Origin of the sequence: Exiguobacterium sp. SH5S13, from assembly GCF_004337085.1 — a bacterium.
GTDB lineage: Bacteria > Bacillota > Bacilli > Exiguobacteriales > Exiguobacteriaceae > Exiguobacterium > Exiguobacterium aurantiacum_A.
Genome location: NZ_SJUS01000003.1, coordinates 1 through 167352, shown reverse-complemented (window position 1 = coordinate 167352; position 167352 = coordinate 1). Strand labels below are relative to the sequence as shown.

Annotated in this window: 161 protein-coding genes, 3 tRNA genes, 2 rRNA genes, 1 pseudogene, 3 riboswitches and 1 other annotated feature; of the genes and pseudogenes, 54 read left to right on the top strand and 113 right to left on the bottom strand. The window is 52.8% G+C overall.

Annotation, left to right across the window (positions count from 1 at the left end; genetic code table 11):
* Positions 1 to 126: 126 nt before the first annotated feature.
* From yfkAB to EVJ30_RS03510, 3 genes and pseudogenes are all read left to right on the top strand, one after another.
* A pseudogene (gene yfkAB / locus EVJ30_RS03520) lies at positions 127 to 651 on the top strand (radical SAM/CxCxxxxC motif protein YfkAB); the annotation flags it as partial.
* A gap of 53 nt (positions 652 to 704) precedes the next feature.
* The gene (locus EVJ30_RS03515; protein WP_233589689.1) at positions 705 to 899 is read left to right on the top strand and encodes a hypothetical protein; all 195 of its coding nucleotides are present in this window, start codon (positions 705 to 707) and stop codon (positions 897 to 899) included.
* A 38-nt stretch (positions 900 to 937) separates the two neighbouring features.
* Positions 938 to 2080 (top strand): MFS transporter, encoded by a 1143-nt coding sequence (locus tag EVJ30_RS03510; RefSeq protein WP_131456885.1) that lies wholly within the window; start codon positions 938 to 940, stop codon positions 2078 to 2080.
* A gap of 41 nt (positions 2081 to 2121) precedes the next feature.
* Here the strand turns inward: EVJ30_RS03510 and EVJ30_RS03505 are convergent, their stop codons facing one another.
* Positions 2122 to 2424, bottom strand: a complete 303-nt coding sequence (locus EVJ30_RS03505) for a hypothetical protein (RefSeq protein ID WP_016510464.1) — start codon at positions 2422 to 2424, stop codon at positions 2122 to 2124.
* A gap of 134 nt (positions 2425 to 2558) precedes the next feature.
* Positions 2559 to 3503 carry a DMT family transporter gene (locus EVJ30_RS03500; RefSeq protein WP_131456883.1) on the bottom strand — a complete coding sequence of 315 codons (945 nt, stop codon included), beginning with the start codon at positions 3501 to 3503 and terminating at the stop codon, positions 2559 to 2561.
* Positions 3504 to 3701: 198 nt separating this feature from the next.
* Between EVJ30_RS03500 and EVJ30_RS03495 the strand changes: the two genes are divergently transcribed.
* The 4 genes from EVJ30_RS03495 (at position 3702) to EVJ30_RS03480 (ending at position 8177) form a co-directional block, all read left to right on the top strand.
* Positions 3702 to 5612 carry a heavy metal translocating P-type ATPase gene (locus tag EVJ30_RS03495; protein ID WP_131468014.1) on the top strand — a complete coding sequence of 637 codons (1911 nt, stop codon included), beginning with the start codon at positions 3702 to 3704 and terminating at the stop codon, positions 5610 to 5612.
* A 118-nt stretch (positions 5613 to 5730) separates the two neighbouring features.
* Positions 5731 to 6657: a carbohydrate kinase family protein gene (locus EVJ30_RS03490; RefSeq protein WP_131468012.1), complete on the top strand. Its 927-nt coding sequence runs from the start codon at positions 5731 to 5733 to the stop codon at positions 6655 to 6657.
* A 23-nt stretch (positions 6658 to 6680) separates the two neighbouring features.
* Positions 6681 to 7160 carry an NUDIX hydrolase gene (locus tag EVJ30_RS03485; protein WP_131456877.1) on the top strand — a complete coding sequence of 160 codons (480 nt, stop codon included), beginning with the start codon at positions 6681 to 6683 and terminating at the stop codon, positions 7158 to 7160.
* A gap of 69 nt (positions 7161 to 7229) precedes the next feature.
* On the top strand, positions 7230 to 8177 hold the full coding sequence (locus EVJ30_RS03480) for a YihY/virulence factor BrkB family protein (protein WP_131456875.1): 948 nt from the start codon (positions 7230 to 7232) through the stop codon (positions 8175 to 8177).
* Positions 8178 to 8230: 53 nt separating this feature from the next.
* On the opposite strand, the gene EVJ30_RS03475 is transcribed toward EVJ30_RS03480, so the two are convergent.
* Positions 8231 to 8782: a beta-class carbonic anhydrase gene (locus EVJ30_RS03475; protein WP_131456873.1), complete on the bottom strand. Its 552-nt coding sequence runs from the start codon at positions 8780 to 8782 to the stop codon at positions 8231 to 8233.
* 20 nt (positions 8783 to 8802) lie between these two features.
* Positions 8803 to 9702, bottom strand: coding sequence for a 1,4-dihydroxy-2-naphthoate polyprenyltransferase (locus EVJ30_RS03470; protein ID WP_131456871.1), 900 nt, complete (start codon positions 9700 to 9702; stop codon positions 8803 to 8805).
* Positions 9703 to 9869: 167 nt separating this feature from the next.
* Between EVJ30_RS03470 and EVJ30_RS03465 the strand changes: the two genes are divergently transcribed.
* From EVJ30_RS03465 to menC, 6 genes are read left to right on the top strand one after another with little or no spacing between them, the layout of a single operon-like run.
* A complete protein-coding gene (locus tag EVJ30_RS03465) occupies positions 9870 to 11255 on the top strand; it encodes an isochorismate synthase (RefSeq protein ID WP_131441103.1) in 1386 nt (461 codons plus the stop codon).
* Positions 11252 to 12901 carry a 2-succinyl-5-enolpyruvyl-6-hydroxy-3-cyclohexene-1-carboxylic-acid synthase gene (gene menD, locus EVJ30_RS03460; protein WP_131468010.1) on the top strand — a complete coding sequence of 550 codons (1650 nt, stop codon included), beginning with the start codon at positions 11252 to 11254 and terminating at the stop codon, positions 12899 to 12901. The genes EVJ30_RS03465 and menD overlap by 4 nt, the downstream gene beginning before the upstream one ends.
* The gene (locus tag EVJ30_RS03455) at positions 12898 to 13674 is read left to right on the top strand and encodes an alpha/beta fold hydrolase (protein WP_201738359.1); all 777 of its coding nucleotides are present in this window, start codon (positions 12898 to 12900) and stop codon (positions 13672 to 13674) included. The genes menD and EVJ30_RS03455 overlap by 4 nt, the downstream gene beginning before the upstream one ends.
* The gene (gene menB, locus EVJ30_RS03450) at positions 13675 to 14499 is read left to right on the top strand and encodes a 1,4-dihydroxy-2-naphthoyl-CoA synthase (protein ID WP_016508405.1); all 825 of its coding nucleotides are present in this window, start codon (positions 13675 to 13677) and stop codon (positions 14497 to 14499) included.
* 49 nt (positions 14500 to 14548) lie between these two features.
* Positions 14549 to 15919, top strand: coding sequence for an o-succinylbenzoate--CoA ligase (menE, locus tag EVJ30_RS03445; protein WP_131468008.1), 1371 nt, complete (start codon positions 14549 to 14551; stop codon positions 15917 to 15919).
* Positions 15903 to 16970 carry an o-succinylbenzoate synthase gene (menC, locus tag EVJ30_RS03440; RefSeq protein ID WP_131456865.1) on the top strand — a complete coding sequence of 356 codons (1068 nt, stop codon included), beginning with the start codon at positions 15903 to 15905 and terminating at the stop codon, positions 16968 to 16970. The genes menE and menC overlap by 17 nt, the downstream gene beginning before the upstream one ends.
* 41 nt (positions 16971 to 17011) lie before the next feature.
* On the opposite strand, the gene map is transcribed toward menC, so the two are convergent.
* From map to EVJ30_RS03415, 5 genes are all read right to left on the bottom strand, one after another.
* On the bottom strand, positions 17012 to 17767 hold the full coding sequence (gene map, locus EVJ30_RS03435; protein ID WP_131456863.1) for a type I methionyl aminopeptidase: 756 nt from the start codon (positions 17765 to 17767) through the stop codon (positions 17012 to 17014).
* An 11-nt stretch (positions 17768 to 17778) separates the two neighbouring features.
* Entirely contained in the window at positions 17779 to 18942 is a 1164-nt protein-coding gene (locus tag EVJ30_RS03430) for an EAL-associated domain-containing protein (RefSeq protein WP_236635975.1), read from the bottom strand.
* Positions 18943 to 19009: 67 nt separating this feature from the next.
* Positions 19010 to 19261, bottom strand: coding sequence for a hypothetical protein (locus tag EVJ30_RS03425; protein WP_035385950.1), 252 nt, complete (start codon positions 19259 to 19261; stop codon positions 19010 to 19012).
* A gap of 102 nt (positions 19262 to 19363) precedes the next feature.
* Positions 19364 to 20893 (bottom strand): degradosome RNA helicase CshA, encoded by a 1530-nt coding sequence (gene cshA / locus EVJ30_RS03420; RefSeq protein WP_070328919.1) that lies wholly within the window; start codon positions 20891 to 20893, stop codon positions 19364 to 19366.
* Positions 20894 to 21055: 162 nt separating this feature from the next.
* A complete protein-coding gene (locus EVJ30_RS03415; protein ID WP_131456861.1) occupies positions 21056 to 21907 on the bottom strand; it encodes a CvfB family protein in 852 nt (283 codons plus the stop codon).
* 567 nt (positions 21908 to 22474) lie between these two features.
* Here EVJ30_RS03415 and EVJ30_RS03410 point away from each other — a divergent pair.
* From EVJ30_RS03410 to EVJ30_RS03395, 4 genes are all read left to right on the top strand, one after another.
* A complete protein-coding gene (locus EVJ30_RS03410) occupies positions 22475 to 22717 on the top strand; it encodes a hypothetical protein (protein WP_070328917.1) in 243 nt (80 codons plus the stop codon).
* An 84-nt stretch (positions 22718 to 22801) separates the two neighbouring features.
* Positions 22802 to 23062, top strand: coding sequence for a hypothetical protein (locus EVJ30_RS03405; protein ID WP_016508370.1), 261 nt, complete (start codon positions 22802 to 22804; stop codon positions 23060 to 23062).
* An 87-nt stretch (positions 23063 to 23149) separates the two neighbouring features.
* A complete protein-coding gene (locus EVJ30_RS03400; RefSeq protein WP_131456859.1) occupies positions 23150 to 23851 on the top strand; it encodes a lysophospholipid acyltransferase family protein in 702 nt (233 codons plus the stop codon).
* Entirely contained in the window at positions 23848 to 25737 is a 1890-nt protein-coding gene (locus tag EVJ30_RS03395) for an ABC-F family ATP-binding cassette domain-containing protein (protein ID WP_131456857.1), read from the top strand. The genes EVJ30_RS03400 and EVJ30_RS03395 overlap by 4 nt, the downstream gene beginning before the upstream one ends.
* Positions 25738 to 25755: 18 nt before the next feature.
* Here EVJ30_RS03395 and EVJ30_RS03390 read toward each other — a convergent pair whose 3' ends face one another.
* The 6 genes from EVJ30_RS03390 to EVJ30_RS03365 form a co-directional block, all read right to left on the bottom strand.
* Complete coding sequence (locus EVJ30_RS03390; protein ID WP_131456855.1) at positions 25756 to 26301, bottom strand: GNAT family N-acetyltransferase; 546 nt, start codon at positions 26299 to 26301, stop codon at positions 25756 to 25758.
* Between the two features lie 22 nt (positions 26302 to 26323).
* Positions 26324 to 26956: a response regulator gene (locus EVJ30_RS03385; RefSeq protein ID WP_070328913.1), complete on the bottom strand. Its 633-nt coding sequence runs from the start codon at positions 26954 to 26956 to the stop codon at positions 26324 to 26326.
* The gene (locus EVJ30_RS03380; protein WP_131456851.1) at positions 26953 to 27981 is read right to left on the bottom strand and encodes a sensor histidine kinase; all 1029 of its coding nucleotides are present in this window, start codon (positions 27979 to 27981) and stop codon (positions 26953 to 26955) included. Before EVJ30_RS03380 ends, EVJ30_RS03385 begins: the two co-directional genes overlap by 4 nt.
* Positions 27978 to 28670 (bottom strand): cell wall-active antibiotics response protein LiaF, encoded by a 693-nt coding sequence (gene liaF / locus EVJ30_RS03375; protein WP_131456849.1) that lies wholly within the window; start codon positions 28668 to 28670, stop codon positions 27978 to 27980. The genes EVJ30_RS03380 and liaF overlap by 4 nt, the downstream gene beginning before the upstream one ends.
* A gap of 86 nt (positions 28671 to 28756) precedes the next feature.
* On the bottom strand, positions 28757 to 29413 hold the full coding sequence (locus EVJ30_RS03370; RefSeq protein WP_131456847.1) for a PspA/IM30 family protein: 657 nt from the start codon (positions 29411 to 29413) through the stop codon (positions 28757 to 28759).
* A 23-nt stretch (positions 29414 to 29436) separates the two neighbouring features.
* Positions 29437 to 29820 carry a lmo0954 family membrane protein gene (locus EVJ30_RS03365; protein ID WP_016508398.1) on the bottom strand — a complete coding sequence of 128 codons (384 nt, stop codon included), beginning with the start codon at positions 29818 to 29820 and terminating at the stop codon, positions 29437 to 29439.
* A 295-nt stretch (positions 29821 to 30115) separates the two neighbouring features.
* On the opposite strand from EVJ30_RS03365, the gene EVJ30_RS03360 reads away from it, so the two are divergent.
* Positions 30116 to 31342 (top strand): NAD(P)-dependent malic enzyme, encoded by a 1227-nt coding sequence (locus tag EVJ30_RS03360; RefSeq protein WP_131456845.1) that lies wholly within the window; start codon positions 30116 to 30118, stop codon positions 31340 to 31342.
* A gap of 41 nt (positions 31343 to 31383) precedes the next feature.
* On the opposite strand, the gene pflA is transcribed toward EVJ30_RS03360, so the two are convergent.
* Positions 31384 to 32100: a pyruvate formate-lyase-activating protein gene (gene pflA, locus EVJ30_RS03355; RefSeq protein ID WP_131456843.1), complete on the bottom strand. Its 717-nt coding sequence runs from the start codon at positions 32098 to 32100 to the stop codon at positions 31384 to 31386.
* Between the two features lie 56 nt (positions 32101 to 32156).
* Positions 32157 to 34403, bottom strand: a complete 2247-nt coding sequence (pflB, locus tag EVJ30_RS03350; protein ID WP_131456841.1) for a formate C-acetyltransferase — start codon at positions 34401 to 34403, stop codon at positions 32157 to 32159.
* A gap of 360 nt (positions 34404 to 34763) precedes the next feature.
* Here pflB and EVJ30_RS03345 point away from each other — a divergent pair, with 360 nt between their 5' ends.
* Genes EVJ30_RS03345 through EVJ30_RS03335 form a run of 3 tightly spaced genes read left to right on the top strand, consistent with a single transcriptional unit; the run spans position 34764 to position 37045 of the window.
* Complete coding sequence (locus EVJ30_RS03345) at positions 34764 to 35186, top strand: hypothetical protein (protein WP_070328907.1); 423 nt, start codon at positions 34764 to 34766, stop codon at positions 35184 to 35186.
* Between the two features lie 54 nt (positions 35187 to 35240).
* Positions 35241 to 36407 (top strand): DEAD/DEAH box helicase, encoded by a 1167-nt coding sequence (locus tag EVJ30_RS03340; protein WP_070328906.1) that lies wholly within the window; start codon positions 35241 to 35243, stop codon positions 36405 to 36407.
* Positions 36404 to 37045, top strand: coding sequence for a hypothetical protein (locus EVJ30_RS03335; RefSeq protein WP_131456839.1), 642 nt, complete (start codon positions 36404 to 36406; stop codon positions 37043 to 37045). Before EVJ30_RS03340 ends, EVJ30_RS03335 begins: the two co-directional genes overlap by 4 nt.
* A gap of 30 nt (positions 37046 to 37075) precedes the next feature.
* Here the strand turns inward: EVJ30_RS03335 and EVJ30_RS03330 are convergent, their stop codons facing one another.
* From EVJ30_RS03330 to EVJ30_RS03225, 21 genes are all read right to left on the bottom strand, one after another.
* Entirely contained in the window at positions 37076 to 37423 is a 348-nt protein-coding gene (locus tag EVJ30_RS03330; protein ID WP_131456837.1) for a hypothetical protein, read from the bottom strand.
* A gap of 320 nt (positions 37424 to 37743) precedes the next feature.
* On the bottom strand, positions 37744 to 39429 hold the full coding sequence (locus EVJ30_RS03320; RefSeq protein WP_070328899.1) for a b(o/a)3-type cytochrome-c oxidase subunit 1: 1686 nt from the start codon (positions 39427 to 39429) through the stop codon (positions 37744 to 37746).
* A complete protein-coding gene (locus EVJ30_RS03315) occupies positions 39430 to 39900 on the bottom strand; it encodes a cytochrome c oxidase subunit II (protein WP_131456835.1) in 471 nt (156 codons plus the stop codon).
* A 21-nt stretch (positions 39901 to 39921) separates the two neighbouring features.
* The gene (locus EVJ30_RS03310; protein ID WP_233589685.1) at positions 39922 to 40041 is read right to left on the bottom strand and encodes a cytochrome c oxidase subunit 2A; all 120 of its coding nucleotides are present in this window, start codon (positions 40039 to 40041) and stop codon (positions 39922 to 39924) included.
* A 184-nt stretch (positions 40042 to 40225) separates the two neighbouring features.
* Positions 40226 to 40936, bottom strand: coding sequence for a Crp/Fnr family transcriptional regulator (locus tag EVJ30_RS03305; RefSeq protein WP_131456832.1), 711 nt, complete (start codon positions 40934 to 40936; stop codon positions 40226 to 40228).
* Between the two features lie 181 nt (positions 40937 to 41117).
* A complete protein-coding gene (locus tag EVJ30_RS03300; RefSeq protein ID WP_131456830.1) occupies positions 41118 to 42503 on the bottom strand; it encodes an aldehyde dehydrogenase in 1386 nt (461 codons plus the stop codon).
* A 105-nt stretch (positions 42504 to 42608) separates the two neighbouring features.
* Entirely contained in the window at positions 42609 to 43775 is a 1167-nt protein-coding gene (locus EVJ30_RS03295) for an MFS transporter (protein ID WP_131456828.1), read from the bottom strand.
* Positions 43776 to 43917: 142 nt separating this feature from the next.
* The gene (gene deoD, locus EVJ30_RS03290) at positions 43918 to 44631 is read right to left on the bottom strand and encodes a purine-nucleoside phosphorylase (RefSeq protein WP_016508372.1); all 714 of its coding nucleotides are present in this window, start codon (positions 44629 to 44631) and stop codon (positions 43918 to 43920) included.
* A gap of 15 nt (positions 44632 to 44646) precedes the next feature.
* Complete coding sequence (locus tag EVJ30_RS03285; RefSeq protein WP_070328894.1) at positions 44647 to 45354, bottom strand: response regulator transcription factor; 708 nt, start codon at positions 45352 to 45354, stop codon at positions 44647 to 44649.
* Positions 45351 to 47102: a sensor histidine kinase gene (locus EVJ30_RS03280; protein WP_236634102.1), complete on the bottom strand. Its 1752-nt coding sequence runs from the start codon at positions 47100 to 47102 to the stop codon at positions 45351 to 45353. Before EVJ30_RS03280 ends, EVJ30_RS03285 begins: the two co-directional genes overlap by 4 nt.
* A 103-nt stretch (positions 47103 to 47205) precedes the next feature.
* Positions 47206 to 48414: a M48 family metallopeptidase gene (locus tag EVJ30_RS03275; RefSeq protein ID WP_131468004.1), complete on the bottom strand. Its 1209-nt coding sequence runs from the start codon at positions 48412 to 48414 to the stop codon at positions 47206 to 47208.
* Positions 48415 to 48509: 95 nt separating this feature from the next.
* Positions 48510 to 49598, bottom strand: coding sequence for a PQQ-dependent sugar dehydrogenase (locus EVJ30_RS03270; protein ID WP_236634103.1), 1089 nt, complete (start codon positions 49596 to 49598; stop codon positions 48510 to 48512).
* Positions 49599 to 49633: 35 nt separating this feature from the next.
* Positions 49634 to 51103: an MDR family MFS transporter gene (locus tag EVJ30_RS03265; protein ID WP_236635974.1), complete on the bottom strand. Its 1470-nt coding sequence runs from the start codon at positions 51101 to 51103 to the stop codon at positions 49634 to 49636.
* Between the two features lie 54 nt (positions 51104 to 51157).
* A complete protein-coding gene (locus tag EVJ30_RS03260; RefSeq protein WP_070328889.1) occupies positions 51158 to 51877 on the bottom strand; it encodes an ABC transporter ATP-binding protein in 720 nt (239 codons plus the stop codon).
* Complete coding sequence (locus tag EVJ30_RS03255) at positions 51864 to 52664, bottom strand: ABC-2 transporter permease (protein ID WP_131456818.1); 801 nt, start codon at positions 52662 to 52664, stop codon at positions 51864 to 51866. The genes EVJ30_RS03260 and EVJ30_RS03255 overlap by 14 nt, the downstream gene beginning before the upstream one ends.
* 3 nt (positions 52665 to 52667) lie before the next feature.
* Entirely contained in the window at positions 52668 to 53234 is a 567-nt protein-coding gene (locus tag EVJ30_RS03250; protein ID WP_201738411.1) for a nitrous oxide reductase accessory protein NosL, read from the bottom strand.
* Positions 53221 to 54411 (bottom strand): right-handed parallel beta-helix repeat-containing protein, encoded by a 1191-nt coding sequence (locus EVJ30_RS03245; RefSeq protein ID WP_131468002.1) that lies wholly within the window; start codon positions 54409 to 54411, stop codon positions 53221 to 53223. The genes EVJ30_RS03250 and EVJ30_RS03245 overlap by 14 nt, the downstream gene beginning before the upstream one ends.
* A 147-nt stretch (positions 54412 to 54558) precedes the next feature.
* Positions 54559 to 55854, bottom strand: a complete 1296-nt coding sequence (locus EVJ30_RS03240; protein WP_131456814.1) for an ABC transporter substrate-binding protein — start codon at positions 55852 to 55854, stop codon at positions 54559 to 54561.
* Positions 55855 to 56034: 180 nt separating this feature from the next.
* A complete protein-coding gene (gene asnA / locus EVJ30_RS03235) occupies positions 56035 to 57018 on the bottom strand; it encodes an aspartate--ammonia ligase (protein WP_070328884.1) in 984 nt (327 codons plus the stop codon).
* 65 nt (positions 57019 to 57083) lie between these two features.
* Positions 57084 to 57325 (bottom strand) — a binding site (T-box leader).
* A 104-nt stretch (positions 57326 to 57429) separates the two neighbouring features.
* Positions 57430 to 58335, bottom strand: a complete 906-nt coding sequence (locus EVJ30_RS03230; RefSeq protein ID WP_236635973.1) for a carbohydrate ABC transporter permease — start codon at positions 58333 to 58335, stop codon at positions 57430 to 57432.
* Entirely contained in the window at positions 58332 to 59237 is a 906-nt protein-coding gene (locus tag EVJ30_RS03225; RefSeq protein ID WP_201739054.1) for a carbohydrate ABC transporter permease, read from the bottom strand. The genes EVJ30_RS03230 and EVJ30_RS03225 overlap by 4 nt, the downstream gene beginning before the upstream one ends.
* A gap of 243 nt (positions 59238 to 59480) precedes the next feature.
* On the opposite strand from EVJ30_RS03225, the gene EVJ30_RS03220 reads away from it, so the two are divergent.
* The 3 genes from EVJ30_RS03220 to EVJ30_RS03210 all read left to right on the top strand — a co-directional run bounded on the left by EVJ30_RS03220 (position 59481) and on the right by EVJ30_RS03210 (position 64852).
* Complete coding sequence (locus EVJ30_RS03220; protein WP_131468000.1) at positions 59481 to 61166, top strand: formate--tetrahydrofolate ligase; 1686 nt, start codon at positions 59481 to 59483, stop codon at positions 61164 to 61166.
* A gap of 25 nt (positions 61167 to 61191) precedes the next feature.
* Positions 61192 to 62094, top strand: a complete 903-nt coding sequence (locus EVJ30_RS03215) for an alpha/beta fold hydrolase (protein ID WP_131467998.1) — start codon at positions 61192 to 61194, stop codon at positions 62092 to 62094.
* A gap of 193 nt (positions 62095 to 62287) precedes the next feature.
* Complete coding sequence (locus tag EVJ30_RS03210; RefSeq protein ID WP_131467996.1) at positions 62288 to 64852, top strand: SH3 domain-containing protein; 2565 nt, start codon at positions 62288 to 62290, stop codon at positions 64850 to 64852.
* A 40-nt stretch (positions 64853 to 64892) separates the two neighbouring features.
* Here the strand turns inward: EVJ30_RS03210 and EVJ30_RS03205 are convergent, their stop codons facing one another.
* Genes EVJ30_RS03205 through EVJ30_RS03195 form a run of 3 tightly spaced genes read right to left on the bottom strand, consistent with a single transcriptional unit; the run spans position 64893 to position 66219 of the window.
* Positions 64893 to 65306: a hypothetical protein gene (locus EVJ30_RS03205; protein WP_070328880.1), complete on the bottom strand. Its 414-nt coding sequence runs from the start codon at positions 65304 to 65306 to the stop codon at positions 64893 to 64895.
* The gene (locus EVJ30_RS03200) at positions 65303 to 65857 is read right to left on the bottom strand and encodes a hypothetical protein (protein WP_070328879.1); all 555 of its coding nucleotides are present in this window, start codon (positions 65855 to 65857) and stop codon (positions 65303 to 65305) included. Before EVJ30_RS03200 ends, EVJ30_RS03205 begins: the two co-directional genes overlap by 4 nt.
* A gap of 2 nt (positions 65858 to 65859) precedes the next feature.
* Positions 65860 to 66219, bottom strand: coding sequence for a hypothetical protein (locus EVJ30_RS03195; protein WP_131467994.1), 360 nt, complete (start codon positions 66217 to 66219; stop codon positions 65860 to 65862).
* Positions 66220 to 66347: 128 nt separating this feature from the next.
* Here EVJ30_RS03195 and EVJ30_RS03190 point away from each other — a divergent pair.
* The 4 genes from EVJ30_RS03190 (at position 66348) to EVJ30_RS03175 (ending at position 68083) form a co-directional block, all read left to right on the top strand.
* A tRNA-Gly gene (locus tag EVJ30_RS03190) sits at positions 66348 to 66421 on the top strand.
* Positions 66422 to 66446: 25 nt separating this feature from the next.
* A tRNA-Gly gene (locus tag EVJ30_RS03185) sits at positions 66447 to 66520 on the top strand.
* A gap of 163 nt (positions 66521 to 66683) precedes the next feature.
* The gene (locus tag EVJ30_RS03180; RefSeq protein WP_131467992.1) at positions 66684 to 67484 is read left to right on the top strand and encodes an MBL fold metallo-hydrolase; all 801 of its coding nucleotides are present in this window, start codon (positions 66684 to 66686) and stop codon (positions 67482 to 67484) included.
* 392 nt (positions 67485 to 67876) lie between these two features.
* Positions 67877 to 68083, top strand: a complete 207-nt coding sequence (locus EVJ30_RS03175; protein ID WP_016508383.1) for a DUF3006 domain-containing protein — start codon at positions 67877 to 67879, stop codon at positions 68081 to 68083.
* Between the two features lie 41 nt (positions 68084 to 68124).
* Here the strand turns inward: EVJ30_RS03175 and EVJ30_RS03170 are convergent, their stop codons facing one another.
* On the bottom strand, positions 68125 to 68679 hold the full coding sequence (locus tag EVJ30_RS03170) for a TlpA family protein disulfide reductase (protein ID WP_131441137.1): 555 nt from the start codon (positions 68677 to 68679) through the stop codon (positions 68125 to 68127).
* A 75-nt stretch (positions 68680 to 68754) separates the two neighbouring features.
* On the opposite strand from EVJ30_RS03170, the gene EVJ30_RS03165 reads away from it, so the two are divergent.
* Entirely contained in the window at positions 68755 to 69606 is an 852-nt protein-coding gene (locus EVJ30_RS03165) for an aldose 1-epimerase family protein (RefSeq protein ID WP_236634105.1), read from the top strand.
* Between the two features lie 37 nt (positions 69607 to 69643).
* Here the strand turns inward: EVJ30_RS03165 and EVJ30_RS03160 are convergent, their stop codons facing one another.
* The 3 genes from EVJ30_RS03160 to EVJ30_RS03150 all read right to left on the bottom strand — a co-directional run bounded on the left by EVJ30_RS03160 (position 69644) and on the right by EVJ30_RS03150 (position 71889).
* Positions 69644 to 69862: a PspC domain-containing protein gene (locus EVJ30_RS03160; RefSeq protein ID WP_016508377.1), complete on the bottom strand. Its 219-nt coding sequence runs from the start codon at positions 69860 to 69862 to the stop codon at positions 69644 to 69646.
* A 28-nt stretch (positions 69863 to 69890) separates the two neighbouring features.
* Positions 69891 to 70595 carry an SDR family oxidoreductase gene (locus EVJ30_RS03155; RefSeq protein WP_131467988.1) on the bottom strand — a complete coding sequence of 235 codons (705 nt, stop codon included), beginning with the start codon at positions 70593 to 70595 and terminating at the stop codon, positions 69891 to 69893.
* A 79-nt stretch (positions 70596 to 70674) separates the two neighbouring features.
* Positions 70675 to 71889: an LCP family protein gene (locus EVJ30_RS03150; protein WP_131456797.1), complete on the bottom strand. Its 1215-nt coding sequence runs from the start codon at positions 71887 to 71889 to the stop codon at positions 70675 to 70677.
* A gap of 202 nt (positions 71890 to 72091) precedes the next feature.
* On the opposite strand from EVJ30_RS03150, the gene EVJ30_RS03145 reads away from it, so the two are divergent.
* Positions 72092 to 73006: a hypothetical protein gene (locus EVJ30_RS03145; RefSeq protein WP_131456795.1), complete on the top strand. Its 915-nt coding sequence runs from the start codon at positions 72092 to 72094 to the stop codon at positions 73004 to 73006.
* A 175-nt stretch (positions 73007 to 73181) separates the two neighbouring features.
* On the opposite strand, the gene EVJ30_RS03140 is transcribed toward EVJ30_RS03145, so the two are convergent.
* A complete protein-coding gene (locus EVJ30_RS03140; RefSeq protein WP_236635972.1) occupies positions 73182 to 73403 on the bottom strand; it encodes a hypothetical protein in 222 nt (73 codons plus the stop codon).
* A 330-nt stretch (positions 73404 to 73733) separates the two neighbouring features.
* Between EVJ30_RS03140 and EVJ30_RS03135 the strand changes: the two genes are divergently transcribed.
* Positions 73734 to 74615 carry a hypothetical protein gene (locus EVJ30_RS03135; protein WP_131456793.1) on the top strand — a complete coding sequence of 294 codons (882 nt, stop codon included), beginning with the start codon at positions 73734 to 73736 and terminating at the stop codon, positions 74613 to 74615.
* Between the two features lie 62 nt (positions 74616 to 74677).
* On the opposite strand, the gene EVJ30_RS03130 is transcribed toward EVJ30_RS03135, so the two are convergent.
* On the bottom strand, positions 74678 to 75049 hold the full coding sequence (locus tag EVJ30_RS03130) for a hypothetical protein (RefSeq protein WP_070328872.1): 372 nt from the start codon (positions 75047 to 75049) through the stop codon (positions 74678 to 74680).
* Between the two features lie 102 nt (positions 75050 to 75151).
* Here EVJ30_RS03130 and EVJ30_RS03125 point away from each other — a divergent pair, with 102 nt between their 5' ends.
* A complete protein-coding gene (locus EVJ30_RS03125) occupies positions 75152 to 75565 on the top strand; it encodes a VOC family protein (protein ID WP_131467985.1) in 414 nt (137 codons plus the stop codon).
* A gap of 10 nt (positions 75566 to 75575) precedes the next feature.
* Here the strand turns inward: EVJ30_RS03125 and EVJ30_RS03120 are convergent, their stop codons facing one another.
* Positions 75576 to 76625, bottom strand: coding sequence for an NAD(P)/FAD-dependent oxidoreductase (locus EVJ30_RS03120; protein WP_201739057.1), 1050 nt, complete (start codon positions 76623 to 76625; stop codon positions 75576 to 75578).
* Positions 76626 to 76815: 190 nt separating this feature from the next.
* Here EVJ30_RS03120 and EVJ30_RS03115 point away from each other — a divergent pair, with 190 nt between their 5' ends.
* Together EVJ30_RS03115 and EVJ30_RS03110 are read left to right on the top strand one after the other, a co-directional pair.
* A complete protein-coding gene (locus tag EVJ30_RS03115; protein WP_131467981.1) occupies positions 76816 to 77661 on the top strand; it encodes an ABC transporter ATP-binding protein in 846 nt (281 codons plus the stop codon).
* 106 nt (positions 77662 to 77767) lie between these two features.
* Positions 77768 to 78322 carry a methyltransferase family protein gene (locus EVJ30_RS03110; protein WP_131467979.1) on the top strand — a complete coding sequence of 185 codons (555 nt, stop codon included), beginning with the start codon at positions 77768 to 77770 and terminating at the stop codon, positions 78320 to 78322.
* Positions 78323 to 78402: 80 nt separating this feature from the next.
* Here the strand turns inward: EVJ30_RS03110 and EVJ30_RS03105 are convergent, their stop codons facing one another.
* Complete coding sequence (locus tag EVJ30_RS03105; RefSeq protein ID WP_131456785.1) at positions 78403 to 79212, bottom strand: DUF368 domain-containing protein; 810 nt, start codon at positions 79210 to 79212, stop codon at positions 78403 to 78405.
* 106 nt (positions 79213 to 79318) lie between these two features.
* Complete coding sequence (locus EVJ30_RS03100; protein WP_236634107.1) at positions 79319 to 79873, bottom strand: GNAT family N-acetyltransferase; 555 nt, start codon at positions 79871 to 79873, stop codon at positions 79319 to 79321.
* A gap of 100 nt (positions 79874 to 79973) precedes the next feature.
* Between EVJ30_RS03100 and EVJ30_RS03095 the strand changes: the two genes are divergently transcribed.
* The gene (locus EVJ30_RS03095; RefSeq protein ID WP_131467977.1) at positions 79974 to 80723 is read left to right on the top strand and encodes a sugar nucleotide-binding protein; all 750 of its coding nucleotides are present in this window, start codon (positions 79974 to 79976) and stop codon (positions 80721 to 80723) included.
* An 88-nt stretch (positions 80724 to 80811) separates the two neighbouring features.
* The gene (locus tag EVJ30_RS03090; RefSeq protein ID WP_131456779.1) at positions 80812 to 81174 is read left to right on the top strand and encodes a potassium channel family protein; all 363 of its coding nucleotides are present in this window, start codon (positions 80812 to 80814) and stop codon (positions 81172 to 81174) included.
* A 15-nt stretch (positions 81175 to 81189) separates the two neighbouring features.
* Here the strand turns inward: EVJ30_RS03090 and EVJ30_RS03085 are convergent, their stop codons facing one another.
* A complete protein-coding gene (locus EVJ30_RS03085) occupies positions 81190 to 82548 on the bottom strand; it encodes an alanine/glycine:cation symporter family protein (RefSeq protein ID WP_131467975.1) in 1359 nt (452 codons plus the stop codon).
* Positions 82549 to 82680: 132 nt separating this feature from the next.
* Positions 82681 to 82950, bottom strand: coding sequence for a membrane protein insertion efficiency factor YidD (gene yidD / locus EVJ30_RS03080; protein WP_083274114.1), 270 nt, complete (start codon positions 82948 to 82950; stop codon positions 82681 to 82683).
* Between the two features lie 208 nt (positions 82951 to 83158).
* On the opposite strand from yidD, the gene EVJ30_RS03075 reads away from it, so the two are divergent.
* The 4 genes from EVJ30_RS03075 to EVJ30_RS03060 all read left to right on the top strand — a co-directional run bounded on the left by EVJ30_RS03075 (position 83159) and on the right by EVJ30_RS03060 (position 86571).
* Positions 83159 to 83956, top strand: a complete 798-nt coding sequence (locus EVJ30_RS03075; RefSeq protein ID WP_236635554.1) for a pyrroline-5-carboxylate reductase family protein — start codon at positions 83159 to 83161, stop codon at positions 83954 to 83956.
* Positions 83957 to 84142: 186 nt separating this feature from the next.
* The gene (locus tag EVJ30_RS03070; protein ID WP_070328862.1) at positions 84143 to 84379 is read left to right on the top strand and encodes a FeoA family protein; all 237 of its coding nucleotides are present in this window, start codon (positions 84143 to 84145) and stop codon (positions 84377 to 84379) included.
* The gene (gene feoB / locus EVJ30_RS03065) at positions 84376 to 86352 is read left to right on the top strand and encodes a ferrous iron transport protein B (RefSeq protein WP_131456774.1); all 1977 of its coding nucleotides are present in this window, start codon (positions 84376 to 84378) and stop codon (positions 86350 to 86352) included. Before EVJ30_RS03070 ends, feoB begins: the two co-directional genes overlap by 4 nt.
* A 15-nt stretch (positions 86353 to 86367) precedes the next feature.
* The gene (locus tag EVJ30_RS03060; protein WP_070328860.1) at positions 86368 to 86571 is read left to right on the top strand and encodes a FeoB-associated Cys-rich membrane protein; all 204 of its coding nucleotides are present in this window, start codon (positions 86368 to 86370) and stop codon (positions 86569 to 86571) included.
* A 39-nt stretch (positions 86572 to 86610) separates the two neighbouring features.
* Here EVJ30_RS03060 and EVJ30_RS03055 read toward each other — a convergent pair whose 3' ends face one another.
* From EVJ30_RS03055 to EVJ30_RS03030, 6 genes are all read right to left on the bottom strand, one after another.
* Positions 86611 to 87315, bottom strand: a complete 705-nt coding sequence (locus EVJ30_RS03055; RefSeq protein ID WP_131456771.1) for a DUF554 domain-containing protein — start codon at positions 87313 to 87315, stop codon at positions 86611 to 86613.
* A 158-nt stretch (positions 87316 to 87473) separates the two neighbouring features.
* A tRNA-Val gene (locus EVJ30_RS03050) sits at positions 87474 to 87546 on the bottom strand.
* Between the two features lie 86 nt (positions 87547 to 87632).
* On the bottom strand, positions 87633 to 88190 hold the full coding sequence (locus EVJ30_RS03045; RefSeq protein ID WP_131456769.1) for a GNAT family N-acetyltransferase: 558 nt from the start codon (positions 88188 to 88190) through the stop codon (positions 87633 to 87635).
* 67 nt (positions 88191 to 88257) lie between these two features.
* Positions 88258 to 88572: a DMT family transporter gene (locus EVJ30_RS03040; RefSeq protein WP_131467973.1), complete on the bottom strand. Its 315-nt coding sequence runs from the start codon at positions 88570 to 88572 to the stop codon at positions 88258 to 88260.
* Positions 88569 to 88898, bottom strand: a complete 330-nt coding sequence (locus EVJ30_RS03035; protein ID WP_201739056.1) for a DMT family transporter — start codon at positions 88896 to 88898, stop codon at positions 88569 to 88571. Before EVJ30_RS03035 ends, EVJ30_RS03040 begins: the two co-directional genes overlap by 4 nt.
* 11 nt (positions 88899 to 88909) lie before the next feature.
* The gene (locus tag EVJ30_RS03030; protein ID WP_131467969.1) at positions 88910 to 89488 is read right to left on the bottom strand and encodes a TetR/AcrR family transcriptional regulator; all 579 of its coding nucleotides are present in this window, start codon (positions 89486 to 89488) and stop codon (positions 88910 to 88912) included.
* A gap of 131 nt (positions 89489 to 89619) precedes the next feature.
* On the opposite strand from EVJ30_RS03030, the gene EVJ30_RS03025 reads away from it, so the two are divergent.
* Positions 89620 to 90402, top strand: coding sequence for an alpha/beta hydrolase (locus EVJ30_RS03025; protein ID WP_131467967.1), 783 nt, complete (start codon positions 89620 to 89622; stop codon positions 90400 to 90402).
* 52 nt (positions 90403 to 90454) lie between these two features.
* On the opposite strand, the gene EVJ30_RS03020 is transcribed toward EVJ30_RS03025, so the two are convergent.
* Positions 90455 to 91693, bottom strand: coding sequence for an aminopeptidase (locus EVJ30_RS03020; RefSeq protein WP_131456759.1), 1239 nt, complete (start codon positions 91691 to 91693; stop codon positions 90455 to 90457).
* A 114-nt stretch (positions 91694 to 91807) separates the two neighbouring features.
* On the opposite strand from EVJ30_RS03020, the gene EVJ30_RS03015 reads away from it, so the two are divergent.
* From EVJ30_RS03015 to EVJ30_RS03005, 3 genes are all read left to right on the top strand, one after another.
* The gene (locus tag EVJ30_RS03015) at positions 91808 to 92215 is read left to right on the top strand and encodes a YkvA family protein (RefSeq protein WP_131456757.1); all 408 of its coding nucleotides are present in this window, start codon (positions 91808 to 91810) and stop codon (positions 92213 to 92215) included.
* 86 nt (positions 92216 to 92301) lie between these two features.
* Complete coding sequence (locus tag EVJ30_RS03010; protein WP_131456755.1) at positions 92302 to 93168, top strand: YitT family protein; 867 nt, start codon at positions 92302 to 92304, stop codon at positions 93166 to 93168.
* Between the two features lie 115 nt (positions 93169 to 93283).
* Positions 93284 to 95872 (top strand): putative bifunctional diguanylate cyclase/phosphodiesterase, encoded by a 2589-nt coding sequence (locus EVJ30_RS03005; protein WP_236635971.1) that lies wholly within the window; start codon positions 93284 to 93286, stop codon positions 95870 to 95872.
* Positions 95873 to 95915: 43 nt separating this feature from the next.
* Here EVJ30_RS03005 and EVJ30_RS03000 read toward each other — a convergent pair whose 3' ends face one another.
* Positions 95916 to 97985 carry an alpha-amylase family protein gene (locus EVJ30_RS03000; protein WP_131456753.1) on the bottom strand — a complete coding sequence of 690 codons (2070 nt, stop codon included), beginning with the start codon at positions 97983 to 97985 and terminating at the stop codon, positions 95916 to 95918.
* Between the two features lie 168 nt (positions 97986 to 98153).
* On the opposite strand from EVJ30_RS03000, the gene EVJ30_RS02995 reads away from it, so the two are divergent.
* Complete coding sequence (locus EVJ30_RS02995; RefSeq protein ID WP_236635556.1) at positions 98154 to 98777, top strand: hypothetical protein; 624 nt, start codon at positions 98154 to 98156, stop codon at positions 98775 to 98777.
* A 45-nt stretch (positions 98778 to 98822) separates the two neighbouring features.
* Here EVJ30_RS02995 and EVJ30_RS02990 read toward each other — a convergent pair whose 3' ends face one another.
* Both EVJ30_RS02990 and EVJ30_RS02985 read right to left on the bottom strand, forming a co-directional pair.
* A complete protein-coding gene (locus EVJ30_RS02990) occupies positions 98823 to 100859 on the bottom strand; it encodes a heavy metal translocating P-type ATPase (protein WP_131467965.1) in 2037 nt (678 codons plus the stop codon).
* Positions 100860 to 100967: 108 nt separating this feature from the next.
* Positions 100968 to 101333, bottom strand: coding sequence for an ArsR/SmtB family transcription factor (locus EVJ30_RS02985; RefSeq protein ID WP_131456748.1), 366 nt, complete (start codon positions 101331 to 101333; stop codon positions 100968 to 100970).
* Between the two features lie 145 nt (positions 101334 to 101478).
* On the opposite strand from EVJ30_RS02985, the gene yhfH reads away from it, so the two are divergent.
* The gene (gene yhfH / locus EVJ30_RS02980) at positions 101479 to 101640 is read left to right on the top strand and encodes a protein YhfH (RefSeq protein ID WP_131456746.1); all 162 of its coding nucleotides are present in this window, start codon (positions 101479 to 101481) and stop codon (positions 101638 to 101640) included.
* Positions 101641 to 101669: 29 nt separating this feature from the next.
* Here the strand turns inward: yhfH and EVJ30_RS02975 are convergent, their stop codons facing one another.
* From EVJ30_RS02975 to EVJ30_RS02965, 3 genes are all read right to left on the bottom strand, one after another.
* Positions 101670 to 102017 (bottom strand): fluoride efflux transporter FluC, encoded by a 348-nt coding sequence (locus EVJ30_RS02975; protein WP_131456744.1) that lies wholly within the window; start codon positions 102015 to 102017, stop codon positions 101670 to 101672.
* Positions 102017 to 102421 (bottom strand): fluoride efflux transporter CrcB, encoded by a 405-nt coding sequence (gene crcB, locus EVJ30_RS02970; protein WP_131467963.1) that lies wholly within the window; start codon positions 102419 to 102421, stop codon positions 102017 to 102019. The genes EVJ30_RS02975 and crcB overlap by 1 nt, the downstream gene beginning before the upstream one ends.
* Positions 102422 to 102513: 92 nt before the next feature.
* Positions 102514 to 103716, bottom strand: a complete 1203-nt coding sequence (locus tag EVJ30_RS02965) for an ornithine--oxo-acid transaminase (protein WP_131456740.1) — start codon at positions 103714 to 103716, stop codon at positions 102514 to 102516.
* A 157-nt stretch (positions 103717 to 103873) separates the two neighbouring features.
* On the opposite strand from EVJ30_RS02965, the gene EVJ30_RS02960 reads away from it, so the two are divergent.
* On the top strand, positions 103874 to 105916 hold the full coding sequence (locus EVJ30_RS02960) for an EAL domain-containing protein (RefSeq protein ID WP_236635557.1): 2043 nt from the start codon (positions 103874 to 103876) through the stop codon (positions 105914 to 105916).
* Positions 105917 to 105958: 42 nt separating this feature from the next.
* On the opposite strand, the gene EVJ30_RS02955 is transcribed toward EVJ30_RS02960, so the two are convergent.
* On the bottom strand, positions 105959 to 107362 hold the full coding sequence (locus EVJ30_RS02955) for a basic amino acid/polyamine antiporter (RefSeq protein ID WP_131467962.1): 1404 nt from the start codon (positions 107360 to 107362) through the stop codon (positions 105959 to 105961).
* Positions 107363 to 107585: 223 nt separating this feature from the next.
* Here EVJ30_RS02955 and EVJ30_RS02950 point away from each other — a divergent pair, with 223 nt between their 5' ends.
* Entirely contained in the window at positions 107586 to 109214 is a 1629-nt protein-coding gene (locus EVJ30_RS02950; protein WP_070328843.1) for a peptide ABC transporter substrate-binding protein, read from the top strand.
* Positions 109215 to 109324: 110 nt separating this feature from the next.
* Here EVJ30_RS02950 and EVJ30_RS02945 read toward each other — a convergent pair whose 3' ends face one another.
* The 3 genes from EVJ30_RS02945 to ade form a co-directional block, all read right to left on the bottom strand.
* Positions 109325 to 110917 carry a Na+/H+ antiporter NhaC family protein gene (locus EVJ30_RS02945; RefSeq protein WP_131456734.1) on the bottom strand — a complete coding sequence of 531 codons (1593 nt, stop codon included), beginning with the start codon at positions 110915 to 110917 and terminating at the stop codon, positions 109325 to 109327.
* Positions 110918 to 111030: 113 nt separating this feature from the next.
* Positions 111031 to 111206, bottom strand: a riboswitch (Lysine riboswitch).
* A 69-nt stretch (positions 111207 to 111275) separates the two neighbouring features.
* Complete coding sequence (locus EVJ30_RS02940; RefSeq protein ID WP_070328841.1) at positions 111276 to 111548, bottom strand: hypothetical protein; 273 nt, start codon at positions 111546 to 111548, stop codon at positions 111276 to 111278.
* A gap of 117 nt (positions 111549 to 111665) precedes the next feature.
* The gene (gene ade, locus EVJ30_RS02935; RefSeq protein ID WP_131456733.1) at positions 111666 to 113375 is read right to left on the bottom strand and encodes an adenine deaminase; all 1710 of its coding nucleotides are present in this window, start codon (positions 113373 to 113375) and stop codon (positions 111666 to 111668) included.
* Positions 113376 to 113494: 119 nt separating this feature from the next.
* On the opposite strand from ade, the gene EVJ30_RS02930 reads away from it, so the two are divergent.
* Positions 113495 to 114031 (top strand): gamma carbonic anhydrase family protein, encoded by a 537-nt coding sequence (locus EVJ30_RS02930; RefSeq protein WP_131456731.1) that lies wholly within the window; start codon positions 113495 to 113497, stop codon positions 114029 to 114031.
* Positions 114032 to 114459: 428 nt separating this feature from the next.
* Here EVJ30_RS02930 and EVJ30_RS02920 read toward each other — a convergent pair whose 3' ends face one another.
* Positions 114460 to 115008, bottom strand: a complete 549-nt coding sequence (locus EVJ30_RS02920; RefSeq protein WP_131467960.1) for a nitroreductase family protein — start codon at positions 115006 to 115008, stop codon at positions 114460 to 114462.
* A gap of 186 nt (positions 115009 to 115194) precedes the next feature.
* On the opposite strand from EVJ30_RS02920, the gene EVJ30_RS02915 reads away from it, so the two are divergent.
* Positions 115195 to 115809: a hypothetical protein gene (locus tag EVJ30_RS02915; RefSeq protein WP_131467958.1), complete on the top strand. Its 615-nt coding sequence runs from the start codon at positions 115195 to 115197 to the stop codon at positions 115807 to 115809.
* 99 nt (positions 115810 to 115908) lie between these two features.
* Here EVJ30_RS02915 and lysA read toward each other — a convergent pair whose 3' ends face one another.
* The 10 genes from lysA to EVJ30_RS02865 all read right to left on the bottom strand — a co-directional run bounded on the left by lysA (position 115909) and on the right by EVJ30_RS02865 (position 125733).
* Positions 115909 to 117201, bottom strand: a complete 1293-nt coding sequence (gene lysA / locus EVJ30_RS02910; RefSeq protein WP_236635970.1) for a diaminopimelate decarboxylase — start codon at positions 117199 to 117201, stop codon at positions 115909 to 115911.
* Positions 117171 to 118259, bottom strand: a complete 1089-nt coding sequence (alr, locus tag EVJ30_RS02905; protein WP_131467956.1) for an alanine racemase — start codon at positions 118257 to 118259, stop codon at positions 117171 to 117173. Before alr ends, lysA begins: the two co-directional genes overlap by 31 nt.
* Positions 118260 to 118272: 13 nt before the next feature.
* Positions 118273 to 119199, bottom strand: coding sequence for a branched-chain amino acid transaminase (locus EVJ30_RS02900; RefSeq protein WP_131467954.1), 927 nt, complete (start codon positions 119197 to 119199; stop codon positions 118273 to 118275).
* Positions 119200 to 119245: 46 nt separating this feature from the next.
* On the bottom strand, positions 119246 to 119953 hold the full coding sequence (gene dapD, locus EVJ30_RS02895; protein ID WP_070328832.1) for a 2,3,4,5-tetrahydropyridine-2,6-dicarboxylate N-acetyltransferase: 708 nt from the start codon (positions 119951 to 119953) through the stop codon (positions 119246 to 119248).
* Positions 119931 to 120680: a 4-hydroxy-tetrahydrodipicolinate reductase gene (gene dapB / locus EVJ30_RS02890; RefSeq protein ID WP_131456721.1), complete on the bottom strand. Its 750-nt coding sequence runs from the start codon at positions 120678 to 120680 to the stop codon at positions 119931 to 119933. Before dapB ends, dapD begins: the two co-directional genes overlap by 23 nt.
* Positions 120677 to 121558: a 4-hydroxy-tetrahydrodipicolinate synthase gene (gene dapA, locus EVJ30_RS02885; protein ID WP_131467952.1), complete on the bottom strand. Its 882-nt coding sequence runs from the start codon at positions 121556 to 121558 to the stop codon at positions 120677 to 120679. Before dapA ends, dapB begins: the two co-directional genes overlap by 4 nt.
* A 12-nt stretch (positions 121559 to 121570) precedes the next feature.
* Positions 121571 to 122566, bottom strand: a complete 996-nt coding sequence (locus EVJ30_RS02880; RefSeq protein WP_131467950.1) for an aspartate-semialdehyde dehydrogenase — start codon at positions 122564 to 122566, stop codon at positions 121571 to 121573.
* A gap of 12 nt (positions 122567 to 122578) precedes the next feature.
* Positions 122579 to 123778 (bottom strand): aspartate kinase, encoded by a 1200-nt coding sequence (locus tag EVJ30_RS02875; protein ID WP_070328972.1) that lies wholly within the window; start codon positions 123776 to 123778, stop codon positions 122579 to 122581.
* 114 nt (positions 123779 to 123892) lie between these two features.
* Positions 123893 to 124073, bottom strand: a riboswitch (Lysine riboswitch).
* A gap of 77 nt (positions 124074 to 124150) precedes the next feature.
* Positions 124151 to 124579 carry a GNAT family N-acetyltransferase gene (locus EVJ30_RS02870; RefSeq protein ID WP_131456715.1) on the bottom strand — a complete coding sequence of 143 codons (429 nt, stop codon included), beginning with the start codon at positions 124577 to 124579 and terminating at the stop codon, positions 124151 to 124153.
* On the bottom strand, positions 124573 to 125733 hold the full coding sequence (locus EVJ30_RS02865; RefSeq protein ID WP_131467948.1) for an alanyl-tRNA editing protein: 1161 nt from the start codon (positions 125731 to 125733) through the stop codon (positions 124573 to 124575). Before EVJ30_RS02865 ends, EVJ30_RS02870 begins: the two co-directional genes overlap by 7 nt.
* Positions 125734 to 125828: 95 nt before the next feature.
* On the opposite strand from EVJ30_RS02865, the gene EVJ30_RS02860 reads away from it, so the two are divergent.
* On the top strand, positions 125829 to 126557 hold the full coding sequence (locus EVJ30_RS02860; RefSeq protein ID WP_131456711.1) for a GntR family transcriptional regulator: 729 nt from the start codon (positions 125829 to 125831) through the stop codon (positions 126555 to 126557).
* A 34-nt stretch (positions 126558 to 126591) separates the two neighbouring features.
* Here EVJ30_RS02860 and EVJ30_RS02855 read toward each other — a convergent pair whose 3' ends face one another.
* The 4 genes from EVJ30_RS02855 to EVJ30_RS02840 form a co-directional block, all read right to left on the bottom strand.
* Positions 126592 to 127695, bottom strand: a complete 1104-nt coding sequence (locus EVJ30_RS02855; protein ID WP_131456709.1) for an LCP family protein — start codon at positions 127693 to 127695, stop codon at positions 126592 to 126594.
* Between the two features lie 156 nt (positions 127696 to 127851).
* Positions 127852 to 128616 (bottom strand): glucosamine-6-phosphate deaminase, encoded by a 765-nt coding sequence (nagB, locus tag EVJ30_RS02850; RefSeq protein ID WP_131456707.1) that lies wholly within the window; start codon positions 128614 to 128616, stop codon positions 127852 to 127854.
* Positions 128613 to 129761, bottom strand: coding sequence for an N-acetylglucosamine-6-phosphate deacetylase (gene nagA, locus EVJ30_RS02845; RefSeq protein ID WP_131456705.1), 1149 nt, complete (start codon positions 129759 to 129761; stop codon positions 128613 to 128615). Before nagA ends, nagB begins: the two co-directional genes overlap by 4 nt.
* Positions 129762 to 129939: 178 nt before the next feature.
* A complete protein-coding gene (locus tag EVJ30_RS02840) occupies positions 129940 to 131310 on the bottom strand; it encodes an MATE family efflux transporter (protein WP_131456703.1) in 1371 nt (456 codons plus the stop codon).
* A 39-nt stretch (positions 131311 to 131349) separates the two neighbouring features.
* Between EVJ30_RS02840 and EVJ30_RS02835 the strand changes: the two genes are divergently transcribed.
* Positions 131350 to 132123, top strand: coding sequence for a CHAD domain-containing protein (locus EVJ30_RS02835; protein WP_131456701.1), 774 nt, complete (start codon positions 131350 to 131352; stop codon positions 132121 to 132123).
* On the opposite strand, the gene glsA is transcribed toward EVJ30_RS02835, so the two are convergent.
* Complete coding sequence (gene glsA, locus EVJ30_RS02830; protein WP_131456699.1) at positions 132120 to 133061, bottom strand: glutaminase A; 942 nt, start codon at positions 133059 to 133061, stop codon at positions 132120 to 132122. The two genes, EVJ30_RS02835 and glsA, sit on opposite strands and share 4 nt — an antisense overlap.
* 59 nt (positions 133062 to 133120) lie before the next feature.
* Entirely contained in the window at positions 133121 to 133300 is a 180-nt protein-coding gene (locus tag EVJ30_RS02825) for a hypothetical protein (protein ID WP_070328819.1), read from the bottom strand.
* Positions 133301 to 133412: 112 nt separating this feature from the next.
* On the opposite strand from EVJ30_RS02825, the gene hemG reads away from it, so the two are divergent.
* Both hemG and EVJ30_RS02815 read left to right on the top strand, forming a co-directional pair.
* A complete protein-coding gene (gene hemG, locus EVJ30_RS02820) occupies positions 133413 to 134780 on the top strand; it encodes a protoporphyrinogen oxidase (RefSeq protein WP_131467945.1) in 1368 nt (455 codons plus the stop codon).
* Complete coding sequence (locus tag EVJ30_RS02815) at positions 134777 to 135850, top strand: TIGR04053 family radical SAM/SPASM domain-containing protein (RefSeq protein ID WP_131456695.1); 1074 nt, start codon at positions 134777 to 134779, stop codon at positions 135848 to 135850. Before hemG ends, EVJ30_RS02815 begins: the two co-directional genes overlap by 4 nt.
* A 33-nt stretch (positions 135851 to 135883) precedes the next feature.
* On the opposite strand, the gene clpB is transcribed toward EVJ30_RS02815, so the two are convergent.
* From clpB to EVJ30_RS02680, 27 genes are all read right to left on the bottom strand, one after another.
* A complete protein-coding gene (gene clpB / locus EVJ30_RS02810; RefSeq protein WP_131456693.1) occupies positions 135884 to 138475 on the bottom strand; it encodes an ATP-dependent chaperone ClpB in 2592 nt (863 codons plus the stop codon).
* 18 nt (positions 138476 to 138493) lie between these two features.
* The gene (locus EVJ30_RS02805) at positions 138494 to 139360 is read right to left on the bottom strand and encodes a DnaJ C-terminal domain-containing protein (protein ID WP_070328816.1); all 867 of its coding nucleotides are present in this window, start codon (positions 139358 to 139360) and stop codon (positions 138494 to 138496) included.
* A 140-nt stretch (positions 139361 to 139500) separates the two neighbouring features.
* Positions 139501 to 140610 carry a CamS family sex pheromone protein gene (locus EVJ30_RS02800; RefSeq protein ID WP_236634111.1) on the bottom strand — a complete coding sequence of 370 codons (1110 nt, stop codon included), beginning with the start codon at positions 140608 to 140610 and terminating at the stop codon, positions 139501 to 139503.
* 205 nt (positions 140611 to 140815) lie between these two features.
* Positions 140816 to 142309 carry an LPXTG cell wall anchor domain-containing protein gene (locus tag EVJ30_RS02795; RefSeq protein ID WP_131467943.1) on the bottom strand — a complete coding sequence of 498 codons (1494 nt, stop codon included), beginning with the start codon at positions 142307 to 142309 and terminating at the stop codon, positions 140816 to 140818.
* A 255-nt stretch (positions 142310 to 142564) separates the two neighbouring features.
* Positions 142565 to 144559, bottom strand: a complete 1995-nt coding sequence (gene ligA / locus EVJ30_RS02790) for an NAD-dependent DNA ligase LigA (RefSeq protein ID WP_131467941.1) — start codon at positions 144557 to 144559, stop codon at positions 142565 to 142567.
* Positions 144560 to 144568: 9 nt separating this feature from the next.
* Entirely contained in the window at positions 144569 to 146785 is a 2217-nt protein-coding gene (gene pcrA / locus EVJ30_RS02785; RefSeq protein ID WP_131467939.1) for a DNA helicase PcrA, read from the bottom strand.
* A 40-nt stretch (positions 146786 to 146825) separates the two neighbouring features.
* Positions 146826 to 147506, bottom strand: coding sequence for a heptaprenylglyceryl phosphate synthase (gene pcrB / locus EVJ30_RS02780; RefSeq protein WP_131456683.1), 681 nt, complete (start codon positions 147504 to 147506; stop codon positions 146826 to 146828).
* Between the two features lie 91 nt (positions 147507 to 147597).
* Positions 147598 to 147831 carry a hypothetical protein gene (locus EVJ30_RS02775; RefSeq protein ID WP_016509263.1) on the bottom strand — a complete coding sequence of 78 codons (234 nt, stop codon included), beginning with the start codon at positions 147829 to 147831 and terminating at the stop codon, positions 147598 to 147600.
* A gap of 12 nt (positions 147832 to 147843) precedes the next feature.
* Positions 147844 to 149226 (bottom strand): TrkH family potassium uptake protein, encoded by a 1383-nt coding sequence (locus tag EVJ30_RS02770; RefSeq protein ID WP_131456681.1) that lies wholly within the window; start codon positions 149224 to 149226, stop codon positions 147844 to 147846.
* 35 nt (positions 149227 to 149261) lie between these two features.
* Positions 149262 to 149567 (bottom strand): YerC/YecD family TrpR-related protein, encoded by a 306-nt coding sequence (locus EVJ30_RS02765; protein ID WP_016509246.1) that lies wholly within the window; start codon positions 149565 to 149567, stop codon positions 149262 to 149264.
* A gap of 67 nt (positions 149568 to 149634) precedes the next feature.
* Positions 149635 to 151377, bottom strand: coding sequence for an adenine deaminase C-terminal domain-containing protein (locus tag EVJ30_RS02760; protein WP_131456679.1), 1743 nt, complete (start codon positions 151375 to 151377; stop codon positions 149635 to 149637).
* A gap of 175 nt (positions 151378 to 151552) precedes the next feature.
* Positions 151553 to 153838, bottom strand: coding sequence for a bifunctional diguanylate cyclase/phosphodiesterase (locus EVJ30_RS02755; RefSeq protein WP_236634112.1), 2286 nt, complete (start codon positions 153836 to 153838; stop codon positions 151553 to 151555).
* Between the two features lie 100 nt (positions 153839 to 153938).
* The gene (purD, locus tag EVJ30_RS02750) at positions 153939 to 155192 is read right to left on the bottom strand and encodes a phosphoribosylamine--glycine ligase (RefSeq protein ID WP_131456676.1); all 1254 of its coding nucleotides are present in this window, start codon (positions 155190 to 155192) and stop codon (positions 153939 to 153941) included.
* 13 nt (positions 155193 to 155205) lie between these two features.
* Entirely contained in the window at positions 155206 to 156726 is a 1521-nt protein-coding gene (purH, locus tag EVJ30_RS02745; protein ID WP_131456674.1) for a bifunctional phosphoribosylaminoimidazolecarboxamide formyltransferase/IMP cyclohydrolase, read from the bottom strand.
* Entirely contained in the window at positions 156723 to 157301 is a 579-nt protein-coding gene (gene purN / locus EVJ30_RS02740) for a phosphoribosylglycinamide formyltransferase (RefSeq protein WP_071399056.1), read from the bottom strand. The genes purH and purN overlap by 4 nt, the downstream gene beginning before the upstream one ends.
* Positions 157298 to 158332, bottom strand: coding sequence for a phosphoribosylformylglycinamidine cyclo-ligase (gene purM, locus EVJ30_RS02735; RefSeq protein ID WP_131456672.1), 1035 nt, complete (start codon positions 158330 to 158332; stop codon positions 157298 to 157300). Before purM ends, purN begins: the two co-directional genes overlap by 4 nt.
* A 12-nt stretch (positions 158333 to 158344) precedes the next feature.
* Positions 158345 to 159754, bottom strand: coding sequence for an amidophosphoribosyltransferase (gene purF, locus EVJ30_RS02730; protein ID WP_131456670.1), 1410 nt, complete (start codon positions 159752 to 159754; stop codon positions 158345 to 158347).
* Complete coding sequence (gene purL / locus EVJ30_RS02725) at positions 159730 to 161949, bottom strand: phosphoribosylformylglycinamidine synthase subunit PurL (protein ID WP_131456668.1); 2220 nt, start codon at positions 161947 to 161949, stop codon at positions 159730 to 159732. Before purL ends, purF begins: the two co-directional genes overlap by 25 nt.
* Positions 161933 to 162613 (bottom strand): phosphoribosylformylglycinamidine synthase subunit PurQ, encoded by a 681-nt coding sequence (gene purQ, locus EVJ30_RS02720; protein WP_070328802.1) that lies wholly within the window; start codon positions 162611 to 162613, stop codon positions 161933 to 161935. Before purQ ends, purL begins: the two co-directional genes overlap by 17 nt.
* Positions 162610 to 162852 carry a phosphoribosylformylglycinamidine synthase subunit PurS gene (gene purS / locus EVJ30_RS02715; RefSeq protein WP_021065194.1) on the bottom strand — a complete coding sequence of 81 codons (243 nt, stop codon included), beginning with the start codon at positions 162850 to 162852 and terminating at the stop codon, positions 162610 to 162612. Before purS ends, purQ begins: the two co-directional genes overlap by 4 nt.
* A complete protein-coding gene (purC, locus tag EVJ30_RS02710; RefSeq protein ID WP_131456666.1) occupies positions 162849 to 163553 on the bottom strand; it encodes a phosphoribosylaminoimidazolesuccinocarboxamide synthase in 705 nt (234 codons plus the stop codon). Before purC ends, purS begins: the two co-directional genes overlap by 4 nt.
* Before the next feature lie 48 nt (positions 163554 to 163601).
* Positions 163602 to 164894, bottom strand: a complete 1293-nt coding sequence (gene purB / locus EVJ30_RS02705; protein WP_131441204.1) for an adenylosuccinate lyase — start codon at positions 164892 to 164894, stop codon at positions 163602 to 163604.
* Complete coding sequence (gene purK, locus EVJ30_RS02700) at positions 164891 to 165985, bottom strand: 5-(carboxyamino)imidazole ribonucleotide synthase (RefSeq protein WP_131456664.1); 1095 nt, start codon at positions 165983 to 165985, stop codon at positions 164891 to 164893. Before purK ends, purB begins: the two co-directional genes overlap by 4 nt.
* Positions 165985 to 166473, bottom strand: a complete 489-nt coding sequence (gene purE / locus EVJ30_RS02695; protein ID WP_131441206.1) for a 5-(carboxyamino)imidazole ribonucleotide mutase — start codon at positions 166471 to 166473, stop codon at positions 165985 to 165987. Before purE ends, purK begins: the two co-directional genes overlap by 1 nt.
* Positions 166474 to 166542: 69 nt before the next feature.
* Positions 166543 to 166644, bottom strand: a riboswitch (purine riboswitch).
* Between the two features lie 141 nt (positions 166645 to 166785).
* On the bottom strand, positions 166786 to 166977 hold the full coding sequence (locus EVJ30_RS02690) for an NETI motif-containing protein (protein WP_034809046.1): 192 nt from the start codon (positions 166975 to 166977) through the stop codon (positions 166786 to 166788).
* 85 nt (positions 166978 to 167062) lie between these two features.
* Positions 167063 to 167178: ribosomal RNA gene (gene rrf / locus EVJ30_RS02685) — 5S ribosomal RNA — on the bottom strand.
* A 51-nt stretch (positions 167179 to 167229) separates the two neighbouring features.
* Positions 167230 to 167352, bottom strand: a 23S ribosomal RNA gene (locus tag EVJ30_RS02680); the annotation flags it as partial.

Below are 167352 nucleotides of genomic sequence, written 5' to 3'. Positions count from 1 at the left end.
CGACTGAAACACTCCAGGGCAGGGACTGCCCGACGAGCTTGGTCCACAACCGTGGCTGGTCAAAGCACGGTCTTCCCAAGAAGCTCCCACTTCAAGTTGCGAAGCAAATAAGTGGTGAGTAGTTCACAAGAGATTCACGAGGAAATCGTCTCGCTCGGTTGCCAGCGAGTAGAATTGCACCCAATGTACCCCGCAGACTTCGCTAGCGCGCTCGAGTCGGCCTCTCTCGACGAGATCCGTCAAGCTATCCATGACGTACTCGACATTCGGGACGAGAACGTCTGGATGCTGTTTGGAACGTTGCCGTTTTACGCCTGCTCGGACTCAGAAGCCGACCGCGCCTTACTGCGGCGACTCTCGACCGCGAAAAACGTGACGGTCCGCAACGACCCGGACGGACGCTCCCGGTTGAACACGAACATTTTTGACGGTCAGATCATCGTCACCGACTTCGGAGACGAACTCGGCACACTCGGCACGTTGTACGATACGTCGTTCCAAGACGCGTACGATCAATGGACGAACAGCGCGTTGAACGCCACACTGTCGTGCCATTGTCCCGCCGTCAAATGCCTCGGACCGAACGCACTCGTCAAACAAGCGTACTATCCGACAGTCGACTTTAGACAACGTGTCGCCCACTCGTTTTAATTATTTCGATCCGGGAAATATTTAGTATATAAAACGAATCGAGGTGTTCGATGATGACAGCGATCTATGTGTTCATCGTTACCGTCATGGGAATCATCATTTTCGGAGGCGTGCTCAGCATCTTATTGACAGCCGCATTCGTTTCGGACAAAGTAGACCATGATGAAGTATTCAGTCAAGGCAGTTGGGACGACGAGTTACTGCAAATAAATCATACTCCCCAACCGATTGATGAACCAAAAAGCTGAGACCTCTCAGCTTTTTATTTTTGTATATGAGGTGAACTATGGAACGGTTTCGTTTTTCGATCTTATTGCTCGTCGTTTTTATTTCAGGCTTGATTCAAGGGGCGCTCATCCCTTTACTATCCACATTAATCGAACGTGACGGCAACCCGGCCTGGCTGAACGGACTGAACGCGACGATGCTCTATTTGGGCATCATCGTCTCGGCGCCGCTACTCGAACGGTTCGTCCGCAAATACGGATTCCGCCCGACGATCGTGCTCGGCATCGTGTTGACGGCGCTCGCCACGTTCTTTTTACCGCTCTGGCCGTCACTGCTCATGTGGGCCGTCATGCGCTTCGTCATCGGATTCGGGGACTCGGCGCTTCACTACGGCTCGCAAGTGTGGGTCACGTCCGTGAGCGAGAAACGGAGTCTCGGCCGGGCGATGGCGTATTACGGGATGTCGTTCAGTCTCGGGTTCGCGGTCGGTCCGTTGATCGCCCCGCTCGTCGATATTCACTTTTGGCTCCCGTTCCTCATCTTGATCTTCTTCTGTCTCGGATCACTCTTCCTTATCTTCAAGGTCGACAACGAGTACCCCGAAGCGGAGAAAGTGAAGACGGATTCGACCGGACGCATCCGCCTCGTCTTGATCGGCGCCGGGTACACGCTGCTCCCGGCTTTTACATACGGCTTTCTTGAAGCGAGCCTGAATGCGAACTTGCCGATCTTCACCGTCCGTAACGACATCGGGCTCGCACAGACGAGCACGCTCATCACGACGTTCATCGTCGCGTCCATCATCGTCCAGTTGCCGCTCGGACGGCTCGCCGATCACTTCGGGAAGAAACGCGTCCTTCAAATTGTCTTGACGCTCGGTACGCTCTTGTTCGCACTCGCGAACCTCGCCGTCGACAACTATTTGTGGTTGCTCGTTTTGTTTGCCTTGGCCGGTGCCGGACTCGGTTCCACTTATTCGCTCGGCCTCGCCCATATGACGGAAGTGTTGCCCCGCTCACTCTTACCGACCGGCAACATGCTGTACAGCATCTCGTTCAGTGTCGGGTCGATCAGCGGTCCGATGATCGGTGCGTTTTGGGTCGCGTTGCCTAAAGAAGTATATTTCCTCATGTACGCCTTGATCCTCGGCATCCTGTCGATCAGCCTGTTCACGTCAAAAGCCAAACCGATCGAAGCATAAGTAAAGGATGAGTCTCCGCGGAGATTCATCCTTTTCGTTTGTCATTCGTTTGGCGGCCCGACTCTGACATCGTTTCGTTCGAATGCCCGGATGAACACCTCATCGAGAGCGAACGGCTCCGTATCGAGCGATGCCAATACGTCGGACTTGAGCGTCACCTCGATGACACGATCGTTGATTTGCCACTTCGTCTGGATGTCATCGCCTTGCCTGACGGCGCGCACATCGACTTGGTCGTGATGTTCTTTCAATCCGCGACTCACGCACTTCATCACGTACTTGACGTACTCGTCTCGCGGCTGGCGCGACACGAGGATGTTTCGGACAATCAAATTTCTCGTCATGGCACAAACCCTCCCTTCTGTTAACTTGTCGTACGCAAGTCTTTACAACGAAGACCGATTCATAACTGAAAAATTTTCAGAATTTTTAATATATTTTGTCATGAAAATAAACTTCCGTCAACTGTACCTCGAACTCATTTCGCAACAGAGCCGCCCGGCCGACGACGACCTTGAAAATACGTTGACAAGTAGATGCCGGCGATGACGAATAGCAACCCGACGAGCGCGTTCCAAGGAATCGTCTCACCGAGCAGTAAACTCGATAATAGGACACCGAACAAGGGAACAAAGAACATATAGAGCGACACCCGGCTCACCGGGTTGTGCTTCATGAGCGTGTTCCACAACGTGAAACCGACCGCTGATAACAATGCGAGGTATAACAGGAACAATAGCGTCTTGACCGTGTAAGGCAAGAATACGCCTCCCGGGTCAAGGATAAATCCGACGATCAACAGACCGAGCGAACCGATCACCATCGCCCAAGCGGTCATCGGGGCGACGTCATGATGTCGCGAGTAGTCTTTCGCGACCAAGTTCCCGAACGCGCCAGACACCATCGCCAAGATGAGAAGGATCTCACCGATTCCAAAACCGATTTCCGAGCTTGCTGTCGGCCAGTTCGCGATGACGATTCCTGAGAAGCCGAGGGTGAGCGCGATGCCTTTCAACCGGTTCAACCGATCATCTTCATAGCGGAAATGTGCGAGCGCCATTTGGAAGAACGATGTCGAGCCGGCGATGATCGACCCTTGCACCCCGGTCGAGATGGATAATCCGATATAGAAGAACAGATATTGCAAAAACGTCAAGAACGCCCCTAAGTGTGCGTATGCCTTCAATTTTTCCGCATTCAATCGGATCGGCCGCTTGAAGACGAGCCGGCTGATCACGAGCAACAGAATACCAGCCAGTAAAAACCGTTCGCCGGCAAAGAACAGTTGTTGGCCGTACTCGCCTGCCCCGATGTCTAACGCCTCATAACTTAATTTAATGAACGGGAAAGCACTGCCCCATAAAAACGTGTTGAACAACGCCAACAGCGTGACGCTCCAAGAGCGTTGAAAAATATTTTGCATGACACGAAATCTCCTTAATCTTTTAGTTTGTGAGTTGTTATGAATGATGATAAAATAGACTCACATGATAATCATTATAAATAAGAGACGTGAAGAAAACGGATGTAAAACCCTTTAAAACAACAAAAGATAATGATAATCATCCTCAGTCATTATCATTTAACTGATATATATTCTCAATTAGAAAGAGGTGTCACTATGAACGTACAGGTAACTACTGCACAAGAAAAAAGCCACGTCTTCAAACGGGCCAACTGGTTCGAACATATCGAGCTCATCATGGCGCTCATCAGCGGTGTATTGATTGTACTCGCATATCTCGCAGAAAGACAAGACGGAGCCACTTGGATTTACGTCACGCTCTACTTGACCGCCTTCTTGATCGGCGGTTACGCCAAAGCCAAAGAAGGACTGACCGATACGTGGGAAACCCGATCATTGAACGTCGAGCTGCTCATGATCATCGCGGCGATCGGTGCCGCCTCGATCGGCTATTGGATGGAAGGCGCGATCCTCATCTTCATCTTCGCCTTGTCCGGTGCACTCGAGACGTACACGCTGAACAAAAACGAGCGGGCGCTCGAATCGTTGATGGAACTCCAACCGGAACAAGCGACCCGTTTCGATGCAGCCGGCGGTCTCGAAGTCGTCCACATCGATGACTTAAAAGTCGGCGACCGGATTTACGTCCGGCCGGGTGAACGCATCCCGGTCGACGGACGCATTTTGAGCGGGACCGCCTCCGTCGAAGAAGCCGCCATCACCGGGGAATCGATTCCGGTCGACCGGACCGTCGGCGACGAAGTGTTCGGTTCAAGTGTTAACTTGAACGGGGTGCTCACGTTATCGGTGACGAAACTCGCCACCGAGACATTGTTCCAAAAGATCATTCAGATGGTGCAGCAAGCCCAAGAAGAAAAATCACCGTCGGCCCAGTTCATCGACCGCTACGAAGGACGATACGTCCAGATCGTGCTCATCTCGGTCACGGCCATCATCTTGCTCGGCCCCGTCCTCACTTCGTGGTCGCTCGAAACGAGCATATACCGCGGGATGATCCTGCTCGTCGTCGCCTCACCGTGCGCCCTCGTCGCGGCGATCACACCGGCCGCGCTCGCCGCCATCGCCTCGTCCGCTAAACACGGGATTTTGTTCAAAGGCGGTGTCCACATCGAGAACATGGGACGCCTCAAAGCGATCGCTTTCGATAAGACCGGAACACTCACAATCGGTAAGCCGGTCGTCCAAACGGCGTTGGTTCATCCTGACATGGCAGCAGAAGACGTTTATCGCGTCGTCAGTTTGATCGAAGAACATTCGATGCACTCGCTCGCCGAGGCGCTCGTCAAGTTCACGGGCAAACATACGGGAGACATGGACCACTTTAAAGACATCACCGGTTCAGGCATCGAGGCGACGATTGACGGCACTTCCTACCGGGTCGGTAAACAAAAGTTCGCCGACCGGAGCGGTGACTTCTACCGCGAAGATGTCGAACGGTTAAAAGCCGCCGGACACACACTCGTCTTCGTCAGTGACGATGAACAGACGATCGGTGCATTCGCACTGCGTGACACGTTACGCCCGGAAGCCAAACAAGCGATTGAGCGCTTGAACCATCTCGGAATCGCGACGATCATGATCACAGGCGACAATGAAGCGACCGCACGCGCCATCGCGACGGAGGCGGGCTTGACCCGCTACATCGCCGAATGCCTCCCGGAAGAGAAAGTCGAACAAATCAAGCTGTTAAAACAAGAGTACGGCACAATCGGGATGATTGGCGACGGCATCAACGACGCCCCGGCCCTCGCGACAGCAGACGTCGGGATCGCCATGGGCGAAGGAACCGACGCCGCACTCGAGACGGCTGACGTCGTCCTCATGAAAAACGATCTCGTCCGCTTGAGTTCAGTGATCGAGCAATCCCGTAAATTGAACCGGATCGTCTTGCAGAACGTCGTGTTCGCCCTCGGCGTCATCCTCGTTTTGATCGCGACGAACATCTTCGAGCTGCTCGTCATGCCGTTCGCCGTCGTCGGTCATGAAGGGTCAACGATTCTCGTCATTTTGAACGGACTGCGCTTGCTCAGTTCTTCATGGGATTGACAAATTTCGACAGCGTTTGAAACCGTCATTGAAAGCGAATGACGATTTCGCTATAATGGGAATAATGTGTCTAACAGACCGATAACAGATAGATGATTGGCTAAAGGTGGTACAGCATATGAATACGATTGCAGTAATCGGCAAAGTATTTGTCGATATTAAAGGAACATCGTTCGCCCCGCTTCATAAAGATGCGAAAAACGTCGGGGACATCGCGTTCTCAAACGGCGGAACCGGCCGTAACGTCGCGCAAAACTTAGGTGTCCTCGGTAACGACGTCCGGTTCGTGTCAACCGTCACAAACGACCAAATCGGGATGGGTGTCCTTCAAGAGCTTCGCGACTTAAACGTCAACGTCGACCACGTCGACCTGCTTGAGGATAACGGAATGGGCATGTGGCTCGCCGTCATGGACAATAACGGCGACCTCCAGACCTCGATCTCGAAACAACCAGATGAAGCGATGATGGAACAATGTATCCTCCGCCGAATCGATACGGTGTTCGCCGAAAGCGAAGCCGTCGCCATCGACCTCGATTTGTCGGTCAACGTCTTGAATGAGACGATCGAACTTTGTCGCGAGATGAAGCTTCCGCTTTACGGGGTGTGCGGTCATTTGTCCGTCATCGAACGAAATCGCCACTTGCTTCAAGGCTTCACCGGCTTCATCTGTAGCCGTGAAGAAGCCGAAATCCTGTCTGATATGTCAATCGTCACCGTCGATGACGCATTGCGCGTCGCCGAAGTGCTCGCGATGAAAGGTGCGCCGCTCACGATCGTCACGATGAGCGAGCTCGGTGCCGTCTACGTCGATCTCCGGACGAACGAGCAAGGACACGTACCGACGACAAAAGTCAAAGTCGCTGATTCAACAGGCGCCGGTGATTCTTTCTTCTCGGCCGTCATCTCTGAATTGATGAAGCATCATTCGATTGAAGACGCGCTCCGCCTCGGCATGCGCGTCGCCGCAAAAGTTATCGGTTCTCATGAGAACGGTTTGACTTCTGATATGTACGAATCGTTAGAACAAACAACGACAGATTAACAAAGCGCATCGACGGTGAGTCGATGCGTTTTGTTCACTATAAGCTACCGAAAGGAACGATCCCATTGGTCAGAACAAAATTACGCAGCGCCATCATCCTCACGAACGAACACGATGAGGTCGCGCTCATTCGACGCGAAAAAGAAAACGCACTCTATTACGTCTTCCCTGGCGGCGGTGTCGAACTTGGCCATACGGCTGAAGAAACTGCCGTCCGTGAAGCTTATGAAGAACTCGGTGTCCACGTCGAGCTTGAAGGAGTCGCCGCCTACGTCGCTTTCAACGGTGAATTGAATCCTTATTTTTGGGCCCGCGTCACAAATGGCGAATTCGGCACCGGTACAGGCGAAGAGTTCCAAGCTGAACAGACGAACGGCTCGTACACACCGATTTGGGTGAAGCGGAGCGCATTGAGCCGCCTGCCAGTCAGACCCCCTTCTTTAGCCGAGCTGCTCACCACCAATCCAGAACGATTCTTTGACAAAACGTTAGCCGAAGACTGAATCAATGTGTAACCTACTGACAAATCGGGAAAGATAGTTTCTAACGATAACGTTCAGGAGGATATGCGCATGGACACTACAGAAGTGAAAGAAAAAAAGAATTGGCTCACCTTCGGGAAAGAGTTGTTTCGTCGCTTTAAAGAGCATGACGTTCAAGATTACGGGGCAACGCTCGCTTTTTTTTGGTTCTTATCCATTTTCCCGGGAATCATTTTTATTTTAGCGTTGCTCTCGTTCTTCGACATCACGCAAGCGTCGTTTCAAGAACAGTTAAATAACCTGGCGCCAGGTTCGGCGGCGACCGAGTTTTTATCAGGGATCTTTGAGGCGATCGGCGAGCCACGAGGCGGACTGCTCTCGATTGGTGCGATTTTAGCGATTTGGTCGGCCTCTAAAGGAGTCGAACGATTGATCAATATGGCAATCCACGCCTATGGCGAGGACAACGAACGCAACTTCTTCGTCAGTAAAGGCATCGCCCTCGGCTTGACGTTCCTCCTCGGCGTCGGCGTCTTGCTACTCATCATCTCGAACGTGTTCGGTTCACAAATCATCGAATTCATTTCAGACTACATCCCGATTTCCGGTGCCGAAGTCGTCTTGATCAACGTGTTCCGTTACGTGCTGACGACGGTCATCTTAATCTTGACGCTGTCGATCTTTTATAAGATCGCACCGCAACAACACGTGTTTTGGAAAAGCACCGTCCCCGGCGCCATCTTCGGCGTCATCGCTTGGCAGCTCGTCTCACTCGGTTTTAGCCTATACGTCTCGAACTTCGGTAACTACGATTCGACGTACGGATCACTCGGAGGCATCATCGTCACGTTGCTTTGGCTGCAGTTGACCGGCATGATCATCTTGATCGGCTCTGAGATCAACGCCACGTGGCAACGCTTCTTCAAAACACCGAGCGAGCAAGAGTATGAGAAGAACTATAAGAAAAACAAAAAATCCAAGTCGAAAGACTCGGACGAAGATGACTACAAAGATATTCCGGTCAACACGTACGGATGACAAAAGGCGAGCTCTCTCAAAACGGAGCTCGCCTTTTTGCATAGATTGGATGATTATGCCTCTACGACATCGAGTCGCCCCGTTCCTGGATCGATGACAAATCCGTGGACGTCCGTACCCGGGGGCAGGAGCGGATGGTTTTTGATCAGGCTGACCGAGTTGACGACGTTCGCCTCGACCGAGTCAAAGCCGTGCAACCACTTCTCCAAGTCCATGCCTGAGGCTTTGAGCGTCTGTAACGTCTGCGGATCAATTCCGCGCCGCTCCATCTCGCCGATGACCGCGTTCGGGTCGATAGCGGCCATGCCGCAATCGTAATGTCCAATAACGATCACCTCTTCCGCACCGAGAGCGTATAAGGCGACGAGAATCGAACGCATGACCGATCCGAACGGATGCGACAATACCGCGCCCGCGTTTTTGATGATTTTCGCGTCGCCGTTCTTCAAACCGAGCGCATGTGGCAATAACGACGTCAACCGTGTGTCCATACAAGTTAAAATGACAATTTTCTTATCAGGAAATTTATCTGACACGTACTGCTCATACTGCTTCTCTGTCACGAACCGTTCATTGAACGCAAGCATGTCTTTGACGACTGACATATCGTTCCCCTCCTCTATGTTTATGCGATAACGCGTGCGACGATTAATCCGATGACCATCCAGGCCCCGAATAACGTGTTGACCTTCGCCGTCATCGCCATCGCCGGCATCAGGTCGGCCGGCTCACGTTTCACCCAGAAACGCTTCACCGCACGAATCATAATCGGAACGGTCATTAACGAAAGCAATACCCAAGGCGTGACCCCGTAAACGAATACGGCGACGAGGATACCAATCAGCGCAACGATAAAGAATCCGGCCAAAACGAGCACGGCCCGGCGATGTCCGACGAGACACGCAATCGTGCGTCGTCCGTTCACCTTGTCGTTATCCAAGTCCCGAATATTGTTGGCTAGTAAAATCGCTCCGATCAAGAGCGCCATCGGGAATGACACGAGCAACAACTCAGTCGTCACCGTACCGATTTGGATATATCCTGAAATCCCGATGATGACGTAGCCCATGAACAATCCGGCGACAAGTTCACCGAACGGCGTATACGCAATCGGAAGCGGACCACCCGTATACAGATAGCCGACGACCATCGACAACGCTCCGATCCAAAGCAAATGCCAGCTCGTCGAAGCGGCAAGAAACAGACCGAGAACACACGCGACACCATACATCCCGAGCGCGATGCCGAGCACTTGACCCGGCGTGAACCCGTCTCGTACGATCGAGCCGCCGATTCCAATCGAGCCTTCGTGGTCGAGTCCGCGTTTGTAGTCGTAATATTCATTAAATAAATTCGTCGCGATTTGAATCAAGATCGAGGCGAAGAGCATCGCCAAGAACAGACCCCATTTCAAATCGGTTTGACCGGCGACGATAAACGTTCCTAACAGCACCGGAATAAAGCTCGCCGTCAGTGTGTGCGGACGAATCATGCGCCAATAAGCACCTTTCTCTCTCTTCTTCATCTACTTCCCTCCCTTCGTTAGTTTACGTCTCCACAAAAAAATCTGTCAATGCCCGTCCCTCAATCGTCTCAACTCATGTTTCTCGAGCATTCGACGGGCAGCCCAGCCGTTAAGTCATGATACACTAAAAGATGAATATTCCATCGGATTGAGGAGGCTTTTCTTATATGCCAGATACTCAAACACACATTAAACAACGAATCGAACAAGCGCATAAACGCGCACGCGCATGGCAACGACCTGTCCTTGCCTCATACACGTGGGAGATCCCTTCGTTCGACGCGTTTCATATCATTCAAAATACAGAAACATCACACTATTATTTTTCGACACCCGATCGCTCACTTGAAATGCTCGGTTGTGCCGACGCGCTCGTCTTGACGGCGTCCGGACCCGAACGGTTCCAACGTCTGCAGTACGACTGGAGCCTGCATCGCCGGGATGTCGATGCCGTCATCTATGCGTTCTCAGGATTTTCGTTCGATACGTTCGTCCGACCTCAAAAAAACATGTGGGACTCATTCGGCGAGGCGGCTTTAGTCGTCCCTAAATTTTTATACCGTCGTTCCGGTGACAAGCACACGTTGACGGTGTCGACCCTTGTTTCTTCAAACCAGACCGTTGAACAATATTTAATCCAACTAGCCGACCAATTGGCCCAGTTCAACGCCCTGCACGCGCCCGATGAGTCGACGCCGACGTATTCGAAAGTAAAAGACGGCGTCGATCACTTTAAATCAAGTTTTCAACAGGCGAAAGGATATATCGCCGAAGAAAAAGTCGAGAAACTCGTCATCGCCCGGGAAGAGATTTACCAGACGTCAGATGAAGCGTTCCCGTTCGCGAAGACGCTACGGCACTTGTCTGAACATCAAGAAGGCAGTTACGTGTTCTTATATCAACCGAAACGGGAAATCGGATTTTTCGGGGCCACACCGGAGCGGCTCGTCCGTAAGCAAGGTCCGCATATCGAGACCGCGGCCATCGCCGGCACGATCAAACGCCCGGATACGGACGCGGAAACCGAGACGGCGAAACAGCAGTTGTTGCATGACCGTAAAAATTTAGAGGAGCACCAAATCGTCGTCAAAGACATTCAAAACGCTCTCACACCTTATGCAGCGACCATTCATGTCGCGCCGTCCCCGACGATTTTAGAGAACCGCTCGGTGTTTCATTTACACACACCGATCAAAGCAACTTTGGACACGAACGCGTCTCTCCTCTCCATCATTGAGTCGTTGCACCCGACACCCGCACTCGGCGGTTCTCCGAAGCGGACGGCCGTCCGCTTGCTGCGCGACATCGAACGGTTCGATCGCGGCTGGTACGGCTCACCGTTCGGCTGGTTGAACACCGACGGAGAAGGTGAATTTGTCGTCTCTATCCGTTCGGCCCTCGTCCAGCATCAGTTCGTGGCATTATACGCAGGCTGTGGAATCGTCCAAGAGTCTGAACTCGAATCAGAGCTAGCCGAGACAGAAGTCAAGTTGAGCCCGATCAAGCAAGCGCTCGGGTTAGACCAAGTCATTTCAGGAGGCAATCACGAATGAACGATATGTTAACGAATTGGGTATCCCATATGATGAATCGACTCGTCGAAACTGGGATTTATGACGTCGTCATCAGTCCCGGTTCGCGTTCGACACCGCTGGCGATGGCCGCGTATTTGCACCCGAATATACGCCATCACGTCGTCGTCGATGAGCGTTCAGCCGCTTTCTTCGCGCTCGGACTAACCCGCGCTGGCGAAGACGTTCGGCCGGTCGCATTAATTTGTACGAGCGGCACAGCCGCTACCAACTATTTTTCAGCTGTCGCCGAAGCAACGATTTCCCAGCTCCCGCTCGTCGTATTGACGACAGATCGGCCGCATGAGTTGCGTAACGTCGGGTCCCCGCAAGCAATCGATCAAGTCCGCCTCTACGGTGAACATGTGAAGACGAGCCTCGATCTACCGGTGCCCGAGCCAGAGAGTCTGCACTATATGGAACAAGCCGTCGGACGGCTCGTACGCTTGAGTGCGCAGGCCCCGCTCGGACCGGTCCATATTAACATCCCGTTCCGAGAACCGTTACTGCCCGATATCGAACGTCTGAAGTCACAATTGACCGCCACTTCGAGACGGAGCGAGACCTCGTACATTCGTCCCGTCACCGACGACTTGGCTCGCTTCAAACAAGAGACGGCCGTCGAACGGCTCGCTTTCGTCGTCGGACCTGGCACGCCGACGTCTTGGCTCGAAACCATCTACAACGTAGCAAACACTCACCGAATTCCGGTGTTTGCCGATCCGCTCAGTGGCATGCGTTGCTTTGACGGCGTTTTGACGAATTATGACACGTGGCTCGCAAGTGAGCATAGCCCAGAATGGACGCCGAATGCGGTCGTTCGCTTCGGTGCGGCTCCTGTATCGAAACGGTTGAATGAATGGCTCAAACAGACCCACCAAATCTTGATTGAACAGCCCGGCTCGTTTCGCGACCCATCGAGTCGTGCGACTGTCGTCTACGGCGACGCGAATGACTATTTGGAGGTCATCGACGTCCCGTTTGACGACGTCTACTCGGCTCGCTTTTCCTTATTCGAACAAGTCGCCGAATCGGCCAAACCAAGTCTGAGCGGTGAGAGCGCCTTGACTAGTCACGTCTTGAACGCTCAGATCGACCGCTTGTTCGTCAGCAACAGCATGCCGATCCGTGACGTCGACACGACGCTCGGTGCCGGACAAGCCGTATCCGTCTTCGCCAACCGAGGCGCGAACGGGATCGACGGAATCATCTCGAGTGCGCTCGGCGCTTGCCACGACACAGAACGAGCCGCGTTACTGATCGGTGACTTGGCGTTCTATCATGACAGCAACGCCCTGCAATTACTAAAGACGCATCCTGGCTCGTTCTCGATCATCGTCGCCAACAACAACGGCGGGGGCATCTTCTCCTTCTTACCGCAAGCATCCATCGAGCCACAGATGTTCGAAGACTTGTTCGGTACACCGCTCGACTTGAACATCCGTGGCTTCGCCGACACATACGGGCTTAGCTATCAACTGCTCGAACGTCCAGAAGACGTGACAGCAGCGATCGAGGCAGGGATTCAGTTGATCGAATTCCCATCTGACCGTGCCGACAACGTCTTATCCCACCGGAACTGGACGGAATCGATTTGCACGCGTCTCACGTTGGAGAACGGGACATGAGACGTACTGTCCGTGACGTATCGTATGAAGTGCTCGAGCACGGGTCCGGAAGACCGGTCCTCTTGTTGCACGGCTTCACGAGCAACGCCGGATGGCTCTCGTATTTCCCTGACTTGCCGGTGCGCCTCGTCGCCCCGTCCCTGCTTCAACATGGACAGACCGGCAGTTGCTCGGTCGCCCGCGCGAAGATGAGCCAACAAGTGAAGGATTTGTCGACGCTGCTCGACACGGACGAAAGGCCGTGGACGGTCATCGGCTATTCGCTCGGCGGCCGCATCGGGATGACACTCGCAGCCTGTGACGAGCGCGTGGACCACTTCATCGGGATTAGTACGACGCCCGGTCTCACCGCTTCAGAGCGACGAGCGCGACGCGACGCCGATGAACGGCTCGCGCGACGGATCGAGACGGACGGAATCGAAGCGTTCGTCGCCGCATGGGAGATGCTCCCGCTTTGGCGTCAAACGGACGAGATGCGGGCCTCACTTCGACATGAGCGGCTCGCTCAAGACCCGTCAGCGCTCGCGAACAGTTTGCGCGCCATCGGGACCGGCAGTATGCCGTCGCTATGGACGCATCTTGACCGCCTGCCTCGAACCGATTTGATCGTCGGTGCGCACGATGTGAAGTTTCAAACGATTGCTCGCGATATGCGTGAACGTCGTCCAGACATTCGGATACACGAAATTTCGGGTGCGGCCCACGCTCCCCATATCGAGAACACCCAACAATTTGGTACAATGATAGAGAAATTGATTTTAGGGGGAATTTAAATGGAATCAGTAGCAAACTGGACATCGGTCCGTACGTATGAAGACATTAAATATGAGAAGTGGAACGGGATCGCAAAAATCACGATCAACCGTCCGGAAGTTCGGAACGCGTTCCGTCCGCTCACGGTCAACGAATTGATTGACGCGTTCGCGCGCGCCCGTGACGATAAAGAAGTCGGTGTCATCATCTTGACAGGTGAAGGCGATCAAGCCTTCTGCTCAGGTGGCGACCAAAAAGTTCGCGGTCACGGCGGCTACGTCGGTGACGATGATATCCCGCGCTTGAACGTCCTTGATCTTCAGCGCTTGATCCGAGTCATCCCTAAACCGGTCATCGCCATGGTCGCTGGATACGCCATCGGTGGCGGACACGTCTTGCACCTCGTCTGTGACTTGACGATTGCGGCCGACAACGCTCGTTTCGGTCAAACTGGACCGAAAGTCGGTTCATTCGATGCCGGTTACGGTTCAGGCTACTTGGCACGTATCGTCGGACATAAAAAGGCTCGTGAGATTTGGTACTTGTGCCGTCAATATGACGCACAGCAAGCGCTCGACATGGGACTCATCAACACGTTCGTCCCGCTCGAACAGCTTGAAGCCGAGACGGTCCAATGGTGCCAAGAGATCTTGCAACACTCGCCGACAGCACTCCGCTTCTTGAAAGCTGCGATGAACGCTGATACGGACGGCTTGGCCGGGATCCAACAGCTCGCCGGTGACGCGACGCTTCTTTACTACACGACAGATGAAGCAAAAGAAGGCCGTGACGCCTTCAAAGAAAAACGTGACCCTGACTTCGGTCAATTCCCGCGTTTCCCGTAAATCGTAAGAGAGTAGCGAATTCGCTACTCTTTTTTTGGAGGTAATTGTAATGGATTATGATTTGAAGCAACATCCTGTCGACACGATCGCCCTCGTCACCGCAACGGAACGTCTGACGTGGGGCGAATTGATCGATGAGAGCTCGCGCTTGGCACACTTTTTAGGCCGGACCGTTCCGGACGCTCGTCACATCGGACTGTATGCGTCAAATAGTAAAGACTATGTCGTCGCAGTCCACGCCGTCCATTTGCTCGGAAAAGTACTCGTCCCGTTGAATACACGGCTGACCACAAGCGAACTCGCGATGCAACTCGACAAGGCCCACATCGACATCTTACTCGTCGATCAGGAAATCGACCTCAACGTCCCTCAAATCGACGTGAGCGTACGCGATCAAGAGCCGTTGCGCCGACATCATCGCTGGGGGCGTGACGAGGTCATGTCGCTCATGTTTACGTCCGGAACGACCGGACACGCCAAAGCGGTGCAACAGACGTACGGAAATCATCGCGCGAGCGCCGAGGCCGCAAAAAAACATCTAGGATACGAGCCGACCGACCGCATGCTCGTCGTCACACCGCTGTTCCACATGAGCGGACTCGCCCAAGTGTACCGTTGCGCCCTGTTCGGCTCGACATTATACGTTGAACCGAAGTTCGACGTCTTGCGTACGACCCGATTGATTGCGTCCGAACGGATCACCCATCTTTCCCTCGTCGCCATCATGCTCGGGCGACTGCTCGACGCAGGATTGACCAGTCACCATCTCCGCGTCATCCTCGTCGGAGGCGGACCGGTGCCACGGCCGTTGCTCGAAGAAGCAGACCGCCGCCACTTGCCGATCGCGCAGACGTACGGGATGACGGAAACTTGCTCCCAAGTCGCGACGTTGTTGCCGTCCGAAGCACTCGACCATATCGGTTCAAGCGGTCAAGCGATCGCACCGACCCGCATCCGCATCAGTCGCGATGGCGAGATCGAAGTCAATGGCCCGACCGTCACGCCAGGCTATTATAACGAATCGGAAGCGGATGCCTGGACTGAGGACGGGTACTGGCGAACCGGCGACCTCGGAACGATCCAAGACGGCTATCTCTATGTACTCGATCGCCGGAGCGACTTGATCATCTCGGGCGGAGAAAACATCTATCCTGCTGAGATCGAGAGCGTCCTGTTGCGATGCCCCGGTATCGAGGACGCCGGGGTCACCAGGAAGCCTGACCCGACATGGGGCGCCGTCCCGATCGCCTATATCGTCGGGACATACGACCCTCACGAACTTACGCAAATTTTAAACGACCACCTCGCTAAGTATAAGCACCCGAAGGCGTTGATCACGGTCACTCAGCTCCCACGAAACGCCAACGGAAAATTGATGCGACACCGCTTAAAGGAGACCGATTATGATTCAACGAGCTGACCTTTACATCGTCCCGCTCACGTTCAAACACCCGCTTGTGACAGCCCATGCCGTCTTGACGACGCGACGGACGGTCATCCTCCGTCTCGAAACGACCGACGGAGCAGTCGGATACGGGGAAGGTGTCGCCTTTGAGACGCCGTGGTACACGTCGGAGACGGTCCGCTCGACCGTCGACACGTCTGAACTGATCTATCGATTGCTGAAAGGACAGCCGATCAGCGCGACCACATTTCCAGACCATGTCCGTTCGATCATCGGGCACCCGATGGCAAAAGCGATGTGGGAGAGTGCACTCTGGGAAATCGAGGCCGCCCGTGCTGGCGTGACGCTAAAACAACTTTTGCAAGCCGGACATCACGTCGCTTGCGGGCGGACGATTGGGATTGGCTTGCTCACCGAAACGTTGAACGCGATCGAACAGGCGCTCCATTCCGGGTTCGAACGGATCAAGTTGAAAGCTTCGCCTCATGAGCTATTGACGGCGCTCGCGGAAGTGCGGACTTTTTTCCCGGACGCTCCGCTCATGATCGACTTGAACGGCAGTGCGCACGAGCAGCCGCTCGACTGGTTCAAACAACTCGACGCCCATCGCCTCTTGATGATCGAACAGCCTTATCCGAGCGACTGCTGGGTCGACTCGGCCGACCTGCAAACAAAACTCAAGACGCCAATCTGTCTTGACGAGTCCATCATCTCACGGCAAGACGTCGAGACGATGAATCGGCTTCGGGCCGGACGCATCGTCAACATCAAACCTGCCCGCGTCGGGGGATTGACCGAGGCGCTCGCGATCCGTGACAGCGGTACCCCGTATTGGGTCGGTGGTATGTACGAATCATCGATCGGCCGTTATCATACACTCTTATTCGCCTCGTTGACGGGTGCCGCCTATCCGGCCGACATGGCCGGAACGAGCGCCTATTTCGAGACCGACCTGCTCGATGCGCCGCTCGATGTCGAAAACGGTCAGCTCTTGATCCCTGACGTCGTCACTCCGGATTGGAAAAAGATTCATCAGTTAAGCGAACAAATCATCCAGTTAACGTAAACAAGGATACAGACCGCGGTCTGTATCCTTGTTTGATTGCGTCATTCTTCTCGGAACGTTCCTGTCAACACTTCATAGCCGTCCTCGGTCACGATGACCGTGTGCTCAAACTGCGAGACGGGGCTGTCGTTCGGTGTGAACAACGCCCAGCCATCCTCTTCTGACTGGTAGACGATCTCGTCTTTCGTCGAGACGAACGTCTCGACTGCGATGACTTGACCGACTTTCAAGATGTCATTCTCTTCCCGGCTATAATAGTTGGAGATCGTCTCCGGTTCGCCGTGGAGCGTGCGGCCGAGTCCATGACCCGCCAAGTTTCGAATGACGGTGAAGCCATTTTTGCGGACATCCGCGTAAATCGCTTTTCCGATCTGGTTCACTTTCGTACCGGCCTTCACTTTGCTGAGGCCCGCTTCGAGCGACGTGAGCGAGACCTCGACTAAGCGGACATGCTCTGGCGATTTCGGTGTGCCGGCGATCACCGTTCGTCCCGTGTCTGCATAATAGCCATCTTTCACGGCAGACACATCGACATTGACGATGTCCCCGTCTTTAATGACTTCTTTACCCGGAATTCCGTGGGCAGCCACTTCATTGATGGAGATACACGTATAGCCCGGAAACTCATACATCGTAATCGGCGCCGAGGCCGCTCCTTCTTCTTCAAGAATACGTTGCCCGATCGCATCGAGCTCTTTCGTCGTCATCCCTGGCGTGACGGCCCGTGCCATTTCATCCCTTGCCCGGGCGACGATTCTCCCAATCTCACGCAACGCATCATAATCGTAATCAAACATCATAATCCCTCTCAATCTAATAATCGGTTTTGGTATAAGTACTCTTCTGATAAATCGGCGAACAAAAACATGCCGTCCGGTAACGGATAGCTGAACGTACGTGTCACTTCGTTGGAGCTGAAGTCGCGATAGTCTTCCGACAAATAGCCCCGCCCGCGAACACTCATCGCCGCCATCGTCCGGATAAAGTACGGTCGAAAACTCCAGTTATAGCCTCGGTATGTGTTATCGACTTTCCAAACGTGTTGCTCTTGGTAGACGTTCGCACTCGTCTGGAAGCCCGTTTGGTCGGTCAAGTAGTAGCGGACGAGCATCCCTTCTAATTTAGGGGCGATATGGAGCAGCCATTCATCCTTCTTATCCCGTGACCATTTCCCGGTTTGGACGAGCTCCGCGACTTTTCCGTGAAGTTCGAATTCTAGCTCATACAACCGCTTCAATCGCTCTTGGTCGTGCAGGAAGAACGCTGGAACTTCTTGCGTGAGTACACTCATTCCTTTTGCTTCACGCGGCGGGAAATCCTCTTGACGACCTAACAAGCCACCCATGTAGTAACTTCCACCGTGCTGCCAGGCGTAACGCAACTGACCGAGATGATCGATTGACTTATAGAGCAGCGGGGCCCCGAGTTTCGAAGCAATGTATTCCATCGTCTGGAGCATTTGGGGGTAAGTCACCGACAACGTCTTCTTCTCGACCATCGTTGCTAAATCGACAAGCAACAACTCCGGTGCAATCGTCATGATGTCCTCGATACTCGTCGACTCCGCGAAGTCGAGCGCGACTCTCACACCAGAAGAACGATAATATTGGACGACGCGGGACAGACGAGACACATCGACGAGCTCGGTCCCTTGAAGTGTCACAAATATCCGGTGGAGCGGGAAGTTCAATTCCCGTAACGGTGCTAAAAATGCTTCTCCCCCTTCTTCAAGGATCCATTCCGACCGGCAGCGGAACGTGACGAACTGCTTTTCGTCACGCAACGATTCGGCGGCCAACCGTTCCATCCGCTTGGCGATGTCGAGTTGATACTCGACCGGTACGTCGTCATCATAAAAGAACGGGGTGAGCGACTCGCCCCTGAAATGGCCGTGTACCATGTAGCCTTCCACTTGAAACGTGGCCGCCCCGAAAATCGGTTCATATGTCACTTCGACTTCATTTGGATTCATCATCACATCCACTGCATCCAATTGGATCACCTCATCCTCATTTTCGAAACAAGAAAGCGAGCCGGTTTCAGCTCGCTCGTGTATGCACATACATATAGGCACCGAAACAAGCAATAAAATACACGATACTCATCACACCGTATCCGATTCCCATCTTCCCGCCGACGCCGATGGCCATGACTAACCAAATCATCGCGCCAAACAAAAGTGTGGCGACCGGAATATATCGGAAATTCGGACGTACTGTCCGCATAACAATCGGCTTCAATGCTAGGATGCACGCCAATAATATGACGAGACCTAAACCTAGTTCTACCATCCGTTGACACCTCATCCTTCAATCTCTACTCGTTCAGTGTAGCATGAGATAAATAAAAAAACCGCAAATCCACTTAAGGAAATGCGGTTTTCATTTTATCGATTAGTCACGCGGACGACGTGGGCCACGGTCTTCTGATGAGCGACGACGATCGTCAGTCCCACCAGTGCGTTTTCCACGGTATCCACCGCCACCGCTACGTTCGCCTGAGCGTCCGCCACGGTCTCCGCCGCCAGTGCGACGGTCTCCGCCACCACTGCGTGCGCCGCCACGGTATCCACCGCGGTCGTTGCGTCCACCTTGACGTTTCACACGGACTGGTTCTGCGTAAGAGATTTCAACAGGTGTTGAATCTGGCTCTTTCGTCAAACCACGAAGTGCTGCTGCGAGAAGCTCGACTGCTTCGTACTCTTCAAGGAGCTCAGTCGCAAGTTGCGTGTAAGCTTTGAAATCGCCCGCTTGAACGCGTTCGATCAAATCTTCAGCTGATTGCTTTTGGTTTCCTTCAAGTACTTCTGCGATCGTCGGTACGTGACGACGGTTCATTTTCTTGTTCGTCACACGTTCGATTGACTTCACTTGGCCGAATTCACGTGGCGTGATGAACGTAAGGGCAGTACCTGTTTTACCAGCACGGCCTGTACGTCCGATACGGTGCACGTAGCTTTCCGGATCTTGTGGGACGTCAAAGTTGTAAACGTGTGTGACACCTGTGATATCAAGTCCACGCGCCGCTACATCTGTTGCGACCAAGATGTCGATCGTGCCGTTTTTGAAACGACGGATGACTTGGTCACGTTTTGATTGCGTCAAGTCACCGTGAAGGCCATCAGCCGTGTAACCACGTTTGATGAGTGCTTCTGTAACTTCGTCAACACGTTTCTTCGTACGAGCGAAGATGATGCTGAGTTCTGGTGAGTCGATGTCGATCAAACGGCAAAGTGTATCGAATTTTTGACCTTCACGCAATTCGAGGAACTGTTGGTTGATGTTTTCAACTGTCATTTCCTTCGATTTCACTTTGATGATTGTTGGCGACTTCATGAAGCGCTCAGCGATCTTCTTGATTTGTGGTGGCATTGTCGCTGAGAAGAGAAGCGTTTGACGTTCAGCCGGAAGGCCTTTCAAAATCATCTCGATATCTTCAACGAAGCCCATGTTGAGCATTTCATCCGCCTCATCCAAGATCACTGTTTGGATCTCGTCGAGTTTGATCGTCTTGCGTTTCATGTGGTCCATGAGACGTCCAGGTGTCGCAACGACGATTTGCGGGTTCTTTTTCAAGCCGCGGATTTGGCGGTCGATTTGCTGACCACCGTATACAGGAAGTGCGTATACACGCTTCGTTTCCCCGATTTTGTTTAACTCTTCTGCAACTTGAATCGCAAGTTCACGTGTCGGTGCAAGAACAAGTGCTTGGACTTGACGCGCCTTTGTGTCGATTCGCTCAATTGTCGGAATACCGAAAGCTGCTGTTTTCCCTGTACCTGTTTGTGCTTGGCCTAATACATCCGCTCCTGTAAGTGCGATTGGAATTGTTTCAGCTTGGATCGGTGTCGCTTCCTCGAAGCCCATTTTGAGTACACCTTTTACTAATGCTTCACTTAACTGTAAATCTTGAAATTTTGTCAAATTATATTCTCCTTTGTTCATGCAAAAAACGTCTGAGGTTAGTTCTGCAGACGTTCTTTAAATGTTTCCTCGTAGTCAACTCTTATTACTATACCGCATTTGTTTCTAAAATGAAAGAAATACATTCTAAAACTTTTTTTAGCCACCTGGACATGAGTAATCTTATTTTAATTTATACCCGTTGTCGAGTTTTTCAACCTGCTTTTCTTTCAAGAGCTTCCCGAGCGCCCGTTTGAAGGCCGCCTTGCTCATGCCAAACTCACGGTCGATCACGTCTGGGGCTGTCTTGTCGCCGTAAGGCATTTCACCACCGCGTTCTTCGATGTAAGAACGAATGCTTTCCGCATCCGGGTCGATCGCTTCATACGCTCGCGGTTTCATCGATACAAGAACGGTACCGTCTTGCTTCACTTGCGTCACACGTACTGCTAACTGTTCGCCGAGACGCGGCCACCGCGTCATCTCTGCTTCATGTAAGAAACCGAGTGATTCATTCTCGACCCAGACGTTGACACCGACGTCACGTTTGTTGACGACGATCGCTTGAACGTCTTGATTGCCCCACTCTTCTTTGGCGGGACGGGCAAGCAAGTTCAAATACGCATAATGAGCCGGTTCTCCGAGAAGACGGCCTTTTTGATCGTACTTGAGACGGACGCATAGCTTATCGCCTTCTTTCGGCCAATATGTCCGGTTTTCAGGAAGGTCGTCGAGCGAGACGAGCACATCCTTTTGAATGCCGATGTTGACGAACACGCCCGTATTGTAGCGAACGCCTGTCACATCGAACCATTCATATTCTTCAAACGATACGTTCGGAATCGTCATCGTCGAAGCGAGACGGCCTTCCGAGTCATGATATAGGAAGACACGCACCGTTTGACCGACTGTGACTTCTTCTGTTTGTTCTTTCCGATGAAGTAATACCTCTTCACGGCCGTTCCCAATAAATACGCCAAAATCGGCTGAACGTTCCGCAACTAGATCGACTACATCTCCTGCACGTAATACCATTCTATACACATCCTTTTTCATCTTATTACTGTCAGTATACCTACCTACACACGTTCTTAATCATATCACGTTCCTTTTCCTGCTTCAGGTCAATTGTGTCCAATTTGTGAACGAGACAATGAACCACCCAACCGTCAAGCTTCTAAATCGACCGAGTATCAGACGGAATTTTGTGACAATTTTGTGAACAATGTTTTTCCATCTAGTATCCACTTTTTGAAAACGTTATTATTAAAGAAGTGTTGTTTATAAATCAGGTTTCAGCAATGTCCGAACGGGGGAAATAAAATGTTTGATGTTCAATCTCGCTCATTTGCGAAACGCTTCATGAAGGGCCTTTTGATTGCATTCTTCGCTCTTCTTGCTTCGCTGAGTTTCATATTCTCAAACGGTGTCGATACGAACGTATCGTCTTCCGTCACGATGGTTCAAGAGTAAGCGCCCTCTCGCTCGTCAGAAGGCGTTTTTTTGTTTTGTTCGACAAAAAAAGGAATTTTTTACTCACTTGTCGAACGAGAAATACGTTCGGTTTTTTCAATTGAATCATCTGGGAAGGGAGAGTCACTCATGCTATTTTATTTTCTCACCACGATTCTTTCAGTCGTCGGTTTGTCCGTCTCGCTCCAAACCGGTTTTTTCAAAGATCCAATCGGCACATTCTTGTTCGCGGCGCTGCTCGCCATGGGTCTATCTTCATTTAAACAGCTTATCGCACAAATGAACGTGCTCCTGAAAGAACGGCGCAATCAAAAGCGCATCGACCGCATCGTTGCTCGCATGCACTCCAGTTCACGCAAACGCTCTACATAACGCTCGTGTTCCCACGCCACTTTTGGTATTCTATTCTAGATAGAAGAGCACAACGGACTTGGACCGTAGGAGGCACAAACACGAATGAATGAAATCCCTTTATCGAACGAATGGCTGTTACGCTATTCACCCGTCATGGAGCTGTGGCTGAAAGAAGACGGCATTTTGCTCGTCGATGACGACAACCGAATCCGCCTCACCTTAGAAATTGGCAGTGATCACGTGATGCAGTTTAAGAGCATCGAGCAAGACGGTGCCTACTTTGTCGTTGACCCGGTGAATAAACGAATTACGTTCGAACTCGAGGAAGAAGAAGAGGAAACCGATTCTCGCTTCTGGGAATAAAGATTCATGTCTAAGAGTCAGATTCTCTGTGTGAGAAGAAGACTCTTTCTTGCTGTTTGGCTCTATTTTGAAAAGGAGATTGATACTATGTTACGCACCGCCATTTGGTTTTTCTCGTTCTTCGCCGTCTTGCCCGTCTTGCTTCCGTTTTATCCGAAAGCAAAACGACTCGACGTACCGGCACGATACGATTACGTTCAAAAAATCGCCTACAACTGGGCCGGCTTCTTATTGAAAGTGGCCGGAGCCCGAGTCCGTGTGCACGGACAAGAACATATTCCGAACGAACCGGTCGTCTACGTCGCCAACCACCAAGGAAACTTCGACATCCCGATCATGATCACGGCGACGAACCATCCGAAAGCGTTCATCTCAAAAATCGAAGTCAAAAAAATTCCGATGATCGCGGGTTGGATGGAATTGATGGGTTGCATCTTTATCGATCGCAGCGACCGCCGCCAATCCGTCAAAGCGATCCGCGCCGGTGTCGAGACAATCCAATCCGGACAGTCAATCATCATCTTCCCGGAAGGCACTCGTTCAAAAGGTGGGCCGATGAAAGAGTTTAAAGCCGGCAGCCTGACGCTCGCCACGTCGAGCGGAGCAAAAATCGTTCCGGTGGCGATCAACGGCAGCCATCACCTGCTCGAAATGAAAAACCGGATTAGACCGGGTATCGTCGATGTGACGTTTTTACCGGCTATCGACCCGGCTGACGTCTCGAATAAAGATTTGACAGCGAAAGTAGAAGCGATGATTCGCCAAGTCGTTGAAGGAGGTTCCAAATGAGTTTATTAACAATCGAAGGCATCCGTAAAGAGTTCGCCGATAAAGTCTTGTTTGACGACGTCACGATGACGATTCATCCCGGTAACCGGATTGGTGTCATCGGCGTCAACGGTTCTGGGAAATCGACGTTCTTAAAAATCATTGCCGGCGTCGAAACAGCAGACAAAGGCACGATGCAACATCCGAACGACTATCGGATTCGTTATTTGACGCAAACCGTCGATTTCGCTCCCGGTCAGACAATTTTAGACGCCTTGTTCACGAGCAACACCCCATCCGTCTTGGCGTTAAAACAATACGAGCTCGCTCGCCAAGCACTCGAGGCGAACCCATCGAGCGAGCAATGGCTCGAACGTTTCATGAAAGCACAGCAAGCGGTCGATGCCGCTGACGCTTGGGAAACGGAAGCGAAGCTGAAGTCGATCTTGAATCGGCTCGGGTTACCCGACGTGTCGGCCGAGATCAGTTCCCTCTCCGGGGGCCAACAAAAACGGGTCGCGCTCGCTGCGGCCTTGCTCGACGAAGCCGACTTGCTCTTACTTGACGAGCCGACGAACGAACTTGACGCCGATACGATCGCTTGGCTCGAGACGGTTCTCGCGGACTACCGAGGCGCGATCTTGCTCATCACCCACGACCGTTATTTCTTGAACCGTGTGACGAACCATATTCTCGAGATTGCCGACGGCACGTCTTACTTTTATGACGGGAACTATGAACTGTTTCTCGAGAAACGGGCCGAACGCAAAGCCCGCTCCCAGTCGATGGAACAAAAGCGGCAAAACATCTTGCGACGCGAGCTCGCTTGGCTACGCCGCGGTGCCAAAGCTCGGACGACGAAACAGAAAGCCCGGATTCAACGTGTCGAGGGCTTAAAGCAGCAAGAGGCACTCGCCGAAGACGATGCGCTCGACGTATCGGTCGGTTCACGCCGGCTCGGTAAAAAAGTCATCGAAGTCGAACAGTTGTCGTTCCAGTATGCGGACACGCCGCTCATTCACGATTTCAGTTGGCTGTTCGGACGCCGGGAACGGTACGGCATCGTTGGACCGAACGGGAGCGGCAAGACGACGCTCATGAACTTACTCGCCGGTCGCATCGAACCGACGTCAGGCACGGTCGTCCACGGTGAGACGGTTCACATCGGTTACTACGGTCAACAAGTCGAATTTGACGATACGACGCGACGGGTCATCGACGAGATCGAACGGATCGCCCAAGTCATCTACACACCGGACGGCGAGACGATCACCGCCGGTCAAATGCTCGAGCGTTTCTTGTTCACACCGGACGCCCAATATAAACCGATCAGTAAACTGTCCGGTGGCGAGAAGCGGCGCCTTGTGTTGCTGCGGATTTTGATGGATGAGCCGAACGTCTTGTTCTTAGATGAGCCGACGAACGATCTCGATACGGAAACGTTGTCGGTTTTAGAGGACTACTTAGAGTCGTTCCCAGGAACCGTCATCGCCGTCAGTCACGACCGTTACTTCCTTGACCGTATCGCCGAGCAACTCATCGCCTTCGAAGAGGGGACAATCAACGTCTACCACGCCGAATATAGCGATTATCTGGCCGAGCTTCAAGACGAGGCACGTCAACTTAAAAAAGAACCGAAAGACAAGAAAGAGCGCGCCAAAGTCGACGTCGTCAAATTCACTTTTAAAGAACAAAAAGAGTGGGAGACGATCGAGGAAGAGATCGCTCTAACCGAACAGAAAATCGAAGCTGCAGAAGCGCGACTCGCCGATGCCGGTAGCGATCTCGGAAAAGTGAACGATCTTTACGCTGAAATCAGTACCCTCAAGCAAACACTCGAAGAAAAAATGGAGCGCTGGGAGTACTTGTCTGAAATCGATGAACAAATTCAAGCTCAGAAAAAATAAAAAAAGACGGATCACAATTTAACATTGTGGTCCGTCTTTTTTCGCTATGTAGCCGTATACGTACACGTCGTATGTTTGATTACCTTGGCGCATATAGTGGCGCAGTGTTCCTTCACGAATAAAACCATTGCGTTCTAACAGTTGCTGCGAAGGGATATTTTCAGGATAGACGATAGCCCCGACTCGCTCGATATCTGCGGAACACGCAGCAAACGTCAATACCGCCTGCAACGCCTCTGTCGCGTAGCCGTTCCGCCAATAATGCGGATGGATCTCATAACCGATCTCGGCACGTCGATGGCGCGGGGCGCGATTGTGGAAGCCGATCGTCCCCATCAACTCGGGATTACCTTTCCTCATAATGCCCCAACGCATGATCGACCCGTCGGCAATCCCTTCTAGCATCCCGAATAGCATTTGTTCCGTCTGTCCAAGCGATTGATGCGGCTCCATCCCATAATGGCGCAACACGTCGACGTTTGAAAAAATCGTGAATAGACGCTCCGCATCGGTCGGTTGTAACTGCCGTAACTGCAGTCGTTCCGTTTCAATCGTTGGAATCATCCCGTTTCCCCCGTCCGAGTGATTATTTGTCCACTAAATTATGTTGAAACGCATAGACGACCGCTTGCGTCCGGTCATAGACGTCAAGCTTCGTCAAAATATTCGAGACGTGCGTCTTCACCGTCTTCAACGAAATGTATAATTCATCGGCGATGACTTGGTTCGCCTTGCCTTCGGCCATCAGTTGCAAAATCTCGCGTTCCCGCGCCGTCAAACTTTCATGAAGGGTCGTCTCCGGATGCCGCAGACGTTCGAGCATCTTGCCGGTCACTTGTGCGGCCATGACCGGATTACCGGCTGCCGTCTGACGGATCGCGTCGGCGATTTCATTCGCGTTCGCCGTCTTCAAGACATAACTCATCGCACCGGCCTCGATGACCGGATACACTTTTTCATCGTCCAAAAAACTCGTCACGACTAAAATTTTCGCATCTTTCCAGCTCGCTTTGATACGCTTCGTCGACTCGACTCCGTCCACAGGCTCCATCACGAGGTCCATCAAGACGACGTCCGGTTTTTCAGCGATGGCGAGTTCCGCTCCGGTCGCCCCGTCCGACGCTTCCCCGACTACTTCAATGTCCGGCTGTGTCGACAGAAATGCCGAGACACCAGCCCGGACCATCTCATGATCATCAATCAATACGACTCGAATCATTCTAACCCCTCCACTTGTTGTTTCACACGCACTTCGATTTGTGTACCGACTCCAGGCACGCTGACGAGACGTAACGTCCCGCCGACTTCGGCCGTTCTCTCTCTTATCGATTGTAAGCCATATGAGGCGACTTGTGTATCCTCGACATTAAAACCGATCCCGTCGTCATTTATTTTCAAGATGACCGTCTGTTGGACGGTCCGCATTTCAATTTCGAGCCGCTTCGCCTTGGCATGCCTGAGCGTATTGCTGATCGCTTCTTGAACGATGCGGAACAACTCATTTTCCGCATGGCGTGACAATTTCACTTCCTCGAGACGCCAGATGAGCTCGGTCGATTGTTTGCGGGACAGTTCTTCTAACAGACGTTCAATCCCCGTCTTCAAGGTCATCCCTTCTAACTCGACGGGACGAAGCTGCAACAAGAGCGAACGCATCTCGGCCTGAGCGGTCTGTGCCATGACTTCGACTTGACCGATCTGTTTAGCGGCGAGTTCCGGTTTCGATTCGATCGTCTGCTTGACCGCTGTCGTCATCATCGAGATCGCGTAGAGTTGTTGGCTGACCGAGTCGTGCAGCTCACGGGCGACGCGACGACGTTCTTCGACGACCGCCTCGCTACGTGCCTCTTCGACACTGACCGGCCGATCGCCGACCCGTTTGGCGACTTCGATCATCTCCGTACGTTGTTTGCTGATACGGACAATCCGTTCAAGCGTGTCGCGGTACGGCGATAACGGCCGGAACACGATCTCTTTTTGATTCTCGAGCTTCCATAGGGCAATCGCCACTTCACGGAAATCCCGGCGTAAATAAAAATAAGAGCCAACTCCAAATATGCTGCCGATCAAGACGGCGATGACAATGATAGACACACCGAAAGGCAACCCTTCTTCACGTGTAAATAAATCTCGGAGTGAAGTCGAGTCACCTATTAGAAATGCAATCGTCACGAATAGCGCCGTCAGTAGACTACTGAATAATTGGTGCCAGACGACCGTCCTTGGGTAAGAATCCTTCTTCATACGGTCATCACCTCGACGCTTCCGCTCATGAGCACGATATGAATCCGGACTTTCCGGTTCGCTGCTTGATACTCATCGGACGCCGTATAAAAACGGCGGTTAAACACCGGTGAATAGTTCGATTCATCGACTTGGATCTTGCCAAAACCGATCGAGGCGTCGATCGAATAATCGTAACCGGCCGGGATGAGGATGCGGATATCCCCAGCGAGTCCGTTCAAGAGCAAGAACGTCTCCCCTTCCGGAATGATGGCGCGCGATAAATCCATCTCGACGTCGCGCAGCAAAAAGAATTCATTCGTGTCTTGCAAGACGTAATGGCCCGACTCTTTCGTCCCGAACGAAAACGCCTGTTCTTGACGAATATGCGACCGGAACCGACTCGACTCAAGCGGTCGATTTTTATACAAACGGTACCCGAACATGAGCAATAATCCTGATAAGACGAACCCGAACGCGGCCGAAGAAAAGATGAGTCCGACGAGCATCACGCCGCCAATCCCATAAAAGATATAACTGACCGGCTGATTTCCTTTCCGGCTGAAGCGACGCCCGATATAAAGCAATAAGAGCGGCACAATCATGCTGAAGAGGACGCTGTTCCCACCCGTCAAGATGTCGATAAATAGTCCGATGGCAAATAAAATAATCATGAAGCCGATGATTTGGCGTGTGTTCCAACGTTCCACTCTGATCCCCCCTCCCTATCGATATGTACAATGAAGCAAAGAAGCGATGGCCCGAAAATATTCTGGACCATCGCTGAACCAGTACGTCAGTCTTGTTTAAAGCGACGCTCAAGTTCTTTTAATTTTGCTTCGAAATCATCTTCGTCCATCGCGTCGATTTTTTCGTCGACCTCAGGTTCTTCTTTCGTTGCGTCTTTCTTCTCTTCTTCTGTGAACGGATGCGACTTCGATGTGTCCGCTCCGAAGATTTGATCGAGCGCACCTTTCAACAAATCAAGGTTCTCACGCATCGCGAACTCGTAACGCTTGTTTTGCATCTCGTCGAGTTTGAGGCGCATCTCAAGGGCACGGCGCTCAAGGGCATCAAGTTCACGACCGCCTTCGTCTAACAAGCCTTCGAAGTAGCGATACTGTTCACCGTAATGTTTTGACTCGAGAGCAGCGCGTTCAGCCAGTTTCTCTTCGCCGGCTTGTTTCGCGAGCTCTGTCTGTTCGTAGCGCTTGTCAGCCATCAATTTGGCATCGTCACGCTTCGTCGCGAGTTCGCCGAGCAACGCCTTCTGACGCTCGACGAGACGTTCGACCGACAACGCCTCTTTTTCAGCGCCGCGGATGTGGCGGTTCAATTCGGCTTCCCCACTCGAGCGTGGCGCCTCTTTATCTTGATACTTTTTCATTTCTTTTGAAAATTCTTTCGTCAACTCGTTAGCTAAATCACGAAACTGATCAAATGGTGTCTTCATCATAAAATCCTCCTTCTAAAAACTTAGCGACGGTTTACAAACTTTTGCCAGACTTGATCGAACGATTGGAAGCTGCTACGACTAGCACGCGACCCGTCCGCATTTAAGATCTCAACGTCCCGCTTTTGGTTGGCATACATCATATACCCTTTAAACAACATCCATGCCACCACAATTCCGATTAACGCCCAAATATTCGACAAAATCGTGATGATCCCGATCACGGCGAGCAAGCCGTAACCGATTTTTGCGCCGACATGCGTCACGGCCATGAATCTGACTCCAGCCCAAAGTGCTAAGAGCGCCCCCAAACCAAACATGATCATATTTGGTAAAAAGCCGATTAGGACGAGAACTAGAGAGATTGCCGCCACGATGAACAACACTTGCTTCACTTGGCGATTCATCTGTCATCCCTCCTCATTAAGTACACTCTTATCATAATACGCCATTTAAAAGATGGCGACGAGCGGAAGGCTTGTTTTTCCTCGGTCTGTAGACTGAGATGATAGCGGTATCAGAAAATCTGGTACATCGAATGTATCGAACAATGAATTGTCAGGACCAATTCTACATATATGAACAATCGTTCAGAAATAATTGCGTCCATAGCAGGTAAAACGCTCGAAAGTAAGCGGTTTCTTCGATACAATGTAGTCGATTGTGACAGACAAAAAATCGTACGCACACAGGGAGAGAGTTATGAAAACATTGAACGAACGCGCACTCGAGATGCATGCTTTGCACCACGGTAAATTAGAAACGACGCCAAAAGTCGACGTCGACACGACAGAAGCGCTCAGCCTCGCCTACTCACCGGGCGTCGCCGAACCGTGCCGCCGCATCGCCGACAATAAAGAGCTGTCCTATGAATATACGTTGCGCGCCAACACGGTCGCCGTCGTCTCGGACGGAAGCGCCGTACTCGGGCTCGGCAACATCGGTCCGGAAGCGGCGTTGCCGGTCATGGAAGGCAAGGCCGTCCTGTTCAAAAGTTTCGCCGGGGTCGATGCGTTCCCGATTTGTTTAGACACACACAACGTCGATGAGATCGTGCGGACGGTCGAACTACTGGCCCCGACGTTCGGCGCCGTCAACTTAGAAGACATCAAGGCACCCGAATGTTTTGAGATCGAGGCCCGGTTGAAGCAGACGCTCCCAATCCCGGTCTTCCATGACGATCAACACGGGACGGCGATCGTCGTCTTGGCCGGCCTCGTCAATGCACTCCGTTTGGTCGACAAGACGATGCCTGAACTGCGTGTCGTCATGAATGGGGCCGGGGCCGCCGGAATCGCCATCGCCAAACTGCTCAAGCGCTTCGGCGTCGAGGACCTCGTCATCTGTGATACGAAAGGTGCGATTTATGAAGGACGCGCCGACGGCATGAACCCGTTCAAAGACCAAATCGCCAAGGCGACGAACCGGAAGCTCCACATCGGTACGCTCGCCGACGTGCTCGAGGGGGCCGACGTCTTCATCGGCGTCTCAGCCGCCGGCGCCGTCACCGAGGACATGGTCCGCACGATGGCCACGGATCCGATCATCTTCGCCCTCGCGAACCCAATTCCAGAGATTATGCCGGATCTCGCGACTTCCGCAGGGGCCCGCATCGTCGCGACCGGTCGCTCGGACTTCGCCAACCAAGTGAACAACGTCCTCGCTTTCCCCGGTATTTTCCGTGGGGCGCTCGACGTCCGGGCGTCAGAGATCAACGAAGAGATGAAAGAAGCGGCCGTCCATGCGATCGCTGACTTATTAACAGAGGACGACCTCGCGAACGGCATCGTCATCCCGAGCCCGTTCGACGAGCGGGTCGCACCGGCCGTCGCAATCGCCGTCGCGAAGACGGCTGTCGAGACCGGTGTCGCCAACCGTCCGCTCGATGAGGACGCTATTCGCCGCCACGTGCGTGATAAACGGCTATAACACGAAAAACTGCGCAGACCATAACGGTCTGCGCAGTTTTTTTAGACTGTACCTTGCAAGATCCCTTCCGCCCACTCGACTTCTTCCGTCGTCGGTGGTTTGATGCCTTTTAATGGATAGTCGAGGCCGAGCGCCTCCCATTTATAGACGCCCATCTCGTGATACGGCAAGATTTCAACTTTCTCGACGTGGTCGAGTTTTTGAATGAACGCCGCCGTGCGCCGGAGCGCCCCTTCATCAAGCGTCCATTCCGGGACAAGAACGTGGCGAATCCACATTTTCGTTCCGCGCTCGGATAAATGTTCAGCAAGCGCGAGCGTGTTGGCGTTGCTCCGTCCTGTCAGTTTCTTGCACATGTCGTCATCGATGTGTTTAATATCGAGTAAGACGAGGTCGGTGTGGTCTAAGATGGCGTCAAGGTTAGGAGGACGGAGTGCACCCGACGTATCGAGCGTCGTGTGGAGCCCGTGTTTTTTCGCTTCACGCAACAGCGCTTCTAAAAACTCTGGCTGCGCGAGCGGATCGCCCCCTGAAATTGTGATGCCGCCTTTTGATGCTTCCATGAACGGACGATAGTTGAGCGCTTCTTGAATGACGTCCTCGGCCGAACGATGGTTATTCTTTTTAAAATCCCACGTATCAGCGTTGTGGCAATACAAGCAGCGAAGCGCACAACCTTGCAAAAAGACGATAAAACGAATTCCCGGGCCGTCAACGGTTCCAAACGATTCGACCGAGTGTACATATCCCATTGTCATCGAGATGACCTCCTAACGAATGAGCGGCCTTCAAGCGAAGGCCGCCAAGCCTTTACTTATAATGAACCGTGGAACGTCCGGTTGATGACGTCGATCTGTTGCTCGCGTGTCAACTTGATGAAGTTGACGGCGTAACCTGATACGCGGATCGTGAGCTGCGGGTACTCTTCTGGATGTTCCATAGCGTCGAGCAGCGTCTCACGATTGAAGACGTTGACGTTCAAGTGGTGACCTTTGTGCTCGCCACCCATATAGCCGTCAAGAAGTGCCGCCAAGTTAAGTTCACGTGCGACGTCTTCTTTACCGAGTGCTTTCGGTACGATCGAGAACGTGTACGAAATGCCGTCTTGCGCGTGTTCGAACGGAAGTTTGGCGACTGACGAGAGCGACGCTGCCGCTCCTTTCGTATCGCGGCCGTGCATCGGGTTCGCACCTGGTGCGAACGGCTCACCAGAACGACGGCCGTCCGGCGTATTACCTGTTTTCTTGCCGTAGACGACGTTCGACGTGATCGTCAAGACCGACTGCGTATGAAGCGCGTCGCGGTACGTTTTATGTTTCCGGACTTTTTCCATGAACGATCCGACGAGTTCGACGGCGATCGCGTCGACACGGTCATCGTTGTTTCCGAATTTCGGGAAGTCGCCTTCTGTTTCAAAGTCGACAGCGATGCCGAATTCATTCCGGACCGGTTTGACCGTCGCATATTTGATTGCTGACAAGCTGTCCGCCGTCACCGAAAGGCCAGCGATACCACAAGCCATCGTCCGTAAGATTTCAGGATCGTGGAGCGCCATTTCGATCCGTTCGTACGCATATTTATCGTGCATGAAGTGAATGACGTTGAGTGTGTTGACGTAAAGCTCCGCGAGCCAGTCGAGCGTCCGGTCGAAATCAGCGTACACTTTGTCGTACGTGAGGACGTCTTCTGTGTTCATGTCCCAAGCCGGAGCGATTTGATCGCCGCTCTTCTCATCGCGTCCACCGTTCATGCTGTAGAGGAGTGCTTTCGCCATATTGGCACGGGCACCGAAGAACTGCATCTGTTTGCCGATTTTCATCGGTGACACACAGCAGGCGATGCCGTAATCGTCACCAAACTCTGGAAGCATGAGGTCGTCGTTTTCGTATTGGATCGCCGACGTCTCAATTGACATCTTCGCGCAATATTGTTTGAATCCTTCCGGTAATTTCGTCGACCAAAGCACCGTCAAGTTCGGTTCTGGTGCCGGGCCGAGGTTTGTGAGCGAGTGAAGGAAACGGAACGAACTCTTCGTGACGTTCGAACGGCCATCCTCACTCATCCCACCGATTGATTCCGTGACCCAAGTTGGATCTCCAGAGAACAATTCGTTATAGTCAGGCGTCCGCAAGAATTTGACGATGCGGAGTTTCATGATGAAGTGATCGACGATTTCTTGGACGTCTGACTCTGTCAAACGGCCCGCCGCCATGTCACGCTCAGCGTACACGTCAAGGAATGTCGATACGCGTCCGAGAGACATCGCCGCACCGTTTTGTTCTTTGACAGCTGCAAGGTAAGCGAGATATACCCATTGATAGGCTTCTTGCGTCGTTTCAGCCGGGCGACCGAGGTCGAATCCGTAAGCAGCGCCGAGTTGTTTCAATTCTTGAAGGGCACGAAGCTGTTCAGACATCTCTTCCCGCGTCCGAATGTCTGCTTCTGAGAGGAAACCGCCATTGTTCGCCAAATCTTTTTTACGCTCGGCAATCAAGAAATCTAAACCGTATAAGGCAACGCGACGGTAGTCACCGATGATCCGGCCACGTCCGTATGCGTCTGGGAGACCTGTGATGATCCCTGACTTCCGTGCCGCCCGCATCTCTGGTGTGTAGGCATCGAAAACACCTTGGTTGTGTGTTTTACGAATGTCTGAATAGATTTTTGTGATTTCAGGATTTGGTTCGAAGCCGTATGACTCGAGCGCGGCGTCGACCATGCGGATGCCGCCGTTCGGATGAATCGAGCGTTTGAACGGTTCGTCCGTTTGGACACCGACGACTTTTTCAAGGTCTTTATTTAAGTACCCAGGTCCGTGTGAGATAATTGTCGACGGCGTGTTTTGATCGACATCCCAAACGCCCCCGCGTTCCCGTTCTTCTTTCGTCAATTCCATCACTTGTCCCCAAAGACGATTCGTCGCCTCTGTCGGTCCGACTAAGAAACGGTCATCCCCTGTATACTCGTGGCGGTTCAAGCGGATAAATTCACCGACATTCACTTCGTTCGTCCACTGTCCAGGAACAAATCCTGACCAGGCTGATTTAATTTCAGTTGCCATTATGGTCACTCCTCATAGTTGAGATAACTGCCTGATTCCTTATAATATGAGTGTACGTGAAAACGCCAACAATATGTTTTACATTCTTGTGAAAGTTGTAACAATCTCATGAACATTGGTGTTATGCCGTTTTTGTAAGCGCTATTTTATCTGTTATAGTAGTTTTTCAACTTACATAGAAACAGACGAATCCCTGTCCGTTCACGTTCTTGTGAATCCTGTATTATCTTTAAGGAGTTGTGAAAAATCATACAGTTTTTGTAGTGACTTAACTCACAGGTTCGGGATAGAACTTGAATTTTTGCCTTATATCGAGCACAATGGAAGCAGAACATTGTAGAAGAGGAAGGGGTTCTTCCCATGACGTATGAACCATTAACAGCCGAGCATAACTTAAAAGCCGGTGACCGCATCTCCCTTAAAGTCGAAGAGGCTGGAGACAAGCGCGACGGATTTATCACAGAATTTGAAGAAAAAGGCTTTTGGATTCGCTTTGATGACGATATCGAGAATGAGGATTTCATCGATTTCCGTGACCATTTAATGGTCGCACTCGTGTCGCGCCCAATCGACGTCGCGACGACGTATCCAGAACTAAACGCCTATGCAAAATTGCTTAAGGAATTGGAATACCGCGTGTATCAAGGCTTCACGGTCGAAGGTGTCGAAGCCTCACCTGAGCACATCGACGTGCACATCAAACTCGTCGAGGACGGGCAAGTGTACACACAGACGCTCCGTTCATCGATTGACCAAGACACTGAACATGTTCGCTATATTTGAACCAGGGAGCGCTTATGCTTCCTTTGTTTTTGCCCAACGATAAGGAGAACTGATATGAACTTTACAAAACCATTCATTAACGAAGCCTGGGAACGCCTTGGCTTTAACGAACCGATGCCGGTCCAAGCGGAAGCGTTCCCGCCCCTTTTAGAAGGAAAAGACGTCACGATCGAAGCACCGACAGGGACAGGTAAGACACTCGCTTATCTTTTACCCGCTATTGAAAAAATCGATGCCTCGAACGACCGGATCCAAGTCGTCATCGTCGCACCGACGCGCGAACTCGTCATGCAGATCCAAACGGTGGCGCAACGTTTCACCGAAAAAGGTGACGTCCGGATTGCCTCGTTCATCGGCGGCGTCGAACTGAAGCGCCAAATCGATCGCTTGAAGAAAAAACCGCATTTAATCGTCGGGACACCAGGACGTCTCGTTGAATTGATCGAGAAGAAAAAACTTAAACTGCACGAAACGCATACGATCGTGCTCGATGAAGCCGATCAAATCATCGACAGCGGATTGACGGAAGCAGCCGAGCGCATCATCAACCATACGGCGCACGAGCATCAAATCTCACTCGTTTCGGCGACGTTGACGGACACGCTCCAAGCATGGGCTGCCCCATTCTTGAAAGAACCGGTTCACGTGAAGGTCGAACGGACTGTCAGTGCTCAAGTGACGTACGGCTATATGTTGACGACACGTCGCTATAAGCCAGAACTGCTTCGCCGCCTGTCACACGTCGACGGCGTCAAAGTGCTCGCGTTTATCAACAACCGCTCGTTCTTACCGCCGCTCAAAGGTGAGCTCGATAAGATGAAAGTGAACTACCGTATGCTCGATAGCTTGAAAGGGAAACGTGCCCGCGTCGAGACGCTCCGCGAATTCCGTAAAGGCGAATATCCGCTCCTCATCACGACGGGTCTCGCAGCGCGCGGACTCGACATCGATGAAGTGACGCACGTCGTCCATTTCGATTTACCTGAATCGACCGATGACTTCATCCACCGCTCAGGACGGACCGCTCGCGGTAGCGCGGCCGGGACGGTCCTCTCGATCGTGACGCCGGAAGATTTGACGCACTTGAAATCGTTCGCCCGCCAGCTCGGTGTCGAATTGAAAGAGCTTGAGATTTACCGTGGCGAAGTCATCGAGAAACGGATCGAAGACAAACCGCCGGTCGTCAAACGTCCTGCAGACAAGCGAGGACCACGGCGATGAAAAAAGACCGGAAAGTAATTCCCTTCCCTTTGCTCGTCGAAGAGTCCGAATTGCTGGCCGAACTGAAAAAGTTATACGAGCAAGCGGCACTCGCACGCAGCACGCAGTGGACGAACTATATCCAAGAGATCGCTTCGGAAGGCACGTGGCACTTGAAAGACGCCGAACTGTTCCGCGATTTGTTCATCGATTGGGCCGTCTTCTTTGAGACGGACGAGGACGGGATGACACCGCATGGCCGCTATTTGGCGGACCATAAAGCCGATATGTCACCCGCCCTCTATCACGCCTTGCGCGGTCTCGCCGTCCCCCGGTGCTCTGTCTTTGAAGTGACCGAGGACGGTCTCCGCGATTGGGAGACGAAAGAATCGTATAAAGTGACGTTGCCGGAGGTTCGTGAACCGGGCGACGTCATGCTCGGCAAACTGCTCGATATCCGTGGCAGCTGGCGCTTCGGGTCGGCCTTCCTCGCACTTCCAGCGAAGATGGCTGGCAACGTAGCAGATCTGTACATCGACTTCATGGATGAGGTCGGTCCAGGTGCGTTCCTCGACCAGTTCCCAGAATTCTGTGCAGAACTGATCGATATGTTGCTTGATTTAGAAGAAGGGGTCATCATCCCGAAACCAACGAAATAACCGAGAGGCAGCCGCCTCTCGGTTTTTCTATTAGTAAACATAGTAATGGACGGGTCGATTCGCCGTCTGTCCGCTGTCTCCTTCTGCTTTTATGGAAGCGCGCGAAACCATTTCCCCTTCATCATATACTTCTAACATGGCTCCTTCTTTTTTAGGAAGCACATGATAGACTAACTGATCGATATAAGTGATTGACCCGACTGCACCTTGAATGACTTGGCGAGTCGTCTGCTCTAACGAGTTTAAATCAATAATCAATTCTGTTCCGTCAGATCGAATCGCACGATATTCATCTCCCGTATCTTCTTTTAACGTCTCAAGTGTCATTGCTTGAATCGGAATATAGCGATTGCCCATTGATACTTGTTCTTGATGCATAGTCGAATACCATGACCACTCCGATCAATGTCTTTGAACGGTCGATTTTTTGAGTGACAAACGTCTTCGATGACTTGCTTGCTACGATAACGCTTCTTAACTTCGGATTCCCTTCCCCGTATTGCCGTTTGATTTTGCTGACGAGCTCGTCCATCGTGACGTCGAGCTCTCGCCGCGACGGCATCATTTCCCGAAACAATCCAAAACAAAAGACGCATCCTCATTGATTAGGATGCGTCAGTTTGATGAGCGGACGATATAGTCGGCTTGTATTAACGGATTGATCGTTTTGATGCCCCTAGCAAAGGGCTGACTTCAGTTTACCAGAGCACCCAACCTTTCGCTCCCGGAGGCGCGCTTTCAATCAAGTGCCAAATCGGAACCGTGTAGGCGAATGCGATCAAGACGAACGTGACCGTGATCCAGAGCTTCCAGTTCTCGAAGAACCGTGGCGTCTCCATTGCCGCCTCTTCCGTTTCCGCGAGTGGGAACTCTTCCTCACCTTTTGGTGCGAGGAATGACAAGTTGAACATCGAATAGACGAAGATGAGCACCGAGACGAGAAGGATCGTCCCGCCGATTGCCATCGCCATATGGTACGGGATCCATTCACGCGTCAACGCGTCTGAGAAATACGTCGCCGGACCGGTCCGACGCGGGTTACCTTGAAGGCCTGAGATGTGCATCGCATACGACATGATCGACATCCCGAACGCCCACGTCCCCGTCTGAATCAAACCGAGACGGTTCATCGATTTCGTGAGTGTCCGTCCGCGTAGTACCGGCACGAGCCAATAGGCGGTTCCAAAGAACGTCAAGGCGACGGCCGTCCCGACCGTGATATGGAAGTGACCGGTGACCCAAAGCGTGTTGTGGACCATCGCGTTCAATTGGTGCGACGCGTTGATGATACCACCGGCACCAGCCGGAATGAAGAACAACATTCCGACGAACGGGGCGAGGAAACGCACATCGCCATACGGCATCTTTTTGACCCAACCGAATAAGCCGCGTGCGCCGAGCGCGCGTCCCCGCAGCTCGAACGTCGCGAACAGCGAGAACGCCGTCATGAACGACGGGATGACGACGAGGAACGTCAAGATGACTTGGACGAACTTCCAAAACGGATCGATCCCCGGCTCTGTCAACTGGTGGTGGAAACCGACCGGGAACGAGAACAAGAGGAACAACAAGAACGCCATCCGCGCGAGCGCGTCCGAGAAGATCTTCCCACCGATGACTTTCGGCACGACCGTATACCAGACGATATAGGCCGGCATGAGCCAGAAGTAAACGAGCGGGTGACCGAAGTACCAGAACAACGTCCGACTCAGTTCAATCCCGACCGTGTCTTTCCATCCGAGCGAGAGCGGGAGCAGTTGGAACAAAATCGTCCCGGCAACACCGAGTGTCGCGATGACCCAGAGCAACATCGTCATGATACTCATGTACGCTGGGAGTGGCGGGTGAACGCCAGGGTGTTCCCGTTTATAGTCCGCATACATGCGGAACATCGCGAACGCCGAGAACCATGTACCGACGACGAACAGGACGAGACCGACATAGAAGATCGGGTCGGCCATGAGCGGAGCGTAGAACGTGTAAAGTACAGTCGCTTTATTGGCGAGCACCATGATCGTCACGAGTACCGCCCCGGCGATGATCATCCAAAAACCGAGCCAAGCGACACGTGTCGGGAACGATTCAAACCGTCCGAACGACTTGGCGAGCAGCGCGTAAAGTAAGCCGATGATAAACATCGTCGTAAAGACGAGACCAAGCATGATACCGTGAGCCGTCAACAGTTGATAGTAACCGAATACTTCCGGAATGATTCCTGTACGGATGAGCGTCTGCATGAGTCCCGCGATCGCTCCAATCAAGACGGCGAGTACCGAGACGACAACGTGGGCATAGGCGAGGCGCGCTTCTTTCACACCGATGCTCGGCACCGGCACACCGCGCTCCATTTCCCACTGTTTCAGTTTTGAGGCTACGTCGTTCATTTAGTCCACCACCTTAATTTTTGTCGCCATCATGTGATGGCCCGTCCCGCAATATTCGTTACAGAGAATTAAAAATTCGCCTGTTTCTTCAAACGTATACGTGAGCGAGTTGATATGTCCCGGCACGACCATCATGTTGACCGGTGTCCCCGTCAACTGGAAACCGTGGACGACGTCCGGTGACGTGACGAGAAACGTCACTTTCGCACCTTTCGGGATTTCAACGTTCCCCGGTGTGAACGTGAACGCCTGCGCGACCATGACGAGTTCATACTCGTTATCACCAATTTTATTAAGTCCAGGTTTATCGAACGGCGCCGTCTGATGCACTTTTGCCGGGTCGATCAAATCGGCGTCCGATGCGGGCTGGTTTCCGGCCGCAAACGCCGAAATGCCGAGCACTGCCAAAAACACGCCTAATAGAACGATGCCAAAGATCAGCCAATATTTTTCAAGCTTATGAATATGCATGTTTGTTCTCTCCTTTTGACGTTATCGTGTAACAAATAAATAAAAGACCGACGACCACATGGCGATGATGACACCCGCGACAATCATGACCGATGTGAACGTGCCTTTCAGATTCGGTTCTTGCCCACCGTTCTTATCCACGTGAAGGACCCCTTTCGCTATAATTTCCTCTTTCATTGTATGAAATTCACCCCGACTTAATATGTGACTTTTATCACTCCAAAAGTGACAATCACATCAAATTTGCGTAGTTTCCACACATAAAATTCACAATTAGCCAAATCAAGACGACAAAAAAACCGCCTCACTAAGAGACGGTTCCTCGTTATAATCGGCAAATCCCGACCGGACATCCTTCACAGTGGCACAGCTCTTTTAAGAAATCGATATCATGCAAGACGATTGAGTTTCCCGTCGTTGTCAGGACGCCTTCTTTTCGCCACTGGTTCATCATCCGGTTGACGGTCTCACGCGGTGCCCCGATCAGTTGACCGAGCTCCCCGTCGGAAGGATGTCGTGAGATGACGACCGCATCATCTTCTTCTACTCCGTGCATGGCCGCCATCCGAAGCAGCGTCGAAGCGAGCGCTCCCGGCTTTCCGTACAATAGCAAATCACGCAGTTTCATCTCTGAATGCTTACGCATCATCGACGTCCAGCGTAGCACGTCACCGGCAAATTTGGCGTCGTGCTGCATGATGGTCTCGATGTCTTTCTTTGAAATAATGCCAATGACACTTTCTTCCGTCGTCTCGATGCTGTAAGAACTCGGGAACGTGTCGACGATATCAAACTCACCAAAAAAATCGTCGGCGCCATATAAGAACATGACGATTGGATTACCTTTTTTCGTGATCTTTGTGAATTTGACAGATCCGCTCTTCAAATAAAAGAATTTATCACACTTCTCACCTTCCCAACAGACGATGCTGGCCTTCGGGTAGTCTTGAGGTGTCATCATTTCGAGCAATAACTGTTTCGTCTCCGCTGAAAAGATAAAGCTGTTCGGTTCGGTTGTCCCACATTTCGTAGACATGTTCGTCTGCTCCCTCCACAATTCATTCGTGCCTGGAATGTCTCGTACGTTTCATTTATGGCTTTATTATACAGTAGCGCGAGCACCCTAATCACAAAAGTATGTGACATTTCAAACAATCTTCTTTTTTAAGTGCTTCCATAAGAAAAGACTGTAGAAAGTCTACAGTCTCAGATCAGTCTCAGCGATAGACGAGACGAATCAGCTTCTCCGCACCTTTAAAGTTTGGATAACGGATCGGCACATCAAATTTTGTCGTGTTGCGTAAGATTGATTTGGCATGGCTGAACGCCTCAAAGCTATAGCGTCCGTGATAAGCTCCCATCCCACTCTCCCCGACACCGCCAAATGGCAAGTTCGGGTTCGTCAAATGCATGAGGACATCGTTGACACAACCGCCGCCGAATGTCAGATGTTTGAGCACCGTATGTTCGACAGCTTTCGTTTCCGTGAACAGATAGAGCGCGAGCGGATGCGGACGGTCGGACACGAACTCGATCGCCTCATCGAGTTGACGATACGTCAGCACCGGCAAAATCGGTCCGAAAATCTCGTCTTTCATGACAGCAGCCCCATCATGAATATCCGTCATGACGGTCGGGGCGATTTTCAAGCTTTCCCGCTCCGTCGCTCCCCCGAAGAAGACGTCCCCTTGACTCAAATAACTCGTCAACCGATCAAAATGAGACTCGCTGACGATCCGGGTGAAACGTTCTGTCCCGATTCCGTTCCCAAACATCAGGAACGCTTCCCGCTTGATTGCTTCAAGAAACGCATCACGTTTCGACTCGTGGACGAGCACGTAGTCCGGGGCGACACACGTCTGCCCGGCGTTCATCCATTTCCCCCACGCAATCCGTTTCGCCGCAATGTTAATATTGGCATCTTCATGGACGATGGCCGGTGACTTCCCACCTAGTTCGAGCGTGACCGGCGTCAATTGCTTGGCCGCAGCCTCCATGACGATTTTTCCGACTTGGGTCGAACCGGTAAAGAAGATATGATCCCATTTTTGCGCGAGCAAAGCTTGAGCGACGTCTTTATCCCCTTCGACGCTGACGACGTAGCGATCGGTGAACGCCCGTTCGAGCACTTTCGTCATTACTTGGGCCACGTTCGGCGTCAATTCGGACGGTTTCACGACAGCCGTGTTCCCGGCCGCGATTGCTCCGATGAGCGGTGCGATTGCCAATTGGAACGGATAATTCCAAGGCGCGATGATGAGAACGGTGCCGTACGGTTCATACATGACCTCACTTTTTGTCCCGAGGTGGATCGCCGCGCCGCGGACCCGTTTTGGTCGCATCCAACGCTTCAACTCTCGATTCGTCCGACTGATCTCGTCGTAAATAAAGCCGATCTCCGTCGTGAACGCATCGAGCTCTGATTTATTTAAATCTGTTTTTAACGCTTCAATAATTTCCGTTTCGTGATGTTTGATCGATTCTTTCAAAAACGTCAACATACTGAGACGGAATGCGAGCGATTTGGTCGCTTGCGTCTTAAAGAAACGACGTTGCTTACTGATGAGCTCTTCGATCGTCAACTGTTCGATTGGTGCGAGCATAAATCTGCCTCCCTTTGAGTGATAACGCTGTCTTCATCTTATCACTATCCAATCAGACCCGACCATTTTGAACGTTCAGCCGTTGCTGCTTGATACGTGCCCATCTCACCCGGTCTTGTTTGAAACGACACGTTTCCTTGTCTGCTCGATCACAATCAAAAGCAGACCCGCTAGCAGCAAAACAATCCCGGTCAGCGTGAATTTCTGCGTTAACGAGACGGACAGCCACCCTAAGAGAGCCGAACCTACGACCGTACCGAGCGAGAAGAACGCATAGAAGTAGCCATACGATTTGCCGCGATTGGCACTGTTCGTCGCTTTGATCAACATCGTGTTGATGGCCGGGAACAAAATTGCGAAGCCGACGCCATAACAGCCGAGCACGAGATAGAGCAGATTTGCGCTACCTGACAAACCGATCAGAATTTGACTAACCCCAAGGATGCCGATCCCGAGCGCAGCCAAGCGCGCCGGCTCGAACCGGTCGAAGATACGGTTCGTCGGCAAGACGAACACGAGGACGGCAGCAACGCCAAACGTGCTGAGCAACGTCCCGCTGAGCCGTGAGTCATAACCGAGCGCTTGTACGTAAAGCGGTAATAAATAAGCGAGCGCTCCTTGCGAGAACATCAATAAAAACGCCCCGATATATGCTTTGACGACGTCGCGTTCTAGCGTTTTCGAGCCAACCACTTCGCGCCGGTCCTCATGTTTAACAGCGAATCGCAACCGCTTTAACACGACGAGGGCAAGCAAAGCCACAAGCACGCCATACGCCGCCACGTACGTAAATACGACCGGGACCGATGTCCGACTGGCCATGATGCCGCTGAACGCTGGTCCTAGAATCGCCGCCAACCCGACGAAGCTCCCGGTGAGCGCCACTTTTTTCCCTTGTCGATTCGCCGCGGTCAAGTTCGCGGATAGCGTAAACGCAGCCGGTACAATCAAGCCGGCCACGAATCCGTGAACGACACGCACCACCAGTAACATCGAAGCATCATCGACAAGGCGATACATGAGCAGACTCGCACTTGATAACACTAGACCGACGAGTAAGATTCGGAACGGGCCGAACTTGTCCGTCCAAACGCCAGACAAAATGTTCCCGAACGTGTTCGACAGTGAGTAGATGGCAATGACGACACCGGCGATGAACGGCGTCGCACCGACCGAGGTCGCGAACGTGCTCATGACGGGAAGTTGGGCAAACAGATCGAAAAACGCAAAAAAGACGATACTATAAATCACAAAAGCGGATGGTTTATTCACGGAATTCTCTCCTTAGCTCAGCGCCTCCACGGACACTGAGTTTTCAGCTTCAGTCTAGCTTGCCGGTTCCGCTTTGTATAGATACGTTGGCACACTGACACAAAAAGTCCCTACAAACGTTGCGTCTGTAGGGACTTATGATTTAGTTCGTCACTTCGACTGCTGTGTCGAGGGCGACGCGAATCATCTCGTCGAACGTCGATTGACGTTCTTCTGATGTCGTCTCTTCACCCGTTAACAAGTGGTCAGAGATCGTGAGGATCGTCAAGGCGTTGACTTTATGTTTCGCCGCGAGCGTGTAAAGGCCGGCTGCTTCCATTTCGATTGCAAGGCAACCGAAGTCCGCCCACTTTTTGAAGTGGTGGAAGTCATCTTGGTAGAACTGGTCGGCCGTGAAGATTTGACCGACTTTGACCGGGATGCCCGCTTTCTCTGCGTTCATATACGCACGATGTAGGAGGTCGAACGTCGCTGTCGGTGCGTAGTCCATGCCGTCGAACCGGACACGGTTTTGTCCCATCTCACTCGATGCGCTCATCGCGATGACAACGTCACGCACTTTGACGTCTTCTTGAATCCCGCCGGCTGTACCGACACGAATCAAGTTTTTAGCACCGTACGACATGATCAATTCGTTGACGTAAATCGACATCGACGGCACACCCATACCTGTCCCTTGAACAGAGATGCGTTTGCCTTTATACGTACCTGTGAAACCGTACATGCCACGCACTTCGTTATACAGTTCGACATCCTCTAAGAACGTCTCGGCGATGTATTTCGCGCGCAACGGATCTCCTGGAAGTAATACCGTTTCTGCGATTTGTCCTTCTTTTGCCCCAATGTGTACACTCATGATAAAATTCCTCCTTTAAAGTTGTCGTTGGTAGTCTTCCCGATATTCGTTCGGGGTAACACCAACTTGTTTTTTAAAGACTTTTCGGAAGTATTTGTCGTCCGAAAAACCAACCGCTTGGGCGACTTCATAAATACGTTGTCTACTTGTTTCAAGGAGACGCTTGGCCTCGAGCATGCGGATCGACAGCAAGTACTCGGATAAGTTGACGCCATACTGCTGCTTAAAACGACGCGATATGTATTCGCGGCTCAAGTAAAAGCGCTCGCTCATCCCTTGCAAGCTGAGCTCTTCCGCATAATGACGCTCGATAAACGCACCAATTTGGAAGATTGGATCCTCCTCGGCTGGACAGACGTCCGCGAGGGCACGTTCGAGCGTATCGTTCAACACGTCCGGATCAATCGGTTTCAGCAAGTAATCGAAGCTGCCGAGCTGAATCGCGCGCCGCATATACGAATACTCATCGTACCCGGTCAACACGATCAGCTTTACCGACTCCACCTCTTGATGCACCCATTCCATCAACTCAATCCCGTTGCAGCGCGGCATTTGAATATCCGATAAAACCAAGGCTGGGCGCTCTTTCGTGATAATCCGTTTCGCTTCCTCGCCGTCGCTCGCTTCGAACACTTTCGTGACGCCGAGACGTTCCCACTCCCCAAGTAATTTGACCGCTTCCCGTACCGGCGACTCATCGTCGACGATCAATACTTTCGTCATGACGCACCCGCCTCCTTCACGGCCGGGAAACGCATGACGATGCGGAATCCGCCGGTCTCTGGTGTAGCCAACATAAACTCAGCCTCCCGATTATAGTTTAACATGAGTCGATCGCGAATGTTCTTTAAACCGGTGCCTTCCGCACCATGAATCGGTCCTATCGACCGTTCGATCCGTTGTTGCAGGGCGTTCAGCTCAAAGTCCGAGATCGCTCGCCCGCTGTTCTCACAACGGATGATGAGGTCGGCTCCCGTTTGACGGATGTTTAAGCAGAACCGATTGGCCGAAGTCGCCCCGTCCCGCTCAAACCCATGTTTGAAAAAGTTCTCAGCGAGCGGTTGGAGGATCATCTTCGGAACGATCAAGTCGAGCAACGCGTCCGGGACGTCGACCTCGACGTCGAACTGATCGGGGAAGCGGACCTGTTGGAGCCGAACGTACGAATTGAGATGCTCGACTTCGCGCTTGAGCGTCACCATCGACTCGTCCGGGTGCATCGTGTACCGCATCATCGAGGATAACTGTGTGATTAAGCGATAAACCGTTTTACCGTCCCCTTTTAGGGCGAGCGTCCCGATCGACTGCAGCGCATTGAATAAAAAGTGCGGGTTCGTTTGCGCCTGCAGGGCGCGCAGTTCGTTCGTCCGATTTTCGAGCGCCAACCGATATTCGCGCTGAATCAAGTCATCGATCCGTTCGATCATCCGTTTAAATTGGCGGCCGAGCACACCGAACTCGTCATTTCCCAGGGAATCGAACGAGACGGTCATGTCCCCTTGCTCGATTCTCCAAATGTTTGACGTGAGCGTTTTAATCGGCGTCGTCAAACGCATCGATGCGTACGTCGCCCCGATCAACGCTAGTACGAGCGAAACCATCCCGACGACGAAGATGATGAATGACGTCCGGGATGCCGGTTCAATCAACAACCGATCCGGAATCGATTTCCCGACATAAAACGTTTGATTCTCAAACTCGAACGATTTAATGATCCGATGATGTTTCCCGTCGACCGACATCGACTTCGCCGCCACCGTGTCCGGGATGTCCTCGTCCCCAAGCTTGGCAAACACTTGATTGTTCCCGCCAATAAACCAAAGGCTTTCCTCCGGATTGTTTTGCAGCGACGCGAGTTGTCCGACAAACACGTCTTCCGGTATATCGATCGAGAGGATCGCGAGCGGTTTATCCGTCTCGATCTTGTCGAGCCGGAAATGAAGCGTCACAACCTCTTCTGCCGAGATAATCGGTCCAAAGTCGTGGTACGGGACGAGCGGATGCGACGCCTCGAGCAAGACACGGCTCTCTTCATACTTCAGCAATTGTTGTTGAATCGCACTCGGTTGTTTTTTCGAACGTGGTGACACTTTCATTTTATAAGCGGCGAACGAGTCCATGTCTTCGAGCATGAGCAATTGAATCTGTGCGACATCCTCCCGTGATAAGTACATACCAAGGAGTGCCCGCCGAACTTCAAGCTCCGTCTGCTCGAGTGACAGCCCGGGACCGTATTCAAGAATGTCGAGGACGTCCCGATTGGCGTATAGGCTCGTCGGCAGGCGGCTCAAGTCAGAGATGTAGCGTTCGATCTGCAACGTCCCGCGCTCGAGCGACCAGTCCGTGAGCTCGAGACCGCGCTCTCGTTCCCGGTCTTTGACGTACCAAAATGATATGACTGTCGCTAAAATAACCGGAACGATGATCGTCAATGCGATCATCCCGGTCAATTTCGTACGGATGCTCCTCACCGACACCCCTCCTCTTGAAGATTATATCACGGGTCATGCAAGCGTTTGCAATACCATCGTTAAAAAACTCGTCCCTCAGTTTCCCGAGAGACGAGCCAGCTGTTCATTCATAAGAACGTAGCAGTTCTACAATCCCAAATTCGTGGCTCCAATCTTTCGCCACATCGATCGGTGTCATACCATCGTCATTTTCAATGGTGACATCTGCCCCGCTTTCGAGCAAGAGCACTAATGAATCGTAGTCCATTCCATCGTTGTACAGCAAGTTATGGAGCGGCGTATCGCCATAACTGTCTTGCATATTGACATCTGCCCCATTCGCCAGCTCTTCTCGAATCGCATCGGCACCTGAATTGTCATACGCCAACTGTTGGAGCGGCTCCTCCGTCATTTCACCGGCGAACCCTTCGCTGAACGGTGAAGCGGCGAGGCTCGTGAACCCATCACTCATGACGAGCCACGCGATGATGGCCCCGTTGACGAGCACGGTGACGACAATCGTTCCGATGATCGAGGCTTTGACATAACCCGCCGTCTTGAACATCGGCACGTTCGCCTCACCGGCATGCGTGGCGATAGCAGCGATCCGTTTCGGCAATGTCGGATGTGTCGAGATCAGTTCGCTATATTTGGCGATGAACCCGTTCTCACGGCTCGCTTCATATAAATAGTCAAACTCGTTCACTTCTTTGGCGAGCCTTCCGCCGACGGCGAGGATAGTGAGCGCCCGTTTTGAAGCCGCTTCGTCTTGAATGTAATGCGCGGCCATCCGGTCGCACGTATATTCGCAAGCGCGTGAATACGCTGTCCCTAAAAATGGAACGATATTCCCGAGCAAGACGAGCCACTGTTTTTGGACATGATTGCGGCGGATGTGGGCGAGTTCATGCGCGATGACGAACTCGACTTCTTTCGTCTGACCGTTCCGCGACAGTTCCACGACGTCCGAATACAAGATGATCATATTCTTTTGGAAGAATCGGGTCGCGAACGCGTTCAAGACCCCGCCCGCCTGTAAAATATAGACATCTGGCAACAAACGGATGCCCATCCCTTGTCCGACGCGCTGATACATCTCATGCAGGTCGGCGAATTGTCGCTCCGTCACTTTGACCCCGTTCGTCCGAATATAGCCGATTTGAATCCAGTGCGCGAACATCGACAGCGAGACGATTAGCCCGATAATCCACAGGAAGATACCGAGTGAGGCAATCGTCAAGACGATGCCGACAATGATCGTCAGGATGCTTATCGCGACGAGCAGTCCGAAATACAATTGTTCGTGTTTATGTACCAATTTCGAATGATCCATGTCATTAACTCCTTCATTTTCCAATTAACGTCTTTATTATACGTAATCTCACAAGTAACACAACAAAAAAATAGAAACTGACGAGATGTCAGTTTCTAACGTAATTCCAACATGAACAGTTGATCGTCTTCCGCTCCCGGATTTCCCCGGCCGTCCGTATTGTTCGTGATGTAATACAGACGGTCGTCTTCTAACCAGACGTCCCGGATGCGCCCTTGATCCTCGATGAGCGGAACGACTTCGCGCGTCTCGCGGTCGATGGCGACCAAACGATTCCCACGCAACGTCGCCATATAGACGTACTGTTCGTCGGCAATGATGCCTGATGGCGCCCATGACGTTCCTCCGACCTCAAACCAAGGCGTCTCGAGACCGTCTTCCGTCTCATCGGCCTCGATGATCGGCCACCCGTAGTTGTTGCCTGGCTCGATGATGTTCACTTCGTCATGACCGGACGCCCCGTGTTCGCTCGCATAAAGCACGTCTTCGATGACGGTCAACCCTTGCGGATTCCGATGGCCGGACGAATAAATCCAATCGACCGGGTCCCCTTCGCCGGACAACGGCACGCGCAGGATTTTCCCGGCAATTGACGTCTCATCTTGAGCGAGGTCTGGGACGAGTGCGTCTCCGGTCGTGACCCAAATCACGTCACCGTCGAGTAATAAGCGTCCGCCGTTATGAAACTGCGCCCCGGGTATGTCTTCCAAGACGATGTCCGTCTCTTCAAATCGTTCTCCGTCCCACGTCAATTCGACGACCCGGTTCCGCACATCTCCAGGTGTCCCGTACGTATGATAGGCGTACAGCTGTCGCGACGTCGCAAAGTCATCCGCGAGAGCAAGACCGAGTAGTCCGCCTTCCCCGATTTCAAGCACATCTTCAGTCAGTTCGACCGGTTGACGCGAGACGTTACCGTCAGCATCAATGACAGCAATCGTTCCCCCGCGCTCTGAAACGAGCCAACCGTCCTCGGTTCGTGCAATCGACCATGGGACGTCGAGCTGTCGCGCAATCGATTCGTTCGCCCCAACCGATAACGCGTCATCTTCGTTCGGCGCCCCTTCCGTCGATTCAGCCGGTTGTTCGATCGGGGTTTCCTCTTCTTGGACCGCATCGTCCGCCGGATCAGACGCACAACCGGCAACAAAGACGAGTGACAACATGAGTAACCATCGTTTCAACGTGACCGCCTCCTTTCCCCCATCATACCGCGCTTTCAGGCGTCGCGTGAAGGTTCGGGTGGTCGGGCCGGTAACCGAAGCGCGATGAGCAAAGCGATGAACGCCGCGAGCGCCGCTCCGACGAAGACACTGTTCAGTCCCGAGGCGATCAACTGCTCACCTTGCAGACGGACGCTCTCGTCAAGCGTGGCACTCGCCGCCCGGTTGAAGAACGATTCGAGCGAGGCACCGCTCAACGTTTCGTCGTTCCGGAATCCGCTCAAGACGATAAAGTTGAACATCGCCCCGAACACCGCGACGCCGAGCGTCTGTCCGACCGTACTTAAAAACGAGTTCGCCGCTGTCGCTGTACCACGCTCTCGGTACGACACGACCGTCTGCAACACGACGATGAACATCGGTTGTGACAAACCGAATCCGACGCCGATGATGGCGACGGCGAGGTACACCCAGACGTCCGAACTCGATGGAGTCATCAGCGTCAAGATGACCGTCCCGACCAAGAGCAGGCCCATCCCGAAAACAGCCCGTCGTCGCGGTGATGCCGCTCCGAGCGTCCGTCCGCCGATAATCGACGTGAACGTCCATGCGACCGAGAGCGGCATGAGCATGAAGCCCGCCTCCGTCGCCGATTTACCAAGTACAGCCTGTGCCCAAATTGGGATGTAGGCTGACATCGAGACGAGCACCCAAGCAGCAAAGAAGACGGCCCCGTTGATGGACGCGATAATCGGCTGCTTCAAAAGCTCGAGCGGTAGGAGTGGTGTCTTGGCCCGGCGCTCAGACATGAAGAAGCTGACGAGCAAGATAAGACTGAGCACAGCGCTGACGACGACCGGTAGCGTCAAGATGTTCGTTTCACTGAACGTGATCAAGGCGTACAAGAATGCGGTCGTCCCCCCAGCGAACAGGAGTGCCCCTTTTATATCGATCCGTTCGGTCGTCTCGGCGACCGTCTCTTTATAAAATGTGACGATCATGATGAACGATAAGAGCGCAAACGGAACGTTCAACAAGAACACGTAGCGCCAAGACAACGTCTCGACCAAAAATCCTCCGATGACCGGTCCGAGTACACCGGACACGCCCCACACCGCACTTAAAATCCCTTGAATCTTACCACGCTCTTCGTACTTATACATGTCCCCGATAATCGTCATCGAGATCGGCAGGACCGCACCGGCGCCAAGACCTTGTAGCGCCCGAAACACGATCAACTGCTCCATCGATGTCGCTAAACCGCATAAGAGCGAGGCGAGTGTGAACAGCCCGATCCCAAACAAGAGGACACGCTTTCGCCCGAACAAGTCGGCGACTTTCCCGTAAATCGGTGTCGACACCGCCGTGAATAGTAAGAAGGCGGCAAATACCCAACTGACGAGCGCCGCGCCGTTCAACTCGCTCGCAATGACCGGCGTCGCGACCGAGACGACCGTCCCTTCGATCGCCGCCAAAAAAGTCGCAAGCAGTAGTGCGACCGTAACATTCTTTCTCATCTGTTCCATCTCCCCACAAAAATAGTGGCGCCGGAAGGCTCCGACCACCACTTCAACTGTCTATTATTTTGTGCGAGCGGCGTCTGTTTGACAAGCCTCAACTTCCGGTTCGAAAAAGAAGTTTTTAATTTCGGCGTAAGCGGCCTGTTCATCTTGAACGAGGACACGTCCGGCCAGCCGGCCGGCATCAAGCATCCAGACTTCGTCAGCAAGCCTCGCCGCCACATCGAGCTGGTGTGTCGAGAACACGATCGTCGTCCCGCGGTCGGCCTCTTCCCGCAACAGTCGGCCCAATACATGCATCCACGTCGGGTCGAGACCGTTCGTCGGCTCGTCTAGCAGTAAAATGTCAGGTTTCGTGACCAACGCTTGAGCGAGCAGGAGGCGTTGCCGCATCCCTTTCGACAACATCCCGACCTGTTGCCGGGTCTTGGCGTCAAGCCCGACACGGTTCAATAGAGACGCATCCGGTTTGACCCCTTGAAGCAACGCGTAATACGCAAACGTCTCACCGACGGTCCACGACGGATCGAATGCGAAATCATCAGGCATATAACCAAACGATTGATTATACGATTTTCGACGGTCACGCGTCTCCCCGTTCAACGAGATATGACCGACACTCGGTGCGAGCGTACCGTTCATCATGTTCAGTAGCGTCGATTTCCCAGCCCCGTTGCTTCCGCATAAGGCGACGACCCGACCGTCGGCAATCGCTCCGTCAAGCGGATGGAGCGACCATACATCGCCATAGCGTTTACCGACCTGTTCAAGCTGAATCATGTCGTCCCTCCTGTCGAAGTAACCAAGCTGTCCCAAACCACAACACAAACACGACACTTAAGATCGCGATGCTGACGGTCAAACTACCGAGTGGGTCGCCGAGCCAGCCGATAAACGTTTCATAGACGGCCCCGAACAGGTCAGGTGCCGACAAGACCGAGCTCACCCAGACGCGCAGCAGCTCAAACCCGTTCAAAAACAGAAGCCCGACCATCGCACTCGCTTGCGACCCGTAAGGTAGCCAAGCAATCGTTGCCACGAGTAGCGTCGGCCAAAGTAAAACGAGGACGACCCAGACGATGAACGAGAGGAGCACGGCTCGAAGCCTCGTCCGTCCGACGACGCCGATGAACGTGCCGATCGCGGCCCCGTACGCGGTGAGGCCGAACGCATACACCCATAGGACGAACCACGTCTCGAGCGGCATCGAAACAAGGAACGAGGCGAGCGCGAACGCAAGCGTGATGACGAGTCCTTGCGTCGCCAGGAATGCGCTGTAACGCATCCAGACCACGCGGCGCATCGACACCGTGAACGTCGAGACGAGTCGCATCCGCTTGGATTCACGCTCATTGCCCCACTGCAGTGCCGTCGTCAACATGACGAGGAGCGGTAACACGAGCCCGATCACCGTGACGAGTGTCGCGCTGACGTTCGTATACGCCGTCGCCACCGGGATCGCTTGGCCGAGACCACCCAGCAAGACGAGTGTCAGTACCCAAGCAAGCAAGAAGACGTAACTTTCTTTCTGACGCAGCGTACGGGACCATTCGATCCGCCATAACATCGCTTACTGCCCGTGACCGTCAGATGACTCATCCGAATCGTGCGCGTCACTCATGTCGCTCGCTTCGCCATCGTCGTCCGAGTTCATTTTTTTATGGTGTTTCATCTCGCCGCGTTCCCACGTGTGTTCTTTCAAGTCGTCTAAATCCATCACCATGCCGCCATTCTCTTCGGCATACGTTTCCGCGTCCGCTGCTTTTGCGAACGAGACGATGTTATAAGCCATCGGCGTTTTCGCTTCTTTATTATAGACAAACGCACCTTCCTCTAAATCGACCCAGTCCATCGTGTTGTAGTCTTTCACATACATCGCCGCGATGTCCTCTTCCGTTTGCTCAGGGTACCAGTCACGCATCAAACAACCGATATCGTCGAACGCATAGCCTTTCCCGTTGTCCATGATCGCTTCGGCAGCGAATTGTTTATCCATCACTTTCATCTTGCACACTTCACACTCGGTCTCGCCCCATTCGATATCGAACGGTTCCGCCGCAGCGCTCGAACATGCCCCAAGTGCGAGCGTCAAACTTGATGCGGCGAATAGTCCTGCCATTTTCTTATACGTAGTCATATCGTTTCCTCCCAAATATCCATAGTAAAACCATCATTCCGGTTAAAGCGACCGCTCCGAACGACCCGTTCCACTCGATGCGAAACGCGGACACAATTGGTCCTGCGTCCGTGAGTGTGACCTCGTCCGGGCTACGGAGCACACGTTCAAGCACGGTTAGCCCCGGGGCACCGTACAGCAACTCGAACGCTTCATATGAATCGGCCAATAAAAACAAGTACGGGTCGGCCCGAAACGGGATCTCACTGAACCCGTCGCGTGTCAAATCGAGCGTCTGTCCGCCCCAATCGTTTCCTTGAATCACATTGTCTGCCGACTCAAACGAGACGACCGGATACCGATTGCCGGTCAAGTCATTCCCTGCCATCGTCATCCCGTTCGCCGACTTCAAGCGCAGTCCTACATCATTGCCGTTCACACCGTTGTCATGAATCGTCGTCCACTCCGATTTTTCCGCATAAATCCCGATCCGATTGCCGAAGATCGCGTTGGCACGCAACGTCGTCTCGACTGCTTCAAACAACATGATCCCGGTCGCCGTCGCGCCGACTTGGTCATGGATTTGTCCGTTCTCGATGACGACGCGCTCTGTCCCCATGATCATCGCACCTGCTCCGTTGCGCCGGAGGTTCGGCAAATTGATCGACACGTCTGTCGGAAACATGAGATGGACACCGTATCTAGCATCAGCAACGCTCGGGCGAATCAGCTGGTGACCCGACCCGTTCTCGATGTAGATCCCGTCACGGACTCGGTCGATGACCGCCCCTTTGATCAAAGCCGCTTCGCTGTTCAATAGCGAGATGCCCTCGTGTTGATTAGACCCCGAGATGACGGGACGGACGAGCCTTACCCCGTAGCTGTCTTCCACTACGATACCGGTCCCGGACGCTTCGACGGTCACATCGATCAACTGATGGCCAAGCCCTGAGACTTGTATGGCAGCCACGTCCGTCTGCCGGCACTGTTCGACAACCACATTCTCGAGCACCGCCCCGGTCCCTTCTAACCGAAACGCCGGTTCATTGCAGCTGACGAAGCGTTTCCCAGCACCGTCAAACGTCTCATTCGAACGGACCACGATCGGTTCTTCAAGCGTCACTAAATCGGACTCCGCGTGGACAGACGGGGCTGCGAACAACAAGCCGATGAGCAATCCAAGTTTTAGTTGTCTCATAACCCCTCCTCTTGATCAATCGCTTACAAAACATATTGTACGAAAACCTAGGGGGGTATGTGTGTGCTTTTTATGGGATTCCTGTGACAGTTTCTTCATAAAAAAAACACAAGCGGCGAAGGGGTCAGTTCGCTGCTTGTGTTTTCTTTATTTAGCTTTATCCATCCATACTTTTGTGAAGTCTTGGAGCATCTCGTCACCGGTCTTCTGACCGCCGACGTACGCTTGCATCAAGGCACCATACTCGTTGACCGTGCCGTCCGGATACTTGAACCAGTTCCATGAGATCGTCTTGCCTTCGTTCGAATAGGCAAGGATATCGTCAGCGAGTGGTCCGAGGTCGTTCGCTTCGATCGATTTGAACGCCGGGATGAACTTGAACTTGTTGACCATGTAGTCTTTTCCTGTGTCTGACGTCGCCATCCACTCGAGGAAGTCTTTCGCTTCTTCTTTATATTGTGAGTTTTTGTTGACGACCCAGTTATTCGGGACGCCGACCGGCAAGCGGTCCATCTTCTCTTTATCATCATTGATCGGAATCGGTACGAAGCCCATCTCGATGTCCGGATTCACGTCGAGAATCATCTGTTGGGCCCAGTTTCCTTGCTGGAGCATCGCTGTCTCGCCTTGGGCGAACTGTGTGACTTGCGTGTTGTAGTCCGTCGTGAGCGGGTTCTTGTTGCCATATTTGATGGTCAGGTCGAATAGTTTCAAGAACTGTTGGAACTGCTCATTGTCTTCGAACTTCTCTTTGTTGTCGTTGAGCGCTTGGATGAACGCCTCGGGATTATCTTGTTGCGCCATCGGGATGTTGAGCAAGTGGATGCCGAGAATCCAAAACTCCGCGTAGCCGACCGAGAACGGCGTGATACCCGCCTTGTCCAACTTTTCAGCCGCTTCCGTCAATTCAGACAGCGTCTTCGGCAGTTCGCTGATGCCTGCTTTCTCAAACAGCTCCTTATTGTAGATGAAACCGTAGCCTTCAAGGTTCATCGGCATACCGTACAGTTTCCCGTCCATCGTCATCGGTTCTTTGGCCACTTCCGTCAAATCACCGACCCACTTTTCATCCGACAAATCTTCCAACTTATCTTTCCACGTCTGTGCTTCCGTGAAGCCACCGTTGTTAAAGATATCCGGTTCATTGCCAGATGCGAATTGCGATTTGAGCGCGGCACCGTAGTCGGCTCCGCCGCCGACCGTTTGAACGGTCACTTTGACGCCCGTCTCTTCTTCATATTCTTTCGCCATCGCCTCGAGGTCTTTAGCGATTTCAGCTTTGAATTGGAAGACGTTCAACGTCACGTCTTTTGAATCCCCGCTATCCGCGTTCCCGTCAGCCGACCCTTCCCCTTCTGTGAGCGATCCGCCCCCGCAGGCAGCGAGCGTCAATACCATGCCAGCCGTCATCACAGCTGTCGATAATCTCCATTTGCGTTTCATCTTACTTCCTCCCTCGGTGTGTAAGTCGACTAAAATAATCGATCCAATCAGTACACCCTTACTTTAAATGAAAACGCTTCCATTATGTAGGTGTCAAAATTGACGTGTAGGGTGGAAAATGTTGTACAGAAAACCAGGACTTTCTCGTAAGAAAGTCCTGGCTCATTTGCTTCTATATAATTACAACAGGCTAATTCCAGCTTCTTCGCACGCCGCGACCATCTCGCTCGGCCAGACCGACGATTGGACTTCACCGATATGACGGGCCCGGAGCAGATACATGGCGACACGTGACTGGCCGATTCCGCCTCCGACCGTAAGTGGGAGACGTCCTTCGAGCACGGCTTGATGGAACGGATACTTCCGCTTCTCTTCCGCGCCAGCTGTCACCAACTGTTCAGCGAGCGCTGTCTCATCGACACGGATCCCCATCGACGACAGTTCGAACGCCGTCTCGAGTTCTGGGTGCCAGACGAGAATATCGCCGTTGAGCGACCAGTCGTCATAGTCAGCCGCTCGGCCATCATGTTTCTCTCCTGAGGCGAGCGCGCCTCCGATTTGTGAGAGGAAGACCGCGCCATGCTCTTTACAAATCGCATGTTCCCGTTCTTTTGGCGTCAGCGTCGGATACAGGTCTTCTAGCTCTTGGCTAGTCAAGAAGTGAATCGACTCAGGGAGAATCGCTTCGATCGCGTATGCCGACTCGACCGACCGTTCCGTTTCAAGCAAGGCCGCATAAATCGATTCGACGGTCGCTTTCAAATAGTCGGTCGTCCGGTGTTCCCGGGCGATGACGCGTTCCCAGTCCCATTGATCGACATGAAGCGAGTGTGTCGCGTCGAGTTCTTCGTCGCGGCGGATCGCACGCATCTGTGTATACAACCCTTCGCCAACTTTGAACCCGTACCGGCCGAGCGCTTCGCGTTTCCATTTCGCAAGCGACTGGACGATTTCAAGCTCATGTCCCGGATATTGTGTGTCGAACTGAATGATACGCTCGACGCCGTTCAAGTGATCGTTGACTCCGCTCGCCGATGTGACGAACAACGGTGCCTGTACTTGCGTGAGACCTAGCGCCGTGCTGAATTTGTCCTCGAACATTGCCTTTACCGCCGTGATTGCCTGTTGTTTTTCCTTCATCATGCTTGTTGCTGTCGTTGTCATTTTGTCTTCCTCCAATTGTGGGATTTGGGACGGAGCAATAGAAAAAAGCCCTCCAATCCCATGGACTATGGGACGGAAGGCTTCAAGCTCCGCGGTGCCACCCAAATTAGTAGACGAATCTACTCACTTTTTCGAGACGAACATCTCGTAGTTCCGATAACGGGGAACGGTCCGGCTACGTCTACTTGCAAAGCGTTCGGGTAGCGACTCCAGGAGGTTCTTCGACAGAGATTTCAGTCCGGGCTCTCACCTTCCCCGGCTCGCTTTGCTTACGTCTTCTGTGTACTCGTCCTTTCAATGTCGTTCACAATTGAATTGAACTAATTATTATAAATATTCAGACGAATGTCAACAGCTTTTCTAAAAAAATTCTCCCCCGTGTAGCGGACGAGGGAGATCCCTTGGGAAGGGTTATTTGATCGAGCCGCTCGTAATCCCTTTGATGATATGCTGTTGCATACCGAAGAAGAAGATGAGAAGCGGAACGATCCCAAGAACTAAACCAGCGAGTGCCAAATCCCATTGTTTCGTATATTGTCCGAAGAAATAGAACGTCGCGAGCGGGATCGTCCGCAGTTCGATGTCTCGGAGGACAAGTGAAGGTAACAGAAAATCGTTCCAAATCCATAGGCTGTTCAAGATGACGATCGTCACCGTGATCGGTTTCAAGAGCGGGAACACGATCCGCCAGAACAGCCCCCATGTCGAGCAACCGTCGATGATGGCCGCCTCCTCGATCTCTTCCGGAATCGATTTCATGAAGCCATGATATAAGAACACCGAAATACCTGACCCGAACCCGAGATACATGACCATCAGTCCCCAATGACTGTTCAATAGACCGAGCACGCTCGATACTTTTACGAGCGGAATCATGATCGATTGGAACGGGATGACCATCGCCGCGACGAACAAGAAGAAGATGACGGTCGAGATCCAATGTTTCGTCCGGACGAGCTTCCATGCCGCCATCGACGTGAAGATGACGATGACGATGTTCGCGCCGGCCGTGATCAAAAGCGAGTTCAAAAAGACGCGGCCATAGTTCATCGCTGCCCACGCTTCCGTATAGTTCGATCCGAGCCAGACGCTCGGCAGTGCGGACGTGTTCGTATAAATCTCAGCGATCGACTTGAACGAGTTGACGATGACGTAATAAAACGGGACGAGATACAAAAGTCCTAGTAAAATAGCGACCAATTCGATGAGGCCAAGGCCGGTCGTATACCCGCTCGTCCGCAGCGGCTTCTGCGGCAACTGCCGTCTCGGCGTCTGATCGATTTTTGGTTCGAACTGTTCAATTTTTTCCGTCGTCATGCCTGCACCTCCCGTTTTTTCGTCAAATACACTTGGGTGACGGTGATCGCCGCGACGACGAGGAAGAAGACGACCGCTTTCGCCGAGCCGAGACCGTAATTGTTGTTCACGAACGACTCTGTATAAATGTTCAAGGCGAGCATCTCGGTCGATTTGAACGGTCCTCCGTTCGTGAGCGACAAGTTCGTATCGAATACTTTGAACGACCAGGAGATCGTCAAGAACAGACAGATCGTAATCGATGGCATGATCATCGGGAGCGTGATATGACGCAACATTTTCAACCGGTTCGCCCCGTCGATCCGGGCCGCTTCGAGCAAATCCGTCGGTACGTTTTGCAGCGCCGCGATATAGATGACCATCACGTAGCCCCCGCCTTGCCAGATCGCGACGATGACGATTCCCCAAAACGCTGTCTGGGCGTCGCCGAGCCACGGCAGCTCGAACAGGCTCCAACCGGTCAATGATCCGATTGACTCGAATCCTTTCACGTAAATGAATTGCCAGATGAAACCAAGGATGAGTCCGCCGATCAAGTTCGGCATAAAGAAGACCGTTCGCAATATATTTCGCGTCTTAATATTCATCGTCAACAACAGCGCCAATGAAAAGCCGACGATGTTCGTCATGATGACGGCCACGATCGTGTATTTCGTCGTGATCCAAAACGACGAACGGAACTGGGCGTCCTCGAACAAGAGTCGATGATAGTTATCCCATCCGACAAAGTTCAACTGGCCGGTCACCCCGTTCCAGTCCGTGAAACTGTAATAGATCCCGTTAAAGAACGGGATGAGTACAATGGCCACGAACGCCAAAAAGGCCGGACCGACAAATGCGATAAAGCTTGCCGGCTTCTTCCAATTCCGTCTCTGTTTGCTTCGCTTCGGTGTTTCAATCATCTTCATCGCCTCCACTATCAATTTACCTGCAATGAAATGAAATGAAAACGGATACATTTGACGGAATGGGTGGAATATATTGAACTCAATTAGTGAATTTGCAGAACTGATGCGTTATGATAAAGTCAATGACAATACGAACGAGCCAGTTTATATTAGAGAAACGATCCGAATTATGGCTCGAATCACGAATGAATCAAACATAATACTAGTAAAACGTTCGAAAGTGGAGGGAATTTATACATGACGACAATCAAACCGTTATCTGACTTAGCAATCGCCCAACAAGCGGACATGCTCCCAATCAAGCAAATTGCTGAAAAGCTCGGCCTACAAGAAGATGATCTCGACCTATACGGGAAATACAAAGCAAAACTGTCGTTCGATTTGCTCGAACAAGTGAAGACCCGAGCAGACGGCAAGCTCGTCCTCGTCACAGCCATCAATCCGACGCCCGCCGGAGAAGGAAAATCGACGGTCACCGTCGGACTCGGTCAAGCGTTGAACCGACTCGATAAACAAGCGATCGTCTGTCTCCGCGAGCCGTCACTCGGCCCGACGATGGGGCTAAAAGGCGGAGCGGCCGGCGGCGGATTCAGCCAAGTCTTGCCGATGGAAGACATCAACCTCCACTTCACGGGTGACATGCACGCTATCACGTCAGCCCACAACACGATCAGCGCCATGCTCGACAACCATCTTCATCAAGGCAACGATCTAAAAATCGACGTTCGGAAAATTGTCTGGAAGCGCGTCCTTGACTTGAACGACCGCGCCCTTCGCCACGTGACGGTCGGACTTGGCGGAGCCGCACACGGTGTCCCGCGCGAAGACGGTTTTGACATCACCGTCGCCTCAGAAATTATGGCGATCCTTTGCCTCGCCGATTCGCTCGCTGATCTAGAGGCTCGTATCAAGCGGATCATCGTCGCCTACGACTTCGATAATGAACCCGTCACGGCTGAACAGATTGGTGCGGCCGGTGCGGCCACACTCTTACTGAAAGAGGCGTTCAAGCCAAACTTGGTCCAAACACTTGAACAGACCCCGGCTCTCGTCCATGGCGGCCCGTTCGCGAACATCGCTCACGGCTGTAACTCGCTCATCGCGACAAAGACTGCCTTGAAGCTCGGCGAATACGTCGTCACCGAGGCCGGCTTCGGAGCTGATCTTGGCGCCGAGAAGTTCTGTCATATTAAATCGCGTATCGGCAACTTAAGTCCTGATGCGGTCGTCCTCGTGGCGACAGTCCGCGCGTTGAAGATGCATGGTGGTGTCGCCAAAGACCAACTCCACATCGAAAACGTCGAGGCCGTCACAAAAGGCATGGAGTTGCTCGCCAAACATGTCGACACGATGACAAAGCTCGGTTTACCAACCATCGTTGCCTTGAACCGCTTTAATTCAGATTCGATCGCAGAGCTCGACACTGTGCTCGACTGGTGCGAAACGCATCAAATCCGCGTCGCCCTCAGCGAAGTTTGGGCGAGCGGCGGACAAGGCGGACAAGCACTTGCCGAGGCCGTCATCGAGACAGTCGAGTCGAACGAAGCCATGCTCACACCACTTTACGAGCTGACTGATTCGATCGAACAGAAGATTACGACGATTGCCCGAGAAGTTTACGGAGCGGCCGGCGTCACGTTCACCGCTACGGCGAAAAAGCAAATGGCTCAAATTAAAGCGAACGGATGGGACGATTTGCCGATCTGTATGGCCAAAACACCGTTCTCACTATCCGACGATCCGACAAAACTCGGATACGTTCAAGGATTCACGGTAACCGTACGAGAGTTGAAACCGTCGGTCGGTGCCGGCTTCCTCGTCGCCTTGACGGGTAACGTCTTGACGATGCCAGGACTGCCAAAACATCCAGCCGCTCTCAACATGGGCATCGACGAGACAGGTAAGGCCATCGGATTGTTTTAATCCACACGACAACGGAGGGATGACTTTGGACGTCATTGAGCACACGTACGCAGACGGGTACCGCACGCACGTATTGCACGTCCCGGCAACGAACCCGATTGGAAATTGTTTCTTGTTTCACGGCATGCTCGAGCACCACGGCAGGTATGTCGAGTTCGCCGACTTTATGGCAACAACTGGATTTAACGTTTTTGTTTGCGACCTTCGCGGAGCTGGAAAATCAGCGCGTGCTCAATCCACATACGCTCACTTACTTCCAAAAGAAGGATTTGACCAAATGGTCGAAGACGCTGTCGCATTGATCGGTCACTATCAAAATGATTTGCCGACGTTTGTAATCGGACATAGTTTCGGTTCTTTGCTCGTCCGTCGTCTCGGTCAAATCATGGGTCATAACCTATCCGGCATCGTCGCCATTTCGCCGCCTCCCGGCTCTGGTTTCGTCGGCCGGCTCGGGCTTTACGCCATCGGGTCGGCAATTCGTATGAAAGGGAGCGATTACCACTCTCGCCTGTTCGAACGCCTCTTGTTCGGGCGCTACAATTTAAAATTCTTCCCCGCCAAGACGGAGAACGATTGGATTTCTAGCGTCCCGGAAGAAGTGGCCTCTTACCGCAGCGACCCGGACTGCGGCGGTATCCCGACACTCGGTTACTTATATGAAGTAGCTAGCGCTTCGCTAGAGGTCACATCCCTCGCCCGTATCCATGAACATCCGAAGACGCTCCCGATCCTCTTCGTCGCCGGAACGGACGACCCGGTCGTACACGACGGGGAAGGGTTGAAAGGGATTGTTCGAAACTATCAGGCAGCGGAAGTCGAGCTGACGGTGTTGTCTTACGACAACGCGCGTCACGAAGTGCTCCGCGAACGGCAACGCGACGAAGTGTGGACCGATATAAGCGGTTGGCTCTTGCGCAACCTTTAAGCTAAGACATGGAAAAACCTCCTATTAAATGGAGGTTTTTTTATTTTTACATTTTAAACCAACGACTTTCTAATTCATTTACCTTTTTTGAAATTTTTCATCTTCTTTCCATTTTTTAAGTGCGCTATACTTAGACCGCGCACTACGAAGAACACTTATAGATTGAAGTATATGGAATGAAAGGGGTAACACATTGAAACCAACACTTACACGACTGAGCGCGGCCGTCCTCATCTCTAGCACAGTATTGAGCATGATCGGACCGACCGAGTCATATGCAGCAACATACGAAGGCACGGTGAATACCTCCATTTTGAACGTCCGGTCGTCTACGTCGACTTCGTCAGCGATCGTCGGCAAGTTGACGAAAGGAACTGCTGTACAAGTTTATTCGACAAGCAACAACTGGGCCCAAATCGAGTTTCAAGGTCAAAAGCGATACGTTTCTTCCTCGTACTTAACGTTGAAGTCTACCGTCACGAAAGCGGCAACAACCAAAACGTATACAGCTAATGCGACCGTCAATATGCGCTCGGCGATGACAACGAGCGCTTCAATCGTTACAACGATTCCAAAAGGTGCGACCGTCACTTACATATCGACGCACGGCGCGACGGGATCATGGTTCAAAGTCACATACGGCGGGAAAACTGGCTATGTGGCTCAACGCTACTTCTCTCAAGTAGGAGGCGAAACCGTGGCACCCCAAGCGAACCCGACGCATAGTACGACAACAAACACGACGATGCATAGCTCGATGATTTCAACGTCCCCAACCCTGATTGCGATCCCGAAAGGTGCGAAAGTAACGTTCCTCTCGGAGCACGGCGCGACCGGATCGTGGGCCAAAGTGACATACAGCGGGAAGACGGGCTATGTCGCGAAACGGAACTTGCAGCCGCTCGTGACAGTCGAACCGACAACGATGTACGTCAAATCGACATCAAGTATTTTCAATTCGATGTCGACTTCAAGAAAAGTAGTCGGCACACTTCAAATCGCGACAAGCGTTAAATTGATCTCGACACACGGTACGACCGGGTCTTGGGCGAAAGTCGCAGCCGGCTCTTTGACAGGTTACGTACCGATGCGAAACTTATCTGAGTCACAAGTCGCAGAACAGGTCACACCTTACTACGCTAAACAGACGGCGACGATGTACTCTTCGACTTCGACGCGCGGAAACGTCCTTCAAACGATCCCGGTCGGTGCAAAAGTCGATCAACTGTCGGCGCACGGCGCGACGGGTTCATGGTTCAAAGTCCGTTACGCGAACACGACCGGGTATGTCGCAGCACGTAACTTCTCGCTCACAGCCCCGTCGACTTCAACCGAACAATATGGGACCGAACGCGAGGTCAGAATCTCTGTCGAGAACAACGGACCGTTGAACGTCCGCGAAGAAGCGACGACAAGCAGTGATAAAGTTGGCGAACTTCCAAGCGGCACGATCGTGAAAGTGAAGCCCGTCTTGAATACCGATTGGGGACTGATAACGAACGGTGGATTTGCCGGGAGCTATATTCACCTTGCATATACGACGGCCGTCACGACACCACCACCAGCGAACGGGATCCAGCGCGTCGTATCCTACACAAGCTATCCAATCTCTGTTCGCACAATGGCAGAACGACAAATGGCGCAATTCGGCCAGACCGATGCGCATCGCTATGCCAAAGCTTATTTGCCACGTTCATGGGTAAAAGTTGACGGAAGTACCGGGACGATCGTCAATAATAACATCCGGGTCATCTCAGGTGTTGGGGCCGCTCTTAAAACGACTGCTTCTTCTAGTGCGGCGACACTCGCCACGATTCCGAACGGGACGACGCTTGAATATGTGAGCCGGCAAACGGTCGGTACAACCATTTGGTACCGCGTCAACTACGGGACGATGACTGGGTACGTAACACCAAGCTCGGTCGTTGGAGAAGCCAATATTTTAAGTCGTGCTAGTCTCACGTCACACGCGTATGGTCAAATCAATCCAGGCGAAACTGTGACGATCACAGGACAAGATGGAAATTACTACACCGTGTCTTACCGTAGACCGTCTGGCCATAACATTCGTATTTTTGATAACACATGGCGCCGCGCCTCAGTGGCGGACATTGAACCGTACGTCAATCCGAGCAATATGGCCCAAGACTCGCAGGCCTTCTATCAATTCCTTGACTTGTCGAAGAGTGCCGGAACGACCGCGACGACGTTGAATAGCGTTTTGACGAACAGCGGCACACTCACGGGACAAGGACAAGCGTTCATCAATGCAGCCAATCAGTATGGCGTCAACGAAATCTACTTACTTGCGCATGCTGTCCACGAAACAGGACATGGTAAGTCAGTCCTCGCTCAAGGGGTCCCGGTCGATAAAGACGGGAATGCGTTGATTAACTCGAATGGGACACGCATTTATCCAGATCGCGAAGAAGTTGCGAAAGTATACAATATGTACGGCATCCAAGCAGTCGACAGCAGTCCATTAACGACCGGTGCCAAATTCGCTTTCGAACAGAAATGGTTCACGCCGGAAGCTGCCATTGTCGGGGGCGCTTACTGGATCGGAGCAAGTTATATCAATCATCCGACACATAAACAAAATACACTCTATAAGATGCGCTTCAACCCGGCCGCTCCTGGCAACCATCAGTACGCAACGGATATCGGTTGGGCGACGAAACAAACGACACGTATCTTCCAGATCTATCAAAACCTCGATTCATACACACTCCATTTCGACGTACCAAAGTTCCAATAACGAACAAGAGACACGAGCCAACTTGGCTTCGTGTCTCTTTTCATGTCCATTCGATGGAATCGACGATCGCTTCGATCTCTAACTTTTCATCCGTCTTCTTGTCGGCGACGTACGTCAAAAACAACAGGCGCTTCCCGTCCGTGAGCGACCAGACGTCCAAATACATGTCGTCTTCAATCCCGCTCGCGTAAGCCGTCGTCATGCCGCCCGATTGATCCGTCACGCTCGGTGCGACTTTAATGTCGATTGGGAACTCCCCTAAAAAGGTGTTCAGTTCTTGCAGCGCCGCATCTTCAGGGGCCTGGGCCTCCTCTGCTTCATAGATAGACATTTGAAGCGTCCCTTGCGCATCTTCCTCCACCGAATAGAAGCTGACGTGATCCTCTTCTTCATTGTATTCATAGTGCTCTGGGTAGGATAAACGAAGCCACCCGTCGATTTCGTATTCTTTCATGCTAATTGCTCCTTCGTTTTCTTGAATGTCAGGCCGGTGACCATTTTGGCTTGCAGCGCATATTTGAGCCGCTCCGTCACGTAAAGGCGTTGGCTGTTTCGATCTTGGGCGATCATATGTCCGCATAAATCCATCCGAACGGTTTGTCGGGACAGAAAGTAGAGACGATCCTCGCTTAACGGCCGATATTCACCGGAATCCTCGAGGTGCTCGATCTCAAATCGGCGTAAGACGTTGAGCGCGCAATAGTGGTCGGTCTTGCCGGTACTCGTATGCAGTTCAACCCGGACGAGCTGGATGTCGTACGGACATAGGTTCATAAAGATGGGTCCGATTCGTTCGTGGATGAGCAAGACGCCCATATCCGTCTCAATCAAATCGGGTAACGCCCCCGCGTCTTGGGAGATGCTCAAGACGACATAGGGTCGTTCAGTCGGTGCGAGCAGTTCCCCTTTAAAAAAGCGGAACCGTTGGATGCCGGTCAATACACGGGCCCGCCAAGCGCTGCCACGGGCTTCCGCTTCAATCCGATACAGTCGTTCTCGACTCACGACTACTCCCCCTTCAATTGTTTGAGCGCTTCGACGAATCGTTCCCACTCTTGATCGTCGCAGACGATCTTACTTTCAATTCCCCATTCTTCCTCGATTTTCAAACGTACCTCGTTCGTTTCAACGTGGCGCGTGAGATGCAACGCTCCGATTTGAACGAACATCGGCTCGATGACCAACGTCTCGGTCGGTGAACTGACCCATTTTAGCCGGTCAGTCCGTAAAATCACATGCCACATCGACTCATGCCGCACCGAGAACGTCCATTGACGGAGCGTTACAGTTTGTTCGACTTGCTTCGCCTGGCTCATCATGCGAAACCCTTCACTCATCATCTTCAAATAAGATTTTCGTTCGCTCATGCCCGTCCCACTCCCCTCTTCTATTATCTTAGCAAGACCACCTATCCGCCACAACTAATGTTTTTTCGAAAAAGGGTTTGCAAAGGTTAAATCGTGTGCTATTATATTACCGTAACGTTAAGCGTTTCGCGGGTGTAGTTTAATGGTAAAACCTCAGCCTTCCAAGCTGATGACGAGAGTTCGATTCTCTTCACCCGCTCCAATTTTAAAATCGTATACTTGAATGTGCGGGTGTAGTTTAATGGTAAAACCTCAGCCTTCCAAGCTGATGACGAGAGTTCGATTCTCTTCACCCGCTCCAATTTCCGACATATTCGCGAGGCTTAACTCGCACACATAACCACATGGTGCACACCATGTAACGAGCAGGAGGTCATTCGACTTCCTGCTCTTTTGTTTTTTGACGTCACGCTTAAATGAGACCGATTCGGGAAAAGAATTGGAGATATGAAGGAGGGATCACCATGATTCAAGTCCGCCTACAGCCATTTACCGTTTATGAGAGTGCTTTAATGCGAACCACATCGACTTTGATCGACACTGAAGACAGCCTCATCTTAATCGACCCGAACTGGTTGCCAGAAGAAGTTGCGACCATCCGTCGCGATATCGAGTTGAAGCGGCAAGGTAAGAAATTGTACGTCATTTATACGCACCAGCACTATGACCATATCATCGGTGCTTACGCTTTCCCTGATGCGACCGTGATTGCTTCAAAAGCGTTCGTCGAAACAGACGCCAGCGCCCAACTTGAAGAGATTAAAACGTTCTACGAACAGTATTACATCGACCGCCCGATTCAAAAGCCGGCCGTCGACATCATCATCTCCGAAGACAGTACGGTCGAGCTCGGTGTTACCCCGATCACGTTCTACTTGACGCCAGGACATGAAGCGACCCATATGTCACTCATTGTCGAACCGTTGCGTCTGCTCGTGTGCGGTGATTACGGATCGAACATCGAACCACCGTTCATCGAGCACGACGCGGAAGCGTATCTCGAATCGCTTCAAAAACTTCAATCCGCCGTCTACGAACACGAGATCCGTTGGCTCATACCCGGCCACGGCGACCTATGTGATGACCGCAGTAAGATGATCGAGCGACTCAGCGCTGCCGAAGAATATATCCTCGCTTTGCCTGAAGAACGCGTCTGGTCCCCGCTTTGGCCTGAGCACGCCTTTTTTAACCGGGTTCACGAACGCAATCGAAAACATGTCGAACAAAAAGAGCATGAGCGCGAGGCACGCCAACGCGACTATTGACGCAAAAAAATCGCAACGTCTCCCCAAGACGTTGCGATCCCCCTATGTAAACCTATTTCTTTGTGATGCGTTCTGAACGGACCGTGAACATACGGTCAATCCCATAAATCGTCACTCCGGTAAGAGCGAGCAATCCGATCATAGCTGATGAAAACATTGACCATACCCCCATTGTTCACAAATTCGTCATAATCACCCCGTGCCTTCATTATAGAAGAAAACATTTCAAAAAGAAAGCGTTTTCTTCAAACTTTCTTCACAATTGCTGCTCGTTGTTTACTTCTCCTTCGTTTGTGTAGCAACATTCAAATATGTGTAGGTTTTATGGAATGTGGGAATACACTCTATAAGAATAAAAGAGATAGAAAGCTGTTCGCTGAGGAGGAAGAGGCATGATCAAATACGGCACGCTGGTGCGAGTCGAAGGGAAGTACGCCGTGTTGCGTTGGAACAACGGCTCAAGTTTTATCCCACGACGATTCTTGCCATCAGAAGCACGGGTTGGCGATACGATCATTCGAGATAACCACCATTATTATCTTGAAGAAGACATGACACCGAATTTCGACGCGCTCATCAAACAACATTATAAAAAGTAAACAAAGACAGACCGGTTCTCTTCCAGTCTGTCTTTGTACGTTCATTTTGTCTGTTCGCGTAACCAGTTAAAGTCGACCGGACCGACTTGTTTGGCTGTGATCACACCGTCCGGACCGACGACATACGTTGTCGGCAAAGCGACGACGCGGTACGTCTTCTCCACCGTGCCCGCTTCGTCCAATAATACCGGGAAGCTGACCGGGACTTCTTTCAAAAACGCCTCGACGTCTTGTCTGCCGCGTCGCTCATTTTTCGTGACATTCACCCCGAGCACCGGAATCCCGGTTTCTTCGCCGAACTCGATCAATTCAGGCAGTTCTTCGCGGCAAGGCGGGCACCACGATGCCCAGAAGTTTAAGACGACTTGCTGTCCTGCGTACGCATCAAGTGCCAACGTTTCCCCTTCGATTGTCTCCAGTTCGAAGGCGGGCGCGCGTTGACCGATCTCGAGACCACCGAGAACCGTGTCGTCCGTCGCGACACGTTCAGTCTGTTCGCTCGCTTGACTCGCCTTGTATTCGTCATACCCTTTATAGCCCAGACCGGCGATCAGTCCCGCCATAATCAATCCAATAGCCAGTTTATGAAATCGCATCATTTACCCCTTGTTCTCTGTCCTATTCATTTCTAAACTTAACTTATCACATTCACTCAAAGGAGCGGAACTATCGTGCAACTTCACAATGAAAAAGTCAGTATCACTTTGAAAGCGCAAGGCGCGGAAATGACGAGTTGGAAAGTCGACGGGACCGAGCTACTCTGGCAAGGCGACCCTACGTATTGGGGACGACAAGCCCCGATTTTATTCCCGTTCGTCGGACGGTTGTTGGATGACCGTTACTTATATGATGGCTTGACGTATACGATGAGCCAACACGGATTCGCTCGCGATGAGACGTTCGAAGTCGCGGAATCGTCTGATACACACGTCCGCTTCGTTCTCCGTGACTCGGTCGAGACACGGAAACACTATCCGTTCCCGTTCGAACTTCACGTGGACTATCGACTGATCGGCGAGGAATTGAACGTGACATATCGCGTCCGAAACGGCGGCGACGAGGTGTTACCGTTCAGCATCGGTGGACACCCTGCCTTCAATATCCCGTTCGCGGGCGGAGTGTTCGAAGAGTATACAATCGATTTCGGTGAGACGCGCTCACTTGATCGCTTATTGTTAGAGGGTCCTTATTTGACCGGGGCTTACCAACCGCTCGGCGAACGTCGCTACATTCCACTCTCGCATCTCTTGTTCGACCAAGACGCTTTGATTTTCGAAAATGTCGAGTATGCCGCACTGCGCCACCAACCGAGCGGTCGCGCCATCGTCATGGAGTGCCCGACATTCACCCATTTCGGGATTTGGTCACCACCTCGGTCGGACGCCCCGTTCGTCTGCCTCGAACCTTGGTTCGGTCATGCCGATTATAAAGGACATCGTAAAGACATCCGCCAAAAAGATGATATGCAGTTGCTCGCACCGAACGAAACGTTCGAAGCGACTTACACGCTCTATACGGAATAAAAAAACGTGCTGACCTCATTGGTCAGCACGTTTTTCGTTAGAAGCGGCTTTCTTGTTCCGCCTCATACTCTGAAGGCGGTTTTTTCATGACGATTGCGAGCACGATATAAATTAACAAGCCTGGTCCGCCGAATAAGGCGAGTACGACGAAGATGATCCGCATCAACGTCACGTCTACTCCGAGGTACTTCCCGAGCCCCGAGCAAACTCCTGCTATCATTTGGTCAGACGGATCTTTGTACAGTTTTCGTTCCATCAAGACACCTTCTCCTTCATTTTTTCGGTCATCGTTGTGGTCGACGAAGTGTCGTTCTTCCAGCTGTCGCGGCTTCGCCTCGACTATCAAAATCGAGTGCATCGTTGATCGGTGTACTACCCGATCTAATTTCAATCCGGCGTCCGTACAAGCCCCGATTATCGAGCGAGGCAGCAATGACTGTCGCGACGTCCGTCTCGGAAATCGTGGCGCCTGAGGCGTCACTTAAGTCTTCTGAAGCTTCGATCGACCCTTTTCCAGGTCCATCGGTGATCGCCACTGGGCAAATGATCGTGTAGTTCAAGCCGCTATGTTCGATATACTCATCGGCCGCATTATTCGCAGACAAGAAGTTGTAATGTTCTTTCGGGCCCGCGTCTGGTCGATCGGCACCGTATGCGCTTAGTAAGACCACGTGACGGACGCGCTCTTTTTTAGCGGCGTCAATCGCTTTCATCGCGACGTTCCGGTCAAGCAGTTCAATTTCTTTGCTCGTTCCTTCAGCACCTGCTGTCGCAGCGACGATGACGGCGTCTTGGCCGGCGGTCGCCTCGTGAATCTTTTTATCAAGCTCTTTTTCAACATCGACGGTGAGCACGCGCGCACCCATTTTTTCGTACTCTGCTTGCAGTTCAGGATAACGAATTAAAGCGGTCACGTGATGGGATTTCGCTAAACTTTTCAAGACACGTCTACCGATCTTTCCTGTTGCTCCAATGACTAAAACTTTCATTCAAATTTCCCTCCTCAAAAGAGTAGTTCATTTGATTAAAATTCCTCTTTCTGTACGGAATCAAACCCGTTTCGCAAAATTATCTCACAGTGCCCCACATCGTTAAGTCGAGCGCGTCACGAATCGATTGGACGCTCTCTTCATTCGGTTGGTAATAGTAGATGTTGTCAATGTACGCATCTTGTCCGTTGACTTGAAGTTTGTTCACTTCGGGTTGAAGCATCATCGTGAGGCCAACCGACGCCATTTGCAGCGGATTCATTTCGAGCCCCATCTCATCTTTCATAAAACTGTACGTGGCCGGGATCTTCGACCATCCGGCCGGGCTTACCAACTTGTCGGCCACTGCCGACATGACCTCGGTTTGGCGACTTGAACGAGCACCGTCTGTATCCGATTTACGATGTCGCGCGTAGGCGAGCGCCATATCCCCGTCCATCGAATACGATACACCTTCCGTGTATTCATACGTTTGATTAAACCCCTTTTCGCTGAACGAATGGGTGGCCGTGATGTTCACTCCGCCGACGACGTCGATCAATTCCATAAACGTCTCGAACGTGATGACGACTTGACCGTCGACCGAAGCCTCGGTCAATCCTTCGACTGCACCGACCGTACACTCCGCGCCTCCATAAGCGAAGGCATGGGTAATCTTATCGCCTTCCCGCTCAGGTTCACAAGGGATCGCCGTATACGTATCTCGTGGAATCGATACGTTTTGAACGGTCCGCGAACGCGGGACGAACTCCATCAGCTGGAGCGAATCGGTTCGTGAACCGGACACTGATTCGCCGACACGGGCGTCACTGCCCATGACTAAGAACGTAACTGGGTTTGATGCCATATAACCGACCCCGATCACGAGGAGCAACAGGACGAGCAAGAGCTTTCCTTTCCAACTTCGGCGCTTGCGCTTGTCTTTTGGCGGCTTTTGTTTCGGCGGTATGCTGCTTTGCTGCTTCGGAACACGCTCTTTTGTGTCATGAGAGCGAGGTTCTCGCTTGTCCTCACGCTTATGGCGCTTCGCTTTTTTCCCGAACGGCATCTTCAGTTTAGGTGCCTGAACCTTCCGTTTTCGATTATTGTTCGTCTCGGTCCGTTTTTCATCGGAACGATCTAAAAATGGATGGTCTTGTCCTTCCGCTTGCTTCGACTCTGGTGAAGGGCGAATCACTTCGTCTTCCGCCTCGACCGGATTCACTTGTTCATCGTGAGACAGTTCTTCTAGCCGCTCGCGTTCTAATTCACGTCTGCGTCGTTCGACACGTGAGAGTTGTTGATCGTCATTCATATGATGTACCTCTATAGTTTAGATTTTCCTACATTATCATCGACAAACTCTATTCTGACAACGGTTAGCGCAAAAATCCGTCTTAAGCATGAGACACGAGGATTGTTTTAAATGAAAAGCGGGAAAGGAATAATAATCGGTGTCTGCCTATAAACGAGACATGGCAGACCGTTCGATGTCCTTTTGAAGGGAGGGAGAGCTAATGCGCATCGGGAAGCTCCGCATGTTACTTGAACAGTACGGAGAGACGACTCTTCGCGATTTAGTCGTCGAAATGTACCGAAACACCCCTAAAGCCGTTATCGAAGAAAAAGATATGGATTACATGATTAGTCAGTTCACTCGTTACAAAGAACAAAAATCGTCAGACGAGCGACATTCGCTCTCGCAGACAGTAATCCTCGCTGAACGCTTCGTAGAATTGGCTTACGATCACCTCTACTTGCTGCCAAATCAAATCATGAGCGAACGCGATCAAAAGAATTGGTATATACACGCCAAGAAAATCATTCGTGACTTATCGTATTACGCCGAAGATGATGCAGAGGCACGGACGATGTATGAGGAAATGTTTTTACTCTTGTCCTCTTCGGCAGGAGAAGAGCCGCTATTTTCAACAAGTGACCCGTTTCGACTGCTGAAACTCTCGCAAACCACGATGCTCACTCAATTGATTCATTACTATCAACTCGACGCCCCCACCTCCGACGTGTGGATCGATCGTTCTTTGTACACGGCGCTCCACGTCCCGAAAGATGTTGACTCGACACGAGTCGACTTACTCTCTACACTTCTCGAGCAACCCTACACTTCGTTTGAGTGGAATCTATTCCATCAACGCCTCATCACACTTTGTGAACGGACACTTGCCAAAGCCCCGTCCGATGACAGTGCACTTGAGGACTATCAGGCACTTAAAATGCTTGAACTCGAACTCCTCGTTGAGCGCGGACAATTGTCAGAAGCTGAACGGAAGTTGTTTTCTGAGTATATCCCGTTCTTCTCACACCGTTCAGAGCCGTTCAAAGTGTATGTCAATATGCTCGAGAGCCGCGGCCATTCTGATGAGACGAAACGACTTCGCCGGCTTGCCAAAGAGAAACGTATCAACTTATAAAAAAAGGGAGTCAACCGACGGCGTCGGTTGACTCCAAAACATGATATGAACGAGGGGTGTTCATCTGAAAAGAGGAGTGGAAGTTGGTGCAGAACTTCCTTCCTACATAAATAGTATAAAAGATATTTGAAACCGCTTCCGGGATAGTTATTGCAGTTTTGTGAACGTTTTCACGTTAATCGATCGCGTTAATAATGCCTAACCCGATTACTGACAACAAAACGATTAAAACGAAAATAAACACCATCTCATTTGGTGACCGGAACCCTTCGTATAACTCGACCTGTTCTTCAACGATGACATTGTCATGGACTACAATCGGTTCAGTCTCGGCAAGAGCCGTGGCCGGGACGCCGACCAATAGCAACGCCAACCATAAACTTATTACGTATCGCATATCATACTCCTGTCGTTTTTTCTCACTGACAGTATAGCACGTCTCTCTCGCTTCGACCCATTCGTTTCTCCTCTCCCCCCGGAAAAGTTTAACAAATCTCACAGCCCCTTCGTTGCTCTAAACTTCCTCGTTCCGACACGGATCACCCTTCGATAAAATGCTCATTCTAAAGCCATTTCCCTCACCATTCCCCTTTAAAAACCTGACTTTCCACGTGTTAAAACAGTAATCAAACATGATGAATGTTCATAAAATGAACACGACATTTTTCAATTGGTAGCCCTTACAATTTAAGGGTAGTGATTATTTTAGAAGAAAGAAGGATTCCTCATGAAACGGACGCTTATATTCGCGGAGTGTCGCCAAATCCAACCTAAAAAACGTTCACTGCTTCACCAATTGTACAACCCGGGCGAGTCGCCTCACATCCTCGCCATCCGACCACACCAATATGTCCATACGGCCTGGCAAGGAGATGTTCCTGTCGCAGCAATCGCCTCCGACTATACCGATTATGCAACGGATCAGGTGATCCGGCTCACGCACGAGGCGTATCGGGACCGCTATGTCTTCCGAGGTTTGCTCGACCGACTGATCCGTGAGATACGTCGAAACAGTATACATGACACAACGTTGCTGTTACACGTCAAACAAGACCACGACCAAGATAAGCGTCGAATGTTTGAAGTGCTCGGTTTTGATCCGTATCATGAGACCGTCACTTACACATTGCCGCTCATCCCTTTCCAAAAATATACATACGAGAACTGGTCGCTTCACGTTGATTATTTTGCGACACACTCTAGCTGGCTCGCTTACCGAAATCAATATGCGCATATGCTGACTGATGTGTTGCCGATGACTGCATCACGACTGCTCGAGCATGAACGTCGTCAGGAAGTTTTCCATTCCCTTAGATTGAAAGGGAAAATCGTCGGCATCATGCGATCTCGAATTGGATCTGGACGCCTGGACGTATATGAACTCCAAGTGTCAGGTAGCGATGAGCTGATTCAAGAGGCCGTGTCTTTTATTCAGCAAGAATTTTATTTCCGGTTCAGGTCGCTTGAACAGATTCGGGTCACGTTGACTTCGCTCCAACCAGAGCTGCGATACGCTTTGATCCGACAAGGCGGATCGCCAACCCAAACAGGAACCTACACGATGATTAAAGAAGTGGCGCCTTCCGCGCCATCGTTTCCACTCAATTAGAAAAAGACGCTAAACGTCACGTCCTTTTCACGGAAAGGATTCGTTCGTTTGGCGTCTTTTCTTCATTCAGCAGCGTTTGCCGATTCGATTGCTAAGGGTGGCATCTCTTCGAACAGCACGGTTCGAAGCCCGATATCACGTCGGTCCAACGATTCAATCCGATCGAATTGAATTTCACGGTCCGCGACACTGAACCAATACGTGATGTGAGGTTCATCCGTGAAGCGAAGCGCATAATTCGAACCGTTCAAATGAAAATCCACTTCGGTCGAAAGGATTTCTGCCGGCCCGATTTTTTTGTGGGTCGTCAGTCGTTCAAGAACGACTTGCTCCTCATTGATCTGATAATCGACAAACGTCGCAAGTGAGAGTCCAAACACAAATGATACCAGCGCGAACGCGCTGATCAATCCAAGAGTGATCTTTCCGTTCATGTCGCCGTCCCTCCCTCTTCTACTATATCGGATTTTGCTAAAACGTTGTGAAGTGACATTTTGTTCAAGTTTCGGCAAACTAGAGCAAGAGGAGGGATTAGTATGCAAATTGACCACACCGGGATCGCTGTTCGCGACTTAGACGAAGCGATCTCGTTTTACACGAACGTGTTACAAGGAAAACTTGTCGACCGTTATACGAATACGGCAGCCGGTGTCGAAACCGAGCTCGCCGTGATTCACGTCGGTGAAGACGTGATCGAGTTGCTCTTGCCGACAAGTCCGACGAGCCCGATCGCCCGATTCATGAAAGCACGCGGCAAAGGCGTTCACCACATCGCCTATCGGGTCGATGATTTAGAAGCATCGATTGACGCTTTGAAACGCGAAGGCATCACGTTTTTAGAAGATACGCTCCGAACGACGGCAAAAGGCCGACGCCTCATCTATATGGACCCACGCCACTCGGGCGGGGTCATCGTCGAACTATGCGATTATCCGACAATGAAGCAGTGAGGGACACCCCTCACTGCTTCATTACTGTCCGTTCGATGATGTCACGATTCTTCGCTTTCAACCGTTCGTTGTGCGACGACACCATCGCCGACTTCGTCGCGTCCGGATCGATGAACGTCTTGGCCCGGTTGACCGCGTTAGCCGCATCTTGGAACGCTCCCGCAATCAGATGCACCTTGCCTTCATGCGTCAAAATATCTCCCGCCGCATAAAGTCCAGGTACTGACGATTCACTGCTCGCGTTCCCGTTCACATAGAACCCATCCACCATCTCGACTTTTAACTCGCTGTCGTTGAGGAGAGCCGAGTCCTGTTCGTAGCCGTGGTTGATGACCACTTCATCGACCTCGACCAATTCACTTGCCCCGGTCCCGCAATCGATGAGCTTGACGGCATGGATCGTCGTGCCATCATTGGAAATCAAGTCCTCGATCGTTGTATGCAGTCGGCAGTCGACTCGGCCACAGAGGAGCTTGTCGACTTGCGATTCATGCCCTTTGAGCGCTTCTTTTCGATACGTCAAAATCACGCGCTCCGCAATCGGCTCAAGTTCGTTCGCCCAATCGATGGCGCTGTTGCCGCCACCGGAAATCAATACCGTCTTCCCTTTAAAACGCATCAACGACTTAACCGTATAATGAAGGTTCGAGACTTCGAACCGCTCCGCCCCGCTAATCTCAATTTTTTGAGGTTGTAAAATACCGCTCCCCGTCGCGACGATGACCGTCTTTGACACGTGCCGGCCGTTCGTCGTATCGAGCACGAAATGACCAGTGTGATCTTTCGCCATCGATTCTACTTTCTCGCCGAGCACGACGGTCGGGTCGAACGTGAGACCTTGCTCGATCAATTGTTCGATGAGGCGGGCACCTGTCGTCGGGGTGACGCCACCGATGTCCCAAATCATCTTCTCCGGATACACATGGATCTTACCACCGAGATGCGGTTGAAATTCGATCAACTTCGTCTTCATCCCGCGCAACCCGCTATAAAAAGCGGCATACAACCCCGCTGGACCGCCACCAATGATCGTTACGTCGTACACGTCCTGTTCGCTCATCCGTTCCATCCTCCTTAAACATCCACCGCCACTGATTATCATTCTCATTTAATATACATCGAAATTTTAGTTCAGACAATCTATTTTGATATCGAAACATTCGTTGACAGCTTTTCATTTAGACTGCTATAGTTGAAGTTACATTGAGAATCATTATCAAAACCACTGTTACGAGGAGAGGGGAATCCATATGTCACGGATCCATACGGCAGACATCGAGGTCGGTTACGGCGGCAAAACAATTGTGAAGCAATTGAGTTTGTCGATCCCGGACCGTCAAATCACGACCATCATCGGCCCTAACGGTTGTGGGAAATCGACACTCTTGAAAGCCATGACTCGGATTCTGTCCCCGTCTAACGGTTCGGTCCATTTAGACGGAGCGGACATCGCCAAATGCAACACGAAAGAAATCGCTCAAAAGATGGCGATTCTGTCGCAAACGCCTGAAGGCGCTGGCGGCTTGACCGTAGGAGAACTCGTCTCGTACGGTCGCTTCCCTTATCAATCGGGGTTTGGTCGTTTATCGAAACATGACCATGAAGTGATTGATTGGGCGCTTGACGTGACCGGCACGCTCGAGTTCAAAGACCGGAACGTCGACGCCCTTTCAGGCGGACAACGCCAGCGTGTTTGGATCGCGATGGCACTGGCCCAAGAGACAGACTTGATTTTTTTAGATGAGCCGACGACGTATCTCGATCTGGCGCATCAGCTCGAAGTGCTCGAACTCCTCGAAACGTTGAACCGCGAGCAGGGCCGGACAATCGTCATGGTCCTCCACGACTTGAATCAGGCCGCCCGGTTTGCCGACCATATCGTCGCCATGAAAGACGGAGCAGTGCTCGCGACGGGCTCCGCCGAGGAAGTCATTTGTCCGCTCGTCCTTAGGCAAGTCTTTCATATCGACGCCATCATCGGACGAGACCCACGGACCGAAAAACCGATGTGCCTCACCTACCAACTTATAAAAGACGAGATTCAACGTGAAGCGCTCGACCCTTCGAGTGCCAATCTCGTTGCCAGTGCTCGTTAGTATGACAGTAAACGGAACGCCTCGCACATTGCGAGGCGTTTTTCGGCAGGAAGAGTCGGGTAATGAGTGGAAGACTATTAAAGATATGAAAAAAGGGGGGAACGTTATGGATTGGCTCGATGGTTTGTTCATTCTCGTCTCGACCGCATGGCTGTATGAGATGGGGCGATACCGTAATCGTGATGAACCGACCGATGGGAACAGTGAGCACATGAGCTTTTACATCGTCTCACTCATTATGGTCACCGTGTTCGCCGTCTCGATCGGTTTGTCTATTTTTACTGAAACACGCCAACCGCTCCTAGTCCGCTGGCTCGGGCTCGGGTGTTACATAGCCGGTGTTTCACTTCGTTACTGGGGAATCGCGCATTTGCGCCATCAATTCACCCGTCACGTCGTCGTCCGTCCCGCGGATGAGATCGTCAGCTCTGGACCGTACCGCTTTTTGCGCCATCCGCTCTATACCGGTCTATTATTTATCACGTTCGGTTTTTCGCTCTATTTCAGTCATTGGGGCGTCGCGCTCGTCGGTACGTTCGCCATGGGAATCGCCTTGCTTTGGCGCATCCATATCGAAGAACAGATGTTGACGTCACACTTCGGTAGCGCCTATCAAACATGGGCGAAATCGCGAAAACGATTGATTCCGTTCATTTATTAAACAAGCGTCAAAAAGCACGAATCGATAACCTCGATCCAACAAAAATGCGATCCTGTCAGCAAATGACAGGATCGCATTTTTTATACAGAAAATCGGCCGAGCAGTCGGACGATCATAAAACCGGCAATGAACGAAACAACGCTCAAGACCCACATCGTCGCCGTCTCCGGAAGACCCGGGAAGACGACGGCGAGGGACCCGATGACGAGTCCTAAGATGACCGAGAACGTCATGCCCGGGAAATTTCCGAGCAAATAACGGATCACTTTACTGCTGACGATAAACCCGACGGCTACACCGAGTCCGACGATCCCGATAATGAGCACGTTCAAGTTCGACAAGGCGCTGATGACCGTCGGGTACACGCCGATCAAGAGCAAGACGAACGAACCGCTGATCCCCGGGAGCAACATCGCCATACTGCCGAGCCAACCCGAGAAGAACAACAACAGCGCCGTGCCGGTCGTAAGTTCGGTAATAATGGCCGTGTCGGCCGGTTTGATGATTGCCATGCTCGCAACAACGATCGCTCCGATCACCATCGCCACGATGTGCACGGGACGCATCGTCGCACGCGATTTAAATTCAAACATCAACAGCGGGATAATCCCAAGAATCAAGCCGATGAAAAAGAACTGTGTCGGTGCATAGTATTCTAATAATAAAAATTCAATCAGACGGCTCAGTCCTAAAATCGCGGTTCCCATTCCGATTGCTAACGGAATTAGAAACCCAATATGCTTTTTCCACTGCCGACTGAACACACCGCTGATTGCTTCGATCAATCGATCGTAAATCCCTAAAATGACTGCGATTGTCCCCCCGCTGACGCCAGGAATTAAGTCACTCGTCCCCATCGCGATACCGCGCAGGATATTTTTCCACTCCATAATCGATCTCCTTTTTACATCTGATTCGTTTCAAGCACTTAGTATATCCGAGAAGCTCGGGTTTTGCATCGGTTTCAAGACTGAGACTCAGACTTCGACCCATGTTTCACAGATTGAGCATCATATAATCGAAGCGGCCTCCCGAAATCTCAATCTCTTTATGTTTGCGGAAACCAAGACGTTCGTAAAGACGAGCCGCTGCCGGATTGTCCTGGTCGACGTTGAGTGTGACGACCGGGATGTTGATCTCACGAGCATGTTCGACCACTCGCCGGACCAATTTCGTACCGATCCCGCGTCCTCCAAATTCTGAGTCGACGGCCACGGAATCGATATACAAAACGTCTCCTTCCGTCTCCACGTCAAGATGTCCAGGCTGCCCGCGCTCAATGAGCCATTGCTTAATCGGCTCATCCAACTCAGTCGCGCGCTTGCCCTCATAGGCGATAATAATACCTGCGATAACGCCATCTATGTCTGCCACCCAAATGTTTTCATAACTCAACCGGTTGTTCGGCCGACCGATCCACATCGCTAAGCGCTCGAGCACTTGCTTTTGGTCTGCCGTCCCCGTCAATGAATACGCGATGTCATGAATCGCTGCGTAAACGAGCGGTGCGATCGCTACACTCTCGTTTGACTGTGCCTGTCGAATGTTCATCATTTATCTCCTCCACCAATTAGTCTAGCATAAAGCTAGAAACTGTTGGTTTGTCACATCTAGAAGTGTGGGATGATAGAAACAGAAGGGAGGAATTTTTATGAAAGCTATTTTAACGGGCATGAACGGTACAGTCGCACCGGTCGTCGCCAAAACGATACAACGACATGGGATCGAACCTGTCGCTTGGGACAGATCAAAAGTCTCGACGTCAGACGAGGCGGCGATGCGTGAATTTATCGAATCGGTGCGTCCTGATTATTTTCTCCATATCGGCATGGGATCGGTTGAATGGGCGGAAACGTTGGCCCGCCTTTGTGGAGAATACAACATCCCGTTCTTGTTTACGAGCACGGTCTCGGTATTCTCAGACAATGTGACCGGTCCGATCATGCCGGACACACCACCTGACGCGACGGACGAGTACGGCAGTTACAAACGAGCCTGCGAGGAAACGATCGCCCGGACAAACCCCGGGGCACAAATCGTCCGACTCGGCTGGCAAATTGGAGAAACTGCCGGCTCGAACAATATGATGGACTATTTTACGAATGAAATGAACCAGCACGGTGTCATCAATGCGAGCGCACACTGGTACCCGTCGTGCTCCTTTTTAGAAGACACGGCTGACGCACTGTTCGAGATCTTGACGAAGCGCGGTCCCGGTCTATATCAATTGAATGGCAATCCGAGCCTGTCGTTCTATGACATCGCCACTGCTTTAAACGAGTTGCATGACCTCGCGTGGCGCGTCGAGCGAACGGATGAACCAAAACGCGACAATCGAATGATCGACATGAACATCACAATCCAACCGATCACGAAACGATTGACACTTCATACAAGATGAGTCGACGAATTCGTCGACTCATCTTTTGGCTACAAAGGATGTTCCCTCGTTTCTATCGAACAAACCTACTAGGAAAGGAGGGATCTGTATGCTCTCATTCATTTTGACGTTCCGTCGCATGTTCCGTGGGATTTGGCGCGGGTTGAAAGAACCCGAATTTCAAGTATTGTTCACCTTAGCGTCCCTTACTATATTGTCGGGAACGCTGTTTTATACCCGCTTCGAAGATATGCGTTGGTTAGACGCCCTCTATTTCAGCGTCATCACGCTCACGACGATCGGCTACGGTGATTTCGTCCCGACGACCGATATCGGCAAAGTGTTCACAATCGGTTACGTCATCACCGGCGTCGGCATCATGGTCGGGTTCGTGACACAAGTATTCAATCACTTGCAGCAGGCACGACTTGAGGAAATAAAGAACAAACGAAAAATGCCGCCATCCGATTAAGGATAGCGGCGTTCGTTACGATGCTTTTCGACTTCGATTCTCGATCGCTAACCGCTGATTAAAGCGCTTCGTCTCAGCGATGACGACACCCGACAAGAACAAGAGCCCAATCAAGTTCGGAATGGCCATCAAGCCGTTGAAGACGTCAGACAGTGCCCATACCATGTTCAAGTTCGTCGTCATCGCCCCGAGTCCGGCGACGAGCACGAACGCGATCCGATACGGGATGATCGACTTTTGACCGAACAAGTAATGAATCGACCGCTCACCGTAATACGACCAGCCGAGCACCGTCGAGTAGGCAAACATGACGAGACCGATCGTGACGACATAACCGCCGAACGGCCCGAGGAACTGCTCGAACGTCGCCGTCGTCAACTCGACCCCTTCGAGTCCAGATCCGATTTGACCGCCCATGACGAGCGTGATCCCGGTGACCGAACAGACGATCAACGTATCAAGAAACACCTGCGTCATCGAGACAAGGCCTTGACGACCTGGCATGTCCGTCTTGGCCGCGGCCGCTGCGATCGGAGCCGAGCCAAGACCGGCTTCGTTCGAGAAGACGCCTCGCGCAACCCCATACCGGATGGCTGCCCCGATGGCCCCGCCGCCAATCGCTTCGGCGCTGAACGTGCTGCTGAAGATGAGCGCGATCGCATCGGGGATGAGTGTGTAGTTCATGATCATGATCAAGAGACCACTCCATAAATAAAAGACGATCATGACCGGGACGAAGTAACTGACGACACGACCAATTGATTTGACACCACCGAGAATGACGGCGCCCGTAAAAATCATCATCAAGATACCCGATACGTAAAGCGGGACGTCGAACGTCGAGTTGAGCGCCAACGCGACTGAGTTCGTTTGAACCCCGTTCCCGATCCCGAACGCGGCCAGTGAGGCGAACGCTGCAAACGCGACCGCGAGCCAGCGTTGCTTCAAGCCCCGTTCCAAATAATACATCGGTCCTCCGGCCATTTGACCACGTTCGTCCGTCACCCGGTACTTGACGGCGAGCACGGCTTCGGCGTACTTTGTTGCCATCCCGAAGAAGCCCGATACCCACATCCAAACGATCGCGCCTGGTCCCCCGAGGACGACCGCAGTCGCGACACCGACGATATTCCCCGTACCGACGGTCGCCGCGAGCGCTGTCATGAGCGCTTGGAAGTGACTAATATCTCCTCGTGACGTCTTGTCTTGATTTTTAGAGAATGCGAGTTTCAACGCGTAAGGCAACTTCGTGATTTGGAGCCCCCCGAGACGCACCGTCAAATAAACGCCTGTCCCCACAAGCAAAATTAACAGCGGCGGTCCCCACACAAAGTCTGAAATCGTACCGATTAGTTCGCTGAACGATTGACTCATGCTGTAATCCCCTTTCCCCGTATGTAATAAATACAACTCTATTTTTTCAGAATACTCGGAACGTTGTCAAAAGTATTGTGCTAAAACAAAGAAGGGGATAAACGCCCTGTATCTAAAACAGCGATCCGTCAGTTAGACGTCTCGCTGTGACGGTGGCTTTTCGCGTTGCAGGGGGGCTTTCCAATCAAAATCGTCCGGCACATAGTCAAGTCCGCCCGAATGGAACGGTTGGCACCGCAACAGGCGCCGCGTCGTCAAATACCCGCCTTTGACAGCGCCATGCTTCTCAATCGCCTCAATCCCGTAGTGCGAACAGCTCGGATAAAATCGGCACGTCGGGGGCTTTAAAGGAGAAATAAAGCGCTGGTATCCTTGAATCCCACGTACTAATACTCGTTTCATTTCAATCGCCTCGCTCAGTCAGATTACTGCAATGATAGCCCGGACTGCGTGAATTGTCATCTGCAGCGCTTCGTCGATTCCCGTTACAAAACGACGAGTTTTTTCCTTTATTTTACAATCTGAGCGTGACAGGCGATAATTGCTCGAACATTTGTTATGATAGGCAACATATATACGACCGAATCAAATGAATGAAGAGGTGACGGAAATGAACATATTAATGGTAGGAGCAGGATCGATGAGCGAGGCACTCGTCCGAGGCTGGATTGCTTCCGGGCTCTCCCCTGAACAGATTACGATGACGAACCGGAGCGACCAGACACGTCTAGAGCAGTTGCGAGATGAGCTCGGCGTACAGATCGTCGAAACAGAAGACGTCAACGCCTATACAATCGTCGTGCTCGCGATGCAACCAGATGGCGTCTTGACTTACGCTCAATCACAGACGTGGAAAACACCGCTGCTCATATCCGTCGCGGCGCATATCGAGCCGAGCGAGCTTGAAGAAGCATCCGGCATCCCAGCCATCTGTGCGATGCCGAACACCCCGGTCGCCTATCAAACCGGGATGACTGGACTCTGGTTCGGACCTGAGACAGATGCGACCGCCCGCGAGACGGCGGCGGCACTGTTCAACCGGGTCGGTCGGACAGCCGTCACGGACGCGAAAACGATGTCAGCTTTCATGGCGGCAGCCGGATGCAGTCCTGCGTTCTTTTACGAGATCGTCGGTTCGATGACCCCGGTGCTGACAGAAGCCGGGTTTGATGAAGACACGGCCCGCCAAATCGTCGCTCAAGCGATGAAAGGATCAGCCGAGTTATTGTTGCATGAGACACGTCCGACCGACGAGCTGATCGCCGACGTCGCCGCACCTGATGGACCGACCGACCGCGGTGTCGGCGTGCTCCGCTCACGTGACTTGTCTGACGTGATGTCGTCCGCCCTGCGTGAGAGCGCGAAAGAGGATCATGATCCTATCGACGCAACGATTGAAAGAACGTAAGTACTTGAACCGCCCGATAGAAGTCGAACGTTAAGTTCTGACTTCTATCGGGCGGTTTTTTAATTCTCGCACTACTATTTTTTAGAAGTCATAAAATCCACAAATAATCTTGCTTCCCGATAGTAAAGAACGTGTTATGCTACCAAATGAGAAGAATTATCATTTGACTAAAATGGAGAGATCTTAATGAGTTCATTACTTGCCATGCCGCTACATCAACCAGTGCTCATATCCGATTTAACGAGAATCGATGACCGCTTGCGGCGTCGCATGATTGCCTTAGGATTTTATGAGGGCTGTTCCGTACGAATTAAACGTCGGGCCATCTTTTCCGGACCGCTCACGATTGAACAAATCGAACATCAACAAATGATTGCCATCCGTCGCTGTGACGCTGAACAGATTGGGGTGATCGTCCCGTGACGCAACGGATTGCCCTAATCGGAAACCCGAACACCGGAAAAACGTCTTTATTTAACCGATTAACAGGCTCCTTCGCCCACGTCGGTAACTGGGCCGGTGTCACAATTGAACAGAAAATCGGACAGTTGCATGGAAACATCGGACAGTTGATCGACTTGCCCGGTGTCTATGATTTAGACCCGCTATCGGCTGACGAAGCAATCGTCTCGCGATTCCTGTTGCATGAACCGTTCGATGGGATGTTCAACATCATCGATGCCTCGCAGTTCGAACGTAACTTACAATTAACGCTCCAACTGCTCGAAATGGGCCGTCCGCTTCAAATCGGTCTGAACATGGTCGATGTCGCTGAAGGACGAGGCATCCACATCAATTTAAAGCGTTTGAGAGAACGTTTGGACGTGGACGTGTTTCCGATTACAGCACGAACAGGTGCCGGCTGTGAAGTCCTCCTGTCCTCCCTGCGAACGACCCCTCGCGAACCTTTCGTACTCGATTACGGGGAAGAGACCGAACAGGCGCTTCAACAAATTCTTGAAGCGACGGGACTCAGTGAGCGCGATCGCTGGGTCGCCATTCAATACTTGGCCGGAAATCGCGTCATTTCAGAACAGCTCGAGTCTTCGACGCCAACCGTCAATGAAATTCGTAAAGCGTTGGAAGTGAAACTCGGACGCTTCGCCCACGCCCACATTACAGAACGCAGACGCGACTGGACAAAAGACGTTCGCCATCACGTCGTCGATCAGCATAACGCACAACAAGCCACGGTCACCGACCGCATCGATGCCGTCGTGACACATCCGATCTGGGGCTTACCCATTTTCTTTACAGTACTTTACGCCTTGTTCCACATCACGTTCAACTGGATCGGTGCCCCGTTGTCCGATCTGTTGGATGGATTTCTGTCGGGTCCGGTCACATCCGGAACAAGCTCGTTGTTACAACTCCTCGGGACCTCCTCTTTCATCCAGGCGTTGCTGATTGACGGGGTGATCGCCGGTGTCGGCGGTGTCCTCGTCTTCGTCCCACAGATTTTCGTGCTCTTTTTCTTTATCTCGTTTTTAGAGGACTCTGGCTATATGGCGCGTGTCGCCATTGTCATGGACCGATTTATGCAACTCGTCGGACTGAACGGGAAAAGTTTTATTCCGATGATCATTGGATTTGGTTGTAACGTCCCAGGTATTATGGCGGCACGGACGGTCGAGGAAGAGCGGGAGCGGCTCGTCACGATTTTCATTTCACCGTTCATGTCGTGCTCGGCGCGTCTGCCGATCTATGCCGTCTTCGCTGCCAGTTTTTTCGCATCAAACCAAGCGCTCGTCGTCTTATCGCTCTATATGCTCGGGATCGTCCTGGCGTTGATTGCCGCGAAAATATTCACGTCCGTATTGGCGGCGGAAGATCGGAACAGCCTCTTTATCGTCGAACAGCCTCCATACCGTGTCCCCCAAGGGTTGACGCTTTGGCGCAGCACATGGCAAAAGGCGAAAGGGTTCGTCCGAAAAGCAGGTACGTTCATCTTTGGCGGTTCCGTCTTCATTTGGTTACTCGCCTATTCCGGTCCAGCCGGAATGGACGTCCCGATGAATGAGAGTTTTCTCGCTATGATTGGTGGAGTCGTTGCGACGTTGCTGATTCCACTCGGTTTCGGGACGTGGCAGGCCGGCGCTTCGCTCATCACAGGTTTTTTGGCGAAAGAAGTCGTCGTATCGACGATGGCGATCATTTATGCGGTCAGCGAATCTGACTTGTCCGCTTCGTTGCTTCCCGTGTTTACGCCGTTGAGCGCATATAGTTTCATGGCGTTCGTCCTCTTGTACGTCCCTTGTCTAGCGACCGTCGCCGTCATTCGGCGCGAGGTGGGAAGTGCCAAATTGACGTGGGTCGCTAGCCTTTATGGGCTTGGTGTTGCGTACGTCGTATCACTGATGATCTATCAAATCGGTCGTCTGTTCGGATTGTCTTAACAAGGAGGGAATCATATGTTCTTATTTGATTTACTGATCGGTCTTGCCGTATTCGGGTACGCCGCCTATTCGCTCTATCGCTACACCCGCAAAGCAAAAGCCGGTAAATGCGCCACTTGCGAAATCGCACCGACTTGCACGACATCCTGTGATGCCGCTGACTGGGATAAAATCATTGCGGAAGCCTTACACGCTGATAAAAAAAGTTATCATCAATGAAAAACGGACTAGCGCATTGTTTCGCGCTAGTCCGTTTTTTCATTGGAAGATATGTAATGCGGTGACAATGATCGCGACCATCAAAATACCGGGCAGTAAGTTGGCGACACGAATCCGGGTGATCCCGACCAGGTTCAACCCGATGGCGACGATCATGACGCCCCCGGTCGCCGTCATCTCCAAAATAAAGTCATCCATGAGCGACTCCGGAATGAACTTCATGATCTGGATGGCGAGCAACGCGATCGCTCCTTGGTACAACAAGACCGGTACGGCCGAGAACATGACGCCGATGCCTAGCGTCGAACTGAGCACAAGCGCCGTGAAACCGTCAATCAACCCTTTTGTATAGAGGACGTCATGGTCCCCGCGCAGACCGCTGTCGAGCGCACCGATGACGGCCATCGCCCCGATCACAAAGATGAGCGTCGCCGTGATGAAGCCTTCCGCGATGCTCGACTTACTTTTTCCACCGAGACGCCGTTCCAACTGATAGCCGATCTCGTTCAACTTCTCGTCGAGCTTCCACCATTCGCCAAGTGCGGCTCCGATAACGAGACTGCCGATGACGATTAAAAAGTTCTCACTCTTCATGCCCATCTGCACGCCAAGCAAGACGACGGCGAGACCGATGGCAGCCGTGACCGTCTCTTTCATCCGCTCGGGGATTCGGTGAAACAGCAGCCCGAGTAATGTGCCGACCACGATCAAGGCCGCATTGACGATTGTTCCGGTTAATACCATCGTATAATTCCCCGTTTCTGTATGTATTGAGAGGAATATACCAACTGTTTATGTGGGCTGTCAATTAAAAGAATACACAAAAAAAGCCACTTCTCGTAAGAAGTGGCTGCGCGGAAACCCACGTTCCTATGGGTTTCGCATCGGGTTTGGCACCCAAGTGATTCTGACTGGGCTCGAACCAGCGACCTCTACCCTGTCAAGGTAGCGCTCTCCCAGCTGAGCTACAGAATCAGGTCGTGTCCTCTCTTTAGGACACTATTAATATATCAAGAAACTAATGCCTTGGCAACTGTTTTTTAAAACTTTTTTTATTTTTTTCACCGCGTCATTTCTTCCCGCTTCATGTGACGGCATAGACGCTCCAAATCGCCGACATAAACGGACACGATCATGCCTCCGTGTTCGGTGTCACGGTCCCAACGCAAGCCGTTCGATTTCGCGACGCATTGTGACGGCACGTTGTCCGGGTGGATGAGCGAAATGATGTCTTTCTCGCCTTCCTCGAACGCATGTTGCATGAGACGCGCGGCCGCTTCACGGCCGTAGCCCATGTGCCAGTGCTTTGGTGCTAGCCAATAACCGACCTCGAGCTCGATTTTGCCATCAAGTTCATGCAAGAGCGTCCCGGCATGGCCGATCGGCTCATCACTGTGATGTGTCATCAGTTTGAGGAGTCCGGTCTGTCGGCCCGTCGTATATCGGGCCAATTGTCTCTCGAACCATTCGATTGTCTGTTCATCCGTATATGGCTTGCCGTCCGGACTGATAAAGCGCATCACCCGCGGATCTTGGAGTAGCGATTTTACGAAATAGAAATCGGAGATCGTGTAAGGTTCAAGCCGTAGACGTTCTGATTGCAACTCTACAAGATTCATTTTTCCCGCCCCTTTCGTTCACAATCTGAATTATTCAATTCCCGTTTTTAGCTCGTTTCAATCCTATTTACGCCACGACTTTCAACCCGACGACGCTTCCGATAATGAGCGTCAAGAAGAAGATACGCCACCGGTCGCTCGACTCGTTCAAGTACAGCATACCGAGAATCACTCCACCCGCCGCGCCGATTCCGACCCAAATCGAGTAGGCGAGCCCGAGCGGCAGCGTCTCGAGCGAACGTGACAACAAATAAAAACTTAGTGCGAACGTCATGATTGAAAGAAGCGACCATTTTAAAATCTGATAGCCTTTTGATTTTCCCATGAAGAAAACAGCAAGCATCTCAGCGAGCCCAGCCCCGATTAAAAATGTCCAACTCATGCCGGCTCACCTCCTGTCACTTGCTTCAAACCGACCACACCGATGAGGAGCGTCGCGATAAACAACAGCTTCATTCCCGTCATCGTCTCATCAAACAAAATATTTCCGACGATGACCGTCCCGACAGCACCGATACCCGTAAAGACGGCGTACCCGGTGCCGGCCGGTAATACACGGAACGACATCGCCAACAAGCCAAAACTGACAATCAATAACACGACGGTCACGACGGTCGGTCCTAATACGGTAAACCCATTCGATAATTTCATCGTCGTCGCCCAAACGATTTCAAGAAGTCCGGCGAGCATGAGCCACACCCAAGCCAATTGTTCTTTTTTCATGTCCATCCGACTCCTTTCTTAAGAATTTTAAATGCTGCATGCTGTCGTTGCGCTCGATTCGTTTCGAACGAAAAGAGTGAAAGCAACGCTCCGTCCAAAAAGCAATAGTACGCATCATATACGTCGTCGAGCGATTGTTCCGGTAAATCGCCCCGCTCCATCGCCAAACGGAACTGCTCTTTCTCAAACGTTTGGAGCTCGGTCTCGACCGACCCGATCGTCGACTCGATGAAGGCGCGTAGCTCAGGCGGCGGTACGAGCAGCATTCGTTTCGTCAGCATCCATGTCTCTTCTTCTTCGAAGAAATGAATCAACGCTTCAACGATCGCCTCGATCCGTTCGAGCGGTGCCGCCCCGTCAGACGCGTCCCGTGCTTGTTCCCAAGCTCGCTGGTAACGCTCGGCCATCTGTTCGACGACTTGTTTGAACAGCTGTTCTTTTCCTTCGATGTGCGCATATAAAGACGGCTTCTTAATCCCGACATCTTCGGCGAGCGCCGCCAAAGACAGTCCTTCATATCCTTCAAGCGCAAACCGGCGTCTGGCAGCCTGTTCAATTCGCTGTTTCGTGGTCATGTGCGATCTACCCCTTTCATCTCCCCTCACTTTAACTAACGAACGGTAGGTAGTCAAACTTCCGGATTGAGTTTTTGTACGGACAACGCCAAAATGAGAAGAGACCGTCAGAGGAAGGGAGGAATGATTGTATGATCGAACAGTTTAGTTTCACCTTGCCGACCGAGACGATGCGCGGCCGAAAACGAATCGTCCGCGTCTACCGCCCTGACTTCGCTCGTACCGACGAGGCGTTGGCCGTGCTCTATATGCATGACGGCCAAAACGTCTTCGACGGCAAGACCGCGACAATCGGGGAAGGTTGGGCGATTGACCGCCATCTCGACGATTTGCAACTACCGCTCATGGTCGTCGCCATCGCAAGCGCCCCCGATTGGCTCGACCGCTATGACGAGTACTCGTTCTATGAAGACGAGATGCTTTATAAACGCATCGGGCCCGAGCTCGCTAAGACCCGGCCGACACTTGGCGGCAAGGGGCGTCTCTATGCCGACTGGCTCATGTTGGAGCTGAAGCCGTGGATTGACGCACGCTACGCGACCAACCCGGATGACGTCGGCGTGATAGGTAGCTCGATGGGCGGCGTCATCTCGCTCTATATGATGGCGACGTATCCGGCAATCCGTCGTGTCGGTTCACTGTCGACGGCCGCCTGGGCCAACCTCGACTCGCTCATTCGTGAACTGAAACAAACTGACCTGTCCGCCCGGCTCTATATGGATATCGGCACGAACGAAACGAGCGGACCGATCACGCCCGAGGACTACTTATACACGAATGCGAAACTCGTCGAGACGATCGCTCGGACCGGCATCGCCTTCCGCTATGAAGTCGAGCCTGGGGCGGTCCACAACGAGATTGCATGGCGACGTCGGTTGCCGAACGCGCTCGCATTTCTGTATGAACTCTCATGACATGAAAAGACGCAAAGGCGGTCGCCTTTGCGTCTTTACTTATTGTTTTCTATTAGATGACCCAGTTCCCATCACGCATGATGGCTTCGCGTGTCCCGTCCTCGAGCTCACCGTCGATATTCATTTCGGCCGAGCCGATCATGAAGTCGACGTGTGTCATCGAGTCGTTCGCACCATTCTCAGCGAGTTCTTCGGCCGACATCGCCGGTCCGCCTTCGAGGCACGTCGAGTAGGCACGACCGAGCGCCAAGTGGCACGAGGCGTTCTCATCGAACAACGTGTTGTAGAAGAGGAGTCCTGAGTTTGAGATCGGCGAATCGTCCGGCACGAGTGCGACTTCTCCGATGCGGCGTGCCCCTTCATCAAGGTTCAACAGTTCATCGAGTGCCGCCTGCCCTTGTTTCGCTTCCGCTTTCACGACTTTTCCGCCTTCGAACCAAAGCGTGAACCCGTCGATCAAGTTTCCGCTGTAGCTGAGCGGCTTCGTGCTCGACACGTGTCCTTCGACCGCATCTTTATCGGCGAGCGTAAACACTTCCTCCGTCGGCATGTTGGCGATGAAGTCGACGCCGTCCAGGTTCGGACCGCCGCCGCCGAGGAAGACGTGCTTCTTCGGAAGACCGATCGTCAATTCCGTGCCTGGTGCTTTGTAGTGAAGTTTCGCGTATTTCTTGTCCGTCAACAGCTGCGCCCGCGAGCGCAACGCTTGATCGTGCTCGTCCCAGGCGGCAACGACATCGTCTTGGTCCATTCGTGTCGCTGCGAAAATCGCTCTCCACAGGGCTGGAACCGCATCTTCACGGTCTGGGAATACTTTTTTCGCCCACGCTTCAGAAGCACCGGCCACGATTGACCAGCTGACATTATCACTCATGACATACTTACGCCATTTCGCGAGCGCGACACCAGACGCCCGGTTCGAGTCGGCGATGCGTGATGATTCGACACCGTTTAGCGCGTCGGGATCGTCGCTGACGATCGACAAGAACGCCGTCTTCTCTTCCGCGAGTTGCTCGAATCGTGCTTTGAGCCACTCCGGGAACTCCTTGAACGCTTCATTCGGTGCGTTGAAGTAACGCACTTTCGTCGTCTCTTCATCGCTCCAGTTGACGTACACTTGTTTCGCCCCGGCCGCGTAGGCCGCTTTCACGATTTGACGGACGAGCGGTGCTTGGCTAATATCGGCTCGGACTTCGAGCTGTTGACCCGGTTGAATGTTGACACCTTTTTTGACGGCAAGCTCAGCATAACGGGCAAATTCTGCCTCGGTCGGTAAAGTTACAGTAGACATATGTACAGTTCCTCCTTTTTCACTTACACCTATCTTCTTAAATTTTCGGAAAAGTTGCAACCAAATCGCAAAAACGGGCATATTAGTAGATGTAGAGAGAAGGAGGAGAAAAACATGTCAGATTGGAAAACGACTTATTCACACTTTTTAAACAACGCCCAAACCGACTTCACCGAGAACGAACAGCTAGGTGACTTATTAGTCCAAGGAGAACTCGCCCTAGCAAAAGTCACGGTCGACGTCGCTTCAAACGAAATTAGCGACATCGAACGGGAAGAGGAGCTCACACTGTACTTCCAAATGAAACAACTGCTCAACATGCTACGCGCCGTCTACAACGCCCAGTTCGAGATGCAGCCCGACAAGCAACACGCCCTCGTCGCGGCCGTGCTCTATTTCGTCTCACCGTTCGACGCAATCCCGGACGACGCCCCGCTCGGACTGTTTGACGACGCTCAAGTCATCGACTACGTCCACGAACAGCTAGCAAGTGATATCGACCGCTTTCATAACGAGTTATAATCTTTCAAGACTTGAAATTAAGGCTTCATCGGAGTACGCTTGCATGAGTTCATGCAAAGGAGGCGTATGGCGCCTTAGCCACTCATATGTACGCAAAATCACGTAAACGGATCGCTGTCGAGACAGTCCTTTTTATCATCGCCGGAACGATTCTACAATCTATCTTTGTCGGCCTGCTCCTAAAGCCGAATGAAATCGGGTCCGGCGGGATTGTCGGCATCACGCTCATCGTCAACGAGCTGTTCGGCACACCGATCGGACTCACCCAGTTGGTGCTAAACATCCCGCTCTTCATCATCGGGATCAAATATCTCGGGAGACGATTTATTCTCATGACAGGACTCGTCGTCGTCCTGTCATCGATTTTAATCGATGCGCTGCCTGTACTCATTCCACCGACGCCACTCGACGATCCGCTCGTCGCGTCCGTCTTCAGCGGGATCGTCTCGGGACTCGGTTTGGCACTTTTGTTATTTGCCGGGGCGTCGACAGGCGGACTCGATATTTTGGGGAAAGTCATCTTCATGAACAACCGCAACTTATCGCTCCCGAAAATCTTTTTGACCCAAGACCTCATCGTCTATATTCTCGTGTTCATCACGTTCGATATTAAAGCGGTCATGTACGCACTCGTCCTCAGTTTTGTCCGGTCGCGGACGCTGTTGACGATCCATCGCTTCTTCTCCGCCCAAAAACAGTGTTTCATCATCTGTAAAAAAGCGGACGAGATCAACTTGGTCATCAAACAGAACTTGAAGCGTGGGGTCACGATCATGGACGCGACCGGCGGCTATTCGAACGACGCGAAAAAAATGCTATACGTCGTCGTTCAAAACAATGAGATTCCAAAGTTGCGTCAAATCGTCTCAGACATTGATTCCGAGGCGTTCGTCACTGTCTCAGAAATCGACTCAATTGTCGGTAACTTTAAAGAACATTCGTATACACTTTGATCGACAGCATCGTGCTGTCGATTTTTTTGTGTAATAAATACCCGAACGGTCCGATAATAAGGATGAGCCTCAGAGACATATACAGAAGGAGGTGCATAAGTTGTCTAGCCACACTTTGCGCCAATCAGTCCCCGCTCTTCTCGTCGGGACGTTTTTTATCGGTCTATTCGTTATCTTATTCAGCCCTTATGCGTTAAGGGAGACGAGCTTGTTCGTCTACTTTATGATCATCGCACTCGTCGCCACCGTGGTAAGCGGGAGTGCCGTATTGCGCCATCACGGGATGCGCCGCTATATCTATCTTCTCATTAGCGCTGGCAACGTCTGTTTCATCGCTTATTTGGTGGGACACCGCTTTACCACGGCGATGCCAATTGACATGATGCTGTTCATTCAAAACTTCTTTTATTTGATCATGGCCCTCATCGTCATCACCCAATCGATTGAAATTAGAACGTTGAAGTTGCGTACGTTTGATGTGTTCGCACTGCTCAGCTTTTTGATTGTCGGTGCGTTGCATATCTTTTTTTACACAAAGAACGGCGGCCAGTATGTCACGAATTTGAACGGCTTTGAAGAACAGATGGTGCTCATCAGCCTTTACATGGTGCTCGGTTTCTTATATTTGAATCGCATCGTGACATCCGGGCAAGGCTTCCGCGTGATGCTCCTCATCGGGATTCTCGGTTTTACAACCGCCTCGATCATCAATGAGCTGCAGTTGTTCACCGGTATCGGCCATGAGCTCCTCCATTTGCTTCAAGTAATCAGTATTCTCATCATTTCAATCAGTTATTTGTTTGATGAATCGACAGAAGACGTCCTCGCTCATGATTCTGTGTTTGATTACGTCATCTACAGTACGATTGTCATGTTGTACATGCTCGCCTCGGATCGACTGCTCGGCACCTCGATCATCGACTCGATGATTGCGAACGCGGTGTTGCTGCTCCTCATCCGTCAATTCGTTGTCGCCAAACAGAACGCACTCATTAGCCATCGGTTACATACCGTCAATACAGACCTCGAAGTCGCAGTCACGACGAAAGCCCACGAGCTCGAACTCCGTGAACAACAGTACCGCTCGCTGTTCGCGTATCACGCAGAGCCCATCTTTTTGTTCGACCTTGACGGCGAAGTGTTGTCCGTCAACGAAGCAGGGAGCTCTGTCCTCGGTCATGACACCGAGACGCTCATCGGATCAAATATTTTAGACATCATCGAACAAACGGATCGATCCGCCTATACGAACGTGTTACGTGACCTTACGAACGGACGTCCGCAAACATTAGACGTCAATGTCGTGACAGAAGATGGTTCGGCACGCGTTTGGCAATTGATGAACATCCCGATGATCATTGACGGGGAAGTCGAAGGCATCTATGCCATCGTCAAAGACATCACGCAAATGATCGTCCAGCAAGAACAGATCATGTACCAGGCTAACCACGATAGCTTGACCGGGCTGCATAACCGTTACGCGCTGCAAGAACAGATTGAACGCCTGATCGCGGACGGCCGCTCGTTCACACTCATGTTCTCCGACCTCGACGGGTTCAAAGAAATCAACGACCAGTTCGGCCATCATATGGGTGATCAGTTGCTACAGCACATCGGTAAACGTCTACGCAGCGCCTTGTTGCCAAACGAATATGCCGGACGACTTGGAGGCGATGAATTCATCGTCGTCGCCGAACACAATGATGATGAAATTCTCGTTGAACGTTTACGTCGTCTCGTTTATCGTCCTCCTTATTTCATGGCCGGGAACCTCGTAGAAATTCATGCTTCAATCGGAATCGTCCGTTATCCGGAGCACGGCACGACGCTGAAGCACCTCTTATCAAACGCCGATTTGGCCATGTATAAGGCAAAAGACAAAGGACGCGATGAGACCGTCATCTTCGCTCCTGCGCTTCGCGTCGACAAGGAAGAACGAAAATTGTTGATGGAAGGACTTGATATGGCACTCGAGAAAGGTGAGATCTCACTTTATCTCCAGCCACAGGTCGATGCCTCGACGAAGGCGATCATCGGCGCCGAGGCACTCATGCGTTGGCAACGCGACGGCAAGTTCATCCCGCCGAGCGAATTCATTCCGATCGCCGAAGAGACCGGTCATATTCATGACCTCGGTCGTTGGATGATTCATGAGACGTTCCAACTGATGTACGCGTTTGAACAAGGCGACATCGATTTGCCGAAACTATCGGTCAACTTGTCGGTCCGGCAATTGTTCGATGAACACTTGATCGATTATTTGACGACGTTGTTCGAACGCTTCCCGATCGAACCGAGCCGCTTGAACTTCGAGTTGACCGAAACGGTCGCGGCGCACCAGTCGGACCGCGTCTTAAATCGAATTCTCGAGTTGAAGGCACTCGGCATCAAACTATCGATCGACGATTTCGGGACCGGCTACAGCTCACTCGCCTATCTCGTCCGCTATCCGATTGACGAGTTAAAGATCCCGCGGGAGTTCACGATGCAGCTAGAAGAAAATCGCGAGTATCAAACCGTGACCGCGACCATCGTCGCCATGGCACGACAACTTGGGATGGCTCTCGTCGCTGAAGGCGTCGAGACCGAATACCAAGAGACGTTCCTTCGGCGGATCGGTTGCAATTCGATGCAAGGGTATCGTTACGCGAAACCGATGCCGCTCGACGAGTTCGTCATCTATTACATGAAACAAAACGCTTGAACAGACAAACGCCTCGGATCCACTTACGGATCCGAGGCGTTGCTTATTTCATTTCATAGATTTTGACTTCGCCTGGCATCAAATCGACCCAAAGGTCCCAGTTGTCGTCGAACGAATGCTCGGCGTACGGCCATGAGTTCGGTGAGTACACCATCTCGGCGAACCGACTCGCGTTCCAGTTCCGGCGACGCACCCCATCGAGCGGCACCTTCCCTCGCAGGTGCTCTTGCATATTCGTGTTGGCGATGATGAGCAACGTCTCGTTCGTATCTGCCCGTAACCAAGCCAGACCGATGAACGGCGCCCCCATATCCATCATCGTGAGCGGTTCAAAGTGACTCGGGTCGACGAGAACATCGAGCCAACGGCGGCGAACTTCCGCCACTTGATGCATGAGTTCGACCATTTCAGTCCGCTCGGGATGATCCCAATGGAACTGATACGCGTCGAAGAAAGCAAGTTTCCCGAAATATGGATCGGTCGGGAACAACTGATACGCCTCTTCCGGTCGGCAATCGAGACCGGTATTCATCGGCTGCGTCTCATACAGTTCAAGCCCCGAGTTCGTCAATGGCACCCCGTTCGGCATGAAGCCGTTCAGTACGGTGAGCAAGCGACTCGCCTGGCGTCCACCGTCTCGTGTCGCAATCCGGCGTGTATCGGCTGTCTCACCAGCCGCAAATACCGGCAACGGCAAGAAACGTGAGTCGTAGATGAATTGATGGGTTTCATGCGTGTCAAAACGCGGCTCTTTATAGAATCCGTATCCGATGATCATATTGTAGCCGGCGTCACGCGCCGCCCAAGCCCCGACTTCGATCAGTTCTTCGGCGATGAAACTGAAGTTCGAATCGAGTTGACGCGGCTCTGTCAAAATGCGCTGGGCGAGATCGACCGGCAAAGCGTGTCCCATGTCGATTCGGGCACCATCAATCCCATATTCGCGTTGATAATGCGGGATGATGTCGGCTAACATCGCCCAAAGCGGCTCGTTGATCTCGTCACCCCGGAACTGGTTCGACTTGATCGAGTCGAACAAAATATACGGTGCCAGACTCGCCTCGCCGACATAAGGTGCAGCTGCTGTCGGGTGGTCGAGGAACAGGCGGAAGTATGTGACGTCCGACCACGGCGGTTGCGGATCGTTGATACAGTCCGAGAACGCCGGAGCGGTCGTCAAACCGAACTCACGCTCGATGACGGCAAGTAAGTTTTCCTCTGGATGTTCGACCAAGTAGGCTTTCACCGTCTCCCACTTGGCAGCATCGACGAGATTAGGCGCCATCGAGAAGCGGCGGAGATGATGCCAAACGTCCTCAGATCCATAGATCATCGGCAGGAATGCATACTCAGGCTTCACGTTTTCTCCAATTCCCGGGACGTGAGGCGGGTGATAGTAAGCGAGTTCCGCAACCGGGATCCAGTAGAACCATTCCGGATTTTCTAAAATGAGACGGTTATCGCGGGCGCATGTGCGAGGAATGATATCGATGACGACACGAATGCCCACCATATGACACGCCTCGACGAAAGCGGCGAACTCTTCCTCGACCGTCAACCCGTCCCCTGTCAATGTCTCTTTTAGTTCTTCGTCGATGGCAAAGAAATCTTGGACAGCGTATGGGGAACCGAACTCACCTTTCTTATTTTTATGACTGTGCTGCGAGATCGGCAATAAAAATAACGTGTCGATCCCCATGTATAACAAGTGCGGCAACAGAGCCAGCGTTTTCACGAACGTGCCGGTATCTTTCATGCCTTGAGAGTTGTCCATCTCGACGTAGCCTGACCCGTCATGGTCCCACGACGTCGAGGTCCGGACTTGCATCGAGTAAACCGAGGAGCGCTTAATCCAGTCTCCCCCTGTCTCGAGGTGCCCGTCCGCTTGTGCGATCGACTGACGATAATCACGCCCGTTGACAGCGTGCGGAAGAATGCCTCGTTCAATCGTATCGATTAAAAAGTCGTACGGGTTCACCCGCTCGACACCGTCGCGCACGGGTTCTGCCGGAAATCGCATCCGGTTCCACAAGGTCGGGATTTCATATTGAAGGTTGGTCCGTTTTGTTTTTAAGACCTGATGTAACTTTTTTAACGACGAGTTCTCTGGCATATTTACTCTCCTTATGAATGAAATCATTCCATCGTCTATTGTAAGCGATAACAAGAAACGTCATAATTATATATTTAACTCTTTACCCGGTTTTTCCTTTCCCAAAAAAATATTTTATGCTGAAACCCGAAAAATATTGTACGATTGTCTTCATAAGGAGGGATGAACATGTCCCAACGAAAGTGCCTGTTGCTACTCGCCGCATTGTCCGTGTTAATCGTCCTCGTCATCGCCAGTTTCATCGTTCAACTGCGAAACACGACTGACCAGATCGATACCATTCACGAGCAACGCTTCGATTCATATGAAGCAATTGAAGACATCATGTACTACAATATCGAACGTGCCAACGCCATCCGCGGTCTCCTCGCCTATGAAGACCGCCGCTTTTTAGAAGCCTATTACAGCATGTCCCAACGTGCGAAAGAATTGAAGGAATCTATCAAGAATGATCGGAGAACGCCAAGTTCATTTCTCGACTTACTGCATCGGGACGGCATTTGGGAACAAGAAGCCGACCTCGTCCTCGTCATGTACGAGAGCGGTGACATCGAACAGGCGACATCGACGGCAGAGTCAATGACCGATCAACGGCAGACGATACTAGAAGATTTAAGAGCTTTGAAACAGATGCAATACAACGATATCCGGAAAGAGCTCGTATCCACTCAAAATCAAATCGATATCGTCATTCAAGCACTGTACTCAATCGTTTTCTTACTCGTAGCGACTATCATCATCCTCGTGTTCATGATTTTCAAAACACGTCAAAAAAAGACCGATCACAACTGATCGGTCTCAAGCATTCACCAAACTTCAAGCTCGCTTGAAGTTTTTTTAGTTGGAACGGATCAAGCGAGTCGCGTTGCCGATGGCAAGCAACGCGACGCCGACGTCTGCGAACACAGCTTCCCACATCGATGCGAGTCCGAGCACGCCGAGCAGGAGGAACAGCGCCTTCATCCCGAATGCGAGGACAATATTTTGCCACACGATCCGCTTCGTCCGCTGACTTAGCTCAATCGCCGCAACGACATCGCTCGGTGCGTCATTCATGAGCACGAGGTCTGCCGCCGTCACTGCGGCATCGCTCCCGATTCCACCCATGACGAGTCCGACGTCCGCACGGGCTAGCGCTGCCGCATCGTTCAAACCGTCGCCTACGAACGCGACTTTCCCTCGCGCGGCCAACTTCTCCACTTCCTCGACTTTCTGATGGGGAAGTAACTCACTTTTCACTTCATCGATTCCGATTTTCAAACCGACCGACGTCGCAACTTCATCCCGGTCCCCTGTCAACATGACCGTGTGGTAGCCGAGACGTTTTAGCGCGGCAACGGCTGCTGCGGCATCCTCTTTCACCGTATCCATCAGTTCAATCCGCCCGAGCCAGCGGTCATTTCTCATGACGTGGACGCTTGTGCCCATTTGTTCATCTTGAATCGAATGTCCTAACTTCCTCATGAAACGGGCACTTCCGACATAGATTGTATCCGTGCTATCTGTCGCTGTCAGACCGTAGCCCGGGTCTTCGGTAATATTCGCAAACGCGGTCGTCTTGCTCGCCTTCGCGACGATTGCTTTTGCCAGCGGATGTGTCGATGCCATCTCAACACGGGCAGCGAGCGTTAACAACTCCGCTTCCGTCACGTCTCCGCTCGTCGTCACGTCCGTCACTTCAAAGCGACCGGTCGTGAGCGTTCCCGTCTTGTCAAAGATGACCGTCTTCACTTCGGCGAGCACGTCTAAATACTCGCCGCCTTTGACCAAAACCCCTCGTTTAGAACCAGCCCCGATCCCGCCGAAATAACCTAACGGAATTGAAATGACGAGTGCGCATGGGCAACTGATGACGAGGAAAATTAAGGCGCGATACACCCACTCCTCTAAATTCCCAACGAAAAGAGGTGGGATGAACGCAACGATTGCTGCTAAAACGACGACAATCGGCGTATACACTCTGGCTAAGCGTGTGATCATCTGCTCTGTCTTCGCTTTGTTCGAGCTTGCCTGTTCGACAAGCGCAATCATCTTTTGCAAGCTCGACTCCGTCGCTGATCGTTTGACGCGCACTTCAAGCCGCCCTTCTAAATTGACCATTCCGGCGAGCACTTCATCGTGCGGTCCGACTTGACGGGGAACCGATTCGCCCGTCAATGATGCCGTATCGAGTGAACTCGATCCGATCACGACGCTCCCGTCCATCGGAACTTGTTCGCCGGCACGGACGATGATGACCGAGCCAATTGCCACATCTTCGGGACGCCGTTCGAACTCACCGTCGGGACCGAGCACACGTGCCATCGTCGGTTTCATATTCAATAATGACTGGATCGACCGACGCGACGCATGGACGGCGCGTCCTTGGAAGTATTCACCGAGTTGATAAAATAGCATGACGGCGACCGCTTCCGGATATTCTCGAATTGCGAACGCTCCAATCGTCGCAATCGTCATTAAAAACTTCTCATCGAACCATTCGCGATGCCATACGTTTCGTGCTGCCGCATAGACGACATCATAGCCGGCGACCGCATAAGCAACCACGTATAACGGCAGTGATTCAGTCAAGAGAGCGAGCACAAGCAGGCTGAGGGCGATACCAAAGCGCCACAACAAATGGTTAGGTGCTTGCTCGATTTGATCAGTTTTCACGAAATGCGCACCCGGTTCAATCCGCCCCATCGTCTCTTCAATTGAACGGAGCCCTGTTTCACGCTCGGCCGGATCAATCCATTCGATGATCATCCGGCTCGTCGCAAAGTCGATTTGACAGGATGCGACACCGGTCTGCTCCGAGACGCTTTTCTCGATCTTCGCCGCACAATTTGTACAAGTTATACCTTCGACTGGTAAGACGTCACGTGATTCCATAGCTCATCCTCCTACTTCATTCAAACGTTTATTTGAATATATCGTAACGCTGATTGGAAGAGAACACAATAAAAAAAGTGTCTACTGTGTTGTCGCAGTAGACACTTCTCAAAGACCTGATTGCTGTTCGGCACTATGCGCCATCGCGATTTCGACGAGAAGGCGAACGTGCTCGTCATCTAATGAGTAATAAACAACTTTCCCATCTTTACGATATTTTACGAGCCCTTGATCGAGGAGCGTCCGTAAATGATGCGACGCGGTCGCGGTCGAGTGTCCGATCACGGCGGCGATGTCACAGACACATAATTCTTGCTCGAGCGTCAGGACGTACAGCACTTTCAGTCTCGTCGGATCAGCGAACGCCTTAAACAACCGACTGACTCGGTTCGCATCCAATCGCACAAGTGCCTGTTGCAATACAGCCACGTCTTCACTTTGGATGGCGATTGTTTCGCATTGTGGTGCCTTCATCCGTGTCACCTCATTTCGTATAATTTCATTTTAGCAAATCCAAACAGAAAAATCTGTTATAGATTATAATTGACTTAAACACAACTGTTATAATACAATGAATACAACTTAACAAACGCACGCATACTTAAAGGAGGCGCTTTATATGAATGAATGGGCAAGCCGACTCGAATCGTCAGTCGAATTTTATCGGAAATTACCAGATAAGACGTGTCAAGAATGCGGACAACATATGGATGAGCAGTGTGAGTCTTATGAAAGCACATGCGCATCATGTGCTGAAAAGCTTCAACTCGCTGAACAATAAATAATCCCTCGGAGTTTCCGAGGGATTGTTTATTGTTCAAATTGGTAGCCGAGGTAGGCGGCAATTAAACCGAAGACATACGTCGCGAATAAGTATAAACCAAAGCGAAGCCAATCTTTCGTCACGAACCGCATCACTTCGAGTTTGAACGTCGAGAACGTCGTGAACGAACCGAGGAAGCCGACGCCGATTCCGAGTCCCACCATCGAAGGTACAGGGGCCGCATACAAATATCCGAGCCAAAACGATCCGGTCACGTTCACGAACAAAGTCGCCCAAGGAAAGACCGACGTCGTCCATACTTTAACGAGCTGACCAATCCCGAAGCGGGCCATCGCCCCGAAAAAGGCACCGATCATCACTGTCACAATAGTCATCACGCCTCCCCCTTTCGCTTCACAAAACGCCGTAATCGTCTTCTTCCTAGCTTATAGCCTAACCACGAGCTGAACAGGCCGAGGACGATGCTCAGTGTCACATAGGTGAGCGCTCCGATCAGGTTCCCTGACTCAATCATCACAATCGTCTCGACACTGAACGTCGAGAACGTCGTGAACGAACCGATAAACCCTGTACCGAGCGCCGTAATGACCATCGGTGAGAGCCGTCCAGTTTGAAACAAGTAATGGGTGAGCCAACCGAGTAGAAAACTGCCGATCAAGTTGACGGTGAGCGTCCCTAGCGGAAATGTACCTGTAAACAACGTATGCATCCCTATACCGACCCCATACCTTGCTAGCGCTCCAAGCGCTCCTGCTAAACCAACGTAAACGTAGAGCACGACCGTTCCTCCTTACGAAAAGACACCTGCCGCGAAAACATCGCCCGGCAGGTGTCTGCATTTCTTCTCAAATTATAACAAGCCCTCTTGCATTATGAAATAGGAGTCGGTGCGAATACAGCCTCGATCGCCGTGAACGCCTCATCGAGTTCTTCTTTCGTGATGACAAGCGGTGGCGCGAGTCGAATGACCGTCTCGTGCGTCTCCTTGCAGAGCAAGCCCCGCTCTTTAAGCGCCTCACAATAAGGACGAGCCGCTTCCGTCAACTCGATCCCGATGAATAGACCGCGGCCCCGGACTTCTTTAATGCGTGGGTTGTCGATTGACTTTAAACGGTCCATAAAGTACGTCCCGAGTTCGAGCGAACGCTCCGGAAGCTGTTCTTCTTCAAGCACCTCGAGCGCAGCGATCGATACCGCCGCCGCGAGCGGGTTCCCCCCGAACGTCGACCCGTGCGATCCTGGATTGAACACTTGGAGGACGCTTTCGTTAGCAGCCACACACGATACCGGGAAGACACCGCCACCGAGTGCTTTTCCGAGGATATACATATCGGGATCGACGCCTTCCCACTCGATCGCGAACCATTTTCCAGAGCGGCCAAGACCTGACTGAATCTCGTCTGCGATGAACAACACGTTGTTCGCCTTACACAGTTCAGAAGCCCGCTTCAAGTAACCCGCCGGCGGGATGATGATACCCGCTTCCCCTTGAATCGGTTCAACGATGAACGCTGCCGTGTTCTCCGTGATCGCCGCCTCGAACGCGTCGATGTCTCCGTACGGCACGACTTTGAAGCCTGGGAGGAGCGGTCCGAAACCGCGCTGATAGTCCGCTTCTGTCGACATCGACACAGCCGCCATCGTCCGTCCATGGAAGTTGCCGGTGCAGACGATAATCTCGGCTTGCCCCGGAATTTGTTTGACCTCATAGGCCCAGCGCCGTGATGCCTTGACCGCGGTCTCGACCGCTTCGGCACCGGTGTTCATCGGTAACACCATTTCTTTATTTGTAAGCGCTGCCACTTTTTTGTAGAAGCGACCTAGCTGATCATTGTAGAAAGCACGTGACGTCAACGTGATCTTGTCGGCCTGATCTTTTAACGCTTGAATGATTTTCGGATGACAATGCCCCTGGTTGAGAGCCGAATACGCACTCAACATATCCATGTAACGATTTCCTTCCGGGTCCGTCACCCAAATCCCCTTCGCCTCCGAGATGACGATTGGAAGCGGATGATAATTGTGCGCCCCGAACTTCTCTGTCAATTCAATCACTTCTTGTGTTTTTGACATTTGATTTCCCCCTTATGAAAAAAACTACCTTACTCCTTCAGTATATGATGACTGTCTTTCTTTTGACAACGACGAGCTTGCCTGTTCCTTGAGTTGGGAAAATAAGGTACACTGAACGTATAGTATGACTTATTTGATGCAGATTGGAGGAATTTGTATGGCTTCATTGCGTGATTTGCCGATTGATACGTTCATCGATGCCCTATCGATCCCATGCTGTTACATCGATTTTGACGGCACCGTCCTCCTTTGGAACGAACAAGCAGAGACGCTGTTCGGTTGGGAGCGTGACGAGTTACTACACCACGCACTACCCGTCGTCCAACATTTAGAACAGGCGCTTGAAACGTGGTCACCATTGCTCCTTCAATATCCATTCTCAACGACGGCGTTGACGGCGTTTAAACATAAAAACGGCTCGGTCGTCTATGCGACCGCTTACTTACAAACTTTTTCAATCAACGACATCAACGGCTATTTTTTAGCCTTCCTACCGAAAGGCTTCGGTCCGCTCATCAGCAGCGAGCAGTTCAACCTGCTCCACCACTTCCAAGCGATGATCGAGCATTCGACTTATTATTTGGCAGCCAACGCTCGTGGCGAGATCACCGAGATCAATCCGCTGTTGTGCGACTTGATCGGGGCACCTGACCAACAATTCATCGGTCGTAACTGGTTCGAGCTCATTCACCCCTCTTTTGAAGATGATCCGCTTGCGGGTGTGGTACGTCAAGCGCTCACGACCGATCAAATTTGGAACGGCGAGATGCCGATTCGGTCGCAACGACATGTGACAAACATCTGCTGGCTCAACTTGACGATTGTACCGATTTTAAGTGAAGACGGCGAAATCGCCCAGTACACGGCGTTTGGTTTCGACGTGTCTGATAAGAAACGTCTCGAACAAGAAGTGAACTACCTCGCCTATCACAACGATTTGACCGGGCTGTTAAATAAAAAAGGGCTCTTGCGCCAATATGCGCACTCACTTACTGACGTGAAAGAACATAACGGGTTGTTGCACGTCGCCCTCTTCGATATCGATCGGTTCAAAATTATTAACGAGTCGTTCGGTTCACGCGTCGGCAATGAACTGTTGCTCCAAATTAAAGACCGGGCTGAACGCTTCCTGCCCCAGTCGAGTGTCATGTTCCATCCTTCGGGCGGCTTGTACGGCATTCTTTTCTTTGAACAATCAAAAGAAGAAGTGTTCCAGCTGCTTCGTCAACTGCAACACGAACTGCAACGACCGTTCCGGATTTACCACCATTCGATCATGTTATCGATCTCGATCGGTTGCGTGTTCTACCCGTCGGCCACTAATTCGTTGGACGAGCTGTACACCCGGGCCGAGAGCGCTTTGTTCAAAGGCAAGCGCATCGGTGTCGGGACGATCCAATTCGTCACGAAAGACATGGACGATGCGTTCTCAAGACAAATCCATATCGAAAAAGCGCTGTACCAAGCGCTCGAAGAAAAACATTTTTATCTCGAATACCAACCGAAGTTCGACTTGAAAACGGATAAGCTGATTGGATTTGAGGCGTTACTGCGCTGGCATCACGACCAACTCGGGCAAATCCCGCCTTCGGAGTTCATCCCGCTCGCTGAAGAGATGGCGCTGATCGTCCCGATCAACAACTGGGTCATTCTTGAGGCCACCAAGCAACTGAAAGTGTGGCAACCGCTCGTCAATCATCCTCTATCGATGGCGGTCAATATTTCGCCGAACCAGTTCCGCAGCGAGAGTTTCATCAACACGCTCCGAAACATCAAGCAACAACTCGACTTGAACCCGTCCGACGTCATCCTCGAGATCACGGAAAGTCTCGTCATGCAACAGACGGAGGAAACCATCGCTCGGATGAATCAAATCAAACGGCTCGATTACCGCCTGTCGATCGACGACTTTGGAACCGGCTTCTCGTCGCTTCAATACTTGAAATCGTTCCCGGTCGACGAGCTGAAGATCGACAAAGTGTTCCTCGACGACTGGTTGACGTCGAAGTCTCACTTACTCGACGTCATCGTCCATCTCGGTAAGAGTTTGAACCTTCACGTCGTCGCCGAAGGCGTCGAAGACCAAATCATGCTCGACCATTTAAAAGAGACCGATTGCGACTCGTTCCAAGGATTTTTATACGCCAAACCAATGCCACCCGACCAAGTCGTCCGGTTGCTCACGAATAACGAGACATAAAGAAGCACCGGTCGTCATCTCGACGACCGGTGCTTCTTTTGATTAGAGGCTAATGGCAGCCGTCCATAGTCCGTACACACCATAAGTCGCCGCGAGGATGATGACAGTCGCAATCGCATACTGAATCCCGCTTAGGAACTTCCGTCCTTGCTCCCGTTCTGCGAGCATGAAAACGAAGATTCCCGGCGCATACAAAATCATTGCGATGAGCATGTATTCAATCCCGGATGCGTAGAGTAACCATGCCGCGTAGAGCGAGGCGACACTCGAAACGAGGACCATTTTCCGAACACCAGTCCGCCGTGCCTCTTTCCAGCCGAACAAGGCCGAGAATAAGTAAGGCACGAGCGCGGCGATACCGGCGATGCTCGAGAGCACCAAGTACGTCTGTTCCGAGAACAAGGCGATGACCGTGACTGCTTGCGTGAACGCTTGCGTGATGAACAAGGCGCTCACCGGCGTATCATTTCGATTGAGCCGATTGAACAATTTCGGGAACACACCGTCCCGGCTCGCCACGTAGGAGATCTCCGTCGCCAATATCGTCCACCCGAGCAACGCCCCAGCGAGCGACACGAGCAGACCGATATTGATGATCGTCGCACCGACCGGACCGACGACCGCTTCGAGCACGTACGCCATCGACGGTTCCGGGAGCGCCGTAAGTTGTTCTTGCGTCATGACGCCGAAGGAGAAGATTGAAATCATCATGTAAATCAACAGCGTCCCGATGAGGCCGATCACCGTCGCCCGCCCGACATCGCGCTTATTGCGCGCCCGCGACGATAAGACGACCGCGCCTTCAATGCCGACAAACGCCCAAAGCGTCACGAGCATCGTCGATTTCACTTGGGGAAACACGTGCGACCAACTGAACCCGGACTCTCCCCAAACATCGATTTGGAACGTCTCAATCTGGAACGCAAACAAAATGAGCACGATGAACAAGAAGATCGGGACGAGCTTCGCGATCGTCGTGACGATGTTCAAGAGCGCCGCCTCCTTCATCCCTCGAGAGATGAGCCAGAACAGCCCCCAGATGAAGAACGCGCTCATCACTAACCGGAACAATCGATGCTCTGCTGAAAAAATCGGGAAAAAGTAACTGAGCGTGCTAAAGATCAGCGTGATGTTCGCTACCGTCCCAATCCAAGCGGACATCCAATAACCCCAGCCGCTATTGAAGCCGACGAACTTCCCGAACCCTTCTTTGGCGTAGGCATAAATCCCACCCTCAAGTTCAGGACGTGAATCCGCCAAAAATTGGAATACGAACGCCAGCATAATCATACCGACCCCTGTGATGGTCCAGCCGATCATCACTGATCCGACCCCGGCACCTTGGGCCATCGCGCCTGGTAAGTTAAAAGCTCCTCCGCCAATCATCGTCCCGACGACCATGGCAGCGAGCCCGAAAAAGCCGATACCGGCTGATTGTGACTTCATTCAAAGACCTCCAAAATAATTAGCTGTAAACGAATAACTATGCGTAAATAATGTATAATCATCCGATGATTTTCTCATTCTACTGAATAAAGGAACGTTTAGATAGGTGTTTCAGTAATGTTTATATTTTCGAATAATTTAAAAAATTTCATTGCGCATTCATTCTGTTTGTAGTTTAATTGCAATATATTCGAAACAATCAGAATTTTCGGGAGGTTAGACAATGCGGAATAAAAAATGGTTAGCTTTATCGGGTGTCGCTTTGCTTGCCACAGCAGCATGTGGCGGTGGAGAAGAGGCAACAGATTCGTCTGATGGGTCGTCATCAAGTGACGCGAAAAAAGAAGTCACGCTCGTTTCGGCAACTGATTTGCCACAGCTTGACCCGACGCTCACGACCGACTCGACATCGATCATCGTGACAAACAACGTCTTCGAGGGACTGTATCGTCTCGATGAGAACAACCAACCGGTACCAGGTATTGCTGAGGACGTCGAGATTTCGGAAGACGGTCTTACATACACATTTAAATTACGTGACGCCAACTGGTCAGACGGCTCACCTGTCACAGCTGAAGACTTTGTCTACTCGTGGAAACGCGCCCTCAATCCCGAAACAGGTGCAGAGTACGCATACATCCTTCAAGACTTGAAGAATGCCAACAAAATCCTCGGCGGCGAAGCTGAACTCGATTCACTCGGTGCGAAAGCAGTCGATGAGAAGACGCTTGAAGTTCAATTGGAAGCACCGGCTCCATACTTCCTCGGGTTGACAGGATTCCCGACGTACATGCCGCAAAAACAAGAGTTTGTCGAAGAACAAGGCGAGTCGTTCGCGACGGCCGTCGATAAAACGCTCTACAACGGCCCTTACGTACTTGATAGCTGGCAAGACAACGAAGGTTGGGTTTATAAAAAGAACCCGGATTACTGGGACGCTGAAAACGTCAAGATGGACACGATTAACGTCAAAGTCGTCAAAGAAGTCGCGACCGGTGTCAACTTGTTCGAATCAGGTGAAGTCGACTATACACTCTTGTCTTCTGAATTCGTTCCACAATTCCAAGAAGCAGAAGAGTTTAAAACACGTGCTGACGCACGGATCAACTTCCTTCGTTTCAACCAAAAGAATGAAGCACTCCAAAACGTGAATATTCGTGAAGCGTTGGCGAAAGGTTTCGACAAGCAAGGCGTAACCGACGTCATCTTGACAGACGGTTCACAGCCGGCCAACTTCATCGTCGCTAAGGACTTCACGTTCACGGAAGACGGCGCGGACTTCCGCGAGAAGTATCCTGATCTTCAAAGCTACAACGTCGACGAAGCGAAAGCTGCCTGGGATAAAGGACTTGCCGAGCTCGGCGTCGAGACGATCGAACTCGAGTTCCTCTCGCGTGATGAAGAAGCGTTCAAGAAAGTCAACGAGTACATCAAAGGTGAACTCGAGAAGAACTTGCCTGGACTCACACTCAACATCAAACAACAGCCGTTCAAAAACTTCCTCGAGCTTGAAGGTGCAGGCGACTATGATATCTCTGCTGCCGGCTGGGGCCCTGACTATCAGGATCCAATGACGTACCTCGACATGTGGATCACAGACGGTCCGTTCAACCGGATGGCGTACTCGAACGATGAGTACGATCAGTTGATCCAAAGCGCGAAGAAAGAAGCTGATCAAATGAAGCGTTGGGAGACGATGCAAGAAGCTGAACGCATCCTGCTCGAAGACGACTTCGCGATCGCACCGATCTACCAAAAAGGTGAAGCTTACCTCGAGCGCTCAAACATTCAAAACATGTACCGCCATCCGTTCGGAGCTGACGCTAGCTTCAAGTGGTTGGACGTTAACTAAAAAACAAATCCTGTCGCATAGCGGCAGGATTTGTTTTTACATTCCATACAAAAAAGATGTGTGTCACATGATTCGTGACACACATCTTTTCGGATTGTCAGACGAGCTGTTTACGCTTCACGCTCAGCACGCATTTCTGACGGCACTTGGCCGCGCTTCGAGATGACTTGAGCGACGACCAGCGCGACGACGAACGTCGCGAACGCCGCGAAGAATCCAATCCACATCGAGCTTGTGATCCCTAGTACCAAGTAACCGACCGCCGACACTCCTGCCGCGATCAACGCGTACGGGAGTTGTGTCAACACGTGGTCGATGTGGTGCGACCCGGCACCCGTCGAACTGAGGATCGTCGTATCCGAGATCGGTGAACAGTGGTCACCGAACACGGCACCTGCGAGCACAGCGGCAAGTGTTGGGAGCAACAGCTCTGGGTCGACTGCCATGATCAAATCAGCACCGATTGGTAGCATGAGACCGAACGTCCCCCAGCTCGTACCTGTCGAGAACGCCATGAGACCGGCGATCGCGAACAAGATGAGCGGCAAGTATGACGCCGCGATCGTATCCGTGACGAAGCTTGCCAAGTAATCACCGGTTTTCATGTCACCGATGACGGCGATGATCGTCCAAGCGAACAGCAAGATGAGCACGGCTGGCCACATGGCCCGGATACCGGCCCACGCTGCATGACCGTAGTCCACAGCCGGAATGTTGCGACCAATCAGGAGCAAGAACGCCACGATTAAACTGATGACCGCTCCGGCAACGAGCGAACGCGTCACGTCCGTCGATTCAAACGCACCGAGCAGCGAGAAGCTTTGACCGTCGGCAGCGAGCGCTTGACCACCTGTATAAAGCATGGCCGAGACGGTCGCGATGATCAAGACGATGATCGGGACGATCAAGTCGCGGACTTTCCCACCATCATGTTCTTTAATGTCTTCACTCATCCCCATCGGCGCACCTTTCGACACGTCGTAGAGCTCGCCTTTAAGCGCACGTAGCTCGTGCGTTCGCATCGGTCCGATGGCAAGCCCTGTGAAAGCGACGTACCCAGTCAACATGAGTGCGAAGATGGCATAGAAGTTCATCGGGATGATTTGAATGAACGCCGAGAACGACGAGTAGCTATCAATCGAATACTTCGCGAGAATACCAGCGATGATGGCGATGATGTAGGCTCCCCAGCTCGAAAGTGGGCTGATGACACAGACTGGAGCGGCCGTCGAGTCGATCGTATACGCGAGTTTAGCGCGCGATACTTTCTTCCGGTCCGTCAGCGGTCGGCTAATGTTCCCGACAGCGAGACTGTTGAAATAGTCGTCGATGAAAATCAAGATTCCAAGACCGAACGAGACGAGGCGCGCGCCGCGCGCCGTTTTGACGTTAGAAGCCGCCCATTCACCGAACGCGCGAGCACCGCCCGATGTTTGAATGATTGACGATAAAACACCAAGCAAGAGCAAGAACGCGATCAAGAGCACGTTCCATTCGTTTATGGCCCCATCCGCCCAGAACAAGGCGATGACGTTCGACCATAAGTACTGAATCGATTCAAGCGGATTGAAGCTATGAAGGAGCAAGACCCCTGCGATGATCCCGACACCGAGTGACGGAATAACTTTCCTTGTTGTGATCGCCATAATGATGGCGAGTAGTGCCGGCACTAACGAAAGCACCGATGTTGAATAATCTACCATGCTGATTTCCTCCTCTTCTGTTTGAGATGAGGCCCCCCAATGCTTAAAAAAACGCAAAGCGAGGGCATCGGCAACAAAGCCGACACCCTCGCTGGATGTTCCGTCTTTCTTAGCCGACTTGGAGCGCTCCATACGTAATATATGTATGGCAGTCCGACGAGTATTTCCCGTCAGCCCAGCATAAAGTCAGAGACATGACTTTACACTTCGGCGATTCTGCCTTTCTGTAGTCTTCACCGTTGTCATCCTCGGACTACTTACTCATCAGCATCGCACCTCTACCTCATCGATAGCACGAATATTCATTTAAAGTTACGTCTAAATTATCATAGGTTACAGTAACATATCAATAGTTTTTTTAGTCACGGACGATTTGTTTTAATACAGCGAGCGCGGCTTGGTCGTTTGACTCAACGGCTTTAAAGAAATCACTAAAGAAGTGATAAAGCACGAACCGTTCGGCATGCGATGACGTATGATCTTTGATCGTCAATAAAATAAGACGGCGCAACCGTCGCTTCGTCTGCGTCTCGCTAGGTAATTCTTCACACCGGTCCTTGAAGGCACGATACACAGAATTGATCAAATCCTCATGTTCATCATACGACCGATTGTAAGCAACTTGTTCCATCTGTTATATCCCCCCTTTCAATTTGTACCGATGAAACTTGTTGTAACTATATCAACTTAAGCGCACGCATTCAAACGTTTCGGGTTGGTCTTTACGAAAATCATACGTTAGACCGAGTCAATTTCCGATAAATGAGAACGTTGTCACATCAAACAGTCCCATGTCCGTCAATTTCAAGTCGGGAATGACGGGGAGTGCCAGGAACGACATCGTCAAATACGGGTTGAAGTGACGATGAGCCCCGACGACGTCAAGTGCGTCGTTCAGCTGTTCGAGCACGTCTGCGACTTCATGATACGGACGCCTCGTCATGAGCCCTCCAATCTCGAGCGGCAAGACGGCAAGCACTTTCCCTTCCGAGACGGCGACGACACCGCCACCGACCTTCTCGAGCGTCTCTGCAGCAAGTAACATGTCTTCCGGGCTGACACCGGCAATGACAAGGTTATGGCTGTCGTGGGCGACCGTCGCTGCGAGCGCACCACGTTTGAGTCCAAAGCCCGTCACCGGTGCGAGCGCCATATGGCCCGTCCCGTGATGCCGCTCGATGACGGCGAGCGTCACGATGTCCTCGGTAAGATCAGCGCCCGATTCATCCGGGTTGAACACGTGGCGGACACGCTTCGTCAACAGGCTGTTCGGCAACACTTGAATCACGTCGACCGCTTCTTCCTTGATCGGCAGGCGGAACGAGTCAGTTGTCAGGTCCGGGAGTTTGAGCTCACCTTTCATCGGCTTCGGCACTTCAACCCCTTCGGCCTCGAACGTGGCTTTCCCCGCTCGCGCGACTGCCGTACCATCGACGTAGACGGTTTCGATGTTAACCGATTCGACGTCTGACAAGATAACAAAGTTCGCTTTTTTGCCCGGCGCGATCGCACCGACGTCTTTCAAGCCGTATGCTTCAGCCGCATGAAGGCTGGCGATGGCGTATGCCGTCTCCGGCTTGACGCCCTGACGGATTGCCATGCGGATGTTATAGTCGATACCACCTTCTGCCACGAGATCATCGAGGTGCTTGTCGTCCGTACAGAACAAGAAGCGGTGGGCATTACTTTCGGTGATGGCCCGACTCACTTTCTCGACGTTCCGCGCGACCGAGCCTTCGCGAATCTGGACGTAAAAGCCACGACGGACCCGCTCGATCGCCTCTTCTGCCGTCGTGCATTCGTGGTCGGTCATGATGCCGGCTGTCCGGTACACGTTTAACTGATCAGGATTGAGGCCTGACGCGTGACCATCGACGACTTTCCCCGCGAGTTCCGTTTGCGCGATTTTTTGGAGCATGTCCTCGCTGCCGGCTTCGACCGATGGATAATCCATCACTTCCCCGAGACCGTGTACCCCTGGGTCCCCTAAAAATGGTGCAAGGTCTTCGGCGTACAGTTTGGCGCCCGCGTGTTCGAACGGCGTCGCCGGGACGCAGCTCGGTAGCATCATCCGGACGTCGAGCGGCAATCCGTTCGCATCGGCAAGCATATACTCGATCCCGAGCGCACCGTTGACGTTCGCGATCTCATGTGGGTCGGCGATGACCGTCGTCACACCGAGCGGCAGGACCGCTTTCGCAAACTCATGCGGAGGCACCATCGACGACTCGATGTGAACGTGTGAGTCGATGAATGACGGAGCGAGCGTCCAAGACGGGTCATGATATTCCGTCTCCCCTTCGTAACCTTCTCCGATGGCGACGATATAGCCCGAGTCGATGGCGACATCGGTGCGAATCGTCTCGCGGCTATAGACGTCGATGACCGCGACGTCCTTAAAGACGACCGCCGCTTTCTTTTTCTTGGCGGCAATGTCGATCAAATGTTGTTTTTCCATCTGTCTGTCTCCTTTTGCAACGTATTTTACCTATCTTATCAAGAATAATCTTTCGGACGCAATTTCTTTTTGTAGTTGTGCGACAATGGGAGCATATCTAGTTGAAAGGGGTTACACATATGCAATACAAATTAGGAGACCTGATCCCACATGTCGACGAGACGGTATTCGTCGCACCTGGCGCCCACGTCATCGGTGACGTCACGATCGGAGCCCATTCCGGTGTTTGGTTCAACACCGTCATCCGTGGAGACGAGGGCCCGATCCAGATTGGCGCTTATGTCAATATTCAAGACGGGTCGATGATCCATCAATACGAAGGATCACCGACAATCATCCATGACCGTGTCTCGATCGGCCATATGGCGATGATTCACGGTTGTGAGATCGAGGAAGGCTGTCTCATCGGGATGCATGCGACCGTGCTTGACGGTGCCAAAGTCGGGAAAGGCTCGTTCGTTGCCGCCGGTGCACTCGTCACCCCGAATATGCAAATTCCGGAAGGTGTCATGGTCATGGGCGTACCAGCCAAAGTCGTCCGTCCGCTCAATGACGAAGACCGCTTCATCATGGAACGGACCGTCAACAAGTATGCGAAGCGGGCCGAGCAGTACTTGACGACGTGTGAACCGTTAACACCGACACAAAGTTTGTGAAAGCGTTTACAAGATTCATAAATTGTTAACGATTACCCCGATTTTTCTTCATGTTTCCCTTGTATACTGAGGATGTAGTCAAGCCGACGTGTCGAAAGGGGCCAATTGTATGTATCCAAACCATGCACAACTCATGTTAGACCTGTACGCCTCGTCCATTAACCCAAGCTATTGCCTTCACATCGATGATTCGTTCGATGATACGCTAAAAGGTACACATCGAGAGGTTTGGGAACGGATGCAATTGGATAATGCTATAGAAGAAGAAACTCAAACTGGGGGAAAGTAATCACCATGATTCCGACGAATGTCATTCAAAACTGGCTTGCTGGCAAGCTCAAAAAATAAACTGAGACGTTTTTAAACGTCTCAGCCTATTTATACATCCAGCTCGAGTGCGGCCACGCCGCACTCGAGCTTTTTCATGTTCACTCAAAGATCGTCAAACACGCATCAAGCGACTGCCGCGCCTTCGTCGGCGGGACGTCTTCAAATCGTCCGAGTTGGAGCAGACCGACGAACGTCTCCCCGTCCGCACCGATCATCTCCTGCAGGCGAGCGTCTTCGAAGATACCGCCCGTCCGCCAGACGAGCCCGATGTTTTGCTCGGCACAGAGCAAATGGAAGTTCTGGATGAACGTCGCCGTCGCGAGCAGTGCATCCTTTTGCCCTTTCTCCGTCTCAAACGGCTTCGTCGTTACGTACACACACGCCGCCGCGTTGCGGATCCGTCCGGTAATCTTCTCTCGCTTGGCCTCACGACCGTCTTGAAACGCCGGTTCGAGCGCGTCTAACAACACGCCTTTCCCGTCACCGTTGAACAAATAAAGATTCCACGGCTCGACTTTGTTATGAAACGGCGCTTGGTGGGCCGAGGTGAGCAACTGATACAGCAATGCCGTATCAAGCGGTTCCTCTACAAACATCCGAATCGTCCGCCGCGACTCGATCAACTGTTGTCCGACTGTTTTCTCCATTAGAAATCACTTCCCCTGATGTAGTCTTTTTCATCATAAGTGAAAATGGTTCCCACGTGTAGCAATTTGACCGAAAAGCATGGGAACTTGATAGCTCATCGTCCCGTATATAGAAATGACTAGATTGTTCTTTTGATTGAAACTTGTACTACGTTTGAAGACGATACAAATAAGGAGAGGATCACCGTGACCCCACGTTTCAAATCGTTTCTATTATGTACGCTCTCGCTCGTCATCTTTACAACAGCATGTCAATCCGCGACATCGTCACCTTTGACGATTGACATGAAGAGCGAAGAAGAACAACGCCAAGTCGTAGACAACTTCGCGTTCGACGATTATAAAGCACTGTTTGACGACGTCATCACCGAAGCAAACCAGTTCGACGTTGAGGAACCGCTTCGAAAGTGGGTGATTCGGACATTGTCCCAAGAGAAACTGTATTATGAAACCGACTTGACGAATGAACAAGTCATCACGCTCTCAACCGAAGCGATGAAACAAAGTATCGCATGGAAAACGGTCGCAAAAGAGAAGTACAACATTCACGTAACGGAAGAAGAGATTGACCGTTACATTCAACAAGGCCCGGATCGGAGTGATTTACCGAGTCATCTCGCCTACGCGAGCGCCCTCGGCTTGTCGCTGCACCAACTAAATCATCAGTTCGATCGAGACCTTTATGAAAAGAATACGATTTGGCTAAAGTTGAAACTTGAGTTGGAAAAGAAGTACCAGACAGACGACAACAACGAGCTCGTTAATCGATATGAAGCGGAAGTCAACGCACAACTAGATTAACCTGATAGATCGACTCGGTAAGGTCGCATCGGTCGTTCATACGAAAAGGGATTCAGTCGTTTTTATGACTGAACCCCTTTTCTTTATCTGCCTACAAAATTATGTCGATTGTCCAATCACTTCACACGCGACCAAGTCTTCAAGTGTCTGTCTGCGGACGACGAGACGATGTGTCCCGTCTTTCACGAAGACGACGGGCGGGCGGAGCATTTGGTTATAGTTGCTCGCCATCGAGAAGTTATAGGCGCCTGTCGCTTTAACGAGGAGAAGATCCCCGGCTTCAACCGGCGGGATGAGCGAACGGTTCGAGATGATGTCTCCCGACTCGCAGCATGCCCCGACGATCTTCGCTTCAAGCGTCTTCGCTTCATCCATCCGCGTCGCCGCGATGACGTCATATTCGGCATCATAGAGGGCAGGACGGATGTTGTCTGTCATGCCGCCGTCGACCGAGACGTATGTGCGGACACCGCTCACGTCTTTGACCGTCCCGACTTCATACAGCGTCGCACCGGCGTTGGCGACGAGCCAACGTCCCGGCTCGATGCCGATTTTTGGGAGCCGTAGACCGAATCGCTCCACTTCTGAAACGAGCGTATCCATCACTTGCGTCATCGTAGCGGCAAAGTCGAGCGGGTCGTCCGTCTCGAGATAGGCGACGCCGAAGCCACCGCCGATGTTCAACACATCAGCCGTAAAGCCGGTCTCCCGACGAATCGTCTCGATGAAGTTGACCATCGTCTTGACCGTATTGATGAACAGCGTCGGTTCTTGAATCTGTGACCCGACGTGACAATGGATCCCTTTCAGATGAAGACGTTCCGTCGCGAGTGTTTCCCGGACCGCTTCGAGATACGTGTCGTCATGCGTCGGGAAACCGAACTTCGTATCGACCCCACCCGTCTGGATCGCCTCGTGGGCGCCTCCGACGACTTGCGGGACGATGCGGAGCAAGACGTCGACATCGACATCATGCTTTACGGCGAGACCCGAGAGCAGACCGATCTCACGCATGTTGTCGATCGTGAAATGGGTGATGCCGTTCTCGAGCGCGAACGAGATGTCTTGCACCGTCTTATTTGACCCGTGAACGTGAATCCGGTCAGCCGGGACACCGGCATGGAGCGCGACGAACATCTCACCGCGTGAGACGACGTCGATGCTCAAGCCCGCCGTCATGACTTTCTCATACACGGCCGCGATCGACATCGCCTTTGACGCATAGAGCGCGTACGTGTTCGGATACTTATCTAAAAATGCGCTCCGGACGAGCCCGAGCCGAGCTTCAAGTTCTGGCTCGCTCATGATATAGAGCGGTGTCCCGTACGTCGCTTGAAGTTCTTGGACGGATACGCCCTCGATCATACAAACGGATTGGTTGCTGGTGTACATAAAATGCCTCCTTCAAAGCGATGCGGGACACGCCATGAGCGTGCGCATAGTTGTTCCGAGTTGTTGGCGTGCCCGGTCCGGGTCACGTCATCGATCTTCGTCTCATTACCGTACAGCTCGACCCGGTCACCGATTTGAACCGTCTCGTCGACGCGGAGGAAGCTGTGGCTCATGAAAATATTGCTGACGAACGGGAACGCCCGTCCATTAATGTGGACCGGCAAATGCCGGCGGGCCCGCATCAAGCCATCGCCATATCCGACTGACAATACGGCGATCCGCTCTTTCGACGGTGCCGTGTAGCCCGTCCCGTAGCCGACGTGTGCGCCGGCCTCGATGTCGTGCACGGCAACGACTTTCGTCTCCCAATAAAACGCCGGGACGAGCCAATCGACCGCCTCGACCGATGAGTAGCCGTAGAGAAAGATTCCGACCCGGACGTGCGTGCAGTGCCCGAGACGCGGATCGGCTTGAAGCGTCGCCGCGCTGTTGGCGGCATGGACGACTTCAAACGAATGCCGTTCGATCAGCCGCGTCGACCAGTCGGCAAACCGTTCGACATGGACACTGTGCTCGATTTCGGCGTTATCGGCGTCGGCGAGCGGAAAGTGTGTGCACAAACCGACGAGGTCGAGCTTTTCATCTTGGCAGAACGCTAAGATGGCGAGCGCTTCTTCGAACGTCTTCGCACCGAACCGGTTCATGCCGACATCGACCTTCAAATGAAGACGGACGCCGTCGAGCTCATGGCGTTGTGAGACGAGCCAATCGTACGAACCGATGGCGACGTCTAAACCGTCGCGATGCACGGCCGACCACTCGTAAACGGGGTTCATGACGAGGACGTTCGCCTCGGGTGCATGCACCCGGACCTCGCTCCCCTCGTCGAGCGTCGTCACCATGAAGTGACGCACCCCTTCTGCGTACAATGTCGTCACAACTGGCTCCATCCCTAAGTTATAGGCGTTGTTTTTCACGACGGCAAACACCGGTCGGCCGAGTGCCTCGATCCGACGTTTGTTCTCGCGAATCGCGTTTAAGTCAATTGTGACTCCCATACACATTGCTCCTTTATTCTTTGACTGCTTCTTTGACGAACGTGATCCAATCGCGGTATGCCGGGATTTGTCCCGTCACGGTCTCGCGGTAACGGGCGAGCATAGTCGTTGCGACCGTCTGAACCCCGCCGCCGATCGAGATATTGTCGACTTCGATGACACTCGTCACTTCAGCTGCTGTACCCGTCAAGAAGATCTCATCTGCTACATACAATTCGTCACGTCCGATATGGCGCTCAATGACCTCGAACCCTTCTTCACGGGCAAGATCGATGACCGTTTGACGCGTGATGCCGTCGAGGACGGAACAGTCGAGTGACGGTGTGAAAATTTTATTGCCTTTGACGAGGAAGATGTTGGCGACGCTCGCCTCGCTGACGTTTCCGTTCATGTCGAGGGCAATCGCTTCGTCATACCCGTCTCGGACCGCTTCTCCTTTAAGGAGTTGCGAATTCATATAGTTGGCTGCCGCTTTCGCTTGCATCGGCATCATCGTCGACGAGACGCGGCGGTATGACGCGACTTTCGCCCGGATACCGACCGTCTTGCTGAAATATTCGCCGAGCGGCCAGCATGAGATGGCAACGTGTACTTTCGTTTCCTGCGTCGGCATGAGTGCCTGCCAAGGTGTGCCGAGGAAAACGAATGGACGGATGTAACACGCTTCAAAGCCGTTGCGTTCGATCAATTCGATCGTCGCTTGTTCGAGCTCGTCGACCGTGTACGGTAGTTCGACGTGATAGTAAGCACACGAACGAACGAGTCGCTCCAAGTGTTCACGGAGTCGGAAGATGGCTGGACCTTCCTCTGTGTGATACGCTCGAATTCCTTCGAAGAACCCGCTACCGTAGTGGATCGCGTGCGTCATGATACTCGTGTTCGCGTCACTCGGCTCGATCCAAGCCCCGTCTTTCCACATCCATTGTCCATATTGTTCCATTGTTCAACTCTCCCATTCACTTTTGATATTTTCTGTCTATTATACGTTACAGGGAGCGTAAGTCATCCACTAGTTGTGTTTTTTCTGCTGTTTTTTCATCTTTTTGCTTGATGACACGGGCTGGCGTGCCGGCGACGACACTTCCTGCCGGGACGTCGACTGTGACGACACTGCCTGCTGCGACGACCGCATTCTCGCCGACACGGACACCTTCTAAGATGACCGCGTTTGCACCAATCATGACCCCGTCTTCGATGATGACCGGATCTTTTGAAGGTGGCTCGAGGACACCTGCGACGACTGCGCCAGCGCCAAGGTGGACGTTTTTACCGAGTGTGCCGCGGGCGCCGATGACGGCGTTCATGTCGACCATCGACCCGTCACCGATGACGGCGCCGATATTGATGACCGCCCCCATCATGACGACGACGTTGTTGCCGATTTGAACGTGGTCACGGATGAACGAACCTGGTTCGATACGGGCGTTCAACTTCGTCGTGTCAAGCATCGGCACGGCGCTGTTGCGGCGGTCGAACTCGAGGTGCGAGTCGGTGATGACTGACGCGTTCGCTTCAAGGAAAGCGGCCGCACGTTCAGCCGTCGTGAGGAATAATTTCGACTCGTCCGTTCCGAATGCTTTTGCTTCTTCGATTGTTAGACCTGCCAACTGACCGTTGACGTACAATTTGACTGGCGTTTCTTTCTTGGCATCTTTAATGTATTGTGCGATTTCATAAGCGTTTGTGAGTAACATGAGTGGCCTCCTCGTATAGGTTCGTTAAATTGTATAATCCGGCCGGGCGGTCGAGAATCGTCGCCGCCGCGGCGAGTGCCCCGTTCGCGAAGACGCGTTTCGACAGGGCCGTATGTTTTAATTCAAGCATTTCATCGTCTCCGGCGAAGAGCACCGTATGCTCACCGAAGATCGTGCCGCCGCGGACCGAGTGCATGCCGAGTTCGTCAGTACCTCTCGCCTCACGGCGTGACGCACGTTCGTACACCGGCGTCACGTCCCGTTTCGCCTCGATGGCACGGGCGAGCAGTTCAGCCGTCCCGCTCGGCGCATCGACTTTTTTACGGTGATGCGCTTCGATCACTTCGATATCATAACCGAGCGTGAGCGGCACGAGCTGGTCAAGCAACTGCTTCAACAGTGCAATCCCGTAAGACGTGTTATACGACTGGAAGATCGGGATCTGTTTCGATGCGTCCTCGATCTTTGCCAGTTCCGCTTCCGAGAAGCCCGTCGTCGCGATGACGAGCGGGATTTGCTTGTCTTTCCCGAACGCGAGCACGTCATCTAGCAGCGCCGGGTTCGAGAAGTCGATGACGACGTCAATCGCGGCGTCGACTTCTTTCAGTGAAACGGGATGATCACCGCCCGCCGGTGAGACGATGGCCGCGACGTTCAAGTTTTGAGCGAGCGCGACTTCTTCAACGATCTGCCCCATCGCGCCGTATCCGTGAATTAACAAGTTCACTGTCTCACCTCATTAAACTGCTCCATCGCCGATAACAGACGTGCCTCGGCCGTCGCGCTCATCGGAACGAGCGGGAGGCGCGGCGAGCCAAATTCGAAACCGCGGGCGTTCAACGCCGCCTTGACCGGGATCGGGTTCACTTCGGCGAACAGTTCATCGATGACCGGAAGCAAGCGGGTCTGCCATGTGCGGGCCGTCTCTAAATCTCCGGCGAGAAGCGCTTCGGCGAGCGCGACTGTCGCTCCCGGATACACGTTCGAGAGCACCGAGACGACACCTTGGGCACCCCATGCCATGTACGGCAGGATTTGGTCGTCATTTCCGCAGTAGACCGGGAAACCTTCCGGCAAGTGGGCCATCATTTGTGCCATCACCGAGATGTCCCCGCTCGCTTCTTTCAACGCAGCGATGCGTGGGTGTTCGGCGAGTTCACCGACCGTTGCCGGATCGAGCGCGACGCCTGTCCGTGACGGGACGTTGTAGAGCATGAGTGGAATCGGTGACGCGTCGGCGATCGCCGTGAAGTGGGCGATCAGCCCCGCTTGGGTCGACTTATTATAGTAAGGCGTGACGACCATCGCCATCTCGGCACCAAGTTCTGCCGCCCGTTTCGTCTTGGTAATACTTAACGCCGTATTGTTCGACCCTGTCCCGGCGATGATGACGGCACGACCGGCGGCGACTTCGATCGCCTTCGTGAGGAGCGTCTCGAACTCTTCGTCCGTGATCGTCATCCCTTCGCCTGTCGTCCCCCCGATGACAAGACCGCTGACGCCTTCTTTGATTTGATCTTCAATCAATGCTTCCCACGCTGTGAGATTTAACTGACCGTCCGTTTGGAACGGTGTAGCGAGTGCTGTAGCGACTCCTGTGAACATATGATTTCCCCCTTATTTCGTAGCGACTTGCCCGATCATGCACTGGGCGATTTGAACGGCATTCGCCGCCGCCCCTTTGCGGACGTTATCGGCGACACACCAGAGATGGAACGTGTTCGGTTGCGACTCGTCGCGGCGGACGCGACCGACGTACACTTCGTCCGTCCCGTTCGCATCGAGCGGCGTCGGGTAGACGAGCTCGCTCGGGTTGTCCATGAGGACGACGCCTGGCGCGTCACTGAGGACCGCCTTCACTTCCGCGAGCGTCGCTTCACGCTCGAGCGTGACCGTGATCGAGACGGCGTGGCTGTTACGGACCGGGACGCGGACACACGTCGCCGTCACACCTAATTCTGGTGCGTTCAAAATTTTGCGTGTCTCGTCGATCATCTTCTGTTCTTCTTTCGTGTAGCCGTTCTCGAGGAAGACATCGATATGCGGCAGCACGTTATCGTAGATCGGATACGGGTAGTTTTGCGGCTCTTCACCGCGGGCGCCCCGTTCGAGGTCTTCGATGCCTTTTTGTCCCGAACCGGAGACGGCTTGGTAAGACGTATAGGCGACACGCGTCAATCCGTACACTTCGGCGAGCGGTGCGAGGGCGACGACCGATTGGATCGTCGAGCAGTTCGGATTGGCGATGAGCATCTTGTCCGGGCCCAGTTCGACTCGGTTCACTTCTGGTACGACGAGCGGGATTCCTGCTTGCATCCGGAACGCGCTCGAGTTATCGATGACGATGACCCCTTGTTCACTCAGGCGCGGTGCATACTGTTCACTGATGCTACCACCGGCCGAGAACAAGGCGATGTCGATCGCGTCTGCGTAAATCGCGTCCGACAGTTCACGGATGACGATGTCGCGACCGTTCACTTCGACTGTTTTCCCAGCCGAGCGGGCTGACGCGTATAGTAATAGTTCGTTGATTGGAAACTCATATTCTGTGAGCACGTCGATCATCTTTTGACCGACGGCGCCTGTCGCACCGATGACGGCAACGTTATACATGGTAACTCCCCCTTATAAATGGAAACGCTCCGCGATGGCCGCGACCGCCGCTTCAACGTCTTGATCGTTAATCGTGTAAGAGATGCTGATCTCTGAAGTTGTGACTTGATAGAACGGGATTCCGCTCTCACGGAACGTGGCGAACAATCCGGCTGCGACACCGGTCGCGTCGCGCATGCCGATGCCGACGACCGAGATTTTTGCATGTTCGGTATGACGGTCGATTTTAATTTGTGGGAACGCCTCCGTCAGTTCGGCGAGCGCTTCTTCGAGGAACGCCTCCTCGTCAAGTGGACAAGTGAACGACAGGAACACTTCACCGTCGAACGCTGTCTGACTGATCATGTCGATATTGACGTGACGCTGTGACAACTTCTCGAAAATATCGGCAACCCCTGCCACTGAATGCGGAATATGTTTGATCGAGACGCTGAGCACGTTTTTCACGACGCTCACGCTCGTCACCGCTTTTTGTTCCATCGCCTGTGTCATATCCATGATCCATGTTCCTCCTTCGCTCGATAGCGTCTTCCCTACAAAGATGTTCACATCATATTTTTTGGCCAGCTCGACGCTGCGCATTTCCATCACTTTCGAGCCGAGCGCGCTCATTTCCATCATCTCGTCATACGAGACGGTATCTAGGCGCCGTGCCGTTTTATGGATACGCGGATCGGCCGTATAGACACCGGCGACGTCCGTATAAATCTCACAACGTTTACTGAGGACGGCGGCAAGTGCGACGGCTGTCGTATCAGAACCACCGCGTCCGAGCGTCGTTACATCCCCGAACTCGTTGACGCCTTGGAAGCCGGCGACGATGACGACGTCATTCGTTCTGAGCCTTTCTTCCAACACTTCTTTCCGGATCGCTTTGATCTTACTTTTCGTGTGAATGCCCATCGTGTCGATCCCGGCCTGTTGCCCCGTGAGCGAGATGGCGGCGACGCCTCGTGAGTTCAAGGCGATGCTGAGTAGACTGATCGTCTGTTCTTCTCCGACGGCGAGCAAGCGGTCGAGCTCACGAATCATCGGACGCTCTGTAATTTGTTTTGCGAGTGACAGGAGTGAATCGGTCGTTTTCCCCATCGCGGAGACGACGACGACGAGTTTCTCGCCAGCGACGACTCGTGTCTGTAAATATTCAGAAATTGCCTGAATCTGTTCGATTGTGGCAACAGAACTTCCTCCAAATTTTAGTACGGTTGTCATCAGGTTCCCCACTTTCATGATGTCGACCAACAGAAAAAGCGGCAGACCGGTAGGAAGCACTCTCCCTACGGTCTGCCGCTTGTACGCGCAGTTGAAAAACGATTAAAAAATCGTTCCGTAGATAGCGCTCCATGGCATTTCATCCATGGCAGTGTAGGCGTTGTTCACGACTACCCCAGCCTTCGTTCGTACGCATGCGAACGTTGACTTCGGCGAATTTCCCCTTTCGGCTCGATCCGGAATGCGTCCGTTTCAATCAAGCTTACTCATGTCATTCGCAACCTCTATCTGTCAGTTGTTAGTTTTAGTTATAACAAATGCTTTCCGGCTTGCCAACCTTTTTTTAGAAAAAAAGAAACTTTCTAAAAATAATCACCACGACTTCTTCATCATCCGATGCGGGATATCGGCGTCTAAAAACTCGTCACCGAACGTCGTATAGTCGAGCCGTTCATAGAACGGGAGCGCCGTCAGTTGAGCGCCGAGCTTCAACTCATGCAGCCCGCTCTCGCGCGCCACATCCTCGATTTCGAGCATCAGCTTTTTCGCATATCCGTTCCCTCTCGCCGATGCGAGCGTGGCGACCCGTTCGACTTTGCCGACACCGTCCCCGATCGGTCGCAGCCGTGCCGTCGTCACGGGCTCCCCGTCTATCGTCCCGACGAAATGGATACAGACTGAATCGAGGTCGTCATATTCGAGCGCCGGGTCAATCCCTTGCTCGCCGATAAAGACAGCCTCCCGTACGGAACGGGCTCGTTCGATGAGCGGCGTGTCGTTGCCGTGTTCAATCGTCAACATGACACCACTCCTTCCTGTAACCGTTTGACGACTTCTGCCGTGGCCCGTTCTAGGTCGACGATCGATTCGAAGCGGGCTTGGGCTTGTTTATGACTGCCACCGCCCCGACCGATGCCAAGGTCGTCTAACGTCCGTTTTAAAAACTTGCCGATGGCGATGTCATGCGTCCCGTCATGCATGAGTAACAGTTTTTGTCCGGTATGATTGGCACCGACGGCAATCCGTCCGGTCGCCGCGATCCGTTCGACGATCATCGTCGTGAGCGTCTCCGCCTCGGTCTTGCCGATGTGCGTGATGACGTAATTGTCCTCTTGTAAGAATGCTGCGACTTTCGCCTTGGCGACCCGGGCCTCGAGCACCTTCACTTCTTTTTCACGTTCGAGTCGCGCCGTGCGCTCTTCGGCGACACGGGCCGCGACCGTCTCGTTCGTCGTCGACAACGTTTGATGGATCGCCCGTAGCGCGGTGCGCGAAGATTGGATGACCGTTAGTGCCCGCATCCCTGCGACATACGTCAAACGAACGTTCCCCCGCACTTTTTTCATCGAGGTCACTTTAATGATTCCGAGCTGGCCGGTCGTCGACACATGCGTCCCTCCGCAAGCGTTATAATCGAGTCCATCGATTTCGACGATCCGAATCGTGCCGGTGCGATCCGTCGCTTTACGTAACCGGTCATGCTCGACTTCGCCATCCTGTAATTCAAAAATGTGAATCGGTCGGTTGTCGAAGATGATCTGCTGAACGTCACGTTCTAACGTTTCGATTAACGCCCAATCGAATGATTCGGCCGCGATCTCGATCGATGACTCGTCAGCACTGATCCCAAAACTGAGCGTCTCGATACCGTATCGGTCTTCAAGCAAGGCCGTCAGCACGTGTTGCGCCGTGTGTTGGATCGAGTGGTCGTGACGTGTCGCTGCGTCGATTTGACCGATCACTACCGTTGCTTCGTCGATTGGCTCGTTGACGAGGTGCCACACGGTCGGGTCGTCACGTTGCACATCTAAAACGGCTTGTCCGCCAATCGTCCCTGTATCGGCCGGTTGTCCGCCACCTTCCGCGTAAAAATGTGTTGCTGCAAGCGCAATCCACGTGCCCCGCTCATCTTCCCGCTGCGCTGTCACCGTCGTTTCAAATTGCCATGAGTTCATATTGGTCGCCACCTTTTCTGCATGATATGTTCAGACAACTAGTCTGATTTGGTCTATAATAAGGAACACTTACCCTTAGGTCAGGAGCGATATGTATGTTACAGATTGATAAAAAGTCCCCGTTACCTATTTATTATCAAATCGAAGCCTATTTAAAGCAACAAATAGATGCTGGCGAGCTCCAACCCGGCGAATCGATCCCGTCCGAACGGGAATATTCGGAGCGGTATAACGTCAGCCGGATGACGGTGCGCCAGGCGATCACGAACCTCGTCAACGCCGGTTATTTGAGCCGTCAAAAAGGACGTGGTACGTTCGTCGCCAGTAAAAAGATCACGATGGCGCTGTCCGGTTTGACGAGTTTTTCAGAAGAAATCAAGCACCGGGGCATGCGTCCGTTCAGCCGTCTATTGTCATTCGACACGATTCCGGCCTCGAATAAAATCGCGCAGAAATTGAATGTCGCAGCCAGTACGCCGGTCTATGAGATGAAGCGTCTCCGACTCGCCGACGAGGACGTGCTCGCTTTAGAGACCGCCTATATCCCGGTCGCCTTATTGCCCGAACTGACCGAGGCAGATGCCGTCGGCTCGATTTATGAGTTCGCCGAACAGTCCGGCCTGCGTTTGAAAAACGCGACACAGACGCTCGAAGCCCGAAGCGCCGGACCTGTTGAAGCGAAGCTGTTGACCATCTCCCCGAACGCGCCCGTCCTATTGATCGACCAACGGACGTATCTCGAGAACGGCGACATGTTCGAATACAGTCGTTCTTTGTTCCGCGGCGATGCGTATTCGTTCACTGTCGCGATGGAACGCACCTAAAAAATGGTTTGCCCCGCTGAGGGCAAACCATTTTTTATTGGGCTTCGTATGTGATGCCGGACGGGTCGAGCATATAAGACTCGAGCTCCGTCTCCGTCATCGCTTCGACTTCGTTGCCGGAATCCGCTTGTTGCACACGGTACCGGACCTCGTCGAGCAACGGTTCGTTCAAGAAGTAATAGAAGTGGCCGTCATTACCACGCGCACCTTCTCCGGTCAATTGATATTGAACCGTGTTGTTGAGCGCACCGACGTCTTCGATCAAACGCATATAGTCGTTCGGTCCGAGCGTCGTCTGCATGTTGTCACCGACCGCTTTGAGCACTTTGTCATAGTTGTTGATCAATGACGTGCCGAGCGACTGCTCGAGCACGGCGTTGATGACTTCCATTTGACGTTGGCCGCGCCCGATGTCCCCGCGCGGGTCGTCATAGCGATTTCGGACATAAGCGAGTGCTTCTTCACCCGACAGCTGCTGAAGACCGGCTTCGACTTGGACGGCTTCACGGGATGCGTCATAACTCTTCTGTTCAGACGAGAACGGAACGTCGATTTCGACGCCTCCGACGGCATCGATGAAGTCGACGAAGCCTTGGAAGTTGAGCGACACGACGTGGTCGATTTCAACACCGACTAGGTCTTCAACCGTATTCGTCGACATGCGCATACCGTTGTTCGGATCCGACTCGTCCATCGATCCGAAGTAGTAGGCGTGCGTGATTTTGTCTTGATCAAGACCGGTCTTACCGTACGGGATATCGAATCCTGTGTAATCGATATTGACGTACGAGTCTCGCGGAATACTGAGCATCGTCGTCTGCTTGTCTTTCTTGTTCAAAATGACGACAATCATGACGTCAGAGCGACCGAACTCCCCTCGCGCTTTCTTTTGCGGGGAGAGGTCGGTGCCGAGCACGAGGAAACTTTCGGTGTCCTCTTTATCAAACCGGGTCGGTTCGATCGTCGGGTCGTCCTCGAGCGTCACTTGTGTGCCGGACAACATGTTGTGCGCTTTATAAAAAGCCGCCCCATACATGCTAGAGCCGACGATGACGGCAATGAGGATCAGCGAGCTGAACACTTTATAAAACGTAGACGGACCTTTACGCCGTCTACGCGCCTGGGTTCTTGAGTTCATGTTTTTCTCCTTCACGGTCGAATGATACGAGCTTCACTTATTATAGAGGAATCCTCGAGTTTTGTCGAAAACGTTTTGATGACAAACTCATTTCCATACAATTTCCCATAATCGCAACCAAAAAAACCTGGGGACGTGCGTCCCCAGGTTGAACGGTTATGAGCGGATCGAGAAGAAGCGTTCGGCTGCTTCGCTTCCGCGTGCCTGTAAAGCTTGCGCGCACTGTGAGGCCGCCTCGGTATCAAGTACGATCGTGACACTCGGATGCGCCTGCAAAATCGTCGCGGGCCAATCGACAGACGGCACACTTTCGATCATGTGATGGACCGCGTTCGCTTTTCGGTCTCCCGTTGCGACGAGAACAATCTCGCGCGCGTTCATGATCGTATCGAGTCCCATCGTGATCGCGTGCGTCGGGACTTCTTCGCTTGCATCGAAGAAGCGGCGATTCGCTTCCCGCGTCGACTCGGTGAGCGCTGTCACGTGCGTCTTCGCATCGAGCGCCGTCCCCGGTTCGTTGAACGCGATATGCCCGTTTTCACCGATCCCGAGCAGTTGCAGATCGACACCGATTGATCGGACGAGCTGTTCATACCGCTCCGCTTCAGCATCAGGGTCTTTTGCGTCACCACGCGGAAGATGGCTTTCTTTGAACGGAACATCGTTGAACAGACGTTCTTCCATGAAATGATAGTAGCTTTGAGGATGACTCGGAGCAAGCCCGATATATTCGTCCAAATTGACGCTCGTCACATGGCGGCAATCGAGCTGGTCCTGCTTGAACATTTTATACATCCCGACCGGCGTGCTCCCCGTCGCCAGCCCGAGTACGAACTCCCGTTTCCCGGCCAACCGCTCTTTAATAAGCGTGTAGGCAATCTGTTCAGCGTCCGCTGGTGTCTTCGCTACTAATATATTCATTTCACGTCCTCCTTCTCAAATCCGATGCGTCCTTGGTGAATTGTCTGCTCGACCGTCAATGACCCGTCCCAGATGACGAGATCAGCGTCAAACCCGGCTGCGATTGACCCTTTTTTACTCATGCCAAACTCCGCGGCTTGGTTCGCGGACGTCATCTTCACGGCTTCTTGAATCGTGCACCCGGTGAAGGCGATGATGTTGCGGAACGCCGCGTCCATCGTCAACACACTTCCAGCCAAGTTACCGGCTTCAAGCCGCGCCGCACCATCCTCGACGATGACCGGTTGTCCCCCTAGCTCGTAACGCCCGTCCGGAAGACCTTTCGCCCGCATCGCATCCGTGATGACGACGAGACCGTCCGCGCCTTTCAAGCGATACGCGAAATCGACCATCTCCGGACGGCTGTGAATCCCGTCCGGAATGATTTCGACCATGACGTCCCGTTCTAACAGGCAGTAACCGACCGTCCCCGGTTCACGGTGGTGCAGCCCGCGCATTTGGTTGTATAAATGTGTGCCGTGCTTCACGCCAGCCGCTTTGTTCTCGGCAAACGTCGCATTCGTGTGACCGGCTGAGCCGATGGCACCCGATTCCATCATCGCCCGCTCAAGCTCTCGTGCGCCCGGACGTTCTGGTGCGTACGTGACGAGTCGGATGTGACCGCCCGCCTCGTCTTGCCAGATGCGAAACTGTTCGGCATCAGGATCGATAATATATTCTGCCGGTTGAGCCCCCGCGTTCTCGACGTTGACGAACGGTCCTTCTAGATGGATACCGGCAACCGTCGTCTCGTTTGACTCGATGACGTCTCGGACAGACTCGAGCGCCTTGGTGATGGCTTTCGGTGACTGCGTGATCGTCGTCGCAAAAAACGAGGTCACCCCTTCGGCGAGCATCGATTGACTGAGGAGTCGTAACCGGTCTCGGTCCGCATCCATCGTGTCGACGTCATAACCCCCGTGAACATGTATATCAATCATGCCCGGTGTCACGAGTTTTCCCGCGACATCGAGCACTGTCTCATCTCCGGCCTCATAGTCAGCCATCGCCCCGACCGCTTCAATCGTCGCCCCGTTTATCCGAACGTAACCCCGTTCCCACGTCTCTTGTCCAGAAACGAGGTGTGCGTTAATAATCACCATCATCAGTCATCCACCCTTTCACTACTATTCTCGACAATAGCATAACAAAAACCAGTATAGTTGTATAGACCAATTTATTCATTTTAAAAAATTCATCAAATCATCAGTCATTTGCCCGACTTCCCATCGACTCAAACAAAAAAAGGCTGAACCCGGGCGAACCAGATTCAACCTTATTCTGTCACGCTGTCTCTTCGACAGCTGCTTTGGCATTGTATCGTTTGACGATATGGACGAGGCGCATGAACAAGAGCACTGCCCCGGCGGCAAGTCCGACGATGAGCCCGATCCAATAACCATCGGGACCGAATCCGAACCGTTCCGCGAGTAAGAAACCGAGCGGCAGCCCAATCACCCAGTAGGCGATGAGCGACAATACGAGCGTCACGTTGACGTCTTTGAAACCGCGCAAGATGCCTTGAATCGGTGCGGCGACGGCGTCAGACAATTGGAAGAAGACCGCAAAGATCATGAAGTGGGCCGCAAGTTCCACGACAGCGGCGTCATTCGTATAAATGGCGGCGACGCGTTCATTCTGCCAGAACAACAAGGCGCCTGAAAATGACGATACGGCCAGACAGAGCGCAATCCCAATCTTGGCATAGCGCACCGCGTCTTGGAGTCGGCGCGCACCGAGTTCATAGCCGACGACAATCGTCAAAGCGCTCGAAGCGGACAACGGCAACATATAGACGAACGAGGCAAAGTTGATCGCCGCTTGGTGGGCGGCGACGATATTGTCCCCGTACTCGCTAAGGAGCAGGGTCACGGCCGCGAAGATGCTGACCTCGGCAAAGATGGCGAGGCCGATCGGCGTCCCGAGCTTGAGCAGCTCTTTTTGGCGCGGCCATGCTAAACGATCCGGCGCGCGCAGGAACCGATACTCAAGGAACGGTTTCCCGCTCCGGACGAACGCGAACGCCATGAAGAAGAGAAGCCAATAGGTGATGGTGGAAGCGATGCCGGCTCCGATGCCCCCATAAGCAGGGATTCCGAGCTTCCCGAAAATGAAGATGTAGTTTAACCCGACGTTAATGGGTAACCCTAATAGTATAAGCAACATGGAAATCCGGGTTTTTCCGAGTGAATCCATGAGCGTCCGGAGCACGTTGAACAAGAACATCGGCAAGACGCCGAATCCGAGCGCGAGCAAATAACCTTTGGCGATCCGTTTTCCTTCCTCGCTTAGCCCCATCCCGTCCACTGCGGCCGGAACGAGGAACGCACCGAGGACGAGTGTCGCGATGCTCAGTCCGATCGCTAAGTAAACGCCTTGATACAGCGTCCGTTGGATATGTTGGATATTACGGGCCCCGAGCGCCTGAGCGACAATCGGTGCGACGGCAAGCAGAATCCCGCTCAGTCCCGTATAGACCGGCATCCATAGACTCGAGCCGACACCGACGCCAGCCAAGTCGACGGCTCCGGCTCGGCCTGACATGACCGTATCGAAGAAGCTGATTAAGTAAAATGATACTTGTGTTACTAAAATCGGAAAGAAAATCGTAAAAAATAATTTTATTTTTTCGTTAAGTGAATGCGTTTGATACATGGACAACCCTCATCTCATTTCAGAAAGGAACAAATTCGGATGAATCAACGGAATGCAGAGAAGCTAAAGTACGAACTATTGGAAACATGGAATACGTTCAACCATTATATGACCGAAGCGCTCACCTTTCAAAACACAGAAGACGTGCATCAGGCCCGGGTCCATTTGCGCAAGTTGCTGACGTTCATGCAACTGTACGACACGAAACCTTCTACGTATCGGCAATTGAAACAGCTGATGGAAGCGCTCGGCGCGGTCCGTGACGGGGACGTGTTGCTCCAAGGTCTCGCGCTCGAGACCGGGCTCGAGCAGGCGTTTGCCGATCACATGGAAGCGAACCGCGAAAAAGACCGGACATTATTAAGTTCGCGCGTCACCGAAAAGATGACGCCGTCGCTCGACCAACAAGTGCGCCGCTTCATCGGCGGTCAATTGTATCGCTCGTTAAAGAAGCAAGACGCCTCAGCGTTTCTCGATAAGGCAAAATCGGAGCGGAAACGCCGCGTCGAGTCCCACCACCACGCCACATCAAAGCATGACCGGCTCGAGGCACTCCATAAAGTCCGGCTCGCCGTGAAGCGTGAACGCTACTTGCACGAGTACTTGTTAAACTACGAAGAAAAGGCCTCGAAAGACCAGGTCCAAAAGTTAAAACGGCTCCAAACCGAGCTCGGTGAGATGAACGACCGTCATCAATTGCTGCTGCGCTGGACCGATTTTTCACCGCCGACCGAATACGTTTCGGCGTATGAACGACTCATCGACACACTGCACGAGCAACTTGACGCTTCTGTCGACGCTATCAAGCTCTAGCGTGACGTGTAGCGTTCGACGAGCAGTTCGAGTAGCTTCATACCAGCAATCGAATTGCCTTTTGAGTCGAGCGCGGGGCCGAAAATCCCGAAGCCGACGTCGCTCAGTCCGAGTTCGTGCTTCCCGGTCGCGAGAATCGCACCCGACACCCCGCTCTTCCCTGGCAGACCGACACGGACCGCAAACTCACCGGAGGCGTCATACATGCCACAAGTCGTCATGATCGCTTTGACGATGCGGACGACCCGGCGCGGAATCAACTCTTCGCCTGTGACCGGGTCTTCCCCGTTGCCCGCGAGCACCCGTCCGATGCGGGCCAAGTCAAAACAGTCGATCTCGATGGCACATTGTTTCGTATAGACGTCGATGATCTCATCGACGTCACCTTCCACGATGCCGTGGTGGCGCATGAAATAAAGCAAGGCCCGGTTCAAGTCGGTCGTCTCGTATTCCGAGCGGGCGACTTTTTCGTTGTACGTCACTTCTTCGACCGGCACGTCGAGCAACGTCGCTAAAAATTGACGGAACTGATAAATTTTAAGTTCCGCCGTATCCCCTAGTATCATGCTCGTGACGGCTAGCGCCCCGGCGTTAATCATCGGATTGAGTGGTTTTGATGGCACGGTCTCTTCGAGCTTGGCGATCGAGTTGAACGCATCACCCGTCGGCTCCATCCCCACTTTCGAGAACACGAAGTCCTCGCCGAACTCCATCAACACGTAACAAAGCGCGAGTGCTTTCGAGACGCTTTGGATCGTAAACTTATGATGGACATCACCCGCATGGATGTAAGAACCGTCAGGCAGGCAAATCGCCACGCCGAGCAAGTCGTCCTTGACATGTGCGAGCTCAGGGATATAATCCGCCACTTTTCCTTGAGCCGTATACGGACGGCACTCGTCGACCAAATGTGCCAACTGCTGTTCTAATACGTTCATCAAAATCACCTCATATCCGATAGTTTACAACCGGCTCATCTTATCATATCTTCTCAAGCTTAGCCATCAGGCGGACCGTCATCTTTGGACGATCCTGGCTTGTACCAGTCCTCGTCGGCCCAAATGACCGGCGGACTTTCCTCATCCCCGGCAAGCTTCTCTCCATGTCGGTTCATCGCGGCGATGAATGCGACAATCCCAACGACGACAATCGAAGCTGTGATGCCGAACCAAACCATAGTCGCCCCTCCCTTTCATCCGTGACAATTTCGTCTAGAACCGCGTGATACTTATCCTATGTCTACACGCATATTCTCGGTACGGTTAATTCGAAGACTATTATAGAAATGGGTGAATCGATTGAACAACATTGCGATTATCGGGGGCGGCATCACGGGTATGGCCGCTGCCTACTATGCGAAACAGGCTGGTGCACACGTCACACTCTATGAATCGAGTGATCGGATCGGCGGGAAAATCAAGACAGTTTATCGGGACGGATTTGTACTCGAATGCGGTCCCGACGGTTATATGGCCAGAAAGCCGACGTTGACCGAGCTCATCACCGAACTCGGTCTTGATGAACAGCTCGTTCGTTCACAGACTGGCACGTCTTACATATACGTTCGAAACAAGTTACGGCAAATGCCAAAAGGTTCCGTCATGGGCATTCCCACGAAATTTTGGCCGATGGTGAAGACCGACCTGTTCACGTGGCGTGGAAAGGCTCGGGCCGGGATGGACTTGGTGCTCCCCCGCGTCTATGCGGGCGAAGACATTTCACTCGACACGTTTTTCCGGACCCGACTCGGCTCTGAAGTCGTCGAATCGATGATCGAACCGCTCCTATCAGGCATTTATAACGGGACGCTTCAAGATATGAGCATCGAGTCTACTTTCCCTCAGTTTATCACGATTGAACAAAAAACACGCAGCTTGATTCTCGGCATGAAAGCACTCACGCCGCCTGTACAAGCCGGAGTGAAACCGCGTGAGGCCGGGAAGTTTTTATCGTTACAAAACGGGCTCGGAATCCTCATCGAGGCGCTCCGTCCGTCGATCGACCGCCTCTACACCGGCACCCGTGTCGCCTCGGTCCGCCCTCATGAGATCGAACTCGAGGACGGCACGATCGAACAGTTTGACGGCATCATCTTAGCGACTTCGCCGAATGCGCTCGGCCCGATCCTCGGAATCCCCGAGGCGGAGCGATTATCTCAATTGAAGCGCACCTCATCGATCACCGTCCTCGCTGCGTTCGACGAGAAAGATGTGGCGGCGCTCGACGGGACAGGTTACGTCATCGCCAAAGCGGAAGCCAATGCGTTGACCGCCTGCAGTTGGATGCATAAGAAATGGCCTCACATGGCACCGAAAGGTAAGGCGCTCTTGCGCGTCTATATCGGTTCCGATCACGTGCCCGCCTTATTAGCTGCAACGGATCAAGCGGTCGCCGAGTTTGCGTTAAACGAGCTCCGCAAAATTCAACACGTCGGGACACCGCTTTTCACGAAAGTCGAGCGCCACGTCGATACGATGCCACAATACGAGGTCGGTCATAAGCAACATGTGCACGCGTTCGAACATGCCTTGGCCGCTCTCGATGGCGTCGAGGCGTGCGGGGCGATCTTACACGGGGTCGGGCTTCCCGACTGTGTCGATTCCGCCAAACAGGCCGTCATGCGGGCGATGACGGCGAAGCAGGTGGTGCGTTCATGAAACGGATTGATTACAACGAGAACCCGTTCATCGTCATCTGGGAAGTGACGCGCGCCTGCGCCTTGTCTTGCGTCCATTGCCGGGCCGAGGCGCAGTACCATCGTTACCCGGATGAATTAGACACGGCGCAAGGCAAAGCGCTCATTCGTGACATTTACGCGATGGACAACCCGATTCTCGTCTTCACAGGCGGCGACCCACTCATGCGTGAAGACTTGTTCGAGTTGACTGAATACGCGGCGTCACTCGGCATGCGCGTCTCAATGACCCCATCAGCGACGCCACGGGTGACTCATGACGCGGTCAGACGGGCCAAAGCGGCCGGGTTGACACGCTGGGCGTTCTCACTCGACGGTGCCGACGCGAAAGCGCACGATTATTTCCGGGGGACACGCGGCAGCTTCGAGCGGACGATCCGCGGCATCTCCTATTTCCGGGAGGAAGGCATGTCGTTCCAAATCAATACGACCGTGACCGAGTACAACGTCGACCAACTGCCAGAGATCGCGAAACTCGTCGGTGAGCTCGGCGTCTCGGTCTGGACGCTGTTCTTCCTCGTCCCGACCGGTCGCGGCTCGCTGCTGCAACCGATCTCGCCGGAACGACATGAGGACGTGCTGCGCTGGGCGTTCGCGCTGCAAGAACATGTGCCATACATCATCTCGACGACCGAGGCCCAGTTCTATCGCCGGGTCGCCCGGCAAGAAAATCAAAAACGGAAAGACGCAGGACTCGCGCCGATCGGTCATCCGCATGACGACCTCGCCAAAGCGCCGCGCGGGACGAATGACGGCAACGGCTTCGTCTTCATCTCTCACACCGGTGATGTTCAACCGTCCGGCTTCCTGCCGATCAAGTGCGGCAATGTCAAAACGACACCGCTTGCCGAGATTTATCGGAAACATCCGGTGTTCAAGACGCTGCGGGACCCGGACACGCACGGCGGCAAATGCGGCTACTGCGAATACCGTTACTTATGCGGCGGATCGCGTGCCCGAGCCTACGCCGTCACCGGCGACTATAAGGCAGAGGAGCCGTATTGCACGTATCAACCTGAACACGCTAAATAAGGAGCACAGGCCGAGGCCTGTGCTCCTTATTGTTTAGTACGCCACCGTCGTCGGACGGAGCGTCAATTCTCCGTTCTCGACGTCGATCATGACGGTCTGACCATCCTCGACGTCACCGGCGAGAATGCCGCGCGCGAGCTTCGTCTCGATCGTCCGTTGTACGTAACGGTTGATCGGACGGGCGCCAAACTGTGGCTCGTATGCTTCGTCGGCGATGAACGCTTTCGCCGCGTCCGAGATTTCGATCCGAATCGAGCGTGCCGTCAAGCGGCTGCCCATCCGAGCGACCGCTTTCTCGACGATTTGCCCGATTTGGGCGCGCGTGAGCGGATGGAACAAGATCGTCTCATCGACCCGGTTCAAGAACTCCGGCCGGAAGTGGCGACGGAGCCGCTCGATGACTTGACGTTCTTCCTCTTCATCGATGATACCGTCTTTCGCGGCCTCGAGTAAAATGTCGGCCCCGATGTTTGAGGTCATGATGACGATCGTGTTCTTAAAGTCGACGACGCGACCGTGTGAATCGGTCAAGCGACCGTCATCGAGTAATTGTAGCAAGATGTTGAACACGTCGGCGTGTGCTTTCTCGACTTCGTCAAGCAAGAGCACCGAGTACGGGCTGCGGCGCACCGCTTCGGTCAATTGACCGCCCTCTTCGTAGCCGACGTATCCTGGAGGTGCCCCGACGAGGCGAGATACGGCGTGTTTCTCCATGTACTCACTCATGTCGAGACGGACGATGTGGTCTTCAGAATCGAACATCGCTTCGGCGAGCGCTTTCCCGAGTTCGGTCTTCCCGACCCCGGTCGGACCGAGGAACAGGAACGAGCCGATCGGACGGTTCGGGTCTTTAATGCCGGCCCGGGCCCGGATGACAGCGTCGCTGACGAGTCGGATCGCCTCATCTTGTCCGAAGACACGTTGATGCAGTACCGTCTCGAGGTTGAGCAACTTGTCGCGCTCACCTTCTGTCAACTTCGTCACCGGGATGCCCGTCCATTTCGAGACGACCTCGGCGATCTCTTCTTCCGTCACTTCTTCCCGGACGAGTTCACGCGTCACCGAGCCGGCGAGACGCTCCGCTTCGGCGAGGTCACGTTCGAGCTCTGGAATCCGTCCGTACTTCAACTCGGAAGCCCGGTTCAAGTCGTAGCGGCTCTCGGCTTCTTGCAGTTCGAGCTTCACTTTCTCGAGGTCCCCGCGAATGTGTTGGACGCGGTGTGTCGACTCTTTCTCGTTCTCCCAGCGCAGGCGGAGCGCATCCGCTTGTTCACGCGTCGAGGCGAGCTCTTGCTGGAGCACGTCGAGACGTTTTTTCGAAGCCTCGTCGCTCTCTTTCTTCAAAGCGGCCTCTTCGATTTCAAGTTGCATGACGCGGCGTACGAGTTCGTCGAGTTCAGCCGGCATCGATTCCATCTCGGTCCGGATCATGGCACACGATTCGTCGACAAGATCGATCGCCTTGTCTGGCATGAACCGGTCGGTGATATAGCGATTCGACAGCACAGCCGCCGCGACGAGCGCGTTGTCATGAATGCGGACGCCGTGATGGATCTCAAAGCGCTCTTTCAATCCGCGCAAAATCGAGACCGTGTCTTCGACGTCCGGCTCGGCGACGAGCACTTGCTGGAAGCGCCGTTCGAGCGCCGGGTCTTTTTCGATATATTGGCGGTACTCATCGAGTGTCGTCGCGCCGATACAGTGAAGTTCACCGCGGGCGAGCATCGGTTTGAGCATGTTGCCCGCGTCCATCGCGCCTTCCGATTTACCGGCCCCGACGATCGTGTGCAACTCGTCGATGAAGAGGATGATCTTCCCTTCCGCCTCTTTCACTTCGTTCAAGACCGCTTGTAACCGTTCCTCGAACTCGCCGCGATATTTGGCACCGGCGACGAGCGAGCTCATGTCGAGACTGAAAATCGTCTTGTCTTTTAAGCTTTCCGGGACGTCACCGCGGACGATGCGCTGGGCAAGCCCTTCGACGATCGCCGTCTTCCCGACCCCTGGCTCCCCAATGAGCACCGGGTTGTTTTTCGTCTTCCGGCTCAAGATGCGGATGACGCGGCGAATCTCACTGTCACGCCCGATGACGGGGTCGATCTTTCCGGTCTTCACTTCTTGAATCAAATCACGGCCGTACTTCGTCAAGACGTCGTACGTCGCTTCCGGTGACTTCGACGTGATGCGTCGGTTGCCGCGCACGGCGACGAGCGCCTCGCGCAACTTGTCCTCGGTCACGCCTTTACGCTCGAGCATCGCTTGCGTCTGGCTCTTGTTGAGGAGGATGCCGAGCAAGATGTGTTCGACCGAGACGTACTCGTCACTCATACCGGTCGCTTCACGCTCAGCTGTCGTCAACACGTTAAGCAGCGAGGCCGAGATCATCGGTGTCGTCGGGTTTTGAAGTTTCGGTGCGTTCTTGAGTGCCATCGCGACCTCTGCCTCGATCTCCGCGACGTTCAACTCCATCTTTTGCAACAACAGTGGAATGATGCCGTCAGCTTGCGAAATCATCGAGGCGAGGACGTGCCATTCATTCATCTCGCTATGATGATACTGTTTAGCAAGTGCTTGCGAACTGACGATCCCTTCATGCGCTTTATCTGTAAATCGATTGAAATCCATGTTGTTTCCTCCTTATGCTCAGCGTTCTAGTTGTTCATAAACAGACCGGTGGGCGGCGTCGAGCGGCAAGTCGACCTCGAGTTGGATGAACAAGTCGGACCGGACTTTTGAAGCGGTCATGAAACCACGACCCGGAATCCGCATCCGCTGGCCCGGACGTGAGCCCGGTTTGACTTTAAGCTTGACGCGGCCGCCGTCGAGCGTCGCGACGACGACTTCGGTACCGTCTAGGAAAGCGAGTGGCCGCAACCGTTTGACGGTGATGACGTTCGCTCCTTCTCGTCGATACGTCTCGTCATCGGTGAAATGGAGTTCGACGTACACATCGCCCCGGTCGCCTGATTGACCGACTTTGCTGCTCTTGCCTTTCAGTCGAAGTTTCTGGCCCTCATGGGCGCCTTGCGGAATCTTCACGTTGACCGTACCCGTTTGCAGGCGCAAACTCACTTTCGAATCACTCGTCAACTGGCTGAGCGGCACGTTGACCCGGACCGTCTCATCTAAGTCTTCTTCTACCGCTTGGTTGAAGAAACTTCCGAACATGTCGTCGAATCCGAACGTCCGCGACGTCGTGCGTGATCCGCCACCGAACTGACGGAACAAGTCTTCAAATTGCGCCGAACCTTCCCCGTATCCGTCACCGTCATACGTCCCTTGACCGAACGTCGGGCCTTCCGGACTGCCGTAACGGTCATAATTCGCTTTCTTGTCGGGGTCGCTCAACACATCGAACGCTTCTTGGATTGCTTTGAACTGATCTTGTGCCCCCGGCTCTTTATTCACATCCGGATGATATTGTTTCGCTAATTTTCGATAAGCTCGCTTAATGTCTTGGTCGGATGCCTGTTTCGACACGCCAAGCACGTCATAGTAGTTTTTCGTCATCTCGATTCACCTCACCTTATTCTTTCCCGTTTCTGTTAAGTCTATTCTACCGATTTGGTCAAAGAAGGTCAAAGATTTTCCTCGTTACAATACATACGAAAAAAAGAGGCGCTTCGTTTCATTACGAAGCACCTCTTCTGTTAAAAGTAAACTTTCGGTGTAGCCATGCCTTCTTCGAACACGATCGTCACTTCTTGTGTGCCACCGAGTGAGGTGACATTGATACGGACCGGGACGTTCCGATTGTATTCCCAACGGTTCTCAAGCAAACCGACGACGTGTTGTGTGAAACCGACGAGTTCGGCCCGGCTGTAGAATTGGATCGGGATGTCGATCTCGATGCGTGACAAATCACCGTTCTGATAGAATCCTTTACCAATCATGCCGCTGAAGTCAGGGAAGACATCAGCGATTCGGTCGCTAAACAACGTGAACTTCTGTGCGTCATCACGCACTTCGGTCGTCGCCGTATTCGATGGGAAGTAGTAGTACTTCTCGTCGATTGCTTTCCAATCAGACGCGGCCACTTCCGCACCTTCCCCGACGAACGCTGACTTGACATAATTGCCCGGTGTCGGTGACCCTTGCGCCGACTTCATGTATAGGGCGACGTTAATGTCAAGACCCTTAAAGTCTTCACGCTTCCGCAGTTGTGCGACGAGTTCATTTGCCATCCGTTCCCCTTCTGCGATGACTTTTTTCGCATCTAACTTTTCCGTGTAGGTCGGACCGAAGTTCGGGGCCTGGAAGACGTACTCGCGGTTCAAAATGAGGGCGAATGAGACACCGTCGAGTTGATATCCGCTATCCGTCTTTGTCATATAGTTTTGTTCGACGAGCGACGCCAAATAGAGCGGCGACTTCTTGTTTTCTTCGACGAACTTGGCATCTGCCACTTCTGCCGTCCCGTTCGCATAGGCCGGGTTGAGCGGTGTCAGACCTTCAGACGTTTTATCTTTTCGTCCGAGCAGACGAGAGACGTCTTCAGCCTTCAATAATTGCCCTTCTTGATAAACGTATTGTTCAGGCGCGAACGCGCCGGTCGAATGACGCATGAGACCAAGCTCGACTTCTTCTAGTTCGAGCGATGAGCTGACTTGGCGTTGGGCGAGCCCGCGCGCTGCGGCCGGCTTGAATGGAATTATCATCTGGTAATACGAGTCACGCGCTTCAATCGCTTGTGTGACACCTTCTGACGTCGTCTCGTTCCCGGTCGGCGTCACTTCTTCTTCCCCCATCGGAATTTTCATTGAACACCCACCGAGAAATACCGTCGCGGCGAGGGCGGGGATTATTATTTGTTTCCATTTCATCTATGTCCAAACTCCTTTGACGAATCAATTCGTTATACACTTCGTCCATTATAACAAAATCGTCTGTTGAAAAAAGTGTCGAAGCGGAATCAGTCGAGAATCACAAAAATACGTCCCTCGACTTTCATCGAAGGACGTATGATCAAGTTTTTGAAGACGGCCGGCGCCGGTGTGTGAAGAACAATAGGCCGAGTACGATCAAGACGAGGCCAATCACAGTAGCCCACGTCTCGGTCGTGCCGGTCATTGGCAATGTGCCTTGCTCAGGTGACACGGGCGTGGTCGGTTCTGGTACGTATGCTTCCTCGTCTTCCCGTTCCGGAATCGCTTGTTTGACGTGGACTGTCGTTTCCGCCGCCCGGGAGACGCGAGCTGCCTCGTTGACTTCAAACGTGAACGTGACCCGGTTCGTCAAAATCCCCCCGGCTCGAACATCGTATGACGGCAGCAACACTTTTTCTAGTTCGAGCACGACTTCCTCGCCCGGAATCAATCCGTTCTCGACTTCAGCGAGCGCTCGCATCCCGTCGCGGAGCACCTCTGTCGTCTCGCGTTGTTCTTTCGCTGTCAAAGCGCCGCTCGTCCACTCTTCCACCACGTCGACGAAGTAAAGGGTGACGTTCGACGTATTCGTGAGCGTGTACGTATAGAGGATCGTCTCGCCCGGATGAACCGTTTGCGGGTTCGCGACTTTCGTGACCGTGAAATCGAGCCGGTTGAGCAAAACGATTTGCTGACTTTCGGCGTTGACGACACGACCCGATTCATCTGTCGCAGCGACACGGAAGATGTTCCCAACTTCAGGATGCATCACTTGGTCGTAGTCGCTCGGCACATCGAGAATTACAGTCGTTTCGACGCGTTCGCCGGAAGCGAGACCATCGTCACCGATGAGCGCCGTCAACTTGCTGCGTACTTCCTCGTTGAAAGCAGTGATGGCATCGTCTTGAATCCCACCGCTGAAAAACTCGTCTTCAATCGACGTGATCGTCAACGTCGCATCGCCCGTGTTCTCGATGACGAACGTATAAGGGATGCTCCCTCCGACGACGGCTTGGTCGATGTTCGCCTCTTTGCCGACTTCAAGTCCGATTGCGACCGCTGGTTCGACCGTCGTCGCCGCGACTTCTTCGATCATCGGCGCTTCGGTTGCCGGTTCTGTCTCTTCGTCCACTGACTCACTGCTCTCGGCTGTGACACCAGGTTCTGCCACTTCGCTCACTGGTTCACTGCTCTCGTCGGTAACACCAGATTCTGTCACCTCGAGCGCTGGCTCTTCAATCGGTAGCTCTTCAATCGGTAGCTCAGCTGTAATCGATGCTGGCGTAAACGAGTACGGCACGCCTTCCTCGTTATATAACGTAACTTGATCAATCAAGGACGTCTCGACTGCTTGAACGTCCACGATAAAACGCCAGACGTCCGCGGTCTCGCGAACCCCATAATACGTAATATCGGCATAGACAAGACTAGCTTCGTCTAGTGTCGCTTGCTCTTCAGCGGTGAGATCGACTTGGACGTACAGCATGCTCGTTTCCGTCGTGTCGCTTGCATAAAGAACGTTTGGTGCCCACATGCCGATGAGTAAAACGAATAACGTGATGAATGCCGTGAACCGTTTGGTGGCGCTACGCATGGTGGTCCCCTCCTCTAAGATGTATGTCCATCAGTGACAAAATGTCCCGACGACAGCGCTCTAGCACGGAGAGGAGATAGAGGGTGAGTGTGCGCGAGTCGTGGTGTCAAGAGTACCTCGGTTGCAGAAATATTTTACAATTTTGTTGTTACTATTCATTACCCGTCCACCACTTTAGTGAATCCGTCCATATACTGAGATTTTTATAAATCAGGTCAATGAAAAAAGACCCTCGCTTCTTTGAGGGTCTTCCGTTCAGACGTGTTCCGCTAAAAAGGCGAGCAGTTTCGATTCATCCCATACTTCGACACCGAGCGCTTCGGCTTTCGACAGTTTTGAACCTGCCTTCTCGCCAGCGACGAGGAGATCGGTGTTCTTACTGACACTTCCGGTCACGCTCGCGCCGAGGAGTTCTAATCGTTTTCCCGCCTCACCGCGTGTCATCTCATACAACTTCCCGGTCAAGACGACCGTCTTACCAGCGAGCGGGGCGTCGGCGGCGACGGACCGCTTCACTCCTTTGAACGTCAAGTTGACACCGGCCGTATCGAGTTCGCGGACGAGTTCACGCGCCTCAGGCTTCTCGAAGTAAAGAACGATCGATTCCGCCATCTTCGTCCCGATCCCGTCAATCCCGATCAACGCTTCAACCGAGGCGTCCATAATCGCGTCCATCGTCTCGAACCGCTCCGCGATGAGTGAGGCCGCTTTCTGACCGACGAGACGAATCCCGAGGGCGAACAACACCCGTTCAAGCGAATTCTGTTTCGATTGTTCGATTGCGGCAAGCAAGTTCGTCACTGACGTCTCACCCATCCGTTCTAAATCAAGGAGCGCTTCTCGCTCGAGGACGTACAAATCGGCGACGTTATGGACGAGGCCAGCCGCATGAAGCTGGGTGATGACTTTTTCACCGAGACCGTCGATATTCATCGCTGGTCGCGACACGAAATGAATCAGCCCTTCGAGCAGTTGGGCCGGACATTCCGGGTTGACGCAGCGATGATCCGCCTCACCGTCTAAGCGGACGAGTTCGGACTCACAAGCCGGGCACCGGGTCGGGAAAACGATTTCTGCCTCGTTCCCGGTCCGTTCGCTGACGAGCGCGGACACGACGGCCGGAATGACGTCCCCTGCCTTTTTAATGACGACTCGGTCGTTGATCCGAAGGTCTTTCTCTTTGATGAAGTCTTCGTTATGGAGTGTCGCGTACGTCACGGTCGATCCCGCGACCGCGACCGGCGCGAACCGGGCCCGCGGCGTCACTTTCCCCGTCCGTCCGACACTGAAATCGACGTCTTCGATCGTCGTGACGACTTCTTCGGCCGGGAATTTATAGGCGACGGCCCAGCGCGGGCTCTTGGCCGTAAAACCGAGCTGTTCTTGTTCTTCGTAAGCGGCGACTTTGATGACGATCCCGTCAATCTCATACGGAAGTTCTGAACGTTTCGTCACGTACATCTCGATATAGTCCCACAGCTCGTCCGCTGTCCGACATGTCGTATATTCCCCGCTCACGGCGATCCCGAGACGCTTCAAGTATTCGAGCGACTCATCATGTGACGCGACGAGCTCATCGTTTGAGACGAGCCCATACGCGAAGAAGGCGAGATTTCGTGACGACGCGATCTTCGAATCGAGCTGACGGAGCGACCCGGCGGCCGCATTACGAGGATTGGCGAACAACGGCTCCCCAAGGCGTTCCCGCTCGTCGTTCAAGTGTTCGAACGAACGTTTCGGCATATACGCCTCGCCGCGCACTTCGAACGTCACATCCTCATTCAGACGGAGCGGGATCGTGCGAATCGTCTTCAAGTTTTGCGTGATGTCTTCGCCTGTCGTCCCGTCTCCACGCGTCGCCCCGCGCTTGAAGCGACCGTTTTCGTATTTGAGCGAGACGGCAAGACCGTCGAACTTCAGCTCGGCGACGAACAACGGGGCATAGCCAAGATCTTTTTCAATCCGCTCGACCCACTCGATCAAATCGTCTTTCGAGAACACGTTGCCGAGCGAGAGCATCGGGGTATCGTGCGTCACTTTCACGAACGCATCGAGCGGGGCACCGCCGACGCGTTGCGTCGGCGAATCCGGGCTCCTAAGCTCCGGATAGTCCGTCTCGATTTGAATCAACTCGTTCATGAGCCGATCGTACTCGGCGTCCGGGACGCTCGGCCGGTCAAGTACATAATATTCATAGCCGTATTGGTTCAACTTTTGTCGTAACGTTTCGACGTGTTCTGTCATCTCCATACGATCACCTCACGCTTTTTCGATCGGGGCAAATTTGGCGAGCAGGCGTTTAATCCCGACTTGCGGGAAGGCGATATCAAGTTCGAGCTGATCGCCCTCGCTACGTGTCTGAACGACCGTCCCTTGTCCCCATTTTTTATGATTCGCTTTATCCCCGACTTGCCAGCTTATCGACTCGGCACCTGACGATTGGGCGACTTTTGGCTTCGGTTTCGAGCTGAACCCGTTGACTGGCAACTTCCCAGGTGATTCGACCGGATTCCACGGCATCGCTTTTTTCGCTTTGCCCGAACGTTCGAGCAGCGTTTCCGGCAACTCGTGCAAGAAACGGGATTCCGGATTGTTTTGGAACCGTCCGTACAACATGCGCGACTGAGCCCGTGTCAAATAAAGGCGCTTCTCGGCACGGGTGATGCCGACGTAGGCGAGACGGCGTTCTTCTTCCATCTCTTCCGGGTCATTCAACGAACGGCTGTGCGGGAACAACCCTTCTTCCATCCCGATCAAGAAGACGACCGGGAACTCGAGCCCTTTTGCCGAGTGAAGTGTCATGAGCGTCACTTGATGCAACTCATCGACCTCTTCGAGCGAGTCAAGGTCTGAGACGAGCGTCAAATCGGTCAAGAAGGCGACGAGCGTCTGCTCTTCGCTCTCCTTCTCAAAGTTTTGAGCGACGGAGAGAAATTCTTGTAAGTTCTCGAGGCGGCTCTCGGCTTCGAGCGTCTTCTCGATTTTAAGCATCTCTTCATAGCCTGACTTCTTCAGTACTTCTTCAATCAGTTCAGAGATCGACAAATAGTCTGCCATTTGCCGAAGGTCGATCATAAGCTGGCGGAACTCGGTCAGCTTCGTCGCCGCTCGCGGCGCGATACCCGACAGTTCGATGTCGCGAATCGCTTCCATGAGCGAGACGCCTTGCATACCGGCGAAGTCGCCGAGCTTATCGACCGTCGCCGCGCCGATGCCGCGTTTCGGTTCGTTGACGACGCGGACGAACGAGAGGTCCTCGTCCGGATTGGCGATCAAGCGCAAGTACGACAGGATGTCTTTAATTTCTTTACGCTCATAGAACTTCGTGCCGCCGACCATCTTGTATGGGATGTTCGACTTGAGCAACGTTTCCTCGAGACCACGCGACTGGGCGTTCGTCCGATATAAGACGGCCATCTGGCCGTATTCGATGCCTTCTTGGCGCAGTTCTTTCATCTCGTTGATGATGAAGAACGCTTCGTCCCGGTCGTCCGAGGCGACGTGGATGAGCAGTTTCTCTCCCTCGTCGTTATCGGTCCATAAGTTTTTGTCTTTACGGGTCGAGTTGTTTTTAATGACCCCGTTCGCCGCTTCTAGAATCCGTTTCGTCGACCGATAGTTCTGTTCGAGCAAGATGACGTGCGCGCTCGGATAGTCTTTCTCGAACGTCAAAATGTTGGCGATGTCGGCCCCGCGCCAGCGATAGATCGACTGGTCTGAGTCACCGACGACACATAGGTTCTCATGAGCGGCCGCGAGCATCTTGACGAGCGTATACTGGGCCCGGTTCGTATCTTGATATTCATCGACGTGGATGTATTGGAACTTCTTCTGATAGAATGCGAGCACGTCCGGGGCTTCTTCGAATAACTGGATCGCTTTCATGATGAGGTCATCGAAGTCGAGGACGTTGTTGTGTTTCAGCTTCTTCTCATACGCCGTGTAGACGTCCGAGATGACTTTTTCGTACGGATTGTTGCCGACGAGTCCGGCCGCGTCTTTCGCTGTGCGCAGTTCATTTTTATGGTTCGAGATCATCCCGAGTAACGTCCGGGGCTCGTACTTCTTCGGATCGAGGTTCAACTCTTTGAGCACTTGCTTGATCGCCGTGAGCTGATCGGACGAATCCAAAATCGAGAAGTTACGGTCGTAACGGATCCGGTCGATGTCGCGGCGCAAGATGCGCACACACATCGAGTGGAACGTCGAAATCCAAATGTCGTCTGCCACGCCGCCGACGAGACGGGCAATCCGGTCTTTCATCTCACGGGCTGCTTTGTTCGTGAACGTGATCGCGAGAATATTCCATGGCGCGATTTGTTTCGACGCTATCAAATAGGCGACGCGATGCGTCAACACACGTGTCTTACCTGATCCGGCACCAGCCATGATCAAGAGCGGACCGTCTGTATATTTGACCGCTTCTGCTTGTGGCGGGTTCATGCCTTTGACTAATTCTTCGCTTAAGTTATACATAGGGGGTATCCTTCCTTATTTCCAAACATTTGTTCTTATTTTAACGGACTACTTGCACAGTCGCAAGCGCCCCTTCGAGATTGTCGTAAATGATGTTGCCGACGACGATCGTGTCGGCGTATTCGGCCATCATCCGGGCCGTGTCGCTCCCGTCGATGCCGCCCCCATAAAACACGTGGGCATTGGGTAAAGCCAGCTTCACTTCTTTGACGACGTCAGGTGAACCGAGCGTGCCGCTATATTCGAGATAAAGCGACGGGAGACGGAACAGATGATGACCTGTTTCGGCGTAGGCGACGACTTCTTCAAGCGTCAACGTTGCTCTCGCCCCGGTCACAGCGGCCACTTTCGCTTCCGGATTCAAGACGATATACCCTTGTCCGGTCACGTTATTTGAGTCAAACAGATGGCCGTACCGTTCGAAAGCCCGCATTTGATGACCGACGACCCAATCGACGGTGCCGGCGTTCAACACCGTCGGGATAAAGTAATGATCGAATCCACGGATGGCGTGTTCAGGATGACTCATCTCGAGCGCGACCGGAATCCCGCAACCTTGCAGCCGTGCGTAAAGGGCGAACGTGTTCTCCGCATCGACCCCGTCCGTACCACCGATGAGAAACGCGTCCGTACCTGAACGGACGAGCGCGGCAAGTGCCGATTCATCGAGCTTTTTGTTCGGGTCCAGTTTAAACACATGGCGCCACGTCTGAAAATCCATCCATCTTCCCTCCATTCGATACCTTCTCTAGTGTAGCGATTTTTAGGACAGGTTGCATCTGTTGGACAAAAAAAAGACTTGCCGAAGCAAGTCATGTACGTGCGGTCCGGCTACGCTCGCGCTCCGTCAACCATTTGGCGACGAGGAGCGCGAACAAACCATAGACCGGGACGAACCAGAGCGGGTTGGCCAAGAAAAAGCCAAGCACGGGGATATCGAGTAGCGGTGAATCCGGCGAACAAAGCGCCGTCCCGTTCACGACGGCGATAAACGGCAACACTGGAACAGCGAACACGTAACCGAAATTGATCCAAAATGCCTTCATGTCACAATCTCCTTAACCTAAGATAATCGATTCTTTCGGATAGTTGTACATTCGCTTCGGTTGTCTCCGTTGCAAGAGCAAGATGAAGGCGATGACACCGATCCGACCGATGAACATGAGCATCGTGAGCACCCATTTGCCGACATTGCTAAACTCCGACGAGAGGCCGACCGAAAGCCCGGTCGTCCCGAACGCTGAACACGCCTCAAACAAAATGCGCGTGAGCGATGCGTCTTCAAAGAACGTGAGCACTAAGACCCCCGTCAACAAGACGGCGAGCGATACCGTGATGATCACGAACGCTTTCCAAATATCTTCGAGCACGATCTCACGTCCGAACACCTTGATCGACGAGTCCCCGCGAATGAACGCGATGACCCCGAGCACGGCGACGGCGAACGTCGTCGTCCGAATCCCCCCGCCGACAGAAGACGGCGAGGCCCCGATGAACATCAAGATGGATAAGAGCAGCATACTGCCTTCGGAGAACAAGTTGACGTCGACCGTCGACAGCCCTCCGTTTCGCGTCGTCACAGACTGGAACAACGAATCGGAAAGCGCGAGCCAAAGCGGCAACTCTTTGAAGGCGTTATTGTATTCGAACAAGAACAGACCGACCGTTCCAACGGCGATCAAAATGAAGAACGTCGATACCGTCAACTTCGTGAACAAAGAAAAACGACGCGGGAAGTTCCCACTCTTGCGACTGATCCGGTTCGTCAAATATGTCCGAATCTCGACGAGCACCGGGAAGCCGATTGCGCCGCCAGTCATGAGCACGATTTGCGTGAAGATGACGAACGGATCTTCACGGAACGGCGCGAGCGAACTGCCGGTAATATCGAATCCGGCGTTAGTCGTCGCACTGATCGAACCGAACAGGCCTTGCAGGAACGCCTCTCCGGCCGTGTCAAAGTAGTTCAAGTAATGGACACCGAGCAAGACAGCGCCGACCGCTTCAATCGCGATAACGGTGATGACAATTTCAGTGATGTATTTGATGATGCCAGACATCGACGTCTGGTTTTGATCGCGTAAAATCAACTGTCGCTCGCGGAAGCCGATTCGTTTCCCGAGCAAAATCCACATGATGACGTGGAGACTGATCAGTCCGACCCCACTCACTTGGACGATGAATAGAATGATAAACAATCCAAATGTCGAGAACGTATCGGTCACGACAATCGGGGTGAGTCCGGTGACACTGACGCAACTGACCGCGAAGAAGACGAGGTCGGTGAACGTAATCGTCACACCTGGTTGCCTCGCAATTGGTAGCGCCAACAAAACGATGGCTAGGACGACCGCGGCGCTATAAATCAACACGAGCGTCTGGATTGGTGTCAACTTCCGGAAAAACAGTTGTAAATTTCGTTTCATGAACTTATCTTGCATCTCGCCCCTCCTCTCCATCAAAAACAAGATGACTCTTACGAGTCACCTTCTGATTGTTGTAGACGTTCAAGGGCAAGATCATAGCCGCCTGACCCGTAATTCAAGCAACGCTTGACGCGGGAAATCGTGGCCGTCGAAGCACCTGTCGCTTCTTCAATTTTATGATACGTGCTACCTTCACGAATTTGGCGTGCCACTTCTAACCGTTGGGACAACGCCTGCACTTCGTTCACGGTCGCTAAATCTTCGAATAGTTGATAACAGTCTTCGAGTGTGTCAAGCTTCAAAATCGCTTCAAAAAGCTGATCGAGCTCTCGTCCTCGTAATTTATCGAGTTGCATCCGCAAGCATCCTCTCTCATCGTACTTCTTTATCATTCTAAAGCACGACCGGCTCGGACTCAACTGTTCATCGTAAAATTGCCGGAAATAGTATTTGTTTTTTCATAACTTCGTATATACCGAGCGGTGTCGCCCGGACGTAAGGCAAGTGGGTCGACGCCAGGAACAGCAACGTATAGATCGGGTCTTCGAAGTGATAGCCGCGGGCGATCAGCTCGGCACGCAACCGTTGTTCTTGGACAATCAATTGTTCGAGCGGCTCTGTCGAAGTCATCCCGCAAAGCGGTAACGGGATCTCAGCGATGATTTCCCCCCGGTCGACGAGGACGATCCCGCCGCCGAGCTCTTTCATCCGTTCGAACGCCATCAACATGTCTTGTTTACACTTCCCGAGGATCAAGTAGTCTCCGCTGATCGAATACGAGCTGACAAGACCGCCAAAATCGTTGGCGAACCCTTTAAGTACCGTATTGAGCCGCCATTTCCCTTCTTTATCTAACAGCATCAAGAACGATTCGTCGCAGTCGCGCGGCAGTTCGTCTTGGCCGGTGTCGTGTGTGATTTTAAACAGCTTCATGATGACCGAGTTGACCATATCGAGCCCGACCGGCATGCTGAACGATAAATCGTTTGGCGTCAAGTCGATCGCGACGTCGGTCGCCGGCATGAGCGCGAGCGCCGCCTCGATGAGTTCGTTCGGGAAGAACGAGGCCCCATCCCGATAGATCCATTGGCCTTTGGCGATGACGGCCGACGGACGCGGCTCATCGATCGCATCGAGGATGTTCAGGTGGGCGATCCGTCCCGGCGCAATCGAGCCGAGGACGTGATCGAGTCCGAAGTGCCGCGCCACGTTGAGCGACACGATCCGATACGCCTCGATGGCAGGCAGACCCGCCTCGATCATAATCTTCACGAGCGCGTCTTGAAGGCCGTCCTGATAAAACCCAGGGGTCGAACCATCCGTCGTTACCATCAAGTGGTCGAACGCTTCGAGACCTGCGTCCAATAACCCACGAATCATGCCCGGCAAATCGGGACGGATCGACGAATGGCGGAGTGTCGTCGTATAGCCATGTTCGAGTCGGCATAACGCCTCGTTCGCCGTCATCGCCTCATGGTCGCTGTGAACACCCATCAGCGCCATCTTCGTCAACGTCTTCGCGGACGCGCCAGGGAAATGTCCTTCGACCGGGAGACCGCACGTCTCCGCGTCGAGCATCCATTGGAGCATCTCATCGTCACCTTTTAACGTACGCGGCCAAGCCGTCAATTCTCCGGCCATGACGACGTCAGGATGATTGAACCAAGCGTGGACGCGCTCCGAGTCGACGAGGACGCTGTCGCGGTCGAGCTCGGTTTGCGTGTCGAGTCGAGCCCACCAATACGTGCTCGTCGGGAGCTGTTGAATCGCCTCGAGTTGCGCAAACGCTTGCTCCTTGTCTTGTAAAAAAAGAAGCATGTTATCGTTCACGAGCGTCGTCGTACCCCGCTCGCCTGCATACTTCGACAGCGTCGCCGGATTATAAAGTTGGAACGGATGCGCGTGCGGCTCGATGTAACCTGGTACGATATATTTCCCGGTCATGTCGACCGTCTCGACGGCCGAATCCGGCACGTCTGGTCCGACGTAAACGATGCGGTCGTTTTCAATCCATATGTTAGCCTGTTTCCACTGTTTCACGTACACGTTTAAGTATGTGGCGTTTGTCAATACGAGCGAAGGTGGTCGCAATTGATCCACGACTTCAAGTTGTGAGCGAATCATCGCTTTTGACCACGGTGCCCGCGCCGATCGTTTTAAAGGCATCGAACCCAGTCCTCCCTTAATCGCTTCAATAGTATCAAAAAATAATATTGTAAGCGTTTTCTTTCATTTGTTTCAAGTTTACCTTTTCTATGAAACACCTGCAAGCTATGTTGCCAATTGTAACGTAATTCACACGGAATTCACATAATAAAGACGCCTCTTCACAGAGGCGCCTTCACCAATCGTACATCGTTGCCGTGTTCTTCAAATAATGCTCCAGTTGCGCGAGCGGAACCGGCTTGCTGTAATGGTAGCCTTGAATCAATGAACCGCTATGCTCGAGCACGAACGCGAGCTGTTCCGGACGTTCGACCCCTTCGGTGACGATGTCGAGCCCGAGCGTATGGAACGTCTGGTACAGACCTTCGAGGAGGGCCCGGTCGAACGTGTTCTCAGGAATCCCTTTGACGAAGTTTTGATCGATCTTGATGATGTCGAGCTGCAGCGATTGTAAGAACGACAGCGACGATGTGCCGACACCGAAGTCGTCGAGTGAGATCTTGACGCCAATCGCTTTGAGCGAACGGATGAACTGTTGCAGCTCATACAAGTTGCCCCCGACCTCGCTCTCCGTAATTTCGACATGGAGCAGGAGCGGGTCAAACCCTGTGTCACGCAACACTTCCTCTAACTCCTGAAGGAACGAACCGTCCGCGATTTGACGCTTCGAGACGTTGATCGACAAGAACAAGTGATGGCGGGCTGCGTACTCTTTCATCTCCAATATGGACTGCCTGAGTACCCAGCGCCCGATGTCCGAGATGAGTCCCAGCTGCTCCGCAATCGGGATAAACAGCCCAGGTGAAATTTGTCCTTTATCCGGATGGTTCCAGCGAATGAGCGCCTCGACCCCGCGGACAGCGAACGGGCGCGGGGACACAATCGGCTGGTAGTATAGCTCGAACTCTTCATGTTCAAGCGCGTAGCGTAAGTCACGCTCCATCTCGAGCGTCTGGAGATAGTGACTTCCATCCTCGATGTCTTGGAACGATAGGATCCGATTTTTCCCGGACAGTTTGGCCTCATGGATGACGACGTCGAGACGTCCCATCATGACTTCGTACGTATGATGCGACTCGCGACAGGCGAATACATCGAGACCGATTGTCGCCGTCATTCCTTTGACACCGTTCACGTCGGACCAGTCTTTCAAATCTTTCGTCAGCCGTCGCGCGATCGGCTTCAATTCTTCGAATGTCCAATCTGGGTGCAAGAAAATGAACTCATCCGCACCGAGCCGGGCCGCAAATCCCGCTTCTTTATAGAAATTGAGACGCGACGCGATGTAAATCAAGACGGCATCACCGGTACGGTGACCGAACTGGTCGTTGATACGTCGGAAGTCGTCTAAGTCCAAACCGATCACACCGATCCGTTCATGGCTCCCCCTCACGGTCGAAAAATAGTCTTCGAGGGCGAGCCGGTTCGGCAGCAACGTCAACGCATCACGAAACGCGCGATCGAGCACTTCTGCCCGCGTATCTTCGAGTGCCGAGAGCACTTCGTTCATGCTCGTCGCCATCTGTTCGATCTCGTCTCGGCTATGTTGATCTCGACGCAGACGGAGCCGGCTATCCCGCTCGACCGTGATGTGTTTCAACTCATCGACGATTTCCATCACCCGCCGAATCACGACGTGATGTATCGTCCATAGAAGCGACAAGAACAGACCTAACGCTAAAGCAAGCAACGACAACATCCCGAGCCTCAGCATCGAGATCGTGTTCTGGTAATGGGTCGGTTCGACAATAAAGCCGACTTCAAAGTCTGCCGTTTGAAAGACGGTGTCAAGTGGCACGACGACCTCGGTCCCCTCGTTTTTGAACGTCATCTTCGTCTCACTATGTTCGACAGGCTGAATCGTCAGCGGGATTTTCGTCTGGGTGCTTAAGTCTGCCAAAAAATCCACGTCAACAAATTCAAGCATGACGAGCGTTCCTTGAGCCGGTCCGCTCCTGTCACTCCGTAAGATCGGGTGACTGGCGTATAGGATCGGTCCATAGTCGCTGTCATATACACCGTTTTGTGTTTCTAGTCCCAGGCTCAACCGATTCGTAATCTCCGCGATGATTGTTTGCCGATCCGTTTTAGACAACGGAGCGTCTTCTTGACGGAATGTCGAATAGTGGACCTCGCCTTCACGGTTCAAGTACACAATCGCTTGCACACTCAAGTTTTCGAGCGACTCCTCATCTATGTTGCTTGCTATGTAAGAATCGTTCTGATTTTGAATGAACGTATACGTGTCGTTCCACACCGCCCAGTCGACGAGTGTCCGTTCAAGCGTACTCTTCCGATTCGCGAGCGTCTCGGTCACACTCGCAATTTGACTCTCGACCGTTTGACGGTCTTGCTCCATGCTTTTCTCGATAAAGTAGGGACGGATCACAAAAAAGATGACACCGACAAACACGAGTATATTCACGGCAACCGCAATCATCAGCTTCGTCCGAATGCGCACGTCGACCACCTTCTTCCTTCAATCTACTTCACCATTGTAGAGCAAGGAAGTCGGTATTCCCTTTTTTTCGCATGAAAAAAAAGATGGGTTGACCCATCCTTTAAAAAATCCGCGCCAGCGCCCGTCCGCCGATATCTCGACGATGGAACGTTTGCGGTAATGTTAACTTTTCGAGCGCGTCGTAAACGGCTGTCTTCGCTTCAAGCAAGGTCGGTTTCGTCGACGTGATGACGAACAGTCGCCCACCGTTCCCGACGATGTGACTTCCTTCGCGCGTCGTCCCAGCATGAAACACGAGCACATCTTTCGGTAAGCGCTCAAAACCTGAGAGCACTTGCCCCGTCGTTGCTTGTTCCGGATAACCGGCGGCCGCGACGACGACACCAATCGTATACCCGTCAAGCCATTCAATCGCATACGGTCGTTTAGCGATGACCGCCTCGATGACGTCAAGGAGCGGCGATGCCAAGTTCGGGAGGATGACTTCGGTTTCCGGGTCACCGAACCGGGCGTTGAACTCGATCACTTTCGGTCCGTCTTCCGTCAGAATCAGACCCGCATATAAGAATCCTTCGAACGGCGTCCCCCGCTCCACCATCGCCCGCGCGAGCGGGACGAGCACACGCTCCACCGACTCCATATAAACGGCTTCTTCTAAATGCGGCATCGGGCTATACGCCCCCATCCCGCCCGTGTTCGGTCCTTTGTCCCCGTCGAAAGCGCGCTTATGGTCTTGCGACGTGATCATCGGGATGACGTGTTCACCGGAGACGAACGCCATGAGTGAAAACTCTTCCCCGTCCAAAAATTCTTCGATGACGACGCGTGACTGGTCACCGAACTTGTCGGTCGTGAAGATGTCATGAATCGCCGCACGTGCCTCATCGAGCGAGAAGGCGACCGTGACCCCTTTACCGGCTGCGAGACCGTCCGCTTTGACGACGAGCGGTGCCCCGATTGACTCAATATAAGCGAGCGCCGCTTCCGCTTCCATGAACGTCTCATAAGCTGCCGTCGGGATGTTCGCTTCACGCATGATTTCTTTGGCGAACGCTTTGCTGCCTTCTAGCAACGCCGCTGCTTTCGTCGGTCCAAAGATGCGTCGTCCGCTCGCGTTGAACGCATCAACGACACCCGCCATGAGCGCTGACTCAGGACCGACGATCGTCCAATCGATGTCTTCGGTCTCTGCGAAGCGGACGAGTGCGGTGACGTCCGTCTCTTCAATCGGCACACACGTCACACCGTCCATGTTCAAGTTACCCGGGGCGACGAATACGTCATGCCCGTCTTGTCTCAACTTCCATGCGAGCGCGTGTTCACGGCCGCCGCGGCCAATGACGAGTACGTTCATCCTCTTGCTCCTCTCAATGTTTGAAATGTCGGACTGAAGTGAACACCATCGTAATGCCGTGACGGTTCGCCGCTTCAATCGACTCGTCGTCCCGAATCGAACCACCTGGCTGGATGATGGCCGTAATGCCGGCTGCAGCTGCAGCTTCGACCGTATCGCCCATCGGGAAGAACGCGTCGCTACCAAGCGCGGCACCGACTGCACGATCCCCTGCCTGTTCGAAAGCGATTTTCGCCGCACCGACCCGGTTCATCTGTCCGGCACCGATGCCGATCGTCGTCTCGTCTTTCGCCACGACGATTGCGTTTGATTTCACGTGTTTGACGACACGCCACGCGAGCTTCAAGTCTTCCCATTCGGCCGCCGTCGGACGACGGTCGGTCACGATTTGGCACGAAGCATCGTCGAGCGTCATATCGTCGCCGTCTTGGACGAGGAGACCGCCCGCGACTGCCGTCAGACGCATGCCTGTCATCTGCCCCATCTCAAGCGTCAATAGACGTAAATTCTTTTTCTCTTTCAATCGGTCAAGTGCTGCCTCGCTAAAGGATGGGGCAATGACGATCTCTAAGAAGATGTTGCGGAGCGCTTCTGCCGTCTCGAGGTCGACTTCACGATTGAGGGCGACGATGCCGCCGAAAATCGAGACCGGGTCGGCCGCATGGGCGCGAGCGAACGCTTGGCTGATCGTCCGACCGACAGCGACGCCGCATGGATTCATATGTTTGACGACGACCGCTGCCGGTTCCGTCAACTCGCTGAGCGCCTCGAGCGCCGCGTTCGTATCTTGGATGTTGTTATACGAGAGTTCTTTGCCGTGCAGTTGCACCGCATCGGCGAGCGTCATGCCGTCATAGAGCGGTGTCTTATAGAACGCCGCCTGTTGGTGCGGGTTCTCCCCGTAACGAAGGTCTTGGACTTTTTCGTACGTGACCGTCAGCTGTTCTGGGAACGTTTCGCCGATTTGCTGACCTAAATAGTCGGCAATCAAGGCGTCGTACGCTGCCGTATGACGGAACGCCCTCAAAGCGAGTCGTTGCCGCGTCTCAAACGACGTACCGCCATTCTGAATCTCTGCGGCAACGTTGCCGTAGTCGGCCGGGTCGACGACGACCGTCACGCTCGCATGGTTTTTCGCGGCTGAACGGAGCATGCTCGGGCCGCCGATATCGATGTTTTCAATCGCCTCTTCATACGTCGCGTTCTCTTTCGCGATTGTCTCTTTGAACGGATACAAGTTGACGACGACGTAGTCGATCGGCTCAATGTGGTGATGTTTCATCTGTTCGACGTGTGAGTCTAAATCACGGCGTCCGAGCAGACCGCCATGGACGAGCGGATGGAGCGTCTTGACACGTCCGTCGAGCATCTCGGGGAACGATGTCACTTCCGAAATATTTTTCACGGGCAGTCCGGCCGCGACGAGTGCCGCTTCCGTCCCGCCTGTCGAGATGAGTTCGATGCCCGCTTCGTGCAAGACGCGCGCAAGTTCGACGATACCTGTTTTATCTGACACACTCAGTAATGCTCTCACTTGAAAACCTCCTGTTGGTTCAACACTTGTTGTAATACGCGTGGATAGAGTTGGTGTTCGATCGCTTGAATCCGGTGGGCCGCCTCGATGCGGTCACATCCCGCGATGTCGACTTCTTCTTGCGCGATGATTGGACCCGTGTCCATCCCGGCGTCGACGTAATGGACGGTGACACCGCTCGTCGACACGTTCGCGGCAAGCGCTTGACCGATTGCGTCTTTTCCTGGGAAGGCCGGCAAGAGCGACGGATGGATGTTGATGATCCGACCCGGATACGCCGCGAGCAGCACATCCCCGATTAAACGCATATAACCCGCCAAGACGATATAGTCGACGTGTAGCGCTTCTAACAGAACGAGCAGCTCCCACTCAAACTCTGACTTTGACGCATACGCCTTCGGCTCGAATGAGAACGTCTGGATATGATGACGGTCTGCCCGCTCGAGCACTTTCGCCTCAGGCTTATCCGTGACGAGGAGCATACACTGTCCACTCAGCTCGCCGCGCTCAATCGCTTCCCAAATCGCTTCGGCGTTGCTCCCAGATCCAGAGGCGAAGATAGCGAACCGCTTCACTGGTCGACCCCCATAATCCGGACGCCTGGTTTCGCTTCGACTTTGCCGATCCGATGCAACGTTTCGCCGACCCGTTCGAGCGCGGCTTGTACCGTGTCGACGTCTTCGGGACGTACCGTGATCATGAAGCCGATTCCCATATTGAACACGTTGAACATCTCTTGCTTCGACACGTGGCCGACTTGTTCGAGCCAGTCGAATACCGGCAGGCTCGGCCAGCTTGATGCGTCAAACGTGACACCAAGACCTTCAGGCAGCATGCGCGGCACGTTCTCATAGAAACCGCCGCCAGTGATGTGGGCCATCCCTTGGACGAGTCCGGTCGAAATGGCCGCTTTCGCCGCTTCCGAATAGATGCGGGTCGGTAGCAATAATGCGTTCCCGAGCGTCGTATCGAGCATCGCGATTTCATCCGTGTACTCGAGCCCTTGCGCCTCGACGATGTGACGGACGAGTGAGAAACCGTTCGAATGGACACCTGACGAAGCTAACCCTAGAACGATGTCCCCCGCTTCGATCGTCCGTCCATCGATGAGTAGCTCTTTCTCGACGACACCGACGGCAAATCCGGCGATATCGTACTCCCCGTCCGGATACATGCCCGGCATCTCGGCCGTCTCGCCGCCGACGAGGGCACACCCTGCTTGGACGCAGCCTTCGGCCACACCCGCGACAATGCGTTCGAGCTTCGCCGGTTCCGCTTTTCCGGTCGCGATATAGTCTAAGAAGTAGAGCGGTTCGGCTCCGTGGACGAGACAGTCGTTGACACACATCGCCACGCAATCGATTCCAATCGTATCATGTTGGTCGAGCGCGAACGCGAGTTTTAGCTTCGTGCCGACCCCGTCCGTCCCGCTCACGAGGATCGGATGTTTCAATTGCATCGAGCCGAGATCGATCATCGCCCCGAAACTGCCAAGTCCGGTCATCACTTCTGGACGCATCGTCCGTGCGACGTGACGCTTCATGCGTGACACCGCTTCATAACCTGCCTCTAAATTCACACCCGCTTGTTCATATCTTAAACTCATCGTCAGTCCCCCTCAAGCTTTTGTCTCTGTCACAAGTTCCGCCAGTTCAGTTGGATAAAGTCCGGTGAAGCAAGCGGCACACTGCCCGCGCAAGTTTCCTTCGAACGGTCGGCCGATTGCTTCGACCGTACCGTCTAATGTGAGGAACGCTAATGAGTCGGCCCCGATCTCTTGTTTAATCTCTTCGATCGATTTGGTGGCCGCGATCAACTCGTCCTTTGATGATGTATCGATACCGTAATAGCACGGATGTTTGATCGGTGGTGACGTGATGCGCACATGTACTTCGGTTGCCCCGGCTTCCCGCAGCAACTTGACGATGCGACGGCTCGTCGTACCACGGACGATCGAATCATCGACCATGATGACACGCTTGCCGTTGACGACCCCACGTAGCGCCGACAGCTTCATCTTGACGCCACGCTCACGCAATTCTTGTGACGGCTGGATGAACGTCCGCCCGACGTAACGGTTTTTGATGAGACCCATCTCGTACGGGATCCCGCTCGCCTCGGCGTACCCGATGGCTGCCGAGATGCTCGAGTCCGGGACACCGGTCACGACATCCGCCTCGACCGGTGCCTCGTTGAACATCTTTTTCCCCATCGCCTTACGGGCCGTATGGACGTTGATGCCGTCGATGATCGAGTCTGGCCGCGAGAAGTAGATGTATTCCATTGAACACATCGCCCGGACCGCTGCTTCACTGTAACGTTCTGAGACGATTCCGTCTTTCGTGATCATCAACAGTTCGCCCGGTTCGACGTCACGTACGTACGTCGCCCCCACGACGTCGAACGCGCACGTCTCTGAAGCGAACACGAACGCCCCGTCTTCAGTCTTTCCGAGCGAGAGGGGACGCAAACCATGGACGTCGACGCCGACGTAAATCGCGTCTTCCGTCAAGAAAAGAAACGCGAACGCGCCGACGAGACGCGCCAAGCTGTCCGAGATCCGCTCTTTCAATGAGTTGCCGCGGCTCCGTTTGATTAAGTGGGCGACGACTTCCGTGTCAGACGTCGTCTGAAAGATTGCCCCTTCCGCCTCGAGCATATGCTTCAACTCGTTGGCGTTGACGAGGTTGCCGTTATGCGCCATCGCAAGGTCCCCGGTGAGCGATTTGAAATGGAGCGGTTGGACGTTCTCAAGCGTGTTGCCGCCCGCGGTCGAATAACGGACGTGACCGATGGCGTGATGTCCGGTCAGGGCATCGAGTGACGGCTCGTCGAACACTTCGGCGACGAGACCGAGCCCGCGTTTCGCATGCAGGCGTTCACCGTCGGCCGTGACGATACCCGTCCCTTCCTGACCTCGGTGTTGCAGGCTGTGCAGTCCGTAGTAGGCGAGGTGTGACGCTTCGTGGTGATTGAACACCCCGAACACCCCACACTCCTCGTTCATGCCTCGGATGTCATATAACATGGAATAGCTCCTTCCCATACACGTTCAAGTTCAGTGACGTCCATTTCAATTAACCGATCGCTCGAGCGGACCGTCAGTTGCGTCGCTTCGGTCACTTGACCGATTCGTGTCGCCTTCGTCAGTTTGGCGAACGTGTCCGCGTAAATTGGCGCGACCGTGACGAGGAAGCGCGACTGTGACTCGCTGAACAGTGTCGTCACGAGATCCGTGTCGACGCTGACGTCTGCACCGAGCCCCGTGCCGAACACGAGCTCAGGAAGTGCCGCCGCTAAGCCACCTTCTGACACGTCGTGAGCTGCCGTGACAAGTCCTTGACGGATTGCCGTGAGCAGCGCTTGCTGGTGACGGCTCTCGATCTCGAGGTCGAGCGTCGGTGCTTGTCCGCTCACTTTTCCGTCTTGCAACATTTGTAGCGCACTGCCGCCAAATTCAGGCTTCGTATCGCCGAGAAGGAAGATGACATCTCCAGCTGTCTTGGCGTGTGACGTCGTGATATGTTCCGGCTTCGTGATTAAACCGACCATGCCGACGACCGGTGTCGGGTAGATCGCCGTCCCGTTCGACTCGTTATAAAGCGAGACGTTCCCGCCGATGACCGGTGTGTCGAGTGCCAAACACGCCTCGGCCATACCTTCGACGGCTTGGTCGAGCTGCCAGAACCCTTCCGGTTTGTCCGGACTCCCAAAGTTCAGGCAATCGGTGAGTGCGAGTGGCTCGGCACCGCTCGCGATGATGTTGCGCGCCGCTTCAGCGACCGCGATGGCACCGCCGACGCGCGGGTCGAGGTAGACATACTTCGCGTTACAGTCGGTCGTCATCGCGAGCGACTTGTCCGTGTCACGGATTCGGATGACGGCCGCGTCGCTACCTGGTGCGACGACGGTCGACGTTTGGACCATATGGTCATATTGCTCGTACACCCAGCGTTTCGAAGCAATCGTCGGCATCGCGAGGACGTCTTTCCACGTCGCGAGCACGTCTGTGACGACCGGTTGAACCGGTGTCATCGCTTGGAACGCCTCGTAGTATGCTGGAACTTTTGACGGTTTATGATAAACTGGCGCATCTTCCGCGAGCGCGTCGACCGGCACTTCAGCGGCTACTTCGCCGTGATGGACGAGACGGAGCACTTTCTGTTCGATGACTTCGCCGATCTTGATCGCATGAAGTCCCCACTTCGTGACGATCGCTTCGATCTCGTCTTCGTGTCCTGCCTTGACGACGAGGAGCATCCGTTCTTGTGACTCGGACAACATCATCTCGTAAGGCGTCATATCTGCCTCACGTTGTGGGACGAGGTCGAGGTTCATCTCGATACCCATGCCCGCTTTCGATGCCATCTCGGCCGAAGACGACGTGAGACCGGCCGCACCCATGTCTTGAATGCCGACGAGGGCCGGATGTTTGATGACTTCAAGACACGCCTCGATCAACAACTTCTCCATGAACGGGTCGCCGACTTGGACGGCCGGGCGTTTCTCATCGGCGTCTTCGCCGAGCTCTTCAGAGGCGAACGTGGCGCCGTGAATGCCGTCGCGTCCCGTTGTCGCCCCGACGTACATGACCGAGTTGCCGACCCCCTCGGCGATCCCTTTTTGAATGTCTTCGTGGCGGATGAGGCCGACACACATCGCGTTGACGAGCGGGTTGCCGGCGTAGGCCGGGTCGAACGCGACTTCTCCGCCGACCGTCGGGATGCCGACACAGTTGCCGTAGCCGGCGATGCCGGAGACGACATGGCCGAAGAGATGTTTCACACGTGATTCGTTCAAATCTCCGAAGCGGAGCGAGTTGAGGAGTGCGACCGGACGTGCGCCCATCGAGAAGATGTCGCGGATGATCCCGCCGACACCTGTCGCCGCACCTTGATACGGCTCGATGGCCGACGGGTGGTTATGGCTCTCGATTTTGAAGGCGACCGCCTGACCATCGCCGATATCGACGATTCCAGCCCCTTCACCGGGTCCTTGAAGGACGTGTTTTCCGGTCGTCGGGAATTTACGGAGCACTGGCTTCGAGTTTTTGTACGAACAGTGTTCAGACCACATGACCGAGAATAAACCGATCTCGGTGTAGTTCGGGTCACGGCCTAAGAGCGAGACGACGAGTGCGTATTCGTCGTCAGTGAGCCCCATTGTGGCATACAGTCTTTGTTCACGGATGTGCGTCGCTGTCGGTTCAGTTGTAAGTAACATGTCGTGTCCCCCATTTTACAATCGAAGTGAATAACCGTTTGCCGTCTTCTCCGCCGAGCATCGCCTCGACCGCTCGTTCCGGGTGCGGCATCATGCCGAGCACGTTTCCTTGTGCGTTCGTGATGCCCGCGATGTTCGCGACCGATCCGTTCGGGTTGTCTGTGTAGGTGAAAGCGATCTGGCCGTTCGTTCGCAGTGTCTCGAGTGTTGCTTCGTCACAGTAGTAGTTGCCTTCTCCATGTGCGATCGGGACGCGAATCGTCTCGCCCACCGCATAGTCGCTCGTAAACATCGTCTCGTTCGTCTCGACTTTCAGTTCGACCGTCTTGCACATGAACTTCAAATCACGGTTGCGCATCAATACGCCGGGTAGGAGTCCTGCCTCGACGAGCACTTGGAACCCGTTGCAGACGCCGAGTACCGGACGTCCCTCTTCAGCGAATCGCTTCACCTCACTCATAATCGGTGAGAACTGGGCGATCGCGCCGCAACGCAAGTAGTCCCCGTATGAGAAGCCACCTGGTAACAGCACACCATCAAAACCGACAAGTGACGTCTCCGTGTGGAATACATATTCCGCTTCTTCCCCGAGCACGTCTTTGACCGCATGATACATGTCGAGGTCACAGTTTGATCCCGGGAAGACGATGACTGCGAACCTCATGCGAGTACCCCCATCTCGATCCGATAGTTCTCGATGACCGTGTTGACGAGCAATTTCTCGCACATGTCACGGACCATCGCCTCGGTCGTCTCGTCTGCGACTTGAAGTTCGATGACTTTACCGATTCGTACCGATTCGACGCCTGTGAAGCCGAGATGCTCGAGTCCGCCTTTGACGGCGACGCCTTGTGGGTCAAGTACACTTTCACGTAATGTCACGTACACGTTCACTTTTTTCATTGGTCAGTTCCCCCTATGCGTGTTAACAATTGGCCGTACGTCTCTGTCAGTGATCCGAGGTCTCTGCGGAACACGTCTTTGTCGAGCTTTTGTTTCGTCTCTTTATCCCACAGGCGACACGTGTCGGGCGAAATCTCATCGGCGAGAATGATCGTGTCATCGAGTTTACCGAACTCAAGTTTAAAGTCGATCAAATCGATACCGTGTCCATCGAAGAAGTCGAGCAAGACATCGTTCACCCATAACCCGAGTTGTCGCAATGTTTCGACTTCTTTGTGTGTGGTGACTTGCAGTAAACGGATATGGTCCTCAGTTAAAAGCGGATCTCCGAGTGCGTCATCTTTATAGTAGAACTCGACGATCGGCGACAACAGTGGCGTTCCTTCTTCCCAGCCGAGCCGTTTAGCGAGACTCCCTGCGGCGACGTTGCGTACGACGACTTCGAGCGGAATGATGTCGACGCGGCGTACGAGCTGCTCGCGGTCTGACAGTTTCTTGATGAAGTGGGTCGGAATCTTGTTGTCGTGCATGAGCTCGAACAAACGCGTCGTGATGGCGTTGTTCAACACGCCTTTCCCTGCAATCGATTGTTTTTTCTCTCCGTTGAATGCCGTCGCGTCATCTTTATAGTAGACACGGAGCACACCTTGTTCTTCTGTCTCGTATAACGCTTTCGCCTTACCTTCGTAGATTGCTTCCATCTGTATCGTCCCCCTTTAAAGTGAGAGGGGCATAGCGCCCCTCAACGATCACAAACCACAGCGTTCAAAGATTGTATCGACACGACGTACGTGATGGCTCGGGTCGAACAAATCATCGAGTTCGTCACTCGTAAAGAGTGCGCCCATCTCGGCATCTTGCTCGATCAACGTCCGGAACATCGTCTCTTCTTCCCACGCTTGCATCGCTTTCGGTTGGACCGCGTCATAGGCGGCTTCACGTGACCAGCCTTTCTCGATCAAGGCGAGCAGGATGCGTTGTGAGAAGATGATGCCGAACGTCCGGTCCATGTTGCGGCGCATGTTGTCCGGGAACACCGTCAAGTTCTTCACGATGTTGCCGAAGCGGTTGAGCATGTAGTTCAGAAGGCCGGTCGCGTCCGGGAGGATGATCCGTTCCGCTGACGAGTGCGAGATATCGCGTTCGTGCCAAAGCGGGACGTTCTCATATGCCGTCACCATATGACCGCGAATCACGCGGGCGAGTCCCGTCATGTTCTCCGAACCGATCGGGTTACGTTTATGCGGCATCGCCGACGAACCTTTTTGGCCTTTGGCGAAAAACTCTTCGACCTCACGTGTCTCTGTTTTTTGAAGGCCGCGGATCTCGGTCGCCATTTTCTCGATGGATGTGGCGATCAAAGCAAGCGTCGACATGTACTCGGCGTGGCGGTCACGCTGTAACGTCTGTGTCGAGATCGGGGCTGCTTGAATCCCTAACTTGTCACACACATACGACTCGATGAACGGGTCGATGTTTGCGAACGTCCCGACGGCGCCGCTCATTTTTCCAAACTCGATCGTCTCGCGTGCGGCCATGAACCGTTTCTTGTTTCGCTTCATCTCTTCGTACCAGAGTGCGAGTTTCAAACCGAACGTCGTCGGTTCTGCGTGGACTCCGTGTGTACGACCCATCATGATGTCATATTTGTGGGCTTTCGCTTTCTCGGCGAGGATGTCGATGAAGCGATCGATATCGGCTTCAAGGATGTCATTCGCTTGTTTGATCAAGTACGATAGCGCCGTATCGACGACATCGGTCGACGTGAGACCGTAATGGACCCATTTCTTCTCGTCTCCGAGCGTCTCTGAGACGGCCCGTGTGAAGGCGATGACGTCATGGCGCGTCTCCTGCTCGATCTCAAGGATACGCTCGACATCGAATGATGCCTTGTCCCATAATACGTTGACGTCCTCTTTCGGGATGACGCCTAGTTCGCTCCACGCCTCGCAAGCGTAAAGCTCTACTTTGAGCCATGCATCAAACTTGTTCTCATCTGTCCAAATCGCCGCCATCTCGGGACGGGTGTAACGTGAAATCATAAAACGGTCTCCTTCCAAATTGCCAGTTGTTCGATGGTGTGAAGCGCGTCCTCGACGGTACTGCCGAGCACGTTCAAGTGCCCCATTTTCCGTCCGGGTTTCGCTTCTTCTTTTCCATACAGATGTAGTTTAACATTCGATGGTAACGTTTGTGGGTTCACTTTATCCATATGTTCGCCGAGCAGATTGACCATGACGACCGGTGTGTACTGAGTCGTCCGTCCGAGTGACATGCCCGTAATCGCGCGGATGTGTTGTTCGAACTGTGACGTCTCGCATGCATCAAGCGTATAGTGTCCTGAATTGTGAGGACGTGGCGCGAGCTCATTCACGTATAGCTCGCCGTCTTCCATCACGAACAGTTCGACGGCGAGCGTACCGATCAATCCAACATGGTCAGCGAGCTGAAGTGCTAAATGGCGCGCATCTTCTAGAATGTCCATGTCAAGCCGGGCCGGAACGATCGATAAATGTAATATATTATTTTGATGGATGTTTTCACTGATTGGGAATGTTGTCGTCTCATGTGCGCCTCTCGTCACGATGACCGAGATTTCTTTTCGGAATGGCAACCACGCCTCGGCGACATATTCATCTTCATTGAACTGTTCTATGAACGCGCGTACGTCTTGTGATGTCTGGAGCACGGTTTGCCCTTTCCCGTCATAACCGAAGCGGCATGTTTTGATGACCAATGGGAGTCCTAGCAAATCTTCGGCCCGGTAAACGTCCCGTACCGATCGGACCGGCACGTAAGGTGCGACATGCAATCCGGCCGCCTCGATCATCTGTTTTTCGAACAGACGATGCTGCGTCGCTGTTAACACGTCCATCCCTTGCGGACATTTATCGGCAATCGCCTCAATCATCGCTGAGTCGATATTTTCAAATTCGTACGTGACGATGTCCGAACGGCCTGCTAGTTCTTTTGCCGCTGAGATGTCGTCGAACCCGGCGACGATACTCGGTGCGACTTGGGCTGCCGGAGCCGTCGGGTTCGGGTCGAGACTGAGCGTCTCGTAACCCATTGCGCTCGCACTGAGTGACATCATCCGCCCTAACTGTCCTCCGCCTAATATCCCGATTCTCATTAGACGAGTTCCTCCGTTCCGCGCAGCGCCATGTCTCGTTTTTGTTGACGATACGTTTCTAGACGATCGATGACTTCAGGGAATTGAAGACTGAGAATTTGAGCGGCAAACAGTCCGGCGTTTGTCGCTCCGGCTTTTCCGATGGCGACCGTTGCGACAGGAACACCTGCTGGCATCTGAACGATTGACAGTAACGAATCAAGTCCGTTCAGTGCTTTCGATTGAATCGGGACTCCGATGACCGGAAGCGTCGTCTTCGCTGCTACCATACCCGGAAGGTGGGCTGCCCCGCCTGCACCGGCGATGATGACGTGTATCCCTCGTTCCCGAGCCGCTTCGGCGTATTGGAACATCAAGTCCGGCGTTCGATGCGCGGAGACGACTTGCTTTTCGTATGGAATGTCTAACTCTTCTAGCGCGTCGCACGCATGCTTCATCGTCTCCCAGTCAGAAGAACTTCCCATGATCACACCTACTGTTGCCTTCACATCAACGTCCCCCTTAAATAAAGAAATCCCTAAACTGATTAAACAGTTTAGGGTATAGGCCATGACAAAAAAATGTCGGCTATACCCCATAGTCTGATCAGAATCGGTGATCAGGTAGAAACTTGCAAGCCATTTCCTTGCGATTATATGGAGCAATATTTGATTTTCTTAACTCACAAGCCTATCGTACCTCGTTCTTTGAAAATATGTCAACAAACAGCGAACAATTTAATTGTCTGAATATTTATCGTTCGTCTTTACGGTGTTTTTACAAAAACAAAAAAACCGCCACGCATTCGTAACGGTTTGGCATTATGGTTTGAGAGCGACGCACTCAAATAAGATTGATTGATGAGAATGAACAGGTTCGTCTTTGGTTCCCGTTTTTTCAAAGACAGGCTTTTCAATCCTTCGTACCGGGCGATACCCCATTTGAGCGATTCGGTCTAAACACTCACCGACTGTCTCGTTTGGCTCGACGTATACTTTGATTTTCTTGGCCATCTGTTATTCCTCTCCTTCATTTGAGTCACGATACAAAATACAAAAAAGCGGCGGCCCTTGAGCGAATGCTCCAGAACCACCGTTTGCCTGGCGACGTCCTATCCTCACAGGGGGAGACCCCCAACTACTTTCGGCGCTGAAGCGCTTAACTTCCGTGTTCGGCATGGGAACGGGTGTGGCCGCTTCGCTATCGCCACCAGACAAGGGAATTGTTCCCTGAAAACTGAAGACTCATCAAGTTCAAACCGTTTCTAGATCAAAGCCTCGACCGATTAGTATCATTCAGCTCCACACGTCGCCGTGCTTCCACCCATGACCTATCTACCTCATCGTCTCTGAGGGGTCTTTCTTGATTGCTCAAAGGGAAATCTCATC

Coding starts and splice junctions, on each gene's coding strand:
- EVJ30_RS03370 (WP_131456847.1), bottom strand. CDS start 29,413: ATGAAGACACCATTTGATCAGTTTCGTGATTTAGCTAACGAGTTGACG.
- purD (WP_131456676.1), bottom strand. CDS start 155,192: ATGAACGTACTCGTCATTGGCCGCGGCGGCCGTGAACACGCGCTCGCA.
- EVJ30_RS02930 (WP_131456731.1), top strand. CDS start 113,495: ATGCAATACAAATTAGGAGACCTGATCCCACATGTCGACGAGACGGTA.
- EVJ30_RS03130 (WP_070328872.1), bottom strand. CDS start 75,049: ATGAACGGAAAGATCACTCTTGGATTGATCAGCGCGTTCGCGCTGGTA.
- EVJ30_RS02985 (WP_131456748.1), bottom strand. CDS start 101,333: ATGAAGGCACCACAATGCGAAACAATCGCCATCCAAAGTGAAGACGTG.
- EVJ30_RS03155 (WP_131467988.1), bottom strand. CDS start 70,595: ATGAAAGTTTTAGTCATTGGAGCAACAGGAAAGATCGGTAGACGTGTC.
- EVJ30_RS03395 (WP_131456857.1), top strand. CDS start 23,848: ATGAGTTTATTAACAATCGAAGGCATCCGTAAAGAGTTCGCCGATAAA.
- alr (WP_131467956.1), bottom strand. CDS start 118,259: ATGGGAGTCACAATTGACTTAAACGCGATTCGCGAGAACAAACGTCGG.
- EVJ30_RS02760 (WP_131456679.1), bottom strand. CDS start 151,377: ATGCCTTTAAAACGATCGGCGCGGGCACCGTGGTCAAAAGCGATGATT.
- EVJ30_RS03415 (WP_131456861.1), bottom strand. CDS start 21,907: ATGGTATTACGTGCAGGAGATGTAGTCGATCTAGTTGCGGAACGTTCA.
- EVJ30_RS03140 (WP_236635972.1), bottom strand. CDS start 73,403: ATGCGATACGTAATAAGTTTATGGTTGGCGTTGCTATTGGTCGGCGTC.
- deoD (WP_016508372.1), bottom strand. CDS start 44,631: ATGAGTGTACACATTGGGGCAAAAGAAGGACAAATCGCAGAAACGGTA.
- EVJ30_RS03300 (WP_131456830.1), bottom strand. CDS start 42,503: ATGCTCGCACCAATCGAACAGTTGACGATCGAAGAGCTCATCAGTAAG.
- EVJ30_RS03025 (WP_131467967.1), top strand. CDS start 89,620: ATGATCGAACAGTTTAGTTTCACCTTGCCGACCGAGACGATGCGCGGC.
- EVJ30_RS03455 (WP_201738359.1), top strand. CDS start 12,898: ATGAGACGTACTGTCCGTGACGTATCGTATGAAGTGCTCGAGCACGGG.
- EVJ30_RS03360 (WP_131456845.1), top strand. CDS start 30,116: ATGAAAACATTGAACGAACGCGCACTCGAGATGCATGCTTTGCACCAC.
- menB (WP_016508405.1), top strand. CDS start 13,675: ATGGAATCAGTAGCAAACTGGACATCGGTCCGTACGTATGAAGACATT.
- ligA (WP_131467941.1), bottom strand. CDS start 144,559: ATGGAGATGACAGAACACGTCGAAACGTTACGACAAAAGTTGAACCAA.
- EVJ30_RS03020 (WP_131456759.1), bottom strand. CDS start 91,693: ATGTCTACTGTAACTTTACCGACCGAGGCAGAATTTGCCCGTTATGCT.
- EVJ30_RS03515 (WP_233589689.1), top strand. CDS start 705: ATGACAGCGATCTATGTGTTCATCGTTACCGTCATGGGAATCATCATT.
- dapA (WP_131467952.1), bottom strand. CDS start 121,558: ATGTTCACAGGAGTCGCTACAGCACTCGCTACACCGTTCCAAACGGAC.
- EVJ30_RS03195 (WP_131467994.1), bottom strand. CDS start 66,219: ATGAGCGAACGAAAATCTTATTTGAAGATGATGAGTGAAGGGTTTCGC.
- EVJ30_RS03010 (WP_131456755.1), top strand. CDS start 92,302: ATGTACGCAAAATCACGTAAACGGATCGCTGTCGAGACAGTCCTTTTT.
- EVJ30_RS03090 (WP_131456779.1), top strand. CDS start 80,812: ATGCTCTCATTCATTTTGACGTTCCGTCGCATGTTCCGTGGGATTTGG.
- glsA (WP_131456699.1), bottom strand. CDS start 133,061: ATGAACGTATTAGAACAGCAGTTGGCACATTTGGTCGACGAGTGCCGT.
- EVJ30_RS02880 (WP_131467950.1), bottom strand. CDS start 122,566: ATGTATAACGTTGCCGTCATCGGTGCGACAGGCGCCGTCGGTCAAAAG.
- pcrB (WP_131456683.1), bottom strand. CDS start 147,506: ATGGATTTTCAGACGTGGCGCCATGTGTTTAAACTGGACCCGAACAAA.
- EVJ30_RS03110 (WP_131467979.1), top strand. CDS start 77,768: ATGGATTGGCTCGATGGTTTGTTCATTCTCGTCTCGACCGCATGGCTG.
- EVJ30_RS03040 (WP_131467973.1), bottom strand. CDS start 88,572: ATGAGTTGGACATTTTTAATCGGGGCTGGGCTCGCTGAGATGCTTGCT.
- EVJ30_RS03070 (WP_070328862.1), top strand. CDS start 84,143: ATGAGTTCATTACTTGCCATGCCGCTACATCAACCAGTGCTCATATCC.
- pcrA (WP_131467939.1), bottom strand. CDS start 146,785: ATGTATAACTTAAGCGAAGAATTAGTCAAAGGCATGAACCCGCCACAA.
- EVJ30_RS03320 (WP_070328899.1), bottom strand. CDS start 39,429: ATGAACGACGTAGCCTCAAAACTGAAACAGTGGGAAATGGAGCGCGGT.
- EVJ30_RS03380 (WP_131456851.1), bottom strand. CDS start 27,981: ATGAAGAAGGATTCTTACCCAAGGACGGTCGTCTGGCACCAATTATTC.
- purC (WP_131456666.1), bottom strand. CDS start 163,553: ATGGAAGCAATCTACGAAGGTAAGGCGAAAGCGTTATACGAGACAGAA.
- EVJ30_RS03220 (WP_131468000.1), top strand. CDS start 59,481: ATGACGACAATCAAACCGTTATCTGACTTAGCAATCGCCCAACAAGCG.
- EVJ30_RS02805 (WP_070328816.1), bottom strand. CDS start 139,360: ATGACGAAAAACTACTATGACGTGCTTGGCGTGTCGAAACAGGCATCC.
- EVJ30_RS02870 (WP_131456715.1), bottom strand. CDS start 124,579: ATGTTGACGATTGAACACGGCAACGACACGCCGCTCATCGAACGAGCC.
- EVJ30_RS02900 (WP_131467954.1), bottom strand. CDS start 119,199: ATGGAACAATATGGACAATGGATGTGGAAAGACGGGGCTTGGATCGAG.
- EVJ30_RS03085 (WP_131467975.1), bottom strand. CDS start 82,548: ATGAGTCAATCGTTCAGCGAACTAATCGGTACGATTTCAGACTTTGTG.
- EVJ30_RS02990 (WP_131467965.1), bottom strand. CDS start 100,859: ATGGAATCACGTGACGTCTTACCAGTCGAAGGTATAACTTGTACAAAT.
- EVJ30_RS03105 (WP_131456785.1), bottom strand. CDS start 79,212: ATGGAGTGGAAAAATATCCTGCGCGGTATCGCGATGGGGACGAGTGAC.
- clpB (WP_131456693.1), bottom strand. CDS start 138,475: ATGGATTTCAATCGATTTACAGATAAAGCGCATGAAGGGATCGTCAGT.
- EVJ30_RS03170 (WP_131441137.1), bottom strand. CDS start 68,679: ATGCGATTTCATAAACTGGCTATTGGATTGATTATGGCGGGACTGATC.
- EVJ30_RS02945 (WP_131456734.1), bottom strand. CDS start 110,917: ATGGTAGATTATTCAACATCGGTGCTTTCGTTAGTGCCGGCACTACTC.
- EVJ30_RS02770 (WP_131456681.1), bottom strand. CDS start 149,226: ATGCAAGATAAGTTCATGAAACGAAATTTACAACTGTTTTTCCGGAAG.
- EVJ30_RS02860 (WP_131456711.1), top strand. CDS start 125,829: ATGTTACAGATTGATAAAAAGTCCCCGTTACCTATTTATTATCAAATC.
- EVJ30_RS02825 (WP_070328819.1), bottom strand. CDS start 133,300: ATGGTTTGGTTCGGCATCACAGCTTCGATTGTCGTCGTTGGGATTGTC.
- EVJ30_RS03465 (WP_131441103.1), top strand. CDS start 9,870: ATGCCAGATACTCAAACACACATTAAACAACGAATCGAACAAGCGCAT.
- pflB (WP_131456841.1), bottom strand. CDS start 34,403: ATGGCAACTGAAATTAAATCAGCCTGGTCAGGATTTGTTCCTGGACAG.
- EVJ30_RS03400 (WP_131456859.1), top strand. CDS start 23,150: ATGTTACGCACCGCCATTTGGTTTTTCTCGTTCTTCGCCGTCTTGCCC.
- EVJ30_RS03250 (WP_201738411.1), bottom strand. CDS start 53,234: ATGACTACGTATAAGAAAATGGCAGGACTATTCGCCGCATCAAGTTTG.
- purS (WP_021065194.1), bottom strand. CDS start 162,852: ATGAAAAAAGTGAACGTGTACGTGACATTACGTGAAAGTGTACTTGAC.
- EVJ30_RS03120 (WP_201739057.1), bottom strand. CDS start 76,625: ATGAGCGAACAGGACGTGTACGACGTAACGATCATTGGTGGCGGTCCA.
- nagA (WP_131456705.1), bottom strand. CDS start 129,761: ATGATGGTGATTATTAACGCACACCTCGTTTCTGGACAAGAGACGTGG.
- EVJ30_RS03500 (WP_131456883.1), bottom strand. CDS start 3,503: ATGCAAAATATTTTTCAACGCTCTTGGAGCGTCACGCTGTTGGCGTTG.
- dapD (WP_070328832.1), bottom strand. CDS start 119,953: ATGTTACTCACAAACGCTTATGAAATCGCACAATACATTAAAGATGCC.
- EVJ30_RS02960 (WP_236635557.1), top strand. CDS start 103,874: ATGGCTTCATTGCGTGATTTGCCGATTGATACGTTCATCGATGCCCTA.
- EVJ30_RS03175 (WP_016508383.1), top strand. CDS start 67,877: ATGATCAAATACGGCACGCTGGTGCGAGTCGAAGGGAAGTACGCCGTG.
- EVJ30_RS03385 (WP_070328913.1), bottom strand. CDS start 26,956: ATGATTCGAGTCGTATTGATTGATGATCATGAGATGGTCCGGGCTGGT.
- EVJ30_RS02815 (WP_131456695.1), top strand. CDS start 134,777: ATGAAACGGATTGATTACAACGAGAACCCGTTCATCGTCATCTGGGAA.
- EVJ30_RS02940 (WP_070328841.1), bottom strand. CDS start 111,548: ATGGAACAAGTTGCTTACAATCGGTCGTATGATGAACATGAGGATTTG.
- EVJ30_RS03405 (WP_016508370.1), top strand. CDS start 22,802: ATGAATGAAATCCCTTTATCGAACGAATGGCTGTTACGCTATTCACCC.
- EVJ30_RS03125 (WP_131467985.1), top strand. CDS start 75,152: ATGCAAATTGACCACACCGGGATCGCTGTTCGCGACTTAGACGAAGCG.
- menE (WP_131468008.1), top strand. CDS start 14,549: ATGGATTATGATTTGAAGCAACATCCTGTCGACACGATCGCCCTCGTC.
- EVJ30_RS03335 (WP_131456839.1), top strand. CDS start 36,404: ATGAAAAAAGACCGGAAAGTAATTCCCTTCCCTTTGCTCGTCGAAGAG.
- purK (WP_131456664.1), bottom strand. CDS start 165,985: ATGAGAATCGGGATATTAGGCGGAGGACAGTTAGGGCGGATGATGTCA.
- EVJ30_RS03095 (WP_131467977.1), top strand. CDS start 79,974: ATGAAAGCTATTTTAACGGGCATGAACGGTACAGTCGCACCGGTCGTC.
- EVJ30_RS02840 (WP_131456703.1), bottom strand. CDS start 131,310: ATGTATCAAACGCATTCACTTAACGAAAAAATAAAATTATTTTTTACG.
- EVJ30_RS03045 (WP_131456769.1), bottom strand. CDS start 88,190: ATGAATCTTGTAGAGTTGCAATCAGAACGTCTACGGCTTGAACCTTAC.
- EVJ30_RS03495 (WP_131468014.1), top strand. CDS start 3,702: ATGAACGTACAGGTAACTACTGCACAAGAAAAAAGCCACGTCTTCAAA.
- EVJ30_RS02690 (WP_034809046.1), bottom strand. CDS start 166,977: ATGGCCAAGAAAATCAAAGTATACGTCGAGCCAAACGAGACAGTCGGT.
- EVJ30_RS02775 (WP_016509263.1), bottom strand. CDS start 147,831: ATGAAGGCATTTTGGATCAATTTCGGTTACGTGTTCGCTGTTCCAGTG.
- EVJ30_RS03150 (WP_131456797.1), bottom strand. CDS start 71,889: ATGAATGACGATCAACAACTCTCACGTGTCGAACGACGCAGACGTGAA.
- EVJ30_RS02950 (WP_070328843.1), top strand. CDS start 107,586: ATGCGGAATAAAAAATGGTTAGCTTTATCGGGTGTCGCTTTGCTTGCC.
- EVJ30_RS03180 (WP_131467992.1), top strand. CDS start 66,684: ATGATTCAAGTCCGCCTACAGCCATTTACCGTTTATGAGAGTGCTTTA.
- EVJ30_RS02965 (WP_131456740.1), bottom strand. CDS start 103,716: ATGTCAAAAACACAAGAAGTGATTGAATTGACAGAGAAGTTCGGGGCG.
- EVJ30_RS03255 (WP_131456818.1), bottom strand. CDS start 52,664: ATGTTATGGCGGATCGAATGGTCCCGTACGCTGCGTCAGAAAGAAAGT.
- yidD (WP_083274114.1), bottom strand. CDS start 82,950: ATGAAACGAGTATTAGTACGTGGGATTCAAGGATACCAGCGCTTTATT.
- EVJ30_RS03345 (WP_070328907.1), top strand. CDS start 34,764: ATGACGTATGAACCATTAACAGCCGAGCATAACTTAAAAGCCGGTGAC.
- EVJ30_RS02795 (WP_131467943.1), bottom strand. CDS start 142,309: ATGCGTAGCGCCACCAAACGGTTCACGGCATTCATCACGTTATTCGTT.
- EVJ30_RS02975 (WP_131456744.1), bottom strand. CDS start 102,017: ATGACTATTGTGACAGTGATGATCGGTGCCTTTTTCGGGGCGATGGCC.
- EVJ30_RS02995 (WP_236635556.1), top strand. CDS start 98,154: ATGTCCCAACGAAAGTGCCTGTTGCTACTCGCCGCATTGTCCGTGTTA.
- menC (WP_131456865.1), top strand. CDS start 15,903: ATGATTCAACGAGCTGACCTTTACATCGTCCCGCTCACGTTCAAACAC.
- EVJ30_RS03485 (WP_131456877.1), top strand. CDS start 6,681: ATGCGTTTTGTTCACTATAAGCTACCGAAAGGAACGATCCCATTGGTC.
- EVJ30_RS03340 (WP_070328906.1), top strand. CDS start 35,241: ATGAACTTTACAAAACCATTCATTAACGAAGCCTGGGAACGCCTTGGC.
- EVJ30_RS03205 (WP_070328880.1), bottom strand. CDS start 65,306: ATGAAAGAATACGAAATCGACGGGTGGCTTCGTTTATCCTACCCAGAG.
- EVJ30_RS03225 (WP_201739054.1), bottom strand. CDS start 59,237: ATGATTGAAACACCGAAGCGAAGCAAACAGAGACGGAATTGGAAGAAG.
- EVJ30_RS03055 (WP_131456771.1), bottom strand. CDS start 87,315: ATGGTATTAACCGGAACAATCGTCAATGCGGCCTTGATCGTGGTCGGC.
- EVJ30_RS02955 (WP_131467962.1), bottom strand. CDS start 107,362: ATGAAGTCACAATCAGCCGGTATCGGCTTTTTCGGGCTCGCTGCCATG.
- map (WP_131456863.1), bottom strand. CDS start 17,767: ATGTTTGATTACGATTATGATGCGTTGCGTGAGATTGGGAGAATCGTC.
- pflA (WP_131456843.1), bottom strand. CDS start 32,100: ATGACAATGGGATATGTACACTCGGTCGAATCGTTTGGAACCGTTGAC.
- EVJ30_RS02865 (WP_131467948.1), bottom strand. CDS start 125,733: ATGAACTCATGGCAATTTGAAACGACGGTGACAGCGCAGCGGGAAGAT.
- EVJ30_RS03480 (WP_131456875.1), top strand. CDS start 7,230: ATGGACACTACAGAAGTGAAAGAAAAAAAGAATTGGCTCACCTTCGGG.
- EVJ30_RS03430 (WP_236635975.1), bottom strand. CDS start 18,942: ATGAATCCAAATGAAGTCGAAGTGACATATGAACCGATTTTCGGGGCG.
- EVJ30_RS03510 (WP_131456885.1), top strand. CDS start 938: ATGGAACGGTTTCGTTTTTCGATCTTATTGCTCGTCGTTTTTATTTCA.
- EVJ30_RS02920 (WP_131467960.1), bottom strand. CDS start 115,008: ATGGAGAAAACAGTCGGACAACAGTTGATCGAGTCGCGGCGGACGATT.
- EVJ30_RS03505 (WP_016510464.1), bottom strand. CDS start 2,424: ATGACGAGAAATTTGATTGTCCGAAACATCCTCGTGTCGCGCCAGCCG.
- EVJ30_RS03285 (WP_070328894.1), bottom strand. CDS start 45,354: ATGACGAAAGTATTGATCGTCGACGATGAGTCGCCGGTACGGGAAGCG.
- EVJ30_RS02835 (WP_131456701.1), top strand. CDS start 131,350: ATGAATCAACGGAATGCAGAGAAGCTAAAGTACGAACTATTGGAAACA.
- EVJ30_RS03275 (WP_131468004.1), bottom strand. CDS start 48,414: ATGGATCATTCGAAATTGGTACATAAACACGAACAATTGTATTTCGGA.
- EVJ30_RS03390 (WP_131456855.1), bottom strand. CDS start 26,301: ATGATTCCAACGATTGAAACGGAACGACTGCAGTTACGGCAGTTACAA.
- nagB (WP_131456707.1), bottom strand. CDS start 128,616: ATGAATATATTAGTAGCGAAGACACCAGCGGACGCTGAACAGATTGCC.
- EVJ30_RS03365 (WP_016508398.1), bottom strand. CDS start 29,820: ATGAATCGCCAAGTGAAGCAAGTGTTGTTCATCGTGGCGGCAATCTCT.
- EVJ30_RS02875 (WP_070328972.1), bottom strand. CDS start 123,778: ATGACAACCGTACTAAAATTTGGAGGAAGTTCTGTTGCCACAATCGAA.
- EVJ30_RS03265 (WP_236635974.1), bottom strand. CDS start 51,103: ATGGAACAGATGAGAAAGAATGTTACGGTCGCACTACTGCTTGCGACT.
- EVJ30_RS03100 (WP_236634107.1), bottom strand. CDS start 79,873: ATGAACATTCGACAGGCACAGTCAAACGAGAGTGTAGCGATCGCACCG.
- asnA (WP_070328884.1), bottom strand. CDS start 57,018: ATGACAACGACAGCAACAAGCATGATGAAGGAAAAACAACAGGCAATC.
- EVJ30_RS03230 (WP_236635973.1), bottom strand. CDS start 58,335: ATGACGACGGAAAAAATTGAACAGTTCGAACCAAAAATCGATCAGACG.
- EVJ30_RS03410 (WP_070328917.1), top strand. CDS start 22,475: ATGCTATTTTATTTTCTCACCACGATTCTTTCAGTCGTCGGTTTGTCC.
- EVJ30_RS03030 (WP_131467969.1), bottom strand. CDS start 89,488: ATGACCACGAAACAGCGAATTGAACAGGCTGCCAGACGCCGGTTTGCG.
- EVJ30_RS03470 (WP_131456871.1), bottom strand. CDS start 9,702: ATGAAGAAGAGAGAGAAAGGTGCTTATTGGCGCATGATTCGTCCGCAC.
- purQ (WP_070328802.1), bottom strand. CDS start 162,613: ATGAGGTTCGCAGTCATCGTCTTCCCGGGATCAAACTGTGACCTCGAC.
- purF (WP_131456670.1), bottom strand. CDS start 159,754: ATGTTATATGACATCCGAGGCATGAACGAGGAGTGTGGGGTGTTCGGG.
- ade (WP_131456733.1), bottom strand. CDS start 113,375: ATGGAAAAACAACATTTGATCGACATTGCCGCCAAGAAAAAGAAAGCG.
- EVJ30_RS03330 (WP_131456837.1), bottom strand. CDS start 37,423: ATGCATCAAGAACAAGTATCAATGGGCAATCGCTATATTCCGATTCAA.
- purB (WP_131441204.1), bottom strand. CDS start 164,894: ATGATTTCACGTTACACCCGTCCCGAGATGGCGGCGATTTGGACAGAT.
- EVJ30_RS03245 (WP_131468002.1), bottom strand. CDS start 54,411: ATGAGACAACTAAAACTTGGATTGCTCATCGGCTTGTTGTTCGCAGCC.
- EVJ30_RS03490 (WP_131468012.1), top strand. CDS start 5,731: ATGAATACGATTGCAGTAATCGGCAAAGTATTTGTCGATATTAAAGGA.
- EVJ30_RS02800 (WP_236634111.1), bottom strand. CDS start 140,610: ATGAAAATTCCGATGGGGGAAGAAGAAGTGACGCCGACCGGGAACGAG.
- EVJ30_RS02765 (WP_016509246.1), bottom strand. CDS start 149,567: ATGCAACTCGATAAATTACGAGGACGAGAGCTCGATCAGCTTTTTGAA.
- EVJ30_RS03145 (WP_131456795.1), top strand. CDS start 72,092: ATGCGCATCGGGAAGCTCCGCATGTTACTTGAACAGTACGGAGAGACG.
- EVJ30_RS03475 (WP_131456873.1), bottom strand. CDS start 8,782: ATGTCAGTCGTCAAAGACATGCTTGCGTTCAATGAACGGTTCGTGACA.
- menD (WP_131468010.1), top strand. CDS start 11,252: ATGAACGATATGTTAACGAATTGGGTATCCCATATGATGAATCGACTC.
- EVJ30_RS02855 (WP_131456709.1), bottom strand. CDS start 127,695: ATGAACTCAAGAACCCAGGCGCGTAGACGGCGTAAAGGTCCGTCTACG.
- EVJ30_RS03135 (WP_131456793.1), top strand. CDS start 73,734: ATGAAACGGACGCTTATATTCGCGGAGTGTCGCCAAATCCAACCTAAA.
- EVJ30_RS03260 (WP_070328889.1), bottom strand. CDS start 51,877: ATGATTCAGCTTGAACAGGTCGGTAAACGCTATGGCGATGTATGGTCG.
- EVJ30_RS03075 (WP_236635554.1), top strand. CDS start 83,159: ATGAACATATTAATGGTAGGAGCAGGATCGATGAGCGAGGCACTCGTC.
- EVJ30_RS03115 (WP_131467981.1), top strand. CDS start 76,816: ATGTCACGGATCCATACGGCAGACATCGAGGTCGGTTACGGCGGCAAA.
- EVJ30_RS03015 (WP_131456757.1), top strand. CDS start 91,808: ATGTCAGATTGGAAAACGACTTATTCACACTTTTTAAACAACGCCCAA.
- EVJ30_RS03305 (WP_131456832.1), bottom strand. CDS start 40,936: ATGTCTACGAAATGTGGGACAACCGAACCGAACAGCTTTATCTTTTCA.
- EVJ30_RS03060 (WP_070328860.1), top strand. CDS start 86,368: ATGTTCTTATTTGATTTACTGATCGGTCTTGCCGTATTCGGGTACGCC.
- purM (WP_131456672.1), bottom strand. CDS start 158,332: ATGAGTTTAAGATATGAACAAGCGGGTGTGAATTTAGAGGCAGGTTAT.
- EVJ30_RS03315 (WP_131456835.1), bottom strand. CDS start 39,900: ATGCATATTCATAAGCTTGAAAAATATTGGCTGATCTTTGGCATCGTT.
- purL (WP_131456668.1), bottom strand. CDS start 161,949: ATGTTACTTACAACTGAACCGACAGCGACGCACATCCGTGAACAAAGA.
- yhfH (WP_131456746.1), top strand. CDS start 101,479: ATGAATGAATGGGCAAGCCGACTCGAATCGTCAGTCGAATTTTATCGG.
- lysA (WP_236635970.1), bottom strand. CDS start 117,201: ATGTACACCAGCAACCAATCCGTTTGTATGATCGAGGGCGTATCCGTC.
- EVJ30_RS03240 (WP_131456814.1), bottom strand. CDS start 55,854: ATGAAACGCAAATGGAGATTATCGACAGCTGTGATGACGGCTGGCATG.
- EVJ30_RS03425 (WP_035385950.1), bottom strand. CDS start 19,261: ATGGTAGAACTAGGTTTAGGTCTCGTCATATTATTGGCGTGCATCCTA.
- EVJ30_RS03160 (WP_016508377.1), bottom strand. CDS start 69,862: ATGGAACGAAAACTGTACAAAGATCCGTCTGACCAAATGATAGCAGGA.
- EVJ30_RS03000 (WP_131456753.1), bottom strand. CDS start 97,985: ATGCCAGAGAACTCGTCGTTAAAAAAGTTACATCAGGTCTTAAAAACA.